At 72.4% G+C, this 200,224-nt stretch carries 189 protein-coding genes, 7 pseudogenes and 1 riboswitch; of the genes and pseudogenes, 85 read left to right on the top strand and 111 right to left on the bottom strand.

The genetic code is table 11. From position 1 onward, the window contains the following. Window positions 1–291: pseudogene (locus GA0070215_RS10950) on the top strand (IS701 family transposase); the annotation flags it as partial. Here the strand turns inward: GA0070215_RS10950 and GA0070215_RS10955 are convergent. Both GA0070215_RS10955 and GA0070215_RS10960 read right to left on the bottom strand, forming a co-directional pair. Next, on the bottom strand, window positions 284–2,329 hold the full coding sequence (locus GA0070215_RS10955) for a tetratricopeptide repeat protein (protein WP_091044846.1): 2,046 nt from the start codon (window positions 2,327–2,329) through the stop codon (window positions 284–286). The pseudogene GA0070215_RS10950 and the gene GA0070215_RS10955 sit on opposite strands and share 8 nt — an antisense overlap. A gap of 3 nt (window positions 2,330–2,332) precedes the next feature. Further along, complete coding sequence (locus GA0070215_RS10960; RefSeq protein WP_244166964.1) at window positions 2,333–2,686, bottom strand: hypothetical protein; 354 nt, start codon at window positions 2,684–2,686, stop codon at window positions 2,333–2,335. 711 nt (window positions 2,687–3,397) lie between these two features. Here GA0070215_RS10960 and GA0070215_RS10965 point away from each other — a divergent pair. Beyond that, window positions 3,398–7,414: a PIN domain-containing protein gene (locus GA0070215_RS10965; RefSeq protein WP_141708179.1), complete on the top strand. Its 4,017-nt coding sequence runs from the start codon at window positions 3,398–3,400 to the stop codon at window positions 7,412–7,414. Between the two features lie 210 nt (window positions 7,415–7,624). On the opposite strand, the gene GA0070215_RS10970 is transcribed toward GA0070215_RS10965, so the two are convergent. Further along, on the bottom strand, window positions 7,625–8,443 hold the full coding sequence (locus GA0070215_RS10970) for a hypothetical protein (protein ID WP_141708180.1): 819 nt from the start codon (window positions 8,441–8,443) through the stop codon (window positions 7,625–7,627). 891 nt (window positions 8,444–9,334) lie between these two features. Then, complete coding sequence (locus tag GA0070215_RS10975) at window positions 9,335–10,525, bottom strand: IS110 family RNA-guided transposase (RefSeq protein WP_091045198.1); 1,191 nt, start codon at window positions 10,523–10,525, stop codon at window positions 9,335–9,337. A gap of 538 nt (window positions 10,526–11,063) precedes the next feature. On the opposite strand from GA0070215_RS10975, the gene GA0070215_RS28670 reads away from it, so the two are divergent. Next, window positions 11,064–11,624: a hypothetical protein gene (locus tag GA0070215_RS28670; RefSeq protein WP_208600327.1), complete on the top strand. Its 561-nt coding sequence runs from the start codon at window positions 11,064–11,066 to the stop codon at window positions 11,622–11,624. Between the two features lie 40 nt (window positions 11,625–11,664). Here the strand turns inward: GA0070215_RS28670 and GA0070215_RS10990 are convergent, their stop codons facing one another. The 4 genes from GA0070215_RS10990 to GA0070215_RS11005 all read right to left on the bottom strand — a co-directional run bounded on the left by GA0070215_RS10990 (window position 11,665) and on the right by GA0070215_RS11005 (window position 14,684). Then, window positions 11,665–12,510: a hypothetical protein gene (locus GA0070215_RS10990; RefSeq protein ID WP_091044855.1), complete on the bottom strand. Its 846-nt coding sequence runs from the start codon at window positions 12,508–12,510 to the stop codon at window positions 11,665–11,667. Further along, window positions 12,507–13,088, bottom strand: coding sequence for an RNA polymerase sigma factor (locus tag GA0070215_RS10995; RefSeq protein ID WP_091044856.1), 582 nt, complete (start codon window positions 13,086–13,088; stop codon window positions 12,507–12,509). The genes GA0070215_RS10990 and GA0070215_RS10995 overlap by 4 nt, the downstream gene beginning before the upstream one ends. A 129-nt stretch (window positions 13,089–13,217) precedes the next feature. Further along, window positions 13,218–14,366: a hypothetical protein gene (locus tag GA0070215_RS11000; RefSeq protein WP_091044857.1), complete on the bottom strand. Its 1,149-nt coding sequence runs from the start codon at window positions 14,364–14,366 to the stop codon at window positions 13,218–13,220. A gap of 6 nt (window positions 14,367–14,372) precedes the next feature. Beyond that, a complete protein-coding gene (locus GA0070215_RS11005; RefSeq protein WP_244166956.1) occupies window positions 14,373–14,684 on the bottom strand; it encodes a hypothetical protein in 312 nt (103 codons plus the stop codon). Window positions 14,685–14,745: 61 nt separating this feature from the next. Here GA0070215_RS11005 and GA0070215_RS11010 point away from each other — a divergent pair, with 61 nt between their 5' ends. From GA0070215_RS11010 to GA0070215_RS11020, 3 genes are all read left to right on the top strand, one after another. Then, window positions 14,746–17,094: a DEAD/DEAH box helicase gene (locus GA0070215_RS11010; RefSeq protein WP_091044873.1), complete on the top strand. Its 2,349-nt coding sequence runs from the start codon at window positions 14,746–14,748 to the stop codon at window positions 17,092–17,094. A gap of 94 nt (window positions 17,095–17,188) precedes the next feature. After that, window positions 17,189–17,755 (top strand): hypothetical protein, encoded by a 567-nt coding sequence (locus tag GA0070215_RS11015; RefSeq protein WP_091044878.1) that lies wholly within the window; start codon window positions 17,189–17,191, stop codon window positions 17,753–17,755. Between the two features lie 2 nt (window positions 17,756–17,757). After that, window positions 17,758–18,405: a nucleotidyl transferase AbiEii/AbiGii toxin family protein gene (locus GA0070215_RS11020; RefSeq protein WP_047891456.1), complete on the top strand. Its 648-nt coding sequence runs from the start codon at window positions 17,758–17,760 to the stop codon at window positions 18,403–18,405. Between the two features lie 254 nt (window positions 18,406–18,659). Here GA0070215_RS11020 and GA0070215_RS11025 read toward each other — a convergent pair whose 3' ends face one another. The 4 genes from GA0070215_RS11025 to GA0070215_RS11040 all read right to left on the bottom strand — a co-directional run bounded on the left by GA0070215_RS11025 (window position 18,660) and on the right by GA0070215_RS11040 (window position 23,786). Beyond that, entirely contained in the window at window positions 18,660–19,850 is a 1,191-nt protein-coding gene (locus tag GA0070215_RS11025) for an IS110 family RNA-guided transposase (RefSeq protein WP_091044879.1), read from the bottom strand. Window positions 19,851–20,483: 633 nt separating this feature from the next. Further along, window positions 20,484–20,882 carry an Imm7 family immunity protein gene (locus GA0070215_RS11030; RefSeq protein ID WP_018789269.1) on the bottom strand — a complete coding sequence of 133 codons (399 nt, stop codon included), beginning with the start codon at window positions 20,880–20,882 and terminating at the stop codon, window positions 20,484–20,486. A gap of 1 nt (window position 20,883) precedes the next feature. Beyond that, the gene (locus GA0070215_RS11035) at window positions 20,884–22,578 is read right to left on the bottom strand and encodes an RHS repeat-associated core domain-containing protein (RefSeq protein ID WP_091044880.1); all 1,695 of its coding nucleotides are present in this window, start codon (window positions 22,576–22,578) and stop codon (window positions 20,884–20,886) included. Next, window positions 22,575–23,786: an RHS repeat domain-containing protein gene (locus GA0070215_RS11040; protein WP_091044881.1), complete on the bottom strand. Its 1,212-nt coding sequence runs from the start codon at window positions 23,784–23,786 to the stop codon at window positions 22,575–22,577. Before GA0070215_RS11040 ends, GA0070215_RS11035 begins: the two co-directional genes overlap by 4 nt. Between GA0070215_RS11040 and GA0070215_RS11045 the strand changes: the two are divergent. Then, a pseudogene (locus tag GA0070215_RS11045) lies at window positions 23,728–24,927 on the top strand (ATP-binding protein); the annotation flags it as partial. The gene GA0070215_RS11040 and the pseudogene GA0070215_RS11045 overlap by 59 nt on opposite strands. A gap of 27 nt (window positions 24,928–24,954) precedes the next feature. Here the strand turns inward: GA0070215_RS11045 and GA0070215_RS27980 are convergent. Together GA0070215_RS27980 and GA0070215_RS11055 are read right to left on the bottom strand one after the other, a co-directional pair. Then, the gene (locus GA0070215_RS27980) at window positions 24,955–25,158 is read right to left on the bottom strand and encodes a hypothetical protein (protein WP_141708181.1); all 204 of its coding nucleotides are present in this window, start codon (window positions 25,156–25,158) and stop codon (window positions 24,955–24,957) included. A gap of 175 nt (window positions 25,159–25,333) precedes the next feature. Continuing rightward, window positions 25,334–25,898, bottom strand: a pseudogene (locus GA0070215_RS11055) (transposase); the annotation flags it as partial. A 379-nt stretch (window positions 25,899–26,277) separates the two neighbouring features. On the opposite strand from GA0070215_RS11055, the gene GA0070215_RS11060 reads away from it, so the two are divergent. Beyond that, window positions 26,278–27,879, top strand: a complete 1,602-nt coding sequence (locus tag GA0070215_RS11060; RefSeq protein WP_141708182.1) for a hypothetical protein — start codon at window positions 26,278–26,280, stop codon at window positions 27,877–27,879. Here the strand turns inward: GA0070215_RS11060 and GA0070215_RS11065 are convergent. Next, the gene (locus tag GA0070215_RS11065; protein ID WP_244166968.1) at window positions 27,840–29,936 is read right to left on the bottom strand and encodes a hypothetical protein; all 2,097 of its coding nucleotides are present in this window, start codon (window positions 29,934–29,936) and stop codon (window positions 27,840–27,842) included. The two genes, GA0070215_RS11060 and GA0070215_RS11065, sit on opposite strands and share 40 nt — an antisense overlap. A gap of 140 nt (window positions 29,937–30,076) precedes the next feature. On the opposite strand from GA0070215_RS11065, the gene GA0070215_RS11070 reads away from it, so the two are divergent. Continuing rightward, window positions 30,077–31,564, top strand: a complete 1,488-nt coding sequence (locus GA0070215_RS11070; RefSeq protein ID WP_091044899.1) for a S8 family serine peptidase — start codon at window positions 30,077–30,079, stop codon at window positions 31,562–31,564. Between the two features lie 67 nt (window positions 31,565–31,631). On the opposite strand, the gene GA0070215_RS11075 is transcribed toward GA0070215_RS11070, so the two are convergent. Continuing rightward, window positions 31,632–33,224 carry a ricin-type beta-trefoil lectin domain protein gene (locus GA0070215_RS11075; RefSeq protein WP_091044901.1) on the bottom strand — a complete coding sequence of 531 codons (1,593 nt, stop codon included), beginning with the start codon at window positions 33,222–33,224 and terminating at the stop codon, window positions 31,632–31,634. Between the two features lie 406 nt (window positions 33,225–33,630). Here GA0070215_RS11075 and GA0070215_RS11080 point away from each other — a divergent pair, with 406 nt between their 5' ends. The 3 genes from GA0070215_RS11080 to GA0070215_RS11090 all read left to right on the top strand — a co-directional run bounded on the left by GA0070215_RS11080 (window position 33,631) and on the right by GA0070215_RS11090 (window position 36,710). After that, the gene (locus GA0070215_RS11080) at window positions 33,631–34,197 is read left to right on the top strand and encodes a sigma-70 family RNA polymerase sigma factor (protein WP_026267988.1); all 567 of its coding nucleotides are present in this window, start codon (window positions 33,631–33,633) and stop codon (window positions 34,195–34,197) included. 27 nt (window positions 34,198–34,224) lie between these two features. Beyond that, window positions 34,225–35,289: a zf-HC2 domain-containing protein gene (locus GA0070215_RS11085; RefSeq protein ID WP_091044912.1), complete on the top strand. Its 1,065-nt coding sequence runs from the start codon at window positions 34,225–34,227 to the stop codon at window positions 35,287–35,289. 125 nt (window positions 35,290–35,414) lie between these two features. Continuing rightward, window positions 35,415–36,710 carry a ricin-type beta-trefoil lectin domain protein gene (locus tag GA0070215_RS11090; protein WP_244166957.1) on the top strand — a complete coding sequence of 432 codons (1,296 nt, stop codon included), beginning with the start codon at window positions 35,415–35,417 and terminating at the stop codon, window positions 36,708–36,710. A 63-nt stretch (window positions 36,711–36,773) separates the two neighbouring features. On the opposite strand, the gene GA0070215_RS11095 is transcribed toward GA0070215_RS11090, so the two are convergent. Continuing rightward, the gene (locus GA0070215_RS11095; RefSeq protein WP_018785821.1) at window positions 36,774–37,721 is read right to left on the bottom strand and encodes a hypothetical protein; all 948 of its coding nucleotides are present in this window, start codon (window positions 37,719–37,721) and stop codon (window positions 36,774–36,776) included. Window positions 37,722–38,008: 287 nt separating this feature from the next. Between GA0070215_RS11095 and GA0070215_RS11100 the strand changes: the two genes are divergently transcribed. Genes GA0070215_RS11100 through GA0070215_RS11145 form a run of 10 tightly spaced genes read left to right on the top strand, consistent with a single transcriptional unit; the run spans window position 38,009 to window position 48,643 of the window. Next, window positions 38,009–38,512: a hypothetical protein gene (locus tag GA0070215_RS11100; protein WP_051090473.1), complete on the top strand. Its 504-nt coding sequence runs from the start codon at window positions 38,009–38,011 to the stop codon at window positions 38,510–38,512. Beyond that, window positions 38,509–39,198 carry a hypothetical protein gene (locus tag GA0070215_RS11105; RefSeq protein WP_018785819.1) on the top strand — a complete coding sequence of 230 codons (690 nt, stop codon included), beginning with the start codon at window positions 38,509–38,511 and terminating at the stop codon, window positions 39,196–39,198. Before GA0070215_RS11100 ends, GA0070215_RS11105 begins: the two co-directional genes overlap by 4 nt. Window positions 39,199–39,254: 56 nt before the next feature. Further along, complete coding sequence (locus GA0070215_RS11110) at window positions 39,255–39,617, top strand: hypothetical protein (RefSeq protein ID WP_018785818.1); 363 nt, start codon at window positions 39,255–39,257, stop codon at window positions 39,615–39,617. 23 nt (window positions 39,618–39,640) lie between these two features. After that, complete coding sequence (locus tag GA0070215_RS11115) at window positions 39,641–40,354, top strand: DUF8175 domain-containg protein (RefSeq protein WP_018785817.1); 714 nt, start codon at window positions 39,641–39,643, stop codon at window positions 40,352–40,354. Window position 40,355: 1 nt separating this feature from the next. Continuing rightward, window positions 40,356–41,798 (top strand): hypothetical protein, encoded by a 1,443-nt coding sequence (locus GA0070215_RS11120; protein ID WP_091044915.1) that lies wholly within the window; start codon window positions 40,356–40,358, stop codon window positions 41,796–41,798. A 20-nt stretch (window positions 41,799–41,818) separates the two neighbouring features. Next, complete coding sequence (locus GA0070215_RS11125) at window positions 41,819–43,318, top strand: SCO6880 family protein (protein WP_091044917.1); 1,500 nt, start codon at window positions 41,819–41,821, stop codon at window positions 43,316–43,318. Further along, complete coding sequence (locus tag GA0070215_RS11130; protein WP_018785814.1) at window positions 43,315–45,078, top strand: ATP/GTP-binding protein; 1,764 nt, start codon at window positions 43,315–43,317, stop codon at window positions 45,076–45,078. The genes GA0070215_RS11125 and GA0070215_RS11130 overlap by 4 nt, the downstream gene beginning before the upstream one ends. Continuing rightward, a complete protein-coding gene (locus GA0070215_RS11135) occupies window positions 45,075–46,823 on the top strand; it encodes a type IV secretory system conjugative DNA transfer family protein (protein WP_091044928.1) in 1,749 nt (582 codons plus the stop codon). Before GA0070215_RS11130 ends, GA0070215_RS11135 begins: the two co-directional genes overlap by 4 nt. Before the next feature lie 6 nt (window positions 46,824–46,829). Then, window positions 46,830–48,269, top strand: coding sequence for a glycoside hydrolase family 19 protein (locus GA0070215_RS11140; protein ID WP_091044930.1), 1,440 nt, complete (start codon window positions 46,830–46,832; stop codon window positions 48,267–48,269). Then, window positions 48,263–48,643, top strand: coding sequence for a DUF4913 domain-containing protein (locus GA0070215_RS11145; protein WP_018785811.1), 381 nt, complete (start codon window positions 48,263–48,265; stop codon window positions 48,641–48,643). The genes GA0070215_RS11140 and GA0070215_RS11145 overlap by 7 nt, the downstream gene beginning before the upstream one ends. 57 nt (window positions 48,644–48,700) lie before the next feature. Here GA0070215_RS11145 and GA0070215_RS11150 read toward each other — a convergent pair whose 3' ends face one another. Further along, window positions 48,701–49,111: a RidA family protein gene (locus tag GA0070215_RS11150; protein WP_091044932.1), complete on the bottom strand. Its 411-nt coding sequence runs from the start codon at window positions 49,109–49,111 to the stop codon at window positions 48,701–48,703. Window positions 49,112–49,189: 78 nt separating this feature from the next. On the opposite strand from GA0070215_RS11150, the gene GA0070215_RS11155 reads away from it, so the two are divergent. After that, a complete protein-coding gene (locus GA0070215_RS11155; protein WP_091044936.1) occupies window positions 49,190–49,567 on the top strand; it encodes a winged helix-turn-helix transcriptional regulator in 378 nt (125 codons plus the stop codon). A 216-nt stretch (window positions 49,568–49,783) separates the two neighbouring features. Here GA0070215_RS11155 and GA0070215_RS11160 read toward each other — a convergent pair whose 3' ends face one another. The 3 genes from GA0070215_RS11160 to GA0070215_RS11170 all read right to left on the bottom strand — a co-directional run bounded on the left by GA0070215_RS11160 (window position 49,784) and on the right by GA0070215_RS11170 (window position 51,639). Beyond that, complete coding sequence (locus tag GA0070215_RS11160; RefSeq protein WP_018785808.1) at window positions 49,784–50,473, bottom strand: hypothetical protein; 690 nt, start codon at window positions 50,471–50,473, stop codon at window positions 49,784–49,786. Further along, window positions 50,466–50,966, bottom strand: a complete 501-nt coding sequence (locus tag GA0070215_RS11165; protein WP_091044939.1) for a sigma-70 family RNA polymerase sigma factor — start codon at window positions 50,964–50,966, stop codon at window positions 50,466–50,468. The genes GA0070215_RS11160 and GA0070215_RS11165 overlap by 8 nt, the downstream gene beginning before the upstream one ends. Window positions 50,967–51,093: 127 nt before the next feature. Further along, on the bottom strand, window positions 51,094–51,639 hold the full coding sequence (locus GA0070215_RS11170; protein ID WP_018785806.1) for a hypothetical protein: 546 nt from the start codon (window positions 51,637–51,639) through the stop codon (window positions 51,094–51,096). Between the two features lie 460 nt (window positions 51,640–52,099). Between GA0070215_RS11170 and GA0070215_RS11175 the strand changes: the two genes are divergently transcribed. Both GA0070215_RS11175 and GA0070215_RS11180 read left to right on the top strand, forming a co-directional pair. Beyond that, window positions 52,100–53,599: a SulP family inorganic anion transporter gene (locus tag GA0070215_RS11175; protein ID WP_091044955.1), complete on the top strand. Its 1,500-nt coding sequence runs from the start codon at window positions 52,100–52,102 to the stop codon at window positions 53,597–53,599. Next, window positions 53,599–54,042, top strand: coding sequence for a MerR family transcriptional regulator (locus GA0070215_RS11180; protein ID WP_018785804.1), 444 nt, complete (start codon window positions 53,599–53,601; stop codon window positions 54,040–54,042). The genes GA0070215_RS11175 and GA0070215_RS11180 overlap by 1 nt, the downstream gene beginning before the upstream one ends. A 355-nt stretch (window positions 54,043–54,397) precedes the next feature. Here the strand turns inward: GA0070215_RS11180 and heR are convergent, their stop codons facing one another. Beyond that, on the bottom strand, window positions 54,398–55,165 hold the full coding sequence (gene heR, locus GA0070215_RS11185; RefSeq protein WP_091044959.1) for a heliorhodopsin HeR: 768 nt from the start codon (window positions 55,163–55,165) through the stop codon (window positions 54,398–54,400). 71 nt (window positions 55,166–55,236) lie between these two features. Beyond that, window positions 55,237–55,689, bottom strand: a complete 453-nt coding sequence (locus tag GA0070215_RS11190; RefSeq protein WP_026267983.1) for a GbsR/MarR family transcriptional regulator — start codon at window positions 55,687–55,689, stop codon at window positions 55,237–55,239. Window positions 55,690–55,773: 84 nt separating this feature from the next. Between GA0070215_RS11190 and GA0070215_RS11195 the strand changes: the two genes are divergently transcribed. The 3 genes and pseudogenes from GA0070215_RS11195 to GA0070215_RS29960 all read left to right on the top strand — a co-directional run. Further along, window positions 55,774–56,688, top strand: coding sequence for an ABC transporter ATP-binding protein (locus GA0070215_RS11195; protein ID WP_018785800.1), 915 nt, complete (start codon window positions 55,774–55,776; stop codon window positions 56,686–56,688). Further along, window positions 56,681–57,469 (top strand): ABC transporter permease subunit, encoded by a 789-nt coding sequence (locus tag GA0070215_RS11200; protein WP_018785799.1) that lies wholly within the window; start codon window positions 56,681–56,683, stop codon window positions 57,467–57,469. Before GA0070215_RS11195 ends, GA0070215_RS11200 begins: the two co-directional genes overlap by 8 nt. 202 nt (window positions 57,470–57,671) lie before the next feature. After that, window positions 57,672–57,806, top strand: a pseudogene (locus tag GA0070215_RS29960) (NmrA family transcriptional regulator); the annotation flags it as partial. A gap of 264 nt (window positions 57,807–58,070) precedes the next feature. Here the strand turns inward: GA0070215_RS29960 and GA0070215_RS11210 are convergent. The 4 genes from GA0070215_RS11210 to GA0070215_RS11225 all read right to left on the bottom strand — a co-directional run bounded on the left by GA0070215_RS11210 (window position 58,071) and on the right by GA0070215_RS11225 (window position 61,167). Continuing rightward, a complete protein-coding gene (locus tag GA0070215_RS11210) occupies window positions 58,071–58,814 on the bottom strand; it encodes an ABC transporter permease (protein WP_091044964.1) in 744 nt (247 codons plus the stop codon). Continuing rightward, window positions 58,811–59,752: an ATP-binding cassette domain-containing protein gene (locus GA0070215_RS11215; RefSeq protein ID WP_091044965.1), complete on the bottom strand. Its 942-nt coding sequence runs from the start codon at window positions 59,750–59,752 to the stop codon at window positions 58,811–58,813. Before GA0070215_RS11215 ends, GA0070215_RS11210 begins: the two co-directional genes overlap by 4 nt. After that, window positions 59,749–60,171 (bottom strand): hypothetical protein, encoded by a 423-nt coding sequence (locus GA0070215_RS11220; RefSeq protein ID WP_091044966.1) that lies wholly within the window; start codon window positions 60,169–60,171, stop codon window positions 59,749–59,751. Before GA0070215_RS11220 ends, GA0070215_RS11215 begins: the two co-directional genes overlap by 4 nt. A 195-nt stretch (window positions 60,172–60,366) precedes the next feature. Further along, entirely contained in the window at window positions 60,367–61,167 is an 801-nt protein-coding gene (locus GA0070215_RS11225) for a GNAT family N-acetyltransferase (protein WP_091044968.1), read from the bottom strand. 185 nt (window positions 61,168–61,352) lie between these two features. On the opposite strand from GA0070215_RS11225, the gene GA0070215_RS11230 reads away from it, so the two are divergent. From GA0070215_RS11230 to bla, 4 genes are all read left to right on the top strand, one after another. Continuing rightward, a complete protein-coding gene (locus tag GA0070215_RS11230) occupies window positions 61,353–62,291 on the top strand; it encodes a LysR family transcriptional regulator (RefSeq protein ID WP_091044969.1) in 939 nt (312 codons plus the stop codon). Between the two features lie 202 nt (window positions 62,292–62,493). Continuing rightward, window positions 62,494–64,326 (top strand): AMP-dependent synthetase/ligase, encoded by a 1,833-nt coding sequence (locus tag GA0070215_RS11235; protein WP_091044970.1) that lies wholly within the window; start codon window positions 62,494–62,496, stop codon window positions 64,324–64,326. 47 nt (window positions 64,327–64,373) lie between these two features. Continuing rightward, a complete protein-coding gene (locus GA0070215_RS11240) occupies window positions 64,374–65,747 on the top strand; it encodes an acyltransferase family protein (RefSeq protein ID WP_091045206.1) in 1,374 nt (457 codons plus the stop codon). Between the two features lie 240 nt (window positions 65,748–65,987). Further along, window positions 65,988–66,893, top strand: a complete 906-nt coding sequence (gene bla, locus GA0070215_RS11245; RefSeq protein WP_091045211.1) for a class A beta-lactamase — start codon at window positions 65,988–65,990, stop codon at window positions 66,891–66,893. A gap of 94 nt (window positions 66,894–66,987) precedes the next feature. Here bla and GA0070215_RS11250 read toward each other — a convergent pair whose 3' ends face one another. The 3 genes from GA0070215_RS11250 to GA0070215_RS11260 all read right to left on the bottom strand — a co-directional run bounded on the left by GA0070215_RS11250 (window position 66,988) and on the right by GA0070215_RS11260 (window position 70,387). Further along, window positions 66,988–67,908: a serine hydrolase gene (locus tag GA0070215_RS11250; RefSeq protein ID WP_091044971.1), complete on the bottom strand. Its 921-nt coding sequence runs from the start codon at window positions 67,906–67,908 to the stop codon at window positions 66,988–66,990. After that, on the bottom strand, window positions 67,905–68,837 hold the full coding sequence (locus GA0070215_RS11255) for a LysR family transcriptional regulator (protein ID WP_244166958.1): 933 nt from the start codon (window positions 68,835–68,837) through the stop codon (window positions 67,905–67,907). The genes GA0070215_RS11250 and GA0070215_RS11255 overlap by 4 nt, the downstream gene beginning before the upstream one ends. 164 nt (window positions 68,838–69,001) lie before the next feature. Beyond that, window positions 69,002–70,387, bottom strand: coding sequence for a glycoside hydrolase family 6 protein (locus tag GA0070215_RS11260; protein ID WP_018785793.1), 1,386 nt, complete (start codon window positions 70,385–70,387; stop codon window positions 69,002–69,004). Between the two features lie 210 nt (window positions 70,388–70,597). On the opposite strand from GA0070215_RS11260, the gene GA0070215_RS11265 reads away from it, so the two are divergent. Further along, window positions 70,598–71,890, top strand: a complete 1,293-nt coding sequence (locus GA0070215_RS11265) for a GAF domain-containing protein (protein ID WP_018785792.1) — start codon at window positions 70,598–70,600, stop codon at window positions 71,888–71,890. Window positions 71,891–71,979: 89 nt separating this feature from the next. Here GA0070215_RS11265 and GA0070215_RS11270 read toward each other — a convergent pair whose 3' ends face one another. The 6 genes from GA0070215_RS11270 to GA0070215_RS11295 all read right to left on the bottom strand — a co-directional run bounded on the left by GA0070215_RS11270 (window position 71,980) and on the right by GA0070215_RS11295 (window position 77,608). Continuing rightward, the gene (locus GA0070215_RS11270; protein WP_231394757.1) at window positions 71,980–72,153 is read right to left on the bottom strand and encodes a hypothetical protein; all 174 of its coding nucleotides are present in this window, start codon (window positions 72,151–72,153) and stop codon (window positions 71,980–71,982) included. Between the two features lie 294 nt (window positions 72,154–72,447). Continuing rightward, complete coding sequence (locus GA0070215_RS11275) at window positions 72,448–73,158, bottom strand: ABC transporter ATP-binding protein (RefSeq protein ID WP_018785790.1); 711 nt, start codon at window positions 73,156–73,158, stop codon at window positions 72,448–72,450. After that, window positions 73,155–74,153, bottom strand: a complete 999-nt coding sequence (locus GA0070215_RS11280) for an ABC transporter ATP-binding protein (RefSeq protein ID WP_018785789.1) — start codon at window positions 74,151–74,153, stop codon at window positions 73,155–73,157. The genes GA0070215_RS11275 and GA0070215_RS11280 overlap by 4 nt, the downstream gene beginning before the upstream one ends. Continuing rightward, a complete protein-coding gene (locus tag GA0070215_RS11285; protein ID WP_018785788.1) occupies window positions 74,150–75,016 on the bottom strand; it encodes an ABC transporter permease in 867 nt (288 codons plus the stop codon). The genes GA0070215_RS11280 and GA0070215_RS11285 overlap by 4 nt, the downstream gene beginning before the upstream one ends. Next, window positions 75,009–76,028: an ABC transporter permease gene (locus tag GA0070215_RS11290; RefSeq protein ID WP_231394756.1), complete on the bottom strand. Its 1,020-nt coding sequence runs from the start codon at window positions 76,026–76,028 to the stop codon at window positions 75,009–75,011. The genes GA0070215_RS11285 and GA0070215_RS11290 overlap by 8 nt, the downstream gene beginning before the upstream one ends. Beyond that, window positions 76,010–77,608 (bottom strand): ABC transporter substrate-binding protein, encoded by a 1,599-nt coding sequence (locus GA0070215_RS11295; RefSeq protein WP_091045221.1) that lies wholly within the window; start codon window positions 77,606–77,608, stop codon window positions 76,010–76,012. The genes GA0070215_RS11290 and GA0070215_RS11295 overlap by 19 nt, the downstream gene beginning before the upstream one ends. Window positions 77,609–77,805: 197 nt before the next feature. On the opposite strand from GA0070215_RS11295, the gene GA0070215_RS11300 reads away from it, so the two are divergent. Then, complete coding sequence (locus GA0070215_RS11300; RefSeq protein ID WP_091044984.1) at window positions 77,806–79,074, top strand: PP2C family protein-serine/threonine phosphatase; 1,269 nt, start codon at window positions 77,806–77,808, stop codon at window positions 79,072–79,074. Here the strand turns inward: GA0070215_RS11300 and GA0070215_RS11305 are convergent. Beyond that, window positions 79,054–79,395, bottom strand: coding sequence for an STAS domain-containing protein (locus GA0070215_RS11305; RefSeq protein WP_231394755.1), 342 nt, complete (start codon window positions 79,393–79,395; stop codon window positions 79,054–79,056). The two genes, GA0070215_RS11300 and GA0070215_RS11305, sit on opposite strands and share 21 nt — an antisense overlap. A 217-nt stretch (window positions 79,396–79,612) precedes the next feature. Here GA0070215_RS11305 and GA0070215_RS11310 point away from each other — a divergent pair, with 217 nt between their 5' ends. Beyond that, window positions 79,613–81,196 (top strand): DUF4139 domain-containing protein, encoded by a 1,584-nt coding sequence (locus GA0070215_RS11310; protein WP_091044986.1) that lies wholly within the window; start codon window positions 79,613–79,615, stop codon window positions 81,194–81,196. 65 nt (window positions 81,197–81,261) lie between these two features. Here the strand turns inward: GA0070215_RS11310 and GA0070215_RS11315 are convergent, their stop codons facing one another. The 10 genes from GA0070215_RS11315 to GA0070215_RS11360 form a co-directional block, all read right to left on the bottom strand. Beyond that, entirely contained in the window at window positions 81,262–81,531 is a 270-nt protein-coding gene (locus GA0070215_RS11315) for a GlsB/YeaQ/YmgE family stress response membrane protein (protein WP_018785782.1), read from the bottom strand. A gap of 207 nt (window positions 81,532–81,738) precedes the next feature. Further along, entirely contained in the window at window positions 81,739–82,845 is a 1,107-nt protein-coding gene (locus GA0070215_RS11320) for a magnesium and cobalt transport protein CorA (protein WP_018785781.1), read from the bottom strand. A gap of 58 nt (window positions 82,846–82,903) precedes the next feature. Further along, window positions 82,904–83,584 (bottom strand): response regulator, encoded by a 681-nt coding sequence (locus tag GA0070215_RS11325; protein ID WP_018785780.1) that lies wholly within the window; start codon window positions 83,582–83,584, stop codon window positions 82,904–82,906. After that, on the bottom strand, window positions 83,581–86,127 hold the full coding sequence (locus GA0070215_RS11330; protein ID WP_091045222.1) for a sensor histidine kinase: 2,547 nt from the start codon (window positions 86,125–86,127) through the stop codon (window positions 83,581–83,583). Before GA0070215_RS11330 ends, GA0070215_RS11325 begins: the two co-directional genes overlap by 4 nt. Before the next feature lie 83 nt (window positions 86,128–86,210). Continuing rightward, complete coding sequence (locus tag GA0070215_RS11335) at window positions 86,211–87,092, bottom strand: potassium-transporting ATPase subunit C (RefSeq protein ID WP_091044989.1); 882 nt, start codon at window positions 87,090–87,092, stop codon at window positions 86,211–86,213. Further along, complete coding sequence (kdpB, locus tag GA0070215_RS11340; protein ID WP_091044991.1) at window positions 87,092–89,266, bottom strand: potassium-transporting ATPase subunit KdpB; 2,175 nt, start codon at window positions 89,264–89,266, stop codon at window positions 87,092–87,094. The genes GA0070215_RS11335 and kdpB overlap by 1 nt, the downstream gene beginning before the upstream one ends. 20 nt (window positions 89,267–89,286) lie before the next feature. Then, window positions 89,287–90,942, bottom strand: a complete 1,656-nt coding sequence (kdpA, locus tag GA0070215_RS11345; RefSeq protein ID WP_091044994.1) for a potassium-transporting ATPase subunit KdpA — start codon at window positions 90,940–90,942, stop codon at window positions 89,287–89,289. Beyond that, complete coding sequence (kdpF, locus tag GA0070215_RS11350) at window positions 90,942–91,031, bottom strand: K(+)-transporting ATPase subunit F (protein ID WP_018785775.1); 90 nt, start codon at window positions 91,029–91,031, stop codon at window positions 90,942–90,944. Before kdpF ends, kdpA begins: the two co-directional genes overlap by 1 nt. Before the next feature lie 246 nt (window positions 91,032–91,277). Further along, window positions 91,278–91,508, bottom strand: a complete 231-nt coding sequence (locus GA0070215_RS11355) for a hypothetical protein (RefSeq protein ID WP_244166959.1) — start codon at window positions 91,506–91,508, stop codon at window positions 91,278–91,280. Window positions 91,509–91,829: 321 nt separating this feature from the next. Beyond that, entirely contained in the window at window positions 91,830–92,048 is a 219-nt protein-coding gene (locus GA0070215_RS11360; protein WP_026267975.1) for a hypothetical protein, read from the bottom strand. 85 nt (window positions 92,049–92,133) lie between these two features. Between GA0070215_RS11360 and GA0070215_RS11365 the strand changes: the two genes are divergently transcribed. The 5 genes from GA0070215_RS11365 (at window position 92,134) to GA0070215_RS11385 (ending at window position 96,381) form a co-directional block, all read left to right on the top strand. Beyond that, entirely contained in the window at window positions 92,134–92,889 is a 756-nt protein-coding gene (locus GA0070215_RS11365; protein ID WP_091044997.1) for an SAM-dependent methyltransferase, read from the top strand. A gap of 38 nt (window positions 92,890–92,927) precedes the next feature. After that, entirely contained in the window at window positions 92,928–93,353 is a 426-nt protein-coding gene (locus GA0070215_RS11370) for an ATP-binding protein (protein ID WP_018785771.1), read from the top strand. Window positions 93,354–93,486: 133 nt separating this feature from the next. Then, on the top strand, window positions 93,487–94,677 hold the full coding sequence (locus tag GA0070215_RS11375) for a DUF2786 domain-containing protein (RefSeq protein ID WP_091045001.1): 1,191 nt from the start codon (window positions 93,487–93,489) through the stop codon (window positions 94,675–94,677). A 103-nt stretch (window positions 94,678–94,780) separates the two neighbouring features. Then, complete coding sequence (locus GA0070215_RS11380; RefSeq protein WP_244166967.1) at window positions 94,781–95,143, top strand: YciI family protein; 363 nt, start codon at window positions 94,781–94,783, stop codon at window positions 95,141–95,143. After that, window positions 95,140–96,381: an RNA polymerase sigma factor gene (locus GA0070215_RS11385; RefSeq protein ID WP_091045004.1), complete on the top strand. Its 1,242-nt coding sequence runs from the start codon at window positions 95,140–95,142 to the stop codon at window positions 96,379–96,381. The genes GA0070215_RS11380 and GA0070215_RS11385 overlap by 4 nt, the downstream gene beginning before the upstream one ends. Before the next feature lie 22 nt (window positions 96,382–96,403). Here GA0070215_RS11385 and GA0070215_RS11390 read toward each other — a convergent pair whose 3' ends face one another. The 9 genes from GA0070215_RS11390 to GA0070215_RS11430 form a co-directional block, all read right to left on the bottom strand. After that, window positions 96,404–96,847 (bottom strand): hypothetical protein, encoded by a 444-nt coding sequence (locus tag GA0070215_RS11390; protein ID WP_091045007.1) that lies wholly within the window; start codon window positions 96,845–96,847, stop codon window positions 96,404–96,406. Between the two features lie 15 nt (window positions 96,848–96,862). After that, window positions 96,863–97,342: an EndoU domain-containing protein gene (locus GA0070215_RS11395; RefSeq protein WP_091045010.1), complete on the bottom strand. Its 480-nt coding sequence runs from the start codon at window positions 97,340–97,342 to the stop codon at window positions 96,863–96,865. 36 nt (window positions 97,343–97,378) lie between these two features. Continuing rightward, entirely contained in the window at window positions 97,379–97,873 is a 495-nt protein-coding gene (locus tag GA0070215_RS11400; protein ID WP_091045013.1) for a WXG100-like domain-containing protein, read from the bottom strand. A 2-nt stretch (window positions 97,874–97,875) separates the two neighbouring features. Further along, a complete protein-coding gene (locus GA0070215_RS11405) occupies window positions 97,876–98,199 on the bottom strand; it encodes a hypothetical protein (RefSeq protein WP_091045016.1) in 324 nt (107 codons plus the stop codon). Then, window positions 98,199–98,615, bottom strand: a complete 417-nt coding sequence (locus tag GA0070215_RS11410) for a YbaB/EbfC family nucleoid-associated protein (protein WP_091045018.1) — start codon at window positions 98,613–98,615, stop codon at window positions 98,199–98,201. Before GA0070215_RS11410 ends, GA0070215_RS11405 begins: the two co-directional genes overlap by 1 nt. Before the next feature lie 178 nt (window positions 98,616–98,793). Continuing rightward, window positions 98,794–98,967 carry a CsbD family protein gene (locus GA0070215_RS11415; protein WP_036345575.1) on the bottom strand — a complete coding sequence of 58 codons (174 nt, stop codon included), beginning with the start codon at window positions 98,965–98,967 and terminating at the stop codon, window positions 98,794–98,796. A 67-nt stretch (window positions 98,968–99,034) separates the two neighbouring features. Next, a complete protein-coding gene (locus tag GA0070215_RS11420) occupies window positions 99,035–101,290 on the bottom strand; it encodes a heavy metal translocating P-type ATPase (RefSeq protein WP_091045034.1) in 2,256 nt (751 codons plus the stop codon). A gap of 17 nt (window positions 101,291–101,307) precedes the next feature. After that, on the bottom strand, window positions 101,308–102,279 hold the full coding sequence (locus tag GA0070215_RS11425) for a hypothetical protein (RefSeq protein ID WP_091045037.1): 972 nt from the start codon (window positions 102,277–102,279) through the stop codon (window positions 101,308–101,310). 36 nt (window positions 102,280–102,315) lie between these two features. After that, complete coding sequence (locus GA0070215_RS11430) at window positions 102,316–102,522, bottom strand: heavy-metal-associated domain-containing protein (RefSeq protein WP_018785759.1); 207 nt, start codon at window positions 102,520–102,522, stop codon at window positions 102,316–102,318. An 80-nt stretch (window positions 102,523–102,602) separates the two neighbouring features. On the opposite strand from GA0070215_RS11430, the gene GA0070215_RS11435 reads away from it, so the two are divergent. The 3 genes from GA0070215_RS11435 (at window position 102,603) to GA0070215_RS11445 (ending at window position 105,658) form a co-directional block, all read left to right on the top strand. Beyond that, window positions 102,603–102,902: a metal-sensitive transcriptional regulator gene (locus tag GA0070215_RS11435; RefSeq protein ID WP_013283780.1), complete on the top strand. Its 300-nt coding sequence runs from the start codon at window positions 102,603–102,605 to the stop codon at window positions 102,900–102,902. 163 nt (window positions 102,903–103,065) lie between these two features. Further along, window positions 103,066–104,340, top strand: coding sequence for a YibE/F family protein (locus tag GA0070215_RS11440; protein WP_018785758.1), 1,275 nt, complete (start codon window positions 103,066–103,068; stop codon window positions 104,338–104,340). Between the two features lie 154 nt (window positions 104,341–104,494). Beyond that, window positions 104,495–104,625: riboswitch (cyclic di-AMP (ydaO/yuaA leader) on the top strand. 4 nt (window positions 104,626–104,629) lie between these two features. After that, entirely contained in the window at window positions 104,630–105,658 is a 1,029-nt protein-coding gene (locus GA0070215_RS11445; protein ID WP_018785757.1) for a coiled-coil domain-containing protein, read from the top strand. A gap of 54 nt (window positions 105,659–105,712) precedes the next feature. Here the strand turns inward: GA0070215_RS11445 and GA0070215_RS11450 are convergent, their stop codons facing one another. Continuing rightward, on the bottom strand, window positions 105,713–106,366 hold the full coding sequence (locus GA0070215_RS11450; protein ID WP_091045040.1) for a carbonic anhydrase: 654 nt from the start codon (window positions 106,364–106,366) through the stop codon (window positions 105,713–105,715). Between the two features lie 155 nt (window positions 106,367–106,521). Between GA0070215_RS11450 and GA0070215_RS11455 the strand changes: the two genes are divergently transcribed. Further along, window positions 106,522–106,860: a helix-turn-helix transcriptional regulator gene (locus tag GA0070215_RS11455; protein WP_018785755.1), complete on the top strand. Its 339-nt coding sequence runs from the start codon at window positions 106,522–106,524 to the stop codon at window positions 106,858–106,860. Window positions 106,861–106,915: 55 nt separating this feature from the next. After that, complete coding sequence (gene mycP / locus GA0070215_RS11460) at window positions 106,916–108,154, top strand: type VII secretion-associated serine protease mycosin (RefSeq protein ID WP_244166960.1); 1,239 nt, start codon at window positions 106,916–106,918, stop codon at window positions 108,152–108,154. Window positions 108,155–108,214: 60 nt separating this feature from the next. Here the strand turns inward: mycP and GA0070215_RS11465 are convergent, their stop codons facing one another. The 3 genes from GA0070215_RS11465 to eccCa form a co-directional block, all read right to left on the bottom strand. Beyond that, window positions 108,215–108,496, bottom strand: coding sequence for a WXG100 family type VII secretion target (locus GA0070215_RS11465; protein WP_018785753.1), 282 nt, complete (start codon window positions 108,494–108,496; stop codon window positions 108,215–108,217). Between the two features lie 28 nt (window positions 108,497–108,524). Next, the gene (locus GA0070215_RS11470; protein WP_018785752.1) at window positions 108,525–108,833 is read right to left on the bottom strand and encodes a WXG100 family type VII secretion target; all 309 of its coding nucleotides are present in this window, start codon (window positions 108,831–108,833) and stop codon (window positions 108,525–108,527) included. Window positions 108,834–109,156: 323 nt separating this feature from the next. Beyond that, window positions 109,157–113,122, bottom strand: coding sequence for a type VII secretion protein EccCa (eccCa, locus tag GA0070215_RS11475; protein ID WP_091045047.1), 3,966 nt, complete (start codon window positions 113,120–113,122; stop codon window positions 109,157–109,159). A 169-nt stretch (window positions 113,123–113,291) separates the two neighbouring features. Between eccCa and eccD the strand changes: the two genes are divergently transcribed. After that, on the top strand, window positions 113,292–114,689 hold the full coding sequence (eccD, locus tag GA0070215_RS11480; protein ID WP_091045225.1) for a type VII secretion integral membrane protein EccD: 1,398 nt from the start codon (window positions 113,292–113,294) through the stop codon (window positions 114,687–114,689). Here eccD and GA0070215_RS11485 read toward each other — a convergent pair. After that, window positions 114,673–115,842 carry a type VII secretion protein EccE gene (locus GA0070215_RS11485; RefSeq protein WP_091045228.1) on the bottom strand — a complete coding sequence of 390 codons (1,170 nt, stop codon included), beginning with the start codon at window positions 115,840–115,842 and terminating at the stop codon, window positions 114,673–114,675. The genes eccD and GA0070215_RS11485 overlap by 17 nt on opposite strands. A gap of 163 nt (window positions 115,843–116,005) precedes the next feature. Between GA0070215_RS11485 and eccB the strand changes: the two genes are divergently transcribed. From eccB to GA0070215_RS11525, 8 genes are all read left to right on the top strand, one after another. Then, on the top strand, window positions 116,006–117,475 hold the full coding sequence (gene eccB / locus GA0070215_RS11490; RefSeq protein ID WP_091045050.1) for a type VII secretion protein EccB: 1,470 nt from the start codon (window positions 116,006–116,008) through the stop codon (window positions 117,473–117,475). 116 nt (window positions 117,476–117,591) lie between these two features. Further along, entirely contained in the window at window positions 117,592–117,963 is a 372-nt protein-coding gene (locus GA0070215_RS11495) for a hypothetical protein (RefSeq protein WP_026267971.1), read from the top strand. Then, window positions 117,956–119,242, top strand: coding sequence for a WXG100 family type VII secretion target (locus GA0070215_RS11500; RefSeq protein WP_091045053.1), 1,287 nt, complete (start codon window positions 117,956–117,958; stop codon window positions 119,240–119,242). The genes GA0070215_RS11495 and GA0070215_RS11500 overlap by 8 nt, the downstream gene beginning before the upstream one ends. A 158-nt stretch (window positions 119,243–119,400) precedes the next feature. Then, window positions 119,401–119,841 carry a hypothetical protein gene (locus GA0070215_RS11505; protein ID WP_244166961.1) on the top strand — a complete coding sequence of 147 codons (441 nt, stop codon included), beginning with the start codon at window positions 119,401–119,403 and terminating at the stop codon, window positions 119,839–119,841. Between the two features lie 156 nt (window positions 119,842–119,997). After that, window positions 119,998–120,828: a hypothetical protein gene (locus GA0070215_RS11510; protein WP_026267968.1), complete on the top strand. Its 831-nt coding sequence runs from the start codon at window positions 119,998–120,000 to the stop codon at window positions 120,826–120,828. A gap of 78 nt (window positions 120,829–120,906) precedes the next feature. Further along, window positions 120,907–121,242: a YkvA family protein gene (locus GA0070215_RS11515; protein ID WP_026267967.1), complete on the top strand. Its 336-nt coding sequence runs from the start codon at window positions 120,907–120,909 to the stop codon at window positions 121,240–121,242. A gap of 31 nt (window positions 121,243–121,273) precedes the next feature. Beyond that, window positions 121,274–121,687 (top strand): pyridoxamine 5'-phosphate oxidase family protein, encoded by a 414-nt coding sequence (locus tag GA0070215_RS11520; RefSeq protein ID WP_091045057.1) that lies wholly within the window; start codon window positions 121,274–121,276, stop codon window positions 121,685–121,687. Between the two features lie 146 nt (window positions 121,688–121,833). Continuing rightward, window positions 121,834–122,445 carry a C39 family peptidase gene (locus GA0070215_RS11525; RefSeq protein WP_091045060.1) on the top strand — a complete coding sequence of 204 codons (612 nt, stop codon included), beginning with the start codon at window positions 121,834–121,836 and terminating at the stop codon, window positions 122,443–122,445. 109 nt (window positions 122,446–122,554) lie between these two features. Here the strand turns inward: GA0070215_RS11525 and GA0070215_RS11530 are convergent, their stop codons facing one another. Further along, window positions 122,555–122,737 (bottom strand): antitoxin, encoded by a 183-nt coding sequence (locus tag GA0070215_RS11530; protein WP_018785742.1) that lies wholly within the window; start codon window positions 122,735–122,737, stop codon window positions 122,555–122,557. A 129-nt stretch (window positions 122,738–122,866) separates the two neighbouring features. Here GA0070215_RS11530 and GA0070215_RS11535 point away from each other — a divergent pair, with 129 nt between their 5' ends. Beyond that, a complete protein-coding gene (locus GA0070215_RS11535) occupies window positions 122,867–124,018 on the top strand; it encodes an AI-2E family transporter (RefSeq protein WP_091045063.1) in 1,152 nt (383 codons plus the stop codon). Window positions 124,019–124,030: 12 nt separating this feature from the next. Here GA0070215_RS11535 and GA0070215_RS11540 read toward each other — a convergent pair whose 3' ends face one another. Further along, window positions 124,031–124,684 (bottom strand): dienelactone hydrolase family protein, encoded by a 654-nt coding sequence (locus GA0070215_RS11540; RefSeq protein WP_091045067.1) that lies wholly within the window; start codon window positions 124,682–124,684, stop codon window positions 124,031–124,033. A 225-nt stretch (window positions 124,685–124,909) separates the two neighbouring features. On the opposite strand from GA0070215_RS11540, the gene trxA reads away from it, so the two are divergent. Both trxA and GA0070215_RS11555 read left to right on the top strand, forming a co-directional pair. Further along, complete coding sequence (gene trxA / locus GA0070215_RS11550; protein ID WP_018785738.1) at window positions 124,910–125,257, top strand: thioredoxin; 348 nt, start codon at window positions 124,910–124,912, stop codon at window positions 125,255–125,257. Window positions 125,258–125,338: 81 nt separating this feature from the next. Further along, window positions 125,339–125,518, top strand: a complete 180-nt coding sequence (locus GA0070215_RS11555; RefSeq protein WP_091045070.1) for a hypothetical protein — start codon at window positions 125,339–125,341, stop codon at window positions 125,516–125,518. A 42-nt stretch (window positions 125,519–125,560) separates the two neighbouring features. Here the strand turns inward: GA0070215_RS11555 and GA0070215_RS11560 are convergent, their stop codons facing one another. The 3 genes from GA0070215_RS11560 to GA0070215_RS11570 are packed head-to-tail and all read right to left on the bottom strand — an operon-like array spanning window position 125,561 to window position 129,197. After that, window positions 125,561–127,933, bottom strand: a complete 2,373-nt coding sequence (locus GA0070215_RS11560; protein ID WP_018785736.1) for a glycoside hydrolase family 65 protein — start codon at window positions 127,931–127,933, stop codon at window positions 125,561–125,563. Then, complete coding sequence (locus GA0070215_RS11565) at window positions 127,930–128,682, bottom strand: HAD family hydrolase (RefSeq protein WP_091045073.1); 753 nt, start codon at window positions 128,680–128,682, stop codon at window positions 127,930–127,932. Before GA0070215_RS11565 ends, GA0070215_RS11560 begins: the two co-directional genes overlap by 4 nt. Window positions 128,683–128,729: 47 nt before the next feature. After that, the gene (locus GA0070215_RS11570; protein ID WP_091045076.1) at window positions 128,730–129,197 is read right to left on the bottom strand and encodes a DUF4442 domain-containing protein; all 468 of its coding nucleotides are present in this window, start codon (window positions 129,195–129,197) and stop codon (window positions 128,730–128,732) included. 152 nt (window positions 129,198–129,349) lie between these two features. Between GA0070215_RS11570 and GA0070215_RS11575 the strand changes: the two genes are divergently transcribed. Further along, a complete protein-coding gene (locus GA0070215_RS11575) occupies window positions 129,350–129,982 on the top strand; it encodes an ABC transporter ATP-binding protein (RefSeq protein ID WP_091045079.1) in 633 nt (210 codons plus the stop codon). A gap of 1 nt (window position 129,983) precedes the next feature. Next, on the top strand, window positions 129,984–131,519 hold the full coding sequence (locus GA0070215_RS11580) for a DUF6297 family protein (protein WP_091045082.1): 1,536 nt from the start codon (window positions 129,984–129,986) through the stop codon (window positions 131,517–131,519). A 7-nt stretch (window positions 131,520–131,526) separates the two neighbouring features. Here the strand turns inward: GA0070215_RS11580 and GA0070215_RS28990 are convergent. The 5 genes and pseudogenes from GA0070215_RS28990 to GA0070215_RS28995 all read right to left on the bottom strand — a co-directional run. Further along, window positions 131,527–131,940, bottom strand: a pseudogene (locus GA0070215_RS28990) (HAD family hydrolase); the annotation flags it as partial. A gap of 166 nt (window positions 131,941–132,106) precedes the next feature. Further along, a complete protein-coding gene (locus tag GA0070215_RS11590; protein ID WP_091045086.1) occupies window positions 132,107–132,682 on the bottom strand; it encodes a hypothetical protein in 576 nt (191 codons plus the stop codon). A 10-nt stretch (window positions 132,683–132,692) separates the two neighbouring features. Further along, window positions 132,693–133,142, bottom strand: coding sequence for a papain-like cysteine protease family protein (locus GA0070215_RS11595; protein ID WP_091045089.1), 450 nt, complete (start codon window positions 133,140–133,142; stop codon window positions 132,693–132,695). Beyond that, window positions 133,043–133,696, bottom strand: a complete 654-nt coding sequence (locus GA0070215_RS27985) for a hypothetical protein (RefSeq protein ID WP_141708184.1) — start codon at window positions 133,694–133,696, stop codon at window positions 133,043–133,045. Before GA0070215_RS27985 ends, GA0070215_RS11595 begins: the two co-directional genes overlap by 100 nt. Window positions 133,697–134,035: 339 nt before the next feature. Next, on the bottom strand, window positions 134,036–134,593 hold the full coding sequence (locus GA0070215_RS28995; RefSeq protein WP_244166962.1) for a sulfotransferase family protein: 558 nt from the start codon (window positions 134,591–134,593) through the stop codon (window positions 134,036–134,038). Window positions 134,594–134,679: 86 nt separating this feature from the next. On the opposite strand from GA0070215_RS28995, the gene GA0070215_RS29000 reads away from it, so the two are divergent. From GA0070215_RS29000 to GA0070215_RS27995, 3 genes are read left to right on the top strand one after another with little or no spacing between them, the layout of a single operon-like run. Beyond that, the gene (locus GA0070215_RS29000; protein ID WP_244166963.1) at window positions 134,680–135,000 is read left to right on the top strand and encodes a hypothetical protein; all 321 of its coding nucleotides are present in this window, start codon (window positions 134,680–134,682) and stop codon (window positions 134,998–135,000) included. Window positions 135,001–135,010: 10 nt separating this feature from the next. After that, on the top strand, window positions 135,011–135,709 hold the full coding sequence (locus tag GA0070215_RS27990; RefSeq protein ID WP_141708185.1) for a nucleoside/nucleotide kinase family protein: 699 nt from the start codon (window positions 135,011–135,013) through the stop codon (window positions 135,707–135,709). A 33-nt stretch (window positions 135,710–135,742) separates the two neighbouring features. After that, entirely contained in the window at window positions 135,743–136,123 is a 381-nt protein-coding gene (locus GA0070215_RS27995) for a nuclear transport factor 2 family protein (protein ID WP_141708186.1), read from the top strand. 12 nt (window positions 136,124–136,135) lie between these two features. On the opposite strand, the gene GA0070215_RS11615 is transcribed toward GA0070215_RS27995, so the two are convergent. From GA0070215_RS11615 to GA0070215_RS11625, 3 genes are read right to left on the bottom strand one after another with little or no spacing between them, the layout of a single operon-like run. After that, the gene (locus GA0070215_RS11615; protein ID WP_091045095.1) at window positions 136,136–137,047 is read right to left on the bottom strand and encodes an aminoglycoside phosphotransferase family protein; all 912 of its coding nucleotides are present in this window, start codon (window positions 137,045–137,047) and stop codon (window positions 136,136–136,138) included. After that, window positions 137,044–137,232, bottom strand: a complete 189-nt coding sequence (locus tag GA0070215_RS11620) for a DUF397 domain-containing protein (RefSeq protein WP_091045098.1) — start codon at window positions 137,230–137,232, stop codon at window positions 137,044–137,046. The genes GA0070215_RS11615 and GA0070215_RS11620 overlap by 4 nt, the downstream gene beginning before the upstream one ends. Beyond that, window positions 137,223–138,023 (bottom strand): helix-turn-helix domain-containing protein, encoded by an 801-nt coding sequence (locus GA0070215_RS11625; RefSeq protein ID WP_091045234.1) that lies wholly within the window; start codon window positions 138,021–138,023, stop codon window positions 137,223–137,225. Before GA0070215_RS11625 ends, GA0070215_RS11620 begins: the two co-directional genes overlap by 10 nt. Window positions 138,024–138,180: 157 nt before the next feature. On the opposite strand from GA0070215_RS11625, the gene GA0070215_RS11630 reads away from it, so the two are divergent. Continuing rightward, on the top strand, window positions 138,181–138,429 hold the full coding sequence (locus GA0070215_RS11630) for a hypothetical protein (protein ID WP_091045102.1): 249 nt from the start codon (window positions 138,181–138,183) through the stop codon (window positions 138,427–138,429). Continuing rightward, window positions 138,426–138,773, top strand: a complete 348-nt coding sequence (locus GA0070215_RS11635) for a hypothetical protein (protein ID WP_091045107.1) — start codon at window positions 138,426–138,428, stop codon at window positions 138,771–138,773. Before GA0070215_RS11630 ends, GA0070215_RS11635 begins: the two co-directional genes overlap by 4 nt. Window positions 138,774–138,820: 47 nt before the next feature. Here the strand turns inward: GA0070215_RS11635 and GA0070215_RS11640 are convergent, their stop codons facing one another. From GA0070215_RS11640 to GA0070215_RS11665, 6 genes are all read right to left on the bottom strand, one after another. Continuing rightward, window positions 138,821–140,134, bottom strand: a complete 1,314-nt coding sequence (locus GA0070215_RS11640; protein ID WP_091045237.1) for an ABC transporter ATP-binding protein — start codon at window positions 140,132–140,134, stop codon at window positions 138,821–138,823. Between the two features lie 157 nt (window positions 140,135–140,291). Next, window positions 140,292–142,475, bottom strand: a complete 2,184-nt coding sequence (locus GA0070215_RS11645; RefSeq protein ID WP_091045110.1) for a bifunctional glycosyltransferase/CDP-glycerol:glycerophosphate glycerophosphotransferase — start codon at window positions 142,473–142,475, stop codon at window positions 140,292–140,294. Between the two features lie 16 nt (window positions 142,476–142,491). Beyond that, complete coding sequence (locus tag GA0070215_RS11650) at window positions 142,492–144,447, bottom strand: DUF5941 domain-containing protein (protein ID WP_377467913.1); 1,956 nt, start codon at window positions 144,445–144,447, stop codon at window positions 142,492–142,494. Next, window positions 144,444–145,187, bottom strand: coding sequence for an ABC transporter ATP-binding protein (locus GA0070215_RS11655; protein ID WP_091045113.1), 744 nt, complete (start codon window positions 145,185–145,187; stop codon window positions 144,444–144,446). The genes GA0070215_RS11650 and GA0070215_RS11655 overlap by 4 nt, the downstream gene beginning before the upstream one ends. Further along, entirely contained in the window at window positions 145,188–146,015 is an 828-nt protein-coding gene (locus GA0070215_RS11660) for an ABC transporter permease (protein WP_018785719.1), read from the bottom strand. 65 nt (window positions 146,016–146,080) lie between these two features. Beyond that, window positions 146,081–147,451 (bottom strand): L-serine ammonia-lyase, encoded by a 1,371-nt coding sequence (locus GA0070215_RS11665; protein WP_091045116.1) that lies wholly within the window; start codon window positions 147,449–147,451, stop codon window positions 146,081–146,083. Between the two features lie 729 nt (window positions 147,452–148,180). Here GA0070215_RS11665 and GA0070215_RS11670 point away from each other — a divergent pair. Then, window positions 148,181–148,384 carry a PspC domain-containing protein gene (locus GA0070215_RS11670; RefSeq protein ID WP_026267959.1) on the top strand — a complete coding sequence of 68 codons (204 nt, stop codon included), beginning with the start codon at window positions 148,181–148,183 and terminating at the stop codon, window positions 148,382–148,384. An 80-nt stretch (window positions 148,385–148,464) separates the two neighbouring features. On the opposite strand, the gene GA0070215_RS11675 is transcribed toward GA0070215_RS11670, so the two are convergent. From GA0070215_RS11675 to pdxH, 7 genes are all read right to left on the bottom strand, one after another. Further along, complete coding sequence (locus GA0070215_RS11675) at window positions 148,465–149,241, bottom strand: DUF4230 domain-containing protein (RefSeq protein WP_018785716.1); 777 nt, start codon at window positions 149,239–149,241, stop codon at window positions 148,465–148,467. 134 nt (window positions 149,242–149,375) lie between these two features. Further along, the gene (locus GA0070215_RS11680) at window positions 149,376–150,536 is read right to left on the bottom strand and encodes an acyl-CoA dehydrogenase family protein (protein ID WP_091045119.1); all 1,161 of its coding nucleotides are present in this window, start codon (window positions 150,534–150,536) and stop codon (window positions 149,376–149,378) included. 31 nt (window positions 150,537–150,567) lie between these two features. Continuing rightward, window positions 150,568–150,873 carry a type II toxin-antitoxin system VapB family antitoxin gene (locus GA0070215_RS11685; RefSeq protein WP_013283726.1) on the bottom strand — a complete coding sequence of 102 codons (306 nt, stop codon included), beginning with the start codon at window positions 150,871–150,873 and terminating at the stop codon, window positions 150,568–150,570. A gap of 53 nt (window positions 150,874–150,926) precedes the next feature. After that, a complete protein-coding gene (locus GA0070215_RS11690; RefSeq protein ID WP_026267958.1) occupies window positions 150,927–151,529 on the bottom strand; it encodes a nitroreductase family protein in 603 nt (200 codons plus the stop codon). Between the two features lie 2 nt (window positions 151,530–151,531). Next, window positions 151,532–152,458 carry an aldose 1-epimerase family protein gene (locus tag GA0070215_RS11695; RefSeq protein ID WP_091045122.1) on the bottom strand — a complete coding sequence of 309 codons (927 nt, stop codon included), beginning with the start codon at window positions 152,456–152,458 and terminating at the stop codon, window positions 151,532–151,534. Window positions 152,459–152,473: 15 nt separating this feature from the next. After that, window positions 152,474–153,766, bottom strand: coding sequence for an MFS transporter (locus GA0070215_RS11700; protein WP_018785712.1), 1,293 nt, complete (start codon window positions 153,764–153,766; stop codon window positions 152,474–152,476). Continuing rightward, a complete protein-coding gene (gene pdxH, locus GA0070215_RS11705; protein ID WP_018785711.1) occupies window positions 153,763–154,392 on the bottom strand; it encodes a pyridoxamine 5'-phosphate oxidase in 630 nt (209 codons plus the stop codon). Before pdxH ends, GA0070215_RS11700 begins: the two co-directional genes overlap by 4 nt. A 273-nt stretch (window positions 154,393–154,665) precedes the next feature. Here pdxH and GA0070215_RS11710 point away from each other — a divergent pair, with 273 nt between their 5' ends. The 3 genes from GA0070215_RS11710 to sepH all read left to right on the top strand — a co-directional run bounded on the left by GA0070215_RS11710 (window position 154,666) and on the right by sepH (window position 158,454). Next, window positions 154,666–155,772 (top strand): citrate synthase 2, encoded by a 1,107-nt coding sequence (locus GA0070215_RS11710; RefSeq protein ID WP_013283721.1) that lies wholly within the window; start codon window positions 154,666–154,668, stop codon window positions 155,770–155,772. 283 nt (window positions 155,773–156,055) lie between these two features. After that, window positions 156,056–157,183, top strand: coding sequence for a phosphoserine transaminase (gene serC / locus GA0070215_RS11715; protein ID WP_018785710.1), 1,128 nt, complete (start codon window positions 156,056–156,058; stop codon window positions 157,181–157,183). Window positions 157,184–157,374: 191 nt separating this feature from the next. Further along, window positions 157,375–158,454, top strand: coding sequence for a septation protein SepH (gene sepH / locus GA0070215_RS11720; protein WP_091045125.1), 1,080 nt, complete (start codon window positions 157,375–157,377; stop codon window positions 158,452–158,454). Between the two features lie 81 nt (window positions 158,455–158,535). Here sepH and thpR read toward each other — a convergent pair whose 3' ends face one another. From thpR to GA0070215_RS11745, 5 genes are all read right to left on the bottom strand, one after another. Next, window positions 158,536–159,096: an RNA 2',3'-cyclic phosphodiesterase gene (thpR, locus tag GA0070215_RS11725; protein ID WP_091045128.1), complete on the bottom strand. Its 561-nt coding sequence runs from the start codon at window positions 159,094–159,096 to the stop codon at window positions 158,536–158,538. 4 nt (window positions 159,097–159,100) lie between these two features. Continuing rightward, window positions 159,101–159,610 (bottom strand): hypothetical protein, encoded by a 510-nt coding sequence (locus tag GA0070215_RS11730; RefSeq protein ID WP_026267956.1) that lies wholly within the window; start codon window positions 159,608–159,610, stop codon window positions 159,101–159,103. Between the two features lie 75 nt (window positions 159,611–159,685). Continuing rightward, window positions 159,686–160,972, bottom strand: coding sequence for an MFS transporter (locus GA0070215_RS11735; RefSeq protein ID WP_091045133.1), 1,287 nt, complete (start codon window positions 160,970–160,972; stop codon window positions 159,686–159,688). 68 nt (window positions 160,973–161,040) lie between these two features. Beyond that, on the bottom strand, window positions 161,041–161,490 hold the full coding sequence (locus tag GA0070215_RS11740; protein ID WP_208600329.1) for a MarR family winged helix-turn-helix transcriptional regulator: 450 nt from the start codon (window positions 161,488–161,490) through the stop codon (window positions 161,041–161,043). Window positions 161,491–161,551: 61 nt separating this feature from the next. Beyond that, window positions 161,552–163,033 carry an NCS2 family permease gene (locus tag GA0070215_RS11745; RefSeq protein WP_018785704.1) on the bottom strand — a complete coding sequence of 494 codons (1,482 nt, stop codon included), beginning with the start codon at window positions 163,031–163,033 and terminating at the stop codon, window positions 161,552–161,554. Between the two features lie 138 nt (window positions 163,034–163,171). Here GA0070215_RS11745 and GA0070215_RS11750 point away from each other — a divergent pair, with 138 nt between their 5' ends. After that, on the top strand, window positions 163,172–163,390 hold the full coding sequence (locus GA0070215_RS11750) for a DUF2530 domain-containing protein (RefSeq protein ID WP_254187972.1): 219 nt from the start codon (window positions 163,172–163,174) through the stop codon (window positions 163,388–163,390). A 4-nt stretch (window positions 163,391–163,394) separates the two neighbouring features. Here the strand turns inward: GA0070215_RS11750 and GA0070215_RS11755 are convergent, their stop codons facing one another. Further along, a complete protein-coding gene (locus GA0070215_RS11755; RefSeq protein ID WP_026267953.1) occupies window positions 163,395–164,234 on the bottom strand; it encodes a DUF3027 domain-containing protein in 840 nt (279 codons plus the stop codon). 87 nt (window positions 164,235–164,321) lie between these two features. On the opposite strand from GA0070215_RS11755, the gene GA0070215_RS11760 reads away from it, so the two are divergent. Both GA0070215_RS11760 and GA0070215_RS11765 read left to right on the top strand, forming a co-directional pair. Beyond that, window positions 164,322–165,938 carry an MFS transporter gene (locus GA0070215_RS11760; RefSeq protein WP_018785701.1) on the top strand — a complete coding sequence of 539 codons (1,617 nt, stop codon included), beginning with the start codon at window positions 164,322–164,324 and terminating at the stop codon, window positions 165,936–165,938. Beyond that, window positions 165,935–166,621: a futalosine hydrolase gene (locus GA0070215_RS11765; protein WP_091045136.1), complete on the top strand. Its 687-nt coding sequence runs from the start codon at window positions 165,935–165,937 to the stop codon at window positions 166,619–166,621. The genes GA0070215_RS11760 and GA0070215_RS11765 overlap by 4 nt, the downstream gene beginning before the upstream one ends. 56 nt (window positions 166,622–166,677) lie before the next feature. Here GA0070215_RS11765 and GA0070215_RS11770 read toward each other — a convergent pair whose 3' ends face one another. After that, window positions 166,678–167,661, bottom strand: coding sequence for an NAD(P)-dependent alcohol dehydrogenase (locus GA0070215_RS11770; RefSeq protein ID WP_091045141.1), 984 nt, complete (start codon window positions 167,659–167,661; stop codon window positions 166,678–166,680). Window positions 167,662–167,778: 117 nt separating this feature from the next. Between GA0070215_RS11770 and GA0070215_RS11775 the strand changes: the two genes are divergently transcribed. Beyond that, window positions 167,779–168,489: a TetR/AcrR family transcriptional regulator gene (locus GA0070215_RS11775; protein ID WP_018785698.1), complete on the top strand. Its 711-nt coding sequence runs from the start codon at window positions 167,779–167,781 to the stop codon at window positions 168,487–168,489. A 34-nt stretch (window positions 168,490–168,523) separates the two neighbouring features. Further along, complete coding sequence (locus tag GA0070215_RS11780) at window positions 168,524–169,354, top strand: 1,4-dihydroxy-6-naphtoate synthase (RefSeq protein ID WP_018785697.1); 831 nt, start codon at window positions 168,524–168,526, stop codon at window positions 169,352–169,354. Here the strand turns inward: GA0070215_RS11780 and GA0070215_RS11785 are convergent. Both GA0070215_RS11785 and GA0070215_RS11790 read right to left on the bottom strand, forming a co-directional pair. Next, window positions 169,315–169,701, bottom strand: a complete 387-nt coding sequence (locus tag GA0070215_RS11785) for a cold-shock protein (RefSeq protein WP_026267952.1) — start codon at window positions 169,699–169,701, stop codon at window positions 169,315–169,317. The two genes, GA0070215_RS11780 and GA0070215_RS11785, sit on opposite strands and share 40 nt — an antisense overlap. A gap of 28 nt (window positions 169,702–169,729) precedes the next feature. Then, window positions 169,730–170,353, bottom strand: coding sequence for an HAD family hydrolase (locus GA0070215_RS11790; protein ID WP_091045145.1), 624 nt, complete (start codon window positions 170,351–170,353; stop codon window positions 169,730–169,732). Window positions 170,354–170,390: 37 nt separating this feature from the next. On the opposite strand from GA0070215_RS11790, the gene GA0070215_RS11795 reads away from it, so the two are divergent. Continuing rightward, window positions 170,391–172,853: a helicase-associated domain-containing protein gene (locus GA0070215_RS11795; RefSeq protein ID WP_091045149.1), complete on the top strand. Its 2,463-nt coding sequence runs from the start codon at window positions 170,391–170,393 to the stop codon at window positions 172,851–172,853. Window position 172,854: 1 nt separating this feature from the next. Here GA0070215_RS11795 and GA0070215_RS11800 read toward each other — a convergent pair whose 3' ends face one another. Further along, a complete protein-coding gene (locus GA0070215_RS11800) occupies window positions 172,855–173,091 on the bottom strand; it encodes a hypothetical protein (protein WP_018785694.1) in 237 nt (78 codons plus the stop codon). 157 nt (window positions 173,092–173,248) lie between these two features. Then, window positions 173,249–174,124, bottom strand: coding sequence for a L,D-transpeptidase family protein (locus GA0070215_RS11805; RefSeq protein ID WP_091045152.1), 876 nt, complete (start codon window positions 174,122–174,124; stop codon window positions 173,249–173,251). Between the two features lie 185 nt (window positions 174,125–174,309). Between GA0070215_RS11805 and GA0070215_RS11810 the strand changes: the two genes are divergently transcribed. Continuing rightward, complete coding sequence (locus GA0070215_RS11810) at window positions 174,310–175,989, top strand: DNA repair helicase XPB (RefSeq protein WP_091045156.1); 1,680 nt, start codon at window positions 174,310–174,312, stop codon at window positions 175,987–175,989. A gap of 47 nt (window positions 175,990–176,036) precedes the next feature. Here the strand turns inward: GA0070215_RS11810 and GA0070215_RS11815 are convergent, their stop codons facing one another. From GA0070215_RS11815 to ligD (GA0070215_RS11845), 7 genes and pseudogenes are all read right to left on the bottom strand, one after another. Beyond that, complete coding sequence (locus tag GA0070215_RS11815; RefSeq protein WP_091045160.1) at window positions 176,037–178,940, bottom strand: RHS repeat domain-containing protein; 2,904 nt, start codon at window positions 178,938–178,940, stop codon at window positions 176,037–176,039. Window positions 178,941–179,064: 124 nt separating this feature from the next. Then, a pseudogene (locus GA0070215_RS11820) lies at window positions 179,065–179,367 on the bottom strand (M43 family zinc metalloprotease); the annotation flags it as partial. Beyond that, the gene (locus GA0070215_RS11825) at window positions 179,368–179,589 is read right to left on the bottom strand and encodes a hypothetical protein (RefSeq protein WP_091045163.1); all 222 of its coding nucleotides are present in this window, start codon (window positions 179,587–179,589) and stop codon (window positions 179,368–179,370) included. Continuing rightward, entirely contained in the window at window positions 179,582–180,439 is an 858-nt protein-coding gene (locus GA0070215_RS11830) for a GNAT family N-acetyltransferase (RefSeq protein WP_091045247.1), read from the bottom strand. The genes GA0070215_RS11825 and GA0070215_RS11830 overlap by 8 nt, the downstream gene beginning before the upstream one ends. A gap of 139 nt (window positions 180,440–180,578) precedes the next feature. Beyond that, the gene (locus GA0070215_RS11835) at window positions 180,579–181,289 is read right to left on the bottom strand and encodes a TIGR03089 family protein (protein WP_018785686.1); all 711 of its coding nucleotides are present in this window, start codon (window positions 181,287–181,289) and stop codon (window positions 180,579–180,581) included. Between the two features lie 76 nt (window positions 181,290–181,365). Continuing rightward, a complete protein-coding gene (gene ligD / locus GA0070215_RS11840; protein WP_018785685.1) occupies window positions 181,366–182,280 on the bottom strand; it encodes a non-homologous end-joining DNA ligase in 915 nt (304 codons plus the stop codon). Further along, window positions 182,270–183,208: a non-homologous end-joining DNA ligase gene (gene ligD, locus GA0070215_RS11845; RefSeq protein ID WP_091045166.1), complete on the bottom strand. Its 939-nt coding sequence runs from the start codon at window positions 183,206–183,208 to the stop codon at window positions 182,270–182,272. Before ligD (GA0070215_RS11845) ends, ligD (GA0070215_RS11840) begins: the two co-directional genes overlap by 11 nt. Before the next feature lie 87 nt (window positions 183,209–183,295). Here ligD (GA0070215_RS11845) and ku point away from each other — a divergent pair, with 87 nt between their 5' ends. The 5 genes from ku (at window position 183,296) to GA0070215_RS11870 (ending at window position 187,973) form a co-directional block, all read left to right on the top strand. Then, window positions 183,296–184,288: a non-homologous end joining protein Ku gene (gene ku, locus GA0070215_RS11850; protein WP_026267947.1), complete on the top strand. Its 993-nt coding sequence runs from the start codon at window positions 183,296–183,298 to the stop codon at window positions 184,286–184,288. Window positions 184,289–184,565: 277 nt separating this feature from the next. Beyond that, window positions 184,566–185,225 (top strand): FKBP-type peptidyl-prolyl cis-trans isomerase, encoded by a 660-nt coding sequence (locus GA0070215_RS11855; protein WP_026267946.1) that lies wholly within the window; start codon window positions 184,566–184,568, stop codon window positions 185,223–185,225. A gap of 139 nt (window positions 185,226–185,364) precedes the next feature. Beyond that, window positions 185,365–186,213, top strand: a complete 849-nt coding sequence (locus GA0070215_RS11860) for an SCO6745 family protein (RefSeq protein WP_208600331.1) — start codon at window positions 185,365–185,367, stop codon at window positions 186,211–186,213. A gap of 23 nt (window positions 186,214–186,236) precedes the next feature. Further along, the gene (locus GA0070215_RS11865) at window positions 186,237–186,896 is read left to right on the top strand and encodes an HAD family hydrolase (RefSeq protein WP_018785680.1); all 660 of its coding nucleotides are present in this window, start codon (window positions 186,237–186,239) and stop codon (window positions 186,894–186,896) included. A gap of 63 nt (window positions 186,897–186,959) precedes the next feature. After that, complete coding sequence (locus GA0070215_RS11870; protein ID WP_091045175.1) at window positions 186,960–187,973, top strand: NADPH:quinone reductase; 1,014 nt, start codon at window positions 186,960–186,962, stop codon at window positions 187,971–187,973. Window positions 187,974–188,154: 181 nt separating this feature from the next. On the opposite strand, the gene GA0070215_RS11875 is transcribed toward GA0070215_RS11870, so the two are convergent. Further along, entirely contained in the window at window positions 188,155–189,789 is a 1,635-nt protein-coding gene (locus tag GA0070215_RS11875) for a fatty acid--CoA ligase (RefSeq protein WP_208600332.1), read from the bottom strand. A gap of 99 nt (window positions 189,790–189,888) precedes the next feature. Here GA0070215_RS11875 and GA0070215_RS11880 point away from each other — a divergent pair, with 99 nt between their 5' ends. Then, complete coding sequence (locus tag GA0070215_RS11880; RefSeq protein WP_018785677.1) at window positions 189,889–190,380, top strand: NUDIX domain-containing protein; 492 nt, start codon at window positions 189,889–189,891, stop codon at window positions 190,378–190,380. 36 nt (window positions 190,381–190,416) lie between these two features. Here the strand turns inward: GA0070215_RS11880 and GA0070215_RS11885 are convergent. Next, window positions 190,417–190,776: pseudogene (locus tag GA0070215_RS11885) on the bottom strand (type 1 glutamine amidotransferase domain-containing protein); the annotation flags it as partial. 111 nt (window positions 190,777–190,887) lie between these two features. Between GA0070215_RS11885 and rfaE2 the strand changes: the two are divergent. Beyond that, window positions 190,888–192,702, top strand: a complete 1,815-nt coding sequence (gene rfaE2, locus GA0070215_RS11890) for a D-glycero-beta-D-manno-heptose 1-phosphate adenylyltransferase (RefSeq protein WP_091045178.1) — start codon at window positions 190,888–190,890, stop codon at window positions 192,700–192,702. Continuing rightward, window positions 192,699–193,571 (top strand): glycosyltransferase family 2 protein, encoded by an 873-nt coding sequence (locus GA0070215_RS11895; RefSeq protein ID WP_091045185.1) that lies wholly within the window; start codon window positions 192,699–192,701, stop codon window positions 193,569–193,571. The genes rfaE2 and GA0070215_RS11895 overlap by 4 nt, the downstream gene beginning before the upstream one ends. On the opposite strand, the gene GA0070215_RS11900 is transcribed toward GA0070215_RS11895, so the two are convergent. Genes GA0070215_RS11900 through GA0070215_RS11910 form a run of 3 tightly spaced genes read right to left on the bottom strand, consistent with a single transcriptional unit; the run spans window position 193,546 to window position 195,743 of the window. Beyond that, window positions 193,546–194,706 (bottom strand): glycosyltransferase family 9 protein, encoded by a 1,161-nt coding sequence (locus GA0070215_RS11900; RefSeq protein WP_091045188.1) that lies wholly within the window; start codon window positions 194,704–194,706, stop codon window positions 193,546–193,548. The two genes, GA0070215_RS11895 and GA0070215_RS11900, sit on opposite strands and share 26 nt — an antisense overlap. A gap of 6 nt (window positions 194,707–194,712) precedes the next feature. Then, window positions 194,713–195,240 (bottom strand): Hsp20/alpha crystallin family protein, encoded by a 528-nt coding sequence (locus tag GA0070215_RS11905; protein WP_091045191.1) that lies wholly within the window; start codon window positions 195,238–195,240, stop codon window positions 194,713–194,715. After that, window positions 195,237–195,743: a DUF2231 domain-containing protein gene (locus GA0070215_RS11910; protein WP_026267939.1), complete on the bottom strand. Its 507-nt coding sequence runs from the start codon at window positions 195,741–195,743 to the stop codon at window positions 195,237–195,239. Before GA0070215_RS11910 ends, GA0070215_RS11905 begins: the two co-directional genes overlap by 4 nt. Window positions 195,744–195,910: 167 nt before the next feature. Here GA0070215_RS11910 and GA0070215_RS11915 point away from each other — a divergent pair, with 167 nt between their 5' ends. Next, window positions 195,911–196,531, top strand: coding sequence for a pyridoxamine 5'-phosphate oxidase family protein (locus GA0070215_RS11915; protein ID WP_091045193.1), 621 nt, complete (start codon window positions 195,911–195,913; stop codon window positions 196,529–196,531). A gap of 20 nt (window positions 196,532–196,551) precedes the next feature. Here GA0070215_RS11915 and GA0070215_RS11920 read toward each other — a convergent pair whose 3' ends face one another. Further along, entirely contained in the window at window positions 196,552–198,726 is a 2,175-nt protein-coding gene (locus tag GA0070215_RS11920) for an acyltransferase family protein (RefSeq protein WP_091045196.1), read from the bottom strand. A gap of 224 nt (window positions 198,727–198,950) precedes the next feature. Between GA0070215_RS11920 and GA0070215_RS11925 the strand changes: the two genes are divergently transcribed. Then, on the top strand, window positions 198,951–199,778 hold the full coding sequence (locus tag GA0070215_RS11925; protein WP_018785668.1) for a TrmH family RNA methyltransferase: 828 nt from the start codon (window positions 198,951–198,953) through the stop codon (window positions 199,776–199,778). The last annotated feature ends 446 nt before the right edge of the window (window positions 199,779–200,224 follow it).

The following is a 200,224-nucleotide window of genomic DNA, read 5'->3' on the forward strand; positions in this document are numbered from 1 at the left end:
CTGGTCATGGCCGCCCTCGCGGTCTGCACGGTCACCGCCGCCGCGCTACGGGAACGTACCGACAGCCAGGCACCCCCACCGACCACACCCGACCAGCCACCACCGGCCGATCCCGGACTGATCCCGCTCACCGTGCCCGAGGTCGGACGACTCCTCGCCGACGCCCTGCACCACCCACCACCACCAGGACACGCCATCGACTGGCTCACCTGGCGACGCCGACACCAGGCCCGCGCCCGCTGGCACCACCAACGCACCCGCCTCAACCGCGAATACGCCCTGCTCACCTAGCAAATGGCGGCTGCCGTACTAGGTTGGTGCGAGTAGCGAGGACCTTTGGGTGCTCTGGGTCGAGTATCCTTTTGAGGGCAGTGAGAACTGCCTCAAGCATCGGGATGGCCTTAATAACTTTTCCGGAATCCCGATACGACATAGCAAGGTTGTGGCGGGCGGTCAAAGTTTCGGGATGGTGGGAACCCAGAAGATGCTCACTGTCCGCAAGGACTTGTTCCTCTAGGAAGATGGCGTCTTTGAGGCGGTCAGCATGCCAGTATGCAGTGGCGAGGTTAGCCCGGGCCACAAGGGTTTGAGGGTGATCTCGGCCGAGCACCCGTTCGCGCTTCCTCAGAACAATCTCCCCGATGGCGATAGCGTCCGTAACCCGTCCGGCCGCCCGGTATGAAGACGCCAGACTGCCCTGGGTGACAAGAGTTTCAGGGTGATCCGAGCCAAGCACGCGTTCGGAGTCGGCTAGGACGTTTTCTTCCAGCGTGATGGCTTCTGAGATGCGGCCAGCCGCCTTGTACGCTGCAGCAAGGTTGGCCCGGTTACCCAATGTTTCGTAGCTGTCACGACCAAGGAGTCGCTCAGCGGTGCTGGTGAGATCACTCCAATAGGCAATGGCAGCGTCAGGTAAGCCGGCCTCGAGAAGGCTGATTCCCGCCTGGTGCATGACGGGATGTCCGGCCGGTTGCCACAGGTAGTCACCGCCACATGCGACAAGGGCTGCAGTATTGGAACGCAGGGTAGAAATCAGATCGCGCTCGATGTGAGCGAACTCGGGCCAAATCTGCAGTATCGCGTCGGCATCGGCCTGGACTGCGGCGAGCAGCTGCGCATCGGGGGTGGACTCGCGGGCTGCGCGAGCGGTGAGGGAATGCACCTGCACCGCCCGCGCCTCGGCGCGAGGCTGGTATGCAATCAGACCGAATCGGTGCAACAAGGTCAGGGCCGCCCGCGCCTGTTCTTCTGTGACAGAGAGCGGTTGCAGGGCTCCTTCGGTTAACTGATGTTCCGACAGCTCGCGGTACGTAGTTAGGTATCTGGTGAAAGCAGACGTGCTCCAGAGCGCATCAGGATGACCCGCGGGATCAAGCATCGCGGCGAGTTGGAGGGCAGGGCGCGCAAGTCCATACGGTTGAGAGCACTGTGCGCTGTCGAGGGCGAGCAATAGGGTGATCGCGACTCGCCGGCCATAGCCCTCGGTATCGGCGCTGGCCGGAAAGGCGGTCTCCAGACGAGTCTGGGCATCCAGGAATAGGCGGCGGTATAGAACGCAAGGGATCTGCTCGTTGAGCATGTAGGCCGCTGCATGTGACAGCGCTAGGGGCAGATGTCCCAGGTCCTCAGTCAGCCCACCAGCGTTTTCGTCGAACAGATGCGGGCTCCCAGCATCGTCCAGCCGTTGCCGTAGGTACCGGAGCGACTCGTCCATGGAAAATATGTCTATGCTGATCAACCTGCGTCCACCGCCGCTTAGGCTCGCGTCTCGTCGTCGGGTTGTCGCCAGAGTTCGACCCTGACCGTTGAGGGATACTGGAGGCCACAGGCCGGCAAGGACGGCTGGATCGGTGATGTCGTCGAGCACTACAAACCAAGATCGAGTGGTGGTTGCCAACCAATTCAAAAAGGCCTCGGCGTCAGCCAGGAGGTTGCCTCCGCCTGTGGAGCCAACCACCTGAATGCGAGTTGCCGCGCGGGCGTAGCCAGCGAGTACATTCTCATGAGTGGACGCGTCGATCCATAAAACGAGATCCGTATTCGCTCGAGTGGCCTCGATGGCATAGGAAGCGGCAAGTTGCGACTTTCCTACCCCACCGCCGCCGGACAGTACTTGTGTGCAAACCTTGGTGTTACTGCGAGGCGGTGCGGCATCGATGCGAGCACTAAGACCGACTCGATCTTGGAAAGCCGACGCCAGCACCGGCACAGAGCCGACCTGCACTGGCCACGTGACTGGAGCGGCCGGGTAGATGTAATTGTGCTGAGTGCCGTGATCTCCGACCAGGACGCCCTTGGCGAAGGCGGCGTCGACCCACCTCTGTTGCATCAATCAGAAGTGGTTAGTTTGGACGCTGAGGTCACCGATTTGCACGCCCTTGGCCTGCGAGAGCTTCACCTCGTACTTTCCAGGAGCAGGTGGGCTGGCCAACTGCAGCAACTGACGCGCCGCTGCCAACACTTCTTCATCTAGGTCAGCGCCGGAGGCGGTGATCTCCGCGCCGAGCCGGGCCTGCCAGATTCCGGGCTCGGTCTCGTCCGCCTCTAGGGCCTCCCGAGCTCCACCACGTACCCAAGGGCGCAGGAGCCGCTTGAGGCCGACGTAGGCGTCCTTGACCGCAGTGGATGCAGCACCTGTGAGTCCCGCCGCTGCACCTGCCCCCAACGCCGTGACGATTAGGTCCACGTTCGACAACGCCTTGTCCCTCTCTGTACAGCCTCAGCGCTCGCCGCTTCCCAGCAGGCCAAGCCCCCGGGCATGCTATCTAACATGAGCAAGAGGCCGGTCGTATCAGGAGAGTTTAGGGCGGTGCCGAGCCTGGCGCTGGTGTCCAGATCTCGATACCAGCGGGGTTGGCAAGATCATGGAGGAACCTGGACGGCAGACCATCAGACGACGGTGACATCGACACACCGGAGTACAAGAACAGCGGCTGACCAGGCCCGTGCACCCCATGCCGGTCTTTGAGACGCACAACTTCTTGTTCGAATGCAGAAGTTCCATGCGGCGGATGCCGCGCTGCAGACGATGCGGACTTACGCCGGAGTGGCAGGGATTGCGGCGCTTTGCGCATCAAGATCAAACGAGGTAGGAAGACCGCGCTTGCGTGCAATCCGCGGGCTCGCGGCGGTACTTGCGTCGCGTCGGTGGTTGAGCGGGCTGCCGCGAATCTCAGCATCCAGGATCTGATCCTGCCGCCGCCCAAATGATTCGGCAAGCTCCAACCGCGAGTGTCTGCGGGATGCGCCTGCTCCGGGACCTGTCGTACCGGTACGCCATGATGGTCTTCGGTGCCCGTCAGGGGGCCGGTGATGACGGAAGAAGTGGCGCGATCCGGTGAGGCCGACCGACCGTGGGTACGCCAGCCCCTACTCTACGGGGGGCGGTGGGACCACCTTGGAGCACGCTTACGGGGCGCTGCTGCTCGCCGCGATGCTGCTGCGGCATCCCGTCGCTGGTCTCGGCGACGAATTCACCGTTCGTGAGGTCCGGTTCCAGCAGGGCACCACGTGCCCAGTCGACGACCTCGTCGTGCTCGGCGACTGCACCCCGAACTCGCGCACCTTGTACGTCGGGGTCCGCCGAACGCCGACAATCGGAGGTGGCAACGCCCCGTTTGTCACTCTTCTGGCGAACTACCTACGGATGGTGATCGACCGGCACGCTGGGCTGGACACCGGCCGGGAACGGCTCGGGCTCGCCCTCGCCGCCCCGCACACAGGTGCCGTCGAAGTAGCGCAGTTGGCATTCCTGGCGCGTCGGCAGCCGGACGATCCCGCGTTCCGCAGAGCCGTGGCCGCGCCCCGGGCGACCAACGTCAAGATCCGTAAACGGCTGAAGGCTCTCGATGCTGCTGTGACCGCGGCAGCGGCGCAGGGCGGCATACCGCTACCCGACACCGCGGCCCGGGACGCGCTGACGTGGCGGCTACTGAAGGCTCTGCGGATCATCGAACTGCGGCTGGAAGGTGACGACCAGGCCGACCGCACAGCTGTGGTCAGCCGGCTGGTGTCGCTGGCGGGTGATCCGTCGCGGGCCGTCGCGGTCTGGCGGCGCCTGCGGGAGCTGTCCGCCGAATACGCACAGACCGCCGCGACCGTGACCCATGACATGCTGGTCCGCGATGTCCACACGCTGGTTTCGATCGCCCCGCTGACGCCGGCTTTCGCTCCGGCGGTCGTTCGGGACGAGCAGATGTATGAGCGGCTGCAGCAGTTGCCAGCACTGCACGGCCCCCGGTTGCTTGCAGCCTGGCGCGACGACCAGACGCTGGCGTGGCGACTGATCACCGCGGTGACGGCCGTCGAGGACCGCCCCGCCGAGGTGCTGCGACAGTGGCAGGCCAGCAGACCAGCATGGCTGGGTGTGGCCTCCTGGCAGGTACAACTCGCCGCCGGTGAATTGGCTGCTTCCTATGGCTCCGGCATCCTGGCCGCGGACCTGTTCACGGCCGCGGCGACCCAAGGCGCTCCGCGCAGAGCCTTATGGCTCGCTCGCGCTGCCATGATCTATGACGAACACGGCAGCGACGACGGCCGGCAGGCCGCGCTTGCGTCCCTGCCGAGACCGGTGGCGGAGGGCGAGCCGTTCGCCGGAGCGGTTGTGGCGCTGTTCGCGGGTGATCGGGACACCGCAGTGCGCATCATCGAGGCGTGGGCACCAGAGGAGCCGAGCGATCGCACTCTTCGAGCGGCGCTTCGGCTCCGGCTCGCCGCGCGGGACGACGCCGCCCCGGTGTTGGACCGGCCAACTATTGACCGTGGCCTGCACGTGCTCGCCGAGGCGTTGCGCGACCAATGGGCGGCCGGCTTGGCCGTGGCGCGTGCACAGATGCTGATCATCCGCGCTCGCCGAAGTGAGTCGCCGAACTGGGACGCCGACCTACGCGAGGCCCGGTCCCTGGCGATCCGCGCCCGTGATGATCGACGCACCTACCGCGGCGACAGCCCGGAGGCGGTCGCGGTGGCCTGCCACGCGAGCTTGCTGCTCATGGATCTGCGGCGGGTTTTGGATCTCGGGGCTCCGGACGGTGAGGCGAACGCCTACGAGGCTGCCTCCGCGGAAGTGTGCCAGTACGTCGCCATGGCGGCGATCCAGTTCGGTCAGCTAGACCTGGCCCGGCAGCGCGCCGAGCAAGTTCCCGACGGGCCTGGGAGAGCGCAGATCGACGCCTACCTGGCGCAGGCCGACGGGCGGGACCCGCAGCCGCACTGGTGGCGGGCTGCCGAACTGGCGGACGGCAGCGACGAGCAGCTCGCCCAGGCGCTGCTAGGCCTGGCGCAGATCGGCATCGACGGGCTGACCCGGTACGCGGCCTTCGCTCGCCGCTACCCGGATGAGGCCGTTGAACTGCGCGCCATGACGGAACTGGCAGCCGGTCGGCCCGGGTCGGCGATCTTGCAGCTGCGCGATCGCCGGCGTTCGTCGGTCACCGCCGCGCTCAACCTCGCTCAGGCGTACCAGGCGGCCGGCCAGCTCGATGATCAGGTGCAGACCCTTCGCGACGCCGCTGATCACTTCGGTGATCGATCGCTGCGCCTCTCAGCGGCGGAGGTCCTCGCCCGCGCCGGGCGCTCCGATGAGGCTGAACAGGAACTAACCGCGCTGCTCGCCGCAGCGGAGCCGGACTGGAGTGGTCGGGCTGATGCGCTGCGGCTGGTGGCGCAACTCGCCAGCGACAGCGGCCGGTTGGACCGCCTCTGCGGCCTGCTGCGCACGGTGGTGCAGATTGAACCGGAGGACACCAGGTCTCGCTGGGCGCTGGTCCGCACCCAGATGAACCGCGGCGATGTCGCCGAGGCATGGCGGGCCCTGCATGAGGCACCCCAACCGCTCGACCCGTCAAACACCGCCGACGCCCGAGCCTGGATCCAGCTACATCGTCGACGGGGACAGCCGGTGGAGACTGTCGTCGGATGCCTACGCCTGTTGCGTCGCTTCGGCGACGACGAACAGTTCGTCGCGTTCGCGTTGATGAACCTGATGCTGCCGTGGCCGGAAGCCGTGGAACTGCCTGACCGACTCCGCGCTCAGCTCGCCGCCGAGTCGGAACAGTTCTTCCAGCGCTGGCCCGACAGCCGGCATCTGCGCCGCTTGCAGAGCGCCGATTTCGATCAGCTGCGAACCGACATGATCGCCATGATGCGTCGCACCGGTGACCAGCAGATGCTGTGGCGCCGCCTCGCGCACGGCCTTGCTCGTGGCCAAGTCCCACTCGCCAGGCTCGCAGCGGCGGCCCAACGCAGCTACGCCGAGATCTGTCTACGCCGCGGCGACGGCATCCTACCTGCCCATGTCCCTGACCACGGCGAGTTCACCGCCTGCATTGAGGCGGCGCAGGCGGCTGAAGACCACGACATCGTGATCGACACGCCGGCGGCCACGGTATTACTCGCACTGCCCGACGACGTCCGTCGCGCCGCGATGAATCGATTCGCCCGGGTACTGACCACCGACGACGTCATGCTCGACTCCCTCGCCGCCGAGGACACCCTGGCGCTCCGGACCACCCGCTCGGTGCGGTATGAAGACCAACACGATCACCTACTGCTCGATGAGGCGACGGAAGCCGAAGCGGACCGGCTGGCCCGAGACGCCGAAGGGCTCCACGCCGCGATCGAAGCGCTTACCCGTCGGACCACCCCGCTTACTAGACGTACCTTCGACGAGCCACTGCCCGGCCCACTTGGCGTCTGGGTGTCGCCTCTGGACCTCGCGCGTGCCGAACATGCCGTGCTCTGGAGCGACGACCCGGCCCTTCGCGTTCTCGCCCGCGGCACCGGCGTTCAAGCCGCCTCCACCTTCGCCGTCCTGCATCAATTAGTCACAGCCGGTGCGATCACCGAGGACCAGCACGAACAGTGCATGAGACGATTGATCAAGGCCCGCATCGGTCATATGCCGCTCGATGAGCGGCGCCTGCTCGATCTGGCCGCAGATGACAACTGGCACCCTGCCGGCGTAGCTGCAGCACTGGCCCGGCCAACGACCTGGGCCGACGCCCGCCGCACCTTGGCGTTCTACCAACGGCTCACCACGCAGGTCCAGACTCATGCACCGGCCACAGCCCGTGACTGGCTGTACGCAGCCGTGCACGGTGCTGGCAGCTTTTTCATAAGGCCAAGCGCGGCGGCCGGCGTAGCAGCCTGCCTGCTGGCCACCACGATCGAGATTGCTGCCGCACAAGGTGAACAAGTCGCCCATCTAGTCGCTGCGACTCGCCAGGCACTTACCGACACCGATGACCCGGACGGGATCCCGGCGACGGACCCCCTGCCCATCGCCGCCACTCTCCTACGGGACGCTTACGTCACCGGCTCGACACGCCAACTCGCCACCCGTTTCGTCGTCGAGACCTTCGCTGCGCTCGGCGAGATCGACAAGCACGCCATCATCCGAGTGCTCCTCGAGTAGCAGGGTGAGATGCCGACACTGCGGGCTGCTGGGCGGTGGTCAACCGGCGCCGGTGGTCGGTGCCTTACGGGCGTAGAGAGACGAGGCTGACCCTACCGTGCAGCGAAGGGACAGGTACCACGGCCTGCTCCCGTCCGCCCACGAAGCCAGGACTCACCAGCCGCGCACCGTACGACTCAATCGGCTTCAACAAGGGGCGAGCGACAAGCTTCAATAGCCCCAGCGACGTCGGACACGGATCTCGCGCACCGGAATTTCGGAGGGGTGCAGCGGGCGGTCGACGACGGGGCGGATGGTGGCCGGGGTGATCCGTTCGCGGTCGTGTTCCTCCGCATAGCAAGCGGCGAGAGTCGTATCGCCGGCCTGCTCAATAATTCGAATCATGCGGGTAACGAGGACGTCCAACCGCTGGGTCTCAGCCTCCGCCGCGAGAAGGCGTTCGTAAGTGGTCACGGCTCGGTGTCCACACCACTGGCGCAGGAGTTCGTGGCGAGGCCGGTCGAACCGCCTGTACACGTGGTACTCCCACTCCGGTGTTGTCGGCTCCCGCCCTCGGGTGCCCAGGCTGGGCCGTTCGTCTCCGTGCTTGCATTTGTGGCGAGACTTGGACTCTTCCTCGATGACGTGGTCGAGGACGGCTGTGGGGTTGGCCCGGCAGGCGGCTTCGGCGATGAGGAGTGTGCCGGAGGGAGAGATCATGGTGGCGGCGTCAAGGTCGAACCACTCCGCGCTGGCGCGGAGTTCTTCCACCGGGACGCGGATCAGAGTGCACAGCTGGCCCATGTCGCTGACCCGAGTGGCACATTCGACGGGAGACCACTCGATCTCAGCGACCTCCTCGGCGATCAGCAACTGGAAGACCTCTTCAACACAGGCCTGCTCGGTGTTGTCGAGCTCAAGGTCATTAAGCCGCTGCCAGTTGGCCATCATCGCATCGAACGGCGCTACCTCAGTCCACGGAACCCGCAGCCGCGATCCCGGCACATTCTCGGTGCGCTCGTCAGGGTCGTCAAGGAACCTGACCTCCACACGGGCGCTCGTCTTCTTCGGTATGACCGCCATGATCTGGACACGCTCCGAGCGGCATCGTCGCGCACCCGATACGCCCACTCGTCACCGACAACGAACCGGGAGGGATCGATTTTCATTGCGGTCGCCTACGGCCTACCATGCGGAAGCTCCGGCCTGAGGCGTCGCGGCAGAGCGAAATACGGTCTGGCCAGCCGGCGAGGCTAAGGGTGCACCAACGCGAGCCGATAGTGGAGACCGGATAGTCGACGCCGGTCGAGTTTCAGGTGGCCGGCGGGACGGGCCCGGCATCTGCAGCAGCCCTTCTCGTTTCTGGCGCGGCGTCAAGGACCTCATTCCCAGGATCGTTACCCTCGCCAGACGGCCTTCGTCGCACAGACTCGCACTCGAAGACGGCACACGGATAGCCTTCCCTCGCGGAGTCAGCGCCAGGACGTACGCCGTGTCGTCATACCACATTGGAGGCCGGTTGGGCAAGCATGGCGTGATATAGGCCCCGCCCGACGTCCATGACGTCGCACTGCTGGAACATGGCGAAACGCCAAACTTGCTGATCTTCAGCAAGCGAGCGCAGCAACGCCTCGGCGCGACTGACACACGCAGCCAGAAACTGAAAAGCCGCAGGTCATCGGCCTGCGGACACAAACGGAGCGTCGGGTTAGGAAACCGATGCTCTATCCCCTGAGCTACGAGGGCGCGAGCGCCTAGTCTAGCGACCTTGGGGTTCACCTGGGGTGGCAGGGAGTGGCCCACGTTCACCCGCGTCACCCGGACCCCTGTTTGCCCAGCCCAGGACCACAGCTCGAGTCTCCATGTGACTCCGGTTGATCTTGGCAGGCAGGGTGGTATGGCCGGCGGGACCGAGGTCGCGTCGGCGGGGCGTGGTGCGGATCAGGCTGCGACGCGGATCGCTGGTGTCGGTCGGGTGAAGGTCTTGCGGTCGCGGATGAGTGCCCAGAGAACGTCGACGCGTCTCCGGGCGAGAGCGAGAATGGCTTGCCGGTGATTCTTTCCTTCGGCGCGTTTCCTCTCGTAGTAGGCACGCGAGGTGGGGCATTCCCTGGCGGCGGCGAAAGCGGCCATCCACAGAATGTGCCGCAGCCTGCGGTGGTATCGGCGGGGCGGCCGATGGTTGCCGGCAACCGTTCCGGAATCGCGGGAAACGGGTGCCAGGCCGGCGTGGGCGGCGAGTTTCGCCGGACTGTCGTACTCGGTCATGCCAGCGGTATGGACGAGCAGTTCCGCAGTCAGCAGGGGACCCATGCCTGGCAGGCTCCCGATGATCGGCGCCAGCGGGTGCTGGTCGAGCTGCTCGGCGATGAGGTCGTCCACGGCGGCGATGCGTTGTTCGATGGCGAGGATCTCGGTGGCCATCTGCCCGACCACCACGGCAGCAGCACGCTGGCCGGGCAGGGTGACAGTCTGCTGCCGGGCGGCGCCGACCATCGCCTCAGCGACCTGGACGGCGTTCTTGACGTGGCCGCGGCGGAGCAGGGCGGTGATCCGGTCGACGCCGGCGTGCCGGATCGCGGCCGGGGTCTGCCAGCACGCGAGGACCATCATCGGGGCCTTCCGGTTCAGGTCCACCGCCCGCTCCAGGGCGGGACTGATCCCGGTGAGGAGTTCCTGCAACCGGAACAGGGTGGCGACGCGCTGCCCGACGAGGTCGGCGCGGTAGCCGGTCAGCACGGTGAGTTCGGCGAGGAGCCGGTCGGAGGGATCCAGGATCGGGATGTCGGGGCGCATGCGGATGGTCTGGGCGATGACGACCGCGTCGCGGGCGTCGGTCTTGTTCTCGCCGGCGAACGCGGCGGCCATGTGGAACGCGACGGTGCCGGAGACGTAGCGGACCTGGACCTGGCGGCGCCAGAGCAGGGTCAGCAGGAGGGCGGACAGGCCGGTGGTGACGTCGACCGCCCAGCAGACCGGACGGCCGTGTGTCGACACCTCCGCCATGACCGTCAGGAGCGCGGTCTCGTCGTTGGCTACTCGGCGGGAGTAGACGAGCCGGCCGTCGCCGTCGACGGCGGCGACGTGGTGGTGGGTCTTGCCGATGTCCACGCCGATCCACAGCTTCGCCACCGTCGTGCTCTCCTTCATCGGTCGGTTTGCTCGGATGGCACTCGTCTGGGGTTCGGGGTTGCCGGCACCTTCTCAAGAGGCGAACGCAGGTCGCGGATCTCCATCAGCGGTCTACCGAATCTCACAGACGGCGAAGCGGTGGGTGGCATCTCCTACCGTGAGCCAAGCGATCTCGGCGAAACACACGCAGCCATACCCACCGCCTCCTGGGCGTCAGGGTCTACGGCCGCCAGGGCCGCGCCCGCTCGATCCAGCGCGCCCGCGAGGCGGGGGTGGGTGGCACCTCGACGCTCAGCCACGATCACGGCGGAACACACACAGCCATTTCCACTTCCGGCCCTGCGGGCGGGGTGACCTCGAGCTTGCCGCCGTCGTTGGCTGGCACCTCGGACACGATGTGCGGGATCGACGCAGCATGCTTTACTGAGCGCGGGGCAGGCGTACGGCATGGTGGCCCATGACGACTGATTGCCGGCCGCTGTTCCGAGACCGGCCTGATTGCCACGCCAACCGTCGCTGCAGCGGCTTGAATGGCGGTGTGCAGGTCAACAAGGACGGGCGGGGCTGGCGCGTCGGCGCCGCCGCCGACGTGGGCTGGATCGCCGGGCACACCGCTGCCGGCGTCTCGATCACCACCGCCATCCCATCGGTCTTCGACGCCTACGCCACCACGTACCAGACCGACGACGTCACCACCGCCGCCTACGAGCAAGCCCTGATCGAGGACCTCACCACGCAAACGCCCGACCAGCCGTGGTGGCTGGCCTACCTCGACACCGGCGCCCACGACGTCGTCTTCACCCACGCCCCGAGAGTGTTCCTCTACTGGAACTGGCCGTACGTGCTGGTCCAGGCCGGCCCCGAGCAAGCCCTCGCCTGGCGCACCGGTGGGCACATCCGCCACCCGCACGGCGCCCTACCCGATCTGTTCTTCCCTGCCGACCGGTCATGGCTGGTCTCCGCGCTCTGGGACGACACCTGGACCTGCGTCGGCGGCCCGGCGCCACTTATCCACACCCTCGAACGCGACCCCGTGGCCAACGCCCGCCAGGTCCGACTCGACGAGGACGCGCTGCCGCCGGGGCTGGTCCGCGAGTGACGACCCACGTCCCCGGTCAGCGGTCAGCCTCCGATCGTGGCTATCGCCCCCACTTCTCGGCAGGACGGCAGTCGCTGGTCGGTTTGCCGTAGATCCGCTTCCCGTCCGGGCCCGTGTAGCAGTGCTCAAGTTGGTCCTCGGCCCGGAACAGCGGGCGCCTGTCGATCTCGGTCCCTCCGGAGTCGTAGCTGACCAGTTGAGGGTCGTTGCTCGCTTTGAGTCTTGCGTCGCTGGTCATGAGGCCGAACGTGCCTTTGGAAAGTCGTGCAGTGGTGGTGTGGCCGTCGCCGTGGTCGAGTACTAGCCGGTGGACGCGGCTGCTGACCCGGCCGCTGACGCTGACGTCCCCGCCGTCGGACTCGGTGGAGGTCAGCAGCAGCCGCTGCACCGGCCCCGGCAGCAGGTCACCGTGCGGCCACGGCTCAGTGGCGCCCCCGCCGGACTCCCTAGCTGTTCCCGCCCACTCCACGTCGCAGGTGGCATAGCCGACGTCGTTCATGAACAACACCAGCGCACGGTCACCTCGCTCGGTAGCCACCGCCAGGTCGGCCAGGGACACCGGGACGGGTCGCTCACCCGGATTCTGCCGGGTCTGTCGTTGCGGGGAATTCCACTGCAGGCACCGCTCGGCCGCTTCCTGCAGCGTCGGCGACAGCTCCCCGGGTCCCATGGCCAGCACCTGCATGGTCGAGCGCTCCGGCCGGTCCCACACCACCGCCGCGGCACCGGACGCCACGGCCAGCAGCACCGCCGCAGCAATGGCGATCCGCAGTCGTGGAATACGCGGCGGAGGCGGGCTCACGGAGCCGAGAATCCGGGCCCGCATCGCAAGCGCCGCCTCCGGCGGCAGGTCCCGCTCCGCGGGCAGGTCGAGAACGTCCTTCACCGCTTCCCCTCCTGGATCTCCTCTGGCATCAGACGGGCCAGGCGGCTGCGCGCACGGCTCACTCTCGACCGCACCGCCACCTCGCTGATGCCCAACACGGCCGCTGCGTCCGGGTACGACACGCCGGACCACAGGCACAACGCCACCGCTTCCCGCTCGGCCGGCGGCAACCCGCGAACCACCGAGAGGACCTCAGCCATCCGCCGCTCGTCGTCCAGCCGCGCGGAAACCTCGTCCGCGAGGTCACCGTCGGCGTACCGCTCCGCCGGTAGACGCCGTAGCAGCGCAAGCCATCGGCGCCCCGACCGCCACTCGGAGCGGACCGCGTTCGTGGCGACGACCAGCAGCCACGGCAGCGCCGATCCGTCCACGAGTCGGGCGTCGTGCCGGCGGCGCCACGCGACGAGGAACGTCGCCTGAGTGACGTCCTCAGCCGTCGACCACGACCCGGTCAGCCGGAACGCGTGGTTGTAGACCGGCCGGGAGTATCGGTCAAAGAGCCGACCGAACGCCGACTCGTCACCGGCGGCGATCGAGGACCACAGTTCCTCGTCCGACGGCCATGCTTGATGCCTCACACCACACTATGGCCGCCCACGCCGACCCTGTTGCAGGCCGACGGTCGACGTCTGAGGCCGTGGCGCCGGCGCGAGAGCCGCAGCGCGTGTAGGCGATGGTGGCCAGCTCACTGGGCGGCGAACCAAGCGTCAGGTGTCGAGGCCTGCGAGGTTGAGGCGTTCGAGCAGGCTGGGCTTGCGGGCGTGCACCGCCCGTAGCTCGGCCAGCCGGTCTCGGAACGATGCGCTGTCTCCGTCGCGTTCGCCGAGGTCGTGCAGGTCGACAAGGAGTTGAACGGCGGTGTCGTACTCGCGGGGTTTTTTCGTGGCGATGAGTTCATCGACCTGCTGCCAGGCGGCGGGTTGGTCGACCGCGAGGGTGTCGAGGTGCCGTTGCCGGGCTGCGGCGGACCGCTCCCGGCGAACCTGGTCCCGTTCGCGCTGCTCGGCGTCCCGTCGTTCCCGCACGGCGCGCAACTCGGCGGCGGTGGCGAGCAGTTGCCCGGCAGTCCGGGTGGCCGTCGCGGTGGACGCGTCGGTGGGATGCGCGTCGCGGTAGCGACGCAGCAGTCGGCTGCGCAGGTGGCTGTCGCCGCCGGTGATCAGGTCGGTCAGGATGGCGTCCTTGTCCGGGGCGCGTAGACCGAAGACCCAGGTGCGTAGTTGCGCGGCGGTCGGTTCGCCGGAGGTGGCCGGCGCCGACCCGGCCGCCGCGGCCACGATCAGGTCGGGGTCGATGCGCAGGAACTCGGCGACGGCGGTGAGGGGCGCGTCGAGGGTGCCCAGTCCGGCGGGGACGGGCGGTTCGGGCTCGTCGTCGGCGATGTCCTCGGACTGTACGCAGCGCAGCCAGGCCAGGTAGAGCAGGCGCAGGTCGCCTGTGGCGAGGCCGGCCCGGACCGGGATGATCGAGGCAAGCAGGCCGTGGCCGTCGAGGTCCCACTCGTCGGTGCCGTCCTCGTCCTCGTCGTGCAGGTCGATGACGACGTGCTCGCCAGCGGTCCACGTGGACGCGCTGTCGCCCTGGCAGTACCGGGCCGCGGTGGCGGGGTCGAGCACGTGTTTCGGTAGCCGGAGCATGAGCTGGCGGGTGCCCCAGTTCGCGAGGTACAGGTGCGCGTCGAAGTACCGTTCCATCAGCGTGCGCGGGTCGCCCTTGAAGTCGCCCCACTCGTAGGTGTTCACGAAGCTGGTGGCGGTGATGTCGGCCCGGGCGGACAGCGACCGCAGCTCGGCCCGCTCCCGGCCGGTGAGGGGCCGGTCGACGGCGGTGAACTCGTAGTACTGGTACTCGCTCATCGCGGCCTACCCGCTGGCCCAGTGGCGGTAGGCGTCGATCCACGCGGCACCGTCCGGCGCGGGGGTGGGTAGCGGAAGGTCGAGAAGGCCGACCCGTTGCCGGTGGCGGCCTCGGGCGCAGACCGCGACGATGCTGCCCGCTGCCAGCTCGATCTTGCCAACGGTGACCTCGACGCCGAGGACGGTGGTGGTGAACGGCACCGCCAGATGCTCCTCGATCATGGCGAACAGGCCGGCGCGCTCGCCCTCGTGACCGTCCGTGTCGACGGTGGCTTCCTCGATCATCGCCTCCAGCGCGGCGGTTCCCTTCGATGCCATCGGCGGAGGATAGCGGACCGGTGCCGGGGTGTTCGGACTCCGATGCGCGAGGATGGTCGGCATGGGTTCGGTGGCCGAGTTCGTCGATCTTCGGCGGGAGGTGGAGCGGTTACGGGCGGAGAACGCCCGGCTGGGACGTCTGCTGGAGCTGCGCGGCCAGGACACGTCTGCGGCGCCGGAGCAGTTGTCCGCGCCGGTTGAGCCGCCGGGCCTGGTCACGATGGCTTCGCCGACTCGGGACAAGTTGGCGTTGTTCGCCGACCGGTTCCGGGCCCGGGCCGACGTGTACGCCGTGCGGTGGGACAACGCCCGTACCGGCGCTGCCGGGTGGATGCCCGCTGTCGCGGGCGGTTGGCGTAAGGGTATGGACCGGCGGGGTGCCACCTACCTGCCCCGCACGGCGGAGGTCGTCGCGGCGCATCTGGTCGGCGACGTGTTCATGGGCCTGTACCCGCTGATGCCCGGCAACACCTGCCACTTCGTCGTGGCCGATTTCGACGGGCCGACGGCGATGCTCGACGCCCTCGCGTACGTGAAGGCGGCACGGGCCAGCGCGGTGCCCGCCGCGTTGGAGATCTCCCAGTCGGGCCGCGGCGCCCACGTGTGGGTCTTCTTCACCGGCGCTGTTCCCGCGGCCACCGCGCGGTCCCTCGGCACCGTCCTTCTCCGTGAGGCGATGGTGCTGCGCGGGTCGATGGACCTCCGCTCGTACGACCGGCTGTTCCCCAACCAGGACGTGCTGCCCGAGGGTGGCTTCGGCAACCTCATCGCCGCGCCGCTTCAGGGTCGCCGCCGCAAGGACGGACTGACCACCTTCCTCGACCTCGGCACCCTCGAGCCGTACGCCGACCAGTGGGCGTTCCTGTCGACGCTGGATCGGCTCAGCCCTGGCGACGCCGAACACGTCGCCCGGCAGGCCAAGCACGCCCTCACCGGCGCGGACGTCGCGACGATGAGCCGGTCCACCGCGACCCAGGTCCACCCTCCGCTCCCTGCGGTGGTCCACGCGGAGGCCGGTGCCGGGCTGAGCATCGACGCCAGGCAGCTCACGCCCGCCGCGCTGGCGACGTTCAAGCACGCCGCCGCCATGACCAACCCGAAGTTCTACGAGCTGCAGCGGCTACGTAAGCCCACCTGGGACACCCCACGCTTCATCCAGGGCTACGACCTCACCCTCGATGACCGCCTGGTCCTCCCCAGGGGCCTGCGGCACACCATCGCCACGATCGTCGAGCGCGCCGGGTCACGGCTGGCCGTCACGGACGTACGAAACTCCGGGACCGAGATCGACGCCGCGTTCACCGCCGAACTCACCAGCAGGCAAGCCAACGCGGTCGGCGCTCTGCTCGCCCACGACGACGGGATCCTGGTCGCTCCACCCGGCTCCGGCAAGACCGTCATGGCCTGCGCCGTGATCGCCGAACGCAGCACCTCCACCCTGGTTCTCGTCGACCGCAAAGCCCTAGCCGACCAGTGGCGCACCCGCGTCGAGCAGTTCCTCAGCATCAAGCCCGGTCAACTCGGTGGCGGCCGACGCAAGCTCACCGGCACCGTGGACATCGCGCTGCTGCCCTCCCTCGCCCGGCGCGACGACGTCGCCACCCTGACCCAGGGGTACGGGCACGTCATCGTCGACGAATGCCACCACCTCGGCGCCGCAGCCTACGAGCACTCGGTCAAACGAGTCGCTGCGCAGTTCTGGCTCGGCCTCACCGCCACCCCCACCCGACGCGACGGCCTCGGCCAACTCGTCACCTGGCAACTCGGACCCGTCCGCCACACCCTGACCGACGAGGAACAAGGCACCCTCGCGGCCGCGATGCACACCGACGCCGGACCCCGTCGAGCGCTGTTCATCCATGAGACCACATTCCAACCCGGCGACGTCGACCTGGACGCGCCCGGCGCGCTCGCCGAGGTGCACCGAAGGCTGGCCCTCGACGAGCCCCGCAACACCCAGATCGCCGACGATGTCGCCGCGGCCCTGACCCGCGGTCGCAACTGTCTCGTGCTGACCCGCCGGGTCGCCCAGGTCGAGGCACTCACCGCCCTACTCGCCGCACGCGGACATCAGGCGCTTGTGCTCCAAGGCGCGATGAGCACCCGCGAACGGCGGGCCATCGTTGACCGGCTCGACGGCGCCAAGGCCGGCGACGGCCTCCTTGTCGTCGGCACCACACCGTTCATCGGTGAAGGCTTCGACGCCCCCGCCCTCGACACCCTCTTCCTCGCCGGCCCGATCTCCTACGACGGCCTACTCGTCCAATGCGCCGGCCGCGTTATCCGCGCCGCGCCCGGCAAGGACCTCGCCGAGGTCCACGACTACCACGACCCGGCCACACCAATCCTCGCCGCCTCACTCCCACGCCGCATGCCCGGATACCGGGCCCTCGGCTTCACCAGAACATGAGCGCATCAATCGCGATCATCATGACTGGTCCGCCGGCTACAGAGCTACGACGTAAGCCAAGCGCGCTGGGCCTAGCCTGGTAGGCTTACGGGCCATGGGCCGGTTCTCCGAGGATGAGCTGCAGGCGGTCGTCTCCCGGTATGAGGCGACGCGGGCCGCCGCGCTGACCGAGCGGGACGAGCAGCTGCGGGCGTTCCACGCCGCCGGCTGGCGGCCGGTGGATCTGCAACGGGTCACCGGGTACAGCCGGGAGACGATCCGCCAGGCGCTACGACCGGAAGTCCGGCGGGCGACCAATCTCAGCCGACGCAGGACGTCACCCCAGCCGCCGGCGGACTACCGGCCCTACGGCGACCGGAAGCCCTACGTGGTGGCCGCGACTCTCGCCGATCTGCATGGCCCGACCGCGGGCACGGTGACGCTTCCGCGTCATCTCGACTGGTCCGGGCACGCCGAGTACGACCTCAACCGGCCCGCACGCCTGGCCAGCATGTACAAGGTGGTCCTCACCGAAGCCAGTACCGTCGAGGATCTGAACACCTGGCTCGACGCCGACCTCCTCCGGCAGCTCTGGCCCACCCTCTGGCTGCCGCCCCAGCTTCGCCAGCGCTGGGAGGACGCCTTCCCCGAACTCGCCGCGACCCGCAGCAACGCGGCATAGCGGTGGACCCGTTCCACGAACGCCTCGCCCGTACCGGGCTCGCGGCTGCCAATCGATACGGCTTCGCACTGGCCGGCGGTTACGCGGTGCAGGCGGCCGGGCTGCTGGAGCGGCCCAGTGAGGACGTCGACCTGTTCACCGCTTGGGACCGCCGCGACGAGTTCACCGCCGCGGTCACCGCCGTCGTGCACGCCTACCGGAACGACGGCCTCACCGTCGAGACCGAGCGGCAATACGACACGTTCGCCCGGCTGGCCGTCACCGACGGCACCCGGGTTTCCAAGGTCGAACTCGGCGTGGACTGGCGCGCCAACGAACCAATCCTCATGGCGATCGGACCCGTCCTCCACCCTGACGACGCGGTAGCGAACAAGATGAGCGCCCTCTACGGGCGAGCGTTCGCCCGGGACTTCATCGACATCGACGCCACCCTGCGGTCAGGCCGCTACACCCGCGAAGCCCTCCTCACCCTCGCGCAGCGCGCCGACCGCGGCTTCGACCCGCGCATCTTCGCCGACGCCCTCGGACAAGCCGCCCAGCTCGACTCCGACGACTTCACCCAGTACGGCATCACCGGCCCAGCGCTGGACGATCTCCGTAGCCGATTCGCGGAGTGGCGCCGCGACCTGCTCGACGGCGAGGAAGGGTGACTCGGTCCCGACTCCCGGCAGCGTAAGCCTGCACACGCAGGGCCCAGAACGTCCAGCTGGTCTTCGGCAAGCGATCGCAGCGAGCCCGCGAAGCGACCGGCACGCCACGAGGGACAGCAGGAGAAAGCAGGTCGTCGGCCTGTGGACACCGGCAGACCGTCGTCTTAGGAGTCTCCATGTGACTCCGGTTGATCTTGGTGGGCAGGGTGGATCGGCCGGCGCGATGGGGTTGCGTCGGCCGGGAGCGTGCTGGTTCAGGCTGCGGCGTGGATCGCTGGCGCCGGTCGGATAAAGGTCTTGCGGTCCCGGATAAGCGCCCAGAGAACGTCGACGCGTCGTCGGGCGAGTGCGAGTATGGCTTGGCGGTGGTTCTTTCCTTCGGCGCGTTTCTTCTCGTAGTAGGCGCGCGATGTGGGGCATTCCCTGGCGGCGGTGAAGGCGGCCATCCACAGAATGTGCCGTAGCCGACGGTGAAAGCGACGAGGCTGCCGATGGTTGCCGGAGACCGTTCCGGAGTCGCGGGAGACGGGTGCCAGGCCGGCGTGGGCGGCGAGTTTCGCGGGGCTGTCGTACTCGGTCATGCCGGCGGTGTGCACCAGCAGCTCGGCGGTGAGCAGGGGGCCCATGCCCGGCAGACTCCCGATGATCGGCGCCAGGGGATGCTGGTCGAGCTGCTCGGCGATGAGGTCGTCCACGGCGGCGATGCGTTGTTCGATGGCGAGGATCTCGGTGGCAATTTGCCCGACCACGACGGCGGCGGCGCGTTGTCCGGGCAGGGTGACGGTCTGCTGGCGGGCGGCGGCGACCATCGCCTCAGCGACCTGGACGGCGTTCTTGACGTGGCCGCGGCGGAGCAGGGCGGTGATCCGGTCGACGCCGGCGTGCCGGATCGCGGCCGGGGTCTGCCAGCACGCGAGGACCATCATCGGCGCCTTCCGGTTCAGGTCCACCGCCCGCTCCAGGGCGGGACTGATCCCGGTGAGGAGTTCCTGCAACCGGAACAGGGTGGCGACGCGCTGCCCGACGAGGTCGGCGCGGTAGCCGGTGAGCACGGTGAGTTCGGCGAGGAGCCGGTCGGAGGGATCCAGGATCGGGATGTCGGGGCGCATGCGGATGGTCTGGGCGATGACGACCGCGTCGCGGGCGTCGGTCTTGTTCTCTCCGGCGAACGCGGCGGCCATGTGGAACGCGACGGTGCCGGAGACGTAGCGGACCTGGACCTGCCGCCGCCACAGCAGGGTCAACAGCAGGGCGGACAGGCCGGTGGTGACGTCGATCGCCCAGCACACCGGCCGGCCGTGCGTCGACACCTCCGCCATGACCGCCAGGAGGGCGGTCTCGTCGTTGGCGACGCGGCGGGAGTAGACGAGCCGGCCGTCGCCATCGACGGCGGCGACGTGGTGGTGGGTCTTGCCGATGTCCACGCCGATCCACAACTTCGCCACTGTAACGCTCTCCTTCGTCGGTCGGTTTGCTCGAATACGCCTCGTCTGGGGTTCGGACTTGCCGGCATCTTCTAACGATGCGAACGCAGGTCGCGGATCTCCATCAGCGGTCTACCGAATCTCGCAGACGACGAAGCGGCGGATGGCATCTCCTACCGTCAGCCAAGCGATCTCGACGAAACACACGCAGCCATACCCACTGCTCCCGGGCCCCGGGATCTACGGCCACCAGGGCCGCGCCCGTTCAACGCAGCGCGTCTACGAGGCAGGAGTGGGTGGCACCTCGAGGTTCAGCCACAGGCGCGGCGGAACACACTTCAGCCATTCCCATTCCCGACCCCGCGGACACGCCAGCCCCGAGCCTGCCGCCGTGGCCGGCCGGCACCTCGGACAAGATGTGCGAGAACGTGGGGTATCGATCTCGTGGGCGGACGGCGGTGCCGTCCCCGACGCGCAGCGATCCTGGCGAGCGAGTAGCCGAACCGGCGGCTGCCCGGACCGGCTCTGCCGCCGCGACGGCGCCGGCCGCACGGCGCACATCATCAAGGGCTTGACCGACTGGTAGTAGGTCAAGCCCTTGATGATGGTTTGATGCGCCCATGGATCTGGCACCTGACGGACAGATCCTAGGAGTCAGTCCTCCACGACGGGATGCAGCGGTGACAGGAACGGGTCGAGGCGTTCGGTGATGCCACCCCGGGCCATGACGTGGACCAGGAACGCGTTCGGTCCGGGAGGAACAGGCATCTCCTCGTCCTTTTCGTAGAGGAGGCCATAGGAGCCCGGTAGCCGTCGTGCCACGAACTCGAGCACCTGGCGCATCCCCGCCGCCTCGTCCCGACGTCGGTTCGCCACTCCGTGCAGAAGCAGGTGGTACTCCCCGTTGAGTACCGTCACCTCCGCCGAGACATTCGTCGGGAAGTCCAACCCGGCTATCATCACGTTCAGCTCATCGATGATGGCGTTGAGTTGGCCGGTGTCTGACTCCTCGGTGGTCTGTGCGAGGCGGAACCATCCGTGGAACTCGTACACGTCACCCTCCGAGCGGTCTGGTGTCGATGACGGGCTCGATGCCGTATCGGACACCGTATTCGTGCAGCTTCCTGATTACTCCACCCGCGGGTGGCCCCTCGAAGTGGAAGTATGGCACTCGTCCGGTCTCGATGGCCTTCTCGAACGTCGCCTTGGCCTGATTTCGGAAGTCCGAACCCATTTTGTAGTTCGCCGGCTTGGACTGCGCCACGTAGCGGTGGCTCACCGCGTCGAACTCCCGGCCACGAGGGTCGAACTTCACCGACGGACGCCCGCCAATTCGGGCCGCGAGCGCGATCGCCGCGGGATCATTCACGTTGACGTCAATCAGCTCGGTCGGCGTCCGCCCGACGTAGGCGCGCTTCGGGAAGCCGCCACTCGGTATTCCAGGGCATTGGGCACCGTTGAGCAGCCCGCCCGCTCGACTACCCGGGTATCCGCCCACGCCGCCGAACGCCGCTCCCCAGAGGAAGTCGTGCCCGGCGTCGCCGTAGCTGTACGGCTGGCCCGTCCAGGCCGCCACCCCGGAGCCGTAGAGCGCGCTGCCCGAGCCGCCGACGACCGCGGAGGTGGCGACCTGGCGCACGCCCGACTGGGAACCGGCGGCCAGTCCGCCGTACAGGCCGGTGCCCGCGCCTCCGGCCACGCCCATCGTGGCACCGGTGAGGGCACCGGCCGCCGCGCCGACGACCACCTTCTTGATGCAGGTGTTGCGGTCGTCGCCGCTGATCCAGCAGTCCACGCCACCCACGGCCCCACCGACGATGCCACCGATGATCGCTGTACAGACGATCGCGCACTGCCCCGTCGGATCGGTAAGTACCGTCGGCTGGTTGTACCCGTAGTGGTAGGTCTGGGTGAACGAGGTCCCCAGCGCCTGCGGCACCGGGTCCGGAGTGGTGAACCGGCCACTGCCCGCGTCGTAGTCGCGGGCTCGGACGTCGTAGAGCCCGTTCTTCTGGTCGAGATACTGTCCGTGGAACCGCAGCGGGTTGTTGGCGTACGTGCCGCTGCTGGTCACCACCTCACCGAACGGGTCGATGGTGGCGCTACCGGTCAAGGCGGTGGCGGTGGCCAGGTCCGTCACCGAGCCCTGGTAGTCGTCCAGCAGCCAGGCCGGAGTGGCCGCGACGGTGTCAGCGAAGGCGCTGCCCAGTTGCCCCTGTGGCTCTTCCCACCACTTGTGGGTCAGCGTGCCCGAGCCGTTCTTCTCCTCCACCCGGGTGGGCAAACCGAGGGTGTCGACCGTCCAGGTGGCGTCGGTGGAGGCGTTGACGGTTCGGCCGATCCGGTTGCCGTCCTCGTCGTAGTCGTAACCGACGGCGGGCCCGGTCGGCGGTTGGACACGGCGTAGGTTGGCGTCGAGCCCGTATCCATAGGTCGTGGTGCCGGCTGGCCCGGCCTCGGTCGCCAGCGCGCCGTTGGCGTTGTACGTCAGGGTCGTGGTTGCCCCGTTGACGGTCCGGCCGGTCGGCCGGTCATCGTCGTCGTAGGCGTAGCTGGTGGTGCTGGTGCTACCGGACTGCGTCGTGACCTTGCTCATGCGGTTGCCGTTGTGGTCGTACCCGTAGCTGGTCTGCGGATCGGTCGCGGCGCAGGTCGTCCCTGCGGCCGGCCGGCACACCCGGGTGACCTGGCCGACGTCGTCGTAGGAGTAGATCGCCCGGGACGTGCTCCCGCCCCGGGTGGTGGTCACCGTGTCCGGTGCGCCGGCCAGATTTCGGCGACGTCCTGACTGACCAGCGTCGTACTGCCAGACGTGTGCGCCACCCGGGTCAGCGAGCCGGCCCGGTCATAGGTGTAGGCGCTGGCCGGGCCACCCTGACGGGTGACGCTCGTCCGGTTACCCGCCACGTCGTAGCCGTAGCTGACCTGCCAACTCGTGGTGCCGCTGGTGAGCTTCGTGCCACTCATCCGGTGGTCGTCACGCCACGTGTAGCTCTGCACCCGTCCGTCCGGCAGGGTACGCCGCTCCAACTGGCCGTTCTTGTTCCAGCCGTACCCGAAGGTCTTGCCACTGCGGACGATGCTGTTCACCCGCCCGGCGGTGTCGTAGCCGTAGGTCGCGGTGCTGCTGCCGTTGCTCGCCGTCTTGATCTGCCCGGCACCGTCGTACGTGTAGCTGAGGTCCGGGGTGGTGTCGCTGTAGTCCACCTTCGTCGTGCGACCCGCCCGGTCGTACGCGTACGTTATGGAGCCAGCGGGGAGGGTCATCGTGTCGACCAACCCGTCCCAGGTGTAGGTGTACCCGGTGACCCGGCCGGTGGGGGTCTTGACGGCGGTGACCCGGCCGGACTTGTCGTAGTCGTAGTCGTAAATCTTGCCTAGCGGCGTGGTCACCGTCTCCAGGTTGCCGGCCAGGTCGTAGCCGAACGAGGTGGCCGGACGGTTCGGCGCGGTCACCTTCTGGACTCGACCGAGGTTGTCGTACTCGTAGGCGGTGGGACGGTTGTTCGCGTCGAAGACCTTGGTGGGCCGGTTGCTCGCGTCGTACTCGGTCACCGTGGAACGACCCAACGGGTCGATGATCTTAGTACGGTTGCCGGCCGCGTCGTACTGGAAGGAGGTGGTGAAGTCGGCAGCCGTGGCCCCGGCGATGTTGCCACGCGGATCGGTCATCGAATCAAGGCGACCGTCGTTGTCGTACTTCCAGGTGGTGGTGTGGCCAAGCGGGTTCACCTCGTGGGTGCGCAGGCCGTCCGGGTCGTGGTCGTAGGTGGTGGTCTTGGTGAGCGCGTCGATGGTCGCATCGGGCCGCCCGGCGTCGTCGTACTGCCAGGAGGTGACCGCACCACTCGGTTCGGTGACCGACGTCTGGTTGCCGGCCTTGTCGTAGCCGTACCACACGACACGTGCGCTGATCAGCGGAGCACGCCAGACAGGCAAGAGCACGCTGGCCCGCATCGTCGCCGGCGATCGTCTGGCCGAGCGCCGCGATCTTGATCGGGCTCAGGACCGGGCGGCGGCGATCGCCGATCCAGTCGGGTTCGTGGACTCCTCCGAGCTCTTGGTCATCGACGAGATCCAGCGCGCTCCGGAGCTCCTGTTGGCCATCAAGGCCGCCGTCGACGAGGATTCCCGTCCTGGCCGGTACCTGCTCACCGGATCGTCTCGGCTGTTCGGCATGGTGGCTGCGCCGGACGCGCTGCCCGGCCGGATGGAAACGGTCGAGCTCTGGCCATTCTCCCAAGGCGAACTCGACGGAACTCTGGACGGATTCATCGACGCTGTCTTCACGCTCGGCCCGGACCTGCGACACGAGTCGGACGTGACCCGTGCCGACTACGCAGCCAGGATCCTGCGCGGCGGGCTACCCGAGGCCACCACCCGCACCGATCCACGCCGCCGCCAACGATTCCTCGACGCCTACGTCCAAGCGCTCATCGACCGCGACGTCCGTCAACTGTCCGACATCCAGCACAAGGGCGAGCTACGCAAACTGGTACGGCTCCTCGCGGCCAGATCCGCGACCATCATCGCCGCCAACTCCCTCGAATCCGCCCTCGGACTGAGCCGGCCGACGATCGCCCGCTACCTCCAGGCCCTGGAGGAGATCTTCCTGATCAAGCGAATCCCCGGCTGGTCCCGCAACCTGGGCACCCGTGCCACCGCCGCGTCGAAGCTGATCTTCGTCGACTCGGGCATCGCTGCCAACGAAATCGCGACCGACGCCCGGGCACTGCTCCGGCCGGGTGCACCGTTCGGCCCGCTGCTCGAGTCATTCGTCCTGTCCGAGCTTTCCCGGCAGCTCACCTGGTCCGAGGAGTTCGTCGACCTTTCTCACTACCGTGACCAGAGCAGGTACGAAGTCGACGCGGTGCTCGAGAACCGAGCTGGCCAGGTGGTCGGGATCGAGGTCAAAGCCGCCAGCACCGTCGGACCCGACGACTTCCGCGGCCTACGCCGACTGGCCGACCGCCTCGGCGACGACTTCATCGTCGGCATCGTCCTCTATACCGGGACCGCCACGCTGCCGTTCGGCGACAGACTCCGCGCCATGCCGGTCAGCGCCCTGTGGCAGGCTTCCGCCTCGACAGCAGACTGACCTCGCTCGCAGGCCGCTCCTCAGCCGTCATGAGAGTGGGCATGCCTCAGCCGGGCGAGGGCGGCGGGGTGGCGGCCACGAGCAGGCTGAGTTCCGGACCAGGTCGTCCAGGGACTGGCCGGCCTGCGCGCGGACCAGGCCCAGGTTGAGGTCGGCCAGCAGGTGTAAGCCGAGCGTGCGGGCCTGGTCGGTGCTGAACGACTCCAGCAGCGCCTCCGCCGGCGAGGTCACCGCGGTGGCGGGCGGCGATGACCCCGGCGGCGCGTCGCCCAAGGTCGGCGGCGACCGGGACCGAACCGGTCACGCCGGTCAGAGCTTCGGCGCGGCGGCGCGGGCGGCGCCGAAGCGCGCGGCGACGTCGGCCCAGTCGACGAGGTTCCACAGCCGGTCGACGTAGTCCGGGTCTCTACGCGAGTTCGCATGGCGCCAGCTCTGCTGATCTTGGTGGGTTTGAGCTGGTAGGGGCCTTGTCGCGGATGCAGGCCCAGAGGACGTTGAGGCGTTGTCTGGACAGGGCGGCGGTGGCTTGGCAGTGGGTCTTGCCTTCGGCTCGTTTTCTTGTCGTAGTAGGCGCGGGATCGTGGGCAGTGGGTCAGCGCGGTGAAGCTGGACATGCTGAACACCCGGCGTAGGCCGCGGTGGTAGCGGTGGGGCCGAACCTGGTGGCCTTGGCGGCGGCCGGAGTCGCGGGAGATCGGTGCGAGGCCGGCGTGCGCGGCGAGTGCGGCGAGGCTCGCGTAGCTGGCGAGGGTGCCGGCGTGGGCGAGGAACTCGGCGGCGAGAGTGGTGCGACACCAGGGCGACTCGTGACGACCTCCCCAAGTTCGTGCTCGGCGACAACTACGGTGATGATTTCCTCGATGGCGGTGATGCGGTCGTTGACCGCTTCCAGGTCGGTGGCCGTCTGCCACGATCGTAGCCGCGGTGGCCTCTCCCGCGACGGTGACGGTCTGCGTCCGCGCGGCGGTGAGTTCGACGAACTTGGCGGCCGTTGCGTTCAAGGCGAAAATCTGGCGCCCCTCCGGAGTTGCCCCGAGCGACCCGACCTTGCCGGCGGTCGAGGAGCTGCGGGCGCGAGGGGTGAAAGTGGTGCACCCGGCGGAGTCCGGCTCGGCACAGTCTGCCGCCTCGCGATCGGTACCAGCTCCGTATCCTTGCGGGGCATGGCCGTCGTCCTGCCGCTCCGCTGCGGAGGGGTCGTGCTGGCCAGCACCCTCTCCACCGCCCCGTGACGGCGACTCGCCGGCCTGTGCCGCGATCCGACCACGATCACCATTGAACCGCGGGCGACCCGGTCCGTAGTGAGCCGGACGGCAGGATGACGATGGCAGAGGACAGGGAGGGCGACGCGTGCGGATGCGGCGAGCCGTACAGGCGATGCTGGTGCTGGTCGGGATCTGGCTGGTGACCGGCGCTCCGGCGCACGCCGCACCGGCGGAGACCGGCCGGTACTACATGGTCGGTCCGCCGGTGGGCGGGCAGCGGGAATACCTGTACGCCATCGCGCTTCGCACGCTCGGCAACGGCAACCGTTACCGGGAGATCGTCGAGCTGAACACCGGGCGGGTCCAGCCGGACGGCGAGACGTTCACCGACGGGTTGAAGCTGAACCCGGGCTGGGTGCTCGTCCTACCCCGGGACGCCAAGGGCCAAGGTGTACGCATCGGCCCGCTGCCCCGGGTCCGGGCCCGTACCACCCCGCCGGTGACCCGTTCCCCGGCCCTCACGCAGTCCGCACCGACCCGTGCCGCGGCCGTGCCGACCCGGATGCCGCCGTCCACCCCCGCGCGGTCACCCGCCACCACCGGGGAAGCGGCCCGGCCCCCGGCCACCACGGAGGTCGCCGCACCCCCGCTACAGGGACGGACGACGCGCGGCGGCGGGATCGACCCGCTGGTGATCCGGGTCGGCGCGGGCGTGCTGTCGGTGCTGCTCGCGGTGGTGGCGATCGTGCTGCTGCGTCCGGGCCGCTCCGGTCGCGGGCTGGCGGTGGCGGTGGCGGGCGACGACGGGCCGTGGCCGCCGGAACGCCACCACACGCCCGCCCCTGGTGAGAACGCGAAAGCCGGGCCTCCCACGAAGGACGCCGCCGGACCGCCGGCCACCCGGCCCGCACCGCCGCCCGCGTCCGCGCCGGCTTCGACGTCCGCGCCGGGCGCAAAGCCCACGGCGGTCGTCGCGTCCGTCCGGGGCTCGGGATCCGCCCTTGCCTCGAAGTCCACGCAGACCTCGAAGCCCGCTCAGGCTTCCGGGCCCGCGTTGACCGCCGCGTCAACCCAGACCGCCACGTCCGCCCGGCCCTCCGGGTCCACGTCGGACCTTGGGTCCGCGCCGACGTCCCGGCCCGTCGGGCCGGTGGGCGGGGAGGTCACGCCGGACGTGCCGCGCCCGTCGCTGCCGGCCGGGGACGAGGCGCCGTACCTCACAGCCGAGCTGAACACCGACGTCGGCCTTGCACGGGTCCGGCTGATCGGCGTGGCGGCCGGGCGCGGCGCGCCGTACACCTGGTTGGGGCCGGGAGAGACGGCACCGCCGACGGTGCTGCCGCTGGTGCTGGGGCGCAGCGGGCCGTGGCGGCTGCATGTGGATCTTGCTCGGGTGCCGGACGTGTTCACGCTCGTCGGTCCGGTGGCGGTCTGCCGCCGCGCGGCTGCGACCCTGGCCGGAGGGCTGTCCGCCGCCGGGGTCGGTGTGGCGGCCGTGGGGGAGGCGCTCGGCGGCGGGGTGCCGGCCGGCTGCCGTCGGCTGCCCGGCCTGCCCGAGCCACCGGGGCCGGGCGAGATGCTGCCGGAGCCGTCCGTGGTGTTCGTCGAGGGCCCGTCGCCGGCTGGGGCGCGTGGTCTCGCCGCCGCCACCGGGGGGCGGTGCGTGCCGGTGGTGCTCGGCCCGGTCCCGGCCGGTCGCTGGTCGCTTCAGCTCGACGTGGACGGGGAGTCGACCGGCGGGGACTGAAGGCCGCGCAGCACCACGGGCAGCGGCCCCGCCGCCGCCCCGGGCACCGTCTCCCACACCCCGTCGCGCGCCCGGTGGACCCGGTCCACCTGGACCCGCTCGTAGGAGCGGCTGGTGAGGATCAGGTCGACCCCCGCCTGCCGCAGGCGCTCCGCGCGACCTCGGGCCAGCGGCAGGGCGGCGAGGGCGTCGGCGGTGGCCCCGACGTCGACCGTACGGCCGCGCGGCACCCGGACCTCCACGAGCAGCCGGCCGGCCCGGGGCGCCGGTCGCCGGCGGGACAGCGGCAGCCAGCCCGGCGCCAGGCCGCGGGAGCGCGCCGGCAGCAGCGCGTACGCCCGCCGGGTGCCGTGCGCCGGCCACCGGGTGACGTCGTGCGGCAGCCCGGTGCTCGACGCGCTCGCGGGCGCGGACCTGATGCGCAGCGCCCCGCCGTCGAGCCCGTCGACCCGTCGGAGCCCGTCCTCGTCGGTGGCCCGGAAGGCTTCCCGCACCTGCACCCGGTCCAGCCGACCGGCCGGCAGCAGGTAGGTGTCCGGGGCGCCGAGCAAATACTGCAGGCGCGCCGGAACGTGCGAGCGCAACACCTGCACGGGGATCGCGCCGCCCGGGGCGATCCGGACGCGCAGGAGGTCGGTGCGGCGCGGCGCGGACCGTGGGTCGAGGTGCGCGACCAGGCACAGCTCGGCAGTCGGTACGCCTTCCGTCGCGGCCCGCTCCAGGTCGCCGGTGACCGGCACGAACGCCTCGAACGTGGCGACGTTGACCTGCTGGCCGGGGTGCAGCCAGGGCGGCCCGTACCGGCCCGCGCGGCGGGACTCGGCAGCCAGCGTGGGACGGGCCCCGGGTGCCGGCCGGCCCGCCCCGCGTCCGTCCGCCCCCGTGCCGGCCGAAGCGGTGCCGGCCGAAACGGTGCCGCCCGGCCCTGTCGCGTCCGGTGTCGAGCCGGCAGGCGCGGCGGTGGCCTGTGCGTCGGCGACCACCACGATCCGCTGCCGCGACGAGCGGGGCACCAGCATGCCGTCTGCTGTCGCGTCGACCGCCGACGGGCCGTCGGCGTACCTCGGTCGGTGGGCCTGCCACGCGGCCACGCCGCCCGCCGCGTCCAGCGCGCGCAGGTCGCGACGGTCGCCGACGAGTTCCGCCCGGCCTCCCGGCGGCGGGGTCCACACCGTGGCGCCGGTGATCTCGGCCAGGTCGGCGGCCTGGGCGACGAGCTTCACCTGCTCGTCCGGCTCGGACGGCCAGGTGAGCCACAGTCGCAGGTCGGCGCCGTAGAGCGGCAGCTCGCCGAGAAGCGCCGCCAGGTGCCCGGCGTCGCGTACCTGCTGGGTGCCGCTGTAGTCGCCGATCAGGAAGCCGCCGAAGCGGGCCGTGACGGAGACCGTGACCAGCTCGGGCACGGAGGCGCCGAGCCGGTGGGCGGTGGCCCGGCGGGCCACGAAGTCCGCCCGGGTCGCCAACGCCACACCGGTCGCCAGCGGCAGGTTGACCACCCCGGTCCGGGGCCGGACCAGGCCGTCCTCCATGGCGAACCAGCCGGGCAGCGGCGTGGCCAGGTCGGGTGGTTGCAGCACCAGCCAGTCCATCGGCTGGCGGGTGACCCGGTCCAGCGGCAGCGCGTGCAGCGGGCCGTCGTCCGCGTCGGGGGCGCGGCCGGCCAGCACCTGCCGGATGTCCGCGCCGTCCGGGCTGACCAGCACGTCGTGCCCCAGTAGCCCGGCCACCTCGGTGAACAGGTCGGCGTGGCGGGCGCCGTCGTCGGCGAGGATCCGCACGTCGTCCGCGGCGTCGCCGGTGCGCCGCACCAGATCCGCCACGGCGGGGGCGTCCAGCGGGCGGTCCGGCTCGGTGGGCAGCGCCGGCCGCCCCCGGGGGCCGCACACCAGCCAGAGATCCAGCAGGCCGGGCACCCGCCGGTGCCGGCGCGGGTCGAAGCGGCCGGTGCGCGGCACCCGGTCGATCCCCCGGCCGCCCACGGCCTGCGCCAGCTCTGTCACCGCCGTCCCCGCCTTCGTCCCACCGACGCCCCAGCGCCGGCCGGAGCTGCTCGACATCGAGGGCCGGTACCCTCGGCGGTCTCCATGACGGACGCCATGGAAATCTGGTTCAGATTGATTTGAACGAAGTCGGCGCTGATCCGCAATAGACGGTGACGGCCGGTCGGTCTGGGCCGCGGTGACGGAAGGGAGCCCCGGTGCTGACGAAGCACTCCATCCTTGCTCGGCTGCTCGTGGTGGTGATGGTTGGCTGCGCGATCCTGGTCGTGCCCCGTCCCTCGACCGCCGGGCCCGCGCCCGACACCGAGCCGTACGTGAAGTACTACGTGGTGACGGCGCGCCACCAGGGCCAGCCGGAGAACCTCACCGAGATCGCCCGGCGCTTCCTCGGCAGCGGCGAGCGGTCCGCGGAGATCTACCAGCTCAACACCGGCCGGGTCCAGCCGGACGGGGCCCGGCTGACCGACCCGGTCACGCTGCGGGCCGGGTGGTACCTGGTGCTGCCGTGGGACGCCGTCGGCCCGGGAGTCGAGTACGGACAGTTGCCCGCCGCCCGCAAGCCGTCCGCCGGCCCGGCCCCGACCCGCTCACCGAGCGCACGGCCGGACGGCAGCCCGTCGCCGAGCGCGAGCCCGACGGCGTCCCGCTCACCGGCCGACGGCCGCCCGGCCGCGCGCTGCACCGCAACGACCGCGTCGAGCAGCCGGTCGGAATGGGCGCAACTGCGGATGGCGGCCGACAGCGCGTGGACCCTGACCCGCGGCAACGGGATCAAGGTCGCGGTCGTCGACAGCGGGGTCGACGCCGGTCTCCAGCAGCTCAGCGGCCGGGTCGCGGTGGGCGCCGACGTCACCGTCGGCAATGGACGTGGCGACGAGGACTGCCTGGGATCCGGTACGGCGATGGCCGGCATCATCGCCGCCGACGACAGCGTCGAGGGCAACCCGGTGGGGCTCGCGCCGGACGCGACCGTCGTGCCGGTGCGGATGGTCCGATCCTCGGGCGACGCCCGGCCGGCCGACGCCGCGACGGCCCTCGAGGTGGCGGTCAGCACCGGCGCCTCGGTGGTCGCGCTCGGCTCCCGGGTCGACCTGGCCGACCCGGCGGTGGCGGCGTCGTTGGCCACCGTGCTGGAGCACGACGTGGTGGTGGTGGCGGGCGCCCCGGTCAAGCCCACCACGCTTCCGTCGCCAAGCGGCGGTTCCCGCCGCGGGGCGCTGGTGCTCACCGGCGGCGTCGGCGCCGGGGGCCAGCTCGCCGAGAAGTATCTCGACGGGGCGGTCGAGGTGGTCGCGCCCGGCATCGAGGTGGCGACGCTCGGCGTGGGCGGGGGGAAGGTGGTCGGCAACACCGGCACCGAGTTCGCGGTGGCGTTCGTGGCCGGCGAGGCCGCGCTGATCCGGGCCGCCCAGCCCGACCTCACCGCCGCCCAGGTCGAGGAACGCATCCGCAGCACCGCCGACCCGGTCGGCGGGCAGGTGGCCGAGGGCGATCCCCGGTACGGCTCGGGCATGATCAACCCGGCTGCCTCGGTGGCGCCGTCGGTGGAGGGCCGGGACCCGGCCGCCGCCGAGGCGAACCGCGGCGGGGCGGGCACGCTGATCGCCGTACTCCTGGGTCTGGCGCTGGTGTTCGGCGCGGGCGGCTTCCTGGCCGTTCGGATGCGCCGCCGCTACGCCGCCTGACCCGCGACGCAGAAGGGGCCCTGGTCGACAGAAGCCTGTCGGCCAGGGCCCCTTCCCACGTGTGCGGCTAGCGCAGCGACCAGGTCTGCTTCGGGTTGAACACGCAGGTCCAGGCGTTCAGCGGGGCGCCCGTGCCGTGACCGTCCACATCCAGGCAGCGGTCGGTCTCCCGGTTGAAGAGCGACCGCCGGCCGTCGCGTTCGATCCACTCCCACTTCTGCGCGGGGTTGCCGCTGCAGAGGGCGGTCTGTACCGGCGCACCGTCACGCTTCTCGCCCCACGCCACGTCCAGGCAGAGTCCGTTGACCCGGACGGTGCTGTCGGACCCGAACGTCCACCACTGCGGGCGTTCCTCCCGGCACGGGCGCAGAACGACGGGAATGCCGTCCCCGCTGCCGCCGCTGGCACAGAGCCCGGTCTCCATGCCGACGAGTTGCTTCGCGCCGCTCGGGCGCTTCGGTGGGGCCGGCTTCGGCGGCACGGCCGGTGGGCTGGTCGAGGGCGACACGCTGGGTCGGGGCGCGGGGGATGCGGCCGTCGGCGACAGCGAGGGGGACGGCGACGGCGACGAGGGCGCCGACGGGGACGGGCTGGCCGGGGCGACCCGCAGCCGGCTGTCGAGCGCGTAGAAGTCGGTGAACTCCTGCACCTGCCGCAGGAACGCCTGTGTCGCGTCGTCGAGCTCGCCGCCGGTCTGGCGGACCGCGGTGGGGCCGTTACGGTAGGCGGCCAGCGCGAGCAGGCCGGGGTCGCCGTCGAGGCCGGCGAGGTCCCGCCGCAACGCGCAGACCGCGGCGCCGACGGCCGGCACGGCCACCTGCGGGTCCCACGGTGAGGCGCCGGCCGGGCCGTGTGCCCGCCACACCTCGGGCAGGAACTGGGCGATCCCCCGTCGGCCGTCGTCGCCGAGCAGGTTGGCGTCGAAGCCGGACAGCGCCATGAGCTGGGCCGCCACCGCCGCGGGCGGCACCTCCGGGCACACCGAGCCGGCCCGCACCACGAGGCGTACGTAGCCCGCGGGCACCGCCCTGGGCTGCTGGCGCTCCGGGTCCGGGCGGGCGGTGCCGGAGCCGCCGAACGCGGCCAGCTCGCCGTAGTACGCCGCGTAGCGACTCACGTCGTCGACGTACGCGACCGCGGCGGACGGCACGCCCTTGGCCTCGCGTACCTGGTCGAGCCCCGTGTGGAACGCGGCCAGCGACAGCCGCCACCGGTCGCCGGGGACGCCGGCGAGCCGCAGTTGCCCGCTGAGGTCGCACATCTGGTGCGCCAGCGCGAGGATGTTCGCGGCGGTGTCGGTCCGGTCGGCGCCGGGCCACGGCGCCCAGGACTTCCACCGGTCGTCGTTGAGCCCGGCGAAGCCGCGACCGCCCGACGTGGTTTCCTTCACGCGACCGTCCAGGCCGGACTCGGCCATCAGCTGCCCGGCCAGCCGGGCCGGGTTCAGCGTGGGGCAGGACCGGGCGGCGGCCCGGATCGCGGTCAGATGCGCGGCGGAGACGCTACGACCGGTCAGCCTGTCGTCGCGAGCGGTGGCGATGCCCCAGCTCACGGAGGCGGCCACCATGCACAGCACCGAGAGGCCGGCCGCGATGGCGGCGACGACACGACGCGGGATCCGGGCGAGCCGGGATCGGATGCCAGGAAGATCGGGTGTCACGGGGCTTCCCTTCCGGTGATGGCGTCGCGAGGAGTGACGGATGCGCGACGTCCTCGGTTCACCCGACTGGAATCGGATCCGATTCCAGTCCGGCCGTCATTGAACCGACCGGCGTACCGACCCGTCAATGTGGACGCCGCCGGGAGGACCGGCCCTCGGCGGCCGACCACCGATCGGAGTGTTCGATGTCGACTCGCCACCACCCGGCAGTTGCGGGGCCGACCCGCGTCGTCGTGGGCAGGGCGGCCATGGACCGCGCCCGATGAGCGCCGGGACCCTGGTCGCCCTCCGCCGGCCGGGAGCACCGTCCGATCGGTACGGCTATCCTTCTCGCTCAGAGGGGCTCGGCGCCCACGCGCCGGGCCGGCCGGGCGGGCACGCCCCACGCGTCAGGGGGAGGCGTTCTGTGTCGGCAGTGCCCAACGAGGCGGTGCAGCCCGGGACGCCGGGCGACGCCGTCGCGCAGGGCTCGCCCGAGAGTCTCATGCGGTGGATCCACGAGCAGTACCGTGAACCGCTGCTGCGCTTCGTCACCCGCCTCGTCCTCGGCCGGCAGGAACTGGCCGAGGACCTGGTCCAGGAGACCTTCCTGCGGGCCTGGCGAAACCTGGGGACGCTGGCCGCGGAGCCGCGCCGGATCGCGCCCTGGCTCTACACCGTCGCCCGGCACGTGGCCGTCGACGCCGGCCGAGCCCGGCAGGCCCGGCCGGTCGAGGTCGCCCTGCCCGACCTCAACCGGCTCACCACGGCCGAGGACGAGATGGACCGGGTGGTCAGCGCCCACACCGTCCGCCTGGCGCTGCGGCAGATCAAGCCGGAGCACCGCGACGTCCTCATCGAGATGTACTACAAGGGCGCCTCGGTCGCGGAGGCCGCGCAGCGGCTCGGCATACCCGAGGGTACGGTAAAGTCGCGGACGTACTACGCGGTGCGGGCGCTGCACGCGGCGATCGGCCCGATCGAGTCGGCCTGATGTCACCTCCCGGCGAATCCTCGTCCGATGCCCGGCACCGAGGCGGTGGCCCGGATCATCGCTCTGGCGCACCCTCTGTCGGGTCGGGAAGGGGGCGTGATGCGTACCGGCGGTGAGAATCCGACGTCCGAGCACGAGTCCCTGGCGCTCTATCTGCTCGGCGCGCTCGACGAGACCGACCGCGTCGCCTTCGAGGCGCACCTCGCCGGCTGCGACGAGTGTCTCTCCGCCGCCAGCGACCTGGGCGGTGTGACCAGCGGGCTCGGCGGCCTCAGCGCGGCGGACTGGAACGGGTTCGCCCTCCCCCCACCGTCCGTCCTGCCCCCGGCATCCGTCCTGCCCCCACCGTCCGTTCCGCCGCCGGCCTCCGTTCCGCCGCCGCGTTCCCCGTCGGGAGCGGAGGACGTGCCCGCGGCTGAGCCCTGGGCCGACGCGCCGGACCTCGCGTCGGCGGCTGGGCACGAGGGCGGGTCCCGTACCGACGTCGCGGGTACGACGACCCCCGGCACCGGGACCGGTCGTCCGCGTACCGACGATGCGGGACCGGCCCCGGGTGCCGGAACCGGTCGAGGGCCGGCGGGGCGGCGGGGCAACCGCCCGGGCGGAGCGCCGGGTGGTGCGGGCCCGACTGGCCCGGGGAGGGCACCCGGTGACCGGCCCGGGGGACGTCGGCCACGGGCGCTGTCCGCCCGTCGCCGGCTGCTGCTGTGGGGCGGGGCGGCGGCGCTGGCGTTGACCGTGCTCACCGGCGGGATCGTGGCCACGGTCGGGGGCGGTGGACGCGACGACGTGGTGCTGACCGCGACCGGAGAGGCGCCCGGCCAGGGCGCGAGCCTGTCCGTGTCGATCACCACCCACGAGGGGCGTGGCTCCACCATCCGGATCACCGCCACCGGGCTGCGACCGGGGCTGCGCCACCGGCTCTTCGCGGTGACCCGCGACGGGGTCACCCATCCCGTGCGGGACTGGACCGCCTCGAACGGGCCGCAGGAGGTCACCGGCGAGTTGTCGCCACCGCTCGATCAGCTCTCCTTCGTCGGCGTGGGCCTGACCGACGGCACCTCCATCGTCACCGCGCCGATCTCGCGCTGACCGCGCTCGCCGATCCGCCTCACTTCCCGTTGAACCGGAGACCCTCCCGGATCGTCGTGTGGTCGTGCGCCAGCCGCACTCGTCGGGGGACGCGGCGCGTCCCCGCCAGGCCAAGGGAGGGCTACATGGCTGTGAGGACCGGATCGTCTTCGACCCGCGGGATGCGGGCCGGGGTGTCGGGCGGGGGCCCCGCCACGGACGGGGGCGTCGACCGAGGCCCCGACCCGACACGCGGGGCGGGCAGGGGGGCCGCGCTGCTCGCCGTGGCGCTGCTCGCGCTGGGGCTGACTGTCGGCGTGCCGGACAGCCCGGCGAACGCCGCCACCGGGGAACGGGTGACGTTCGTCAACGGCACCGCGGAGACGCTGTGGGTCGGCGCGGGCGAGAGCGCGGACGGCTCCCGGCCGATCACCGGCCTGCCCACGCTGCGTCCCGGCGAGTCGCGCACGATCGTCATCCCGAACGACGGCGCGCCGGGCCACTGGCGCGGCCGGTTCTTCGCCCGCCAGCGCTGCGGCGGCGACCCGAACGGCGGGTTCCGCTGCCTCGTCGGTGACTGCGGCGCCTTCGCGGACCGGTGCGAGCGGGGCGCGGAGCCGGTGAGCCTGGCCGAGTTCAACTTCGACCGGAACAACGGGGGCGCGCCCTGGTACAACGTCAGCTACGTCGACGCGCTGTCGACCACGATCACGATCGACGTGCCCGGCGCTCCCCGGCCGGAAAAGGCGGGCAGCTGCGCGCGGTGGGACTGTTCCGGCGGGCAGATGCTCGCCGCCTGCCCGGAGGCGCACGCCGTCCGGGACCCGGCAAAGGGTGACCGGGTGAACTGCGTGAACCCGAACCGGGACGCGGAGAGCGCCTACACCGCCGCGCTGCTCCCGTTCGGCCCGCGCGCCTACCTCTGGTCCACCCACGACCGGGTGGCCGGCAACGAGACGGTCTACAACTGCCCCGGCTGCGACGAGGTCGTGGTGACGTTCCGCGGCGGCGGCGCGCCGTCGGCTACGCCCGTGAAGCGTACCGCCGACCGTTCCGGCTCTGGCTTCGCACTGCGCGGGTACGCGGACAAGTGCGTCGACGTGCCGGACGGCAAGTCCGCCGACGGGGTGCGGTTGCAGCTCTGGCGGTGCAACGGCACCCCGGCCCAGCACTTCACCCGGGGCCCCGGCGGCACGCTGAAGGTGCTGGACAAGTGCATGGACGTGGCGTGGGCATCCCGGGACAACGCGGCCAAGGTGCAGCTCGCCTGGTGCACCGGCGGCCCGGCGCAGGTGTGGGTGGCCGAGCGCGGGCTGCTGCGCAACCCGAACTCCGGCAAGTGCCTCGACGTGCGCGACTGGAACTCCGACGACGGCGCGCCGTTGCAGATCTGGGAGTGCGCGGCGAGCCAGAGCAACCAGAAGTGGCGCGAGGCCCGCTGACCGACGGGACGCGGACGGGCCCGGGTGGGGAGCACCCGGGCCCGCCGTGTCGTACGGGTTCGGTCAGCGACCGCGCGCCGGCGCCTGCTGCGCCGGGCCCGCCGCCGGGGCGGTGCTCGACCTCGGGCTGGTCCGCCCGCGCTCCAGGTCGACGTTCTGCGACTGCTGCTGGATCGCGGTCCGCCGCTGGTCGACCGCCGCGTTGGTGAACGCGGAACCCGCGGCGACCATGCCGCCGGCCGCGGTGAGGTGCGTGATGTTCGTCGCCGTGCCGGCGATGCTCAAGCCCATGCCGGTGAGGTTCCCGGCGTGGACCGCGGCCTTGGTCCAGTCGCCCTTCTGCGCGGCGTCGATGAACTCCACGCCGGACTTCAGGGCGGTGACGCTGGCCGCGCCGATCTGCGTGCCGCGCGCGGCCCACCCCTCGAGGACGCCGGAGATGGCGCTCAACGAGCTGGCGGTGAACTCCGTCCCGGGCGGCAGGTACCTGTTCATGCAGTTCTTGAAGTCGGTCAGGCCCTTGAAGCCGGCGTTCTGGGCACCCCTCCGTGCCTCGCTCTCGGTCGGCCGGTTCGGGTTCGCCGGACGCACCTGGCTGCTCCGCCGGGGCTCGACCGGCTCCGGCGTGGTCACCGCCCCCACCTGCATGGCCGTCTGCACGAGCCGGTCCGGGTCGCTGGCGACGAAGGTGGACCGGCGGCGGAGCCGGTCCACCTGGTGACTGGCGGCGGCGGAGTGGCGGGCCGCGGCCGAGCTCTGCCTGCTGGACCGCGTCGGAACGGGTGGGGACACCCGCCGCCCGTCGTTGAACGAGTCGGTGAACTGCGGCGGCGCCACGTCGGTGGACGACGACGGGTACCCGTACGCCGGCTGGCTGTACGGGTTGACCGGCAGGCTGTAGTGCCGGTCCGTGGCCTCCATCTCGTATTCGTTGTCCACGGCGGAGAAGGTCTGGGCGCGTTGCGACGGATCCAGCGGATCCGGCTCGTAGCCGTACCTCAGATCGGACATTGTCACTCCTTCGAGCGCTGTTCCTGGCTGGGTCGACCGGCGGTCCGCCGCCGGCTCGGGGTGCCGCCTCCTTCCACGGATCGCGGTGCACCGACTACGGGCCGGCGGGGACCGTGGTTCAGCGCCGGTCGGCGTTTTCTGCGCCGCCCGGCCCGCGGGAAAAAACCCGGGATCCCGGTCGAACCGAGGGGGCCGCCGCGTCGTAGTGCGGCCGTCGACCGCTGCGGCCGGGCCGCCCGGCCGCGGTCGGCGCGCGACGGAGGACCGGGACAGGAGGCGGGCGGGCGATGAGCCGACCGATGGTGCTGGGGCGCCCACGGGAGCGGGACGAGCGTCCGGTCCACAGCCGCGACGTCCTCTCCGACGAGGGCATCGGCTGGATCGGGGCGCACGGCGGCGCGGGCGCCAGCACGCTGACCCGGCTGCTCGGCGGCGTCGACATCGGTTGCCGCTGGCCGGACCCGGCGATCGGTGAGCCGGCCCGGGTCGCGCTGGTCGGGCGGACCAACATGGACGGGCTGCGGGCGGTCTCCCGGGCGCTCAACGCGATGCGGGAGGGCCGGCACCCGGCGGGGATGCGGCTGGTGGGGGTGGTGCTGATCGCCGACGCCCCGGGCCGGCTGCCGGGGCCGCTGCTCGGCCGGATCCGGATGCTGCGCTCGGTCGCCCCGGTGCACCGGGTGCCGTGGGTCCCGTCGTACCGCGTCGGCGTGGAGCCGCAGCGGCCACCGCGCCAACTGGCCCGGCTGGCCGCCCTCGCCGAGGCGCGGCCCGGGCGGGGGTCGCGGTGAGCCGGCCGGTCCGGTCCGGGGCGGCGCTCGTCGCGTTTGTGCTGGCGTTGCTCGCGCTCGCGCCACCGGGCCCGGCGGTGGCCGCGGGCACCTACACGGTGACGGTGGACGGCGGTGGCGCCGGCTTCCTCTACAAGATCTGCCTCAAGACCACCACCACGGTCAACACCTACCCGGCCGGGGGCGGCGACCGGGTCTGCTCCGGCAAGAAGGGCTCGACGGACGGATCGTTCGACCTGACCGCCGAGTACACCGAGGGCGACACGGTCTGGATGGACGTCGAGATGCTCGTCGACCTGAGCGGTCACTCGCGGACCAAGGACAACGTGGAGATCACCGGATCCCACTCGTGCACGCTCAAGGGCGCCCTCTACGCCGGCAAGTTCCAGTGCGAGAACGTGATCAACAAGACGAGCTTCACCCCGCCGGTGATCGATCCGTACCAGGTGGCCGTGGACGATCCGAACGCGCCGGTGGTGCAGTTGCTCACCCTGATGGCGTGGTGCGTGAGCGCCGCCGCCGTGGCCGGCCTGCTCCTGAGCGGCATGACGCTGGCGTCGCAGTTGCGCCGCGGTGCGCTGGAGGAGCGGACCGAGTACACCAAGCAGATCGCGTTCGTGATGGCGGCGTGCCTGCTCGCGACCACCGCCGGTCCCATCGTCCAGGCGTTGGGGTTCAGCCAGTGACCACCCGCCCGGCCCCCGGCCGGCCGATCGACCCCTCCACTTCCGAAGGAGCACCCATGGCCCTCTCCGACCTCTACTACTCCGGTCTGGTACGGATCCCGCACGGCTTCCCTCTCGCGCCCAACCCGGAGCCCGGCGGCGGGGTGCCGCAGCCGAAGACCGGCGGCAACGTGGTGCCCGGCCAGCTCGCCACGAAGGTCGAGCAGGCGCTCGGCCTGGTCGCCTGGGGCGGCACCGCGGCGGGCGTGCTCGGCGTCCTGGTCACCGGCGCGGTGATGGCCATCTCGCACAAGCGCGGCGAGGGCTCCGAGCACATGAGCCGCCTCGGCATGGTGCTGGGCGGCTGCATCCTGGTCGCCACCGCCGGCCCCATCGTGACCTGGGTCTTCGGCAACGGCGGCGGCACGGGGGGCAACTGACCGTGCGGGCGCGACACGCATCCGTGCCCGAGGACGGGCCGTTCTGGCGGCACCGCCGGTGGCAGGTGTCGGCGGCGTTCCTCGTCCTGGCGCTCTGCGCCGGCGTCGGCGCGGTGCTCTACGGCGGCGGGGACGGCGGATCCCGGGCCGCGCCCCCGGCCGGCCCGACGATCGGCGGGCTCGCGCCGGACGGGTCCCGACCGCAGGGCTGCCGCACGGTGGACACCGCCCAGCCCATCCCGACCGCGGCGCCGGACGACGTCACCTGGCGGCCGGTCAACGGCGCGCAGTCGCCGTTCTCCGCCTCGGCCGGGCCGCTGCGGACCACCGGCCCGCTGCGGTGGTGCTTCGCGCACACCCCGATGGGCGCGGTGATGGCGGCGCACACGATCTCCCGCCAGATGAGCGGCCCCGACTGGCGGGTGGTCAGCCGTCAGCAGCTCGTGCCCGGCCTGGGACGGGACTACTTCGACGCGATGCGCGAGTCGATGGAGGACGGCGGCCCGCCGCAGACCTCCAACCGGCTGGCGGGGTTCCTGGTGGTGCGCTACTCGCCCCGCACCGCCGTGGTCCGGGTGCTGGTCCGGCAGGCGACGGCGCGGTACTTCTCGGTCGACTACACGACGGACTGGAACGGCGTGGACTGGCGGTTGCGGCCGTTGAACTCCGGCGGCCTCTACGGTCCGGTCACCCCGGTCCTGTCGCTGGCGGGCTTCGTGTTGTGGGACAAGGGCTGAGATGGCCGAGTGCGCGACTGGCGACGCCGTCTACATCGGTGAGATCGGGCAGGTAGTCGGCTTCTTCGAGCGGGGGATCGACGGCATCCTCAGCGACATCGCCGGCGCCATCATGGGCGCGGCGGTGGAACTGTTCGCCAACCTCGGCGACGTGCCGACCCTCGGCGACGAGAAGATCAACGACCAGATCCACCTACAGACCAACTGGCTGGTGGTGACCATCGCGGTGGCGTCGTTGCTGGCCGCGGCGTTCCGGATGGCCCTGCTGCGCCGGGGGCAGGCGTTGTGGACGGCGCTGCTGGGCCTGGTCCGCATGATCCTCACGGTGGGCGCCGCGTGGACCGTGCTCAACCTGCTCGCCACCGAGGCCGACCGCTACAGCGACCATCTCTACGACCAGGGGATCAAGGCGCAGCTCAAGCTGATCGCCAACTGCGGCACCGACGGGCTGACCGCCTTCCTGCTGATCATCATCGGGTTGCTGCTGCTGATCGCCGGCTGCATCCACGTGATCCTCATGTATGTGCGGCTCGGCGCGATGGTGCTGCTCACCGGTACGTTGCCGCTGGCCGCCGCGGCGTCGATGACCGAGTCCGGCGGCGGGTGGTGGCGCAAGCACATCGCCTGGATGGTGGCGTGGCTGGCGTTCAAACCGGTGGTCGGGCTGATCATGTATTCCGGGGCGGCGATGATCGGCTCGGTCGACGGTGACGCCAAGCACTACAAGCTGGCCGGCGCCGCCATCCTGCTGATGGCCGCCGTCGCGCTGCCCGCGCTGATGCGGCTGGTCGTACCGGCCATGGCGGCGCTCGGCTCGTCGGACGGCGTCGGCGCGGGCGTCGGCGCGGGTGTGGCGGCGGCGGGCGCGGTGGCGAGCGGGGCCAAGCGGATCGCCGGTGGCGGTCACGGCGGGGGCGGTGGCGGTCCCCGGTCGGGTAGCGGCTCGCCCTCGGGCGCGGTGGTCCAGGGCGGTGGCGCGTCGAAGGCCGACGGCGCCTCGAAGTCGGACGGCGCGTCGAAGGCCGACGGCGGGTCCACTGCGGACGGCGGATCCACTGCGGACGGCGCGTCCACGACGGATGGCGCGTCCACGGCCGATGGCGCGTCCACGTCCGGCAGCACGTCCACGTCCGCGTCCGGCAGCACCCCGGCGCCGCCCAGCGAGCCGGCGTCCGGAAGCGAGCCGGCGTCCGGCAGCGCCCCGGCGCCGCCCAGCGAGCCGGCGCCCGCGAGCAGCCCGCCGCCCGGCGGCGACCCGGCGGGCGGTGGCGACTCGTCCGGTGACGGCGGACGCCGCTTCGTGTCGACGGCCGGGCGGGTCGTCAGCGGCGCGGTCGGGGCCACCGCCTGGACCGTGCAGAAGGGCGCCGACGCCGTCGCCGGCACCCACCGGCACGCCGCCGGCATCGCCCGCGGCGCGCTGCCCGACCCCGACCGCGACTAGGCCGGCCCAGGAGGACGTCCATGAGCACCGCACTCGAACAGATCAAGACACCCACGTACGGCAACTGGCGCCGTCCCCGCAAGGCCGGCCTGGGTTCGCTGGGCCTGATCGGGACCTTCGGCCTCTTCGGCGGGCTCGTGCTGGTCCTGCTCGCGTCCATGGTCTCGCTGGACGCGGCCCTGGTGGTGGGGCTGCCGATCGCGCTGACACTGGCGCCGCTGGCGATCCGCACCCAGGACGGCCGCAACGTCTTCCAGATGGCCGGGGTCCGGATCGGTTGGCTGCGCCGCAAGTCGAAGCGCCAGCACCTCTACGTGTCCGGTCCGCTGTCGGCACGACCCGGTGGGCGGTTCCGCCCGCCCGGCCTGCTGAGCCGGGTGACGATGCTGGAGGGCCGCGACCCGTACGACCGGCCGTTCGGCGTGCTGCACCACCGCAACCGCCACCAGTACACGATCGTGCTGAGCTGCGAGCCCGACGGCGGTTCGCTCGTCGATCCGGACCAGGTCGACACGTGGGTGGCGCTGTGGGGCGAGTGGCTGTCCCGGCTCGCGCACGAGCCGGGGCTGCGCGGCGCGTCGGTGGTGGTGGAGACCGCACCGGACCCCGGCACCCGGCTCGCCACCGAGGTGCTGGGCCGGCTCTCCCCGAACGCGCCGCCCGCCGCGCGGGCGGTGATGGAGGAGGTGGTGCGCTCCTACCCGGACGCGTCGTCGGAGATGAACACCTACCTGACGCTCACCTATTCGGCGCCGGGCGGCGTGCGGCGCGACGACGACACGATGCTCGCCGACCTGGCGCTGCGGTTGCAGGGGGTGCTCAACGGGCTGGTGGCCGCCGGCGGGGGGTCGGCGGAGCCGTTGTCGGCGGAACGGATCGCCGAGGTCGTCCGGGTCGCGTACGACCCGGCCGCCGCGGCCGAGGTGCTCGACGTCCGGGCCCAGCACGGCGGCACCGGGCTGGAGTGGGACGACGCCGGGCCGGCCGCGGCGGTCGAGACGGTCACCTCCTACCAGCACGACTCCGGGGTGTCCCGGAGTTGGCTGCTGACCATGGCCCCGCGCGGCGTGGTGCGCTCGGGGATCCTGCGCAGCCTGCTCGATCCGGCCGCCGGCATCCGCCGCAAGCGGGTGGCGCTGGTCTACCGCCCGATCGACCCGGCCACGTCGGCCCGGATCGTCGAGTCGGACCGCCGCTCCGCCCAGTTCATGGCGAATTCGACCAAGGGACTGGTCCGGGCCCGCGCGGTCGCCGAGATCCAGGCGGCCGAGCAGACCGCGACGGAGGAGGCATCCGGCGCCGGCCTGGTGGAGTTCTCGATGCTGGTGACGCTGACCGTCGACTCGGCCGCCGAGGTGCGCGACGCGAACGTGACGATGCGTAACCTGCTCGGCGCCACCCGGATCGCGATGCGGCCGGCGGACCGGATGCAGGCCGCGGCGTTCACCTGCGCCCTGCCGGTCGGCATCCTGCCCTGGGAGCAGTCGATCGTCCCGCAGGACCTCCAGGAGGCGCTGTGACCGCCGGGGTGGGCGCGGACGGCGCCCGGGTGCTGGATCTCGGCGCGGGCTGGCCACGCCTGACCTCCGGGCCGGTCACCGCGATGTCCGGCCTGGCGGTGCCGGCCGTCGAGGCACAGGATCGCGAGCCCGACGAGACGGGTGGGCAGACCCCGCGGGCGTTGCGGCGGGCCCGCCGGCGGCGGGCCGCGCAGGAGGCGGCCGAGCAGCGGTACCGGCAGCGGCTGGCCCGGCAGAACAGCGCCGAGGCGGTCCCGCACCGGGGCGCGCCCGGGGTGGGCGGTGGCCGGGTGGCCGCGCTGGACCCGCCCGCCATGTGGCGGGCCACCACCGTGCAGGCGTGCGGGCTCTGGCCGTTCGCCTCCGGCTCCGGTGCCCCGATGACCGGGGTCCCGCTCGGTCAGCACATCAGCACCGGCGCCACGGTCTGCGGTGACCCGCTCAACTGGTTCACCCGGGCCCGCTACATCTCCAACCCGTCGCTGTTCATGCTCGGCATGCCCGGTCTCGGCAAGTCCACGCTGATCAACCGGATGCTGATCGGCCTGGCCGGGCAGGGCGTCGTCCCGCTGGTGCTCGGCGACCTCAAGCCCGACTACGCGGACACCGTCCGGGCGCTCGGCGGACAGGTCATCTCCATCGCCCGGGGCGTCGGCGGGCTCAACGTGCTGGACCCGGGCGCGATGGGCGCGGCGGCGGCGCGGATCGGCGGGCAGGCCGGCGAGGCGCTGGCCGCCGAGTCCCACGGTCGGGTGCTGAACATGGTGGCCGCGTTGCTCACCATCGTGCGCGGCGCGCCGATCAGCGACCACGAGCAGTCGGTGCTCTCCGCCTGCCTGCGGCACCTGCGCGAGCGCACCGCGCCGGGCCGCACGTACCGGCTGCCCGACCTGCTCGCGGTGCTCGAGGAGGGGCCGCCGCAGGTCCGCCAGGTCACCCTGGACCGGGGGCAGGAGTCCCGGTACCGGGACGCCGTCGACCCCCTGCACCGGTCGCTGCTCGGCATCGTGGACGGCCCGCTCGGGGACACGTTCGCGGCGGAGACGGCCACCCGGATCGACCCGGACGCCACCGCCGTCTGCATCGACATCTCCCGCATCGGCGAGGCGGACGGCCAGTTGACCGCCGCCGCGATGCTCGCCGCGTGGTCGGACGGCCTGGGTACGGTCTCCGCCTCGCACGCGCTCGCGGACGCCGGAATCGCGCCCCGGCGCTGGTTCTTCACCGTGCTCGACGAGCTGTGGCGCCCGCTGCGGGCGGCCTCCGGCATCGTCGACCGGATCGACGCCCTCACCCGCCTGAACCGCTCGCTCGGCCTGGCCGACGCGAAGATCACCCACACCCTGAAGGACGCGGAGGCGCTGGGCAGCGAGGCGGACAAGGCCAAGGCGCGGGGTTTCGTGGAGCGCGCCGGCATGGTCGCCTGCGCCGGCCTGCCGAGGGCGGAGATGGAGGAGCTGGCCCGCGTGGTGGGGCTGTCCCGGCGCGAGATCGACCTGGTCTCGTCGTGGTCGTCGCCGGCCGGTTGGGCCCAGGACGGCGGCAACGAGGAGCCACCCGGCCGGGGGCGCTTCCTGATCAAGGTGGGTGGGCGGCCCGGCATCCCGATCCGGGTCGCGATCACCGACGCCGAGCGGCACCTGCACGACACGAACACCCGGTGGATCGCCAACGGCGATGCCGAGCGGATGCTCGCGGAACGGGCCGCGGTGGTACGCGCCGTCACGGCCGGCGACCTGCCCGGCACGGGGCAGCGGTGAGGCGCGGCGGCGCCGGCGGTGACCTGCTGGCCTGGCTGATCCCCGTGCTCGCGCTGGTCAACCTCACCGTCTTCGCCCTGCTGTGGCTCGGCGGCACGCTTGCCGCCGCGCTCGGCGGGTACGGCTGGCGGCCACCGCCGTTCCGCCTGGAGGTCTACCTGAGCCTGCTCGGCGGCGGCCCCGGTGCGGTCTGGCCGGGCGTACCCCCGGCCCTGGTGTACGCGGGCGCGGCGGCGCTGGTGCCGCTTGTCGCCGCGCCGGTGGTCACGGCGACCCGCGCGGTCCTGCGTCGGATGGCGCAGCCGTCGAACCTGGCCGGCGTGGACGACCTGCGGGCGATGACCGGCCGGGCGGCCGAGGCGCGGGCCCGCGAGCTGCGTCCCTCGCTGAAGGACGTGGCCCGGCTGCGCCCCGACGACACCGGGAACCTGCTCGGCGACCTGCTGCCGTCCGGGCCGGAGCTGCGCTCCTCGTACGAGGACGTGGAGCTGGACCTGATGGCCCCGCGCGCCGGCAAGTCGACGGGCATCGCCGTGCCCCGGGTGCTACGCGCCCCCGGCCCGGTGCTGCTCACCTCGAACAAGTCGGACGTCTACCTGGTCACCCGACAGGAACGGGCCCGCGTCGGTCGGGTGTGGACGTTCGACCCGCAGGGCATCGTCTACTCCGAGCGCGACATGTGGTGGGACATGCTCGGCGGCTGCCGCACCCTGGAGGGGGCGCGGCGGCTCGCCGGCCACTTCGTCAGCTCGGTCAATGACGACGCGTCCAAGAAGGACTTCTGGATCGCCGCCGCGCAGAACACGCTGACCGCGCTCTTCCTCGCCGCCGCGCACGGTGGCGCGTCGGTCGGCGAGATGCTGGCCTGGCTGGCGGACCCGGGCGACCGTACCCCGATCGACCTGCTCCGCGACGCCGGCCTGGACGCGATGGCCGACCAGCTCCAGGGCACCGTGCGCGGGGCGGTGCAGACCCGCGACGGCATCTACGAGACGTCCCGGCAGTGCGTCGCCTGCCTGCTCGACCCGGAGATCCTGGCCTGGGTCAGCCCGGACCCGAACCGCCCGGAGTTCGTGCCGGAGGAGCACGTGCTCGGCCGGGACACGCTCTACCTGCTGTCCAAGGACGGCGGCGGGTCCGCCGCCGGGGTGATCGCCGGGCTGGCCGACGCCGTGGTACGCGCCGGCGTGGTGGCCGCCGAGCGGATGGGCGGCCGGCTGGACCCGCCCATGACCGCCGTGCTGGACGAGGCGGCGAACGTGTGCCGCATCGCCGACCTGCCCGACCTCTACAGCCACCTCGGCTCGCGCGGCATCAGCGTGGTCACGCTGTTGCAGAGCTACCGGCAGGGGGTACGGGTCTGGGGCGACGCCGGGATGGACGCGTTGTGGAGCGCGGCCACGGTCAAGCTGCTGGGCGCGGGGCTGGACGACGCCGACTTCGTGGACAAGGTGGCCCGGCTGGTCGGTCAGCACGACGTGCGGACCCCGACCTACTCCCGGTCCCGCGACGGCTCGTCCCGGTCGGTGTCGTACCGGCAGGAGCAGGTGCTGCCGGCGGACCGGATCCGGGCGCTGCCCAAGGGCACGGCGCTGCTGCTGGCGACCGGCGTGCGCCCGGCGGTGATCCGGCTGCGCCCCTGGTTCAAGGAGCCGGACGCGGCCCCCATCGCGGCGGCGGCGAAGGCCGAGGCGCAGGCGGTCACCGAGCGGGCGGCGGCGGCCTGGCGCCAGCGGGGCGGGTGAGCGACGGTGTCGAAGCTGGGGGCCGCGCGGGCGGCGCACCAGGCGACCACGAACCGGTTCGGCGCCACCGAGATCACCTGGCTGATCATCTCGACGGTGGGGATGTTGCCCCTCGCGGCGATGGCGGCGCTGGCGCTGGTCGTCCTGGTGATCGTCATCCTGCTCAGCGGCTCGCAGATGACCTCCTACTCGCCGGACCCGTCCAGCACGCTCGGGCCGGGCGCGGCCGGCAGCGTCCTCACCGAACTCGCCGGTGGCGACGGTCGCGGCGGCTTCCAGGAGTCGGGCGTGCCCGACCCGGACCTGGTCGCGCCGATCCGGGCCGCCGCCCGGGAGTGCGACCTGCTCACCCCGGTGATCCTCGCGGCCCAGATCGAGTACGCGTCGGACTTCGACGCGGACAAGGAGGGTCAGCAGGGCCGCAAGGGGCTGTCCCAGCTCACTCCCGACGTCTTCGAGCGCTACGGCGAGGACGACGACGACAGCGGTGAGGCCTCGGCGCTCGACCCGGAGGACTCGATCCACGCCCACGCCCGGTGGTTCTGCCACCTCGCCGGGGAGACCCAGCGGCTGCTGGACAGCGAGAGCGTCGTCGGTGACCACCTCACGCTGACGTTGCTGGCCTGGGACCAGGGTGTGGAGGCGGTGAAGGCGCAGGGCGGCATGCCGGTCATCGTGCTGGACAGCTACCCGTTCCGGGTGCGCGGCCTGTTCGCCCGCTACACCATCGGCGGCACGGACACGTCGACCGCGACACCGGAACCGTCCCCGTCGGGGTCCCCCGCTGCCGGGTCGAGGAAGCGCACGGCGCCGGACGACGACGGCGCGCTGCTCACCGGGTCGACGTTCGACGCCGTGTTCCCCGGCCGCAACCCCTTCTACACGTACGCCGGGCTCACCGACGCGATGGCGGCGTTCCCCGCGTTCGCCGCCACCGGCGACGAACGGACCCGCCGGCGGGAGCTGGCGGCGTTCCTGGCCAACGTCGACCACGAGACCGGCGGTCTGGTGCACGTCGACGAGATCGACCGGGCGGCCTGGGGCACCTACTGCGACGGCGCTCAGCCCTACGGGTGCCCGGCCGGCCGGACCGCCTACCACGGGCGGGGGCCGATCCAGCTGAGCTGGAACAGCAACTACAAGGCGGCCGGCGACGCGCTCGGGCTCGACCTGCTCGGCAACCCGGATCTGGTGTCCACCGACCCGTCGGTGGCCTGGCGGACCGCGCTCTGGTTCTGGATGACCCAGCGCGGCGCGGGCACCACCACTCCGCACGCGGCGATCACCGGCGGCGCGGGTTTCGGCGGCACGATCCGCAGCATCAACGGCGCGCTGGAGTGCGGCGGCGGCAACGCCGGGCAGGTGGACAAGCGGGTCGACGCGTACCGGCGGATCACCGCCGCGCTCGACGTCGACCCCGGGGACGAGGGGACATTGAGATGTTGACCGACAAGCCGGCGCCCCGGCCGTTCTTCATCCTCTACCTCGACGGTCCAGAGTACGTCGAGGAGCTGCGCCGGCTCACCTCCTGGGTGGAGGGCCTGCTGCTGCCGGTCTACGGCGGCGAGGTCACCTCCGGCGCGCCGTGGTGCCCCCGCTGGTGGGAGCACCCGGAGGCGATCGCCTACCTGCACGGGCTCTGGCTCGCCTGGCAGGAGCGGACCTCGCCGAGCGCGGCGCCGTCCGACCCGGCGCTGTGGCACCAGAACCATCTCTGGCCGACGATGACCGCGCTGCGCGACCCCAACGGCCCGTTCGCCGGTTGCAAACCCGGGGGGCACCGGCCGAAGGAGCGGCCCTGGGTCGAGCGCGACGACTGAGCGGCCCGCCGGGAGGATGCGGACCGCTGTCTCAATCCCGCGACCGGGCAGAAGGCATTACTGCACGATTGCGGTCGCCTCCAGTTCGACGAGCACGTCGGGCTCGAAGAGGTGGTCCACTCCGATCAGTGACGCCGGCGGAAGGGGCCAGGGCAGGCCGAGCTCCTCGATGACCGATTCGATCCCGGCCATGAACGGCCCGATCTTCTCGGGTGCCCACTCGGTGACGTAGAAGGTCAACCGGACCACGTCGTCGAACGAGGCGTCGGCTCCGGCGAGGGCACGGCCGGTGTTGCGCAGCGTCTGCGCGACCTGCCCGGCCAGATCGCCCGGCGCGACCGGTGAGCCATCTGCCAGTCGGGCGATCTGACCGCTGACGTGGATGTGACGTGACCCGGTTGCCACCGCCACGTGATGGTAGGGCGTGTTCGGCTGAAGGCCGTCAGGGCTGATGCGGGTGACGGGCATCGCTTCTCCTTTGCGGAACCAACTAGGTTTACCATTGATACCTAGTTGACGGAGGGCACTTCAAGGAGGCCTGGTTTCATGCGCGATACCACCACCGCCCCTGCCGAGGAGATGCGTATCGACGCGCCGCACCGCGAGCTGCTCGACCAGGTGTTGGACAAGTGGTCGCTGAGCGTTCTCAACGAACTGTGCGAGCGTCCCTGCCGCTTCAACGAGCTACGCCGGGCGGTTCCGAAGGTGACGCAGAAATCGCTCACCGCGACCCTGCGCCGACTCGAGCGCAACGGGATCATCGAACGGCACGTCGTGGCGACCCGCCCGATCGCAGTGGAGTACCGGATCACCCGGCTGGGAAAAACCCTGCGCGCACCAGTCGACGCCCTCCTCGAGTGGGCCGACACCTACCTGCCGCAGATCGAACACGCCCGCGAGGCGTTCGACGCGGGAATCGAGTAACGAGTGCGGGCCGCACCGCGTCCTGCAGCGTGGCATCGAGACCCACGTGCGGCCCGCGACACAGGAGTACGACATGGGCGGGTTGCCGGATGGATGCCCGCGGTCGCCGGCGCTCCACGCGCCCTGTCGTCCGGTCTCCACAGAATCCGGGCGGTTCAGCCCGTCGATGCAGTCCCGCCGGCCGAACCCGTGCCGGAACCGGAGAGGTTCCGAGCATCAGCCGCCGGCCGGTTTGCGGGTGGGCCCCCGGTCGGTGAATCGGAATGTGTCGGGTTGTGGCGCGTCGTCCAGGACCAGGCCGGCGCCGGAGGATCTGCGCAGGTACGCCGAGTCGTTGCTGATGGCGTACGTCTGCGGGGTCTGCGGGGTGATGGTGAAACGCTGGTCCGGGTCGTCGGGGTCGCAGACGACACCCTCAACGGTCAACGGCTGGCCGGTCTCGCGGTAGACCCGCCAGCAGGTGGGCTCGTCGGAGGCGGGGTGGCCGTCACGCTTGCCGTAAGCCTTGATGAGGTATTCGCCGCCACCGAGTGGAGTCGGGACGAAGGACTGACGGCCGCTGTCGTCGTCGACCTCGGTGAGGAAGCCGCCGTCGAGTGAGAGCGCGGATCCGGTGACCCGCACGATCGCCACCTCACGTTCCCCGGCGAGGACCGGATCAGGAGTCGGGGACGACGTCGTCGGGGGCGTGGCAGGGATGGTCGGCAAGGTCCGCGGCCGGTTGCCCGGCTGGACGACAACTGCTCCGGTGGCGAGCAGAACCGCCAGCGTTGCCGTGGCGACCCGCCGGTGCCGACGGCGGGCGCGGCTACGTTCGTGGATTTCGGTGAGTTCGGGTAGCTGCCCGAAGCGTTCGGCCTGCCCGGCGAGCGAGCGCAGCGCGTCCTCGATGCGGGAGTCAGGCATCGTGACCCACGCAATGCCCGTTTCCGGTCAGGTGACCGGCCAGTGCCCGTCGGCCCCGGACGAGCCAGGTCTTGACCGTGTTGGCGGACCGGCCGGTCTCGGCGGCGATCTCGGCGACGCTGAGCCCGACGAGGTGGTGCAGGACGATGACCCGCCGCTGCTCGGCGGGGATGAGACGCAGGGCCTGCACCACGACCACGTGGTCGGGGTTGATGGCGGCGACGTGGTCGTCGACCGTCTCGCGGTGGTGGGCGCGCATCCGGTTCACCGCCTTACGCCACGCGGAGACCGCGATGCGGTAGGCGACCCGGCGCACCCAGGCTTCAGGGCTGTCACAGTCGCGTACGGCGCTCCATCGGTCCCATGCTCGTAGGTATGCCTCCGCCACGGCGTCCTCGGCGTCGGCGCGGTTACCGACCATGGCATACACCTGACCGAGGACCCGCCGAGAAGAGCTGGCATAGAAGTCGTCAAATTCCTCTGTGCTGCGCATGTGTCCCTTGGCCGGAAGGATCAGGCACCCGGCACCGCTCGGGGAGGTGAGACCGGTCTGCCCGGCGCGGCCCTCACTCACGTGGTGGCCGGAACACCGGGCCGCCGGCCACCTCCCCGAACGGCACTCAGCCGCCGGCCGGAGTACGGGCGGGACCGGCGTCGACGAGACGGAAGGTGCTGAGCAGTGGTGCGTCGCCCAGTTCCTCCAGGATCAGGCCCCGCGCGGGAGAGTACTGGAGGTACGCCCAGCTGTTACTGATCGCGTATTCCCTACGGCCCTGCGAGGTGATGGTGAACCGCTGGTGCGGGTTGGTGGCGTCGCAGACCGCGCCCTGGACGGTCAGCGGCTGGCTGGTCTCGTGGTAGACCTCCCAGCAGGCCGGCTCGTCGTTGGCCGGGTGGCCGTCGCGCTTGCCGTAGGACTTGATCAGGTACTTGCCGCCACCGAGCGGGGTCGGGACAAAGTGCTGACGGCCACTGTCGTCGTCGACCTCGGTCAACCAACCCCCGTCGAGGGAGACCACAGATTCGAACGCCTGCACCCGAACGATGGTGACTTCGCGCTTGCCCGAGAGGACGCCGCTGGGCGCCCCGGTTGCGGGCGCGGCCGGGGCGAGGATGACGGCACCGGCGAGCACTGCCGCGCCGATCGCCCCCTTCGATGTGGACATGTGAGCTCCTCACGTAGTTGGACGCCCTCAACACGCCCACGACCCGCTCGCCGGTTTCAGCGGTCCGGGAAATTCTGCTACCCGCCGGGGTCGCGGGTCGGGTGGGCGTGTGCGGCGATCGCAGGCCGCGACTCCGCAGACGTGGATCGGCCGCGCGGACGCCGTGGAGCCGATCCACGTCTGCCCGCCCCCGACAGCAGACTGAACTCGCCCGCAGGTCGTTCCTCAGTACGGCATGGTGACGATCACCACGCTCGGCAGACTCTCCCCCGACGGAAGGGTAGGTTCGGTGCCGATGACCGAGGCGTGGCCCGGGTGACGCCTGGGGTGCCTGTGATGCGTCCGGGCAACGACGCCCTCAAGCCGCCGGCCGGCTGTTGCTGAATCGCGAAAAGCCGCGCCCCTTGTTTCGGGGCCGGATCTGTGCGCGTCCACGAGACGCCCGAGTGGAAATGGCTCTATGTCTCCCGTGCTGTCACCGGTCGTCCGGCCGCGTCTGTCCCGTCCCTCGTGGCTGTCGCCGAAGGTGTTCCGCACCGAGGTACTCGCCGGCCTGGTCGTCGCGCTGGCGCTGATCCCGGAGGCGATCTCCTTCTCGATCCTGGCCGGGGTCGACCCGCGGGTGGGGTTGTTCGCCTCGTTCACCATGGCCGTCACGATCGCGATCTGCGGTGGCCGGCCGGCGATGATCTCCGCAGCGACCGGAGCGATCGCCCTGGTGGTCGCGCCGCTGGCGAAGGAGCACGGGCTGGACTACCTGATCGCGGCGGTGATCCTCGGCGGCGCGATCCAGGTCCTGCTCGCGGCGCTCGGGGTGGCGAAGCTGATGCGGTTCATCCCGCGCAGCGTCATGGTCGGCTTCGTCAACGCCCTGGCGATCCTGATCTTCGCCGCGCAGATTCCGCACCTGCTCGGCGTGCCCTGGCTGGTCTACCCCCTCGTCGCCGTCGCCCTGGCGATCATGGTCGGGCTGCCCCGGCTCACCCGCGCCGTTCCGGCGCCGCTGGTCGCCATCGTGGTGCTGACCGTGGTCACCGTCGTCGCCGGCGTGGCGGTGCCGACCGTCGGTGACGAAGGTGCCCTGCCGGACAGCCTGCCCACCCTCGGCCTGCCGCAGATCCCCTGGACCATGGACACCCTCACCCTCATCGCTCCCTACGCCGTGGGGATCGCGCTGGTCGGACTGATGGAGTCGCTGATGACCGCCAAGCTCGTCGACGACATCACCGACACGCACTCCAACAAGACCCGCGAGTCCTGGGGCCAGGGTGTGGCCAACATCGTGACCGGGTTCTTCGGCGGCATGGGCGGCTGCGCGATGATCGGCCAGACGATGATCAACGTGAAGGCCTCCGGCGCCCGTACCCGGTTGTCGACGTTCTTGGCGGGCGTGTTCCTGCTGGTCCTGGTCGTCGCGCTCGGTGACGTGGTCGCCGTCATCCCGATGGCCGCCCTCGTCGCCGTGATGATCATCGTGGCGGTGTCGACGTTCGACTGGCACTCCGTCACCCCGGCCACGCTCAAGCGGATGCCGTACGGCGAGACGATCGTCATGCTCGCCACCGTCGGCACCACCCTGGCCACCCACAACCTGGCCATCGGCGTCGTCGCCGGCGTCCTCGCCGCCATGGTGATCTTCGCCCGCCGGGTCGCCCACCTGGTCGAGGTCACCAGCGTCCTCGACCCCGACGGCACCACCCGGATCTACTCCGTGCACGGGGAGCTGTTCTTCGCCTCCAGCAACGACCTCGTCGGCCAGTTCGACTACGCGAACGACCCGGACACGGTGGTCATCGACATGACCCACGCTCACGTCTGGGACGCCTCCTCCGTCGCCGCCCTCGACGCGATCACCACCAAGTACGCCACGCGGGGCAAGTCCGTGGAGATCATCGAGCTGAACCAGCCCAGCGCCCGCATCCACGACACCCTCGCCGGGCAGCTCGGCGTCGGTCACTGATGGCCGCCGCCACCAGCCGGAACACCGGGCCGGAGCAACACGCCACCGGCCGCCTGATGCAGATCGGCGAGGCAGCCGAGCGCGTCGGGCTGAGCATCCGGACGATCCGCCACTACGAGGACGCGGGCCTGATCGTGCCCTCCACCCGCAGCGAAGGCGGCTTCCGCCTCTACACCGAACCCGACCTCGACCGCCTCGCCGTCGTCAAGCGGATGAAACCCCTCGGGTTCAGCCTCGATGAGATGCGTGACCTGCTCACCGTCCTCGACGCCCTCGACACCGCCACCGGCACCGACCGCGCCGAGCTGCTCGACCGGCTGGGCATGTTCCACACCGCCGCCACCACCCGCGTCACCGCGCTGCGCGACGAACTCGCCGTGGCTGAAGGCTTCGCCGACACCCTCCGCGACGAACTCGACCATCATGGGAGCCCGGCAGGCTGAGCACCGCCGCTGCCGAATACCAGGGTCATCAGTCGTCGTCGGCAACCGTGGTGCCGACGGCGGAGCGGGCACCCTCGATCACACCCCGGGTTCGGCGGATGCGGTCAATCCGGCAGCCCGCGACATCGGCCACGTGGAGTAACACGTCGGCGAACGTCTCGACCGAGCGGCAGTGTCCACGTTCGCCCGGCACTCCGTTCGGGCGGTGTACGTCACAGGCGTACCCGGGGAGCGCCAATCCCCGCCGGAGCAGGCCTGCCTCTTGCCGCGACCGGCGCCCGGCGCCCGGCGGCGAATCATGGCGTCGGGCCCGGCCAGCCGGCTGAGCAGCGAGACCTCGACCTGGCTCGGCCGGTCAGGTGCGCAGCACGTTGGCGTAGATCAGCCAGGCCAGAGCGGACTTGGCCGCGAAACTGAGCACGATGTACGAGACCTCGCCGTAGCGGTAGTCGCGCCACCGACCACGCTGGGCGTACTGCAGGGCCATGTTGACCGCGAAGCTCGCGAAGAGCAGGAACTGCACGATGATGATCGCCCACACGAAGCCGGGGATCTCCGGCGGCTGGGCGACGTAGACGCCGATCGCCAGCCAGGGGGCCAGGCCGACCAGCGTGCCGAACCAGAAGACGCTCCAGTCGGCGCGCCCCGGCGTCTGCTGCCGCTCCATCAGCAGCCCGAACAGGATCATCGCGGTGTTCGCGGCGAAGATCCCGATGACCGCCGCGAGGTCGCGGATCCCGACGAACAGACCGATCAGCACGATCATGATCGAGGCGCTGACCGAGTACTCGATCCAGCGGGCGTAGTTGGCGCGGCGGTCGAGGTTGCGCTCGTACCAGCGGTGCACGCCCGGCGCGGCGGTGACGAAGTGGTCCAGTGCGGCGAGGAGCAGGAACACCGCCACCGCCGGTCCGACGGCGATCCGGAAGGCCACCTCCGGAAGCGTGGCGTCCCGCAACGTCACCGGGTCCGCCGTCAGGTACGACGCGGTGATCGGCAGGGACAGGTCGCTGCTGGCCGCCCACATCCAGACGCCCTCGGCAGTCAGCAACACTCCGACGAGCACGTTGAACCCGCGCAACCGCCGGTAACGGTCACTGTCCGCCGCCGCGTGGTGCCCCATGCGCGCCACCCTAGGTAACCGATGGAGCCGTCCGCCGGATTTTGGGCACATCCCCGGCGCGCAGTGGAGGCTTACTGATCGCCCTTGTCGTCCCGCCACCTGTCGATGAGCGCCGGTAGTTCGCGCCAGAGGTAGTCGTAGAAGTCGCGCATCTCGGCGAGGCGGGCTCCGGCGAGGCTGCCCGCGCCGGCGACGGTGATGCCTTCTTCGGCGGCTTCCCGCAGGCTTCCGATCATCGCGTTCTGGCCTGACATGAGGGTGGCCCAGGCACCCTCGCGGAGCCGGAAGTGCTCGCGGCGGCTGCCCGGAGCGGGTACCCGCTCGATCAACCCGACGGTCGCGAGGGACTTGATGGCGGTGGACACGCTGCCGGAACTGATGGCCAGGGTGTCCGCGATCTCGCCGGCGGTCATCGTCTCCTGGTCGGTGAACAACAACGCCGCCAGGACACGCGCCGTCATCCGTTGCAGTCCGCCCTCGGCGAGGGTCAGTGCCAGCTTCTCCGCCGGCCCACTCAAAGCCATCCGCGCCCTCCCGTGCTCCATCATCCGGAAGCCTAACATCTTGCAGTCTTCAGAAATCTTTGAAAGTTCGATACTCTGCAAGACATGCCTGACGTCATCAAGCTGGAGAGACTGACAAAGGCCTACGGCCGCCGCCGAGGTCTGCGAGACCTGGACCTGTCAGTCGCCGAGGGAGAAGTGTTCGGCTACCTGGGCCCGAACGGGGCCGGCAAGTCGACCACCATCCGCGTGCTGCTGGACCTGATCCGGCCGACCAGCGGACGCGCGCTGGTGTTCGGGCACGACCCCCGCCGCGACGCGGTGGCGCTGCACCGGCGCATCGGATACCTCGCCGGTGAGTTCGTGGTCGACCCCCGGCAGCGCGTCGGTGCGTGCCTGACGTTCCTGGCCGAACTGCGCGGAGGCGTACCGAAGGCACGCATCGGCGAGCTGGCCGGACGGTTGGATCTGGATCTGACCGCACGGATCAAGACCCTGTCCAAGGGCAACCGGCAGAAGATCGGCCTGGTCCAGGCATTCATGCACCGCCCCGAGCTGCTGATCCTCGACGAGCCGACGTCCGGCCTGGACCCCCTGGTGCAGCAGACCTTCCTCGACCTGGTCCGCGAAGCCAGAGCCGACGGACAGACCGTGTTCATGTCCTCGCACATCATGAGCGAGGTCGAGGCGGTCGCCGACCGGGTCGGCATCATCCGCGACGGCCGGCTCGTCGCACTCGACACGGTGGCTCGACTCCGCGACCGCAGCGTGCACGAATTCCAGGTCACGTTCGCCGAGCCGGTCGACGAAACCGCACTCGCCGCCCTGCCAGAAGTGACCGGCCTGACCATCGACGGCCCGACCGCGAGGTTCCGCCTCGCCGGAAGCCCCGACCGGCTCATCCGCGTACTCGCCCAGCAGCGGGTCGCGAGCCTCCGCGCGACCGAACCTGACCTGGAACAGCTGTTCCTCACCTACTACCAGGCCGACTCGGCGAGCAAGGAGACCACGCATGCCTGACCTGCTGACCAAGACGCTGTGGGACGGCCGGCGCGCCCTGGCCGCCTTCACCGCCGGCACTGCCCTGCTCGCCGCGATGTATGCCGGTTTCTACCCTCAGGTCGCCGAGGGCGCGATGGGGCAGACCGTCGAAGGCTTCTCCCCCGCACTACGACAGGCGCTACGGATGGAGGATCTGGCCTCCGCCGCCGGCTACCTGGGCTCCAGCGTGTTCGGCATCATCGTCCCTCTCGTCGCCGTCATCTTCGGCATCGCCACCGGCACCCGCGCCATCGCGGGCGACGAGGAAGCCGGCTACCTCGACCTGCTCCTCGCCCACCCGGTCAGCCGGACCCGACTGCTACTGCACCGCTTCGCCGCACTCACCACCGGCGCCATCCTGATCGCGGCGGTGGTCCTGCTGGCCATGCTCGCCGTCCGGCCCGGCGCACGACTCGACAGCATCACCGTCGGCCACTTCACCGCCCAGTGTCTCGCCCTGGCCCTGCTGATCATCGTCTTCGGGACGATCGCCATCACGATCGGTGCGGCCACCGGGAGCCGACCCACTGCCCTGGCCACCACCGCGGGCATCGCCGTCCTCACCTACGCCGCCAGCACCCTCGCCGGCCAGATCGGCGCCGACATCCTCCGCTACGCCTCCCCCTTCCACTACTACATCGGCGGAGAACCCCTGCGTAACGGCTTCCAATGGGCCGACCTGAGCATCCTGACCGCCACCACCGCGATCCTGCTGACCGTCGCGGTAGCGGCATTCAACCGCCGCGACCTGACGAGCTGAGCTCGAACGGCCCATGCGCGCCGTCGCGACGATCACCCTGGGCATCGTCGTCCACGACGAGCCTGTCTCGGCGGGCAGGATCGCGGCACTGTGCCTGATCGTCGGCGGTGCGCCGGGAACAGCAGGCCGGACAGGACCTGTTCGTCGGCCACCGCGGAGACAATATTCTCAGGAGATCACCATGCAACCTGCGCGAATTGCCGTACGCGTCAGCCGCTCACTCGGCGTGGACCTCACCGATGGCGACAGCCTCGACGCCGCCCTCGCCCACGCCGACGCCGTCGTCGACACCACGAACTGTACGGCCACCGGACGCGACGAAGCAGTGGCCTACTTCGTGCCCGTATACCGCCGACCACCTTCGACGAGTGGCTCGCCGGGTCGCTACAGTCTCGCCCCTCCCAGCACCGAGCATCTGGGACCGGGGCACGGATGCCATCGACTGCTCAGCCGGGACGGCGTGCTCCTGCGGGAGCTGTAGAGCCGCAGGAGCACGCCACGCGCAGGTGTTCTCGATCCAGTGGTGCCCTGACGTCCGCGCCGCCGCCCCGTCGGGCCAGGACCGCCGAGGCGGCGCCGCGAACAGCTCAACCGGCAGAGTTCACGCTCGCTTTCGGAAGGTCGAACGCGCCCACAGATAACCGACGAGCGCGATGGCCACGCACCAGGTGACCGCGACGGACGCGTCGGTGGTGTCCGGCGTGCCGTCGAGCAGACCGCGCATGGTCTCGATGATCGGCGTGAACGGCTGGTACTCGGCGAACTGCCGCAGGCCCGGGCCCATCTTCTCGGCCGGGACGATCGCGCTGCTGAAGAACGGCAGCATGACCAGCGGAACGGCGGCCATGCCCGCCGTCTCCGGTGACTTCGCGGACAACCCCAGCGCGACGGTGAACCAGCCCGCCGCGAATGCGAGCAGCACCGTGACGCCGCCCACCGCGAGCCAGTCGATCAGGCCGGCCTTCGGGCTGAACCCGAGCAGGAAGGCCACCCCGATGAGCGCCGCGACGGCGATCAGATTGGTCAGCAGGCTGGCGATGACGTGGCCTGCCAGGACCGCGCCTCGGGAGACGTCCATGACCTTGAACCGGTTGATGATGCCCTTGGTCATGTCGGAGTTCACCGCCGTCGCGGTGCCGCCCAGCCCGTAGCAGACGGCCAGCAGGATCAGGCCCGGCGTCGCGTAGTCGATGTAGTCGACGCCGACGTCGAAGGCGTCGCCGAACATGTAGACGAACATCAGCATGATGATGATCGGCATCAGGACGGCGTTGAACACCGACGTCGGGTTCCGGCCCAGGTGTTTGACGTTGCGGCGCAGCATGACGAGTGAGTTGGCGCTCATTTCGCGTCCACCTCCGTGGGGTGGCCCGTCAGGGCGAGGAAGACATCGTCGAGGTCGGGGGTGTGCACGGAGCACCCCTCGGCGCTGAGGGAGTGCTCGTCCAGTCGGTCCAGCACGGCCCGCAGCGACTTCGTGCCGCCGTCGGCGGGCACCCGCAGGGCCAGCGCGTCGTCGTCGCGGGCCGCCTCCGGGAAGACCCCCGCGGCGGCGTCGAGGTCGGCGGCGGTGGCGAACCGCAGGCGTACGTGGGTGCCGGGAACGAGGCGCTTGAGCTCCTCGGGCGTGCCCTGCGCGACCAGGCGGCCCCGGTCGAGCACCGCGACGCGGTCGGCCAACTGGTCGGCCTCCTCCAGGTACTGCGTGGTGAGGAAGACGGTCACACCGTCGGCGACCAGGTCCCGCACGATCGACCACATGGTGCGGCGACTGCGGGGGTCCAGGCCCGTCGTCGGCTCGTCCAGGAAGATGATCTTAGGGTCGCCGACCAGCGTCATCGCCAGGTCGAGCTTGCGCCGCATGCCGCCGGAGTAGGTGGAGGCCGGCTTGTCCGCCGAGGTGGTCAGCTCGAACCGGTCCAACAGTCCTGCGACGATCCGCCTGCCGTCGCCGGTGACCCTCCGGTTGAGGTCGACCATCAACTGGAGGTTCTCCCGGCCGGTCAGCAACTCGTCGACGGCCGCGAACTGGCCGGTGACGCCGATCGCGGCGCGGACCGCGCGGGCGTCGGTGGCGAGGTCGTGGCCGGCGACACGGACCGTGCCCCCGTCGGCGTCCAGCAGCGTGGTCAGCACGTTGACCGTGGTCGTCTTGCCCGCGCCGTTGGGGCCGAGCAGGGAGAAGATGGTGCCGGCGGGAACCTCGAAGTCGATGCCGTCCAGGACGGACCTGTCCTTGTACGCCTTGCGCAGGCCCGAGACCGAGATCGCCGGGGCCGTCACGCGGTCACCTCGGCGGCGTCGAGGGCCGCGACGATCTTGTCGATCATGTCGGTGACGGCGGGGCCGGGCCCGCCCTGCCGAGTCCGCACGCCCGCGTCGAGGGCGACGACCACGGTACGGCGGAAGTTGTCGGCCTCGCTCGGGTCCTGGGCGGCGAGCAGCCGCATCGACTCGGTCAGTGCGGGCAGCACGCGATCGGCAATCTCGGCCACCGACCTGCCGCCGAGGTCCACGCTCGTCGATTTCTCGGCGAGCACGTGCCCGACCAGGCCGGTTGCCGAGGCCAAGGCGATGGATCCGTCGGTGGCGATCCGGTGAGGGGAGCCGCCGGCGGCTCCGGCGGCCGAGAGCAGCGTGACGGCCCCGTACGCGGCTGTTCGGAGCGTGAGTTTGTCGTGGGCGGAAAGGTTGACGGTCATGGTGACGGGCTCCTGAGGGGTGATGTCGCCGGATTCGGGAGAGGGGGTGAGCGGCGGGCCGCGATGGTGCGGGGGGTCTCGGCATCCGGCCGGAACAACGCAGCTTTTCGGACGTACCACACTTTTCATGACAAACCTCTTCTCGCTGGCGCGCGTGGGCTCGGCGCCCGCTGTCGTGGTGGTCGCTGCCGCCGGTTACGGCAGGGTGATCTCGTAGCGGAGACTCCGCCCGAGAGGGTGGAAGCCCAGGTGCCGGCGTAGGGCCTGCTGGGCCGGGTCGTCGGGGGCGGTGCGGGTCTCGATCTCTTCGACGTGCGGATCGATCTCCCGTACCCGTTTGATCAGAGCGGCGTTGACCCACAGGCCCAGTCGACGTCCGCGATGGCCGGCACGCACGGCCGGCCCGTACTGGCGGGCGCGTCGCCCTCGCGGACCCTCCCTCCTCGCCAGGGCGTAGGCGACCAGGCCACCGTCCGCCTCTGCCGCGCTCACCACCGCGTCACCGGGACGGCTCGGGCGCCGGAGCATCTGCTCGACGCTCGTCGCGCCATACACGTCTCCGGTCCAGTGGCGCAGGCGGTATCCGGGATGCTCGACGTCGACCAGCTCACCCAGCCAGGCGTGGTGGACATCGCAGTAGGTGAGCAGGTCGTGACCCCAGGCTCCGGTGCGGCGGAAGCCGTGCCGGACACAGAACGACTCCCCCGCGGAACCCGCGGCGACCTCGGCGACCAGCCGTCGGCCCGCAGCGTGTGCACCGGCGGCGGCCAGCAGTCGCGAGCCGATCCCCCGTCGGCGCCATGACGGCTCCACGTGCAGACTCAGTTCGAGAGTGCCCGGCGGCACGGCCGCCGGAAGGGGCGACCCGCACTCGAACGGCTCGATCGGGCCCAGGCCGGCGACCCCCGCCACCAGGCCGGGGGAGGCCACGGCGTACCACCGCGCGACGCCGAGGTGATCCGGCTCCGCCACGATGTCGATCCGGCGCTCGCTCATGCGTCCACCATCGTCCGGCCGCCGCTTGCGAACAACGCCGAAGATCGCACCGCCGCATTAGTCACGGGTGATCGATCGACAGCAGGCCAACCGCGACCGGGGGGCCGGGTCACGCACGGGCAACGGTCGCTGTCACGGCCCTAGACTCTCCGTTCGAGCGCGATGATCGGAGATGGGGCCGCACGGTGGAACTGCGTGACATCGAGATCTTCCTGACGCTGACCGAGGAACTCCACTTCGGTCGTACTGCCGAACGCCTGCACGTGTCCCAGTCGCGGGTCAGTCAGTCGATCAAACAGCAGGAGCGCCGGATCGGCGGGGGCCTGTTCGAGCGTACGAGCCGCGCCGTCCGGCTCACTCCGCTCGGCGAGCGACTGAGGGACCGGCTCCGCGCCGGCTACGACGAGATCATCTCCGGCATCGAGGAGGCCACCGCCACCGCCCGCGGCCAGGCCGGCACACTGACCATCGGCACCATGGCCACCCAGTACCAGTCGATAAGGGCCGTCCTCGACCTGTTCCGGCAGCGACATCCGCAGTGTGAGCTGCGCATGCGCGAGATCCTGCCCGTCGACCCGTTCGGACCGCTGAGGGCCGGTTCGATCGACGTCGGGATCCTCTGGCAACCCGTCCGCGAGCCCGACCTCACGGTCGGGCCGGTCCTGCACCACGAGGATCTGGTCCTGGCCGTCGCCGCCGGCCACCCGCTGGCCGGCCGGCACGAGGTCGAGTTGGAGGATCTCGGCGATCATCCGGTCGTCCACCCCGAGGGCCCCATCCCCGACTACCTGTGGGAGGCACACACCCCGTCCACCACACCGGCCGGGCGGCCCATCCGGCGCGGACTGGGCATCACCACCCTCGAGGAGGCCTTCCGGGCGATCGCCGACGGCGGCGTCGTGTCCCCGATCGGATCCGATGCGGCATCCACCCGGCAGCGAGGCGACATCGTCTTCCTGCCCATCACCGACGGACCGGTGCTGCACTACGCGCCGGTGTGGCGCAGCGGCGGGGAGACCGCCCTGATCCGCGCCTTCGTCCGGGCCGCCGCGGAGGCGCGGACCAGACCGCCGTCGTCGCCCGGCAGCCACCGCACCGGCGGCGCGTCGGGCATCAGCACGTAGGCGAGGTCGGGCCGGCGGCCGGTGGCGGCACCCCCATGCCTGCCGGAGACCAGCTGCCCGACTCCGGCGGCCTCCTTCGTCATCGGGGACGCCGGATGGTGACCCCGTCTGGTCGAACCGCCTCGCCGCCGCACCTGATCACGACATGATGGCCGCATGGGCCGAAGCACCTCGCCGGCTCGTGGCAGGACGGGGGTGCCGCATGCAGAACGTCGCGGTGGAGCCGGTGCTCGCCGGTGAGCGGGTGCCAGGGCTGGCCGAGGTGGTGTGGGACAACGCGCGGCAGGATCCCGAGGCGGTGCAGTTCGTACGCCCTGATCCGGATCCGCGGTCCTGGCCGGTCTCCCGGGGCCGCCGGGCTGGAACGGCCCTGGTGAGCTGCGTCGCCTTCCGCGACGACGTGCACGCGCTCGCCCGCGGCTTCATCGCCGCCGGGGTGCAGCACGGCGACCGGGTCGCGCTGATCAGCCGTACCCGCTACGAATGGACGCTTGTCGACTACGCGCTGTGGGCGATCGGGGCGGTGACGGTGCCGATCTACGACACCGCCAGCACGGACCAGATCGAGTGGATCCTCACCGACTCCGGTGCGGTCGGCTGCGTGGTGGAGACCGCCGGGCACGCCGCCACCGTCACCGGCCTGCGCGAGCGAGCACCGGCGCTGCGGCGGACCTGGCAGATCGACGCCGGTGGACTGATCGACGTGGCGGCACAGGGGCGAACGGTCCCTGACTCCGACGCCGAGACCCGGCGTGGGCGGGTGAGCGGGGCGGACGTGGCCACGATCGTGTACACCAGCGGCACGACCGGACGGCCGAAGGGCTGCGTGCTGACCCACCGCAACATCTTCTGCGACGTGACCGCCGCCGTGTCGGTGCTGCCCCGGCTGCTGCACGCGGGGGCGTCCACGGTGCTGTTCCTGCCACTGGCCCACGCCTTCGCCCGGCTGATCCAGGTCGGGGCGGTGCAGACCCGGGCCACGCTGGTGCACAGCGCCGACATCGCCGGAGTGCTCGAACAACTGCGCCGGCACCGGCCGACGTTCATCCTCGCGGTGCCGCGGGTGTTCGAGAAGATGTACCACCGGGCCCGGCAGAAGGCCGAGGACGCCCACCGGGGTTGGCTTTTCACAGCCGCCGAGCAGGTGGCCGTGCGCTACAGCTGCGCCCTCGACCGCACCGGCGGCCCAGGCATCCTGCTGCGGGCTGCCCACGCCCTGCTCGATCTGCTGGCGTACCGCAAGCTGCGTGCCGCCCTCGGCGGGCGGTGCCGGATGGCCATCGTCGGCGGCGCGCCGCTCGGCGCCCGTCTCGGGCACTTCTTCCGCGGCGCAGGCGTCACGGTTCTGGAAGGCTACGGCCTGACCGAGACCTCCCCGGCGCTGACGGCGAACCGGCCCGAAGCGCAACGCATCGGCACCGTCGGACGGCCCCTGCCCGGCGTGCGGATCCGCGTCGCCGACGACGGGGAGATCCAGGCGCACGGTGAGGTCGTGTTCGCCGGCTACTGGAACAACGCCGACGCCACCCGCGCCACCTTCACCGACGGCGGCTGGCTGCGCACCGGCGACCTCGGCAGCCTGGACCCCGACGGCTTCGTCCGGATCACCGGCCGGAAGAAGGAGGTCATCGTGACGGCGGCCGGGAAGAACGTCGCCCCCGCCCCGATCGAGGACGCCGTGCGCGCGCATCCGCTGGTCAGCCAGTGCATGCTCGTCGGCGACGGACGCCCCTACGTGGCCGCGCTGGTCACCATCGACCCGCCGGCCTGGCAGCGGTGGCGCGCCAGGGCGGGGCGGTCGGACGCGTCCCTCGCCGACCTGCGCGACGACCCGCGACTGCGCGCCGAGATCCAGCAGGCGATGGACCGCGCCAACCGCACCGTGTCCAAGGCCGAACAGATCAAGACCTTCCGCATCCTGCCCCGCGACCTCACCGAGGCCGACGGCGAACTCACCCCCACCCTGAAGGTCAGACGCGACGTGGTGGCTGACCGCTACGCCAGCGACATCGACGCCCTCTACCGCGGTCACTGACCGCGGCGGAGGAGTCTGATGGATCGCCGGCGCCACAGTTGAAACCCCTGGCCGGATTACGGCGGCTGGCCGATCGGACGCCGCCGCGGCGCGAACGCTTCGTCGACCTGCTGCGCGCTATCGCGATCACCGCCGTGGTGCTCGGGCACTGGCTGGTCACCGTCGTCGGGTACCAGGACGGACAGCTGACCGGCCGGTCGGCGCTGCCGGACCTGCGCTGGGCGTATCCGCTCACCTGGCTCGTGCAGGTCATGCCGGTGTTCTTCCTCGTCGGGGGCTACGCCAACGCCGCCTCGCTCACCTCCGCCCGCCGCAAGGGCCGGCGCGCAGGGGACTGGCTGGTGCACCGCGCAGCCCGGCTGGTGCGCCCCACCACCGCCCTCGTCGTCGTCCTCGCCGCCGGCGCCGGGATCGCCCGGCTGCTCGACACCGACGGGTCGCGCACCCGGCTGGTGGTGTGGTTCGCCGCGATCCCCCTGTGGTTCCTGGCGGTCTATCTCATCGTCGTCGCACTCACCCCCGTGATGTGGGTCCTGCACCGGCGGTACGGCATCGCCGTACCCGCCGTCCTGCTCGTCCTGGTCGCCGCCGGCGACCTCGCCCGCCTTCACGGCGACGAGGCCTGGGGCAACGGCAGCTTCCTGTTCGGTTGGCTGGCCATCCACCAGATCGGCTTCTTCTGGCGTGACGACCGCCTACCCACCCGCCGCCGGGTCCAGTGGGCCGTGCTGGCCGGTGGCGCGACCGTTCTGCTGCTGCTCACCGTGCCCGGCCCGTACCCGATCAGCATGATCAACGTGCCGGGTGAGCGGCTGCACAACATGTCCCCGCCCAGTCTCGCGCTGATCGCCCTGTTCACCTGCCAACTCGCCGTCGCGCTCCTGGTCCGCCGCCGGGCCGAACGGTGGCTGCGCCGCACCCGCCCGTGGATGGCGGTCATCGCCGTCAACGCCGTCGTCCTCACCGTCTTCCTGTGGCACATCACCGCCGCGATCCTGCTCACCGCCGTCCTGCACACCCTCGGCGTCCTGCCCGCCCCGGCCGCCGGAAGCGCCGCGTGGTTCGCCTGGCGGCTGCCCTGGCTGGCCATGCTCACCGCCGTCCTGGCCGCCCTCGTCGCCGTCTTCGGCGCCATCGAGACACGCGGCACCCGAACACCACGCCACCGCCCCCGCCTGCTCCCCACCCCCGCGGCCGACCTGCTGGCCCGGCCGGCACCCCGCCTGGTCCTCGCGGTCACCGGGCTCGCCGCCGTGGCCTTCGGGCTGCTCGACAACAGCCTGCTGCCCCGCACCCGGCCCGCCCCGCTCGGGTTCCCCACCGTCGCCCTGGCCGCCTACCTCGCTGGCGCGCTCCTGCTCCGCGTGCTGCGCTCCGTGCCCGCGCCGTCGCCGGACGCTCGCCACCCCTCGGCAGGGTGACGGTGGGCGACGCCGCTCGTGGCTGTTCCAGCCACGGCTCGTCCCGCTTCGGTCCGGGTCCGCCGTCCGGACCCCTCCCCGCCCATATGGACGCCGCCTCGACGGCCCTCGGGATCGATGTCCGATCGGCATGAACCCCGCGACTTCTGTCTTCGACCGCATACCGGATCGCTGGCAGGGTCGAGTCCTGTCCCGGCCGGCACCGTCCAGTGCCCGGTCACACAGAGACGAGGAGTGACGATGGCTTTTCCGACACGCCGCCTGGTGGCCGTGGCGGCAGTGGTGTCGGTGGCCGCCTGCGGTCCCGCCGGTGCCGCCGACCAGCCGACGCGGGACGGCTCGGCTGCGGCCGCCACGTCGTCCGCACCCGACCGGGGGCAGGCGTTCCGGCTACTGGAGGAGAAGTTCGACGCGCGGCTCGGGGTCTACGCGATCGACACCGGCACCGGCCGCACCGTCGCGTACCGGCCCGACGAGCGGTTCGCGTACGCCTCGACCTACAAGGCGCTGGCCGCCGCCGAGATCCTGGACGAGACCACCGACACCGAACTGGACCGGGTGGTGCGCTACTCGGCGGACGATCTGGTGACCTACTCGCCGATCACGGAGCAGCACGTCGCCACGGGCATGACGCTGCGCGCCATCACGGACGCCGCCGTCCGGTACAGCGACAACACCGCCGCCAATCTGATGTTGCGTCACCTCGGCGGACCGCAGCGGTTCGAGAGGGAGCTACGCGGGATCGGCGACAAGGTCACCGATCCGGAGCGCTACGAGACCGAGCTCAACGAGGCCAGGCCGGGTGACCGGCGGGACACCAGCACCCCGCGGGCGCTGGCCGGATCCTTGCGGGCGTACACCGTGGGTGACGCCCTCGAACCCCCGGACCGCGCCACCCTCAACGACTGGCTGCGGCGGAACACCACAGGCGGCGCGCTGATCCGCGCCGGTGTTCCCGACGGCTGGGTCGTCGGGGACAAGACCGGGTCCGGCGGGTACGGAACCCGTAACGACATCGCGGTGATCTGGCCGCCGGACCGCGCGCCGATCGTCCTCGCGGTGCTGTCCAGCCGCGACGAGAAGGACGCCGACTACGACGACGCGCTCATCGCCGAGGCGACCCGGGTGGTGACGGCCGGCTGGTGACCGGGGCTCGGTAACCACTCGCCCCGCTCCCTGTGCGTCGAGGTGACCTGGACGTCGCCGGCAGGACCGGCAGAGAACTCGGCCTCGACGGCGGTCAACCCCACCAGGGCAGGGTGCCGGTCCGCAGGTAGTCGTGCAGGCTCCGGGCGACCTGCCCCATCGTCGCCTCGCTGCCGGGCTGGGTGGCGGCGGGCACCCGGGAGGCGGTCAGCGCGGCGACGGCGTACGACTGCCCGTCGGCATGCTCCACCACACCCACCTCGTGGCGCAGGTGCAGCAGGGTGCCGGTCTTGGACGACCAGCGGGAGGCGTCCGAGGCGAAGTCGGGGGCGAGCCGCTGCCGGTGCAGGTTGTCGCCCATCAGGGCGCGTACCCGCTCGGCGGTGCTCGACAGGATCGTCGACGGCCGCCAGAGCGCGTGCATCAGGTCGGCGAAAGCCCGGGCCGATCCGGCGTTGGCGCGGGTGACGTCGAGTTGGGCGACGGGGTGCCCCTGTCCGGGGGTCGCCGCGCCGATGGCGAGGGAATGGGCCAGGTGCACGTCGGCGGGGCCGAGACGTTCCGCCGGTGTGTCGGCGAGGACGCCGGCCCGGTGCCGGACGGCGATGCCGTCGAGGCGTAGTCGCCGCAGTTCGGCGGCGACCGTGGCCGGCGGGACGAGGTCGAACAGAGCGTCGGCGGCGACCGAGTCACTGATGCAGGTGCTCAGGTAGAGCAGGTCGTCCACGGCGATCCGTGCCGGGTGACGGAAGCGGCTCAGCCCGGTCGGGCCGGGTGTGGCGATCCGGCCGGGCTCGACGTCGACAGGTGTCGCCGGATCGAGTTTCCCGCGCCCGACCCGTTCCAGCACGGCGACCGCCAGCGGCACCTTCACCAGCGACGCCGCCGGGTACGGGGTCTCCGTGTCGAACCCGATCTCCGCGCCGGTGTCGAGGTTGCGGACGAGGAAGGCACCGTGCAGTCCGGCCTCTTCGAGCAGGTCCTGGGCGTGGCGTACCACGGCGGCGGCGCTCACGTCGGATCTCCGGTGGCGGGGTTGCCGGGCGGGGAGGCATCGGTCGCCCCCGAGTGGCCGTCGGAGGCGCCCAGGCATCGTGCGATGTCCGCGTACAGGATCGTCCTGAGCTGATCGAGGTCCTCGCGCACGCCGGCAACCACGTCGTAGCCTCGCTGGAGGCGTGGGCCGGCGACGGGCCGCCAGTGCAGGTCGTACTCCTCGGCCTGTTGCCGGGAGCAGAGCAGCAGGTCGGGGGAGCCGAGAGCCGCCGCCGCGGCGTCGACCACCGACGACGCGACAGTCACCTGGGCCGGTGCCAGCCCGGCCGCCTGGCCGGCACGGGTCAGTGGGTCCCGCAGGTGCGCGACGTCGTCCTCGGGCTGGATCAGGATCCGCCGGCGTGCCTGCGTGCGGGCCCGGCCGCCGCGCAACGTCTCCAGGAACACCGCCGGCGCCGGGAACGGGGTCCGGGCGGCCAGCCCGAGCGGCACCCGCCAGGCCGCCGACGCCGCCGGAACGGCCACGATTCCGCCCCCCACCTCCAGGGTCCGGCAGAGCCGGGCACGCTCCTGCGGGCCGGCCGGCCGTACCTCCAGCTGGACCTGCTGCCGCCGCGCCGCCACGACCAGGTCGGCGAGGCGGCGCGTTGGGCAGATCTCGGGTACGGCGACGCGCAGCGGACGTAACCGGGCCCGCTCGGCGTCGTCGACCATCGCATCGGTGAGATCGACCAGGCGGCGCGCCGACGGCAGCATGTCCTGCCCGAACGACGTCAACCGGACCGCGCGGGACGACCGGTCGAACAGCCGGGCCCCGAAGTATTCCTCCAGGGCGGCGATGCGGCGACTGGCGACGGACTGCGGGATGCCCGCGGCGGCGGCGCCGGAGGTGAAGCTGCCGTGACCGCTGACCGCGACGAAGGCCCGGCAGGCGGCGACCACATCCACCCACTGAACCTATACCGGGGGCGCACTGACGATCGACGCTCTCGTGAGCCGACCACCGCCGGCCGACGCCGGCGGGAGATCTCTCCTTCGGGGCCCGGCGCGGAGAGCACCGGGGGCCCGGCGCGGAGGGCGATCCTCCGCGCCGGGCCCTGGGTCCGGTTCGGTCAGGCGGCGCAGGTGGCTGTCGCGCCCTGGCCGGTGCCGGTGCCCTGGAAACCGAAGTTGGTCGTCTGGCCGGCCCCGACCTGCCCGTTGTAGCCCACGTTCGTGAACCGGACGGTGCCCCTGGTGCCGCTGGCCTGGGCGTTCCAGATGCCGGTGATCGCGGCGCCGCCGGGCAGCGCGACGGTCACGGTCCAGCCGTTGATGGCCGCGGAGCCGGCGGTGACGTTCACGCTCGCGGTGAAACCGCCGTTCCACTGGTTGATCGCGACCGCCGCCGAGCAGCCGTTGCCGGTCGGCGGCGGCGTGGTCGGGGGCGCCGTGGTGGGCGGCGCGGTCGTCGGCGGCGCCGTGGTCGGCGGCGCGGTCGTCGGCGGGTTGGTCGTCGGCGGCGCGGTGGTGGGCGGGTTGGGCGCGCCGCTGGCGAGGCTGAAGGCCAGGTCCGGCTGGAACGATCCGGCCGTGTAGCGGCAGCCGTCCGCCTCACCCGGCGGCTTCACCCACAGGTACGCGTCGATGTTGGCGTCGCCGGTGTTCGTCGTCGGGAACTGCCCGATGCGCCGGTCGGTGTTGTCGTCGGCGCACCAGTCCCCCGCGGCTCCCCCGTTGCGGCTGGTGTCGATGACCTGGCGCTTGCCGGAGATGCCCATGCCGTTGAGCGCGGAGATGACCGCCCGGCCGAAGCTCGCCTCGCTGGAGGTGGGGTTGAAGTTCGACACGTTGGTGAAGAAACCGTCGGCGTACTGCACGCCGGCCGCCCGGAGCCGGTTGGCCGTGTCGTTGGCGCTGTTCCAGGTGGAGTGACCGCCGTCGAGGTAGACCTTGGCGTTCGGGTTCGCCGACTTGATGGTCTGCGTCGCCGTCGTGAGCGCCTGGTTGCGCGCGCTGAGCTCGCTGGGGCTCAGGCAGGTCTGGAGCGCGAGCGAGTCGGTCTCCAGGATGATCAGGACGGTCTGGTTGCCGAGTCCTCTGGCGAAGTTGGACACCCAGGTCTGGTACTGGTTGAGGTCCGGCGCCCCACCGGCACTGGCGCCGCCGCAGTCCCGGTTGGGGATCTCGTACACCGACAGCACCGGGATCTGCTGCGCCGCGTTGGCGGCGCCGACGAACCCGGAGACCTCGGACTGGATGGTCGACGGGTTGAAGTTGGCGTACCAGCGGGCCTGCGGCTGGCTGGCGATCTTGTCGCGGATGACGGCGGCGCGCGAGTCGCCGGGGTTGGCGGCGACCCAGCGGACGACCGCCGAACCCGGGTCGCGGTAGAGCGATCCGGACACGGTGCCGGCGGACGCGCCGCCGACGGCGAAGCAGACGCCGGCCGCGGCGAGGCCCGCGACGGCCGCCGTGCTGATGGCCGCTGATCTGCGACGGGACGAGAGGATAGCCACGTTGTGTTTCCTCCTAATCACATAGATGTATCTAAGTTCATGGGAGCGTTCCCACGACGGTAGCGGAGGCGGGCGTCGATGCCAAGATGTGAACGGCGTCAACCGGTACACCGCGCGGCGGGCGCGCGGCCCTCCCCGTAATCTGGCGATCGCCACCGGGCGAGGGCCCGCAGGCCGACCGGCGAAGCCGGCGTGGGAGGAGGACCAGGCATGACGGCACTACCAGGTCAGCGTCCGACCACGGCGATTTCGCCGGCCGCCGGACGGCCCGCGGACGAGGATCTGCGGACGCTGTTCGGGCAGTCCATCGCCGTCTTCGCGGCGCTCGCCGGGCCGACGCACGTGGTGGAGACGGCAAACCCCGCGTTCTTCGCCGCGATCGGTGAGGAACGCGCACGCACCGGGGTCCCGCTCGCCGAGTTGATGCCGGAACTCGACGGCCAGGGCTTCATCGCCCTGCTGGACGAGGTCTACCGCACGGGTGAGTCCTACACCGGCCACGACGCCCGGGTCGTGCTGGGCACCGGATCGCAGGCGCGCGAAACGTTCTTCGACTTCACCTACGAGGCGCGCCGCGACGCCGCCGGCACGGTGACCGGCATCCGCGTGATCGGGGTGGAGACCACCCAGGTCAAGCACGCCCAGCGGTTGATGGCCGAACACCGCGCCATGGTGGAGCAGATCGCCCGTCAGGCGCCCCTGACCGAGGTGCTCGAAGGGATGGCCCGCTGCATCGAGAATCTCGCCCCGCAGGAGGTGCTCGTCTCCGTCCTGCTCGCCGACGCCGACGGCCGGCACCTGCGCCACGGCGCCGCGCCGAGCCTGCCCGACTTCTACAACGAGGCCATCGACGGGATCGCCACCGGCGAGGGTGTCGGCTCGTGCGGCACCGCGGCGCACCGGCGGGAACCGGTCGTCGTCACCGACATCGCCACCGACCCGTTCTGGGCCGACTTCCGCGATCTGGCCGCGCGGGCCGGGCTGGCCGCCTGCTGGTCCACGCCGATCCTGGCCCGGGACGGCAGCCTGCTCGGCACGTTCGCCATGTACCACCGCACGCCGCGCGTCCCGCGGGACACCGACCTGGCCTTCGCCCGGGTCTTCACCGGCACCGCCGCGCTGGCCATCGAACGCCACCACATCGAGGAGGCCAAGGCCGCCGCGGACGCCCGCGCCCGAGCCGCCCACGACGAGCTGGCCCGGGTGGTGCGGGCGGAGCGGGAACTACGGGCCGAGGCGGAGCAGCGCGCCGCCGCCGCCGCGGAACTCACCGCCCGGCTACGTGCCGCCGCCGCCGCGCAGGCCGCCTCCCCCCGCCCCGGGCAGTGTCAGCTCGGCGGCAGCGACGGCTGCGCCGCCACCGCCGAGATCAAGGTCGCCGACTCGTGGGGCGACTCGGCGTGGGGCTGCCCGGTCCATGTCGAGGAGGTCATCATCAACGTCCGCTCGGTCTTCATCGCCAGCGAGGAGCTGGGCGGCCTGGCCGCCTACCTCAACCGCTGACCGCCCGACCACACCCCCGGACGGGAGTGTCGCGGGCCGGTGCGCCGCCGGCGGACCTGCGCGGCCGGGTCCGGCGCCGGGGCGAAGGCCTAACGCCGGGCGGGCTCGCCGGCCGGCTCGCGAGCGGGGTGCGCCGCGGTGAACGGGCTCCGCAGGCGCGTCATGGATTCGGCGCTGATGTCCGCGATCGGACTGCGCTCGTCGTCGGTGGCCCCGGCCCCTTCCACACGGAAGGGGTTCGGGACGAACGTGTCGTCGGGCACGAGGTGCTCCAAGGGGTTCTGCACGGCGGCGCTCGACTCGGTCGTCGCGGCGGGGAGACCGTGGGAGAGGAAAGGGGCAGCGATCAGTCGGTACCCCGCTTCGACAGCCTAGTACGGCAGCCGCCGTTTGAGGTCTTGCTGGCGAACCGGAGTGGACCGCGGTCTTGACCAGGATCGGTACTCGCATACCGCGCAGCTACCCGCCAGCCGCGAACCAACCTGCGGTCGGATTCGGGGCCGTGGTCGCCGGAGCACTCGGCGCCGTCAGCCGCCCGGCCGAGAGGTGACGCGACGTCACGCCGCCGGCAGGTCCACCACCCGGGTGGCCCAGCGCTTCATCAGCGCCGGGTCGTGGGTGATGACCAGGACGCCGGCGCCCTGCCGGCGCTGGTAGTCGGTGACGACGGCGGCGACGTGCGCCTGGGTGGAGGCGTCGAGCATCGCGGTGGCCTCGTCGCAGAGCAGGTAGTCCGGCCGGTGGACCAGGGCGCGGGCGAGGCACGCGCGTTGCAGCTGCCCGTCGCTGACCGCGTGCGGGCGGCGGGTCAGCAGGTCGGGGGTCAGTCCGACCAGGTCGGCCAGCTCCGCCGTACGGGCGGCGGCCTGCTCACGCGGTGTGCCGGTGGCGCGCAGCGGCTCGGCGATGACGTCGGCGAGGCTGAGCCGCGGATCGGTGGCGGCGCGCGGGCTCTGGAACAGGATCGCGACGCGGGTGCGCAGTTGCGCCGGCAGGCGGTGGCGGACGCCGCCCAGCGGTTCCCCGTCGATCGTGACGTGACCGCTGTCCGGGGCGTGCAGCAGGGCGAGGACGCGGGCGAGCGTGGACTTGCCGCTGCCCGAGGGCCCGCGCAGTCCGACCGTCTCGCCGGGGGCGACGTGCAGGTCGACCCGGTCGAGGACGCGCTGCCCGCCGTACGCGACGCAGACCTGGTGCGCGGCGAGCCCGCCGGCCGGTGCGGCGCCCGGGGCAACGGCGTCGGCCGCGCCGGGAACCGTGGCCGTCATGCCGGTGCCTCCTCACGCAGCGGGTGGTGACAGGCGACCCGGCCGGTGCCGTCGGCGGCGAGGCGGGGCAGGGTGCCGCAGGCGTCGGTGGCGCGGGCGCAGCGCGGGGCGAAGGCACAGCCGCCGGGCAGGTCGGTGAGCCTGGGCGGGTGCCCGGGCACCGGAACGAAGGCACGGTCGGGCAGGGCATCGAGCAGACCGGCGGTGTACGGGTGGGCCGGATCGTCGAACAGCGCCTCGGCCGGACGGTGTTCGACGATGCGGCTGGCGTACATCACGGCGACGGTGTCCGCGACGCGGCGCGCGGCGGCGAGGTCGTGCGTGATGAGCAGGACGGCGGCGCCGGTGTCGCAGCGGCGGCGCAGCAGGTCCAGCGTGTGGTCGACCAGCGGCCGGTCCAGGCCGGTGGTGGGTTCGTCGGCGAGCAGCACCGGCGGGTCTGGCGCGAGCGCGAGCGCGGTGGCGAGCCGCTGGGCCATGCCGCCGGACATCTCGTGCGGGTACCGGTCCAGGTCGGCCGGGTCGAAACCCACGTCGGCGGCGATCCGGACGGCGGCGGCGGGCGCGTCGCGACGGGTGTGCCCGTGGGCGCGCAGCGTCTCCTCCAGCAGCCTCCGCCCGGTCCGCACCGGGGTGAGCGCGGTGGCGGGGCTCTGCGGGACGAGGCCGACGCCCCGCCCGCGTACATGCCGGGCGAGGTGCCGCTCCCCCGCGCCGATCAGGTCGGCCTCCCGGCGTCCCGGCGCGTGCAGGCGGGCCCGTCCGGTGACCGTGGCGTTGCCCGGCAGCAGGCCGAGCAGGGCGTGCGCGAGGACGGACTTGCCGCACCCGGACTCACCGACCACCGCCAGCAGCTCGCCGGGCCGCAGTGTGAGGCTCAGATCGGTGACGGCGTGCACGACCGCGTCGCGCAGCCGGAAGCGGACGGTCAGCCCGTCGACGGCCAGCAGCGGCGAGGTGAGAGCGGTACCGGCGGGCAGCGCGGTGGTGGTCACAGTTGCAGCTCCGCTCGTACGCGCGGGTCGAGGCGGTCGCGCCAGCGGCCGGTGAGCACGGCGAGTGCCAGCGTGGCGGTCACGAGCAGGAGACCGGGGACGATGCTGGCCCACCAGGCGCCGGTGAGCAGCGACCGCTGCCCGTCGTTGATCATGTTGCCGATCGAGGCGAGGTGCGGGGGCAGGCCGAGGCCGAGGAAGGACAGCGCCGTCTCGTGCCAGACGGCGTGCGGCACCATGAGCGTGGTCGCCAGCGCCAGTCGCGGCAGCACGTGCGGCAGCAGGTGCCGGGTGAGCACCCGGACGCGCCCGGCGCCGCCGGCGATCGCGGCGTCGACGAACGGCCGGTTGCGCAGGCTGAGCAGTTCCGAGCGGACGATCCGGGCGGTGGACAGCCAGTGCGTCAACGCGATGGAGGCGATCACCGCGCCCAGGCCGGGGCGCAGCATCGCCACGACGAAGATGCCCAGCAGCAGGTGCGGCAGCGCCGCGACGGTGTCCACGACGCGCATGAGCGCCCGGTCGACCCAGCCGCCGACGCTGCCGGCGACGGCGCCGACCACGCCACCGATGACGGCGGCGACGAGCGCGGCGACCGCGCCGACGAGCAGCGAGACGCGCAGGCCGTAGAGGCTGCGCAACGCCACGTCGCGGCCGAGGTCGTCGGTGCCGGCCAGGTGCTCCGGCGAGGGCGCGAGCCGGGTACGGGAGAGGTCCACTGCACTCTGGTCCAGCGGCCACAGGACCGGGGCCAGCAGCGCGGCGGCGACGACACCGCCGAGCACGACGACGGCGACCATCGTGCCGGCGCTGCCGGTACGGCGCAGGCGCCGGACGCGCGCGGGAAGGGCGAGATCAGTCATCGAGGCGTACCCGGGGGTCGGCGGCGGCGTAGGCGAGGTCGGTGAGCAGGTTCGCGGTCAGGACCACGACGGTGGTGGCCAGGGTCGTGGCCGCGAGCAGCGGGAAGTCGGCGCCCAGCGCGGCCTCGACGGTGACCGCGCCGAGGCCGGGCAGGGAGAACACGGTCTCCACCAGCACCGCGCCGCCGACGAGTTCGGGCAGGTGCGTGCCCACCAGCGTGAGGAACGGCAGCAGCGCGGTACGCAGGGCGTGCCCGAACAGGACGACCCGGCCCGGCAGCCCTCGGGCGCGGGCGGCCAGGACGTGGTCGTCGCGCAGACTCTCGGCGACCGCGTCGCGGACGAACAACACGAACCACGGCGCCTGGGAGATCGCCAGCACGGTCACCGGAAGCACCAGGTGCCGGGCCACGTCAAACGGGTCGGTACCGGTGGCGGTGATGTCGGTGAGCCCGCCGGCGGGCAGCCAGCCGAGGCTGAGGGCGAACACGGCGATGGCCGCGAGGCCGATCCAGAACACGGGCATGGACTGCACGGCGTACGCGACGGACCGCAGCGCCCGGTCGAACCAGCCTCCGCGCCGGTACGCGGCCAGCGTGCCCAGCAACACGCTCGCCACCAGCACCAGGGCCAGCGCGGTGCCGACGAGCAGCAGCGTCCAGCCGGCCCGCGCCGCGAGCACCGAGGTGACCGGCTCGTGCCGGCTCGTCGACCAGCCGAGGTCGCCGCGCAGCAGGTTGCCGATCCAGCGGGCGTACTGCACGGGCAGCGGGTCGTCGACGCCCCAGTTGGCACGGATCTGCGCGAGGTTCTCCTCGCTGGTGGTGAACGCCGCCGCGCCCGCGTACTGCTGGGCCGGGTCGATCGGGGAGGCGGCGCCGAGCGCGAACATGCCCATGCTGGTCGCGGCCAGCACCGGTACGGCCACCAGCAGCCGCCGCCGGACCACCGCGCCCGCCCCGGCCAGCCGCCGCCGGCCGGTCGCGGGCGCCGTCACGACTTCTTCGTCCACGTGTGCACGTTCCACCAGACGCTGTTGGCGACGTCGTGCTCGTGCGGCTCGACCCGCGGCGTCACACCGGTCACGGTGTCCTTCAGCACGTACGTGTGCTGGAGGTAGGTGAGGAACACCCACGGCACGTCGGCGGCGAGCTGCTGCTGGAACGTGGCGTACGCGGCCTTGCGGGCGGCCGGGTCGGCGCTGTCCCGGCCCTTCTGCAACGCGGCGTCGGTGACCGCGGACCGGTACGAGCCGGGGTTGAAGAAGCCCTGGCCGGCGAAGGCCGAGCTGAACAGCTTGTAGGAGACGAAATCCGGATCGTACGGCGTGCCGTAGCCCATGATCAGGGCGTCGTTCTTCATCCGCGGGGTGATCGCGTCCCAGGTCAGGCCCTCCGGCGTGACAGTGATGCCGACCTTCTTCGCGTCCGCGGTGACGGCCAGGGCCAGTTCCTTGCGCAAACTGTCGGTGGCCGGGTACATGAGCGTGAACGCGGCCGGCCGTCCATCCTTGACCCGGATCCCGTCCGGGCCGGGCTTCCACCCGGCGGCGTCCAGCACGGCGGTCGCCGCGGCGGTGTCGGCGGCGGGCTCGCCGGCGACGGACGGATCGGCGTACGGCGACGTGGGCGGCACCGGCCCGAACGCGGGCTCCCCGGCACCGCCGAGCACGCCGGTCACCATGGCCTGCCGGTCCACGGCGGCGTTCAGCGCCGTGCGGATCGCGAGGTCACCGGTGACCGGGTTGCCCATCGGCAGCATGACGCCCCGGTAGTCGGCGGTCGGCACCTTGTGCACCCGGTAGCCGTTGCGGCTCTCGAACCCGGACGCGAGCTTCGGGGCCAGTTCCGCGGCGTCGAACTCGCCGGCGCGCATCCGCTGGGCCCGTACGTTGTCGTCGGCGACGAACGCCACCACCACGCCGGAGTTCGCCGGCTCGCCGCCCCAGTACTTCTCGTTCGCGGCGAGCACCAGCCGGTCACCCGGGGTCCAGGAGGTCACCCGGTACGGGCCGGTGCCGACCGGCTTACGGTTGAAGGCGGCCTTGTTGACGTCCTGCCCGGCGAACGCCTTCGCCGGAACGATCCCGAGCGCCAGCCGTTGCAGGAACGGCGCGTACGCGTACTTGAGGGTGAACACCACTGTCGCCGGGTCGGGCGCGGTGACGGAGGCGAGCATGTCCAGATCGGAGCGCAGCGTCGAGTCGACAGCCGGGTCCAGCACCGCCTGGTAGGTGAACACCACATCCGGCGCGGTGAGCGGGCTGCCGTCGTGGAACAGCACGCCCTCGCGCAGCCTGGCGGTGACCGTCTTCCCGTCCGCCGAGACGGTCGGCAGCTCACGGGCCAGGGCCGGCACCAGTTCGTTGCGGACGTCCCGGGCGACCAGCCCGTCGAAGATCAGCGAAGCGCCGTCGACGCCGTAGTTGAGCACCGGGTTGAGGGTGTCCGGCTCCCCGGCGGTGGCGACCACCAGCGTTGCGGCGTTGTCCGTGCCGCTGGTCGACGCGGTGGGCGATGAGCAGCCCGCGGCGGCGAGCAGGGCGGCGGCAAGCACCGCGGCAACGCGTACGGGCTTGATTCTGATCGCCACCGGCAACCCCTCGAACACTCGTCGGCGGGTGGCAGTAGGGCGGGCGCTCCGGCGAGGATCGATCATCGCGTGCCCGAGCGCCCACTACCACCACTATTCTGCAGTTGCCAACTATATGCAATAAGGGGGACCGATGGCCCGCCGGCCCCGGCGTCGCTCGCGAGGCGGCCGCGCCGCGAGCTGAATATGCTCACGAGGTGGAGGACAGCGAGCAGGCGGTGCTGGCCGGGATCCTGCAGTCGGCCGAGAACGCCGCACCCGTGGAGGCGGTCGAGGCCGTCACCGGCGTCATCGCCACAGCGCTGAACGCGCTCGGCATCGCGCTGCTGATCGCCGACCTCAGCGGCCGTGCGCTGGTCCGGCTGACCCACCGGCCGGCCGGCGGCGGTCCCGGCCGGCGCCACGACGAGGAGGAAGCCGAGGTTCTCCCGTTCGACGGCGGTCCCCACGAACGCGCCCTCCGGCAGCAGGCCCCCGAGGTCGTCCCCGGCGACGGCACGTGGACCGTGCTCGCGCCGGTCACCGACCGCGGCGAGGCGATCGGCCTGCTGGAGGTCGACCTGCCCGACGAGCCGGACGGCGACGTCGTGAACTGGGTCGCCCGCACCGCCCACGCGCTGGCGTTCGTGGTCATCGCCAACCGCCGGCACACCGACCTGTTCGAGTGGGGACAGCGCACCACCCCGTTCACCCTCTCCGCCGAGATCCAGCGCCGCCTGCTGCCCGCCTCGTTCACCTGCGAGGCCGGCGCCTTCGCCCTCTCCGGCTGGCTGGAACCCGCCGCGAGCGTCGGCGGTGACACGTTCGACTACAGCCTGGCCCGGGACCTGCTGCACCTCAGCGTCACCGACGCGATGGGCCACGGCGTGGCGAGCGCGCTCACCGCCACCCTCGGCGTGGGCAGCCTGCGCAACACCCGTCGGCGTGGCGCCGGCCTGGTCGCCCAGGCCGAGGAGGCCAACCGGGCCGTCGCGGAACACGCCAACGTACGCGGCGCGTACGTCACCGCCGTGCTGGGCCGGATCGACCTCACCACGGGCCGCTGCGAACTGCTGAACGCCGGGCACGTCCCGCCGATACTGGTCCGGGACGGCCGCGTCGTACCGGTGGCGCTGCCGGGCAACTTCCCGTTCGGGATGTTCCCCGAGGAGAGCTACCGCAGCGGGGAGGTGCCACTGCTGCCCGGCGACCGGCTGGTGGTGGTCACCGACGGCATGCGCGAGCGCAACGCCGCCGACCTCGACCTGCCCGCCGCGCTGCTCCGCCTGGCGCACCTGCATCCCCGCGAGGCGGTCCGGGCGCTGTCCGACGCGGTGCTGGAGATCGCCGGGCCGGCGCTGACCGACGACGCCACGCTGCTCGTCGTCGACTGGTACGGCGACCACGGGCCGCGGCGCAGCACCGCCGGCGCCGACACCGCCCGCGTCAGTCCGGACGAGGAGCGCTCAGCGAACGTCCGCCGGTGAGCCCTCCTCGGCGTCCCGCACGGTGCCGAAGAGCGGGATGACGCGGTCCACCGAGGTGATCGAGAAGACGTTGCGGATCGACTGGCGGACGACGGCCAGGCCGAGCCAGCCGTCACGCTCCCGCAGGTTCTTGTAGACGAGCACCAGCGCGCCCAGGCCGCTGGAGTCCACGAACCCGACCTGGGTCAGGTCGACGACCACCGTCCGGGCGCCGGTCTCCACCACGTCGAGCAGCCGGTCACGCAGCCGCGGCGCGGTGGCCATGTCCAGATCACCGGCGACCTCGATCACGGGGCCGACGCGCCCCTGCCTGGTCGTCACCGAGAACTCCACCACTCCCCCTCAACCACGCGCCGAGACGGCATCTCACTCCTGTCCACCGTGCCAGAAATCCGCCCCGATCGCCTCCCGCAGGCGCTCACCCGGCCCAGCCGTCCACCCCCGGAGTGGTGCACGACACCTTGGGGCTCCTGAGCGCGGGGAAGGTCGCCGCCGGCGGCGGCCACGTCGCGGGCGGGGCTGAACTACCCTCGCCGCCGTGGACACTGTGGAGATCGATGCGCCTGTCGTCGGCGTGGCCGTCTACCCGGACCGCGCCCGGGTCACCCGCCGCGGTGGCGTCCGGCTGGCTGCCGGCGACCACCGGGTACGGGTCGCCCCGCTCCCGCTGGGCCTGCACCGGGACTCGATCCGGGTGGCCGGCCGGGGTGCGGTGACGGTGCTCGGGGTGGACGTGACCGCGTGGCGGCAGCCCCGCAGCACCGACACCCGGGTCGTCGAGCTGGAACGGCGGCGCCGGGGCCTGGCGGACGAGCTGGCCGAGGTCGGCGACACCGACGGGATCGAGGAGCAGCGCGGCGACTTCCTCGCCCGGCTGGCCGAGCGTGCCGGTGGCACGTACGCCCGCGCGCTGGCGGCGGGCGACGCGGCCCCGGCCGACGTCGCGGCCTTCACCGACTCGGTGTCCGGTCAGCTCGCCGAGTCCCGGGCCCGGCGGCGCGGGCTGGCCCGGCGGCACACCGAGCTGGCCGAGGAACTGGCCGCCGTCGACCGGGATCTGGACGCGGCGCGCGGCAAGCGTGAGCCGGACCGGCTGGCCGCCGAGGTGTCCGTCTCGGTGGACGCCGACGGGGCCGAGGTGGAGTTGGAGCTGACGTACCTGGTGGACGGTGCCCGCTGGACGCCCTCCTACGACCTGCGGCTGGTCGAGGACACCATGACGGTCACCTGGTACGGCCTGGTCAGCCAGGACACCGGGGAGGACTGGCCGGAGTGCGACCTCCAGCTCTCCACGGCCCGCCCGGCGGCGGCGAGCCTCGTACCCGAATTGTCGCCCTGGTATCTCGACCGGTTCCGCCCGCGGCCGCCGGTGGCCGCGTCGGCCGCGTCGTTCGGCGGCATGGTGCCGCCCCCGGCGCCCGGTGCGACGCCTTCGGGGCGTCCCCACACGGCCCGGTCCGCGGCGCCGGTGGTGCGGGAGAGCGTCGCCGAGGTCGAGCAGGGCGTGACGGCGGCCACCTACCGGCCCGCCCGGCCGGTGGCGGTGCCGGCCGACGGCAGCGCGCACCGGGTGACGATCGCGGTGCTGGAGCTGCCGGCCCGGCTGGACCACGTCACGGTGCCGGTGCGCGCCGCCGAGGCGCACCTGCGCGCCACGGTACGCAACACGTCGGACCACACGCTGCTGCCCGGCCCGGCGTCGGTCTTCCACGGCGCGGACTTCGTGGCGGCGACGCCGCTGACGACGTGGGCGCCGGGCGAGGAGACGGAGCTGGCGCTCGGGGTCGACGACCGGCTGCGGGTGGAGCGGAAGCTGTCCCGGCGCACCGAGAGCAGGGCCGCGCTCGGGTCGACGCGGCGGCGGGAGGTGGAGTACCGGATCACGGTGGCGAACCACACGCCCCGTCCGGCCACTGTCGAGGTGCGGGACCAGCTGCCGGTGTCCCGGGACGAGGCGGTGGCGGTACGCGAGACCGCGCTGGCGCCGCCGCCGGCCGAGCGTACGGAGCTGGGCGAGCTGACCTGGCGGCTGTCGCTGGCCCCGGGCGAGACCGGCGAGATCGCCCTCGGCTTCCGGGTCGAGCTGGCCAAGGGCGTCGAGCTGACCGGCTGGCGGGAGTAGCCGCACGCGTTAAGAAGGGCCCCTTCCTATGCAGAATGCGTTAAGAAGGGGCCCTTCCTTCGGTCTCAGACGCGACGGCGGCCGTAGAGGCCGGCGAAGACGGCGACACCGATCGCGGCGAAGCCGACCTGGAGCAGCAGCTCGATCCAGTCGATGCCGGGGGTGTCGTCGACGCCGAACGCACCGGCCACGAGCGTGCCGACGAACGCGGCGACCACACCGATGAGCAGGGTCAGCCAGATCGGGATGTTCTGCTTGCCCGGCACCACCAGGCGCCCGAGCGCACCGATGACGAGACCGATGATGAGCGCGGTGAAGAAGCCCGTGATCTCCACGAGAGGCGTCCCTTCCCTCAGATGTGTTGACGCCTCGCTGTTGCCCGGATCGATCACTCGGCCAAACCCGGGAGCCGCTTTCGTCACACAACTGTCATGACCGACCCTGATCAGTGGTCCGAGGGTTCACGCTCCGACTCGGCGATCATCACGAAGCCGACGTGGTTGATCAGTCAGCTCAGCGCTCTCCCCCGGAGCCCCGGAGACTCACAGCCAGCCACGACGCTTGAACAGCAGGTAGAGCGCGCCGCAGACGGCCAGCATCAGGACGACCGCGAACAGGTAGCCGAACTGCCAGTCCAGCTCCGGCATGTAAGTGAAGTTCATCCCGTAGACGGTGCCGATCAGGGTGGGCGCGAACAGGATCGCCGCCCACGCGGAGACCCGTTTGATCTCCTCGTTCTGCTCGAAGCTCGCCGCGGTCAGACTGCGCATCTCCTCGTTCTGCGCCTGCGAGACCAGGGTGGCGTTGACGGTGAGGATGTTCTGGAGCAGGTGCCGGAACCCGTCCACCCGCTCCACCACCTGGGTCAGGTGGTCGGCCACGTCGCGCAGCCGGCGGCGCAGTTCCTCGTCCGTGCCGTACCTGTCGAAGCCGTCGGTGAGCGCGTCGACCACCTTCAGCAGCGGCCGGGCGGCCCGCTGGAACTGGATCACCTCCCGGCTCAGCTCGTAGATGCGGCGGCTGGCGTTCGGGTCGCCCCCGAACACCTCGGTCTCGATCTCGTCGATGTCGTTCTCCAGCCCGGCGACCACCGGCGCGTAGCCGTCCACCACCCGGTCGAGCACGGCGTAGAGCACGGCTTCCGGGCCGAGCGCGAGCACCTCGGGTTCGGCCTCCAGCCGCCGCCGTACCCCGGCCAGGTCGGGGGTGCCGCCGTGCCGCACGGTGATGACGAATCCGGGGCCGAGGAACAGGTGCAGCTCGGCGAACTCGACCGTGTCCCGCGCGTCCAGGTAGCGGGCGGCGCGCAGCACCACGAACAGCGTGTCGCCGTAGCGTTCCAGCTTGGGGCGCTGATGGGCGTTGATCGCGTCCTCGACGGCCAGGTCGGGGAGCTGGAACTCGGCGGCCAGCGAGGCGAGCTGCTCGCGGCCCGGCCGGCGCAGCCCGATCCAGGCCATCGCCTCGTCGAGCTGTTGCAGACAGCGGAACGTGTCGGCGAGGCCGGCCGGCGACGCCCGGCGTACGCCGTCGACGTAGACGCCGCTGTCGACCAGCCCGTCGGGTCGCTCGGGTTCGGCCGTACCGGCGTCGATGGCGTGCTCGTCCAGGCGCCGGCCGAACCCCTCCGAGGACCGGTTGTCCGCCATGCCCCTCCCCCGCTGCTCGGCCGGGTCGCCGAGTCCCCCTCCGGCGCACGCGCAAACGTCAGGGGCGGTAGCGGTAGCCCATGCCGGGTTCGGTGATCAGATGCCGGGGACGGGCCGGGTCGTCCTCCAGCTTGCGCCGCAACTGGGCCATGTACTGCCGCAGGTAGTTCGTCTCGTGGTGGTATTCCGGTCCCCACACGTCGTGCAGCAACTGGCGCTGGCTGACCAGCTTGCCCGGGTTGCGCAGCAGCTTCTCCAGCATGGCCCACTGGGTGGGGGTCAGCTTGACCTCGACACCGTCGTCCCGGACGACGGTCCGGTCGGCCAGGTCGACGGTGTTGCGGCCGATCCGCAGCGCGGGTACGGCGGGCGTGGCCGGGGCGAGCCGCCGGGTCACCGCCCGGATGCGGGCCAGCAGCTCGTCCACCCCGAACGGCTTGGTCACGTAGTCGTCCGCGCCGGCGTCCAGCGCGGCCACCTTGTCCTCGCTGCCGGCCCGCCCGGAGAGCACGATGATCGGCACGGCGGTCCAGCCGCGCAGACCCCGGATGACCTCGGTGCCGTCCAGGTCGGGCAGGCCGAGGTCGAGCACCACCAGGTCCGGCGGGTGCCCGGCGGCGGCCTTGAGCGCCGCGGCGCCGCTGTCGGCCACCTCGACGTCGTAGCCCCGGGCGCGCAGGTTGATCCGCAGCGCGCGGAGGATCTGCGGCTCGTCGTCGACGACCAGGATCCGGGTCATTCCTGCGGCCCCTCCGGCTGCGTGGCGGCCGGCAGCCGCAGCACCATGGTGAGCCCGCCGCCGGGTGTGGTCTCGGGGGTGATGCTGCCACCCATCGCCTCGGCCAGTCCCCGGGACAGCGCCAGCCCCAGGCCCACCCCGGTCTGGTTGTCCCGGTCGCCGAGGCGCTGGAACGGCAGGAAGACATGCTCCCACTGGTCCTCCGGGATGCCCGGACCGGTGTCGATCACCCGCAGCTCGACCTGCCCGGCGTGCGCACTGCCGGTGATCGCCGGCGGCCGGCCGGGCGGGCTGTGCCGCAACGCGTTCGCCACGATGTTGACCAGCACCCGTTCCAGCAGGCCCGGGTCGGCCAGCGCCGCCGGCAGGTCGGCCGGGATGTCGGTGGTCACCTCGGCCGCCGCCGCGCCCAGTTCGTCGAGGGCCCGGGGTACGGCGTCCTCCAGCCCGATCGCGGTGGCGCTCACGCCCAGCGCGCCGGCCTGCAACCGGCTCATGTCGAGCAGGTTCGCCACCAGCCGGCCCAGCCGGTCCAGCGACTCGTCGGCGGTGGCGAGCAGCTCCTCCCGGTCGTCCGCGTCGAACTCGACGTCGTGGCTGCGCAGGCTGCTCACCGCGGCCTTGGCCGACGCCAGCGGCGTACGCAGGTCGTGGCTGACCGCCGCGAGCAGCGCGGTCCGCATCCGGTCGGCGGCGGCGAGCGGGCGGGCGGTGGCCGCCTCCTCGGCCAGCCGCTCCTGGCGCAGCGCGACGGCGGCCTGCGCGGCGAACGCCTCGACCACCCGCCGGTCGGCCGCCTCCAGCCGCCGGCCGGCGAGCACCACGCTGAGCCGGTCGTCCACCGGCACCACTGTCTCGCCCGCGCTCGGGCTGCCCGGCGGCCGCTCGCCGACGCACGCCGCCACCCGCCACGCGTCCGCCTGCCGGGCGCGCGCCGGCCGTCCCCCGGCCTCGTCGGTCAGTTCCAGCACGCTGACCGCGCGCAGCCCGAACGTCTCCCGCAGCCGGTCCAGCAGCGCCGGCAACGGCCGCTCGCCGCGCAGCACGCTGCCCGCGACGGTGGCGAGGGTCTGCGCGTCGGCGGAGGCCCGGGCCGCCTCCCGGGTACGTCGGGCCGCCACGTCGACCACCCAGCTCACCGCGATGGCGACGCCCACGAACACGCCCAGGGCGAGCAGGTTGTCCGCCTCGGCGATGGTCAGCGTCCGGTACGGCGGGGTGAAGAACCAGTTGAGCAGCAGCGAGCCGCCGAGCGCGGCGACCAGCGCGGGCCACAGCCCACCGACCAGCGCCACGCCCACCACACCGGCGAGGAACAGCAGGATGTCGTTGGTGAGGGTGAGGTCGGGCAGCGTCCGCAGCACGAGCGTGAGCAGGGGCATGCCGAGCGCCGCGAGCGCGTACCCGATCAGCCGCCGGCGCCGCGACAGGGCGGCGGGCACCGACGTGCCCCGGCGTCCGCGCCCCGCCTCGGGGTGGGTGACCAGGTGCACGTCGATCGGGCCGGACAGCGCGGTGGTGGTCACCCCGACGCCCCGGGCGAACACCTGCGCGAACCGGCCCCGGCGGCTCGCGCCGAGCACGAGCTGGGTGGCGTTGACGCCCCGGGCGAAGTCGAGCAGCGCCGCCGGGATGTCGGTGCCGAGCACCTGGTGGTAAGTGCCGCCGAGGCTCTCCACCAGCACCCGCTGCCGGGCGAGCTGGGCCGGGTCGGCACCGGCGAGCCCGTCGCTGCGGGCCACGTGCACGGCGAGCAGGTGGGCGCCCTTGCTGCGGGCGGCGATCCGGGCGGCGCGGCGGATCAGCGTCTCGCCCTCGGGGCCGCCGGTCAGGGCGACGACGACCCGTTCCCGCGCCTCCCAGGTGTCGGAGATGCCCTGCTGGGCCCGGTACGCGTCGAGCTGCTCGTCGACCTTGTCGGCCAGCCAGAGCAGCGCCAGCTCGCGCAGCGCGGTGAGGTTGCCGACCCGGAAGTAGTTGCCGAGCGCGGCGTCGATCTTGTCGGGCCGGTAGATGTTGCCGTGCGCCATCCGGCGGCGCAGCGCCTCCGGCGTCATGTCCACCAGCTCGACCTGCTCGGCGGCCCGGACCACCTGGTCCGGCACGGTCTCCCGCTGGGTGGTGCCGGTGATCTGCGCGACCACGTCGTTGAGCGACTCCAGGTGCTGCACGTTGACCGTGGAGAGCACGCTGATCCCGGCGTCGAGCAGCTCCTGCACGTCCTGCCAGCGCTTGTCGTGGCGGGAGCCGGGCACGTTGGTGTGGGCCAGCTCGTCCACCACGACCACCTCGGGCCGCCGGGCCAGCACCGCGTCCAGGTCCATCTCGGTGAACTCGACGCCCCGGTAGGTCATCGACCGGCGCGGCACCACCTCCAGGTCGCCGATCATCCCGGCGGTGTGCCGGCGCCCGTGCGTCTCGACCAGGCCGATCACCACGTCGGTGCCGCGCTCGGCCCGGCGCTGGACCTCCTCGAGCATGGCGTACGTCTTGCCGACGCCCGGAGCGGCTCCGAGATAGATCCGCAGTTCACCCCTGCCCACGGCCCCCATCCTCCCCTTGAGTGCAAGGAAGGGCCCCCTGTTAACGCCTCGTGAGGTGAAGGGGGCCCTTCTTAACGCCTCCGTCAGCGCGCCGGGAACGCCTCGTCCAGCGCGAGGTTGAGTTCCAGCACGTTCACGCCGGGCGCGCCCATGAAACCGAGCGCCCGGCCAGTGGTGTGCTCCGCGACCAGCCGCCGCACCGCCGCCGGGTCCGCGCCACGCTCCCGCGCCACCCGGGCCACCTGGATCCGGGCGTACGCCGGGGAGATGTGCGGGTCGAGGCCGCTGCCGCTCGCGGTGACCGCGTCGGCCGGCACCGCCGGATCGGCGGGGGCGTCGCCACGGATCGGAGTGACCAGTCCCCCGGCGGCGACGTAGTCCTCACCCGGCTCCGCCAGTTCCACCGGCACGCCCTGGTAGCTGGCGACGAACGGCGTCGCGGGAGCCACCTGGTTGACGCTCACCACGCGGGTGGTCCGGCCGGTGAGACCGTCGGCGCGGAACACGGCGAGCACCGCGCCCACCCCGTCCGGGGTGCAGTACGGGCGCCGCCCGTCCACGCCGTCCAGCTCGCCGACCGCCTTGCTGCGCGCGCAGACCTGGGTGAGCAGGCTCTGCGCCGAGGTCTCCTCGTCGCCGGTGAGCGTGTCCACCACGCTCTCCGGGCCGAGGTTGCTCGCCGCGGTGGAGGTCGGGTCGTAGCCTTCCCCGGCGGCCGACGGGCGGGACTGGAAGTAGCGCGGGACGGGGTTGCCGTCCGCGTCGGTGAAGGACTGGCCGATCAGCGAGCTGCCGACGGTCTTCCCGCCGGCGGTGACGAGTGAGCCGTCCGCCTTGCCGTCGAGGCCGGGGAGCCGACCCACGGCGGCCAGGGCGAGCGGGTAGACCAGGCCGAGCAGCACGGTGAAGACGAGCACCGCGCGCAGGGCGGCCAGGTGCTGGGAGAGCCAACTGGGAAGGCGCATCACGAGATCCCCGGGACGAACTGGACGAGCAGGTCGATGAGCTTGATGCCGACGAACGGCACCACGATGCCGCCGAGGCCGTAGAGCCACAGGTTGCGGCGCAGCAGCGTCGAGGCGCTGGCCGGGCGGTAGCGCACGCCGCGCAGGGCCAGCGGGATCAACGCCACGATGACTATCGCGTTGAAGACGACGGCGGACAGGATCGCCGACTCGGGGCCGGCCAGGCGCATGATGTTGAGCCGGTCCAGCGAGGGATAGATGCCGGCGAACATGGCCGGGATGATCGCGAAGTACTTCGCGATGTCGTTGGCGATGCTGAACGTCGTCAGCGCACCCCGGGTGATCAGCAACTGCTTGCCGATCTCCACGATCTCGATCAGCTTGGTCGGGTCGGAGTCGAGGTCGACCATGTTGCCGGCCTCCTTCGCGGCCGACGTGCCGGTGTTCATGGCGACGCCGACGTCCGCCTGGGCCAGCGCTGGTGCGTCGTTGGTGCCGTCGCCGGTCATGGCGACGAGCCGGCCGCCCTCCTGCTCCTTCTTGATGAGCGCGAGCTTGTCCTCCGGCGTGGCCTCGGCGAGGAAGTCGTCCACGCCCGCCTCGTCGGCGATCGCCCTCGCGGTACGCGGGTTGTCGCCGGTGATCATCACGGTCCGGATGCCCATCCGGCGCATCTCGTCGAAGCGCTCCCGCATTCCGGCCTTGACCACGTCCTTGAGGTGGATGACGCCGAGCGCCCGGGCCGGTTCCCCGGCCACGTGCTCGGCCACCACGAGCGGCGTGCCGCCGGTGCCGCTGATCGCGTCGACCAGTTCACCGACCTGCTCGGTCGGGTGGCCGCCGTTCTCGCGTACCCACTTCATCACCGCGGCGGCGGCGCCCTTGCGGATGTGCCGGACGTCGCCGTCGGTGTCGAGGTCGACGCCGCTCATCCGGGTCTGCGCGGTGAACGGCACGAACGTGGCGTGCGGGATGAGGCCGGGCTCGCGCTCGCGCAGCCCGAACTCGTTCTTGGCGAGCACCACCACCGAGCGGCCCTCGGGGGTCTCGTCGGCCAGGCTGGACAGTTGCGCCGCGTCGGCGAGCGTGGCCGCGTCCACGCCGGTGACCGGCAGGAACTCGGCGGCCTGCCGGTTGCCGAGCGTGATCGTGCCGGTCTTGTCCAGCAGCAGCGTGTTGACGTCGCCCGCCGCCTCGACCGCCCGGCCGCTCATGGCGAGGACGTTGCGCTGCACGAGCCGGTCCATGCCGGCGATGCCGATCGCGGACAGCAGCGCGCCGATGGTGGTCGGGATGAGGCAGACCAGCAGTGAGACCAGGACGACGCCGGTGACGCCGGAGTCGGTGATGGCCGCGGTGTCCGGCGCGGCGGCCTGGTAGCCCTTGGCGAAGATCGCCATGGGCTGGAGCGTGACGACGGCGAGCAGGAAGATGACCGTGAGCGCGGCCAGCAGGATGTTGAGCGCGATCTCGTTCGGCGTCTTCTGCCGGTTGGCGCCCTCGACCAGCGCGATCATCCGGTCGATGAAGCTCTCGCCGGGCTTCTGCGTGATCCGGACGACGATCCGGTCGGAGAGCACCCTCGTGCCGCCGGTGACCGCGCTGCGGTCGCCGCCGGACTCCCGGATCACCGGGGCGGACTCGCCGGTGATCGCCGACTCGTCGACGCTGGCGATGCCCTCCACCACGTCGCCGTCGCCGGGGATGACCTGCCCCGCCTCGACCAGGACGACGTCGCCCTGCCGCAGTTGCGGCGCGGGCACCGCCTCGTCCCGGTACGCGTTGGCGGCGGCACCAGGCGTCCAGCCGACCAGGCGGGTGGCGATGGTGTCCTGCTTGGCCCGGCGGAGCGTGTCCGCCTGCGCCTTGCCGCGCCCCTCGGCGACCGCCTCGGCCAGGTTCGCGAAGATCACGGTGAGCCAGAGCCAGACGGTGATCGCGATCGCGAAGACCGACGGGTCGGCCACCGCGAGCACTGTGGTGAACAGCGCGCCGATCTCCACGATCAGCATCACCGGGTTGCGCCACAGCGTGCGCGGGTCGAGCTTGCGCAGCGCGTCCGGCAGCGACCGGAGCAACTGGCGGGGGTCGAGCAGCCCGCCACCGACCCGGTCGTCCCGGCGGTCCGGTGTGCCGGGCACCGGCGCGTCGGCGGTCTGGACAGGTGCGGTCATGTCCTTGTCTCTCATGGTGGTCACAGCCCTTCGGCCAGCGGGCCGAGCGCGAGTGCGGGGAGGAAGGTGAGCGTGACGAGGACCACCGTGACGCCGACGACCATGCCGACGAACAGCGGCCGGTGGGTCGGCAGGGTGCCCTCGGAGGCGGGTGTGGGTTGCTGGCGGGCCAGCGAGCCGGCCAGCGCGAGCACGAAGATGATCGGCAGGAACCGGCCGAACAGCATGCAGAGCCCGAGCGCGGTGTTCCACCACGGCGTGCTCACCGTGATGCCGGCGAACGCGGAACCGTTGTTGTTGCTCGCCGAGGCGAACGCGTAGAGCACTTCGGACAGTGCGTGCGGCCCGACGTTGAGCGCTGTCGAGTCGTTGCCGGTGGCGAACGCGGCGGCGGTGCCGGTGAGCACCAGCGCCGGGGTGATCAGGAAGTACATCGAGGCGAACTTGATCTCGCGCGAGCCGATCTTCTTGCCCAGGTACTCCGGGGTGCGCCCGACCATCAGACCGGCCACGAACACCGTGATCACCGCGAGGATCAGCAGCCCGTACAGGCCGGCGCCGACCCCACCCGGGGCGACCTCGCCGAGCATCATGTTGCCGAGCACCGTCATGCCGCCCAGCGCGGTGTACGAGTCGTGGAACGAGTTGACGGCGCCGGTCGAGGTGAGCGTGGTGGCCGCCGCGAACGTGGCCGAGTTCGACACGTCGAAGCGCACCTCCTTGCCTTCCAGCGCCGCGCCGACCGCCTGCGGCACCGTGCCGTCGCCGGTCAGTTCGAAGACGTTGGTGAGGGTGATGCCGGCGAGCGCCAGGATCGCCATCACGGCGACGATCGCGTAGCCCTGCCGCTTCTGCCCCACCATCCGGCCGAAGACCCGGGGCAGGCTGAACGGGATCAGCAGGATCAGGAAGATCTCCAGCCAGTTCGTCCACGTGGTCGGGTTCTCGAACGGGTGGGCGCTGTTGACGTTGTAGAAGCCGCCGCCGTTGGTGCCCAGCTCCTTGATGACCTCCTGGCTCGCCACCGGCCCGCCGGTGACGGTCTGGGTGCCTCCGGTAAGCGTGGTCACGTCGGTCCCGCCGGACAGGTTCTGCACCACCCCGCCGAGCATCAGCGCGAACGCGCCGAGCACCGCGATCGGCAGCAGGATCCGCAGCGTGACCCGGGTCAGGTCGACCCAGAAGTTACCCAGCTCGCCGGTGCGGCTGCGGGCGAATCCCCGGACCAGCGCCACCGCCACGGCGATGCCGACCGCGGCCGAGACGAAGTTCTGCACCGCCAGGCCGGCCATCTGCACCAGGTGACCCATCGTCGACTCACCCGAGTACCACTGCCAGTTCGTGTTGGTCACGAACGACACAGCGGTGTTCCAGGCGCCGTGCGGCACCACCGGGTCGAATCCCAGCGAGAGCCACAGGTGGTTCTGCAGGCGCTGGAACGCGTACAGGAACAGCAGCGAGACGGCCGAGAAGGCCAGCACCGAGCGGGCGTACACGCCCCAGGTCTGCTCGGCGGCCGGGTTGACCCCGACCAGGCGGTAGATCCCCCGCTCGATCCGGGACGACCGGGTTCCGGCGACCACGCGGTGCATGTGGTCGCCGAACGGCCGGTGCACGGCGACGAGCGCCACCACCAGCGACAGGACGAAGAGCACGCCGGCTGTCGTCATGCTCATCAGAAGCGCTCCGGGAACAGCAGGGCGGCGACCAGGAACACGCCCAGGCCGATCGCCAGCACCAGGCCGACGGCGTTGACGGCGCTCACAGCTTCTCCACGCCCCTCACCACGAGGGCGAGAGCCGCGAACAGCCCCACCGTCAGCAACACGAACAGCACGTCAGACACGGCTGATCTCTCCTAGCGGAAGATGTCGTCGCGACCGCTTCCCGGCCGCGCCGAGCAATCACAACGCCGTGTCAGCCCGGCGGACAGGGGCTTTGACGCGACCATCACGCGGGGCCGCGCTTTCTTGACGCGCTTTTCACGCCGTCGCCGTGGGCGGTGATCCGGGTCACCGGACCGGCCGCGCCGCCGATCGACCGGGGGTGGCGCTACCCGCGCCGGGCATCGCGGCGAAGCCGATCGGCACGGCCTGGGACCGGGCGTCGCCCGGGCTGGTCAGCCGGTCGTAGCGGTGCGCGAGGAACCCGGCGAAGACCGCCGCACCCAGCGCGGCCACCGCCGCGACCGCGCGCAGGTCGGCCGCCACAGCGACGTACGCCCCGACGACGCCCGCCGTCATCAGGACCCGCGCGGTTCACCAGGAAGCGACGGCGGCCACCCGGAATCCGGTGCACCCGTCCGCCCGCTCTCGTCCCACTTCCGGCTCCCGCATCGGTACGAGCGGCGGGGCGTCTGACTCAGCGGGTGGCGGCCCGGGGGGATGAGCGCTTCGGCCACCTCGCGCAGTTTGCGGTTCGAATCGTGGAATAGCTTGGCCAGCAGCGTCGCGGTGCTCAGGGCTACAAGCGCGAACTGCGGGAGGTCGCCGAGTCACTCGCCGATTGCGCGCTGCACGGACCTCGCTACTGAGCGTGAGGCCAGCGCGGCGCTGAGCGTGAGATCAGCGCGGCATCGCTCGCCAGCCGGAGCCGCTCGCACGCCACGCCCCGGCGAGGATGCTCGCCGAGCCACGACTCGGGCACTGCTGGATCTTGGACCGGCCGGACGCCCCGCCGATCTGCGCCTGGACCTGCCACTGGCTTCCGTCGGTGCGGATGTAGACGTCACGCCGTCCACGAGGGTTGCTGACGCCGTTCCACCAGTGTTCCTCGACCACCATGCGGTGACCGTACCCCAGGAGACCCGGACCGGCCCAGACCGGAATTCCGTTGCTCCGCGTCACCGGGCGGCCGCACCCTCCACGGATGACCCCACCGGACCTGCCGCGCCAGTTCACCATCCGCGAGGGCGAGCTGCGCATCCTCAACCCGTTCGACGACGTCAAGCTGGCCACGCTGGGCCGGGCGATCCGGTTGCGCCCCGGCGACGAACTGCTCGATCTGTGCAGCGGCAAGGGCGAACTGCTCTGCACCTGGGCCCGTGATCACGGGATCACCGGCACCGGGGTCGACATCGGCACCGCCTTCATCGCCGCGGCCCGCGAGCGCGCCACCGCACTCGGCGTGGCCGACCGGGTACGTTTCGTGCACGGCGACGCCGCGGCGTACACCCCGGCACGGCCGGTCGACGTGGCCGCCTGCGTCGGCGCGACCTGGATCGGCGGCGGGGTGCCCGGGACGCTGGAACTGCTCGACCGGGCGTTACGGCCGGGCGGCATGGCGCTCGTCGGCGAGCCTTACTGGCGGCGTGACCCGCCGGGCGAGGAGGCCGTCACCGGCTCGCACGCCCGGTCCCGGGACGAGTTCACGGACCTGCCCGGCCTGGTCGAGTCGTTCGGCGGGTGCGGTTGGGACCTGGTCGAGTTGGTCCTCGCCGACCAGGACAGCTGGGACCGGTACGCCGCCGCGCACTGGCTGAACCTGCGCCGCTGGCTCGACGCCAACCCGGACGACGAACTGGCCCCGGAGCTGCGGCGGGAACTGACCGAGGATCCGCTGCGGTACGTCCGGTTCCAGCGCGAGTACCTGGGGTGGGGCGTGTTCGCGCTGCTGCGCCGCTGATCTGCTTAACGACCGGCTACGCAGGGTAAAGGCAGATCATGGGACAGTTGCGTACCTCGCCGCCGCCGCCACAGGCCACCGAGCTGGAGCAGTGGGTGCTGGACAGTCCCGAGGATCTGCGCGGGCTGCGCGCCTCGCTCCGTGAGGCGCTGAACCGGCACGGGCTGGTGCAGGGCGAGCATCTGGACGAGGTGCCGCACCTGGTCGTGCTGGTGGCCACCGAACTGGCCAGCAACGCGCTGCGGCACGGCCGGCCGCCCACGATCATCACGCTGCTCGCCACCGACGACCGGTTCCTGCTCGACGTGGCCGACCACGACGTGCGATCCGTGCCGGAGCTGAGCGACATCCGCCCGACGGACTCGGGCGGGCGAGGTCTGTTCCTGGCCCAGTCGGTCTCGCTCGACGTGGGCTGGTACGCCACCGAGAAGACCAAGAACATCTGGGCGTCGTTCTCCCGCTGACTGCCCGGCCGCCCGCCGAAGGGCTCACCGGTCCCCGGCCGGGATCGGGTCGTCGTACTGGCCGGGCGGGCCGGGTACCGTCGGTGCCGGGGTGGACGACCTGCCGCCTGTCGGAGTTCAGGGAGAGCCACCCGTGTCACCAGCCGAGCGACTGCTCGACGCCGCCGTGGCGACCGCCCGCGGCACCGACGTACGCGCTGCCGAGCGAGCCCTCGACGGGCTCGTCGTGGCCGACGGCGCGGCGGTGGACGCGGCGTTGCTCGCCCGGCTCACCCGCGACGTGGGCCGGCTCTGGTCGCGTGGCTGGCAGCCCGCCGACCTGGACCGGCTCGCCACCAGGCGGCTCACCCCGCGCGGCGCGCGGCTGCTGCGCGACGCGATGGCCGCGCAGCGGCGCACCCTGCCCGCGCCGGTCCCGGCCTGGTTCGACGACCAGCTCACCGGGACCGGCGCCCGCTGGGACGACGACGCGGGCTGGCTGGACCGGCGGGCCGACGGCGACCGGATCACCGCGCTGCGGGACGCCGTAAACGCGGTCGTCCTGGTGGCAGGGCTGCCGCCGATCGCGGCGCTGCGGCCGCCACCCGGCTCGGCGGGCACCGCACGCGTCACCGCCCTGCCGAGCGGCTCGCGGATGCTCGACCGGGTACGCGCGCTGCTCGCCAAGGCCGAGTCGACCGGCTACCCGGCCGAGGCGGAGGCGTTCACCGCGAAGGCGCAGGAGCTGATGGCCCGGCACAGCATCGACGCGGCGCTGCTCGACGGCGGGGCCGAGCGGTCCGGCGGCCCGGGCGGCGTGCGGATCGGCGTGGACGCCCCGTACGCGGCCGCGAAGGCACTGCTGATCCAGGAGGTGGCGGCGGCGAACCGGTGCGAGTCGGTCTGGTCCGACGACCTGGGCTTCGCGACTGTCCTCGGTTTCCCGGCCGACCTGGCGGCGGTCGAGCTGTTGCACACGTCGCTGCTCGTGCAGGCCACCGCCGCGATGCTGCGCGGCCGGGGCGAACGCGGCCGGGCCGGCGGGCGGCGCACCAAGGGCTTCGACGAGTCGTTCCTCAACGCGTTCGCGCTGCGCATCGGTGACCGGCTGCGGGCGGCGAGCGCGGCGGCGGTCGGGGAACTGGCCGACGACCGGTTGCTGCCGGTGCTCGCGGCCCGCTCGGACGCCGTCCGGGAACGCGTCGACCAGCTCTTTCCGGGCACCACCCGGCACCGGCTGCAGGTGCGCGACGAGCAGGGCTGGGTTTCCGGCACCAGCGCGGCCGACCGGGCCTTGCTCGACCCGGGCCGCCCGGCACGCCGTCCGCTCCGCGGGGGCCGCTGACCTCTCCCGGGGGATGATGTCGGATCGGGCGGACCGGCTCCGACCCGTCTGCGAGGCGCCACCGCCGGTGGCCCGCATCCCCGAGGAGTGCACAGTGAAGTACATGCTGCTGATCTGGAACCGGCCCGGCTTCGTGGAGGAGCTGTCCGAGGCGGAACGCACCGCGATCTTCGGCGAGGTCGACGAGATCATGAAGGAGCTGACCGAGTCCGGCGAGCTGGTCGGCGGGGAGGCGCTGGCTCACCCGTCGCAGGCCCGCACGGCCCGTCCCGCCGCCGGCGGCGGCGCCGAGATCACCGACGGGCCGTTCATGGAGAGCAAGGAGCAGTTCGCCGGCTACCTGACCGTCGACTGCGAGACCCTGGAGCGGGCCGCCGAGATCGCCGCGCGCTGGCCGGACGTACGGCACGGTTTCGGCGTGCTGGAGGTGCGCGCGGTGATGGAGCAGGCCGGGACGGAGATGTGACATCACCGGCGATCGAGGACCTGCTGCGTACGTTCGCGCCGCAGGTCCTCGGCGTGCTGGTCCGCCGCCACGGCCAGTTCTACGCCTGCGAGGACGCGGTGCAGGAGGCGCTGCTCGCCGCCGCCGTGCAGTGGCCGGCGCAGGGCGTGCCCGACCATCCCCGCTCCTGGCTGGTCACCGTCGCCACGCGGCGGCTCACCGACGAGTGGCGCAGCGAGCACGCCCGCCGGGAACGTGAGGTGGCGGTCGCGGTGCGGCAGCCCGCGTACGCGGCGGTCGCCCCGCCCGCCGACGAGGAGCCGCCCAGCGGGGACGACACGTTGCGGCTGCTGTTCCTCTGCTGCCATCCGGCGTTGCCGGTGAGCGGGCAGGTGGCGCTCACGCTGCGTGCCGTGGGCGGGTTGAGCACGGCCGAGATCGCCCGCGCGTACCTGGTGCCGGAGGCGACGATGAGCCAGCGGATCCGCCGCGCGAAGCAGCGGATCGAGGCGGCGGGCGCGCGCTTCACGTTGCCGTCGCCGGCCGACCGGGACGAACGGCTCGCTTCCGTGCTGCGGGTGCTCTATCTGATCTTCAACGAGGGCTACACCGCGTCCAGCGGCGAGGCGCTGCACCGGGCCGACCTGACCGCCGACGCGATCCGGCTGGCCCGGGAGCTGCGCCGGGTGCTCCCGGACGACGGCGAGGTGGCCGGGCTGCTGGCGCTGATGCTGCTCACCGACGCGCATCGGGCGGCCCGTACCGGGCCGGCCGGTGAGCTGGTGCCGCTGGCCGAGCAGGACCGCAGCCGATGGGACCGCGACGCCGTCGCGGAGGGGGTGGCGCTGGTGACCGAGGCGCTCACCTGGTCGGCGCCGGGGCCGTACCAGGTGCAGGCGGCGATCGCCGCGGTGCACGCGGAGGCGCCCACCGCCGAGGACACCGACTGGCGGCAGATCGTCGCGCTCTACCGGGTGCTGGCGCGGGTCGCGCCGAACCCGATGGTCACGCTCAACCAGGCCGTCGCGGTGGCCATGGTGGACGGCCCGCGGGCCGGGCTGGCGCTGCTGGCCACGCTCGACGCCGACGACCGGACGGCGGGCCACCACCGGCTCGCCGCCGTCCGCGCGCACCTGCTCGACCTGGCCGGTGACCGTGCGGAGGCCCGTGCCGCGTACCTGGCCGCCGCGCGGGCCACCACGAGCCTGCCGGAGCGGCGTCATCTGGAGGTACGCGCCGCGCGCCTGGCCGGCCGGTGAGTTCCGCGCGGACCGGTCCGGGTCAGAACAACCGTCCCCGGTCCGGGTGCGGCCGGCCCCACCGCTCCTCCCACTGGAGCAGCTCCGCCTGCCATCGCGGCAGGTCGGGCCGGTACTCGCGAATCAGTTCGCGGTTCTCCGGGCGATCGACCAGGAACCGCCAGTAGGACTCGACCGCCTCCCGGGTCTCGTCCAACGAGTAACGACCCCGCTCGTCCGCGACCCACTCGTTGACGAACTCGACCCCGTCGGGCGAGAAACCGACCTCGTACTTGTCGCTGTCCCACGCCTCGTCGAGCGGACGGCCGTTCGCCACGTCGTCGATCATCTGAAGGGCGTCCAGGCAGGCCGAGTAGGAGACGGAGATGTCGGTAATCAGCCAGGCGCCGAGAGCCCGATAGCGCTGATCGGCCACGTTGAACAGCGGGAGCCGGAACTCATCGAGGGAGAAACTGATGAACGCCAACGGAAGTCCTCTGGATCATGGGATGACGACCGGCCATCCGTGGGTGAAGCCGCCCGAGCCATTGTAGAAACCCTCGATCACCAGGCCCTTGTGAGTGCCGCGCCACATGCTGGTGCCGGGCACCGGCTTCGCGTTCTGGAAGGCACCGGTGATGGCGTTGTCGACCTGGGCCGGTGTCCAGTCGTCGGGGAAGAACGAGCTTTCGCCGCCGTTGCCCTTCTTCGGCTTCCAGGCCCCGTGCGGAGGGTTCAGCGTCGGATCGAAGAACTCGGGTTTGGCGGTGTAGGCCCCGGTCTTGGGGTCCTTGACGACGCTGCCGGGCTGGAGCCGCCGGCCGGGGAAGTCCTCACCGCCGGGCCGGTAGTGGTAGCCCGACCCCTTGGACATGCCCGGCTTCACGTGGCCGCCCATGACGTGCTCGGTGAAGTGCGGGTTCATCCGGTCGGGCCGGTTACGCGTCTTGGTGCGCTTGAGAAAGCGCAGCGCGGCCCGCATCAACCGGCCGCCCGCTTTACCCCCGCCCATGTCACCTCACCCGTCGGCGAGTTTCCAGAGGGCTTCCTGGACGAGGTTGCCGACGATGGTCCGGGCCAGCGCATGGAAGATCGGGATCTCCAGCAGCGAGGCACCGAAGGTGACCGCCGCGGTGGCGATCGCCTGGGCGATCTGGATGGCCAGGACGACCAGTTGCACGATGACGGCGACCTTGAGGGCGAGCACGATCGCGCCGCAGATGATCAGGCCGGTTCCGGTCAGGACGGCGGCGGTGACGCCGTCGCGCAGGCTGTCGGCCGGGCTGTCCTCCTTGTTCCACCAGGTCTGGAACGCGGTGATGTCCTGGCCGGTGTGCTGGGTCCAGACCGTCGCAGCGCCGGTGTTCGCCTCACTCACCACGCCGGAGAGGGTGTTGGAGAACCGAATCCAGGCGTTGCCCATCTCGAAGAGCTTGGTCTCGTCAGCCTCGGGCCAGGTGTAGCCGAGGACGCCGAGCAGCGACCGCAACTCCCCGGGTAGCTCCATGCCCATGCTCAGCCTCCCAGCATCCGCCGTAGGCCGTCGAGGTTGCGGGTGATGGCCGCCTCGGTCTCGGCGTAGCGGACGGCCATCCCGCCGAGGTCGGCACCGGCAGCGACGATCTCGTCGAGCGCGCTGTCGAAGCACTCGAACGCGAACGCGGAGACCTCGTCGTGGGCCGCGCCGATCAGCGAGCCGATGTCGTCGGACCCCCAGGGCCGGCCGAAGGCGGCCAGCTCGGCCCGGAAGGCGGTCAGCGCCGCACCGAACCGGGTCGCGACGCCGTCCAGCGCCGACCCGGAGGCACCCAGCCGCTCCGGATCGACCTCGACCGGCATCAGCGCCCGTCCTGGCGGGCGAGCCGGTCCTGCGCCTGCATCAGGGCGTCGGTGAACATGCCGAACTGGCGCCCCGCGTCTGTCTGGATGCGGCGTAGTTGCTCACCGAGCGAGCCCAGGTCGACCTCGCCGGGGGCGGTGGTGGACTGTTCCCGCAGGTCGGCGAGCGCGGCGTTGACCGCCGCTTCGATCTCCCCGGCGAGGGTCTCGCTGGCCATCCGCATCACGCGGGGGTCGAGCGTCAGCGCGGTGACCTGCCCGGGAGGCACGGCGGTGACCCGGATCAGGCCGTCGGCGGCTTCGCCGGAACCTTCCGGCGGCGCCACCTGCTCGCCCGCATCGGTCTGCCGCTGGAGCGCGGCCATGGTTTCGGACAGCACCCGGCCGAAGCCGGACGGGTCGGCAGGTTCGGCCATCGAGGAGCTCCTCCGCATTCGAGGTCGCCCCGCATCTTATGCATCGGCGCCGATCCCGGTGGTCCCGCCGCATCGATGTGGGCGGTGGGATGGGCCACTCGGGATCGTCACCGCCCGTACACAGCACTCCGGGCCGGCCCGTGGGCCGACCCGGTGATGTGTGCGTCGCGTACCGTACTCAGCTCTTGAAGGCGTCCTTGACCTTCTCGGCGGCCTGCTTGAGCTTGGCGCCGGCCTGGTCGTTGCGGCCCTCGGCCTCGAGGCGCTCGTTGTCGGTCGCCCGGCCGATGCCCTCCTTGACCTTGCCCGCGGTGTCCTGCGACGTGTTGTCGATCTTGTCGTCGAGACCCATGATGACCTCCACTGGTGCGATTGCCTGACGACAACTGGTTACCCCGGCGGCCGTCCGCTCAATCCCGTCACCCGATCGGGCGCAAGCGCCGCAGCCGAAGGCTGTTGCCCACCACGAACACCGACGAGAACGCCATCGCCGCCCCGGCGAGCATCGGGTTGAGCAGACCGGCCGCCGCCAGCGGCAGCGCCGCGACGTTGTAGGCGAACGCCCAGAACAGGTTGCCCTTGATGATCGCCAGCGTCCGGCGGGAGAGCCGGATGGCGTCCGCGGCGGCCGTCAGGTCGCCCCGCACCAGCGTCAGGTCGGCCGCCTCGATGGCCGCGTCCGTGCCGGTGCCCATGGCCAGCCCGAGGTCGGCCCGGGCCAGCGCGGCGGCGTCGTTCACCCCGTCGCCGACCATGGCGACCACCCGGCCCTCGCGCTGGAGCCGCTCGACCACGTCGACCTTGTCGGCGGGCAGCACCTCCGCGATCACCTCGTCGATGCCGACCTCGGCAGCCACCGCCTTCGCCACCGTGGTGTTGTCGCCGGTGAGCAGCACCGGCCGCAGGCCCAGCTCACGCAGCCGGGCGACCGCCGCCCGGCTGGTCGGCTTCACCCCGTCGGCCACCGCGAGCACACCCCGGGCCCGACCGTCCCAGCCGGCCAGGATCGCCGTCCGCCCGGCGGCCTCCGCGCCGGACGCGGCCCGCTCGACCTCCTCGGGTACGTCGAGACCCCGCTCCCGCAGCAGCCGGGCCCGGCCGACCACCACACTCCGGCCGTCGACGGTGCCGGTCACGCCCAGCCCTTCGGCGTTGGCGAACCCGCCGACCGGCGGCAGCGCCCCGGCCTCGGCCGCGGCCTCGGCGACGGCCCGCGCGATCGGATGCTCGGAGGCGGCCTCCAGCGCGCCGGCCACCCGGAGCAGCTCGGCGGCGTCCTCGCCCCCGGCGGGCAGCACCTCGGCCAGCGCCATCCGGCCGGTGGTGACGGTGCCGGTCTTGTCGAGCACCACGGTGTCGACCCGGCGGGTGGACTCCAGCACCTCCGGCCCCTTGATCAGCACTCCGAGCTGCGCGCCGCGCCCGGTGCCCACGAGCAGCGCGGTCGGCGTGGCCAGGCCGAGCGCGCACGGGCAGGCGATGATCAGGACGGCCACCGCCGCGGTGAACGCGGCGGCCGGCCCGGAACCGGTGCCGAGCCACCAGCCGAGTGTGCCGGCGGCCAGCGCGATCACGATCGGCACGAACACGCCGGAGACCCGGTCGGCGAGCCGCTGCACCGCCGCCTTGCCGGTCTGCGCCTGCTCCACCAGCCGCGCCATCTGGGCGAGCTGGGTGTCGCCGCCGACCCGGGTGACGCGGACCACCAGCCGGCCGCCGGCGTTCACCGTGGCGCCGACCACGGCGTCGCCCGGCCCCACCTCGACCGGCACCGACTCGCCGGTGAGCATGGCGGCGTCGACGGCCGAGGTGCCCTCCTCGACCACGCCGTCGGTGGCGACCTTCTCGCCGGGCCGGACCACGAACCGGTCCCCGACCGCGAGCCGGCCGACCGGAATCCGGGTCTCCTGCCCGCCGCGCAGCACCGCCACGTCCTTGGCGCCCAGTTCGAGCAGGGCCCGCAGCGCCGAGCCGGCGGTGCGCTTGGAGCGGGCCTCGAAGTACCGCCCGGCCAGGATGAACACGGTCACCCCGGCGGCGGCCTCCAGGTAGATGTTGCCGGCGCCGTCGCCGCGGGTGATGTCGAAGCTGAACGCGTGCGTCATCCCGGGCATGCCGGCGTCGCCGAGGAACAGGGCCCAGAGCGACCAGCCGAACGCGGCAAGTGTGCCGAGCGAGACGAGCGTGTCCATGGTCGCCGCGCCGTGCCGCAGGTTGACCAGCGCGGCGCGGTGGAACGGCAGCCCGCCCCAGACCACCACGGGGGCGGCGAGCGTCAGCGAGGCCCACTGCCAGTAGTCGAACTGCCAGGCCGGCACCATGGCGAGCACGATCACCGGCAGGGTGAGCACGGCGGAGACCCAGAGCCGGGTACGCGCCGCGCGCAGCTCGTCCACCGGCTCCCCGGCCGCTGCCGCCTCCGCCTGCTCGGGCGGCGGCGGCACCACGGCGGTGTAACCGGTCTTCTCGACCGTGGCGATCAGGTCGGCCGGGGCGATGTCGTCGGCGTACCGGACGGTGGCCTTCTCGGTGGCGTAGTTCACTGTCGCCTCGACGCCGTCCATCCGGTTGAGCTTCTTCTCGATCCGGGCGGCGCAGGACGCGCAGGTCATCCCGCCGATCGCCAGTTCGATCAGGTTCGGCGCGGTGGGCAGCGCCTTTCCCGTGGCAGTCATCGCGGCACCTCCGGCGCTCAACTGTGCCCGTGCCCCGGGCTGCCGTGTCCGGCGTCCGGGGTCGGTGCGGTGGTGGGTGCCGGCGCGGTGGGCACCGGCGCGGTCCGGTCGCCGGCGAGGACGGTGAACTCGGCGGTGTGCACCGCGTCGCCGTGCCGGAAGTCCAGGTAGAGACGGTACGCCCCGGCCGAGGGCACCTCGGCGGCGAACGTGATCGCCGGACCGGCCGGTGTGCGCCCGTCGCCGGGCGTGCCCTCCGGGTGCACGTGCAGGTACGCCAGGTCGCCCTGCCGCAGCGCCACCAGGTGCCCGTACGCGCCGAGGTAGGGCTGAAGGTCGGTGACCGGCCGCCCGTCGCGGCTGACGGAGAGCGTGAGCCGGCTGGTCCGGCCCGGCTCCGGCGTGCCGGTCAGGGTGACCGTGTAGCCGTCGACGGTGGTGCTGGTCGCCGGTGCCGGCAGCGGCCGGGCGGTCAGCTCGCCGGGGACCGTGACGTCCAGGCCGAGGGTCAGCGGGTCGCCGCCTTCGGGGGTGAAGTCGGCGAACGCCCGCCAGGCGCCGGGGCCGTGCAGCGGCGAGGCGACCTGCCAGGTGCCGTCGCCGGTCATCTCCGGGTGGACGTGCCGGAACCCGGAGAGGTCCCGCCGGGCGACGATCAGGTGCATGCGCTTGTCGTGGGCCACCTCGAAGCGGGTGACCGGCGCGCCGTCCGGGCCGGTGATCCGGAAGGCGAACTGTCCGGCCGGGGCGGCGGCGGGCTGGAACGTGTAGCCGCGTTCGGAGACGAGCAGCCCGCCGGGCGGGTGCGCGGAGGCCCCGTTCTCGTCACCGTGGCCGGTGCCGCCGGCCCCGTGGTCGCTGTCGCTGTCGTCGTGGCGGGTGTCGGCGGCCGGGGCGACGGGATCGACCAGGGTGCCGATCCCGTAAGCCGCGCCGAACACCGCCACGAGGCCGAGGGCGAAGCCGCTGAGCTTCGTCGCCGTGTTCATGGTGTCTCCTCGGTTTCTGCGGGTCCGCCGGACCCGTCACGCACCGACGAGGTCGTAGCCGGCCTCGTCGACCGCCGCGCGGACCGCGTCCACGTCCAGCGGGTTCCGACTGGTGACGGTGACCCGGCCGCCGGCCAGGTCGACCTGGACGTCGGTGACGCCCGGAAGCGCGCTCAGCTCGGTGCTCACCGAGTTGACGCAGTGCCCGCAGGTCATGCCGTTCACCTGGTACGTGGTCTCCATCTCGCCCTCCGATCTCATACCCCCCTGGGGTACGACTCGAACGTTAGCATACCCCCGAGGGGTACGCTATCCTCGGTGTCATGACCGCGCCGTCCAGCCCGACCCGGGGCTACACCGCCAGCAAGGACCAACTCCTCGCCCGGCTCCGCCGGATCGAGGGCCAGGTCCGTGGCATCGAGAAGATGGTCGAGGACGACCGCTACTGCATCGACGTGCTGACCCAGATCTCGGCCATCCAGGCGGCGCTGGACAAGGTCGGCCTCGGCCTGCTCGACGGCCACGCCCGGCACTGCATGCACGAGGGCGCCGCCGAGGGCCGGGCCGACGAGATGGCGACCGAGATGATGGCCGCCGTCGGCCGCCTCATGAAGCGCGGCTGAAACGGTCACCCGCCCGTCCCGGGCCCGGCCTGCCGGGCCCGGCGAGCCGGGCTGCCTACCATGGCCGGGCGACGCCCCGGACGTGGTCGACACGTCCACGCCGGCCGGGTGACCAGACCGGTCCGGCGGACCAGGCGTCGCCGCGACCGTTGGGAGAGACGCCATGGGTGCCGACCACACCCGCCCCGCAGCCGCCGCGCCGCCGGGCGTACGACGGCTGCTCGTCGCCGTGGTGGTTCCGCTGTTCGCGCTCACCGTGATCGCGGCGCTGGTGCTCTGGCCCCGGCAGGACCGGGAGCCGGTCGGCGGCGCGGACGTCCCCCGCTACCACGGCACCGTGACCCGGGTGGTCACCGAGCCCTGCCCGCCCACCCCGGAGACGCCGGCCGGTGGAGGTGGCCCCTGCGGCACCGTGACCGTCACCGCCGAGCAGGGCCCGGACGCGGGCCGGCCGGTCGAGATGCCGATCCCGGCCGGGCCGGGCGCGCCCCGGGTCGCCGTCGGCGACGAGGTCGTCCTGGTCGAACTGACCGACCCGGCCGACCCGGCGGTGAAGTCCTACAACATCGCCGAGCACCAGCGCGGCACACCGCTGATCTGGCTGATGGTGCTGTTCGCCGCCGCGATCGTGGCGTTCGGCCGCTGGCGCGGGCTCGCCGCGCTCGGCGGGCTGGTGGCCAGCTTCGCCATCGTGCTCGGCTTCGTGCTGCCGGGCATCGGGTCCGGCCGGCCGCCGCTGCTGGTGGCGATCGTGGGCGCCGCGCTGATCATGTTCGTGGTGCTCTACCTGACCCACGGGATCACCGCGCAGACGTCGGTGGCGGTGCTCGGCACGCTCGGCAGCCTGGTGGTCACCGGCGTGCTCGGCCTGCTCGCCACGTCCGCCACCCACCTGACCGGCTTCGGCAGCGAGGACGCCACCACGCTGTCCATGTTCCAGGCCGACGTGGACCTGCACGGGCTGCTGCTGGCCGGCATCATCATCGGCTCGCTGGGCGTGCTGGACGACGTCACAGTCACCCAGGCGGCCACCGTCACCGAACTGGCACACGCCAACCCGGGCCTGTCCCGGCGGCAGCTCTACCGGGCCGCGACCCGGGTCGGCCGGGCGCACATCGCGTCCACCGTCAACACCATCGTGCTGGCGTACGCGGGCGCCTCGCTGCCGCTGCTGCTCCTGCTGGTCGCCGACGCCCGACCGGTCAGCCAGATCCTCACCAGCGAGTTCCTCGCCCAGGAGATCGTCCGCAGCGCGGTGGCCACGCTCGGCCTGATCGCCGCCGTACCGCTGACGACCGGACTGGCCGCGATCGTGACCACCGCCGGACGGCGCTCGCGCGGCGCGGAACCGGCGCCACCCGCGCCCCGGCCGCCGGCCGGGCGGGACGACGCGCTGGAGGCGCTCGGCGGCGGGAAGAGTACGGAGGCCGCATGGTGACACTCCGCAGCGTGACCATCGATTTCAAACGCGACGCTGGTCACGGTGCGCCACGGCGAAATCTCGCTATTGGTCGGCTTCCGGACGTAGAACCTCAGGAGTGCTGTCAGGTAACCTCGCTGCCGGTCACCGCCGAAGGCGCGCACCGGCGCCAGCGGTGCCGCCGCCCAATCGCCCGCGGGCGAGCCGGGGAACCAGGTACATGGGGTGAATCCGCGACAGCGGTAGGGGCCACTTCCGTCCCGAACCCGTCAGCTAACCCGGTCGGCGGCCGACGGAAGGGAACATTGTGACGGCACCCCTGCGCCGCTGGCTGACACCCGTGGTGGCCGTGCTGGCCTCGCTGGCCGTGCTGGCCGGGCCCACCCCGGCGACTGCGGCCCCCACTGCGGCGGCCCCCGGCACCCCCTCGGGTCACGAGGAGGACGGCGAACCGCCGCTCATCACCGAGGCGATCGACGCCGCCAACCGCAACTTCCTCCAGGCCAAGGCGAAGCTGGCCAAGTCGCAGGACCGCCAGCGGCGGCTGGCGGCCGAGGTGAAGACGGCACAGGCCGAATTCGACGCGCTCAGCCCACAGGTCAACCAGCTCGCCGCTCAGTCCTACCGGACCGGCCGGATGGGCGCGATGGCGATGCTGCTGGAGAGCAACTCCCCCGATTCGTTCGTCCGCCGGGTCAACGCCCTGGACGAACTGAACCTCCTCAACGCGCAGCGCCTGGCCGCCATCAACGCGGTCAAGACCCGCGCCGAGCAGGCCAAGATCGCGCTCGACGCCGAGGTGCGCGAGCAGGAGAAGCAGAAGAACGCGATGGAGCGCGAGAAGGTGCAGGCCGAGCGCGCGCTGAAGCTCGTCGGCGGTCTCGGCTTCACCGGCGGCCTGGTCTCCGCCACCTCACCGGTCGCCAAGATCGCCCCCGGCCGCACCGCCGACGGCGGCTGGAAGGCCGAGTCGTGCAGCGAGGACGACCCGACCACCTCGGGCTGCGTCACACCGCGCACACTGCACGCCTACCAGGAGGTCCGCCGCGCGGGCTTCAAGCGCTTCGTGGGCTGCTACCGGCCCGGCGGGCCGTGGGAGCACCCCAAGGGCAAGGCGTGCGACTGGTCGCTCCAGAACAGCGGCTTCGCGCCCTGGCACAACAACGACACCCGCCGGTACGGCAACGAGGTCGCCGCCTTCCTCATCCGCAACGCCGACCGGCTGGGCATCTACTACGTCATCTGGAACCGGCAGATCTGGTTCCCGGCCACCGGCTGGCGTTCGTACAGCGGACCGTCGAACCACACCGATCACGTCCACATGTCGCTGCTCTGACCCGGACACGATGAAGGGGCCGCCCCGAGGGCGGCCCCTTCATCGCCCTACGGGTCAGCCGGCCAGCGCCGGGTCGGCGGGCGCCGCCGGAGCGGGCAGCGGGGCCGGGGACTGCGCCACGGTCCGCACCTCGCCGCCGGCGAGCCGGTACGACATGCCCACCACCGTGCACCGCCCGCCCGCCACCCGCTCGGCCAGTACGGCGGACCGGGCCAGCAGCGTCTCCACCGTCTGCGCGATGTGCACGTCGATGATGCCGTCGAGGTCGTCGACGCCCTGGCGGGCGGCGCGCAGCAGGCTGGGCGAGACCGCATCCACCACCGCGCCCAGGTGCCCGACCGGGGCGGCGCCGGTCCGGACCCCCTCCCGGGCTGCCTGGACCGCGCCGCACGAGTCGTGGCCGAGCACCACCACGAGCGGCGTGCCGAGCACGGTGACCGCGTACTCGACGCTGCCCAGCACCTCCGGCCCGGCGGTGTGCCCGGCCGTCCGCACCACGAAGAGGTCACCGAGACCGCGATCGAAGATGATCTCGGCGGCGAGCCGCGAGTCGGAGCAGCCGACGATCACCGCGAAGGGGTGCTGGCCGACGGCGACCGCCGCCCGGTGCCCGGCGTCCTGATTCGGATGCTGCGGAGCGCCACTGACGAACCGGTGATTACCGGCACGCAGCTCGGTCAGTGCCTGCTCCGGGGTGCTCGGCGTCATGTCCCTCACCTCGTCTACCTGGGGAACCACCAGGCCGAACGGCCTCGCGACCCACGGTCACACGCACCTGGGGGCCCGTCAAGATTCGTGATACGCATTTCATACTTTCCCGTGCCGGCCCGCGCCGGGCCGGTACCACCGAGCAGGGGAATAGCATGACCACCATGGCGACCACACCAGCTGAGGGCGGGAGCCGCCGTAACTGGACCTTCCTCACCAACCACGGCCACGTGCTGCTCGCGATCGCACGCAATCCCACCGCCCGGCTGCGGGACGTGGCCGACGAGGTGGGCGTGACCGAACGGGCGGCCCAGGCCATCGTCGCCGACCTGGAGGCGGGGGGCTACCTGCGGCGTACGCGGGTGGGACGGCGCAACGAGTACACGATCAACCCAAAGGGACGCTTCCGGCACCCGGCCGAGGCCGACCAGCAGGTCGGCGCCCTGCTGGCCCTCTTCGCCGAGCCGGTCGGGGACGCCACCGCCGACAGGTGACCAGGCCGGCACCACGTGTGCCCGCGCGGGCGGGCGCGGCAGGTAATCTCACCGCGTGCGCGACAGCTCGCGGCCGGGCGCGACCACGGGACGCGTCCGGGCCGGACACCGGATCAGGTCTGTCCTCTCCGGAGCGACGGTGACCGCCCTGCTCGGCGGCGTGCTGGCGCTGCCCGCGCCCGCGCTGGCCGCCCCGAAGTGCGGCCCGCCCGGCGGCCCGGCGCCCACCGAGGTGCCGTGGGCGCTGAGCCGCCTCGACCCGGCCGCCGCGTGGCGGATCGGCAAGGGCGCGGGGATCACCGTCGCGGTGATCGACTCCGGGGTCTCGCCGGACCATCCCCTGCTGCGCGGGCGCGTGCTGCCGGGCGAGGACTTCAACCAGCTCGTCCGCCTGAAGGGCCAGTGCGACCTGGTCGGCCACGGCACCATGGTCGCGGGCATCATCGCCGGCCGGGAGGGCACCGGCTCGCCGTACACCGGCATCGCGCCGGAGGCGAAGATCCTTCCGCTGCGGGTGCTGGCCGAGAACAGGGAGAACTTCGACCCGGACGTGCCGGCCGAGATCGGCAAGGCGATCCGCTGGGCGGTCGACCACGACGCCGACGTGATCAACCTGTCCCTGGTCACGCTCGACGACCCGGCGCTGAAGTCCGCGGTGCGGTACGCGCTCGGCAAGGACGTGGTGGTCGTCGCCTCCGCCGGCAACCGGCAGGAGAACCGGGAGGACCGGCCCGCCTATCCGGCGGCGTACGACGGTGTCGTCGCCGTCGCCGGGATCGACGAGCAGGGCGGGCACGTCGGCAGCTCGGTCAGCGGGGACTATGTGGACATCGCCGGCCCCGGGCTGGACATCGTCGGGCCCGCGCCGCAGGGATCGGGCTACCGGGCCGAACCGCAGGGCGGGACGAGCTTCGCCACCGCCTACGTCTCCGGGGCCGCCGCGCTGGTGCGGGCCGCACACCCGGACATCAGCGCCGACCAGGTCGCCTACCGGCTGACCCGTACCGCCGACAACCCGCCCGACGGGCACAACGCCGAGGTCGGCTTCGGCATGGTCAACCCGTACCGGGCGGTCACCAGCCTGCTGGGCACCCGGGAGGATCCGCCACCGGGTGCGATGCCGCCGCCGGCGCCGCCCGCCGACCCGCTGGCCTGGCAGCGCACCGTCGCGATCTGGGTCGCCGTCGTCGGCGCGCTGCTGGCCGGCGTCCTGCTGACGATGCGCCCCATCGTGGCACGCGGACGCCGGCGCGGATGGCGCCCCGGACGGCGGGAAGTCCCGCAGGACGCCTGAGAACGCACGACGGCTCCGCCCGGCACGAGCCGGAGCGGAGCCGCTGTGGACCGGTCGGGCTCAGTTGCCCCAGACCTTGGAGTTGCTCATCTCCGTGGTCATGTAGTTCTCGCGCGCGATGCCCACCGCGCCGCCGATCTCGTTCAGGACCTTGTTGATGTCCCGCACGGCGGCGTCCCACTGGGCCTGGTGCTGCTCGTAGGCGACCCGGTCCTGGCCCTCCCACTCGAGCTTGCTCAGCATCGCCCGAAGCGTGTCCAGCTTCTCGTCGATGGTCCGCGAGATGGCCTGCATCTGCTGGTTGCTGCTCTCCAGAACAGCGTAGTCAACCTTGATGCTCATCGATTCCTCCTCTGCCTGTCCTCGCGGATCACGGGTTGAGCGCGGCGTGGAACTTGTCCAGCATCTGCTGCTGGTCTTCGTCGTTGACCTGGTGCGTGGTGCCGGACTTGTCAAGCAGGTCCGCGATGTTGTCCATCGCGGTCAGCAGCTTGTTCGTGTCCTCGGTCCAGCGGTTCATCAGGCCCTGGAAGCCCGTGGACGCCTGGCCCTTCCAGGCCATCGCCAGATCGTCGACCACGTTCCACAGCTTCTTGAGCTCGCCGTCGACGTCGCTGCGCGTGGACCGCACGTCACTCGCGGCGGTGTGCAGAGTCGCTGCGCTGACCTCGAACGCCATGCTTCACACCCTTCCGTCATCTTGTGGCGGCGGATCCGCCGCGCCCTCCCCCGCGGCAAGGCGTACCCACCCCACCGACGGACACTTCATCCGAACCGTAGCGGACGACGTCCAACCCGCGCAGCCCTGACGGCTCGCCGTCGCATCCCGCCACCCCACTGTCGACAGACGTGGTCCGGGCGCCCTCCGTACGAGGTGGACGGTCGAGCCCGAGGCCAGGGCCGCCCACGTGCCGATTCGACAACCGTCGACATGCCGACGGCCAGGACCGGGATGGCGGCGGTGGCGGCCAGGCCGGAGACCGCGTCGTTGTACGCGTCCCGTCAGGCCGGTTCCGTCCACGCGGTCTGGATCAGCTGCCGGCCGTCGCGGCGGCGCACGAGCGTGCCCCGGCCCGGCGGCTGCGGGGTCGGCCGCAGGTTGCCGAAGACCGCGCCCTCCTCCCGGCTGCCGGACATCAGCAGACCCGGCGAGTCCAGCTCGCGCAGGCGTTGCAGCACCGGCTCGTACAGCGCCCGCGCCACACCGCCGACCCGGCGCGTGATGATCAGGTGCAGGCCGATGTCCCGCGCCTGCGGCAGCAACTCGTGCAGCACGCTCAGCGGGTTGCCGCCACCGGAGGCGACCAGGTCGTAGTCGTCCACCAGGATGTACAGGTCCGGACCCTTCCACCAGCTCCGGTCGCGCAGCTGGGCGGTGGTCACGTCCGGGCCGGGCAGCCGGTTCTGCAACGCGCTGCGGATCGAGCCGAGCCCCTGGCTGAACACCTGGTTCGACGGTGCGTAGTCGAGCAGGTGGTCGCCCTCGACCGCGCCCAGCAGCCCGCGCCGGTAGTCGGCGATGACCAGCCGCGCCTGGGCCGGGGTGTACCGCTCGGCGATTCCCCGCGCGATCAGCCGCAGCAGGTTGGTCTTGCCGCACTCGGCGTCGCCGAACACCGTCAGGTGCGGCTCGCCGGCCAGGTCCAGGTAGACCGGGGCGAGCGCCGACTCGTTCACGCCGATCGGGATGCCCGGGGCGGACCTGTCGACCACCTTCGCCAGCTCGGCGACGGCCAGCTTGCGCGGCAGCAGCCGGACCTTGGGCGCCGGCTGTTCCGGCCAGTTCGCCGCGACGTGACCGGCGAGCGCCACCGACGCCTCGGCCAGGTCCTCGATGTCGCGCTTGCCGTCGATCCGTGAGATCGCGGTCAGGAAGTGCAGCTTGTCCCGGGTCAGACCGCGACCGGGCGCGCCCACCGGCACGTTCTGCGCGGCCCGCCGGTCGATCTCCGACTCCGACGGGTCACCGAGCCGCAGCTCCAGCTTGGTGCCGAGCAGGTCCCGCATGTTGATCCGGATCTCCGCCCAGCGCACCGCGGTGATCACCACGTGGACGCCGAAGCCCAGGCCCCGGTTCGCCAGGTTCGTGATCGTCTGCTCCAGCTCCTCGTACTCCTGGCGCAGCGTGTTCCAGCCGTCCACCACGAGGAAGACGTCACCGAACGGGTCGTCGGCGAACTCGCCGGCGGCCCGGCGGCGCCGGTAGCTGGCCACCGAGTCGATGCCGTGCTGGGTGAACCGGTTCTCCCGCTCGTCGATCACGGCGACCACCTCGGCCACCGTCCGCCGGACCGCCTCGACGTCCCGCCGGCCCGCCACACCCGAGGTGTGCGGCAGCCCGTCCAGGCTGCGCAACGCGCCACCGCCGAAGTCGAGGCAGAAGAACTGCACCTCGCGCGGCGTGTGGGTGAGCGCCAGCGACGCCAGCATCGAGCGCAGCATGGTGCTCTTGCCGCTCAGCGACGCCCCGACGATCACGACGTTGCCGCCGGCCCCGGCCAGGTCGACCATCATCGGGTCGCGGCGCTGCTCGTACGGGCGGTCCACGACGCCGACCGGGACGGCGAGGCGGCCGCGGCCCGGCCAGTCGGCGGTGGTCAGGCCGTACGTCGGGTGCACACTCAGCTTGGGCAGCAGCTCGGCCAGCCCGGACGGCTCGGCCAGCGGCGGCAGCCACACCTGGTGCGCCGGGCGTCCCCGGCCCTTGAGCTGGTCGATCAGCACGTCCAGCATCGCCACGGCCTTGCCGTCGCCGCTCTGCTCCGGCTCCGGGGCGGCCTCCGCCGGGCTCGGCTGAGCCGGCACCGGCACGTAGTCGACGCCGTACGGGACGATCCGGCGCTGCACCTGCGCCCGGGTGGACCGCTGCACCTGCCCCGGCGCGCGGTACGGGCCGGACACGTAGGCGGCGCGGAACCGCAGCATGGTGGCGGTGTCGGTCTTCAGGTAGCCGTGGCCGGGCGCGCTGGGCAGCTCGTACGCATCAGGCACACCGAGCACGATCCGGCTCTCCACCGCCGAGAACGTGCGCAGACCGATCCGGTACGACAGGTGCGTGTCCAGGCCGCGCAGCTTTCCCTCCTCCAGCCGCTGCGAGGCGAGCAGCAGGTGCACGCCGAGCGACCGGCCGAGGCGGCCGATCATCACGAACAGGTCGATGAAGTCCGGCTTGGCGGCGAGCAGCTCGGAGAACTCGTCGCAGATGATCAGCAGGCTGGGCATCGGCTCCAGCGGCTCACCGGCGGCGCGCGCCTTCTCGTAGTCGTACCGGGAGACGTAGTTGCCCGCCGCCCGCAGCACCTCCTGCCGGCGGTTCATCTCACCGGCGAGCGCGTCCCGCATGCGGTCGACCAGCGGCAGCTCGTCGGAGAGGTTGGTGATCACCGCGCTGGTGTGCGGCAACGCGTCCAGCGAGGCGAAGGTGGCGCCGCCCTTGAAGTCGACCAGGACGAAGTTCAGCTCCTCCGACGAGTGCGTCACCGCGAGCGCCCCGACCACGGTCCGCAGCAGCTCGCTCTTGCCCGAACCGGTCGCGCCGATGACCAGGCCGTGCGGGCCCATACCCTCGTGCGCGGACTCCTTGAAGTCCAGCTCGACCACGTTGCCGTCCGGTCCCAGGCCGAGCGGGATGCGCAGCCGGTCGCGGTGGCTGCGCGGACGCCAGGTCTGCCGGGTGTCCACCGTGGCCGCGTCGCCGACGCCGAGCAGGTCGGGCAGCTCCATGCTGCGGGCCAGCGGCTCCTCGGTGCTGGCGCCCTGCTGCTGGGAGAGCCGGAACGGGGCGATCTGCCGGGCCAGGCCCTCGGCCGCGCTCAGGGACAGCCGGTCCGGCCGCCCGAGCCGCGATGTCGCGGTGCCGCGGACCAGGTCGAGGCCGGTGCCGTCCCCGGCGTCCAGGCAGAGCAGCCAGCGCCCGGCGTCGCGCGGGACCGCACCGGACAGGTCGAACACGGTCGTGCCGAGCAGGCCCGGCCCGGTCAGCGCGCAGGTCGCCGAGACCTCGCCGCCGTCCAGCACCACCACCACGTGCGGCGCGGTCGTCAGCGGCTTCGCCTCCGGCGCGAACCGGGGTCGGCCGCCCAGGTCCTGGGCCAGCGCGGTCTCCGCCTCGCTCAGCGCGGCGAACACCATCCGGCGCGCGCCCGCCGCGTCCGTACGCCCCGGGTGCTGGGCGTGCGGCAGCCACTTCACCCAGTCCCAGGCCCGTTGCCGGTCCGGCGCGGCCACCACGACCACGAGGAGGTCTTCCGGGGCGTGGAAGGTGACGAGCTGACCCAGCGCGGCCCGGGTCAGGTCGAGCACCGGCTCCCGGTCGCCGCGCAACGCGATCCGGCTGAACGCGCGCAGCGACAGCGCGGTCGGCAGGTCCGGCACGCTGGAGTGGGCCCGGACGAACCGGCGCAGCGCGATGGCGCTCATCGGTTCCAGGTCCTCCACCGGCTTGGTCTCCGGCGGCACGATCTCCACCGCCAGCCGCTGCGGGCCCAGCGCGATCCGCACCTCGCCGAAGTCGTCCTCGGTGATCCGCCGCTCCCACAGCCGGCGGGAGGCGGCGATCGACCAGAGCGCGTCCGGCTCCGGGTGCCGCCAGGTCATCGCGGCGCGCTGCTGCTCGGCGGCGCGCCGGGTGCGCTTGCGCATCTGCGCGAGGTAGCGCATGTAGTCGCGCCGCTGGGCATTCAGTTCGGCCTTGTCCTTGCCGCCGTTGCCGAGCGTGCCGATCGCCATGCCCAGCATGGACACACCGAACAGGCCACCGGCGACGTACGTCATCATGCCGCCGCCCCGGCCGGCGTAGAGGAACGCCATCGCGCCGACACCACAGAGCATCGGCAGGATCATCAGCACCTGACCCATGCCCTTGGCCTGCGGCTCGGGCAGCTCGGGCGGGGATTCCAGCAGCACCTCGCCGCGCGGCAGCGCGGGCCCCGGTTGACGCGGAAGCCGGCGGAACACCACCGTACTCACGGCTCTCCCCTCCCCAGAAGCGGCAGTGATCGTGGTCTGCCACCGCCGGTGAGCGTCGGGTGGGCAACCTGTGCGACCGCCATCGTAGGTAATCTCCCGGTGGCGTCGTGGCCCCGTGTGGGCGACGCCGACGGCCCGGCGGATCGTAGGCGAGCACGAGGAGGCCACTGTGGCGACGAAGGCGGCGACCGGTGGGCTGAGTCGGATCACCATCGTGGCGCCGCGTACCAGGATGGACCTGGCGCTGCCGTCCAACGTGCCGCTCGCCGACCTGCTGCCCACGCTGCTGCGGTACGCGGGCGAGGACCTGGCCGACGAGGGCGTGCGGCACGGCGGCTGGGCCCTGTCCCGGCTCGGCGGCCAGCCGCTCGACGGCGGCCGGACCGCCGCTCAGCTCGGCGTACGTGACGGCGAGGTGCTCTACTTCAACCCGCGTGCCGCGACCGCTCCCGAGATCGTCTTCGACGACGTGGTGGACGCGGTCGCCACCTCCACCACCCAGCGGGCGGGCGCCTGGCAGGTCGGCACCACCAGGGCGTTCGCGGTCCTGCTGGCCGCCTCGGCGCTCGCCGCGGGCGCGGTGGCGACGCTGCTCACCGGCCCGCCGCAGCTACCCGGCGCGGCGGCCGCGTTCGTGGTCGCGGTGGCGCTGCTGGTCGGCGCCGCGGTGCTCTCCCGCGCCGCCGGCGACAGCCGCACCGGCGCGGTGCTGGCCCTGGTCGGGATCGGTTACGCGGGCGCCGGCGGCCTGCTGGTGCTCGCCGGGGACCGGACGCTCGGCGAGCTGGCCGGCCCGCACGTCCTGCTCGCCGGCACCGCCGTGGTGGTCTTCGGCGCGGTCGCCGCGCTCGCCGTCGGCGACCGCCTGCCGCTGTTCCTCGGCGCGGTGGGCATCGGCGGGGCGGTCGGCCTCGGCGCCGTACTCAGCCTGGCCTTCGGCATCGGCGTGGCGGCCTCGGCGGCGGTGGTGGCGACAGTCGCGTTCGGTGCGCTGCCCGCGCTGCCGATGCTCGCCTACCGCCTGGCCCGGCTGCCGGTGCCGTCCATCCCCACCGGGCCGGACGACCTCAAGACCGACACCGAGTCGGTGGACGGGCCGTCGGTGCTGCGCGACAGCGAGCGCGCCGACGCGTTCCTCACCGGTCTGCTCTGGACCGTCTCGCTGCTGGTGCTCGGCGGCGAGGTGGTGCTGGCCGGGGACGGCCGGCTGCCCGCGGTCCTGCTCTGCCTGGTGCTGGCCCTGCTGTCGCTGCTGCGGGCCCGCCCGTTCCTCAGCCGCGCCCAGCGCACGCCGGTACTGCTGTCCGGCACCGCCGGCCTGGGGCTGGTCGCCGCCGCCGTGTTCGCCGCCGGCTCGCTGGCGACACGGCTCGGGCTGATCCTGGGCGGCCTGGCCGTGCTGGCCGTGATCAGCCTGGTCTACGGCCTGACCGTGGCCGGCAAGCGGATCTCCCCGGTCTGGGGCCGGATCCTGGACATCGTCGAGATCCTGCTGATCATCGCGCTGGTGCCGCTGGCCGTCTGGGTCTGCGGCGCGTACGGCTGGATCGTCAACCTTCGACCGTGACGGTGCCCATCGCGGTGCCGACCGGCGCGGTGGCGTAGACGCCGGGGCCGTGCTGGCCGTCCAGCGGGCGGGCCGGCACGCCCGCGCGCCGGGCCATCTCCCGGACCGCCTTCACCAGCGCCTCGGCGTGCCCGTCCATGGCCGCCACCCGCAGCAGCGGCGGCACCCGCCGCCCGCCCGGGAGCACCACCGCGGCGACCGTGTGCGAGGGCGCGGAGGTGGCGGTGACCGCGTCCACCAGTGCACCGAGTGAACCGTTGGGGCGTACCCGCAGGGCCAGGCAACGCTGCGTCCAGCCGCCCCCGCGCAGGCTGGTCCACGTCTCCACCGGGGACTCCGGCGCGAGGTCGAGCCCGGCCCCGGACACCACCGCCGCGTGCAGCTCGTTCCGGTCGAGCACCCGGTGACCGAGGCCGGCGGCGTTGAGCGCCTTGCCGAGCCGGCCCACCCCGGCCGCCACCGTACGGTGCACGCCGCGCAGGCCGCCGCCCCGGCTCACCGCCTCGGCCCGCGCGTCGGACACCGACAGGCGCAGCGCCATCCACACGGTCCGGTACGCCGACGGCGGCGCGCCGGGCGCCGGGTACCAGACCAGGGTGTGCGAGACGACCTGGGTCTGGGTGACCGGGCCGGAGAAGTCGGCGAGTACCGCGAGCGCGCGGTCGACCGCCGCCGCCTCGATCGAGCCGGCGGGTGCGCCGGGCCGGCCGGTAAGCGCCAGCGCGGCGAACCAGCCCCGGTCGTCCTGCCCGATGCCGAGCCGGATGCCGCGCTCGGTCAGCTCCACCACTGTCAGCTCCGGGGCCAGCGCGGCCAGCCTCGGGTCACCACCGGGTGCCGCGCCCCGGGCCCGGTCGCGGCGCCGGCGCAGCCGGCGGCGGAGCATCAGATCCTCGTACCACCAGCGGCCGTCCCGGCGCGCGAACGTCGCGGCCACCGCGAGCAGTGCCAGGACGGCGACCACCGCGAGCAGCCACGCCGGGCCGGCGGTGGCGAACCAGACCGCGAGCGCGGCGCACTCCACCACCACGAGCTGCCCGACCACGACCGGGCCGAGGCGTCCCCGGCGGCGCTTGTCGGCCGGGGTGACCGGCCGGTCCGGTACGGCGGGAGCGGTGGCGGTACGACCGGGTGGCGCCTGGAGCTGCGTCATCGGTGTGCGTCCCTTCTGGACATGCTGGGCATCCGCCGGGCGGGTGCTGTCGTTCGGGGCGGCGGACGGGGCCCGGCGCACCCCCGACGGCCCCTTATCGTAGGGAAGCCCGCGGCGCTGTTCGGACCTGTCGCTGTGGCCCCACCCCCGCCGGAGGTTAGTCATGCGGACCCGCCGCGATCAGGTGCAGGCGTACCGCTTCGTCACCCGCCGCATCGTCTCGGCGCTGCTCTCCGGTGATCCGGAGACCAACGACCTGCCGATGCGCCGCCTCGGCATGGCGGTGTTCGGCAGCGTCGTCGCGGCCGCGGTGGTGCTCGGCGGCGTGGGCGCGTACGGGCAGCTCACCAGCAACTCCGCTCCGCTGGAGCCGAACACGCTGGTGATCGAGCGGGAGACCGGCGCGACGTACTACGTCGGCGAGGACGAGGTGCTGCACCCGACGCTCAACTACGCGTCGGCGCGGCTGATCGTCAACGACGCCGGGGCGCAGCCGCGCACCATGTCCCAGGCGTCGATCAAGGACCGTCCACGCGGGCGGCTGGTCGGCATCGTGGGCGCACCGGACGACCTGCCGGATCGCAGGTCGCTGGTCGGGCTGCCCTGGTCGGTGTGCGACGTGCCGGATCCGAACGACCCGCAGCGGTCCACCGCCCATCTGGTGATCGATCGCGCGCTGCCCGGCGGCACGACGCTCACCGACCGGGCCGTGGTGGTGCGGACCGGCGACGCGCGTCACCTGCTCACCGGCGGCTCCCGGCTGCGGGTGGCCGGCGACGAGCAGGCGCTGGTGGCGTTGAAGATGGCCGGCGCGACGAACCTGACGGTCGGGCAGCAACTGCTGAACGCGGTGCCGGTCGGCCCGGATCTGCGCAAGCCGACGATCGCCGGCGACGGCGGCGCGAGCGGACTCACGGTGGCCGACCGGCCGGCCCGGATCGGCCAGGTCTACCAGGCCGCCGGCCAGTACTACGTGCTGACCCGGCAGGGCCTGGCGACCGTCCGTGAGGTCACCGCGCTGCTGCTGCTCGGTGGCGGCGGTGAGGTTACCCAGATCACCCCCGACGAGGCGGGCCGGCTCCTCACCGACCAGCGCCTGGACGCGGACGGCCTGCCGGCCCGGCTGCCGGCGCTGCACGAGGTCCGTCCGGGGCGGACGGTGCTCTGCGCCACCTACCGGCCCGGTCCGGCCGGTCAGCCACCGACCACCACGCTGGAGGTCTTCGACTCCCCGCCGACCGAGCTGACCTCGGCGACCGCGGTGCCCGCACGGCAGGGCCCCCGGGACGCGGTACGCACCGCCGAGAGCGTGCTGCTGCCCGGCGGCAAGGGCGTGCTGGCGCAGGCCACGGCCGGGGAGAGCGGCAAGGCGGCGACCGGTTCGACGGTCTACCTGATCACCGCGCAGGGCATCCGCTATCCGCTCGGCACCGCCGGGGGCGACGCCAAGAGCGCGCTCGGGTACGGCGACGTGACGCCGCTCGCCGTACCCGCCTCACTGCTGGCGCTGGTGCCGACCGGTCCGACGCTGTCCCGCGAGGATGCGTTGACTTACTTCGATGCGTCGACCCTTCCCGGTGCCACCGCGACGCCCTCGGCCGGCGGCGGGGCGGCGCAGGTCCAGGGCGGTTGACCGGTCCTCGCCCGCGCCGAGGTGGAGGTTGTCCGTCACGGGTCACCCGGGTTGGTCCGCTTCGACTAGCCTGAGTGCGGCGAACGGTCGTCGACGATGACTACGGGGATGCAACCATGACGGGGCGCACGACGGTAGACGTACTGTCCTTGGAGGACTTCCACCAGCGGCTCGAGCGGCGTCTGCACGAGGCGGAGTCGGTGTTGCGCAGGCTCAACACCCAGATGCAGTGCCGCCCGCCGGCCCTCGGCACGTTCACCGACGCCACCGACAACGCCCGCCGCTACTCCGAGACCCACCAGAGCTACGTCAACCACGTCGACCGGCTGCGCCGGGCGATCCTGGCCGCCCGCGAGGCGACCCACAAGATCATGACGAACTACCGGACCGCCGAGGCCCGCAACGCCGCCGCCGCGGCCGACATCGCCGCCGCCCTCTCCGGGCTGAACGAGGCGATGGAGCAGCCGAAGGAGGACCCGCGTGTCTGAATACACCCAGCGCTACGAGCACGTCCCTCATGAGGAGCTATACCAGGGCGTCAACGCCGGCGACCCGAAGCAGATCGAGGCGCTCAGCGCCCAGTGGACCTCGCTGAAGGGCACGCTCGACGACCTCAGCCGCGACCTCACCGCCGACCTGGAGGCGCTGGCGAAGACCTGGACCGGCGACGCCGCGCGCGAGTTCCAGCGCCGGCTGGACATGGTCGTCCGCTACTCCGGCAACCTCGCCGAGGGCATGACGGGTATGCGGCAGGGCCTCGACATGATGGCCAGCGAGCTGCGGGCCGCCCAGTCGAAGGCGGAGAGCCCGGAGAAGACCGACGACAACGACAAGCTGCTCTCCGGCGCCGGCAAGGGCTTCCTGCTCGGCGGCGCTCCCGGCGCGGTGATCGGCGGGATCGTCGGCCACCAGCAGGACAAGGCCGAGCAGGAGAAGGCGCACCAGCGGATGGTGCAGGTCGTGGCGAAGCTCGCCGAGGGCTACGACTACTCGGCGTACGGCCGGATCGTCGTCCCGGAACCGCCGGAGACCGATCTGCCCCGCCCCACGGGCAACGGTGACCCGACGCTGCAGAACGGGCCGTCGGTGGAGGCGCCGTCGTCCGGCCCGAGCCTGGGCAGCTTCGGCCCGGGCGCGAACGCCACCGCCACCACGTCGGGCGTGCACCACACGGCCCCGACCGGCGGCACTCCGGGCGTGGGCACGCCGGGTGCAGGCACTCCTGGCGGTCAGCCGGGTGCTGGCGCTCCGGATTCGGTGCCGACCGTCGGCACCGTCGACCCGACCGGCACCTCGCTGGCCGGAGCCGCTCCGTTGACCAGCACCGTCGGCGGTCCGTCGATCGGCGGCGGCCCGGGCTTCGGTCCCGGTGGCGCCGGACCGACGACGATGAGCGCCGGCGGAGCAGGTGGCGGGCTCTACGGCGCCCCCGGCGTGCTGAGCACCGGCTCGCTCGCGGGCACCGGCGCCAACTCGGCGTCCTCGGCCCGCTTCGGCGGCGTGCCCGGCGCGGAGAACCGCTCGGCGGCGGGCACCGGCCGGCTCACCTCCGGGCGCGGCCTCGTGGTCGACGCCGGGAGCAGGTCCGCCGAGCGCACCGGCGGCACCACCGGGCGGCCCGCGATGGCCGGCCGCAGCGGCGTGCTGGGCGGGCGAGGCGGCTACGGCGACGACGAGTCCGACGGCCGGCTGACCTGGCTCACCGAGGACGAGATGGTCTGGGGCGACGGCGACGCCGCCCCGCCGCCGGTGCTCGGCGGCAGCTGACACCGCATCCACGCGGCGGGGCGGCACCCCGGCGGGACGCCGCCCCGCCGCGCGTCCGGCCCGGCCCGGGTGGTCCGTCCACACCGGCCCGTGTGCAGGCTCACGAAAACCCGCAAGATCTTTGAGCTGCGGGATGCTCCGCTGACCGATAGGTTGAAATGGTGCTGCCCGTAGCGTTCGACCCGTCCACCTGGACGGCGACGCTGCGCCGGATCGCCCGCACGGCGGTGGCCAGCCTGGTGCTGATCGCCGGCCTCCAGGGCATCGCCGCCGCACCCGCCCACGCCGCCGCGTCCTCGCACGCGACAGTCGCCCCGCACGCCGTCGCGACTGAGCACGTGGCGGCGATCGAGCATCTCGCCGCCGTCGAGCACGTCACGGCGCGGCAGGCGGTCACGGCCGGCGCCGCGCGCACCGCCGATCTCACGGCGGGCGACGCCACGACCGCCACCCCGCGGACGACAGGTCCCGGCACCGGCCCGGCCGTCACCGAGGCCCCTTCCGCCGACTCCGCCGGGCGCGTCCCCGGCGTCGCTGTCGTCGCCGCCGCCGACCCCGGCCGGGCGCACATCGCCCGTCGCGGCCCGCCGCACGCCTGACCGGGCGCCCTTCCGGTACGCCCCGGCGCGGTCCCACGGCCCGCACCCCGCGCGCCCTGCCGCGCGTCCCGTCGCGTCTGAGTCACGACGCGCACCCGCCCGGATGTCCGGGTCACCACCGTTGATCATCTTTCGTTCCACCACGAGGTGCTGGTGATGCAGACCGTCTTCTCCTCCGTCCTGCCCGACATGCCCGTGGCCGCCGTGATCTGGCTGGTCCTGCTCGCCGTGGCCGCGACAGTGGTCGCCGCGCTGATCGTCCGGCCGTCCCGGTTCCGTTCGGAACTGGTCGAACGGATCAGCGACGCCGCCCGGCCGAGCAGCATCGAACGCGCCGAGCGCACCCGCGTACGGGACCGGGAGCGGCTCCGCTACGCCGACGAGATGGCGGTGGCGGCCTCCCGCGCGACGGCGACCGCCGAGCGGAGCCGCGCCGGGTGGTTGAGCGCCCAGGAGGAGGCCGAGGTCGCCTGGCAGGCGTACCAGGCGGCCGAGGAGGACGTCCGGCGCCTGACCGCCGCCGCGGCGCTGCCGCTGCCCCGGACCGCAAAGACCCCGGCCGAGTACGCCGACCGGGAGCGCTGGCTGCACCGGGCCGCGATGGACGCCCAGTGGCGCGACGAGATCACGGTGCGGCAGCTCAGCGACATCCTCGGCGGCAACGGCTGGGATCCCAGCCGGCACCCGGTGGAGCAGGAACTGCTGCTGCGCCGGCTGGTCCGGGACAACCTGGCGGCACGGCACCGGGCCGCCGCGCAGCGGGAGCAGGCGGCCTGGCAGGCAGCCGAGCGGGCCGCCGCGGCGGCGCAGAGCCTGCGCGACGAGGCGTTCGCTGCACTGCACCCGGTCGCCGAGCCGCAGACGGAACTGTCCATCGTCGGGTTCGCCGGCCCCGAGGCCACCCGGGAGCTGCCGACCGCAGCGGGCGTGGAGACCACTCGCGAGCTGACCCCGGTGGCTCGGGGCCGGGCGGCGGTCGTGGCCTGAGAACACCGAGGACAGGACGCGAAGGCTCGACAGCTTCGACACCGGGCGGCCCAGGCCCGGCTCGGCTAGCGTGGTGGCGTGTCGCGTGAAAACTGGGTGCTCGTCGTCGTCGCCGCCGTTCTCGCGGCGGCCATGCTGGCCGGGGCCGTGCTGCTCGCGATCCGGGTGGTCCGCACCCGCCGGATGCTCGGCGCGCTCGGCGCCGGCGGCAAGGTCGCGTTCTACGGCGCGCTGATCTACACGATCCTGCCGGTGGACCTGCTGCCCGACCCGATCTACCTGGACGACATGGGCGTGCTGGCCGGCGCGCTGTTCTACCTGGGCCGGCTGGTCGCCAAGCACCGCGCCGAGCAGCGGGCCGCCGGGGAGTCCCCGGCGGCGACGTTGCCGCCCGGCACGGCGCCCCGCCGCTGAGACGTCACCGGCACGGATGCGAGGAGACGACATGGCGGGACGGCACCGTCTGGATCCACACGACGAGCGGGTGCGGAGTTTCTTCGCGCACCGGCACCTCGCCACGCTCACCACACCGCGTGCCGATGGCACCCCGCACGTCGTACCAGTGGGGGTGACCTTCGACCCGGCGGCCGGGCTGGCCCGGGTGATCACCTCCGCCGGGTCGGCCAAGGCCCGGCACGTCGCGGCGGCCGGGCCGGACGGCGTCCCGGTAGCGGTGTGCCAGGTCGACGGCCGCTGGTGGCTGACCGTGGAGGGCCGGGCGGTGCTGCGCCGTGACCCGGAGTCGGTGGCCGAGGCCGAACGCCGGTACGCCGAGCGGTATCGCACGCCGCGTCCGAATCCGGAGCGGGTGGTCATCGAGATCGCCGTGACCGGGCTCCTGGGGAGCCTCCCCGGCTGAGGTGTCTGTCCGGTTCCGCGGTGGCCCCGGTCACGGCCGGAATGGGCTGCCGAGGCAGGGCGGTTGAACTCTCCGTACGCCGAGCGCCACTCCTGGTGCCGCGTCTCCCGCACGGAGCCGTCGACCCCCCGAATGGAGCCTCGACCATGAATCCGATCATCCGCAGGTGTGTGCTGTCCGTCGCCGGCCTGGCCGCGGCCGGCGGTGCCGTCGCCGGTCCGGCCGCCGCCGCCCACGCCGCCCCGGTCAAGGGCAAGGGTGACCGCGCAGCCGACTACGAGTACCAGGCGCAGCCGAACTTCTTCTACTGCGGTCCCGCCTCGACCCGGATCGCGCTGTCGGCCGAGGGCAGGGACGTGAGCCAGGACGAGCTGGCCGCCAAGCTCGGCACCACCGTGAACGGCACCGACTCGGCCATCGACATCACCCGGGTGCTCAACGAGTACACCGGTGGGAAGTACCGGACCACCGAGATCCGCGACGACGTGGCCACCCGGGAGCAGGTCGACCGCCTGCGCGCGGACATCCGTAGCGCTGTGGACGACGACCGGCCGGTGGTGGCGAACATCCTGGGCGGCGCCCTGGACGTCGACGGGGTGGAGCACAGCTATCCCGGCCACTACGTGACTGTCGTGCGGTACGAGGGCGACGGTGACCGGGTGATGATCGCCGACCCGGCCCGGCCGGACGCGCCGACGTACTGGATGGACGTGACCGAGCTGGCCAACTGGATCGCGGGCCGCGGTTACAGCTCCTGACGGCCGGGCCGGTCTCTCCTGTGGATGAGGCCGGCCCGACGCCGCGGCGGCCACGCTCCCCGGCGGGGGCGTGGCCGCCGTCGTGTTCCGGCGTCGAAGCGGGTGTACGTCAGCGGCCGGTGTCGCCTTCGCCGGTGCGCTGCTGCGCCATGTCGACGCCCTTGTCGATCTGGTCGTCGTACTTGCCGCCGGTGCGCTTGTCGGCCGCGTCACCCGCCTTCTCGATGCCCTGGTCGACCTGCTTGTCGTGCTTGTCCGCGAAATCCTTGGCCTTGTCCATGAAGTCGCTCATGCCTGATCTCCCTTCGATACGTTGAATGCCTTCCCTGAGGCGGGGGGCACAAACACCGGGTGGGTGGTTGCTGCCCTGGTGTCGGATCGACCCGCGTCGGGTACCAACGGCCACGATCGAGGAGGCGACGTGGACGACGACGCTGGCACACCCGGGCGGGCACCGGCCACCGGGCCGCGGCAGACCTGGGCGGGACTGCCCTGGCCGGTACGGACGGCGGTCACCTGGAGCGCCTGTCTGCTGGTGGTGACGGCCGGGCTGTGGCTGCTGGGGCAGATCGCCGTACTGCTGGCGCCGCTCGCGGTGGCGCTGGCCGGCACGCTCTTCCTCACCGCGCTGCTCGACCCGGTCCTGGTACGCCTGCGCCGGCTGCGGGTGCCGGCCGGGCTCGCCGCGCTGCTGAGCATCCTGCTGTTGCTCGGCATCCTGGGCGGGGCCGGCGTCCTGGTTTGGAACCTCGCGGCGAGTCAGTTCGGCGAGCTGAGCCAGCAGCTCGGCCAAGGGCTGGAGCGCTCCCGGGACTTCGTCACGTCCAGCCTGCCGGTCAGCGATCAGCAGCTCGACCGGCTCGTGGAGCAGATCCGGCAGGGCCTGAGCAGCGGCGCACCCGACCCGGTCGCCGGGGCGCGCAAGGTCGCCGAGGTCGTGGGCGCGATCCTGCTCGCGCTGGTCCTGCTGTTCTTCCTGCTCAAGGACGGCCGCTCGATGTGGCACTGGGTGCTGCGCCGGCTGACCGGCCCGCGCCGGGAGCTGACCGCCGAGGCGGGGCGGGCGGGCTGGCGGACGCTCGGCGCGTACAGCCGGGGCACGATGATCATCGCGGCCATCGACGCCATCGGCATCGGGCTGGCGCTTGTCGTGTTGCGTGTCCCGCTGGCCCTGCCGCTCGCCCTGATCACGTTCGTCGGCGGGTTCGTCCCGATCATCGGGGCCACCGTGGCCGGTGCGGTGGCGGTGCTCGTCGCGCTGGCCGCGAACGGCCCCACCACCGCGCTGCTGACCCTGGCCGCCGTGATCGCCGTCCAGCAGATCGAGGGCAACCTGCTGGAACCGCTCGTGATGCGGCGGCAGGTGCAGCTGCACCCGGCGGTCATCCTGGTGGTGGTCACCGCCGGCACGCTGGTCGCCGGGGTGGCCGGTGCCTTCGTGTCGGTGCCGATCGCGGCGGTGCTGTGGCGGGTGCTGGACACCGTGCAGCAGCACCGCGCCGACGGGCGGAGCGGCACCGGCGCATCCGCGCCGACCGCCGATCCCGGCCGCGCCGCCGAGGCCGCGGGCTGATTCCGCCACTGCTCAGGCGGGGTGCGGCTGGCGCAGGTGCGTGGTGAACCACGCACCCGTCTGGTCGGCCACCTGCTCCAGCGTGCCGGGCTCCTCGAACAGGTGCGTGGCGCCGGGCACGATCCGCAGCTCGGCCACCTCGCCCAGCGCGTCCCGGGCCTGCTCGTTGAGCACGATCACCTGCTCGTCGAGGCCGCCGACGAGCAGCAGCGTCGGTGCGCGTACCGCGGTCAGTGAGCTGCCGGCCAGGTCGGGTCGGCCGCCCCGGGAGACCACCGCGCCCACCCGGTCCGGCCGGGTCGCGGCGGCGACCAGGGCGGCGGCCGCGCCGGTGCTGGCCCCGAACAGCCCGATCGGGAGTCGCCCGAGTTCCGGGTCGGCGCCCGTCCAGTCGACGATCCCGGCCAGGCGCTCGGCCAGCATGCCGATGTCGAAGCGCAGGTCGGCGGTGACCTCGTCCCGGGCCTCCTCGTCGGCGGTCAGGAGGTCGACGAGCATCGTGCCGAGCCCGCGCTCGTTGAGCGCGCGCCCGACGGCCGTGTTGCGCGGGCTGTGCCGTGAGCTGCCGCTCCCGTGCGCGAACAGCACGACCCCCCGCGCCCCGGCAGGCACCACCACGTCCCCCACGAGTCCGCCGTCCACCACAGGTACCGAAACCTCACGCATCACCCCACCGTCCCTCCCGCTCTCCCCCACCGCATACCCCCCACCCCGACGATCATGAGGTTGGCGGCAGATTCGGAGATCGACAACGCCGTCAACTTCATGATCGACGGAGACGGCAGGGGAAACGGACGCGTGCGGGGTTGCGTTGACGTTCGACCGGCTCGGCGACGTCCGCCGCCGGCTGCACGACCAGCTCGCCCACGCGATCGCCCAACGGGAGGAAACATGCCTCAGGACACGGGGACCGGCCGGTTGAACCCGGTCACCGACGACACCTTCGCGGCCACCGTGCTGGCCGCCGACCGCCCGGTGGTGGTGGACTTCTGGGCCGAATGGTGCCCGCCGTGCCGGGTGGTGTCGAAGCACCTGGCCGAGCTGGCCGAGGAGTTCGGCGACGCGCTGCGCTTCGTCACCGTCAACACCGACGAGAACCCGGCCACCGCCCGCGCCCACCGGATCATGTCCGCGCCGACCATGCTGGTGTTCCGGCGCGGCGAGGTGGTCGGCTCGATCGTCGGCTCCCGCCCGAAGGACCACCTGCGGCGCAGCTTCGCCCGGCACGTGGACGGTTGAGCCCTCGCCTGGACGGTTGAGCCGCCGCCGGGCGGGAACGCGCGAGGTGACCACGGACCCCGACCGATCGCGAGGATCGTGATGGCGAGACAGGACAGGTCCCGGGAACAGGAAATCACCGACCAGGAACGCCGCGAGCAGGAGCTGAAGGACTCCCCGGACTGGGCCGACCGCGCCTCGACGGCGCGTACCGCCGACGATCCGCGGGCCACGGCGCCGCGCGACGCCGGCGGGCGTCCGTCAAACGGCCGCCAGTTCTGAGGTACGCGTACCGAGCGGTCCCGCCCCTCGTGGCGGGGCCGCTCAGTCCATGCGGTCCGGCAGGTGCATCAGCGGCGCACGGCCCTGGGGCTGTTCCGGCTGTGTCCCGCTCGGATGGGCCGGTGGCACCGCCACTGTGACCGGCTGCCCGGAGGTGACGCGCAGCGGCTCATCGTGGTGCCGCAGCTCCACGGCCGTGTCCGGGCCGCCGTTGCGCAGCGAGTACGTCGTCTGGTGCGGCCGCACGTCGACCCGCAGCCGCATCCCGCGCCACTGGAGCGAGAACTCCAGGCGGCTGAGGCGGCTGGGGAGCCGGGGCGCGAAGGACAGCGTCCCGTCGTGGTCGCGCAGCCCGCCGAACCCGGCGACCAGCGCGATCCAGGCGCCGGCCAGGGATGCCATGTGCACGCCGTCGCGGGTGTTCTCGTTGAGGTCGTGCAGGTCCATCAGCGCGGCCTCGCGCAGGTAGCGGTGGGCCAGTTCGAGGTACCCCACCTCGGCCGCCAGCACCGCCTGGGTGCAGGCGCTCAGCGACGAGTCGCGTACGGTGCGCCGCTCGTAGTAGACGAAGTTACGCAGCTTCTCGGCGGCGCTGAACGCGTCGCCCCGCCAGTGCATGGCCAGCACCAGGTCGGCCTGCTTGACGACCTGCTTGCGGTAGAGGTCGAAGTACGGGTAGTGCAGCAGCAGCGGGTACTTCTCCGGCGGCGTGTGCTCGAAGTCCCACTCCTGGAAGCGGGTGAACCCCTCCACCTGCTCGTGCACCTCGGTCTCCGCGTCGTACGGGATGTGCATGTCGTTAGCGGCGTCCCGCCAGGCGGCGGCCTCCTCCTCGGTGACGCCGAGGTCGAGCGCCTGGTCCCGGTAGCGCATCGCGCAGTCGGCGGCGGTACGCAGGTTCCGCTGCGCCATCAGGTTGGTGTAGACGTTGTCGTTCTTCACCGCCGTGTACTCGTCCGGGCCGGTGACGCCGTCGATGTGGAACCGGCCGGCGCGGTCGTGGTGGCCGAGCGAGCGCCACAGCCGGGCGGTCTCGACCAGCAGTTCCAGCCCGGTCTCCCGTTCCAGCGTCTCGTCGCCGGTGACCAGGACGTAGCGGCGCAGCGCGTCGGCGACGTCGGCGGCGATGTGGAACGCGGCGGTGCCGGCCGGCCAGTACGCCGACGACTCCGGCCCCTCGATCGTGCGCCACGGGAAGGCGGCCCCTTCGAGGTTCAGCGTGCGGGCGCGTTCCTGGGCCTGGGGCAGCGTGGAGTAGCGCCACTGCAACGCGTCCCGCACCGCGCCCGGCTGCGTGTACGTCAGCACCGGCAGCACGAACATCTCGGTGTCCCAGAACGCGTGGCCGTCGTACCCGGGGCCGGTGAGGCCCTTGGCCGAGATCGGCCGCCGTTCCGCGCGGGCACCGGCCTGGAGGACGTGGAAGAGGCCGAACCGGACGGCCTGCTGCACCTCGGGGTCGCCCTCGACGCGCACGTCGGCGGCGTCCCAGAACGCGTCCAGGTATTCGCGCTGGGCCCGGCGCAGGCCGTCCCAGCCGTCGAGCCGGGCCGCCGCCAGCGCCGCGCCGACCTGGTCGCGCAGCGCCGGCAGGGACCGGCGGCTGGACCAGCCGTACGTGAGGTACTTGACCACGCGGAGCGTCTGGCCGGGCTTGAGCACGCAGCCGACGGTGGTACGGACCCAGTCCTCGTACCCCTCGCTCTCGATCGTGGTGCGTTCCGGGCCGTCGATGTCGTGGCCCATCGCGGCGGCGACCCGCAGGCCGCTGACCTTGGTGCGGTGGATGAGCTGGCCGCCGTCGTCGGTGGTCAGCTCCTCCTCGGACTGCAACGGCGACTCCAGGACGGCGGCCACCCGGGGGTCGCGGCTCTGCGGCGGCAGCGACTCGTTGGCGACCAGCTCGGACTGGACGATCAGTCGCAGCGGCCCGTCGACCGGCTCCACCTCGTAGTGGATGGCCGCCACGGAACGTTGGGTGAACGACACCAGCCGGGTGGTGCGGACCTTGACCTCGCGGCCGGCCGGGGAGCGCCAGTGCAGGTCCCGGTGGAGCGTGCCGGCGCGCATGTCGAGGACGCGCTCGTGGGCCAGCAGTTCGCCGTAGCGCACGTCGAGCGGCTCGTCGTCGACGAGGAGCCGGATCAGCTTGCCGTTCGTGACGTTGACGATGGTCTGCCCGGATTCGGGGAAACCGAAGCCCGCCTCCGCGTACGGCAGGGGCCGCAGCTCGTAGAACGAGTTCAGGTAGGTGCCGGGAAGCCCGTGCGGCTCGCCCTCGTCGAGGTTGCCGCGCAACCCGATGTGGCCGTTGGACAGCGCGAACACCGACTCGGACTGGGCCAGCACGTCCATGTCGAGCTGCATCTCCCGGACGTGCCAGGGCTCGACCGGATACGCCCGTTCCCGGATCACGCGGCCGGCTCCGATGCGAGCAGGTCGGCGAGGTCGGTGACCACGACGTCGGCGCCGTGCGCGAGCAGCTCGTCGGCCTGGCCGACCCGGTCGACGCCGACCACGTACCCGAATCCGCCGGCCCGGCCGGCGGCCACTCCGGCGAGGGCGTCCTCGAAGACGGCGGCCCGCGCCGGTTCGACGCCGAGCAGCCGCGCGCCTTCCAGGAACGTGTCCGGGTACGGTTTGCCGCGCAGCCCGCTCGCGCGGGCGACCACGCCGTCCACCCGCGCCTCCAGCCAGCGCTCCAGCCCGGCGGCGTGCACCACGGCGGCGCAGTTGGCGCTGGCCGAGACGACCGCGCGGCGCAGCCCGGCCGTGGTGGCCGCCTCCAGGTAGCGCACCGAACCCTCGTACACATCGACGCCGTGCTGCTCGATCTGCTGGAGCAGGACGACGTTCTTGCGGTTGCCGAGGCCGTTGACGGTGTCCGCCCCGGGCGGGTCGTCCGGCGAACCCTCGGGCAGGATGATGCCGCGCGAGGCCAGGAATGTACGCACCCCGTCGGCCCGCGGTCTGCCGTCCACGTACCGGTTGTAGTCCGGTCCGCTGTCGAACGGGCGGAACGGCTCGCCGGTTTCCACCGACCGGCGCCGCAGGTACGCGTCGAACGTCGCCGCCCAGGCGGCGTTGTGCACCTTGGCGGTCTGCGTCAGCACACCGTCCAGATCGAAGAGACAAGCGCTCACGTGCGCGGGGAGGCCCAGCATCGCTTGAATCTATCCAGCCCTCGCGCCGGGCAAACCCCGTTCGGGGCTCAGCGGTTCGGGCGGAGCGTCCAGATCACGGTGAGCGCCGAGGTGACGGTGCCGTCCTCGGTGCCGATCTCCACCTCGACGGGGAACTCGGGCCGCGTTCCCGCGTCCAGCTCGGCCAGCACGTCGGCGGGCGGACGACTGAGCCGGGCGGTCGCCAGCACCGGCCCCACCGCCACCTTGCGGTAGCGGATGGTCGCGGTCACGGCCAGGGGTACGGCCCGGTCGAGCACGTGCCCGAACGCGGCCAGGACAACCGCGCCCGAGGCGGTCTCCCCCAGCGTGAACATGGCCCCGGCGTGCGGGCCGCCCACGTGGTTGTGGTGCGCCGGGTCGTCGGGGAGCCGGACCACGGCCCGGACCCCGCCCTCGGCCTCGGGCGCCACCTCGACGAACTCGATTCCGAGCGTGCGGGCGAACGGCACGGCGGCGAGGAAACCGGCCGCCACCTGGCGAGAGTCGATGCTCATGCCCCAGACGCTACTCGCCAGTAACTTCCCCGGCAAGGCGGTACCGCTTGGTCATCGCCGGGCGCCGACCGCCCAGAACACCAGCAAACTGCCATAATGCCCGGACTGAACGGCCCACCGCCCTCCGGAGTCCTGATCTTGAGAATCTCGCGATGACCCCGGCTGTCGACGTCCGGCGGGTGACTGTCACGTACGGCTCGACCCTGGTCCTGGACGGCATCGACCTCCGGGTGCCCGAGGGCGCCGCCGTCGCGCTCGTCGGCGAGAACGGGGCCGGAAAGTCCACCCTGCTGCGCTGCATCACCGGCCTCCAGGAGCCGTCGGCAGGCGGCATCTCCGTCTTCGCGGCGGCGCCCGGGCGCGGTGCGGACTTCTGGCGGCAGGTCGCCACGACTGTGGAGTCGCCGAGCTGGTACCAGGGTCTGACCGTGCGCGAGCACCTCGAACTGGTCCGGGTGGTCAACGGCGGCGACCCGGACGACGGGCACATCGACGAACTCTGCGCCGCCCTCGGCCTCGCGGGGCTCTCCGACAGCCTGCCCATCACGCTCTCCTCCGGGCAGCGCCAGCGCTTCCTGCTCGCCGCGACCCTGGGGCGGCCCAGCCGGCTGCTCGTCCTCGACGAGCCCGAGCAGCGCCTCGACACCGGGATCAAGCGCGCGATCGCAGCGCACCTGCGCTCGTACGTGGAGAGCGGGGGCACGCTCGTCATGGCCAGCCACGACGACGGGTTCCGGTGTGGTGTCGGAGCGGACGAAGTCGTGCTCACCCGCCCGGAGAGCTGAGGTGACGCCGATCGAGGCTCCGGTCCGGCCGGGCTCCCCCGCCGCCGTCGACGCCCGCCGCTGGATCCGCCGCCGCCGCATCGCCGCCGAGGGCCGCGCCGACATCGGCACCGTCTACGCCGCGACCCTCGCCGTCCTGATGGCCGCCGGGCTGCTCGGGCAACCGCTTGTCCGTGTCGTCTGGCCGCCGGACCCGCCCGGCGGCGACGCGGCGGTGACCCCGTTCGTCGGTGCCGCCGCCGTTCTCGCCGCCTTCTTCGTCGTCCTGCGTCAGCTCGGCCCGCTGTCGGTCAGCCGTAGCGACGCCACCTGGCTGCTGCCGGCCCCGCTGCCCCGGCGCTCCCTGCTGGCGCCGGCGCTCACACTGACCACCGTCGCCGCGCTCGTCGTCGGCGCCGTCACCGGGATCGCCGTGGCCGGCCATGTCGCCGCTCGCCCGGCCGGGCCCTTGACGGTGGCGGCCAGCGGCATCACCGGAGCGGCGGTCGCGGTCTTCGCGGCGCTGCTCGCGCTCACCTGCCAGCGGCGGCCCTCCGCCGCCCGGGTCGCCGACGGCATCGGCATCGCGACCGGCGCGGGCTGCCTCGTCCTGGCCGCCGCGCTGCGCGTCGCCGGCGACCCTCGTGTCCCCTCCTCGCTCGTACCACCGGTGGCGGTGTTCGTCACCGGCGCCGCCGCCCTGGCGGCCGGGCTGATCGCGGTCGCACTGACCTGGCGGGCGCTGGAGGACTGGCCGACCGCCCCGGTCGCCGAGGCCGCGATGAACGCGGGCGCCTACGCCGACGTCGTCTACGCGGTCGAACCGTCCTACCTGACCGAGATGAGCGCCCGCCGCTTCTGGCGCAGCCGCACCCGGGTACTGACGACGCGCCTGCTGTCGGCCCGCCGGGTGCCGCCGTTCATGGCCCAGGATCTGATCATCCTTCGCCGTAAGACCGCCCGGCTCTGGTGGCCGGTGGGCACGGCCGCCGTCCCGGTCTACCTCGCCGACGGCCCCACGTGGCTCCTCCTCGGCGTGGTTCTGATCGGCGCCCTGGCCGCCGCCGGTCTCACCGCGGAGTCCACCCACAGCGACGCCTCGAACCCGGCGATGCTGCGTCTGCTCGGCGCCACAGGGCGTCAGGTGACCGCTCAGCGGCTCGCGGTCCCCGCCGCCGTCGCCGGCGGGTGGCTCGCCGTCACCCTGGCCGTGCTTCAGGTCGCCGGCGCGCTCACCGGACCGTGGTGGGCGCTCGGCCTGCTGGCCGGCCCGGCCGTCGCGGTGGGTGCCTTCCAGCGGGCGAAGGCGAGCGCCGCCTCGATCGGCACCATCCTGATCGACACGCCGCTCGGGGCGTTCCCGGCCGGCATGCTGCTGTGGCTCCTCAACGGCATCGATGTGCTCGCCGTCCTGACGCTGCCGGTCTCGGTCGGCCTGGTGACGGTGCAGGCGCACGAGGCGCTCGGCTGGCACTGGCTGCTCGCGCAGGCGGGCAGTTCCGCCGTGGGGTGCGCCCTGCTGGTCCGGCGGTCCGGAACCACTGCCGGTTCACTCTGATCGCCTGCCTGCCGCGCAGCCCGCTCGCGCGGGCGACCACGCCGTCCACCCGCGCCTCCAGCCAGCGCTCCAGCCCGGCGGCGTGCACCACGGCGGCGCAGTTGGCGCTGGCCGAGACGACCGCGCGGCGCAGCCCGGCCGTGGTGGCCGCCTCCAGGTAGCGCACCGAACCCTCGTACACATCGACGCCGTGCTGCTCGATCTGCTGGAGCAGGACGACGTTCTTGCGGTTGCCGAGGCCGTTGACGGTGTCCGCCCCGGGCGGGTCGTCCGGCGATCCCTCGGGCAGGATGATGCCGCGCGAGGCCAGGAATGTACGCACCCCGTCGGCACGCGGTCTGCCGTCCACGTACCGGTTGTAGTCCGGTCCGCTGTCGAACGGGCGGAACGGCTCGCCGGTTTCCACCGACCGGCGCCGCAGGCGCCACCTCGACGAACTCGATTCCGAGCGTGCGGGCGAACGGCACGGCGGATCGGGCAGCGGTTGCACCGCGCCGTGCGGACGTGGCCGGCCGGGTGATCGGCAGCCACGCCCGCACGTTCAACACGATCGGGAGCGCCCCCGCGAGGAGGCACGAGGGTGAGTGTCAGCTCGATTCACTCCGGAACGACGTCGAGCGGGCCAACTCGGCCAGGTCGGCGAAGAACTCGGACGCGGGCATGGCCTTGCCCTCCTTGCCGATCGAGGAAGGTGCCAACGGCACCAGCAGGTCCTCCTTCGCGGAGTGCAACCACAGCGCCATCTGGTAGACGGCCGGGATGCGAAGCAGCCGCAACTCGAACCCGGCGGCCTCCAGCTTGGGCAGCTTGCGGACGACCTTCAACGCCTTGTCGGTGGCGTCGACGAACGGCCCCTCGGTGAACTGGGAGACCTCCTGGCTGCCGTCCGGCCCGGCCGTCGTCTCCGCGCTGGCGACCGGTTGCCCAGCCTGCTCGACGAGGTAACGCCAGCCCGCCGGCTGCGCCCGGTCGATGCCCCCACCGGCCAGGACGTCGTCGAGCCCGAGGGTGAAGACCTGGTGCGGGGTGGAAACGTCGAGCGAATCCTTGTTGGTCCCGCGCAGCCCCTTGCCCGCGAATCGGCCCTCGTTGGCGAACCGGTGGAGCTTCGACTTGACCTTGTCACTCATGCCGCGTGGCGGCTCGGGAAGGTTGATCTGCATCCTGAACTCCTCAGCGCACAGTCGTGTAGCTACGGGACCAGACGCCCCCGGCCGCGGTGTAATTATCCCTGAAGGTGTTGAACTCCACGTTGACGAACCCGTCCCAGGGGTCGTGAATCCTGAGCCATTCCGTGCCGCCCGACTCCCAGCGCCCGTGGATGACGACGATGTGGCCGCCGCCGGCCCGCCAATGGGTGTCGACGCCGACCGGCTGCGACTTCGCCAACTCGGTCGCGACCTCCACCGACGTCAGCGGTCGGCGCAGTTCCTCTCGCAGGTGATTCATCCGGCGCAGCGACTCGGTCGGCCAGTTTCCCCGATTGCAGGGCGCCACCGAGGCCGCCGGGCCGCAGCAGTTGTTCAGGCCGAACTGGTCATTGACGAGCGAGCACTGCGTCCACGGCGAGGCCGCGTTGTAGAACTTTTCGATGTTGATGGAACTCGCGGCCCAACACCACATGTTCTGCTGCTGAAACTCCGCGTTGGGGAAGTTGAGCGTCTGGTCGGCCAGGTGGATCCTGAAGGTCTCGAAGGCCCCTCCACTGGCTTTGAACTGAAATTCACCTGCCCGCCACCCTGAGCGGTGGAACTGTTCACCCCGGAGCCGTCCATCCGGAGGAAAACCTCGGGAAAACCGGCCGACTCGATCGAGTAGTTCCCGTTTGCCTGACGGCGGAACCAGAAGGTCTCATGGCCGCCACCGTTGGCGTTGATCTGGCAGTTGACGAGGCCGCCGCCACCGTCGGTCGGAGAGGTCACGCCGCTGCCCACCAGACGCAGGAACACGTTCGGGAAGGCGATGGACTCGATCGAGAAGGTGCCGTTGGCCTGCGGGCGCAGCTTGAACTTCTCCTTGTCGCCGGCCTGGAAATTGCAGTTGACCGTGCCGCCGCCCGCCATATTGGTGGGAACCCCGGTCCCGTCCATCCGCAGGAAGACTTCCGGGAAGGCGGTCGACTCGATCGTGATCGGCGTGTCTCCGAGAATCCTCAGGTCCGCCTCCGACAAAGGCATAGTGGTCCCTTCTGCTTGAGGGGTGGTTCATGACGAATGCCGCCGTTCGCGTGGTCGACACACGCAATGGCGGCGCGGTGCCAGCAAGGCAGGCGTCCTCACCCGAAGCGACCAAGCCGTCACCGTCCGGAAGACACTCTCTATTACCGAATCGATTCATGCAAGGCCTCGACGGCACTTCAACCGTCGGGCGGCAACCGCCCTGGAGCGATACGGCACGCTTTTCCAGCATTGATCCAGCAGCACTATGCGCCGCAGTCAAGAACGTGACACTACGGCCACCGGCGCTATTTCTGCCGCTTACTACCGCCGGGCGGCCGGGTTACATCGGCTACCTCGCTACGCCTTGAATGGTGCGCGCTTCTCATATCCCATCAATGGGATAATCTCGGACAGGGCTTTTTCGGCTGACGCGCGGGCGTCGGCGTCGAACTGGTCGTCGCGGTGCGCCAGCTTGTCCGCCCGGAACGTCGACGCGGTGACGGCGTCCTCGACGCCGAGCCGCTCGAACAGGGCCCGCCGCTGCCCGGGCCAGTCGGCCGCGAGGTCTTCCGCCCTCACCTCGACGTATCGTCGACCCGCCAGGCCGCCCGCGTCCTTCCAGGCCAGCCATCGCTGGTAGACCGGCACCAGGTAGGCGAGCGTCCCGTCGACGGTGGACGGTGCCCACGACTGGGCCAGGTGTGAGGCGAGCACCGCCACCGGGTGACGCTTGATGTGCACGATCGTCGCCTCGGGAGACAACTCCCAGAGGAAGTCCATGGCGAACAGGTTGAACGGCGTCTTCTCGCACCAGGTCGGCTTGCCCGCGTCGGCCGCCGCTCCGCCGAACAGGGTGTCGACCAGGCTCCGCAGGATGCCGACAAGTTCCCCCCGGTCGCGGAAATACCTCGGCACGACCCGCCGTCGGCTGGCCGGCCCGAACGGCCCGGCCGGGCGGTCGCCGTCGCCGAACCCCTCCGCGGCACGGGCTCCTCGAAGGCGTGCGCGATCACCTGCGGCCAGAGCTGGTGTACGGCGTCCCGGTAGCGCCGCTCGTCGACCAACTCGGGCACGGTCTTGCCGCGGTCGTCACGGCGGCCGGGCACGCGTACGGTGAGGAAGTCGCTCAGCCGGTGCAGGGCGTCCTCACCGACGACGGGGTCGTACCGGTGGGTGAGCGCGTCGGCCAGGTCCCGCAGGCCACCGGGTTCGACGAGGAACTTGGTCTCCATCGGGATCCGGTGGATCAGCGGATGCTGGCCGATGATGTCGGCGATCCGCGACGTGCCCGAGCGGCCGGTACCCGCGACGAAGACCGGTGAGGGAGACGGCATGGACGGCAGTCAAACTCCCGCCCCGGCACCGGGGCAATCCAATTACCCCCGCCGAGATCGGCTGATCGCCCACCTGGCCGACGCGGTCGGGTCCGTCGCCGTGCCGCACCCGACCCGGGTCGCCGTCGACGGGCCGCCCGCCGCCGGCAAGACCACGCTCGCCGACGAGCTGGCCGCCGTCCTGCGCGCCCGTGGCCGGTACGTCATCCGGGCGACTGTCGACGACTTCCTCTTCCCCCGGGAACGGCGCTACCGGCGCGGAGAGTTCTCGGCCGAGGGCTGCTACGCCGACACCCACGACCACGGGACGCTGAACCGGGTGCTGCTCGATCCGCTCGGGCCGGGCGGCGATCGACGCTTCCGCTGCACCGTCTACGACCACGCGACGGATACGGTGCTGTCCCCGCCGCTCGCCACCGCCCCCGCCGACGCCGTGCTGGTGGTCGACGGTGTGTTCCTCCTGCGCCCGGAACTGGTCGATCGGTGGGAGCTGCGCGTGCTCGTGTCGACCGCGCCGGACCGTACCGTGGATCGTGCGGTGGTGCGCGAGCGCCGGGTGTCGTCCCGGGCCGACGTCGAACGGCGCTGGCGGGAGCGTTACCTGCCCGCCCAGCGTCTCTACGTCGCCACGGCCCGCCCGGCCGAGCACGCCGACATCATCGTGCACAACGACGATCCCCGGCGGCCGATCTGGTAGACCCGCGCGCACGTGGGTGGCAGGCTGGCGACCATGGACAGGAATCGGGTGGCCGCCTGGATCGCGGCGTACGAGCAGGCGTGGCGCACACCGGGAACGGCGGCGCTCGGCACGATGTTCACCTCGGACGCGAGCTACCGCCAGGGGCCGTACCGGGAACCGGTCGTCGGCCTGCCCGCCATCACCCGCATGTGGGACAGCGAGCGCGACGGACCCGACGAGGTCTTCGAGATGACCTCGGAGATCGTCGCGGTCGACGGCGACACCGCGGTGGCCCGGGTGCGGGTCCGGTACGGCGACCCCGTCCACCAGGAGTGGAGCGACCTGTGGATCATGCGGTTCGCTGAGGACGGCCGGTGCCTGTCGTTCGAGGAGTGGCCGTTCGCGCCGGGAGAGCAGGCCGCCGCCGGGTGAGACACCGGCCGCCTATCCGGCGAGTATCTCCCCGAGAATGCGTTGCGCCTCGGCCGATTCCTCCGCGTCCTCGGGGTCGTCGAAGGTGCGGGAGTAGGTGGACAGCGTCTTCCAGAGCGCCCAGCCACGTCCGCGTGCCCACGTCGCGTCGTCCACCGCCAGCCGCTCGCGGAACGCCTCCCGCCCCTCAGCCGTCAGCAACGTCCAGGCGATCGCCAGGTCGCAGGCCGGGTCACCGACGCCGCACGTCCCGAAGTCGATGACGGCCGCCAGCCGCCCGTGCGTGAGCAGCAGGTTCCCCGGGGCGATGTCGCCGTGGAACCAGCGGTCCACCCCGTCCCAGCGGGCGCCCACCGCCCGCGCCCAGATCTCGCGTACCAGCTCGGCGTCGACATGGCCGCCCAGCGCGACGAGCGCCTGCTCGACCTTCTTGTCGTACGTGCGCAGCGTGCCGCCCCGGAACCAGTTGTGGACACCCGGCTGCGGACCGCCGGCGGCGTCCACGTCCCGCAGGGCCGCGAGGAATCCGGCCAGGTCGAGCGCGAATCGCACCGGTTCGGCGATGCGGTCCGGCTGCGCGGTCTCGCCGTCGAGCCATCGGTAGATCGACCACGGATAGGGGTAGCCGGCACCCGGCTCGCCCCTCGCCACCGGGCCGGGAACGGGTAGCGGCAGCCGGGCGGCGAGGACCGGGAGCCAGCGATGTTCCTTCTCGACGGCCAGGGCGTACTCGGCCGCGCTGGGCAGGCGCACCAGCAGCTCGGGGCCGAGGTGGAAGGTCCAGTTGTCCCAGCCGCCGTTGGCGACCGGTTCGATCCCGAGGCGGGCCAGGTGCGGGAACTGGTCGGCGACCAGACGACGCACCTGCGCCGCGTCGACCGGGATGCGCCGTGGCGGAGGACCGAGATCCGGTACGTCGCTCACGCCCGTTTGGTGTGCGCGACGAACGCCGCCCAGCTCGACGGCGTGAACGTCAGCACCGGCCCCTGCCGGTCCTTGCTGTCCCGCACCCCCACCACACCGGGCACGTTGTCCGCCACCTCGACGCAGTTGCCGCCGTTGCCGCTGCTGCGGGTGCTCTTGCGCCAGATCGCGCCGGTCAACTCCATCGCTTCGCCGCCTCCGAGATCGCCGCCAGGGTCGCCCCGTGCGGCATCGCCTCCGCGCGGACGGACTCCCAGGTCTGCCGCAGCGAGTTTACGTCCACCGTCCGCTCCACGATTGTGCCGTGCAACTGGTTATCGAGGTAGCCCACGTCGTCGCCGTCGGCGGGGGTGGCGAGCACGAACGCGCCGTTGAGCCCCGGATAGGCACCGACCGTCTCCGGCACCAGGTGCAGGTGCACCCGGGGCCGCCGTGCCGTCTCAATCAGGTGCTCCAACTGCTCCCGCATCACCTTCGGCCCACCGACCGGGCGGCTCATCACTGAGTGGTCGAGCACCACCACGAGCTGCGGCGGCGTGGGGCTGTCCAGCACCGCCTGCCGGGCCAGCCGGGCGGCCACCTGCTGCTCGACAGCCTCGCCGACGAACTGCGCGGCTCCCTCGTAGAGCGCGCGGGCGTACCCCTCTGTCTGCAACAGCCCGGGAACAACAAGCGGCTCGAAGCTACGCAGTGAGGCAGCCTCCTGCTCGATGCTCACCCACTCGCGGAACCACGGCATCAGCGCCTCCTGCATCAGCGCATCACGGATGCGCACCAGCAGGCCGCCGCCGTTCAGCACCTCGTCGCAGCGCTCGGTGAACTCGGCGCGCGGCGCCCGGCGGCACTGCTCGACGGCCGCCACCAGCGACGCCGAATAGCTCACCCGCTCGCCCAACGCCTCCTGGGTCAACCCCGCATCGGTACGTAACCGGCGCAGCTCACCAGCGAACAGTTCCCACAACGGCACACGGATCATCTGCACACCTCTGCACACGGCTGCACACGGAAATCGGCCGGTCGGACGGCCAGGAAGGTGGGGGTGGAACGCCTTCCGACCCTAGCGGCGTGGTGACGAAACTGTCACGCAGTGGAGCCGAATTCGTCCGGTTCCCGCTACCGAAAGGAGTTGCACCGTGCGACTGCGCTGGTTCCGCTGCCGGGGTGCGTCGGCACCGACACTGCCCCAGCGGGTACGGGGCGACAACCTGCCGGAGTGGATGCGGCAACCCACGCGTCCACTCCCGACAATGAGCCCCGGCCGGGTCGGCAACCTCACCCCGGCCCAGCAGTGGCGGGCGAACGGCGGCCGATGGTCCGTACCGGAGCAGCGGGCGGGCGACGGCGGCCGGACCGCCCCGGAGCAGCCCGGCGAGCACCGGTGATCAGCCACCAGCTCGGGCAGCCGCCGGACGGGCCGACGCCGGACCGCCCCCGGCCGTACCCGTTGCACGCCACCCCGCACACGCCGCTGCGTCCGATGTGGTGCTGCCGGGCCTGCGGCCAGCCGTGGCCGTGCCCGACGGCCCGGCTGCTGCTCCGCAGCGAGTACGAGGACAACCGGATCGGGTTGTCCATCTACCTGTGCGGGCTGCTGTACGAGGCCACGCGCGACCTCTACCGGCTCAACCCGAACGACGCGCCCGCCCCCGCGGACATGTTCGCCCGCTTCGTCGGCTGGGGCCCGTACCGCCGTCACCCGCCCGTCCCACCGGGCGGTGATTGTTAATAAGGGGCCCTTCCTCTACCGGAGGCGTTAATAGGGTGCCCCTTCTTTCACCGCCAGCCGACGTCGATGCGGTCGCCGCGCTCGTCGAAGAAGTGCAGCGCGTCCATCCTTACCTGCACGGCGAGCGGGTGACCGGGCGACACCTGCGGGTACGGCGCGAGCCGTACCGCCAGTTCCGCCGGACGACGGTGGTGGCGGCCCGGGTCGGGCAGCACGCTCGTACGGTTGCCGCCGCCCCCGCCGACCTCCAGGGCCGGGCCCGACGACTCCGTCGCGCGGCCGGTGAGCCGCTGCATCACCTGGTTGAACCGGCGCAGGCCGCGCTGGCCCGGCGCGGCCCGCTCGACCGGGGTGCCCATCTCGTCCACGACGATCGCGGTGGCGCCGATGTCGAGGAACGCGAGCGACTCGTGGCCGTGGTGCTCCAGGTAGCGGATACGCCCGTGCAGCACGTCCCCGGCGGTGTCCGGCGCGACCGGGGTGAGCGCTTCGGCGCGCATGCCGACCACGATCCGCTCGCCGTGGTAGTGCGCCACGGCCCGGCTGCGGATGTCGTCCCAGGGCAGGTAGAGCGCCTGCTCGCCGAGGTTCAGCGCGACGTAGCGGTCGAGGTGGACGTAGACCGACGCCTCCAGCAGGTTCATCCGGGGGCTGCCCAGGAACGCGGCGACGTAGAGCGTGGCCGGCCGGCCGTACACCTGGGTGGGGGTGCCCACGTCCTGGAGCACGCCCTTGCGCATGATGGCGACCCGGTCGGCCATGGTCAGCGCCTCGGCCTGGTCGTGGGTCACGTAGATGGTGGTGACGCCCAGCTCGCGGGTGAGGCCGGAGATCTCCGCCCGCAGTTCGGCGCGCAGCCCGCTGTCCAGGTTCGACAGCGGCTCGTCCATCAGGAACAGACCGGGCCGGCGCACTATCGCCCGCCCCATGGCGACCCGCTGCCGCTGGCCGCCGGAGAGCTGGCCGGGCTTGCGTGCGAGCACGTCGCCGATGCCGAGCGCGCTCGCCACGTCCTGGATCCGCTCGCCGCGCGGGCCGGGCTCGACGCCGCTCAGGCGCAGCGGGAAGCCGATGTTGTCGCCGACCGTCATGTGCGGATAGAGCGCGAAGTCCTGGAAGACCATGGCGATCTTCCGGTCGCGCGGTGGCAGGTCGTTCGCCAGCTCACCGCCGAGCATGATGGCGCCGGAGGACGGGTCCTCCAGCCCGGCGACCATGCGCAGCACCGTCGACTTCCCGCAGCCCGACGGGCCGAGCAGCACCATGAACTCGCCGTCGTTGACGTCCAGATTGATGGTGTCGACCGCGACTGTTCCGTCCGGGAACACCTTGGTGACATCCTTGAGCGCGACGGTCGCCACCGTCACCTCCCCAGTTCTTCGCCCCAAACCCGGGAATGACTGTGACCAGGATCATCTGATCCGCACATCGGGTAAACGTGCCATGTTCGGCTCGTGACAGTCCTATTAAGCGGTTTTCGCGGGCCGCTATCGTCAAGTGACCTGCCGGTAACCCCTTTTATGGCGTTTCGCCGAGAAACACGCGACGGACCACGCGCTCCGCGGCGTGCCCGTCGTCGAGGGCGCAGAACCGCGCCCGGAACGCCGTCCGGGCCCGCCCGGCCGCCTCGTCGTCGACCGCGCCGGAACGGAACACGTCGAGCAGCCCGGGGAAGTCCCGCGCCACCGCACCCGGCGGCTCGGCCGGCAGGTCGAAGTAGACGCCACGGGCCACCCGGTAGGCGTCCCAGTCCGGCGCGTAGACCACTATCGGCCGGTCCAGCACGGCATAGTCGAACATCGCCGAGGAATAGTCGGTGACCAGCACGTCCGCCGCCAGGTAGAGGTCCTCCACCCGGTCGTACGCGCTCACGTCCAGCACGCCGTCCGACGCCGGCCCCCGAGGATGCCGCTCCCGGTCGTGGAAGTAGTGGCTGCGCATCAGCAGCCGGCCCCGTGGCCCGAGAACGTCGAGCATCCGGTCCGGGTCGAACGGTGGCCGCCACCCGGGCAGGTGCTCCCGGTGCGTCGGCGCGTAGAGCATCACGTACTCGTCGGGTGCGATGCCCAGCGCGGCACGGACCTGGCCGCGGTCCTCGGCGGTGGCCAGCGCCAGGCGGTCGTTGCGCGGGTAGCCGACCTCCAGCGTGGTGTAGTCCGCCGGGTACGCCCGCTCCCACATCTGCGTGGAGAAGCTGTTCGAGGTGATGCTGTAGTCCCACCGGTCCACCCGCCGCAGCAGGCCGGCGAAGTCCATCCCCGTCGCGCCCACCGGGTAGCGCTGCTGGTCCAGCCCCATCACCTTCACCGGCGTGCCGTGGTGGGTCTGCACGTGCACCGAGCCCGGACGCTTGCGGACGAAGTCCGGGAAGTTGACGTTGTTTACCAGCCACCGGGCGCGGGCCAGGACGCGGTGGTACTCGCGGGTGCCGGCCACCACGTACTCGACGCCCGGCGGCAACGTGGCCACCCGGTCGCGGCGGACGATCCACACGCCGCGCACCTGCGGCGCGAGCCGGCGGGCCGCCTCGTAGATCGCCGCCGGGTTGCACGAGTAGCCCCGGTACCAGTAGGCCGCGTACACGGCGAGCGTCGGGTCGATCGGCCGGTGCGACTCGGCCCGGTAGTACTCGCCGAACGCCAGGTCACGCGCCCGCCGGGCGGTACGCCGCACCACCGGCGTGACCTGTCGCCGGGCCCGCCGGGCGGTCCGCCGGGCCGTCTCCCCCGCCTGGTGCGCCTCGCGCAACGCGCTGAACGTCCGCCAGCGCCCGGCCGCCACCAGCCGGTGCTTGAGCCCTTCCGGGCCGGGCGGGACGGGGTAGCCCTCGGGCGGCAGGAAGCGCACGTAGTCGGCGTGCATCTGGGCGAAGAACGGCGCCCGCAGTTCGGGGGCGATCCGGGCGCCGTTGCCGAGCACGGTCAGGTAGTGCCAGATCATCCGCTCGAAGACCGCCGGCCGCAGCCCGGTCACCTGCCAGCGGTCCATCAGCCCGAACACCCGGTGCCACTGCGCGAAGACCTCGAAGTGCCGGTCCCCCCGGGTCTTCGTGATCGCGCCGGTGCGGCGCTGCCGGTAGTTCAGGCAGATCCGGTCGAGTACGCCGATCCGCCCGGCCGCCATGAGCGCCGGGTAGCTGAACGACACGTCCTCGTACCAGCCCGGCTCGAAGCGCAGCCCGTGTTCGAGCAGGAACTCCCGGCGCACCACCCGGTTCCACGCGGTGTGCAGCAGCTTCAGCGTCTCCGGCCGGTCCCGCAGCGCGAACGTCGTCGCGCCCGGCGGGACCGGGAACACGTCGCGCATCGCGCTGCGGGTGCCGATGTTGTTCCAGTGCGCCCGGACGTGGTCCACGAGCAGCACGTCCGGCGCGGTGTCGCGGAGCCGGTCGGCGACGTGCGGGAGGCAGCCGGGCACCAGCCAGTCGTCCCCGTCGACGAACCACACGTACTCGCCGACGGCCCGGTCCAGCCCGATGTTGCGGGCCGGACCGAGCCCGGCGTTCTCGGCGAGGCGCACCGGGCGGACCCGGGGGTCGCGGAGCGCGTACTCGGCCAGGATCTCGCCGCTGTCGTCGGGAGAGGCGTCGTCGACGCCGATCACCTCGATGTCGCCGAACGGCTGGTCGAGGATCGAGTCGAGACATTCCCGCAGGTAGCCCTGCACCTTGAAGGCCGGCACGACGAAGCTGATCAAGGTCACCCCGGACCGCCCTCCGTCAGCCCGGCGAGCGCACACCCCCACGGGCGCGGGCAGGCAGGACCACCCAGGCGAGGACCACGCTCGCGACAAAAACCACGAAAAGGTACGCAGTCATTGTAGCCAGAACGAAGCTCACAGTTCCGGTAGTTGCCGCGGCTGCCAGCAGCACGGAGCGCCCCAGCCAGCCCAGCGTGGCCGCGTGCAGCGGCGGCGCCGACTGCCGCTTCTCCAGCCGGGCCGTCAGGTCGTAGTGGTGCAGCGTCAGCACCAGGACGTACCCGAAGATCAGCCAGGCCGGTGCCCGGCCCGCCACCCCGACCGCGATCGCGAACAGGTACTCGGCCGCCCGCAACGCAGCCGGCACCAGCCAGTCCAGCGACCCGCCGTGCGGCGCCCGCGAACCCGCGCCCGCCAGCAGCACCAGTGCGAGAACCACCCCCCAGCCGGGCACGTCGCGCCCGCCGTGCACCGCCCACAGCGCCCAGCCCAGCAGCGCCGCCGCACCCAGCACGGCCACCAGCGCCACCGGCAACGGCCTGCGCATCGACTGCAGCGTCCGCACCAGCAGGCCGTCGTCGCGGTGCAGAGCAGCATCCACAGTGGTCAGCACCGGCACCCGCATCCACCGCGCCCGCAGGGTCCGCAACCCCAGGGTGTACGCGAACGCCAGCGTCCCCCAGACCAGCACCGCGCACAGCGCCACCAGCGGCCCGAACAGCGCGGCGGCGATCGCGATCAGCGCCCACCGCTCACCGATCGGGAACACCACCGTGCGCTTCAACCAGTACGACACCGAGCCGGTGTCCGCCTGCACCCGCGTCGAGGCGGCGTTCAGCTTCCCGCCGATCCCGCCCGCGTCGGCGGTCACCACCTTCGGCCGCCGGGCCGCCTCGTCGTGCAGCGCGCCGTACCAGGTGTCGGTCATGTGCCGCACCGTCTGCAACGTCATCGCGGCCAGCGCCAGCGCCCAGCCGTACCGGAACCCGGCATGCGTGGCCCCGAAGCCGAGACCGGCGTAGACCACGTACTCCTTGAACCGGTCGGCCATCGTGTCCAGCCAGCCGCCCCAGGCACTGAAGTGCCGGGTGTAGCGGGCGAGCTGCCCGTCCACGCAGTCCAGCACGAACCCCAGGTAGAGCAGGACCGCGCCGGCCACCAGCGCGGGCCGCCCACCGGTGCCGAACAGCACCGCCGCGGCCACCGCGAACGCCACCGAGACCATGGTGACACCGGTCGGGCCGATCCCGATCCGGGCCGCCGCCTTGGTGACGTACGGCGACCAGGTGCTGACGAAGAACGTGGTGAAGAAGTCGTCCCGCTCCTTCACCGACAGCTTCAACTCGGCCCGGTCCTCGTCCACAGCGGCCACCGCCGTCTCGGCCGCCCGCCGCTGCGCCTCGTCGCCGACCCGGTGCGCCACGAGCAGACGTACCCGATGGGCGAAGATCAGCGCGCCCCGGGCGGCGAGGCCGGCCACGAGCCGGTCCACCGCGCCCAGCGGCCCGCCGTCTGCGGCGTGGCGGGCGGCGTCGGCCAGCGCCGGCAGGTCGGCCGCGCCCACCCGCAGCGCGCCGCCGAACACGCCGCTCGCGTCGGCGGCGCCGACCTCGACCACCTGCCCGCGTTCCTCGCGCACGGTGGCCTGCCCGGGAGCGGGCGGATCGGTGAGCACAAGCGCCACCGTCGGCCCCACCGGGCTGGTCGCGAGATGCCTGAGTACGGCCATGTGCGCCACCAGATCCGCGCCGCTGACCAGCACCGGCCCGGTAGCGTCGGCCACCAGGTCGGCCAGCTCGGTCAGGTCGGCGGCGATACGCACGTCGTCCGCCCCGGCCCGGCGCCACTGCGCGGCCAGGCGTTCGGTGAGCGATTCCCCGTCGGGACGGCCCGTCATCGGCTCGGACGGGCGGCCCGGCGGCCCGGTGAGCCGGCTCGCCGCCGGGTCGGCGGCGAGCACGATCGCGAGCGTCACCGCTTCGCCGCGTCGGCGTAGGCGGCCAGCGCCTCGTCGATCGTCCCGTCGACGATCAGCCGTCCGGCGTCGAGGTAGAGCCCCCGACGGCAGAACCGGGTGAGGTCCTTGTCGTTGTGTGACACCAGCACCAGCGTGCGCCCTTCCGCGAGAAGTCGCTCGATGGTCGCATAGCACTTCGCCCGGAACTCCGCGTCCCCGACCGCTGTCACCTCGTCCACAAGCAGTACCGGATGCGGCAGGTGCGCGATCACCGCGAAGCCGAGCCGCACCTTCATCCCCGACGAGTAGTGCCGCACCGACGTGTCGATCGCGCGTTCCACCTGCTCACCGGCGAACGAGACGATCTCGTCGAAGTGCTCCCGCAGGTACCCCGACGAGAGCCCGTGCAGCCCGCCCACCAGGTACAGGTTCTCCCGGCCGGTCAGGTCACCGGAGAACCCGGCGGACAGTTCGAGCAGCGGCGCCACCCGGCCGCGCACCCGGATCGAGCCCTCGTCCGGGATGAGCACACCGGCGATCAGCCGCAGCAGCGTGCTCTTGCCGGTGCCGTTGCGCCCCACCACGCCCACCGTCTCGCCCGGCTCGATCCGGAACGACAGGTCGCGCAACGGCCAGAACCGGCCCGCGTCCGGGTCGCGGGCGCCCCGGTGCACGATCAGCTCCCGCAGCCGCAGCTGACGTCGCCGGTTGCGGACGAACCGGATGCCGAGCCCGTCCGCCTCGATGATCGGCGCCATTCAGAGTTCCTTCAGCACTGCCGGTTCGAGGCGGTGGAACGCCCACCAGCCGAACGCCAGCACCAGCACGCTGCCGGACACCGTGACGGTGAGCAGCCGGGCATCGGGGAACTCGTCCGGGTACCAGACCGCGTGGTGCAGCTGGAAGATCCCGACCAGCGGATTCAGCTCGTACCCGAGCTTGAGCCAGCCCGGCATGCCCGACTCCCGCACCAGGTCGAGCGGATAGATGATCGGGGTCGCGTAGAACAGCAGCCGGATGATCAGCCGCATCGTGCGCTCGATGTCGCGCATCAGCACGTTGCCCGCCGACAGCAGCAGCGCCAGGCCCACCAGCAGCACGAACTGCACCGCCACCGCGAGCGGCAGCGCGAGCAGGCTCCAGCCGGGGCGGATCTTCCCCTGGCTCGCGTAGAGCGCCGCGACGGCGGCCAGGATCGGCAGCCCGGCCAGGTACTCGGCGAACCGGCCGGTGACCCGCCCGATCGGGAAGATCGGCCGGGGCAGGTTCATCGTGGTGATCAGCCGCGACTGCCCGGTGAGCGCGTTCGCCGCCTCGGTCAGCGCCGAACTCGCCCACATCCAGGCGAAGATCCCGGTGATCAGGAACAGCGGGTACGACCCGGCCGCCTCACCCAGGTGCCGGCGGGTCGCGCCGGAGTAGAGCACGCCGAAGACGAACCAGTAAATCAGGCCCATGCCGAGCGGCTCGATCAGCGACCAGAAGTAGCCCAGCACCGACTGCTGGTACTTCACCGCGAGATCCCGGCGGACCAGGATGCGCAGCGAGGTGCGGGCGGACCAGAGCGCCGCGACGCCTGACGTCACCGCACCATCGTCGCGCCTGCTCGTGCCGGCGCGACGGCCCTCCGCCCCGGATCACCCCAACGGAGTCAGCACTCGATGACGTTGACGGCGAGCCCGCCGCGCGCGGTCTCCTTGTACTTGACCTTCATGTCCGCGCCGGTCTCCCGCATGGTCTTGATGACCTTGTCCAGCGACACGGCGTGCACCCCGTCGCCCCGCAACGCCAGCCGAGCCGCGGTGATCGCCTTGATGCTCGCCACCGCGTTACGCTCGATGCACGGGATCTGCACCAGGCCACCCACCGGGTCGCAGGTCAGCCCCAGGTTGTGCTCCATGCCGATCTCGGCCGCGTTCTCCACCTGCTCCGGCGTACCGCCGAGCGCCTCGGCCAGCCCGGCCGCCGCCATCGAGCACGCCGAACCCACCTCGCCCTGGCAGCCCACCTCGGCACCGGAGATCGACGCGTTCTCCTTGAACAACACGCCGATCGCGCCCGCCGCCAGCAGGAACCGGACCACGCCCTCCTCGGACGCGCCCGGCACGAACCGGGTGTAGTAGTGCAGGACGGCCGGAATGATCCCGGCCGCGCCGTTCGTCGGCGCGGTCACCACCCGCCCGCCGGCCGCGTTCTCCTCGTTGACCGCCAGCGCGAACAGCGTCACCCAGTCCATCGCGCGCAGCGGATCCTGACTGCCGGTCTCCGCCTCCAGACTGCGCCGCAACTCCGCCGCGCGCCGCCGGACCTTCAACCCGCCCGGGAGTACGCCGTCACGGGTGCAGCCGTTCTCCACGCACTCGCGCATCACCCGCCAGATCTCCAGCAGCCCCGCCCGGACGTCCGCCTCGCTGCGCCAGGACAGTTCGTTGGCGAGCATCACCTCGCTGATCGACAGGCCGGTGCCGGAGGTGACAGTCAGCAGTTCCGCGCCGGTCAGGAACGGGTGCCGTACCCGGGTGGTGTCCGCCTTGATCCGGTCCGCCCCGGCGGCCGCCTCGTCCACCACGAACCCACCGCCGACCGAGTAGTACGTGCGCGCCCGCACCTCGTTCCCGGCCGCGTCGTACGCCGAGAACGTCATCCCGTTCGGGTGGTACGGCAACGAGCGCCGGCGGTGCAGCACCAGATCGGCGTCCGGGTCGAAGTCGATCCCCTGGCTGCCGAACAGGTCGAGCCGCCGCCGGGTGCGGATGCGCTCCACACGCGGCCCGACCGAGTCGGTGTCGACCCTCTCCGGAACCTCACCCTCCAGCCCCAGCAGCACCGCCCGGTCACTGCCGTGCCCGTGCCCGGTCGCGCCGAGCGAACCGAACAGCTCCACCCGTACCCGCGCCACGTCGGCGAGCTGCCCGTCGGCCTTCAGACCCGCCACGAACGTACGGGCGGCCCGCATCGGCCCGACGGTGTGCGAGCTGGACGGCCCGATACCGACACTGAAAAGATCGAAAACACTGATCATTGGCTGCTTTCCTCGCCGTCGTCCCCGTTGTGCGGATCCGAGCCGGTGCATGGGTGCCGCGCCCGCCGGGCGGGTAGACGGCCGACGCCCGGGGTGGGGGCGCCCGACCGGCGAGCCTACCTCGCCCCGTGAATACCCGCCCCCGCTCCGCCACATGCCCGCCCCGGCCCGCGCCACCCCCGCCCCCGGAATACCCTGTTTTTTTCGCGGCATAGATGAACCGCCACAACTCCACGATCGGCGCTTTTCCAGCCCTGCCGCTCCCGGCGCCCGGCGCCCGGCGCCCGGCGCCCGGCTCCCGGCCCCCAGAACGCCAGTCCCGAATGGTGAGCCGCCCGATGCAGCAGCCCGTCGAGCGAGTGCCCACACGGACACACGCGCCCCACAACCGCGCGGGCGAGGCCCCGGGGGCGAGGGCGGGAGCGGGAACACGGGCGAGGGCGGGAGGGCTCGAAGCACGGGCGGGGCCTCGGAGCGCGGGGCGAAGGTGGCCGGGCGGGGAAGCCGGAGCCGGAGCCGGAGCCGGAGCCGGGGGATCGTGGGGGCGATCAGGCGACGGCCGGGCGGGGCTTCTGCGGCCATACGTGAGAACGCGTCGGTGGGGGCGGTCCGGGGTAAGCACCTACGGGTGCCCGGGTCGCCGATCCTCCTCGGGGCTGAGGGCACGGTGCGTACCCCTCTCTACCGTGGAATCAGCGCGGCGGATCGCCGCAGAAGTGGGAGACGACGATGAGTCGCAAACTGGTCCGGCCCCGTCAGGGGCGCATGATCGCCGGTGTCTGCGCCGGCCTGGGGCAGCGGTTCGGCATGTCGGCCGGGATGGTCCGGCTGCTGTTCCTGCTGTCGCTGCTGCTGCCCGGCACGCAGGTGATCGTCTACCTGGTCCTGTGGATCCTGATGCCGAACGAGGACCGTTACCTCGCCACCCGCTGACGCGACACGAGCCGGGACGCCGGTACACACGCGAACGCGCCCGCCCCGGACCGCCGGGGCGGGCGCGCGACGCATGAGGGTCAGGGTGCGGTGTAGGTCACTGTCACCTTCTCGTACCCGAGGGAACGCAGCAGCCCTTCGAGCATCTTGCGGGTGTTCTCCTCCGCGCGGGTGGTGAGGCCGCTGTCCCGGGCGGCGGTGGTGATCCGGTCCTCGGCGAGCTTGTAGATCTGCTGCTGCCGGTTGGGATCGCTCGCGATCAGGTCGTTGAGCCGGTTGATCAGGCCGCGCTGCTCGGCGAACACGTAGCTCTTGTCCATGTCCAGGTCGGTCTCGCCGAGCTGCGGCGCGGGCAGCTTGATCTCGGCGGACTTGCCGTCCTCGGAGACCACGACGGCACCGTCGGCGATCTTCGTGAAGTCCACGTACGCCTCGACCCGGCCCGCCCCGACGAACAGCGTGCGCTCGTTGAGCAGGAAGTCGGGCACGTTGCGCCTGTCGTTCTGCACGTCGACCACCACCTGGAAGTTGCCCTCGGCGGCGACGTAACGGCTCAGGTCCCGGATCGACTTGAGCAGCGGCGGCTGGCTACGGTCGGTCTGCTCCTTGGCGAACGGGTTACGGAAGTCGGGCAGCAGACCGGTGGCCTGCACGCCGAGCAGCACCACCACGGCCAGCGCCGCCGCGCCGAGCACCCAGAGCAGGCCGCGGGCCGGGCCGCCGCCCGTGCCCGGAGCACCGGGGGCGTACTCGCGGTCGTGGCCGGGCGAGCCCTCCGCCCGGTCACGAAGGGACTCGCTGGTGGGGTAGTCCGGAAACTCCCGGGTGGGCTCGTTGATGTCACCGTCGCGGGCCATCGCCCTCACCGTCCTCGTCCGACAGGTCCTCGTCCGACACATCGATCCTCAGCCGACACATCGACTGACAATGACGGTACGGCCAGTGTGCGACAGTCGCCCGCCGAGCGACCGCATCGGGTGAAACCGCGGGTTCAGGCGAACGCGGAGACGCCGGTCAGCCGCTGGCCGATGACGAGCTGGTGGATCTCGGAGGTGCCCTCGTAGGTGAGTACGCTCTCCAGGTTGTTGGCGTGCCGCATCACCGGGTACTCGCCCGAGACGCCGTTGGCGCCGAGGATCGTTCGGCACTGCCGGGCGATGGCGAGCGCTTCCCGGACGTTGTTCAGCTTGCCCACGCTCACCTGGTCGGGCCGCAGCGTGCCCGCGTCGGCGAGGCGGCCCAGGTGCAGCGCGAGCAGCATGCCCTTGTTCCACTCCACCGCCATGTCGGCGAGTTTGGCCTGGGTGAGCTGGAAACCGGCGAGCGGGCGGCCGAACTGGGTGCGCGTGGTCGCGTACTCCAGGGCCGTCTCCAGGCAGTCGCGGGCCGCGCCGAGGGCGCCCCAGACGATGCCGTGCCGGGCCTCGGTCAGGCACCCCAGCGGCGCCTTGAGCCCGATCGCCTCGGGCAGTCGCGCGTCAGCCGGCAGCCGGACGTCGTCGAGCGCGACCTCACCGGTCACCGACGCGCGCAGCGACATCTTGTGCCGGATCTCGCGCGCCGTCACCCCCGGCGTGTCCATCGGTACGGCGAAGCCGCGCACCCCTTCGTCGGTACGTGCCCAGATCACGCCCACGTCGGCGATCGGCGCGTTGGTGATCCACAGCTTGCTGCCGTTGAGGATCCAGTCGTCGCCGTCGCGGCGGGCCCGGGTGGTCATCGAGGCGGGGTCGGAGCCGTGGTCGGGTTCGGTGAGCCCGAAGCAGCCGATCGCCTCGCCGGCCGCCATCGCGGGCAGCCAGCGCTGCTTCTGCTCCTCGCTGCCGTAGCGCCAGATGGCGTACATGGCGAGCGACCCCTGCACCGACACCAGCGACCGGACGCCGGAGTCGCCGGCCTCCAGTTCGAGGCAGGCCAGCCCGTACGCGACCGCTGACGCGCCGGCGCAGCCGTACCCGGTCAGGTGCATGCCGAGCAGGCCGAGCTTGCCGAACTCAGCTGCGAGTTCGCGGGCCGGAACCTGGCCGTCCTCGTACCAGCCGGCGACGTGCGGGCGTACCCGGTCGGTCACCAGCCGGCGCACGACGGTGCGGATCTGCCGCTCCTCGTCGCTGAGCGACGCATCGATGTCGAGCAGGTCGAGAGGAGTCATGGCGTCACCTTAACCAAGGCTCAAGGAGGCGTCACTCGCCCTGGTCACCGAGCACGAGCACCCGCGCGTGGATCTGGTTGCGCTGCTGGAGGGCCGCCCGCAGTGCCCGGTGCAGGCCGTCCTCCAGGTAGAGGCCGCCGTTCCACTGGACCACGTGCGGGAAGAGGTCGCCGTAGAAGGTGGAGTCCTCCGCGAGCAGCTTGTCCAGCGCCAGTTCACGCTTGGTGGTGATGAGCTGGTCGAGCCGCAGCGGGCGCGGCGGGATCTCGGCCCACTGCTTCAGCGTGAGGTTGTGCTCCGGGTAGGGACGCCCGTCCCGGACCGCCCTGAAGATCACGGCGTGCTCTCCTCCCCAGGCCAGGCTGACAATGTGGATGTCAGCCTAACCGCTCAGGTCCACCGTCCCCGCCGCACCACATCCTGCACCGGTCGCCGCCCTCGACGCAGCGACGGTGACCGATGGTCGACGGCTCGGTAACCTACTGTGATCGCACCGATCGGGTGCAGTTCCGGCGGTACCCCGAACGCCTCCCGGTACGCCCCGATGCGCTGCGGCGGGATGCCGAAGAAGCAGGCGCCAAGCCCTTCGTCGACGGCGGTGAGCAGCATCAGCAGCGCCGCGAAACCGGTGTCCACGTACCAGTAGGGCACCGGCCAGCGGCCCTCGGCGCGGTCCGACCAGCCCTTGTCCGCCTCGGCGTAGCGGTCGAGGTAGGCGTCCCGGTTGGCGTGCGGCACCACGATCAGCGGCGCCCGGCGCATCCCGGCCAGCCAGCGCTCCCGGCCACCGCCGGCAGGCGTGGTCGCGGCCCAGAACCGTTCCCGGTCCTCGGGCTCCTCCAGCACCAGGAAGCCCCAGCCCTGCGAGAACCCCGCCGACGGGGCCCGGACGGCATGGTCCAGCAGCCGATCCACCACCTCCGGCGGCACCGGCCGGCCGGGGTCGTAGTTGCGCACCATCCGGCGACGCCGGACGACCTCGGCGAACTCCACGCTCAGACCTCCGGGCGGACGCCCCAGGCGCCCCGCCACGTCTGCCCCGGCCCCAGCACGATCAGGTCCTTGCCGGAGCGGAACGCGTCGGGCGGGCAGGTCATCGGCTCCACCGCCACGGACCGGCGGTGCCGTTCCCCGCCGAGGGTGTCGCCGGTGAACACCTGCCACCAGCCGAACTCGCGGTCCGCCCAGATCCGCAGCCCGGACGAGCCGTCCGGCGCGCTGAGCACCACCGCCGAGCCGCCGTCGGCGTCCCGCTCGACGTCACCGAACGCGGTGTCGAGCACCAGGTCGCCGATCGGTCGCGGGCTGGTGAAGTCGAACTCGGAGCCGCTCACCTCGGCGGCGGCGACCGGCAGCATGCGGCTGTCCACCAGCACCCGCCGCCGGGCCGGTACGTGCAACCGCAGCTCGTCCACGCCGACCTTCGGCAGTCGCAGGTAGGGGTGCACGGAGAAGCCGAACGGCGCCGGCTCGTCGGACAGGTTCGTCGCCTCGTGCTCGGCCCGCAGGCCGTCCGGGCCGACGCTCCACCGGGCCCGCAGCCGCAACGCCCACGGGTAGCCGGGGCTCGGCGGCAGGTCGTAGCCGATGGTCACGCTGTCCGCCGACTGCTCGACCGGCTGCCACCGCACCCAGTTCACCAGGCCGTGCAGGGCGTTGTGCCGCTCCGGCTCGGTGAGGTCGAGCTGCAACGACCGCTCCCCGACCGTGTAGACCCCGTCCCGGATGCGGTTCGGCCAGGGCGCCAGCACCTGCCCGGCCGAACCGGGGCAGACCTCGTCCTCGGCGTACCCGTCGAGGTGGTCCACGCCGTCGTGGCGGTAGGCCCGCAGCCCACCGCCCACCTCGACCACGACGGCCTCGTGGCCGTCGGCCGCGATGGTCCACTGTGTACCGGACGGTGGCTGCGCGTCGATCCCCATTCGGCGACCCTACCGTCAGCGGCGCTCCTCGGCGGGGGTGGTCGAGCGATAGCGCAACAGTGCCGGGAACGCCACCACCAGCAGCACCGCGAGTACGGCGGCGGCCAGACCCCCACCGACCATGGCGAAGCCGGTGCCGAAACCGGCGGCCGTCGCACCGGCGCGCAGATCGCCCAGACGCGGGCCACCGGCGACCACTACCGTGTTCACACCCTGGAGGCGGCCACGCATCCGGTCCGGCGCGTAGACGAGCAGCATCGACTGTCGCAGCGTGGCGCTGACCAGGTCCGCCGCACCGGCGACACCCAGCAGCACCACCGCCACCCACAGCTGCCCGGCCAGCCCGGCGAGCGCGATCGCCACACCCCAGCCGACCACCGCCACGGTGAGCGCGAGGCCCTGCCGGCGGACCCGGCCGATCCACCCGGAGGTCAGGCCGCCGAGCATCGCGCCGATGGCGATGGAGCTGTAGAGCCAGCCCACCGCCGAGGCGCCGCCGAAGCGTTCCTGCGCCAGCTCGGGGAACAGCGCCCGCGGCATGGCCAGGATCATCGCGATCAGGTCGATGGCGAACGAGAGCAGCAGCACCCGGGTGGTGGCCAGGTAGCGGAAGCCGTCGACGATGCTGGCCAGCCCGGCCTTGCGGACACCGCCGTCCGGGTCCGGCGCGGGCGGCATCGCCGGTAGGCGCAGCGTGGCCCAGAGCGACGCGGTGAACAGCAGCGCGTCCGCCGCGTACGCGATGGGCAGCGCCACCCCGACCGGCCAGGCGGCGAAGATCAGCCCGGCGGCGAGCGGGCCGAAGACGGCGGCGGCGGTGAACGTGGTGAAGTTCAGCGTGGTGGCCGCCGGGACCAGCTCGGCGGGCACCAGCCGGGGCAGGATCGCGCTGCGGGCCGGCGAGGTGATCGCGAAGGCGGTCGCCTGGAGGCCGACGAGCAGCAGGAGCAGCAGCGGGCTGCGCGCCCCGGCCAGCGACTGCACCAGCAGCCCGAGCGTGGCGGCCCAGAGCACGGCGCCGCCGACCAGCAGCACCCGGCGGCGGTCCCGTGCGTCGGCCACCGCGCCGCCCCACAACCCGAAGATCAGCAGCGGTACGAACCCGGCGATGCCGAGCAGACCGACCCAGAGCGAGCCGCCGGTCAGGTCGAACATCTCCACCGGCACCGCCACGGCGGTGAACTGGAACCCGAACATGGCGATCGCGTTGCCGGTCCAGACCCGCCGGTACGCGGGCACGCGCAGCGGACGCAGGTCGATCGCCCAGCGGCGTGCGCCCCGCCGCCGGGCCGAAGTGACGTCGGTCACGGTGCGAGCCGCTCGACGACGAAGACCCCGTCCCCGGTACGCCGGAAACGCAGCCGGTCGTGCAGCCGGCTGGCCCGGCCCTGCCAGAACTCGACAGTCTCGGGACGGACCCGGAACCCGCCCCAGTACGGCGGCGCGGGGATCGGGTCCACGTCGGCGAACCGCTCGGCCGCCGCCCGGTACGCCGCGTCGAGCACGGTCCGGTCCGGCACCACCGTCGACTGGGCGCTGGCCCACGCCCCGAGCTGCGAGCCGCGCGGCCGGCTCGCGAAGTACGTCTCGGTCTCGGCCCGGTCCACCTGCTCGACCCGGCCGGTCACGATCACCTGCCGCTGCATCGGGAACCAGGGGAACACCAGGCTGGCCCACGGGTTCCCGGTCACCTCGGCACCCTTGCGCGAGCCGTGGTTGGTGAAGAAGACGAAGCCCTCCGGGTCGTACCCCTTGAGCAGCACCGTGCGCCCGCTGGGCCGGCCCCGGGCGTCGGCCGTGCCGAGCACCATCGCGTTCGGCTCCGGCAGCGGATGGGCCACCGCGTCGGCGAACCAGCGGGCGAACTGGGTGTGCCAGTCCGGCGCCAGGTCCGTCTCGGTCAGGCCCAGGTCGGCCGCGTACTCGTTACGCATGCCGGCCGGGCCGGGTGTGTCGCCTGTCACTGTGCTAGTCCCTCTCCCGGGCGTGCCGGCGTCCCCCGACGCTGGCCAGGCCCCGGTACCCAGTCTTCTCCTCCCCGAACGGGCGTCCACCGGCGGGGATGTCGCGTGGCGCACAGTGGCTGTGGGTCGCGCAGCGCGTTATCCACCGGGCAAGATGTTCCGAACCACATCCCTGAAGGGTCGCCTGAGCTGCGGGGCTCGATCAGCCCGCCCGGGCGCGCCGAGCCGAAGCCAGGAGACGACATGTCCGATTTCAAACCGGGGCTGGAGGGCGTCGTAGCCTTCGAGACCGAGATCGCCGAACCCGACCGCGCGGGGGGATCACTGCGCTACCGGGGCGTGGACATCGAGGACCTGATCGGCCAGGTCTCGTTCGGCAACGTCTGGGCGCTGCTGGTGGACGGCCGGTTCGGCCCGGGCCTGCCGCCGGCCGAGCCGTTCCCGGTGCCGGTGCACTCCGGTGACATCCGCGTCGACGTGCAGTCCGCGGTCGCCATGCTCGCCCCGTACTGGGGGCTCAACCAGCTCCTCGACATCTCCGACGAGCAGGCCCGCGAGGACCTTGCCCGGGTGTCGGTCACCGCGCTGTCCTTCGTCGCCCAGTCGGCGCGCGGCCTCGGCCTGCCGGCCGTGCCGCAGAAGGAGATCGACAAGGCGGAGACCATCGTCGAGCGGTTCATGAAGCGCTGGCGCGGTGAGCCCGACCCGCGCCACGTCAAGGCCGTCGACGCGTACTTCATCTCGGCCGCCGAGCACGGCCTGAACGCCTCCACCTTCACCGCCCGGATCGTCGCCTCCACCGGCGCGGACGCCGCGGCCTGCATCTCCTCCGGCATCGGCGCGCTCTCCGGCCCGCTGCACGGCGGCGCCCCGTCCCGGGTGCTCAGCATGCTGGAGGCGGTCGAGCGCAGCGGCGACGCCGACGGGTACGTCAAGGGCGTCCTCGACCGGGGCGAGCGCCTGATGGGCTTCGGCCACCGGGTCTACCGGGCCGAGGACCCGCGCGCCCGCGTGCTGCGGCGTACCGCCAAGGAGCTGGGCGCGCCCCGCTTCGAGGTCGCCGAGGCGCTGGAGAAGGCCGCGCTGGCCGAGCTGCAGGCCCGCCGCCCGGACCGCGTCCTCGCCACGAACGTCGAGTTCTGGTCGGCCGTGGTGCTGGACTTCGCCGAGGTGCCGGCGCACATGTTCACCTCGATGTTCACCTGCGCCCGGATGGGCGGCTGGTCGGCGCACATCCTGGAGCAGAAGAAGCTCCAGCGGCTGGTCCGGCCGTCGGCCACGTACGTCGGCCACGGCCCGCGCAAGCCGCAGCAGGTCGAGGGCTGGGACGCCATCCCACACGGCGTCTGAGGTGTAAGGAAGGGGCCCCGCTTAACGCCTCCGGTAGAGGCGGGGCCCCTTCTTAACGCCCGCCTCCGTGCCCACGAGGTGCCGCGCCGCTGTGGCGCACGACTCAGCGCCGACCGTGGGACCAGCCGCCGGTCCGGCCCGCCCGGGTGCGAGGATGAAGGCCGGCAGCGCTGCCGGCCGGGCTCGGACCCCGGCCGCCTCGTGCGCCCGGCGCACGCCCGGCCACCGGTCCGAACCCGCACGAAGGGCCCGCCCTCGCCCATGCGGAAGGATCTTGAGAACCGTGGCTGACGCACCGACCATCCGGATTCCCGACGACCTCAAGCCCGCCGACGGACGTTTCGGCTGCGGCCCGTCCAAGGTCCGTCCGGCCGCGGTCTCCGCCCTCTCCGACGTCGCCACCAGCTACCTGGGCACGTCGCACCGGCAGAAGACGGTCCGCGACCAGGTGGCCCGGCTGCGCCGCGGCCTGGCCGAGTTCTTCTCCCTGCCCGAGGGGTACGAGGTGGTGCTCGGCAACGGCGGCACCACCGCGTTCTGGGAGGTCGCCACATTCGGCCTGATCCGCGACCGGGCCCAGTTCGCCAGCTTCGGCGAGTTCGGCGCCAAGTTCGCCAAGTCGGTCTCCGACGCGCCGTTCCTCGGTGAGCCGACAGTGCGCAAGTCCGACGCGGGCAGCGCCCCGGCGCTCGTGGCCGAGGCCGGCGTGGACGTCTACGCCACCCCGCACAACGAGACCTCCACCGGCGTCGCGGTGCCGATCAGCCGGGTGGCGGGCGCCGACGAGGGCTCGCTGCTGCTGGTCGACGCCACCTCCGGGGCGGGCGGGCTGGACGTGGACGTCGCCCAGACCGATGTCTACTACTTCGCCCCGCAGAAGTGCTTCGGCTCCGACGGCGGGCTCTGGCTGGCCCTGATGTCGCCGGCCGCGCTGGCCCGGGCGACCGAGGTCAAGGAGTCGGGCCGCTACATCCCGGCCTTCCTCGACCTGGTCACCGCGATCGACAACTCGCGGCTGGAGCAGACGTACAACACCCCGGCGCTGGCGACCATCTTCCTGGCCGCCGAGCAGACCGACTGGATGAACTCCCAGGGCGGGCTGGCCTGGGCGGCCAAGCGCACCGCCGAGAGCGCCGGCATCGTGTACGGCTGGGCCGAGCGCTCGTCGTTCGCCACGCCGTTCGTGTCGGACCCGGCGCTGCGGTCCAACGTGGTCGCCACCGTCGACTTCGCCGACGGGGTGGACGCCACGGCGATCGCCAAGGCGCTGCGCGCCAACGGCATCGTCGACACCGAGCCGTACCGCAAGCTGGGCCGCAACCAGCTGCGGATGGCGCTGTTCCCGGCCGTCGAGCCGGCCGACGTCGAGGCGCTCACCGCGTCCATCGACTACGTGGTCGAGCGACTCTGATCACGTGGTCACGGTGCGTGGCCGTCGGGGCTCCGGCGGCCACCCACCGTGATCATTACCGCAGCTCAGTCACGACATGCCGGGGTGTCGCAGTCCCCATCGGCGGGTAGATGAGCGTACGGTGGTGCGAGACGCCCGGGTGGCCGGCTCCCGTGGCGTGACGGCCAGCGAAGCGGGACGGAGGCAAGCCCATGCGCCCAGTACGCTTCGTCGCCCTCTCCGAGGACGGCCAGGCCTTGGTGCTCGCCGACGAGGTGGGGCGCCTGCTGGCGCTGCCCATCGACGAGCGGATCGCGTCAGCGCTGCACGCCGAGCCCGGCACCCCGCCGCTCGCGGTGGTGCCGAGCGCCACCGACCCGACGCCGTCGCTGTCCCCACGTGACATCCAGGCCCGGATCCGCTCCGGCGAGTCCGCGGAGGACGTCGCCCGCATCGCCGGAGTGCCGGTCGACCGGGTGTTGCGCTACGCCGGGCCGGTGCTCCAGGAGCGGGCCATGCTCGCCCAGCACGCCCGCCGCACCCGGCTCAAGGGCGCGGAGCGGCCGACCCCGCTGGCCGAGGTCGTCAACGGCCGGCTGGCCCAGCACGGCATCGACACCGAGAAGATCTCGTGGGACGCCTACCGCCGCGACGACGGCACCTGGCGGATCATCGCGACCTGGCCGTCCGGCAAGGCCACCGCCCAGGCGGTGTGGGATCTGGACAAGACCCGGCAGCACGTCGCCCCGCACGACGACATGGCGCAATACCTCTGCGCCGAGCGGCCCACGCCGATCCTCGGCCAGGAGCCGGCGCCGGAGCGGGGCGGCCACGCGCTGCCCGGTCCGTCACGCGGCGAGCCGAGCCGGGGTGGGCACGGCCTGCCGGCCGCGGCCGAGCACGCCCGTCCGGGGCGTGACCCGATCCGCGCCGGCCGGGACGCGCTGCTCGCCTCACTGGACCGTCCGCTCGGCGGCGCGTCCGGGCGTGGTCTCGACACCCGTTCCCCGGCCGCGCAGGACGCGCCCCGTCAGCGGGCCGTCGCCGGTGGTGCCGCCGCGCTGCTCGGTGGTGGGCAGGGTTCGGCCTTCGACGACGACTCGGACGCGCCGAAGGAGATCCCGGCCGTACCCTCGCTGGCCGTGCTGCGGCCCCGCCGCACCGGCCCGGCGGCGGCGACCGGCGGTGCGGCCGCCGAGTCCGCCGAGGCCGGTGGCAAGCCGCGCAAGCGGCTGCCGAGCTGGGACGACGTGCTGTTCGGCACCGGCCCGGCGGCCCGCGAATCATCCTGATCCATCGCTCCACCCTGGCTCGTCGACAAGGTGTAAGGAAGGGCCCCTTCTTAACGCCTCCGGTAGAGGAGGGGCCCCTTCTTAACGCCCAGCCAGCCGCCAGGCGGCGATGCGGGTGTGGCGCGGCGTACCGCCCAGGTGGCTGCGGACCAGGAGCAACTCGCCGGCCGTCCACTGCGGCCCGGCGTAGCCGTGCAGCGTGTGCACGTCCGAGCGGATGTCGGCCTCGGGCACCCGGTCGCCGGGGCGGGCGATGGTCAGGTGCGCGCGGAACGGCTTGTCGTCGCAGGGCAGCCCGGCCTCGCGCAGCCCGCCGCGGATCGACCGGGCGAGCGCGTCGAGCGCATCGACCTCGCCGCGCACGTCGGCCCAGAGCACCGTGGACCGGCCCGGACCGAAGCTGCCGCCACCGGCGAGGCGCAGCAGCGGGGCACGAGCGGTCCGGGCGGCCGAGGCGAGCGCGTGCTCCACATCGGGAAGCCGGCCGTCCGGCACCTCGCCGAGGAAGGCGAGCGTGAGGTGCAGATTCGCCGGGTCGGCGAGCCGGGCGTGGCGGGCGGCGGCGACCCGCAGGCCCTTGATCCGGGCGGTCAGGTCCGCGACCGCCACGGCAGGCGGGTAGATCGCCGCGAAGAGGCGCACCCGGTCAGGGGTGCCGCTGGTGGTGCGCGGCGCGGGCGGCCGGCAGGGTCAGCCCGGCGGCGTGCAGCAGCCCTTCGACGCGTACCCGTTCGATCTCCCGGTCGACGCCGTCCAGCTCGGCCAGGTGTTCGGCGATGCCGAGCGCGTGGCAGGCGGCGCGCAGCCGTTCGTCGTACGCCTCGATGACCGCGCCGTGCCACACCACGCTACGGTCGGCGGCGGCGAGCCGGTGGCCGCCGAGCCGGCGCAGGTCGGTGGCGAGCTGTTCCAGCGGGCGGCGGCCGTCCTTGTCGAACTCGGTGAGGTCGATGTCGCGGGTGAGCGCCTCGGCCTCGATGGCCCGGTCGAGCCGGGCGATGGTACGGCGTTCCCGGCTCTGCTCCCGCCACTCGGCCCACCCACAGGCGACCCGGTCGATGATCTCGTCGGCGCAGAACAGCAGCGCGAACAGGGCGGGCAGGCAGCAGACAGCGAGGATCGCCAGCGCCAGCAGCAGCCCTTGCCCCACTTCCACACATCGACGCTAAGCCCTGCCGCACCGGCCCGCCACCCGTTTGGGTAATCGGACCGGCACGGCCGGCGATCGGAGTTACTCTGCGCCGGGCGAGACCACGTAGAAGCGGGGCATCGGCAGCACCCGCAGCCGCAGCCGGGCGCCGGAGCGGCGCAGCTGCCAGGCGAGCGCCAGCAGCGCGGCGGTCAGCGAGATCAGGCCACCGGCCCAGATGCTCGCGCCGGCGCCGAACCGCTCGGCCACCCACCCGATGATCGGCGCGCCGACCGGGTTGGTGCCCAGGAACACCAGCACCCACAGCGCCATCACCCGCCCCCGGAAGGAGGCGTCGACGCCGAGCTGCACCCGCTGGTTGGAGGCCTGGGCGAAGAAGACCATGAAGAAGCCGGTGGGCAGCAGGAGCGACACCACCATCCAGTACGCGGGCGCGAGCCCGACAAGCGTGCCGAAGCTGGCGCAGCCGATCGCCGCGCCGAGCACCAGCCACACCGAGGGCCGGCTGCGCCGGCCGGTCCCGGCGAGCGCGCCGACCAGCGCGCCGACCGCCAGCGCGGTGCTGAACAGGCCGAACGAGGCGGCGCCGGTCTGGAACACGGTCTTGGCGAGCGCGGCGAGGGTGAGCTGGAAGTTGAACAGGCTCATCCCGATCACCGACATGAGGAGCATCGGCAGCAGGATGTCCGGCCGCCGCGCCACGTACCGCAGGCCGTCGACCACCCGGGCCTGATCCCGCTCGCCGACCGGCGGCAGCTCCTTGCGGTGCAGCTCGTCGGTTCGCATCCGGACCACGTTGACCAGCGGGGCGATCGAGCTGAGCGCGGTGACCAGGAAGACCGGGCCGACGTCGACGGCGGCGATGGCCAGGCCGGCGACGGCGGGGCCGACGATCCGGGCGGAGTTGAACACGGCCGCGTTGAGCGAGAGCGCGTTCGGCAGCAGCGGCATGCCGACCAGCTCGGACACGAACGCCTGGCGGACCGGCGTCTCGACCGCGTTCGCGACACCGAGCAGGGCGGCGAAGGTGAAGACGTGCCAGAGCTGCACCAGGCCGGTGAGGACCAGGACGCTCATGGCGAGCGCCAGCACGGTCCAGAACGCGTTGGCGACGAAGAGCAGCATCCGCTTGTCGTAGCGGTCGGCGAGCCGGCCGGACAGCAGCGTGAGCAGGAGTACGGGGGTGAACTGCAACGCGGTGACCACGCCGAGCGCGGTCGCGGAGTTGTCGCTGAGCTCGAGGACGAGCCAGTCCTGGGCGATGAACATCATCCAGACACCGATCAGTTTGATCAGCTGCCCGGTGGCGAAGAGTCGGTAGTTACGGACTCGTAGGGACTGGAACATCGTGCTCAGCTTGGCCTGCACTCTAGGTGCGCCTCCTCGCGTCGGTACGCTTCATCCACAGATGACGAGGCGAACCGCGGGCGGCGGTGTCAGGCGCGAGCGATGCCCTCGAGGATGTCCGCGGCACGCCGTAGCGTTTCGCGTTCGTCCTCGGTCAGCGCGGCCAGCCGGGTGGCCAGCCACTCGTCACGGACCCGCTCGAACTGGTCGAGTACGGTCCGTCCCCCTTCGGTCGCCGCCAGGATGACCTGCCGTCCGTCGGTCGGATGGGGGGTCCGCTGCACGAGGCCGCGTTCCTCCAACTTCGCGACGATCTTCGTCATCGTGGGCGGCTGCACCCGTTCGACATCGGCCAGTTCCCGTGGCGTGAGGGCGCCCGCCAGTTTGAGGCTGGTGAGCGCCGACAGCTGGGTGACCGTGAGGTCGCCGACCGGCCGGGCCTGTCGGACCCGCCGGTTGAGCCGGGTGATCGCATCCCGCAGCTGAGGAGCCAGCTGCGCCGGTGGCACGCGTTTCGCCGTCACCGTCCGCTCCGTCACACTAGTTAGCTTAACTAATGAGCCTGGCTAACGACATGCGTTATGACCAGGCTCACCAGCGTCAGAGCAACACGGACTCGACCGGCCCGCGCAGGAAGTACACGATGAACAACGCGGCGACCCCGTACAGGAGCGGGTGGACCTCTCGGGCCTTACCCATAGCCACCTTCAGCAGCACGAAACTGATCACGCCGGCCCCGATGCCGTTCGAGATCGAGTAGGTGAACGGCATCAGCGCGATGGTGAGGAAGGCCGGGATGGCGATCTCGTAGTCGGTCCAGTCGATCGTGCGGACCGCCGTCATCATCAGGAAGCCGACCACCACCAGCGCCGTCGACGCGGCCTCGAACGGCACGATCAGCGACAGCGGCGCCAGGAACATGGCGAGCAGGAACAACGCGCCGGTGACCAGGTTGGCCACGCCGGTCCGGGCGCCCTCCGCGACACCCGCGGCACTCTCGATGTACGACGTGTTGCTGGACACCGAGGCCGCGCCACCCGCGGCGGCGGCGATCGAGTCGACGAGCAGGATCTCCTTGGCCTTCGGCGGGGTGCCCGTCTCGTCGAGCATGTCCCCTTCCTGGCCGATCGCGACCATCGTGCCCATGGTGTCGAAGAAGTCCGTGATCAGCAGCGTGAAGATGAACATCAGCGGGACCAGCCAGCCGACCCGGCTCCACGAGTTCAGCACGTTGAACTGGCCCAGCAGCGACAGGTCGGGCAGATCGACGATCTGCTTGGGCAGCTCGGGCACGTTCAGCGCCCAGCCCTTCGGGTTCGGCTTGCCGTCGACGAAGGACGGGCCGACGTTGGCGATCGCCTCGACCACGATGGCCAGCACGGTGGAGGCCAGGATGCCGATCAGGATCGCGCCCCGGACCCGGCGTACCACCAGGACCAGGGTGATCAGCAGGCCGACCACGAAGACGAGCATCGGCCAACTGACGATCTTGCCGTTGATGCCCAGCCCGACCGGCACTGTGGAGTTCGCGGCGTCCGGCACGCGCCGGACGAAACCGGCGTCGACCAGGCCGATGATGGTCAGGAACAGACCGATGCCGACACCGATCGCGGTCTTGAGCTGCGTCGGCACCGAGCGGAACACCGCGGTGCGCAGACCGGTGAGCACCAGGATGCCGATCAGCACACCCTCGATGACCACCAGGCCCATCGCGTCCGCCCAGGTCATCTGCGGCGCGATCTCGTACGCGACGAGCGCGTTCACGCCCAGGCCGGCCGCGAGCGCGATCGGGAACCGGGCCACCACGCCCATCAGGATGGTCATCAGACCGGCGACGAGCGCGGTCGCCGCGGCGAGCGCCGGAATGGCCAGCGAACGGCCGTCGCCGTCCTTTCCGCTGCCCAGGATCAGCGGGTTCAACACCACGATGTACGCCATCGTGAAGAACGTGGCGAAGCCGCCCCGCAGCTCCCGGCTCAGCGTCGACCCGCGCGCCGAGATCAGGAAGAAGCGGTCGAAGGCGTTTCGTGGATGCGCGGGATCGGGCGGTGTGCCGTGATCCGGCGGCGGAGCAATGGACATCGGTTCCTCATCTAGGTCATCGGCCAGGTTTGTCGCGCGCATCGTCCCAGATCACGTGGCAGGCAGGGAAGAACGATCACGTACGCTGGGCCGGTGCCACAGGAGCAGCAGCCGCGGCCGGAGCCGCTCGACCCGCCGATGGTGCCGTTCGCCGTCGCCGGGTTGATCGCCTGGGCGGTGGCGGGCCTGGTGCTGCTGATCTTCTTCCGGGACTGGCTCACCGAGTCCGGGCGTCAGAACTGGCTCTGGACCTGCCTGGCTGGTTTCCTGTGGGGCTTTCCCGGCCTGGCGGTGATGATGCGGCACGACGCCAACCGGCGGCGCCGGCGCGCGACCGCCGCGCAGCGAGCACGCTGACCCGTCAGGGGTGGCCGTACGGCTCCGCCGGCTCGGCCGCCTCCACGGAGCCCGGAGCCCGGCTGACGGTCATGGCCTCGACCGCGCTGTCGTCGTAGACGGTCGGCAGTTCGTCGACGGGCGTCTCGGCCGACTCGATCAGCGTCTCCGAGTGCGCGCCGCACCCGTGGTCGGCGCTCACCACCCGGCCGTCGTCAGGGGCGTAGAAGTTACCGCAGGCGCCGAACGCCAGGCGCAGCGAACCGGCGAGCGGCAGGTAGAAACCGCAGGTGCCGCAGCGGGCGGCGGCCGGGGCTGCGGCCGAGATCGCGGCGTCCGGGCCGTGGTCGCCGTCGTACCAGCGCTGGGCGGCCTCGGCGCGGCCCTCCCTGGACAGCACCCGGGCCCGGCCCAGGCCCAGCTCCCAGGCGGTCTCCTCCACGGCCGGGTCGTCGGAGAGCAGGTATCCGGGGGCGAGTCGCTCGTCGTCGGCCGGGGTGGGCAGCAGGTCGCCCGGGCCCAGGTCGCCCGGCTTGAGCCGCTCCTGCCAGGGCAGCCAGCCCGGAGCGAGCAGCGCGTCCGGACCGGGCAGCAGCACCGTCTCGCAGACGGTGACGTGCCGGCTGCGCGGCACCCGGGTCACCGTGACGGCCCAGCGCCAGCCGCGGTAACCGGACAGTCGGCATTCGAAGTAGTGGGTGACGACCCGGTCGCCCTCGGCGACCGCCTGGAGATGATCGCCGATGTCGGTGGGCTCCACCTCGGTGATCGCGTCGCGGGCCACCTCGACGGCGGCGGCGCAGACCTGGTCGAGCCGGGGAGCGCGGGCGGAGGCGGGCCTGGTCACCCGACCATTGTTCCCCATGCCCGTCCACGGGCGACAGGCACTCCCCGGAGTCATTCTCTCCGGGTGATGCGGCACACGCGGAGCGGATGGGCGAGGATGGGACGCATGGCGCTGTCCTCCCGCTCCGGCCGCTCCTTCCTCGGGCGGACCGTCGGCACCGGCATCCGCGCCACCCGGCTGCTGCTGCGGGGCTCGGTGCACGGCGGACGCTGGATGACCCGGCGTGCCGGCACGGCCCGGGCCCGCAGTGCCGGCAACGAGGTGGGCATGGTCCGCCTGTTCGACCTGCATGCGCTCTCCTGCGCCGGTGACACGCTCATCGCGATCGGCCTGGCCGGGACGATCTTCTTCGACGTGCCGCTGGGCGAGGCGCGCAACAAGGTCGCCCTCTACCTGCTGGTGACCATGGTCCCGTTCGCCATGCTCGCCCCGGTGGTCGGCCCGCTGCTCGACCACTTCCGCCACGGCCGGCGGTACGCGCTGGCCACCACCATGCTCGGCCGGGCGTTCCTGGCCTGGATGATCTCCGACTACATCGGCGGGTTCGGGCTCTACCCGGCGGCGTTCGGGGTGCTCGCGCTCTCCCGGGCGTACGGGGTGGCCCGCTCGGCGGCGGTCCCCCGGCTGCTCCCCGAAGGGCTGGGGCTGTCCCAGGTCGGAGCACGCGCCAGCGTCTACGGCACGGTGGCCGGCGCGCTCGTCGCGCCGATCGGGCTGGCCGCGTTCTGGTTCGGGCCGCAGTGGCCGCTGCGGGTCGCCTCGGTGATCTTCCTGATCGGCATGGTGATCTCGCTCCGGCTGCCGCCGAAGGCCGACTCCGAACCGCCGGAGCGGATGCCGCACCCGTTGCGTGTGATGCGCCGCCGCGACGGCGAGCGCCCGCTGGGCCGGGGCCGCCCCAGCGGCCGCCTGGTGATCGCCACGCTGATCGGCGCGGCGGCGCTGCGCGGGCTCTACGGCTTCCTGCTGCTGTTCCTGGCCTTCGCGATCAAGGCCGGTGACCTGACCACCGACTTCTTCGGCCGCGACCTCGGCGGCCAGGGCGCGCTGGGCCTGGTCGGCGGCGCGCTGGCGGTCGGCACGTTCCTGGCCACCGCGCTGGGCACCCGTCTGCGCATCCACCGGCCGACAGCGCTCCAGTCCAGCGGCACGATCGTGGTGGCCGGTGTGGCGGTGCTCGCCGCGCTGAAGTTCTCGCTGCCCATGGTGGCGCTGCTCTGCCTGGTGGCGGCGATGATGAGCGGGATCGCCAAGCTGGCGGTGGACGCCTCGATCCAGGAACGCATCCCGGAGCGGCTGCGCGCCAGCTCGTTCGCGCACTCGGAGACCGCGCTGATGCTCGCGTTCGTGGCCGGGGGCGGGCTGGGTCTGGTGCCGTTCACCGGCCTGATCGGCGTGACGGTCGCCGCCGCGGTGGCCGCGCTGGTGGCCGTACGCGGCGTGCTGGTCGCCGGCAAGCTGCGCGGTGAGCACCTGGTCGGCCGGCCGCTCGGCGACGAGGAGCTGGTGGCGGAGCAGGCCACCCGCGCCGAGGAGCCGGCCGCGACCTCGTTCGACGATCCGGCGCCCACGTCACCGGCGCCCCAGCGCTCCGGCACGGCGGAGGACGACGACGGGCTGGCACCGCCCGGCTTCCACATCTACCGGCCGTCCTCCTCAGTCGGCGGACCTGGCACGGTGGAGGACAAGGAGCGGCGCGATCCCCGGGGGCCGGTGGCGTGACCGGGCTGCTCGTGGTCACGGCGGTGCCCGCCGAGGCCGAGGCGATCCGTGCCGGCCTCACCGCATCAGCCGCACCGGCGCCGCCGGACGGGACAGCGCCGCCGGACGTGACGGTGCTTGCGGTCGGGGTCGGCCCGGCGGTCGCGGGGGCCGCCACGGCACGGCTGCTGGCGCTGGCCGAGGCGGCCGGGCGGCCGTACCGGGCCGTGGTCAGCGCCGGCATCGCCGGAGGTTTCGTCGGCCGGGTCACGGTGGGCGGCACGGTGCTCGCCGAACGCAGCGTCGCCGCCGACCTCGGTGCCGAGTCACCGGGCGGTTTCATCCCGGTCGAGGGCCTGGGCATGCCTCCCGAGCTGCTGGGCGGCGGCCGGACCGTGCTCGCCGATCCGGGCCTGCTGGCCCGCCTGCACGCCGCGTTGCCGGGAGCCACCGTCGGCACGGTACTCACCGTCAGCACGGTGACCGGCACCGCCGCGAGCACCGCGGCGCTGGCCGAACGGCACCCGGACGCGGTGGCCGAGGCCATGGAGGGGTACGGCGTGGCGGTCGCCGCCGCCCAGGCCGGTGTGCCCTTCGCCGAACTGCGGACGGTCTCCAACCCGATCGGGCCGCGTGACCGGAGCGCGTGGCGGATGCGGGAGGCGTTCGCCGCGCTCACCGCCGCCGCAGCCGCCCTCCACTGATCTTGTCCACCTGTGGACAACCCTGTGGACAACCGGTTGGCCTGGGGACGGCGGGGTCAGATCGTGACGACGACCTTGGCCCGCGCGTGCCCGGTCTCGAGGTGGCGGACGGCCTCGGGCACCTCGTGCAGCGCATAGGTCCGGTCGACGACCGGGGTGAGACGGCCGGCCTCGGCATGCTCGCGCAGCACGTCGAGGTGTGCCCGGCCGGGTGACGTGGCGAGGACGACGACGCGCTGCCGGACGAACGGCGCGAGCAGCCGCCCTCGCGCCAGCAGCCCGATCGGGCCGAGCAGGCTGCCGCCACGGTAGACGCCGCCGCCGGAGAGCACGAGCGTCCCGGCCGGCGTCAGCGCCCGCCGCAACGCGGTGAGGGAGCGGTTGCCGACCAGGTCGAACACCACGTCGTGGCGGCGTCCGTCGCGGCTGAAGTCGTCGCGGGTGTAGTCAACCACGTGGTCGGCGCCGAGCGAGCGGACCAGCGCGACGTTGCGGGTGCTGCACACGCCGGTCACCGTCGCGCCGAGCGCCTTCGCGAGCTGGACGGCGAGCGTACCGACGCCGCCGGAGGCCCCGTTGACCAGGACGCGGTGGCCGGGCCGGACCTGCCCGGCGTCGCGCAGCCCCTGGAGCGCGGTGACGCCTGCCAGCGGCAGGGCCGCCGCCTGCGCCGGTGTCAGGTTCGCCGGCCGCGGCGCGACCAGGTGCTCGGGCACGCGTACGTACTCGGCGAACGCCCCGTCGGCCTCGCCGAGGTCACCGAAGACGGCGTCGCCGGGGCGTATCTGCCGCACCTGGGCGCCGACGGCCTCGACCCGGCCGGCGAAGTCGCGGCCACGGACGCGCGCCCGGGGCCGCCCGAGGCCGAGCGCCAGCCGCGACACCCGCGGGTCGCCGCGCATGACGTGCCAGTCGTACGCGTTCAACGCGGCGGCCTCGACCCGGACGAGGACGTCGCCGGGGCCCGGCTCGGGCGGCTCGACGTCGGCGAGCGTGAGTGTCTCCGGGGGGCCGTACCGGTCCTGGACGATCGCCTTCATGTCCCGCTCCCTCCCGGGTGTACGGCGTACACCCCGATGGGAACCAGGTTAGGTGTACGCCGTACACCAGTCAAGGCGGTTACTGTGTCAACGGCCGACGGGAGGACTGCTGACGACATGGCTGAGCAGGTGGAGACGGCACGCCGGGCACCCCTGACCAGGGACCGGGTCCTGCGTACCGCCGTCGCGCTCGCCGACCGGACCGGGATCGAGTCGCTCAGCATGCGCAACCTCGCGCAGGAACTGGGCGTCGTACCGATGGCCCTCTACAAGCACGTCGCCAACAAGGACGAACTGCTCGCCGGCATGATCGACATCGTCGTCGCGGAGATCGACCCACCCGTGGCCGGCGACTGGAAGCAGGCGGTCCGCCGGCGCGTCCTGTCCGCGCGACGGATGCTGCTCCGCCACCCCTGGGCGTCGCTGGCGATCGAGTCCCGGACCACCGCCACACCGGCCGTCCTCGCGTACCTCGACTCCACGGTCGGCGCGTTGCGGTCGAGCGGGTTCTCCACCGACCTCGCCCACCACGTGATGCACGCGCTGGGCAGCCGGGTGCTGGGCTTCAGCCAGGAACTGTTCGACGCCTCCCGGCAGGCCGGGCGCTCCGGCGCGACAGTGCCCGAGGCCCCGGCCGACCTGCCGCCGGAGGCGGCCGCCCGGTTCCCGCACCTCGCGGCGATCGCCACCGCCGCGTCCCACGACGGCGACTCGGTGGTCGGGCCGGGCTGCGACGACCAGTTCGAGTTCGAGTTCGCGCTGGACCTGCTGCTGGACGGCATCGATCGGCTGCACCGGAACGGCTGGACGTCACACCGGCCGGGGTGACGGACGCGCCGGACACCGGGGTTACGGTGGGACCGTGGCGCTCTCCCTGGCGATCTCGCCCTGTCCCAACGACACGTTCGTCTTCGACGCCCTGGTGCACGGCCGGGTGCCGGGCGCGCCGCCGGTCGAGGTGACCTACGCGGACGTCGACGTCACGAACACCGCCGCCGAGCGGGGGGCGTTCGATCTGGTGAAGGTCAGCTACGCGGCGCTGCCCTGGCTGCTCGACGACTACCACCTGCTGCCCTGCGGCGGCGCGCTCGGCCGGGGCTGCGGCCCACTGGTGCTGACCCGAGGTGACCGGACCGACCTGTCCGGCGCGACGGTGGCGGTGCCCGGCGAGCGGACCACCGCGTACCTGCTGTTCCGCCTCTGGACGGCCGGCCAGGCCCCGGCGCGGATCGAGGTGGTGCCGTTCCACGAGATCATGCCGGGCGTGGCCGCCGGCCGGTACGACGCGGGCCTGGTCATCCACGAGGCGCGCTTCACCTATCCGCGGCACGGCCTGACCGCACTGGTCGACCTGGGCGAGTGGTGGGAGGGCGACACCGGGCTGCCGATCCCGCTCGGCGCGATCCTGGCCCGCCGGGGCGCTGTCGACCCGGCCGAGGCCACCGCCTGGGTCCGTGAGTCGGTACGCCAGGCGTGGGCCGACCCGGCTGCCAGCCGCGAGTACGTCCTCGCGCACGCGCAGGAGATGGAGCCCGACGTGGTGGACCGGCACATCGGCCTCTACGTCAACGAGTTCACCGCCGACCTGGGAGAGGCCGGCTTCGCCGCCGTGGAGGCGCTGCTGGGCCGGGCCGCCGACGCCGGGCTCGTCCCTCAGACCTCCAGCTCGCGCGCCACCGCGTGGACCAGCTGAGCGATCTTCTGGGCGGTCTTCCGATCCGGGAAGCGCCCACGGCGCAGGTCCGGCTGGACCTTCGCCTCCAGCACCTTGATCATGTCTTCCACCAGGCCGTGGAGTTCCTCGGCCGGCCGGCGGCGCAGCTCCGCCACCGACGGCGGTGCCTCCAGCAGCTTGACTCCCATCGCCTGGGCGCCCCGCCGGCTGTCGACCACGCTGAAATCGACCCGCTGACCACCCTTCAGGTCGGCGACACCCGCCGGCAGCGCGCCCTTCGGCAGGAACACGTCGCCACCCTCGTCACTGGTGACGAACCCGTACCCCTTGGCGGCGTCGTACCACTTCACTCGACCCGTCGGCACCTGTTGAACCCCGCTCCACTCGAACCGTCTACCCACCCAAGGCTAGCCCGATGATCCGCTCCAGCGCCGCCGGGAATTCGACGAGATCATCGAGCACCAGGTACGCCCCGGCCTCGGTCAGTTCGCCGGCCGGACACGGGCCGGTCGCCACTGCCACACCCGGGATTCCCGCGGCTCGCGCGGCAGCCATGTCGGCCACGTGGTCGCCCACGTACAGCGTGGCGCCGTGCTCGCGCAACGCGACCGCCTTCTGCTCGGCGAACACGTCCCCGGCCAACTCGTCCACCGGTAACCCGAGGTGGTCCAGGTGCAGCTTCGCCAACCGGCCGATCTTCGCCGTCACCACCATGGTCCGGCCGCCGCGCGCCTGCACCGCGCGCAACGCGGCCTCCGCACCGGGCATCGGCACGGTCGGAGTGATCGCGTACGCCGGATACAGCTCGCGGTACAGCGTCACCGCCTCCTCGATCCGCTCCGGCGGGAACCAGTGCGCCAGCTCGGTGCGCAGCGGCGGACCCAGCCGGGAGACGGCCAGGTCCCCGTCCACGTGCACGCCCGTACGCGCGGTGAGCGCCCGGAACGCGGCGGCGATCCCGGGGCGGGAGTCGACCAGAGTCATGTCGAGGTCGAAGCCGACCATCAGCGGAGACATGCCGAGAACCTACCCAGCGGGCTAGCGTGGTACGACGATGACCACCTCACTCGCCGACCACCTGCGGGCCCTCCCCGACGAGTCGCTTGCCGCCCTGCTCCAGCTGCGGCCGGACCTCGTCGTGCCGGTGCCGGCCGACGTGTCCGCCCTCGCCCTGCGCGCCCAGTCCCGGGTCTCCGTGGCCCGGGCGCTCGACGGGCTCGACCAGTTCACCCTCCAGATCCTCGACGCCGCCCGGCTCACCCGCGGCCCCGAGGGCGCCACCTCCACCGACCAGATCGTGGCCATGGCCACCGCCGGGCCACAGCCGCCCGCACCCACAGCGGTCCGCACCGCCGTCGACCGGCTCCGGGCCCGGTTCCTGCTGTACGGCCCCGAGCACGACCTGTGCGTGGCCGGCGGCATCGACGAGGTGTCCCCGTACCCGGCGGGGCTGGGCCGGCCGGCGGCGGAGCTGGACCCGCGCGCGGCGGCGCTCTGCGCGGACCCGGCGAAGCTGCGTCGGACGCTGCTGTCCGCGCCGCCCTCGGCTCGGGCCGTCCTGGACCGGCTCGCCGCCGGGCCGCCGGTCGGGACCGTGACGCCCGGAGCGCTGGAGGCCCCGGCCACCGGCGCCGAGGACGTGCTCCCGCCCGACCTGGTCAACGGCGGAACGCCGACCGGCTCGCCGATCCGCTGGCTGGTCGAGCACCGGCTGCTGGTCCGGATGTCCGGCGGCCGCAACGGCACCGTCGAGCTGCCCCGCGAGGTGGGGCTGGTGCTGCGCCGCGACGCCGGTCCGCTGGGCCCGCTGCGCACCAGCCCGCCGGTGGTGTCCGGGCCGCCGCGCGAGGTCAAGTCCGTCGACTCGGCCGGGGCCGGGCAGACCATGGAGGTGGTCCGGCACACCGAGGCGATGCTGGAGGCGCTGACCGCGGAACCCGCACCCGTCCTGCGCTCCGGCGGCGTCGGCGTACGCGACCTGCGACGGCTCGCCCGCGGCCTCGGCCTGGACGAGCCGGCCACCGCGCTGCTGTTCGAGGTGGCGTACGCGGCCGGGCTGACCGGGGAGATGGAGCTGACCGGCGCGGCCACCACCCGGTACGGCGGCGACCAGCAGATCCTGCCCACCGGCGGGTACGAGGTGTGGCGGGCGGTGTCGCTGGCCCAGCGCTGGGAGCAGCTCGCCCGCGCCTGGATGGCGATGCCCCGCCAGGCCGGCCTGATCGGGCAGCGCGACGACCGGGACCGGCCCATCTCGGTGCTCTCCGCCGAGGCGGAACGAGCAGGCGCGCCGGCCGCCCGTCGTGCGGTGCTCACCGTGCTGGCCGACCTGCCACCCGGCACCGCGCCGACCACCGACGAGGTGCTGGAACTGCTGGACTGGCGTGCGCCGCGGCGGGCCCGGGGGCGGGAGGCCGCGCACCGGGAGGTGCTCGCCGAGGCCGCCACGCTGGGCGTGACCGGGCTCGGCGCGCTCACCTCGTACGGGCGGCTGCTGCTCGCCGAGCTGACCGAGACCGACGAGCGCGGTGACGACCCGCTCGGGCTGCGCTGCGACGCCGAGTCGGGCGACGCGTCGACGACGGTACGGGCGCTGGACGGGCTGCTGCCCGCCCCGGTCGACCACGTGCTGGTGCAGGCCGACCTGACGGTGGTGGTGCCCGGCCCGCCCGACCCGGCGCTCGCCGCCGAGCTGGACGTGGTGGCCGAGCACGAGTCGGCGGGCGGAGCCAGCGTGCACCGGGTCACCCCGGCGAGCGTCAGGCGGGCGCTCGACGCCGGCTACACCGCCGACGACCTGCACGCGCTGTTCCGCCGCCGGTCGCGTACCCCGGTGCCGCAGGGCCTCACCTATCTCGTCGACGACGTGGCCCGCAAACACGGCGGGCTGCGCGTCGGCTCGGCGGGGGCGTACGTCCGCAGCGACGACGAGGCGCTGCTCACCGAGGTGCAGGCGGACCGGCGACTGGAGCCGCTCGCGTTCCGCCGGCTCGCGCCCACGGTGCTGGTCACCCCGTACCAGGTCAACCGCATGCTGACCGCGCTGCGCGACGCCGGTTACGCCCCGGTGCCCGAGGACGCCGGCGGCGCGATGGTGCTGGCGCGGCCGAAGAGCCGGCGGGCACCGGCCCGTACCGCGATCAGCCGTGCGGTGGACCCGCTCGCCACGCCGAAGCTGCCGATGCCCCGCCTGCTCGGCGTGGTGGAGCAGATCCGCCGCGGCGAGGCGGCGGCCCGGGCGGCCCGCCGGGCCCCGGCTGTGGTCCGCGGCGCCCCGGCGGCGGCCGGGCCGGCGCCCGTGTCCGGACACGGCGACGCGCTGGCGGTGCTCCAACAGGCGGTACGGGACAAGGCGCTGGTCTGGGTGGGCTACGTCGACGCGCACGGGGCGACCGCGTCCCGGCTGGTCCGGCCGGTGTCGATCGGCGCCGGCTACCTGCGCGCCGAGGACGACCGGACGGAGATGCTGCACACGTTCGCGCTGCACCGGATCACCGCGGCCGTGCTGGAGGAGTGAGTTACTCCCCGTTCCGGCGCAGCGTGCCGATCACCGACACGGCCAGCAGCAGGGCGAACGCGGCACCGGCCGACTCGCCCACCGAGTCGACGAAGCCCTGCTGCTGCACCAGCAGCCCGAACAGGAACCAGCCGAACACCCCCGCGGCGGCGGCCGCGTAGGCGAGCACTACCGCCGTGGGCACCTCGTGCTGCCGCGTCCGTTCGTCGTCGGGAAGCACGTCCTGGTCAACGATCATGGCAGTCCCTCCCCGTCCCGGCATGGACCCGGCTTCCAGGGTTGCATCAACCGGACCGCGCGGACAGGGGTTAAAACCCTGATCCGGGCGGTCCGGTCACGGGTGCGGCGGTTGCGGTTCGGTTCCGGCGCGCAGGCGGAGCGCTCAGGTGGAGCGCTCAGGTGCCGGGGCGGCGGCCGATCACCACGACGCGGGTGCCGACCGAGCCCAGCTCCCACAGGCGTACCGCGTCACGGTGCAGCAGGTTGACGCACCCGTGCGATCCGATCGCGCCGTCGTGCAGGTAGGTGGTGGTCTCGTGGAAGCCGATCCCGCCGTTGAACTGCTGCCAGTACGGCAGCCACACCTCGTACGGGTCGGACCACTCACGCGGGTTCTTCCGGCCCACCGAGTACGTGCCGGCCGGGGTGGCGAAGCCGGACATGCCGGTGCGGGTGACGGTCGGGCCCGTCACCACGGTGCCACCGCGCATCGCCCAGACCGTCTGCCGGGTCAGGTCGACGCAGAAGGTGAGCCGGGAACCGGCTTTGCACCGCGCGGTGTCGGTGGCGGCGAGCCGCTTCGCCACGTCGTACGTGGTGGGGCCGGCGCGACCGGCGGGCGGGCTGATCCCGTACCGGATCTGGAACTTCCTGATCGCGGCGCAGTCGGCGGCGGACTGCTCGCCGTCCACGGTCAGCGTCCCGAAGCCGCCCAGCCGGGTCAGGTACGTCTCCACGGCCCGCTGGTGCTCCCCCTGCGGGCATCCGGCGGACGCGCTCGGCTTCGGCTCGGGCTTCGTCGTCTTCGTCGCCTCGGGCGACCGGGAGGGTTTCGGCGAGGCCGTCCGGCTCGGCTGCGCCGACGGGGACGTGACCGGCTGCTCCGGCGTGGGCGACGCGCTCGCCCCCGATGCTCCCTCCGTCAGCCCGACCGGCCCGGGAGTGCTCCCCCCGGCGCCGTTCGCCTGCGGATCGAGCGCACAGGCGCCGACACCGACCAGCACGACCACCACCAGGGCGGCGACCCGGGCGAGAAACCGGACACGCAGCATGGGCCCTCCCTGGACAGTCGTCCCGCTTGCTAGACGTGTGGGACGAGTATGGCGTTGCCTGTCCAGCGAGACTTTTTTGCGGCGCCCGCCGGCGTGCAACACTGGATGGTCGGCCTGCGGCAGGTCAGCCGGGTGCGGACGGGGTTCCGGGCAGCGGGTTCCGGGCGATACGAGAGGACGCTGGCGTGAGCGGTGGACCACTGATCGTGCAGTCGGACAAGACGCTGCTGCTGGAGGTGGATCACCCCGACGCGCAGGCGTGCCGGATGGCGATCGCGCCGTTCGCCGAGCTGGAACGCTCCCCCGAGCACGTGCACACCTACCGGCTCACGCCGCTGGGCCTGTGGAACGCGCGGGCCGCCGGCCACGACGCCGAGGGCGTGGTCGACTCGCTGATCAAGTACTCGCGCTACCCGGTGCCGCACGCGCTGCTGGTCGACGTGGCCGAGACGATGGACCGGTACGGCCGGCTCCAGCTCGCCAACGACCCGGTGCACGGCCTGGTGCTGCGCGGGCTGGACCGGGTGGTGCTCATCGAGGTCGCCAAGAGCAAGAAGCTCGCCGGCATGCTCGGCGCCAAGATCGACGACGACACGATCGCGGTGCACCCGTCCGAGCGGGGCCGGCTCAAGCAGGCGCTGCTCAAGCTGGGCTGGCCGGCCGAGGACCTGGCCGGATACGTGGACGGCGAGGCACACCCGATCGAGCTGGCCGAGTCCGGCTCCGACGGCGGCAAGCCGTGGACGCTGCGGTCGTACCAGCGGGAGGCCGGCGAGGCGTTCTGGGCCGGCGGGTCCGGCGTCGTGGTGCTGCCCTGCGGTGCCGGCAAGACGCTCGTCGGCGCGGCGGCGATGGCCGAGGCGAAGGCGACCACGCTGATCCTGGTCACCAACACCGTGGCCGGACGGCAGTGGAAGCGGGAACTGATCGCCCGCACGTCGCTGACCGAGGAGGAGATCGGCGAGTACTCGGGCGAGCGCAAGGAGATCCGCCCGGTCACCATCGCCACGTACCAGGTGCTCACCTCGCGGCGCGGCGGCGCGTTCACCCACCTGGACCTGTTCGGCGCCCGCGACTGGGGCCTGGTCGTCTACGACGAGGTGCACCTGCTGCCCGCGCCGATCTTCCGCTTCACGGCGGACCTCCAGGCCCGTCGCCGGCTCGGCCTCACCGCGACGCTGGTACGCGAGGACGGCCGGGAGGGCGACGTGTTCAGCCTGATCGGCCCGAAGCGGTACGACGCGCCGTGGAAGGACATCGAACAGCAGGGCTGGATCGCCCCGGCGGAGTGCACCGAGGTACGGGTGACACTCACCGACGCCGAGCGGCTGGCGTACGCGACGGCGGAGGCCGAGGAGCGCTACCGGATGGCGGCCACCGCCCGCACGAAGCTGCCGGTGGTCCGGGCTCTGGTGGAGCGGCACCCGTCCGAGCAGGTCCTCGTCATCGGCGGGTTCCTCGACCAGTTGCACCAGCTCGGCGAATACCTGGACGCGCCGATCGTGCAGGGCTCCACCACGAACAAGGAGCGGGAGCGGCTGTTCGACGCGTTCCGCTCGGGTTCGTTGCGGACCTTGGTCATCTCCAAGGTGGGCAACTTCTCGATCGACCTGCCGGAGGCCGCTGTCGCGATCCAGGTGTCCGGCACGTTCGGCTCCCGGCAGGAGGAGGCGCAGCGGCTGGGCCGGGTGCTGCGCCCGAAGGCCGACGGCCGGCAGGCGCACTTCTACACGGTGGTCTCCCGGGACACCATCGACACCGAGTACGCCGCGCACCGGCAGCGGTTCCTGGCCGAGCAGGGGTACGCGTACACCATCGTGGACGCCGACGACGTGCTGGGACCGTCGCTGCCCACAGCCGACTGAGCAACCGGTGGGCCGCCCCTTCCGGGCGGCCCACCGTCACCACCGGGTCAGGAGTAGTTGACCAGGAAGTAGTAGCTCGTCGTGTCGGTCCACACGCCGTCGGCGGTCCGGCCGCGCACCCGCATGCTGTACGAGCCGGCCGAGGTCGGCGTGAAGGTCGCCGTGGCAACGCCGGCGGCGTTCGCGGCCACGGTCACCGGCTGCCCGTCCTCGACTGTGTACTCGAACTCGGTCACACCCGGGCTGCCCTGGGTGAAGGTGAACTCACCGGCCACGCCCACACCGCCGGACCACCGATCGGCCGGGTAGGTACCAGAGCTGACGAGCGGCGCCGTGCCGACCAGGAACGGGTAGTCGGTCTGCGGCGTGTAGTCGCCCGCGGCGGTACGCCCCCTTACCGAGATGAGGTTCGCGCCGTTGCGGTCCATGGTCACCGTGATGTCCGTGGCCAGCGCATCGGGCTTCTTCGGCACGCTCTGCCAGGCGCCGCCGTTGAGCTGGTACTCGAAGGTCGTCACCTCGCTGATCTCGGTGTAGACCCCGAACGTGCCGACCGACCCGATCCCGCCGCGCGGGCTGTACTCGTCGTACGCGCTGCTCACGTTCACCCGGGCATCGCGGACCCGGAAGTAGTACCGGCGTTCCGGGCTGACCGTGCCGTCGGCCGTCCGGCTGGTGACAGTCAGCAGCGTGTAGCCGGAGTGCGCCGGCGTGATCTCGACGGTGGCCCGGCCGTCCGCACCGGCGGCCACCACCTGCTCCTCACCGGTGTACTCCAGCACGTAGCGGTACTCGGTCACGCCGGAGCGGCCCGGGTTGAAGGTGAACCGGCCCGTCTGCCCGGGCTGGCCGCCCCCACCGTTCTCCGGGTAGTCCTCGGACTTCACCACCGGCGCGTCGCTGACCTCGAACGTGTACGTCCGCGTCGGGGAGAAGGAGCCGTCCTGGAACCGGGTACGCACCGTCAGCGTGTTGCTGCCGGAACGGTCCGGGGTGAGCGTCACCTGCGCCCAACTGTAGTCCGGGTCGACGACCTGCTCCGGCCCGTCGTTGAGGCGATAGAGGTAGACGTCGACGTCGGGCATGCCGGTGTCGAAGTGGAACTCGCCGGGGATGCCCACGCCACCCCATGCGCCGTTCTCGTAATAGGTGCTGGAGGAGACGTACGGCTTGGTGTCGATGACGTTGAACTGCTGCTCCTGCGTCTCCGAGACAGTGCCGTCGGCACTGATGCTCCAGACGTTCAGCACGTGCCAGCCACCCTCGGTGGGCGTCCAGCGCAGCACCGCCGTACCGTCCGCGGCCGCGTCGATGCGCAGCAGATCGCCGCCACCGAACGTGTACTCGTACGCCACCACGCCGGTCCGGCCGGGCCGGAACGTGAAGGTGCCGGGACGGTCCACCACCCCGTCGTGCTCGGGGAAGTCGAAGTCGTCCGACTCCACGGTCGGGAGGTCGCGGACCGATACGTTCTCGGTGTACCCGCCGACGAGCTCGCTCCCGGCGTAGCTGCGGACCTCGACCTTGACGAGGCCCCCCTCGGCGAACGTCACCGGGATCTCGGTCGGGCCATCGGGGTTCACCGGCACCCGGGTCTCAGCGCCGTCGCCGATGCGGTACCCGAACTCGGTGACCCCCTCCACGTTCGTGGAGACGGCCAGCTTGCTGGGCAGCCCGATGCCGGCCATCGTCACCTCGACCTGCGGCGCGGTCGACTTCACCCGGAACTCGTAGTGGACCGTCTCGGACGAGTTGGACGCGCTGTCCACGCTGCGCACGCTCAGCGAGTCGGAGAACGAGGTCGGGGTGTATTCGAGCGTCACGTCGGCGCCGGGCGACGGCGCGGGGATGTAGTAGTACGCGTCGCCGAAGCGGCCCCAGTAGTAGCCGACCACGTCCGGCGAGCCGTTGGCCTTGAACGTGAACGTCCCCGGCACCCCCGACCCACCGTGCGGAAGGCCGTCGTTCGGGTACTTCTCCGAGGTCACCACGGGGGCAGCGGGTCGCTGCGCGTCCACCTTGACGTAGCACGGCTTGGCCCAGGCGGAGAAGTCGTACCCGTCGTACGCCCGGACGGTCCAGGCCACCACGGTGCCGTCGGGGTACTGCGACATGTCCCAGGAGAGCTTCGACAGGGCACCGCCGTAGCTGGATCCGAGCTTTTCGGCACGCTGGTTCTCGTCACCGACCGGCCACGCGGCGAACTGCCCGTTGTAGCTGTCGTAGGGGTCCGCGTCCGCGCCCTTGACCATCAGCGTGTAGGAACGCGGCCCCACGGGCTGCGGCTTCGCCGCTGTCCCGCAGGCCCACGACGGGAAGTCCAGGCCGATCTGCCCGACCGTCGGCGCGTGGTTCGCCTCACTGTTGATCACCGGGAACGGACGGAGCTTACGACCGTGGGAGAGCTTGCCCTCGGAGCCGTGCGGCAGCCGGATCTCGACGGTGAGCGTCTGCTTGCCCTGATCCGCGATCTTTTGGAGGGCGGGCATGATGTCCCACGCCAGATAGCCGGGGCAGGCCGCCTCCCCGCCGGCCTGGACCGTGCCGAGCAGCTCGCGACGGCGCGGGCTCGACGCCCAGCTCGTGGTCGCGGTAATCGGGTCGGTACGCCACAGCTCGACCGGCTGGGCGATCGAGCAGTCCGCCGCGGAGCGCTCCGCGACGACCAGGTCCGCCTTGTGGATGACGGTCCCGCGGAAGCGCGAGACGTCGAAGGTGAAGTAGGACCGGGACTTGTGCTTCGTGCCGGTCGCGTCCGTCCAGGCGCCGACCGGCGCGTCCCCGTCCGTGTTGACGAACGACTTCCTCGGCTGCTGCGAATCCGTGTAGGCCCAGCCGGACTTGCCGGTGGTCCGGTGCTCGTAGGCCTGCGCCGGAGCGGTGTCGACGCCGATCAGGCCGGCACCGAGCACTATGCCCAGTGACACGGCGAGCATTCTTCGTGCGCGCACGACGATGCTCCTTCCCCCGTAGGACAACGGCGTGCATCGCCGTCTAGTCGCATGAGGGTATCGAAGGGGGACGACAGAGGCGTACGCCGATTCGGGTGGCCTGAGCCGACCGGGCGGACCGCATCGGCGCGGTGCAGGTGTCCGCCCCGATCGGGCAGTTGAACTGCGGCGCCGCCTCACGCGGCGTGTCGGCCACGAAGTCGCCGGACGCGGAGCAGCCGTGCGCGAACGTGTGCTCCAGCATCAGCCAGTGCCCCACCTCGTGCGTCAGCGTGTCGCCGAGCGCGTACTTGCCGGCCGTGCCGCCCGGCATCGACTCGTCGAGCATCACCACGCCGTCGATGTAGTCACGGCCGTTGTTGTAGCCCTTCGGGAAGTACGCCCAGCCGAGCAGCCCGTCACCGATGTTCGCCGCGTAGATGTTCAGTCAGGCGGCGCTGAGCTTCCGCAGCACGTACTGGTTGAGGCGCATGCCCTCCTCGGCGGCATGGCTGAGCCGCCGCCCCCGGTGCCGGCGCGCGACGCTGCGCCAGCGGCGCACGCCCACGACGGCGAGCCGCTCCTGGTGCCCGGGCGCGGGCACCAGGCAGCCGTTCGCCCACAGGTCGGCGAGTGCCCGCACGATCGCCGCCCGGGTCGGGTCAGTCACGGAGGTAGCGGGCGCGACGGCCGAAGTCGTGGAAGCCGAGCCTCCGGTACAGCCCGGCCGCCGGGTTGTCGTCGTTGACGCAGAGCCACGCGGCCTCCGCGCCCGCGCCGGCGAAGCCACGCAGCACGCGCGCCACCAGGTACGCCCCGACCCGCCGCCCGCGCCACAGGGGCACCACGCCGACCTGGTCGATCCAGTCGTCGAGCACTGTGACGAAGCCGGCCGCCTCACCGGCCGGGCCGCGCGCCAACAGCGTCAACTCCGGGCGGAAGTCCTCGTCGTCGCGCAGGTCGCCCAGCCACTCGCCGGCCTCGGGCTCCACGAATCCGGGCCGATCGGCGAACGACAGGCGGTAGATCGCGAACAGCTCCGGCCCGAGCGTGGCCTGCTCCACGGTCACGCCGTCCGGCGCGGCGACCGCGGGTAGCGCGTCGAGGTCGTGCCGCAGCACCCACTCCGTGAACGTCCGCGTGTAGCCGCGCGCCGCGAACAACTCCTCCGCGCCCGCGTTCCACGTCTCCGTGGTGACCAGCAGGCCCGCGTCGCCCGCCTGCTTCTCCGCCCAGTCCAGCAGCGTGCCGCCGAGCCCGCGTCCCCGCCACACCGGGTGCACCAGGCCGGTGGCGGTGGCCGGCGTCCGCGCCGTGCCGACCCCGACGGCCGCGACCAGGTCGCCGCCCGACCAGGCGCCGTGGGTACGCGTCTGCAGCAGCCGCGCCCGCGCCAACGGGGTACGCCCGAACAGCGGCAACCCGCCGTCAGTGGCGAGACACGCCTGCGCCAGCCCGGTCAACGCGGGCAGGTCGTCCTCGCCGTACTCCCGCCAGACCAGCCCGTCGATCCCGCTCACGCCCACTCCCGCCACCGCCGAGCCCGACCCCACGGTCCAGCTCCCCGAGGCAGTAGGCCCCACCCCTCCCGTGAAGGTCAACCAAATTGCCGCCTCGGCGAGAGCCACAAATCCGGCACCGCGAGGGCCGCAACGAAGGTCAGCGAGGCGGTGAGGGGGTTGGGGTGGCGTGGATCAAGATCGTGGCTCCGGCGGACAACGGGGCCAGAAGCCACTTCAAGGGCTGCTCGTCCTCGGCCGGGTCGATCACCAGGTGGTCGCCCGGGTGCAGGTCGAGCTGGGTGGCGATCTCGGCGGCCAGGCGGCGCCACGCGCCGAAGCTGGTGCCGTCCGGCGTGGCCGGGTCGGACGGGTCGACGGCTGTGTAGTCCGGCGGGTCGGTCGGGTGCCGCAGCACCTCGGCGGACCAGTCCAGCCAGCCCGGCGGCACCTCGGCGAGCGGGCCCGGCCCGGTCCCCACCAGGTAGCGGTGCGTCCCCTCGGGCACGTCCTCCAGCCAGTCGTCGAGGCGCTCCGGGGTCACGAGCACCGCGTCGTACGGCCGGTCCGCGCCCGGTTCCAGCACCGGCAGCCCGGCCAGCGCGCGGGGCCGGAACGAGACCGTCAACCCGACCGACCAGGCCCCGAGCAGCACCGCGGCGGTACGCCAGTGCGGCGGCAGGAGCACCGCCACCCGGTCACCGGGGCGCAGTCCGCACCCGTCGCGCAGCAGCCCGGCGCTGCGGGCGGTCCACTCGCCGAGTTGCGCGGCGGTGAGGTCGGTGCGTTCCCCGGTCGCGTCGTCGTGGTAGCTGAGCAGCGTATAACCGACCGCGTCGGGCGTGACGGCGACGGTTGCCTGGTGGGCCATGCGCGGACTCCTGTCTGCTGGTCCGCCCACCCTAACCGTCCGAGCCGCCCGTCCGGCGCAGCCGAAGCAGCCCGGGTCAGCGCGCGGGCAGCTCGGGACCGCCGTCGAGCAGCGGGGCCAGCAGGTCACCCTGCTTCGCCACCCGCTTGAGCACCTCCCCCGCCGTGTACGGCTTCGTCGACGGCCGCTTGCCGGACGCACCGGCCTCCACCTCGTCCCAGGTCAGCGGCGTCGACACCGAGGGCACCGACTGGGCGCGCAGCGAGTACGGCGCCACAGTCGTCTTCGCCGCGTTGTTCTGGCTCCAGTCGATGAAGACCTTGCCGGGGCGCAAGTTCTTCGCCATCTTCGACACGATCAGCTTCGGGTGCGCCTGCTCCAGCTCCTGCGCGATCCGTTTGGCGTAGTCGGAGACGATCTCGGCGTCCTGCGTACCGGCGATCGGGCAGCAGAGCTGCATGCCCTTCTTCCCCGACGTCTTCGGGAACGAGGAGATCCCGTCGGAAGCCAGCCGGTCGCGCATCAGCACCGCCACCTGGCAGCACTGCTCGAGCGCGGCCGGGGCGCCCGGGTCCAGGTCGACGACCATCATGTCCGGGTGCGCGCCGATCTTCCACTGCGGAGTGTGCAGCTCCAGCGCGGCCAGGTTGGCCAGCCACACGAGCGTGGGCAGTTCGTCGCAGACCACGTAGTCGATGGTCTCCCGCCCCTTCGTCGATCCGGGGGCGGGCAGGTTCTCCTTCCGTACCCAACCGGGGGTCGCGGCGGGCGCGTTCTTCTCGAAGAACGAGCCGCCGTCGACGCCGTTGGGGAACCGGATCCGGGTCAGCGCGCGGTCCCGCAGGTGCGGCAGCAGCACGGGGGCGATCCGGGTGTAGTAGTCGATGACCTCGCCCTTTGTGAAACCCGCCTTCGGGAACAGCACCTTGTCCAGGTTGGACAGCTCCAGTGAGCGCCCCTCGACCTCGACCTTGAGCCGGTCAGACGGCATCGTCGACCTCCTCGGGCGGCTTGTCCGGGCGCAGGCGCAGGATACGCGGGAAGCGCAGCCGGCCGTCCGGCGTGCGCTGGCCGTACTTGACCTCCACCACGACCCGGGGAGTTACCCAGATCGCGCCGCGGGCATCCTCGCGCGGCACACCGGCGGCGAACGGCGAGTCGGCGGTGCGCAACGGTTCCAGCTCGCGGAGCAGTTCCCGTTCGATCGCCGCGCCGATCCCGCCGCCGACCCGCCCCCGATAGACCAGCCGCCCGTCCGGGCCGGGCACGCCGACCAGCAGGCCGCCGACGCGCCGCGCGCCTGGTCGCCAGCCGCCGACCACGAAGTCGGCGGTGACCTCCAGCTTGACCTTCACCCAGTCCGGCGAGCGCACGCCGGGCCGGTAGAGCGAGTCGGCCCGCTTGGCCATCACCCCCTCCAGCCCGTGCTCGCCGGCCGCCGCGTAGGTGGCCGGGCCGTCGGCGAAGACCGGCGGCACCGCCCACCGGGCGGCGCCGAGCCCGAGCGACTCCAGCGCCGCCCGCCGCTCCCGCCACGGGCGGGCGGTCAGGTCGACGCCGTCGAGCCGCAGCAGGTCGAAAACCATGTACGTGACGGGTACGGTCGCCGCGAGCCGCGCCGCCTTCGCCGGGTTGCGGACGTGCATCCGCTCGGCGAGCGCGGTGAACGAGGGTTGTCCGTCGGTGAAGAGGACCACCTCGCCGTCGAGCAGCGCGTCGCCTACCTGCTCGGCCAGGTTGAGCAGTTCCGGATACGCGGTGGTGATCTCGACGCCGGAGCGTGCGTAGAAGTGCCGGTCGCCGCGGGAGATGTCGGCGAGCGCGCGGACGCCGTCCCACTTGAACTCGTACGACCAGCCCGCGCCGGCCGGGAGCTGCCCGGTCGTCGCGAGCATCGGCTTCAACGGCGCGCCGGGCACCTCCTGACTGTAGTTGCGTAGCGAAGCGCGTGCGTCCCGTTCGATCGTTTGCGATTCTGGTGGTCAACCGGGGAGAGGAGCGCGGGCATGCGGGCGATCTGGAAAGGAGCGGTGTCGTTCGGCCTGGTGTCGATCGGGGTGAAGGTCTACTCGGCCACCGAGGAGAAGGACATCCGCTTCCACCAGGTGCACCGTGAGGACGGCGGCCGGATCCGCTACAAGCGCACCTGCTCGGTATGCGGCGAGGAGGTCACCTACGACGACATCGCCAAGGGGTACGACATCGGCGGCGGCGAGATGGTGATCCTCACCGACGAGGATTTCGCCGACCTGCCGTTGAGCACCTCGCACGCGATCGACGTGCTGGAGTTCGTACCGGCCGAGCAGGTCGACCCGATCCTCTACAACAAGGCGTACTTCCTTGAGCCGGAGGGCTCGGCGACCAAGCCGTACGTGCTGCTGCGCGACGCGCTGTCCGACTCGGAGCGGGTGGCGATCGTCAAGGTGGCGCTGCGCCAGCGCGAGCAGCTCGCCACGCTGCGGGTCCGCGAGGGCGTACTGCTGCTCAACACCATGCTGTGGCCGGACGAGATCCGCCGGCCCGACTTCGGTTTCCTGGACGAGGACCTGAAGGTGCGCCCGCCGGAGCTGGCGATGGCCAGTTCGCTGATCGACTCGATGGCCGGTGAGTTCGAGCCGGATGCGTTCACCGACGACTACCGGGCGGCGTTGCAGGAGGTCATCGACGCCAAGGTCGAGGGCCGCGAGGTGGTGCAGCCGGAGGAGGAAGAGGCGGCGCCGGCCGCCGCGGTGGACCTGATGGCGGCGCTCAAGGCGTCCGTGGAGCGGGCCCGCGCGGCCCGGGGCGAGGCGCCGTCCGGTGGCGGCGCCGAGCCGACGCCGATCTCGTCGGCCCGCTCGGCGAAGAAGGCCGCGAAGAAGGCGCCGGCGAAGAAGGCCGAACCAGCCAAGAAGACCACCGCCAAGAAGACCCCCGCGAAGAAGACGGCGGCGAAGAAGGCCGAACCGGCCAAGAAGACCACCGCCAAGAAGGCGCCCGCGAAGAAGAAGACCGCCTGACGCGTACGGCGAAGGCCCCGCCCCGGGTGGAGGGCGGCGCCTTCGCCGCTCAGCCGCGGCCGAGCTTCTCGGTCGGGGTGGCGCGGACGGGCCGGGTCTTCTTCGCTGAGGATCGCCATGGTTCGGGACGTATCCCTGCGCGGTGCCCCCGCATCGGGCTTCGTGTCCGGATCGTGGCGGGCGCAGCGGCACGCTGGGGGTCCGGGCGGGTACCGTGTGCGCTGGCCTCGGCGGCGGCCCGCCGGGGGCGCACCCACCCACCCTGCAGGGAGTCGACGTGAGCGAGCGTGTGGAGAACCGGTCGGCGGGCCAGGCCCCGGCCACCAAGGCACAGCGGCGGCTGGCCGCCCAGCTGGCCGAGAAGAAGGCGGCCGAGGCGCGCCGTCGCCGGCAGTCGATCCTCGGCGCGGCCGTCGGTGTGCTCGCCGTGGTGGCTCTGGTCGGCGGCCTGGTCTGGCTGAACAGCGGGGACGACGACAAGGCGTCCACCGCCGGCTCCTCGGCCAGTCCCACCGCCCCGGCCGAGCCCACCGCGCCGCCCGCTGCGGAGCTGCCCGCCGGCATCGACCCGGCGTTGAAGACCAAGCCGACTGTGCAGGCCGGAACCGGTGAGCTGACCAAGCTCACCGTCACCACGCTCGTCAAGGGCACCGGCCCGGCGGTGAAGGCCGGGCAGAACATCACCACGAACTACGTGGGCGTCTTCTACAAGGACGGTAAGCAGTTCGACGCGTCCTGGGACAGCGGCCAGCCGGCCACCTTCCAGATCGGCGTGGGCCAGGTCATCAAGGGCTGGGACCAGGGCCTGGTCGGCGTGCCGGTGGGCAGCCGGGTCCAGCTGGACCTCCCGGCCGAGCTGGCGTACGGCAACGACGCCGCGGGCGGCCGTCCGGCCGGGCCGCTGCGCTTCGTCGTCGACGTGCTGGCTGCGCAGTAGCTCACTCCGGGCTTCCGTCCGGTCACCCAGCGGCAGTAGGTTCGTGGTCACCACGGGCGGTACGTCCGCCCGTGGTGATCTGCCCACCGACGCGGAGGTGCACGTGGCGGCGCTGGACGAGACCGGGGTGGCCCGGCAGATGTGGACGCTCTACGAGCCGGTCCACGCGGTCACCTACTTCCATCCGCGCGCCCGCGCCGCGTTCGAGGCGGTCGGGCTGCGGGGTTACTGGCGCGGCTACTTCGCCGGCCGGGCCGCGCCGCTCGGAGCGGTCGACGCGCCCGCGGTGACCGCCGCGTTCTTCAGCTTCGCGCCGGCCATGGTGGCCCGTGCGCTGCCGTCGGTGTGGCGCCTGGCCACCCCGGAGGAGGCGCTGCGGGCCCGGCTCACCGGTGGCGTCCAGGCGCTCGCCGAGTTCACCTACGAACTGCCCGAGTCGCATCTGGTCGAGGCCGCCGACCTGCTGGCGGAGGCGGCCGGCCGGGTGGACGTCGCCGGGCGGGTGCTCGGCGCGGTGAACGCCGCGCTGCCCCGGGGCGAATACCCGCTCGCCCGGCTCTGGCAGGCCGCCGCCACGCTGCGCGAGCACCGCGGAGACGGCCACGTGGCGGCGCTGGTGACGACCGGGCTGGAACCGGTCGAGGTGGTGGCCTGGCGGTGCCGGGTCGACCAGTCCCGCGAGTTTCACCAGCCGGCCCGGGGGTGGACCGACGAGCAGTGGACCACCGCCGAGCAACGCCTGGTGGAGAAGGGCTGGCTGACCGCCGAGCTGAGTCCCACGCCGTACGCCACTGAGACGTTCCGCGTGGTCGAGGAGGCCACCGACCGGGCCGCGGCGGGTCCGTGGCGGGCGCTGGGCGCGGAGCGTACCGCCCGGCTGCGGGAGCTGCTGGAACCGATCGCGACGCGCTGCCGCACGATCATCCCGTCCCAGGCCCCGATCGGTCTTCCGGCGCAGCGTTCGGCGTCGGCGGCGCTTCCGCGGTGAGTCCGGCCGTCGGCTGGGGCAGGATGGTCGACGTGGTGGACGCGGTGCTCTTCGACCTGGACGGCGTGATCGTGGACTCCGAGCCGGTCTGGGAGGAGGTCCGGCGCGCGTACGTGGCCGAGCACGGGGGCACCTGGCAGCCGGACACGCAGCGCCGGCTGATGGGGATGAGCACCGGCGAGTGGGCCGCGTACCTGAGCGGTGAGCTGGGCGTCGACAGGTCGGCCGAGCAGGTCGCCACCGAGGTGGTGACCGAGATGGCCCGGCGGTACGCGCAGCGCGTACCGCTGATCGACGGCGCGGACGCGGTGGTGCGCGGCATGGCCGCGCGGTGGCCGCTGGGGCTGGCCAGTTCCTCACCGACCCGGCTGATCGCGGCGGCGCTGGACGCGACAGGGCTGGCCGGCGCGTTCGGCGCGACGCTGTCGACCGAGGAGACCGCCCGGGGCAAGCCCGCGCCCGACGTGTGGCTCGCGGTGGCGCAGCGGTTGGGCGTCGACCCGGCCCGGTGCGTGGCGGTGGAGGACTCGTCGAACGGGGTCCGGTCGGCGGCCGCCGCCGGGTGCCGGGTGGTGGCGGTGCCGCACTCGTCGTACCCGCTCGACCCGGACGCGCAGGCGTTGGCGGCCGTGCTGCTCCCCTCGATCGGCGCGCTCACGCCCGAGCTGGTCGAGGGATGTTAGGAAGGGGCCCTTCCTCTACCTGAGGCGTTAATAGGGGGCCCTTCCTTGAATGGAGGGACGGCGATGAGGGCGATCGTGTACGAGCGCAGCGGGGACGCCTCGGTGCTCCAGGTGGCCGAGCGGCCGGTGCCGGAACCCGGACCGGGCGAGGTGCTGGTCCGGATGGCCGTGTCGGGCGTGAACCCGACCGACTGGAAGGCCCGCCAGGCGTGGCCGCTGCCGGCCGGCTGGCAGATCCCGCACCAGGACGGCGCCGGGGTGGTCGAGGCGGTCGGTGGGGGCGTGGACGGGACGCTCATCGGTGAGCGGGTCTGGGTGTGGGAGGCGGCGTGGCAGCGGCCGTGGGGCACCGCCGCCGAGTACACACTGGTCCCGGTCCGGCACGCGGTGCCGCTCGGTGCGGCCTCGTTCGACCTGGGCGCGACGCTCGGTATCCCGTTCATGACCGCGCACCGCTGCCTGACCGCGGGCGAGTTCATGCCGGACAAGCTGCACGCCGGCGCGCTGAGCGACCACGTGGTGCTGGTGCAGGGCGGTGCGGGTGCGGTGGGCAATGCGGCGATCCAGCTCGCCCGGTGGGCCGACGCGTGCGTGATCACCACGGTGAGCAGCCCGGAGAAGGCGCAGCTCGCGGCGGCGGCCGGCGCCAGCTTCGTGATCAACTATCGCGAGCAGGACGTGGTCGAGGAGGTCCGCAAGGTCGCGCCCGACGGGGTGCACACGATCGTCGAGGTGTCAGCCGCCCGCAACGCCGCCGCCGATGTGCGGATGCTGCGCACCGGCGGGGCGGTCTGCGTGTACGCCGACGACGGCGGTGGCGAGGTGACGTTGCCGATCCGGCCGCTGATGGGCCCGAACGCGCGCTGGCAGTTCGTGTTGATCTACACCGCGCCGAAGGTGGCGAAGGCTCAGGCGGTGACCGACATCGCGGCGGCGGTGGCGCAGGGCGCGATCCGGGTCGGCGAGGAGGCGGGGCTGCCGCTGCACCGGTATCCGCTGGCGGAGGCCGCCGCCGCGCAGCAGGCGGTGCAGGACGGCGCGGTGGGCAAGGTGCTGGTGAGCACCGCCGACGAGTAGGCGACCGGATTTCCCCGACAGCCGGACAGACGCGAACAAGTTTCGCAACAATGACGGTGCGGGTCACCCCGTAACGGACGGGCGGCCCCGGCGCGGTGCGAACGCCGGGGCCGCCCTCTGGGGAGGAACGTCCGTTGGGAACTCGTTCCTACCCGTGTAGGCGACGGTACGCCGCGAAACGTTACGACGCGGTCAGTTCCCGCACGTCGAGCCCGCCGTCGGCGTACCGCGAGCGCACCACCTTCTTGTCGAACTTGCCGACGCTGGTCTTCGGCACCGCGTCGATGAACGCCCAGCGCTCCGGCAACTGCCAGCGGGAGACCGAACCGGCGAGGAAGTCCCGCAGCTCCTCGGCGGTCACCGAGGCGCCCTCGCGGACCACCACAGTGGCCAGTGGCCGCTCGTCCCAGCGCTCGTCCGGTACGCCCACCACGCACGCCTCCAGCACCGCCGGGTGCGCCATCAGGGCGTTCTCCAGCTCGACCGAGGAGATCCACTCCCCGCCCGACTTGATCACGTCCTTCGCGCGGTCGGTGAGCGTGATGTAGCCGTCCGGCGAGAGCGTGCCGACGTCACCGGTACGCAGCCAGCCGTCCCGGAACTTCTCCTCCTCCGGGGCGTCGTCGCCGATGTACCGCGCGGTCACCCACGGTCCGCGTACCTCCAGCTCGCCCACCGACGTCCCGTCGGCGGGCAGCGGCTCGCCCGCCGGGCCCACGATCCGCGCGGTCACACCCGCCGGGACGCGGCCCTGCGTGTAGCGGTAGCGCCAGGCGTCGTCGCCGGTCGCCCCGGCCGGCGCCCGGGAGACCGAGCCCAGCGGCGACATCTCGGTCATGCCCCAGGCGTGGATGACGTCGATGCCGTAGCGATCGTGGAACGCGTGCATCAGCGCCGGCGGGCAGGCCGACCCGCCGACGATCACCTCCTTCAATGAGGAGAGATCCACCTCGTGCGCGTCCAGGTAGGCCAGCAGGTCGGTCCAGATGGTCGGCACCGCCCCGGCGAGCGTGGGGCGCTCGGCGGCGATCATCGCGGCGATCGGCTCGGCCTGGAGGAACCGGTCCGGCATGATCAGGGAGGCGCCGGAGAGGAACGCCGCGTACGGCAGGCCCCACGACATCGCGTGGAACATCGGCACGATGGCCAGTTCCCTGTCGTTCGGGCCGAGCCCGAAGCCCTCCGGCATGCACACCTGGAGCGAGTGCAGGTAGATCGAGCGGTGGGAGTAGGCGACACCTTTGGGGTGGCCGGTGGTCCCGGAGGTGTAGCAGAGGGCGGCGGCGTCGCGCTCGTCCACCTCCGGCCAGTCGAAGTGGTCCGGGCGGTCGGCCAGCAGCGCGTCCCAGTGGTGCACGGTGATCCGGTCGCCGGCCGCGGCCAGCAGCGGGGCCGGGTCGCCGCCGCCGACCACCACCACGTGGGTCACAGTGGTCATCTCGCCGATCACCCGGGCGAGCAACGGGATGAGCGTGCTGTCGACGAGCACCACCCGGTCCTGCGCGTGGTTGGCGATGTAGGCGACCTGGTCGGGGAAGAGCCGGATGTTGAGCGTGTGCAGCACCGCGCCCATGCTCGGGACGGCGAAGTACGCCACCAGGTGCTCGTTGTTGTTCCACATGAACGTGCCGACCCGCTCGTCGCCGGTCACCCCGCACTCGTCGCGCAGCGCGTGGGCCAGCCGGGCGGCGGCACGGCCGACCTCCGCGTACGTCATCCGGCGGGGTTCGGCACCGGTCCAGGTGACCACCTCCGCCGCGCCGTGCACGGTGGCGCCGTGTTCGAGGATCCGGGCGACCTGGAGCGGGGCATCCATCATCGTGCTACGCATGGGTAACAACGTAGTGGCGGCGGTCACATCTGCGGAACCCCCGGATTCGTCGAGGTGATCGCGGATGATGCGTAGATTGTCCGGGTGAGCATCTCGTGGGCCGACTCGTACGTGGGGCAGCTCCGCGCCCTGGCCGGTGACCGCACCCTGATGTTCGTCGGCGCCCGCGCCGTGGTGCGCGACAACGCCGCCCGGGTGCTGCTGATCCAGCGTTCCGACAACGGCCAGTGGGCGTTGCCGGCCGGCGCCATGGAACTCGGCGAGTCGATCGCCGACTGCGCGGTCCGGGAGGTCCGGGAGGAGACCGGGCTGCGGGCGCTGCGGGTCAGCGCGTTCGCGCTCTACACCGGCCCGGACCGCACCCACACCAACATGTACGGGCACACCTACCAGGTCTTCACCACGGCGTTCCGGGTCGACGAATGGGACGGCGAGCTGGCCCGGTTCACCGACGAGACCACCGACTCGGGGTTCTTCCACCCGGCGGACTTCCCGCACCCGCTGTCGTCGAGCGTGCACGAGACGCTCGCCGACCTGGACGTGTTCGAGCAGACCAACCGGCTGATCCTCAAGTAGCCGGGCGCGGGCGCCTTTGAGCCGGGACGCGAGTTCTCAGTAAGCGGTGTGCCGACCCTCGGCGAACTCCTCGACGATCTTGGCGCAGAACGCCGGCAGGTCGTCCGGCTTGCGGCTGCTGACCAGCCCGTTGTCGGTGACGACCTCCTGGTCGACCCAGTTCGCGCCGGCGTTGGTGAGGTCGGTGCGCAGGCTCGGCCAGGAGGTGACGGTGCGGCCCCGCACCACGTCCGCCTCGACGAGCGTCCACGGGCCGTGGCAGATCACGCCGACCGGCTTGCCCGCGTCGAAGAACGACTTGACGAACCGGACCGCCTCCGGGTCCGTCCGCAGGAAGTCGGGGTTCGCCACGCCACCGGGCAGGACCAGGCCGTCGTACGCCCCGGCGTCCGCCTCCTCCTCTCCGGGGTACGTCTGCACGGTTCCCCCGCCCGATGCCGCGAAACCGGACGCATCGGGTGGCCCGCGTCGCGTTTGGCCCGACAGCCCGGGGGGATCCGCACAGGCATGGCAGGAGCAGCAGCGGAAGAGCGCCGGCTGGCCACCGTCGTGGCGAGCTGGCAGCAGCGTCCCGTGCTGGTCGTCGGGGACGCCATGCTGGACGAGTGGCGGTTCGCCGAGTCGGAGCGGCTCTGCCGGGAGGCGCCCGCACCGGTCCTCACCCTGCGGCGGCGGATCTCCGCGGCCGGGGGTGCCGCGAACACGGCGGTGAACGTGGCAGCGCTCGGCGGCCGGGCCGCCCTGGTCGCGCCGGTCGGCGCCGACGTGGCCGGCGACGAACTGCACGACTGCCTGGACCGGGCGGCGGTCTGGGACCGCACGGTGAGCCAGCCGGGCCGCCCCACGCCGGTCAAACGGCGGATGCTCGCCGGCAACCAGATCCTGCTCCGCGAGGACTCCGGCGGTCCGGAGGACGGGCTGGACGCCGACGGCGTGGCCCGCCTCCTGACCGCGCTGCACTGTGCCACCGAGGAGCTGCGGGCGGTGGCCGCCGGTCAGCCGCTCACGCTCGTGGTCTGCGACTACGGCCTGGGCGCGCTGCCCTCGGCGGTACGCGCCTGGCTGGTCGCCAACCGCGACCGGTACGGCACCGTGGCGCTCGACGCGCACGACCTGGCCGACTGGCGCGGGCTGAACCCGACGGTGGTGACGCCGAGCTTCGCCGAGGCGACCCGGCTGCTGGCCCGCGCGGCGGCCGGGTTCGCGCACGCCGAGCGGGGTGCCGTCCCCAGCGGCGACGTACATCTGAACCACCGGGCGGAGACCGACGGCCCGTCCGAGCTGATGGTGGGCGCCGCCCCCGGCGGGTCCGGTGAGCGCGTACCGGGCAGCCCGCACCCGGCCTCCGGCACGCCCGCCGCCGAGGCGCTGGCCGGCCCGACCGGCGAGCCCGTGCCGGGCGAGGAGCGGGTGGCGCTGACCGGCGACGGCCTCAGCGTCACCGGGACCGGCGTGACGGTGAACGCGGCGGCCGGCGCCGGGGTGGACCGGGCCGTACTGGCCGAGTCGCGCCTGCCCGAGCTGCGCGCACACACCGGCGCCGACGTGGTGGCGGTGACACTGGACACCGAGGGCGCAGTGGTCGGCGGCGCCGAGGGCGAACCCCGGCGCAGCCACAGCACCCCGGTCCCGGCCAGCCACGCGGTGGGCGCCGGGGACGCCTACCTGGCGGCCATGACGCTGGCGCTCGCCGCCGACGCGGGCCTGCCCACCGCCGCCCAGCTCGCCCAACTCGCCGCCACCATCACGGTGGCCGACACCGGTACCTGCGTGTGCCGACGGCAGGATCTGCTGGCCGCGCTGGGCACCGGCGCGGACGAGGGCGGGCATCCGGCCCTGGTCGGCGCCGACGAGCTGGCCGCGCTGGTGGGCGAGCACCGGCGGGCCGGGCGGTCGGTGGTGTTCACGAACGGCTGCTTCGACGTGCTGCACCCGGGGCACGTCCGCTACCTGACCCAGGCCCGCGCGCTCGGCGACCTGCTGATCGTGGCGGTCAACTCGGACGGCAGCGTACGGCGACTCAAGGGCCCGGACCGGCCGGTCAACCCGGTCGAGGACCGGATCGCCCTGCTGGCGGCGCTGGCCTGCGTCGACCACGTGGTGGTCTTCGAGGAGGACTCGCCGGCCCGGCTGATCGAGGCGGTCCGCCCCGACGTCTACGTCAAGGGCGGCGACTACCCGCCGGAGATGGTGCCGGAGGCGCCGCTGGTCCGGCGGCTGGGCGGTCAGGTGCGCACGCTCGGGTACGTGCCGGACCGCTCCACTTCGGCGATCATCGACCGGATCCGCGCCCACCCGGTCGGCGAGGGCAGGCCGGCGTGACCCGTCCGCTCGACCCGGGCACGCCCGGACGGTTCCGGCGTCACCGGCGGCTCGACGTGCTGATCCCCACCCGCAACCGGCCCGCCGAACTGGCTGTCACGCTGTCCGGGCTGGCCGCCCAGGAGGGCGTACCCGGTTTCGGGGTGGTGGTCAGCGACCAGTCCGACGGTGATCCCGCGTACGCGTACCCGGCTGCCGCCACGATGGTCCGGGCGCTGCGCCACCGGGGGCACCCGGTGCTGCTGACCCGGCGGCTGCCCCGGCGCGGCCTGGCCGAACACCGGTCGTACCTGCTGGCCCAGTCGGCGGCCGACGCGGTGCTCTGCCTCGACGACGACGTGTGGCTGGAGCCGGGCGCCCTGTCCCGCCTGGTCATCGCGCTCGGCGAGCTGGGCTGCGGGTTCGTCGGCAACGCCGTGCACGGCCTGTCCTACGCCGACGACGTCCGCCCGGGCACGCACCAGCACTACGAGGAGTGGACCGGGCCGCCGGTGCCGGAACGGATCGTTCCCGGCACGCCGGAATGGCACCGGGCGTCCATCCACCCGGCGGCGAACCTGCTGCACATCACCGAGAAGCTGGGCCTGGCGGCGGGCGAGTGGCGGGCGTACAAGATCTCCTGGATCGGCGGATGCGTGCTCTACGACCGGGCCAAGCTCGTCGAGGCCGGCGGCTTCGACTTCTGGGAGCGGCTGCCCGAGCGGCATCAGGGCGAAGACGTCGCCGCGCAGCTGGCGGTGCTGGAGCGCCACGGCGGCGCCGGGGTGCTGCCCAGCGGGGCCTACCACCTGGAGTCGCCGACCACCGTTACCGAACGCGACGTGGAGGCGTGGGAAGTGCTGCTCAGCGAGTCGCCCGCGGAGGTGTGAGCAGCTCCCGGGCCGCCTCGACCACCTCGGCGACCGGTACGTCGGCCACGAACGACACCCGGTGCGGGCACTCGCCGTCGCCCGGCCGGTGCGGGTAGATCCCGGGGGTGCAGTCGACGCCGCACACCGGGCAGCGGGTGGTCCAGGCCGCGATCGGGCGGTGCCGCCCGCGCAGCGGCGACGCCCCGTTGATGAGGTTGCCGATCCAGAACACGCCCACGGTCGGCGCGCCCACGGCGGCGGCCAGGTGCAGCGGGCCGGTGTCGTTGGAGACCACCAGCGCGCAGTCCGCGTACGTGGCGGCGAGCGCGCCCAGGCTGAGCGTGCCGACCTGGGGACGCACCGGAACACCGGCCGCCGCCACCACCGCGTCGACCGCCTCCTGCTCCGCCGGGGTGCCGGTGACCAGCACCTCGTACCCGTCTCCGGTCAGCTCGCGGGCGACCTCGGCGAAGCGTTCCGGCGGCCAGCGGCGCCGGGTGTCGGTGGCGCCCGGGTGCAGCGCGACCCGGGGGCGGGTGGGTTCGCCGAGCACGGCGGCGGCCTCCGCCCGGTCGGCGGCGGTGACCGCGAGCGCCGGGGTGATCGTGGTGGCCGGCGCCCCGACCAGGGCCGCCACCTCCAGGTAGCGGATCACCTCGTGCTGGTAGTAGACGTAGCGCATCCACCGGTCCAGCGGCGGCGCTCCCTCGGCCCGCAGGCCGGCGGTGACCCGGGCGCCCAGCCCGGCCACGAACGGGTTCGAGTTGCCGCCGCCGCCGTGCACCTGCAACGCCAGGTCGAACCGTTCGGCGCGGGCGGCGGCCAGGAACGCCGGGACGTCACCGGGTTCCTCGCCGGGTCCCGGGTCGCGGATGCCGGGCGCCGCCGGCACCACCAGCACCCGGTCCACCGGGCCGGGCCGGTCCCGCCAGAGCGCCGCATGCCACGGCGCGCCGAGCAGCACGATCTCGGCCGACGGGTACGCGGACCGCAGCGCGTCCAGCGCCGGCAGGACGAAGATGAAGTCACCGAGCGCGTTGGCGCGCAGCACGGCGATCCGCTCGACGTCGGGGACGCGCTCGCCGACCGGGCCGAGCAGCGACGGCTCCGGGTCGCGGCGCGCCGAGCTGGAGTCGTCGGGCGGGCTGGTCACGCGGCCCTACGGCCTGTCGATCTCGTCGAGCGCGGTGTCCGGGTGGTGCAGCTCCCGGTCCGCGGCCGGGTCGGCGGGCATCGGCGTACGGTCGGCACCCGGTCGCGGACCGGTCCGGCCGACGGTGATGGTGCGCGGCGCGGGCCGGGACGCCCGGGGCAGGCGCACCCGGAGCAGGCCGTGGTCCATCACCGCGTCGATCCGGTCCGGGTCCACCCGGGACGGCAGGTCGACGCGATACTCGAAGCCCCGGGTGGTGAACCCGCCCGGAATGCCGTGGTCGGCGTTCACCTCGGCCTCCGACCGGGCGCGTACGCACAGCTCCCGGTCGTCCAGCTCGACGGCGACCTCCTCCGGCGCCACGCCGGGAAGCCGGACGACCACCTCCCAGCCGTCGGCCGTCTCGGCCAGATCCACGTCCTGGTTGCCGGACCGTCCACCGACCAGCCGGCTCAGCTCGGAGCGCAGCGACTGGAGTTCGCCCATCGGATCCCAGCCCTGCTGGCCGCCACGCCAGCCCTTCTGTTCGGTCATCGCACGTCTCCGATCCGCTGTGTCGACGAGGGGGGTCGCAGCGAGCTGGGCGCGTTCAGGTCGTGCTCCGGGTCGACGCCGACACCGAGCCGGTCCACCAGCTCGCCGCCGAGCCACGCCCCCACCCCGAGGATCGCCAGGGCGACCACCTCGATGGCGACGAGCGCGCCGCCGGCCGCCCGCGAATCCGCGTTGAGCCGGACCGCCCAGACCGCGGCGAACAGCAGGATGACCGCCACGTTGGCGGCGGCGTGGGTGAGACCGACCCGCTTGGCGCGAGTGCCGGCCGGCAGGGCGAGCAGGTCGAACGCCCCGGCCGCCGCGGCCAGCAGGCCACCGATCAGACCGACGGTGATGTTCCAGTACGCGACCTCGGCCAGGAAGCCGGGCCCGCCGACGGTGTCCACCAGGTCGAAGATCACCGCGGTCACGAAGAGCGCCACCGGGAACATCACGAGCATCGGGTGCACGGGATGGCCGAGCACCTTGAGCCGGCTCTCCATCTCGGCCTCCATTCGTCGCTTCCGGACACGCGCTGCGATCCGGTCCCTACCCGCCGGAACCGGGGGCAAACCCGGCGCTCGACGCGCTCTCCTAGGCTGACAGTGGCGGATCACGGCCCGTCGCGGGTCGGAACCGCCGTCAAGGTCAACGGACGGGGGAGGAAGACGTGACGACCCGGGAGATCACCAGTGAGTCCGAACTACGCGAACTGATCGGCACACCGGCACCGCGGGCGGCCGCCAAGGACCGTCGTACGCTGCACGAACGCGACCGGGAGTGGCTCGCCGCCTCGCCGTTCTGCCTGATCGCCACCGCCGGCGCGGACGGGACCTGCGACGTCTCCCCCAAAGGCGACCCGCCCGGGTTCGCGCTGGTGCTCGACGACACCACGATCGCGATACCGGAGCGGCCCGGCAACCGGCGGGCCGACGGCTACCGCAACATCCTGGCCAACCCGCACGTCGGGTTGATCTTCCTGATCCCCGGCCGCACCGACACGCTGCGGATCAACGGCCGGGCCCGGCTGATCGCCGACGCGCCGTGGTTCGCCGGCATGGAGGTCAAGGGCCACCGGCCGGTGCTGGCCGTCGAGGTCGCGATCGAGCAGATCTTCTACCACTGCGCCAAGGCGTTCCTGCGCTCCGGCCTGTGGCAGCCGGAGACCTGGCAGCCGGACGTGCTGCCGACGCGGGCCCGACTGATCAAGGAGGTGGAGGCCCCGGCGGAGAGCCTCGCCGACCTGGAGCGCCACTACGGCCCGGGCTACCTGGAGACGCTCTACCGCTGAGCGCGTCGGCGCGCCGCAAGCTATCCGGCCGGCGTGAAGCGCGCCGGCACGCCGACGTCGGACAGGGCGCGGGCGAGGTGTGGCGCTGTCGTCTTCACGTACGCCGCACCGATGTGCGAGCCACCCCGGTAGATGAGCACGTTGCCGAACACCACCGGGCACCTGTCGGTCGGGCAGACGGCGTCGAACAGGTCGATCATCTTGACCTTCGGCGCGCCGGACACCGCCTGCCGCTGCATCCGGTATGCCGGGTCCTGGTCGTGCCGCTCCCTGTCGAACGCGCAGCGGGACAGGCGTTTGCGATTCTTGTCGGCGCACGTCACCGCCGGTCCGGGGCCGGGGTTGTTGGCGAGCACGACGACCTGCGTGCCTACGGCGTCGAGCTTCTTCCACGCGGACCGGACCCCGGCGACCATCGCCTCGACGGTCGGCTCCTCGGCATCGCTGTCGAAGGCGCGCGCCGCGCCCTGCGAGGTGACCAGGTAGTCGGGCCGCTCCTCGACCAGTTTGCGCATCAGCGACCGGTTCCAGTCGATGCAGTCGGTGTAGAGCTTGCTCGGGTCGTCCGCCCGGACCGCGGGCGCGCTGGTGAACGGGCACGACGCCTTCGCGGCGATCAGGATCTTCCAGTCGTTCTGCTCGGCCAGCACCTGGAACGCGGGCAGCCACTGGTCCATCTTCGAGTCGCCGACGAGCGCGACAGTGGTGGACGCGTTCGGGTTGCCGTACGTGCAGGACAACACCTCGGCGCCCTCGACCTGCTGGAAACACTTGTCCCGGTTGGTGTCGGGCACGTCCATGAAGCCCTGCCGGATCTGCAACGGGTCCGGCGTGATCACGTCGAACCGCTCCGGAACCGGGCCGATCGGCGCGGTGCCGGGCGCTGTCGACAGCAACGCGGCGCCCGGGGCGTACCGGCCCTTGGTGGTGGTCGCGGCGGCGGCCCACGCGCCCATCAGCACCAGCACCATGCCGGCGCAGATGCCGACGAGCGTGAAGTTGCCGCCCAGGCTCAGGGCCAGACGCGGCGACGTGGAGATCTTCCGCGAGTAGCGCAGCGGGTTCTCCACCAGCTTGAACGTGATCCAGGCCGGGATCACCGAGGCGAGCGCCACCAGCAGGCCCTCGGTCAGCGACAGGTCACCGAAGTGCGCGGCGGCCACCACGAGCATCGGCCAGTGCCACAGGTACAGCGAGTACGACAGGTCACCGATCCACTGGAACGGACGCGTGCCGAGCACCATCACCGGCCCCCGGGAGCCGGCCGCGGCACCGGCCGCGATGACCGCTGCCGCGCCGAGCGTGGGCAGCGCCGCCGCGTACCCGGGCCAGGCGGTCTTCCCGCTGACCAGCAGCGCCGCCGCGACGATCGCGGCGAGGCCGAGCCACCCGAGGACGACCGCCACGGACCGGGGCATCCGGGCGGCGCGGACCGCCAGCAGCGCGATCGCGGCGCCGACCCCGAGTTCCCACAGCCGGGTCGTGGAGACGAAGAACGCGCGCTCGGGCGAGTTCGCCGTCTCGATGATCGACCAGACGAACGACGGCACCGCCAGCACCGCGAGACCGACCCACAGGACCGGCCGTACGCTCGCCCGCCGGAGCTTGCGCGCGGCGACGATGGCCAGCACGATCAGCAGCGGCCAGAGCAGGTAGAACTGCTCCTCCACGGCGAGCGACCAGAAGTGCTGGACCGGCGACGGCGCGACGTCCTCGGCCAGGTAGTCGACCGCGCGGTCGGCGAACCGCCAGTTCACGATGTAGGTCGCCGCGGCGGCGATGTCGCGGCCGATGACCTGCCACTCACCCCGGGGTACGAACAGCCGGACCGCGACGGCGGTGGCGGCCAGCACCACGGTGGCCGCGGGCAGGATGCGCTTGGCCCGGCGGGCGTAGAAGCCGACCAGCGAGACCCGGCCGCTGCGCTCGATCTCCGAGATGAGCTGGCCGGTGATGAGGAAGCCTGAGATCACGAAGAAGACGTCGACGCCGACGAAGCCACCGGGGATGAACGGCAGCCCGGCGTGGTAGAGCAGCACCAGCCCCACGGCGACGGCCCGCAGGCCGGCGACGTCGGCCCGGAACCGGCTCGGCGTCGCCTCCCTGGCCGGTTCGTGTCCGGTCGTCGCGCCGGCCGGCTCCGCGACCGGCGAACCTTCCCGATCGGCAACTTTCGTCAACGGCGGGGAAGTCATCGCGATCCTCAAACTCTGCGGGCTGGGGGCGAGGGAACGATAGCGGCTTGGTCACGCGACGGACAATCACGCCGCACCGACTCGTGGAGCGGGTGCCGCGGCGCGCGAGCGCGCACCCCGGTGCGACGAGCAGGCCGCTCCGACCCTAGACCGTCGCACGGCGGCGTAGGGGGCAGGGTGGATACCGCGGGTGGTGCCGGCCTGCGATGGGGTTGAATCGGCGGGTGGCGAAGACGCTGACGATCACCACCCGCAACGCGAGCTTCCAGCAGTGGCAGGCGCTGCTGACCAACCGCACCAAGCGGCAGCGCTCCGGGGAGTTCCTGGTCCAGGGGGTACGCCCGATCACAGTGGCGCTGGAGCAGGGCTGGGAGATCCGCGCCCTGCTGTACCCGGACCGGCAGCCGCTGTCCCGCTGGTGCCGCGACCTGCTCGACCGCACCGACGCCCGGCGGGTCGCCCTCGCGGCGGAGCTGATGCGGGAACTCAGCGGCAAGGAGGAGGAGTCGCCCGAGCTGCTGGCCGTCGTGGCGCAGCCCGCTGACGAACTGGCCCGCATCCCGGCCGGCCCGGCGATGCTCGTGGTGGTCTTCGACCGCCCCAAGACCCCCGGCAACATCGGCACCCTGGTCCGCTCCGCCGACGCCTTCGGCGCCTCCGGCGTGATCATCACGGGCCACGCCGCGGATCCGTACGACCCGAAGGCGGTCCGGGCCAGCACCGGGTCGCTGTTCGCCGTACCCGTGGTGCGCGTCGCCAGTCACCGCGACGTCCTGGACTGGGTCGCCGCGGTGCGCGCGGACGGACTTCCGCAGGTCCAGATCATCGGTACGGACGAGCACGGGGACGTGGACGTCGCCGAGCACGACCTGACCGGCCCCACTGTCCTGCTCATCGGCAACGAGACGCACGGGCTCAGCAAGGGCTGGCAGGAGGCGAGCGACCGGACGGTCCGGATCCCGATCGCAGGGGCGGCGAGTTCGCTGAACGCGGCGGCGGCCGGGACGGTGGCGCTCTACGAGGCGGCCCGGCAGCGCGGCGGGAGCCGGTAGCCGCTCGGCCCTGGCGCTGCGGGGCAGCCAGGTGTCCTGCGCCGGTTGATGATTGCGCTGCGGCCTCGGCTGGCGGCTGACGTCAACGGTAACCACGTCGACTGGGTCGAGCTATATCCAAGTCACCCGGTCTCTTCGGGACGCCGCGCAGGCGTGAAAATGGTGGGTAGGTCGCCCGCCGACGCCGATCGATCTTGGTCCGTTTGAGGCCGTGTGCAAGTCTGGCGCCGGGGCCACGGACCTCACGGGTCACGCATTGTTGCTTCGAGCACGCCGGTCAGATTTTCGGTTTCCGACCGAGGCCCCCGGGCGGCCTGCCTCCTGGTCGATCACGGGTGCACGGAAGGGAACGAGGGATGGGTGGCAGGCGGGTCGAGGAGATCCCGGACGCCGACAGTGAGCAGGTCTGGCAGCGGGTGTGTGCGGTCGATGTGGCGAAGGAGTCC

This window comes from Micromonospora marina (genome assembly GCF_900091565.1).
GTDB lineage: Bacteria > Actinomycetota > Actinomycetes > Mycobacteriales > Micromonosporaceae > Micromonospora > Micromonospora marina.

Coding starts and splice junctions, on each gene's coding strand:
- GA0070215_RS11420 (WP_091045034.1), bottom strand. CDS start 101,290: ATGACTGCCACGGGAAAGGCGCTGCCCACCGCGCCGAACCTGATCGAA.
- GA0070215_RS11710 (WP_013283721.1), top strand. CDS start 154,666: ATGTCCGATTTCAAACCGGGGCTGGAGGGCGTCGTAGCCTTCGAGACC.
- GA0070215_RS11150 (WP_091044932.1), bottom strand. CDS start 49,111: ATGCCCGTCACCCGCATCAGCCCTGACGGCCTTCAGCCGAACACGCCC.
- kdpB (WP_091044991.1), bottom strand. CDS start 89,266: ATGACCGCACCTGTCCAGACCGCCGACGCGCCGGTGCCCGGCACACCG.
- GA0070215_RS11470 (WP_018785752.1), bottom strand. CDS start 108,833: ATGGCGTTCGAGGTCAGCGCAGCGACTCTGCACACCGCCGCGAGTGAC.
- GA0070215_RS11800 (WP_018785694.1), bottom strand. CDS start 173,091: ATGATCGTTGACCAGGACGTGCTTCCCGACGACGAACGGACGCGGCAG.
- GA0070215_RS11110 (WP_018785818.1), top strand. CDS start 39,255: ATGGCCCTCTCCGACCTCTACTACTCCGGTCTGGTACGGATCCCGCAC.
- GA0070215_RS11225 (WP_091044968.1), bottom strand. CDS start 61,167: ATGAGCGAGCGCCGGATCGACATCGTGGCGGAGCCGGATCACCTCGGC.
- GA0070215_RS11555 (WP_091045070.1), top strand. CDS start 125,339: ATGGCGAGACAGGACAGGTCCCGGGAACAGGAAATCACCGACCAGGAA.
- GA0070215_RS11160 (WP_018785808.1), bottom strand. CDS start 50,473: ATGCCTGACTCCCGCATCGAGGACGCGCTGCGCTCGCTCGCCGGGCAG.
- GA0070215_RS11465 (WP_018785753.1), bottom strand. CDS start 108,496: ATGAGCATCAAGGTTGACTACGCTGTTCTGGAGAGCAGCAACCAGCAG.
- rfaE2 (WP_091045178.1), top strand. CDS start 190,888: ATGGCAGGAGCAGCAGCGGAAGAGCGCCGGCTGGCCACCGTCGTGGCG.
- GA0070215_RS11670 (WP_026267959.1), top strand. CDS start 148,181: ATGAGTCGCAAACTGGTCCGGCCCCGTCAGGGGCGCATGATCGCCGGT.
- GA0070215_RS11905 (WP_091045191.1), bottom strand. CDS start 195,240: ATGACCGAACAGAAGGGCTGGCGTGGCGGCCAGCAGGGCTGGGATCCG.
- GA0070215_RS11355 (WP_244166959.1), bottom strand. CDS start 91,508: ATGACGGCGGGCGTCGTCGGGGCGTACGTCGCTGTGGCGGCCGACCTG.
- GA0070215_RS11320 (WP_018785781.1), bottom strand. CDS start 82,845: ATGGCGGACAACCGGTCCTCGGAGGGGTTCGGCCGGCGCCTGGACGAG.
- GA0070215_RS11565 (WP_091045073.1), bottom strand. CDS start 128,682: ATGCTGGGCCTCCCCGCGCACGTGAGCGCTTGTCTCTTCGATCTGGAC.
- GA0070215_RS11165 (WP_091044939.1), bottom strand. CDS start 50,966: ATGCGCAGCACAGAGGAATTTGACGACTTCTATGCCAGCTCTTCTCGG.
- GA0070215_RS11525 (WP_091045060.1), top strand. CDS start 121,834: ATGAATCCGATCATCCGCAGGTGTGTGCTGTCCGTCGCCGGCCTGGCC.
- GA0070215_RS11090 (WP_244166957.1), top strand. CDS start 35,415: ATGGCTGTGAGGACCGGATCGTCTTCGACCCGCGGGATGCGGGCCGGG.
- GA0070215_RS11155 (WP_091044936.1), top strand. CDS start 49,190: ATGCGCGATACCACCACCGCCCCTGCCGAGGAGATGCGTATCGACGCG.
- GA0070215_RS11175 (WP_091044955.1), top strand. CDS start 52,100: ATGTCTCCCGTGCTGTCACCGGTCGTCCGGCCGCGTCTGTCCCGTCCC.
- GA0070215_RS11750 (WP_254187972.1), top strand. CDS start 163,172: ATGGTGCCGTTCGCCGTCGCCGGGTTGATCGCCTGGGCGGTGGCGGGC.
- GA0070215_RS11210 (WP_091044964.1), bottom strand. CDS start 58,814: ATGAGCGCCAACTCACTCGTCATGCTGCGCCGCAACGTCAAACACCTG.
- GA0070215_RS11015 (WP_091044878.1), top strand. CDS start 17,189: ATGGGCCGGTTCTCCGAGGATGAGCTGCAGGCGGTCGTCTCCCGGTAT.
- GA0070215_RS11665 (WP_091045116.1), bottom strand. CDS start 147,451: ATGATCAGTGTTTTCGATCTTTTCAGTGTCGGTATCGGGCCGTCCAGC.
- GA0070215_RS11085 (WP_091044912.1), top strand. CDS start 34,225: ATGCCCGGCACCGAGGCGGTGGCCCGGATCATCGCTCTGGCGCACCCT.
- pdxH (WP_018785711.1), bottom strand. CDS start 154,392: ATGCGTAACGAGTACGCGGCCGACCTGGGCCTGACCGAGACGGACCTG.
- trxA (WP_018785738.1), top strand. CDS start 124,910: ATGCCTCAGGACACGGGGACCGGCCGGTTGAACCCGGTCACCGACGAC.
- GA0070215_RS11100 (WP_051090473.1), top strand. CDS start 38,009: ATGAGCCGACCGATGGTGCTGGGGCGCCCACGGGAGCGGGACGAGCGT.
- GA0070215_RS11920 (WP_091045196.1), bottom strand. CDS start 198,726: ATGACTTCCCCGCCGTTGACGAAAGTTGCCGATCGGGAAGGTTCGCCG.
- GA0070215_RS11625 (WP_091045234.1), bottom strand. CDS start 138,023: ATGATCCGTGTGCCGTTGTGGGAACTGTTCGCTGGTGAGCTGCGCCGG.
- GA0070215_RS11410 (WP_091045018.1), bottom strand. CDS start 98,615: ATGGCCGAACCTGCCGACCCGTCCGGCTTCGGCCGGGTGCTGTCCGAA.
- GA0070215_RS11760 (WP_018785701.1), top strand. CDS start 164,322: ATGGCGCTGTCCTCCCGCTCCGGCCGCTCCTTCCTCGGGCGGACCGTC.
- GA0070215_RS11190 (WP_026267983.1), bottom strand. CDS start 55,689: ATGGCTTTGAGTGGGCCGGCGGAGAAGCTGGCACTGACCCTCGCCGAG.
- GA0070215_RS11405 (WP_091045016.1), bottom strand. CDS start 98,199: ATGCCGGTCGAGGTCGATCCGGAGCGGCTGGGTGCCTCCGGGTCGGCG.
- GA0070215_RS11415 (WP_036345575.1), bottom strand. CDS start 98,967: ATGGGTCTCGACGACAAGATCGACAACACGTCGCAGGACACCGCGGGC.
- GA0070215_RS11835 (WP_018785686.1), bottom strand. CDS start 181,289: ATGGCCCACCAGGCAACCGTCGCCGTCACGCCCGACGCGGTCGGTTAT.
- GA0070215_RS11065 (WP_244166968.1), bottom strand. CDS start 29,936: ATGTCGAGCAGCTCCGGCCGGCGCTGGGGCGTCGGTGGGACGAAGGCG.
- eccB (WP_091045050.1), top strand. CDS start 116,006: ATGCGGACCCGCCGCGATCAGGTGCAGGCGTACCGCTTCGTCACCCGC.
- GA0070215_RS11745 (WP_018785704.1), bottom strand. CDS start 163,033: ATGTCCATTGCTCCGCCGCCGGATCACGGCACACCGCCCGATCCCGCG.
- GA0070215_RS11860 (WP_208600331.1), top strand. CDS start 185,365: ATGTGGACGCTCTACGAGCCGGTCCACGCGGTCACCTACTTCCATCCG.
- GA0070215_RS11795 (WP_091045149.1), top strand. CDS start 170,391: ATGACCACCTCACTCGCCGACCACCTGCGGGCCCTCCCCGACGAGTCG.
- GA0070215_RS11455 (WP_018785755.1), top strand. CDS start 106,522: ATGACCACCATGGCGACCACACCAGCTGAGGGCGGGAGCCGCCGTAAC.
- GA0070215_RS11145 (WP_018785811.1), top strand. CDS start 48,263: ATGTTGACCGACAAGCCGGCGCCCCGGCCGTTCTTCATCCTCTACCTC.
- GA0070215_RS11865 (WP_018785680.1), top strand. CDS start 186,237: ATGGTCGACGTGGTGGACGCGGTGCTCTTCGACCTGGACGGCGTGATC.
- GA0070215_RS11675 (WP_018785716.1), bottom strand. CDS start 149,241: ATGGCCCGCGACGGTGACATCAACGAGCCCACCCGGGAGTTTCCGGAC.
- GA0070215_RS11275 (WP_018785790.1), bottom strand. CDS start 73,158: ATGACGGCCACGGTTCCCGGCGCGGCCGACGCCGTTGCCCCGGGCGCC.
- GA0070215_RS11775 (WP_018785698.1), top strand. CDS start 167,779: ATGGCTGAGCAGGTGGAGACGGCACGCCGGGCACCCCTGACCAGGGAC.
- GA0070215_RS11200 (WP_018785799.1), top strand. CDS start 56,681: ATGCCTGACCTGCTGACCAAGACGCTGTGGGACGGCCGGCGCGCCCTG.
- GA0070215_RS11430 (WP_018785759.1), bottom strand. CDS start 102,522: ATGGAGACCACGTACCAGGTGAACGGCATGACCTGCGGGCACTGCGTC.
- GA0070215_RS11220 (WP_091044966.1), bottom strand. CDS start 60,171: ATGACCGTCAACCTTTCCGCCCACGACAAACTCACGCTCCGAACAGCC.
- GA0070215_RS11680 (WP_091045119.1), bottom strand. CDS start 150,536: ATGACTCCTCTCGACCTGCTCGACATCGATGCGTCGCTCAGCGACGAG.
- GA0070215_RS11910 (WP_026267939.1), bottom strand. CDS start 195,743: ATGGAGAGCCGGCTCAAGGTGCTCGGCCATCCCGTGCACCCGATGCTC.
- GA0070215_RS11575 (WP_091045079.1), top strand. CDS start 129,350: ATGACCCCGGCTGTCGACGTCCGGCGGGTGACTGTCACGTACGGCTCG.
- GA0070215_RS11790 (WP_091045145.1), bottom strand. CDS start 170,353: ATGTCTCCGCTGATGGTCGGCTTCGACCTCGACATGACTCTGGTCGAC.
- GA0070215_RS11770 (WP_091045141.1), bottom strand. CDS start 167,661: ATGAAGGCGATCGTCCAGGACCGGTACGGCCCCCCGGAGACACTCACG.
- GA0070215_RS11125 (WP_091044917.1), top strand. CDS start 41,819: ATGAGCACCGCACTCGAACAGATCAAGACACCCACGTACGGCAACTGG.
- GA0070215_RS11520 (WP_091045057.1), top strand. CDS start 121,274: ATGGCGGGACGGCACCGTCTGGATCCACACGACGAGCGGGTGCGGAGT.
- GA0070215_RS11435 (WP_013283780.1), top strand. CDS start 102,603: ATGACCGCGCCGTCCAGCCCGACCCGGGGCTACACCGCCAGCAAGGAC.
- GA0070215_RS11235 (WP_091044970.1), top strand. CDS start 62,494: ATGCAGAACGTCGCGGTGGAGCCGGTGCTCGCCGGTGAGCGGGTGCCA.
- GA0070215_RS11425 (WP_091045037.1), bottom strand. CDS start 102,279: ATGAACACGGCGACGAAGCTCAGCGGCTTCGCCCTCGGCCTCGTGGCG.
- GA0070215_RS11040 (WP_091044881.1), bottom strand. CDS start 23,786: ATGCGGGCCAGCGTGCTCTTGCCTGTCTGGCGTGCTCCGCTGATCAGC.
- GA0070215_RS27990 (WP_141708185.1), top strand. CDS start 135,011: ATGGACGGCAGTCAAACTCCCGCCCCGGCACCGGGGCAATCCAATTAC.
- GA0070215_RS11000 (WP_091044857.1), bottom strand. CDS start 14,366: ATGAGCGAGTACCAGTACTACGAGTTCACCGCCGTCGACCGGCCCCTC.
- GA0070215_RS11360 (WP_026267975.1), bottom strand. CDS start 92,048: ATGGTGGTCGAGGAACACTGGTGGAACGGCGTCAGCAACCCTCGTGGA.
- GA0070215_RS10955 (WP_091044846.1), bottom strand. CDS start 2,329: ATGCAACAGAGGTGGGTCGACGCCGCCTTCGCCAAGGGCGTCCTGGTC.
- GA0070215_RS11440 (WP_018785758.1), top strand. CDS start 103,066: ATGGGTGCCGACCACACCCGCCCCGCAGCCGCCGCGCCGCCGGGCGTA.
- GA0070215_RS11590 (WP_091045086.1), bottom strand. CDS start 132,682: ATGCAGATCAACCTTCCCGAGCCGCCACGCGGCATGAGTGACAAGGTC.
- GA0070215_RS11870 (WP_091045175.1), top strand. CDS start 186,960: ATGAGGGCGATCGTGTACGAGCGCAGCGGGGACGCCTCGGTGCTCCAG.
- GA0070215_RS11365 (WP_091044997.1), top strand. CDS start 92,134: ATGACCCCACCGGACCTGCCGCGCCAGTTCACCATCCGCGAGGGCGAG.
- GA0070215_RS27985 (WP_141708184.1), bottom strand. CDS start 133,696: ATGCCTTTGTCGGAGGCGGACCTGAGGATTCTCGGAGACACGCCGATC.
- GA0070215_RS11595 (WP_091045089.1), bottom strand. CDS start 133,142: ATGTGGTGTTGGGCCGCGAGTTCCATCAACATCGAAAAGTTCTACAAC.
- heR (WP_091044959.1), bottom strand. CDS start 55,165: ATGGGGCACCACGCGGCGGCGGACAGTGACCGTTACCGGCGGTTGCGC.
- GA0070215_RS11265 (WP_018785792.1), top strand. CDS start 70,598: ATGACGGCACTACCAGGTCAGCGTCCGACCACGGCGATTTCGCCGGCC.
- GA0070215_RS11485 (WP_091045228.1), bottom strand. CDS start 115,842: ATGACGCAGCTCCAGGCGCCACCCGGTCGTACCGCCACCGCTCCCGCC.
- GA0070215_RS11530 (WP_018785742.1), bottom strand. CDS start 122,737: ATGAGCGACTTCATGGACAAGGCCAAGGATTTCGCGGACAAGCACGAC.
- GA0070215_RS27995 (WP_141708186.1), top strand. CDS start 135,743: ATGGACAGGAATCGGGTGGCCGCCTGGATCGCGGCGTACGAGCAGGCG.
- bla (WP_091045211.1), top strand. CDS start 65,988: ATGGCTTTTCCGACACGCCGCCTGGTGGCCGTGGCGGCAGTGGTGTCG.
- GA0070215_RS11380 (WP_244166967.1), top strand. CDS start 94,781: ATGCTGCTGATCTGGAACCGGCCCGGCTTCGTGGAGGAGCTGTCCGAG.
- GA0070215_RS11010 (WP_091044873.1), top strand. CDS start 14,746: ATGGGTTCGGTGGCCGAGTTCGTCGATCTTCGGCGGGAGGTGGAGCGG.
- GA0070215_RS11400 (WP_091045013.1), bottom strand. CDS start 97,873: ATGGGCATGGAGCTACCCGGGGAGTTGCGGTCGCTGCTCGGCGTCCTC.
- GA0070215_RS11510 (WP_026267968.1), top strand. CDS start 119,998: ATGCAGACCGTCTTCTCCTCCGTCCTGCCCGACATGCCCGTGGCCGCC.
- GA0070215_RS11450 (WP_091045040.1), bottom strand. CDS start 106,366: ATGACGCCGAGCACCCCGGAGCAGGCACTGACCGAGCTGCGTGCCGGT.
- GA0070215_RS11695 (WP_091045122.1), bottom strand. CDS start 152,458: ATGGGGATCGACGCGCAGCCACCGTCCGGTACACAGTGGACCATCGCG.
- GA0070215_RS11195 (WP_018785800.1), top strand. CDS start 55,774: ATGCCTGACGTCATCAAGCTGGAGAGACTGACAAAGGCCTACGGCCGC.
- GA0070215_RS11325 (WP_018785780.1), bottom strand. CDS start 83,584: ATGACCCGGATCCTGGTCGTCGACGACGAGCCGCAGATCCTCCGCGCG.
- GA0070215_RS11655 (WP_091045113.1), bottom strand. CDS start 145,187: ATGGCGCCGATCATCGAGGCGGACGGGCTCGGCATCCGGTTCGTCCGC.
- GA0070215_RS11495 (WP_026267971.1), top strand. CDS start 117,592: ATGACGGGGCGCACGACGGTAGACGTACTGTCCTTGGAGGACTTCCAC.
- GA0070215_RS11170 (WP_018785806.1), bottom strand. CDS start 51,639: ATGTCCACATCGAAGGGGGCGATCGGCGCGGCAGTGCTCGCCGGTGCC.
- kdpA (WP_091044994.1), bottom strand. CDS start 90,942: ATGAGCATGACGACAGCCGGCGTGCTCTTCGTCCTGTCGCTGGTGGTG.
- ku (WP_026267947.1), top strand. CDS start 183,296: ATGCGGGCGATCTGGAAAGGAGCGGTGTCGTTCGGCCTGGTGTCGATC.
- GA0070215_RS11005 (WP_244166956.1), bottom strand. CDS start 14,684: ATGGCATCGAAGGGAACCGCCGCGCTGGAGGCGATGATCGAGGAAGCC.
- GA0070215_RS11370 (WP_018785771.1), top strand. CDS start 92,928: ATGGGACAGTTGCGTACCTCGCCGCCGCCGCCACAGGCCACCGAGCTG.
- GA0070215_RS11285 (WP_018785788.1), bottom strand. CDS start 75,016: ATGACTGATCTCGCCCTTCCCGCGCGCGTCCGGCGCCTGCGCCGTACC.
- sepH (WP_091045125.1), top strand. CDS start 157,375: ATGCGCCCAGTACGCTTCGTCGCCCTCTCCGAGGACGGCCAGGCCTTG.
- GA0070215_RS11755 (WP_026267953.1), bottom strand. CDS start 164,234: ATGGGGAACAATGGTCGGGTGACCAGGCCCGCCTCCGCCCGCGCTCCC.
- GA0070215_RS11180 (WP_018785804.1), top strand. CDS start 53,599: ATGGCCGCCGCCACCAGCCGGAACACCGGGCCGGAGCAACACGCCACC.
- GA0070215_RS11620 (WP_091045098.1), bottom strand. CDS start 137,232: ATGGAGTTGACCGGCGCGATCTGGCGCAAGAGCACCCGCAGCAGCGGC.
- ligD (WP_018785685.1), bottom strand. CDS start 182,280: ATGCCGTCTGACCGGCTCAAGGTCGAGGTCGAGGGGCGCTCACTGGAG.
- GA0070215_RS11335 (WP_091044989.1), bottom strand. CDS start 87,092: ATGCGCCTTCCCAGTTGGCTCTCCCAGCACCTGGCCGCCCTGCGCGCG.
- GA0070215_RS11570 (WP_091045076.1), bottom strand. CDS start 129,197: ATGAGCATCGACTCTCGCCAGGTGGCGGCCGGTTTCCTCGCCGCCGTG.
- GA0070215_RS11540 (WP_091045067.1), bottom strand. CDS start 124,684: ATGCGTGAGGTTTCGGTACCTGTGGTGGACGGCGGACTCGTGGGGGAC.
- GA0070215_RS11505 (WP_244166961.1), top strand. CDS start 119,401: ATGGTGCTGCCCGTAGCGTTCGACCCGTCCACCTGGACGGCGACGCTG.
- GA0070215_RS11095 (WP_018785821.1), bottom strand. CDS start 37,721: ATGTCCGATCTGAGGTACGGCTACGAGCCGGATCCGCTGGATCCGTCG.
- GA0070215_RS11805 (WP_091045152.1), bottom strand. CDS start 174,124: ATGCTGCGTGTCCGGTTTCTCGCCCGGGTCGCCGCCCTGGTGGTGGTC.
- GA0070215_RS11120 (WP_091044915.1), top strand. CDS start 40,356: ATGGCCGAGTGCGCGACTGGCGACGCCGTCTACATCGGTGAGATCGGG.
- GA0070215_RS11875 (WP_208600332.1), bottom strand. CDS start 189,789: ATGGATGCCCCGCTCCAGGTCGCCCGGATCCTCGAACACGGCGCCACC.
- GA0070215_RS11395 (WP_091045010.1), bottom strand. CDS start 97,342: ATGCGGGCCGCGCTGCGCTTTCTCAAGCGCACCAAGACGCGTAACCGG.